Source organism: Rhodococcus sp. P-2, from assembly GCF_016598535.1.
Taxonomy (GTDB): Bacteria; Actinomycetota; Actinomycetes; order Mycobacteriales; family Mycobacteriaceae; genus Rhodococcus_F; species Rhodococcus_F baikonurensis.
Genome location: NZ_CP066779.1, coordinates 4,457,354 through 4,688,039 on the forward strand (window position 1 = coordinate 4,457,354; position 230,686 = coordinate 4,688,039).

General features: G+C 62.1%; 210 protein-coding genes, 2 pseudogenes and 1 riboswitch (2 of these 213 cut by a window edge). Of the genes and pseudogenes, 119 read left to right on the top strand and 93 right to left on the bottom strand.

Going from position 1 to position 230,686, the window contains the following annotated elements:
- The 4 genes in view from I7X09_RS20995 to I7X09_RS21010 are tightly spaced (each overlapping or abutting the next) and all read left to right on the top strand, a layout consistent with a single transcriptional unit that may run on beyond the window.
- Positions 1 to 756: the 3' portion of an ABC transporter substrate-binding protein gene (locus I7X09_RS20995; RefSeq protein WP_200313470.1), read on the top strand. The gene continues 258 nt to the left of window position 1, outside the view; 756 of the gene's 1,014 nt are visible here — the last part of the coding sequence; its start codon lies beyond the left edge, outside the window; it ends in the stop codon at positions 754 to 756.
- Positions 757 to 1,509: a class I SAM-dependent methyltransferase gene (locus tag I7X09_RS21000; RefSeq protein WP_200313471.1), complete on the top strand. Its 753-nt coding sequence runs from the start codon at positions 757 to 759 to the stop codon at positions 1,507 to 1,509.
- Positions 1,506 to 2,546 carry a FecCD family ABC transporter permease gene (locus I7X09_RS21005; protein WP_200313472.1) on the top strand — a complete coding sequence of 347 codons (1,041 nt, stop codon included), beginning with the start codon at positions 1,506 to 1,508 and terminating at the stop codon, positions 2,544 to 2,546. The genes I7X09_RS21000 and I7X09_RS21005 overlap by 4 nt, the downstream gene beginning before the upstream one ends.
- Positions 2,543 to 3,316, top strand: coding sequence for an ABC transporter ATP-binding protein (locus I7X09_RS21010; RefSeq protein ID WP_200313473.1), 774 nt, complete (start codon positions 2,543 to 2,545; stop codon positions 3,314 to 3,316). Before I7X09_RS21005 ends, I7X09_RS21010 begins: the two co-directional genes overlap by 4 nt.
- Positions 3,317 to 3,331: 15 nt before the next feature.
- Here I7X09_RS21010 and I7X09_RS21015 read toward each other — a convergent pair whose 3' ends face one another.
- Positions 3,332 to 5,692 (bottom strand): arylsulfatase, encoded by a 2,361-nt coding sequence (locus tag I7X09_RS21015; RefSeq protein ID WP_200313474.1) that lies wholly within the window; start codon positions 5,690 to 5,692, stop codon positions 3,332 to 3,334.
- A gap of 177 nt (positions 5,693 to 5,869) precedes the next feature.
- On the opposite strand from I7X09_RS21015, the gene I7X09_RS21020 reads away from it, so the two are divergent.
- From I7X09_RS21020 to I7X09_RS21030, 3 genes are all read left to right on the top strand, one after another.
- Positions 5,870 to 6,847, top strand: coding sequence for an HAD family hydrolase (locus I7X09_RS21020; RefSeq protein ID WP_200317966.1), 978 nt, complete (start codon positions 5,870 to 5,872; stop codon positions 6,845 to 6,847).
- A gap of 12 nt (positions 6,848 to 6,859) precedes the next feature.
- Positions 6,860 to 7,729 (top strand): hypothetical protein, encoded by an 870-nt coding sequence (locus tag I7X09_RS21025; protein WP_200313476.1) that lies wholly within the window; start codon positions 6,860 to 6,862, stop codon positions 7,727 to 7,729.
- Between the two features lie 137 nt (positions 7,730 to 7,866).
- Positions 7,867 to 9,066: a CaiB/BaiF CoA transferase family protein gene (locus I7X09_RS21030; protein ID WP_200313478.1), complete on the top strand. Its 1,200-nt coding sequence runs from the start codon at positions 7,867 to 7,869 to the stop codon at positions 9,064 to 9,066.
- Here the strand turns inward: I7X09_RS21030 and I7X09_RS21035 are convergent.
- A complete protein-coding gene (locus tag I7X09_RS21035) occupies positions 9,024 to 9,632 on the bottom strand; it encodes a TetR/AcrR family transcriptional regulator (protein ID WP_200313480.1) in 609 nt (202 codons plus the stop codon). The two genes, I7X09_RS21030 and I7X09_RS21035, sit on opposite strands and share 43 nt — an antisense overlap.
- Positions 9,633 to 9,746: 114 nt before the next feature.
- Here I7X09_RS21035 and I7X09_RS21040 point away from each other — a divergent pair, with 114 nt between their 5' ends.
- From I7X09_RS21040 to I7X09_RS21060, 5 genes are all read left to right on the top strand, one after another.
- Positions 9,747 to 11,303, top strand: a complete 1,557-nt coding sequence (locus I7X09_RS21040) for an acyl-CoA synthetase (protein WP_200313482.1) — start codon at positions 9,747 to 9,749, stop codon at positions 11,301 to 11,303.
- Positions 11,304 to 11,315: 12 nt separating this feature from the next.
- Entirely contained in the window at positions 11,316 to 12,506 is a 1,191-nt protein-coding gene (locus I7X09_RS21045; protein ID WP_200313484.1) for an acyl-CoA dehydrogenase family protein, read from the top strand.
- 67 nt (positions 12,507 to 12,573) lie between these two features.
- Entirely contained in the window at positions 12,574 to 13,008 is a 435-nt protein-coding gene (locus I7X09_RS21050; RefSeq protein WP_234036652.1) for a YidH family protein, read from the top strand.
- Positions 13,009 to 13,372: 364 nt separating this feature from the next.
- A complete protein-coding gene (locus I7X09_RS21055) occupies positions 13,373 to 14,701 on the top strand; it encodes an MFS transporter (protein ID WP_200313486.1) in 1,329 nt (442 codons plus the stop codon).
- A gap of 51 nt (positions 14,702 to 14,752) precedes the next feature.
- Positions 14,753 to 15,982, top strand: a complete 1,230-nt coding sequence (locus I7X09_RS21060; protein ID WP_200313488.1) for a serine hydrolase domain-containing protein — start codon at positions 14,753 to 14,755, stop codon at positions 15,980 to 15,982.
- 285 nt (positions 15,983 to 16,267) lie between these two features.
- Here the strand turns inward: I7X09_RS21060 and I7X09_RS21065 are convergent, their stop codons facing one another.
- Entirely contained in the window at positions 16,268 to 17,644 is a 1,377-nt protein-coding gene (locus I7X09_RS21065) for a WS/DGAT/MGAT family O-acyltransferase (protein WP_200313490.1), read from the bottom strand.
- Between the two features lie 280 nt (positions 17,645 to 17,924).
- Between I7X09_RS21065 and I7X09_RS21070 the strand changes: the two genes are divergently transcribed.
- Positions 17,925 to 18,797: a hypothetical protein gene (locus I7X09_RS21070; RefSeq protein WP_200313492.1), complete on the top strand. Its 873-nt coding sequence runs from the start codon at positions 17,925 to 17,927 to the stop codon at positions 18,795 to 18,797.
- A gap of 12 nt (positions 18,798 to 18,809) precedes the next feature.
- Here I7X09_RS21070 and I7X09_RS21075 read toward each other — a convergent pair whose 3' ends face one another.
- Entirely contained in the window at positions 18,810 to 19,268 is a 459-nt protein-coding gene (locus I7X09_RS21075; protein ID WP_200313494.1) for a MarR family winged helix-turn-helix transcriptional regulator, read from the bottom strand.
- 63 nt (positions 19,269 to 19,331) lie between these two features.
- Here I7X09_RS21075 and I7X09_RS21080 point away from each other — a divergent pair, with 63 nt between their 5' ends.
- Both I7X09_RS21080 and I7X09_RS21085 read left to right on the top strand, forming a co-directional pair.
- Positions 19,332 to 20,210 carry a haloalkane dehalogenase gene (locus tag I7X09_RS21080; RefSeq protein WP_200313496.1) on the top strand — a complete coding sequence of 293 codons (879 nt, stop codon included), beginning with the start codon at positions 19,332 to 19,334 and terminating at the stop codon, positions 20,208 to 20,210.
- Positions 20,211 to 20,354: 144 nt separating this feature from the next.
- The gene (locus tag I7X09_RS21085; RefSeq protein ID WP_200313499.1) at positions 20,355 to 20,993 is read left to right on the top strand and encodes a PAS and ANTAR domain-containing protein; all 639 of its coding nucleotides are present in this window, start codon (positions 20,355 to 20,357) and stop codon (positions 20,991 to 20,993) included.
- Positions 20,994 to 21,149: 156 nt separating this feature from the next.
- On the opposite strand, the gene I7X09_RS21090 is transcribed toward I7X09_RS21085, so the two are convergent.
- Positions 21,150 to 21,296, bottom strand: a complete 147-nt coding sequence (locus tag I7X09_RS21090) for a hypothetical protein (protein ID WP_166813326.1) — start codon at positions 21,294 to 21,296, stop codon at positions 21,150 to 21,152.
- 179 nt (positions 21,297 to 21,475) lie between these two features.
- Here I7X09_RS21090 and I7X09_RS21095 point away from each other — a divergent pair, with 179 nt between their 5' ends.
- From I7X09_RS21095 to I7X09_RS21110, 4 genes are all read left to right on the top strand, one after another.
- Positions 21,476 to 22,663, top strand: coding sequence for a zinc-dependent alcohol dehydrogenase (locus I7X09_RS21095; protein WP_124568688.1), 1,188 nt, complete (start codon positions 21,476 to 21,478; stop codon positions 22,661 to 22,663).
- A 112-nt stretch (positions 22,664 to 22,775) separates the two neighbouring features.
- Positions 22,776 to 23,303, top strand: coding sequence for an SRPBCC family protein (locus tag I7X09_RS21100; RefSeq protein ID WP_166813328.1), 528 nt, complete (start codon positions 22,776 to 22,778; stop codon positions 23,301 to 23,303).
- 51 nt (positions 23,304 to 23,354) lie between these two features.
- Entirely contained in the window at positions 23,355 to 23,942 is a 588-nt protein-coding gene (locus tag I7X09_RS21105; protein WP_166813330.1) for a TetR/AcrR family transcriptional regulator, read from the top strand.
- Positions 23,939 to 24,709, top strand: coding sequence for a glucose 1-dehydrogenase (locus I7X09_RS21110; protein ID WP_095971327.1), 771 nt, complete (start codon positions 23,939 to 23,941; stop codon positions 24,707 to 24,709). Before I7X09_RS21105 ends, I7X09_RS21110 begins: the two co-directional genes overlap by 4 nt.
- Before the next feature lie 46 nt (positions 24,710 to 24,755).
- Here the strand turns inward: I7X09_RS21110 and I7X09_RS21115 are convergent, their stop codons facing one another.
- Both I7X09_RS21115 and I7X09_RS21120 read right to left on the bottom strand, forming a co-directional pair.
- On the bottom strand, positions 24,756 to 25,241 hold the full coding sequence (locus tag I7X09_RS21115) for an RNA polymerase subunit sigma (protein WP_200313501.1): 486 nt from the start codon (positions 25,239 to 25,241) through the stop codon (positions 24,756 to 24,758).
- Positions 25,242 to 25,292: 51 nt separating this feature from the next.
- Positions 25,293 to 25,637, bottom strand: coding sequence for a hypothetical protein (locus I7X09_RS21120; RefSeq protein WP_200313503.1), 345 nt, complete (start codon positions 25,635 to 25,637; stop codon positions 25,293 to 25,295).
- A gap of 287 nt (positions 25,638 to 25,924) precedes the next feature.
- Here I7X09_RS21120 and I7X09_RS21125 point away from each other — a divergent pair, with 287 nt between their 5' ends.
- Positions 25,925 to 26,812, top strand: a complete 888-nt coding sequence (locus tag I7X09_RS21125) for an SAM-dependent methyltransferase (protein ID WP_200313505.1) — start codon at positions 25,925 to 25,927, stop codon at positions 26,810 to 26,812.
- A 184-nt stretch (positions 26,813 to 26,996) separates the two neighbouring features.
- Positions 26,997 to 28,403: a serine hydrolase gene (locus I7X09_RS21130; RefSeq protein ID WP_200313507.1), complete on the top strand. Its 1,407-nt coding sequence runs from the start codon at positions 26,997 to 26,999 to the stop codon at positions 28,401 to 28,403.
- A gap of 81 nt (positions 28,404 to 28,484) precedes the next feature.
- Here I7X09_RS21130 and I7X09_RS21135 read toward each other — a convergent pair whose 3' ends face one another.
- Entirely contained in the window at positions 28,485 to 29,438 is a 954-nt protein-coding gene (locus I7X09_RS21135; RefSeq protein ID WP_200313509.1) for an ornithine cyclodeaminase family protein, read from the bottom strand.
- Positions 29,439 to 29,588: 150 nt separating this feature from the next.
- Between I7X09_RS21135 and I7X09_RS21140 the strand changes: the two genes are divergently transcribed.
- From I7X09_RS21140 to I7X09_RS21185, 10 genes are read left to right on the top strand one after another with little or no spacing between them, the layout of a single operon-like run.
- Positions 29,589 to 31,175, top strand: coding sequence for an ABC transporter substrate-binding protein (locus I7X09_RS21140; protein ID WP_200313511.1), 1,587 nt, complete (start codon positions 29,589 to 29,591; stop codon positions 31,173 to 31,175).
- Entirely contained in the window at positions 31,172 to 32,203 is a 1,032-nt protein-coding gene (locus tag I7X09_RS21145) for an ABC transporter permease (protein ID WP_200313513.1), read from the top strand. Before I7X09_RS21140 ends, I7X09_RS21145 begins: the two co-directional genes overlap by 4 nt.
- The gene (locus I7X09_RS21150) at positions 32,196 to 33,089 is read left to right on the top strand and encodes an ABC transporter permease (protein WP_200313515.1); all 894 of its coding nucleotides are present in this window, start codon (positions 32,196 to 32,198) and stop codon (positions 33,087 to 33,089) included. The genes I7X09_RS21145 and I7X09_RS21150 overlap by 8 nt, the downstream gene beginning before the upstream one ends.
- Positions 33,086 to 34,084, top strand: coding sequence for an ABC transporter ATP-binding protein (locus I7X09_RS21155; protein WP_166813348.1), 999 nt, complete (start codon positions 33,086 to 33,088; stop codon positions 34,082 to 34,084). The genes I7X09_RS21150 and I7X09_RS21155 overlap by 4 nt, the downstream gene beginning before the upstream one ends.
- Positions 34,081 to 35,067, top strand: a complete 987-nt coding sequence (locus I7X09_RS21160) for an oligopeptide/dipeptide ABC transporter ATP-binding protein (RefSeq protein ID WP_234036653.1) — start codon at positions 34,081 to 34,083, stop codon at positions 35,065 to 35,067. The genes I7X09_RS21155 and I7X09_RS21160 overlap by 4 nt, the downstream gene beginning before the upstream one ends.
- Positions 35,068 to 35,127: 60 nt before the next feature.
- Complete coding sequence (locus tag I7X09_RS21165; protein ID WP_200313517.1) at positions 35,128 to 36,087, top strand: serine hydrolase; 960 nt, start codon at positions 35,128 to 35,130, stop codon at positions 36,085 to 36,087.
- Complete coding sequence (locus I7X09_RS21170; RefSeq protein ID WP_234036654.1) at positions 36,087 to 36,878, top strand: creatininase family protein; 792 nt, start codon at positions 36,087 to 36,089, stop codon at positions 36,876 to 36,878. Before I7X09_RS21165 ends, I7X09_RS21170 begins: the two co-directional genes overlap by 1 nt.
- Positions 36,875 to 37,969 (top strand): serine hydrolase domain-containing protein, encoded by a 1,095-nt coding sequence (locus I7X09_RS21175; RefSeq protein WP_200313520.1) that lies wholly within the window; start codon positions 36,875 to 36,877, stop codon positions 37,967 to 37,969. Before I7X09_RS21170 ends, I7X09_RS21175 begins: the two co-directional genes overlap by 4 nt.
- Positions 37,970 to 38,021: 52 nt before the next feature.
- Complete coding sequence (locus I7X09_RS21180; RefSeq protein WP_166813354.1) at positions 38,022 to 38,867, top strand: M55 family metallopeptidase; 846 nt, start codon at positions 38,022 to 38,024, stop codon at positions 38,865 to 38,867.
- Between the two features lie 13 nt (positions 38,868 to 38,880).
- The gene (locus I7X09_RS21185) at positions 38,881 to 40,149 is read left to right on the top strand and encodes an NAD(P)/FAD-dependent oxidoreductase (RefSeq protein ID WP_200313522.1); all 1,269 of its coding nucleotides are present in this window, start codon (positions 38,881 to 38,883) and stop codon (positions 40,147 to 40,149) included.
- Here I7X09_RS21185 and I7X09_RS21190 read toward each other — a convergent pair.
- Positions 40,109 to 40,834 carry a GntR family transcriptional regulator gene (locus tag I7X09_RS21190; protein WP_166813358.1) on the bottom strand — a complete coding sequence of 242 codons (726 nt, stop codon included), beginning with the start codon at positions 40,832 to 40,834 and terminating at the stop codon, positions 40,109 to 40,111. The genes I7X09_RS21185 and I7X09_RS21190 overlap by 41 nt on opposite strands.
- Before the next feature lie 1,254 nt (positions 40,835 to 42,088).
- Between I7X09_RS21190 and I7X09_RS29490 the strand changes: the two genes are divergently transcribed.
- Positions 42,089 to 42,304: a hypothetical protein gene (locus tag I7X09_RS29490; RefSeq protein ID WP_234036655.1), complete on the top strand. Its 216-nt coding sequence runs from the start codon at positions 42,089 to 42,091 to the stop codon at positions 42,302 to 42,304.
- Positions 42,305 to 42,337: 33 nt separating this feature from the next.
- Positions 42,338 to 43,267, top strand: coding sequence for a carboxylate-amine ligase (locus tag I7X09_RS21195; RefSeq protein ID WP_234036656.1), 930 nt, complete (start codon positions 42,338 to 42,340; stop codon positions 43,265 to 43,267).
- Here I7X09_RS21195 and I7X09_RS21200 read toward each other — a convergent pair.
- Entirely contained in the window at positions 43,261 to 43,416 is a 156-nt protein-coding gene (locus I7X09_RS21200) for a DUF6131 family protein (RefSeq protein WP_095971469.1), read from the bottom strand. The two genes, I7X09_RS21195 and I7X09_RS21200, sit on opposite strands and share 7 nt — an antisense overlap.
- A gap of 145 nt (positions 43,417 to 43,561) precedes the next feature.
- On the opposite strand from I7X09_RS21200, the gene I7X09_RS21205 reads away from it, so the two are divergent.
- The 3 genes from I7X09_RS21205 to I7X09_RS21215 all read left to right on the top strand — a co-directional run bounded on the left by I7X09_RS21205 (position 43,562) and on the right by I7X09_RS21215 (position 46,161).
- Positions 43,562 to 43,765 carry a hypothetical protein gene (locus I7X09_RS21205; protein ID WP_003945456.1) on the top strand — a complete coding sequence of 68 codons (204 nt, stop codon included), beginning with the start codon at positions 43,562 to 43,564 and terminating at the stop codon, positions 43,763 to 43,765.
- 77 nt (positions 43,766 to 43,842) lie between these two features.
- Positions 43,843 to 44,925, top strand: a complete 1,083-nt coding sequence (locus tag I7X09_RS21210; protein WP_200313524.1) for a M48 family metallopeptidase — start codon at positions 43,843 to 43,845, stop codon at positions 44,923 to 44,925.
- Positions 44,926 to 45,126: 201 nt separating this feature from the next.
- Entirely contained in the window at positions 45,127 to 46,161 is a 1,035-nt protein-coding gene (locus I7X09_RS21215) for a baeRF2 domain-containing protein (protein ID WP_200313526.1), read from the top strand.
- A 38-nt stretch (positions 46,162 to 46,199) separates the two neighbouring features.
- On the opposite strand, the gene I7X09_RS21220 is transcribed toward I7X09_RS21215, so the two are convergent.
- Together I7X09_RS21220 and I7X09_RS21225 are read right to left on the bottom strand one after the other, a co-directional pair.
- A complete protein-coding gene (locus I7X09_RS21220) occupies positions 46,200 to 47,366 on the bottom strand; it encodes a MinD/ParA family ATP-binding protein (RefSeq protein WP_200313528.1) in 1,167 nt (388 codons plus the stop codon).
- Between the two features lie 310 nt (positions 47,367 to 47,676).
- On the bottom strand, positions 47,677 to 48,384 hold the full coding sequence (locus tag I7X09_RS21225) for a hypothetical protein (RefSeq protein WP_200313530.1): 708 nt from the start codon (positions 48,382 to 48,384) through the stop codon (positions 47,677 to 47,679).
- A 218-nt stretch (positions 48,385 to 48,602) separates the two neighbouring features.
- On the opposite strand from I7X09_RS21225, the gene I7X09_RS21230 reads away from it, so the two are divergent.
- The 4 genes from I7X09_RS21230 to I7X09_RS21245 all read left to right on the top strand — a co-directional run bounded on the left by I7X09_RS21230 (position 48,603) and on the right by I7X09_RS21245 (position 52,407).
- On the top strand, positions 48,603 to 49,133 hold the full coding sequence (locus tag I7X09_RS21230) for a hypothetical protein (protein ID WP_029254615.1): 531 nt from the start codon (positions 48,603 to 48,605) through the stop codon (positions 49,131 to 49,133).
- A gap of 108 nt (positions 49,134 to 49,241) precedes the next feature.
- Positions 49,242 to 50,672, top strand: coding sequence for a PepSY-associated TM helix domain-containing protein (locus I7X09_RS21235; RefSeq protein WP_200313532.1), 1,431 nt, complete (start codon positions 49,242 to 49,244; stop codon positions 50,670 to 50,672).
- A 24-nt stretch (positions 50,673 to 50,696) separates the two neighbouring features.
- Positions 50,697 to 51,197, top strand: coding sequence for a copper chaperone PCu(A)C (locus tag I7X09_RS21240; protein WP_019747182.1), 501 nt, complete (start codon positions 50,697 to 50,699; stop codon positions 51,195 to 51,197).
- Complete coding sequence (locus tag I7X09_RS21245; RefSeq protein WP_200313534.1) at positions 51,190 to 52,407, top strand: Dyp-type peroxidase; 1,218 nt, start codon at positions 51,190 to 51,192, stop codon at positions 52,405 to 52,407. The genes I7X09_RS21240 and I7X09_RS21245 overlap by 8 nt, the downstream gene beginning before the upstream one ends.
- An 80-nt stretch (positions 52,408 to 52,487) precedes the next feature.
- Here I7X09_RS21245 and I7X09_RS21250 read toward each other — a convergent pair whose 3' ends face one another.
- Both I7X09_RS21250 and I7X09_RS21255 read right to left on the bottom strand, forming a co-directional pair.
- Entirely contained in the window at positions 52,488 to 53,624 is a 1,137-nt protein-coding gene (locus tag I7X09_RS21250) for a GIY-YIG nuclease family protein (protein WP_200313536.1), read from the bottom strand.
- Between the two features lie 45 nt (positions 53,625 to 53,669).
- The gene (locus I7X09_RS21255; protein ID WP_234036657.1) at positions 53,670 to 54,257 is read right to left on the bottom strand and encodes a TetR/AcrR family transcriptional regulator; all 588 of its coding nucleotides are present in this window, start codon (positions 54,255 to 54,257) and stop codon (positions 53,670 to 53,672) included.
- Between the two features lie 178 nt (positions 54,258 to 54,435).
- Here I7X09_RS21255 and I7X09_RS21260 point away from each other — a divergent pair, with 178 nt between their 5' ends.
- The 3 genes from I7X09_RS21260 to I7X09_RS21270 all read left to right on the top strand — a co-directional run bounded on the left by I7X09_RS21260 (position 54,436) and on the right by I7X09_RS21270 (position 57,641).
- The gene (locus I7X09_RS21260; protein ID WP_124568708.1) at positions 54,436 to 56,001 is read left to right on the top strand and encodes an LVIVD repeat-containing protein; all 1,566 of its coding nucleotides are present in this window, start codon (positions 54,436 to 54,438) and stop codon (positions 55,999 to 56,001) included.
- Positions 55,998 to 56,654: a DUF305 domain-containing protein gene (locus I7X09_RS21265; protein WP_200313538.1), complete on the top strand. Its 657-nt coding sequence runs from the start codon at positions 55,998 to 56,000 to the stop codon at positions 56,652 to 56,654. The genes I7X09_RS21260 and I7X09_RS21265 overlap by 4 nt, the downstream gene beginning before the upstream one ends.
- Positions 56,655 to 56,717: 63 nt before the next feature.
- The gene (locus I7X09_RS21270; RefSeq protein WP_200313540.1) at positions 56,718 to 57,641 is read left to right on the top strand and encodes a DUF2797 domain-containing protein; all 924 of its coding nucleotides are present in this window, start codon (positions 56,718 to 56,720) and stop codon (positions 57,639 to 57,641) included.
- A 7-nt stretch (positions 57,642 to 57,648) separates the two neighbouring features.
- Here I7X09_RS21270 and I7X09_RS21275 read toward each other — a convergent pair whose 3' ends face one another.
- Positions 57,649 to 58,119, bottom strand: coding sequence for a hypothetical protein (locus I7X09_RS21275; protein WP_095971344.1), 471 nt, complete (start codon positions 58,117 to 58,119; stop codon positions 57,649 to 57,651).
- 251 nt (positions 58,120 to 58,370) lie between these two features.
- Here I7X09_RS21275 and I7X09_RS29690 point away from each other — a divergent pair, with 251 nt between their 5' ends.
- The 6 genes from I7X09_RS29690 (at position 58,371) to I7X09_RS21305 (ending at position 64,270) form a co-directional block, all read left to right on the top strand.
- The gene (locus I7X09_RS29690; RefSeq protein ID WP_095971345.1) at positions 58,371 to 59,192 is read left to right on the top strand and encodes a hypothetical protein; all 822 of its coding nucleotides are present in this window, start codon (positions 58,371 to 58,373) and stop codon (positions 59,190 to 59,192) included.
- Positions 59,193 to 59,303: 111 nt separating this feature from the next.
- A complete protein-coding gene (locus tag I7X09_RS21285) occupies positions 59,304 to 59,669 on the top strand; it encodes a pyridoxamine 5'-phosphate oxidase family protein (protein ID WP_234036658.1) in 366 nt (121 codons plus the stop codon).
- Between the two features lie 78 nt (positions 59,670 to 59,747).
- A complete protein-coding gene (locus tag I7X09_RS21290; protein WP_234036659.1) occupies positions 59,748 to 60,086 on the top strand; it encodes a hypothetical protein in 339 nt (112 codons plus the stop codon).
- Positions 60,087 to 60,375: 289 nt separating this feature from the next.
- A complete protein-coding gene (locus I7X09_RS21295) occupies positions 60,376 to 61,083 on the top strand; it encodes an HNH endonuclease family protein (RefSeq protein ID WP_325100592.1) in 708 nt (235 codons plus the stop codon).
- A 489-nt stretch (positions 61,084 to 61,572) separates the two neighbouring features.
- Positions 61,573 to 63,171, top strand: a complete 1,599-nt coding sequence (locus I7X09_RS21300) for an ATP-dependent nuclease (protein WP_200313542.1) — start codon at positions 61,573 to 61,575, stop codon at positions 63,169 to 63,171.
- Positions 63,161 to 64,270 carry a UvrD-helicase domain-containing protein gene (locus I7X09_RS21305; RefSeq protein ID WP_200313544.1) on the top strand — a complete coding sequence of 370 codons (1,110 nt, stop codon included), beginning with the start codon at positions 63,161 to 63,163 and terminating at the stop codon, positions 64,268 to 64,270. Before I7X09_RS21300 ends, I7X09_RS21305 begins: the two co-directional genes overlap by 11 nt.
- Positions 64,271 to 64,503: 233 nt before the next feature.
- Here the strand turns inward: I7X09_RS21305 and I7X09_RS21310 are convergent, their stop codons facing one another.
- Genes I7X09_RS21310 through I7X09_RS21320 form a run of 3 tightly spaced genes read right to left on the bottom strand, consistent with a single transcriptional unit; the run spans position 64,504 to position 68,404 of the window.
- Positions 64,504 to 65,097, bottom strand: a complete 594-nt coding sequence (locus I7X09_RS21310; RefSeq protein ID WP_200313546.1) for a DUF6262 family protein — start codon at positions 65,095 to 65,097, stop codon at positions 64,504 to 64,506.
- Complete coding sequence (locus I7X09_RS21315; RefSeq protein WP_200313548.1) at positions 65,094 to 67,301, bottom strand: tyrosine-type recombinase/integrase; 2,208 nt, start codon at positions 67,299 to 67,301, stop codon at positions 65,094 to 65,096. Before I7X09_RS21315 ends, I7X09_RS21310 begins: the two co-directional genes overlap by 4 nt.
- Positions 67,298 to 68,404, bottom strand: coding sequence for a tyrosine-type recombinase/integrase (locus tag I7X09_RS21320; protein ID WP_200313550.1), 1,107 nt, complete (start codon positions 68,402 to 68,404; stop codon positions 67,298 to 67,300). The genes I7X09_RS21315 and I7X09_RS21320 overlap by 4 nt, the downstream gene beginning before the upstream one ends.
- Positions 68,405 to 68,520: 116 nt before the next feature.
- On the opposite strand from I7X09_RS21320, the pseudogene I7X09_RS21325 reads away from it, so the two are divergent.
- Positions 68,521 to 68,952: pseudogene (locus I7X09_RS21325) on the top strand (HNH endonuclease family protein); the annotation flags it as partial.
- A gap of 30 nt (positions 68,953 to 68,982) precedes the next feature.
- Here the strand turns inward: I7X09_RS21325 and I7X09_RS21330 are convergent.
- From I7X09_RS21330 to I7X09_RS21345, 4 genes are all read right to left on the bottom strand, one after another.
- Positions 68,983 to 69,153 carry a hypothetical protein gene (locus I7X09_RS21330; RefSeq protein ID WP_166811684.1) on the bottom strand — a complete coding sequence of 57 codons (171 nt, stop codon included), beginning with the start codon at positions 69,151 to 69,153 and terminating at the stop codon, positions 68,983 to 68,985.
- Between the two features lie 343 nt (positions 69,154 to 69,496).
- Positions 69,497 to 69,865, bottom strand: a complete 369-nt coding sequence (locus I7X09_RS21335) for a hypothetical protein (RefSeq protein WP_234036660.1) — start codon at positions 69,863 to 69,865, stop codon at positions 69,497 to 69,499.
- Positions 69,866 to 70,153: 288 nt separating this feature from the next.
- A complete protein-coding gene (locus I7X09_RS21340; RefSeq protein WP_200313552.1) occupies positions 70,154 to 71,272 on the bottom strand; it encodes an Ig-like domain-containing protein in 1,119 nt (372 codons plus the stop codon).
- A gap of 54 nt (positions 71,273 to 71,326) precedes the next feature.
- Positions 71,327 to 72,541 carry an Ig-like domain-containing protein gene (locus I7X09_RS21345; RefSeq protein WP_200313554.1) on the bottom strand — a complete coding sequence of 405 codons (1,215 nt, stop codon included), beginning with the start codon at positions 72,539 to 72,541 and terminating at the stop codon, positions 71,327 to 71,329.
- 297 nt (positions 72,542 to 72,838) lie between these two features.
- Between I7X09_RS21345 and I7X09_RS21350 the strand changes: the two genes are divergently transcribed.
- Genes I7X09_RS21350 through I7X09_RS21360 form a run of 3 tightly spaced genes read left to right on the top strand, consistent with a single transcriptional unit; the run spans position 72,839 to position 75,446 of the window.
- Complete coding sequence (locus I7X09_RS21350) at positions 72,839 to 74,338, top strand: SulP family inorganic anion transporter (RefSeq protein WP_200313556.1); 1,500 nt, start codon at positions 72,839 to 72,841, stop codon at positions 74,336 to 74,338.
- Between the two features lie 35 nt (positions 74,339 to 74,373).
- Entirely contained in the window at positions 74,374 to 74,799 is a 426-nt protein-coding gene (locus tag I7X09_RS21355) for a MerR family transcriptional regulator (RefSeq protein WP_200313558.1), read from the top strand.
- A 26-nt stretch (positions 74,800 to 74,825) separates the two neighbouring features.
- Positions 74,826 to 75,446, top strand: coding sequence for an L-threonylcarbamoyladenylate synthase (locus I7X09_RS21360; RefSeq protein ID WP_003945756.1), 621 nt, complete (start codon positions 74,826 to 74,828; stop codon positions 75,444 to 75,446).
- A gap of 8 nt (positions 75,447 to 75,454) precedes the next feature.
- On the opposite strand, the gene I7X09_RS21365 is transcribed toward I7X09_RS21360, so the two are convergent.
- Positions 75,455 to 76,414 (bottom strand): helix-turn-helix domain-containing protein, encoded by a 960-nt coding sequence (locus I7X09_RS21365; RefSeq protein ID WP_200313560.1) that lies wholly within the window; start codon positions 76,412 to 76,414, stop codon positions 75,455 to 75,457.
- Positions 76,415 to 76,577: 163 nt separating this feature from the next.
- On the opposite strand from I7X09_RS21365, the gene I7X09_RS21370 reads away from it, so the two are divergent.
- Entirely contained in the window at positions 76,578 to 77,690 is a 1,113-nt protein-coding gene (locus tag I7X09_RS21370) for an NDMA-dependent alcohol dehydrogenase (RefSeq protein ID WP_200317991.1), read from the top strand.
- 43 nt (positions 77,691 to 77,733) lie between these two features.
- Here the strand turns inward: I7X09_RS21370 and I7X09_RS21375 are convergent, their stop codons facing one another.
- The 3 genes from I7X09_RS21375 to I7X09_RS21385 all read right to left on the bottom strand — a co-directional run bounded on the left by I7X09_RS21375 (position 77,734) and on the right by I7X09_RS21385 (position 81,542).
- Positions 77,734 to 79,647, bottom strand: coding sequence for an alkyl/aryl-sulfatase (locus I7X09_RS21375; RefSeq protein ID WP_200313562.1), 1,914 nt, complete (start codon positions 79,645 to 79,647; stop codon positions 77,734 to 77,736).
- Between the two features lie 99 nt (positions 79,648 to 79,746).
- The gene (locus I7X09_RS21380) at positions 79,747 to 80,310 is read right to left on the bottom strand and encodes a TetR/AcrR family transcriptional regulator (RefSeq protein ID WP_200313564.1); all 564 of its coding nucleotides are present in this window, start codon (positions 80,308 to 80,310) and stop codon (positions 79,747 to 79,749) included.
- Positions 80,307 to 81,542 carry a cytochrome P450 gene (locus I7X09_RS21385; protein WP_200313566.1) on the bottom strand — a complete coding sequence of 412 codons (1,236 nt, stop codon included), beginning with the start codon at positions 81,540 to 81,542 and terminating at the stop codon, positions 80,307 to 80,309. Before I7X09_RS21385 ends, I7X09_RS21380 begins: the two co-directional genes overlap by 4 nt.
- A gap of 113 nt (positions 81,543 to 81,655) precedes the next feature.
- Here I7X09_RS21385 and I7X09_RS21390 point away from each other — a divergent pair, with 113 nt between their 5' ends.
- Complete coding sequence (locus I7X09_RS21390) at positions 81,656 to 82,495, top strand: glycosyltransferase family 92 protein (RefSeq protein WP_234036967.1); 840 nt, start codon at positions 81,656 to 81,658, stop codon at positions 82,493 to 82,495.
- Between the two features lie 113 nt (positions 82,496 to 82,608).
- Here I7X09_RS21390 and I7X09_RS21395 read toward each other — a convergent pair whose 3' ends face one another.
- The gene (locus I7X09_RS21395; RefSeq protein WP_156423205.1) at positions 82,609 to 82,767 is read right to left on the bottom strand and encodes a hypothetical protein; all 159 of its coding nucleotides are present in this window, start codon (positions 82,765 to 82,767) and stop codon (positions 82,609 to 82,611) included.
- A gap of 205 nt (positions 82,768 to 82,972) precedes the next feature.
- Between I7X09_RS21395 and I7X09_RS21400 the strand changes: the two genes are divergently transcribed.
- A complete protein-coding gene (locus I7X09_RS21400) occupies positions 82,973 to 83,734 on the top strand; it encodes an SDR family NAD(P)-dependent oxidoreductase (protein ID WP_200313570.1) in 762 nt (253 codons plus the stop codon).
- Here I7X09_RS21400 and I7X09_RS21405 read toward each other — a convergent pair.
- Positions 83,716 to 83,853: a hypothetical protein gene (locus I7X09_RS21405; protein ID WP_185564881.1), complete on the bottom strand. Its 138-nt coding sequence runs from the start codon at positions 83,851 to 83,853 to the stop codon at positions 83,716 to 83,718. The two genes, I7X09_RS21400 and I7X09_RS21405, sit on opposite strands and share 19 nt — an antisense overlap.
- 221 nt (positions 83,854 to 84,074) lie before the next feature.
- On the opposite strand from I7X09_RS21405, the gene I7X09_RS21410 reads away from it, so the two are divergent.
- Entirely contained in the window at positions 84,075 to 85,019 is a 945-nt protein-coding gene (locus I7X09_RS21410) for an alpha/beta fold hydrolase (RefSeq protein WP_200313572.1), read from the top strand.
- On the opposite strand, the gene I7X09_RS21415 is transcribed toward I7X09_RS21410, so the two are convergent.
- The gene (locus tag I7X09_RS21415; protein WP_200313574.1) at positions 85,009 to 86,013 is read right to left on the bottom strand and encodes an Lrp/AsnC family transcriptional regulator; all 1,005 of its coding nucleotides are present in this window, start codon (positions 86,011 to 86,013) and stop codon (positions 85,009 to 85,011) included. The two genes, I7X09_RS21410 and I7X09_RS21415, sit on opposite strands and share 11 nt — an antisense overlap.
- A 70-nt stretch (positions 86,014 to 86,083) precedes the next feature.
- Between I7X09_RS21415 and I7X09_RS21420 the strand changes: the two genes are divergently transcribed.
- The 3 genes from I7X09_RS21420 to I7X09_RS21430 all read left to right on the top strand — a co-directional run bounded on the left by I7X09_RS21420 (position 86,084) and on the right by I7X09_RS21430 (position 89,448).
- Positions 86,084 to 87,241: an amidohydrolase gene (locus I7X09_RS21420; protein WP_200313576.1), complete on the top strand. Its 1,158-nt coding sequence runs from the start codon at positions 86,084 to 86,086 to the stop codon at positions 87,239 to 87,241.
- Between the two features lie 143 nt (positions 87,242 to 87,384).
- On the top strand, positions 87,385 to 88,158 hold the full coding sequence (locus I7X09_RS21425) for a VOC family protein (protein ID WP_166811671.1): 774 nt from the start codon (positions 87,385 to 87,387) through the stop codon (positions 88,156 to 88,158).
- 135 nt (positions 88,159 to 88,293) lie between these two features.
- Positions 88,294 to 89,448, top strand: a complete 1,155-nt coding sequence (locus I7X09_RS21430) for an alkaline phosphatase family protein (protein WP_095971360.1) — start codon at positions 88,294 to 88,296, stop codon at positions 89,446 to 89,448.
- Here I7X09_RS21430 and murJ read toward each other — a convergent pair.
- The 4 genes from murJ to I7X09_RS21450 form a co-directional block, all read right to left on the bottom strand.
- Positions 89,434 to 91,050: a murein biosynthesis integral membrane protein MurJ gene (gene murJ, locus I7X09_RS21435; RefSeq protein WP_234036661.1), complete on the bottom strand. Its 1,617-nt coding sequence runs from the start codon at positions 91,048 to 91,050 to the stop codon at positions 89,434 to 89,436. The two genes, I7X09_RS21430 and murJ, sit on opposite strands and share 15 nt — an antisense overlap.
- Before the next feature lie 115 nt (positions 91,051 to 91,165).
- Positions 91,166 to 92,194, bottom strand: coding sequence for a beta-ketoacyl-ACP synthase III (locus tag I7X09_RS21440; protein ID WP_003945837.1), 1,029 nt, complete (start codon positions 92,192 to 92,194; stop codon positions 91,166 to 91,168).
- A gap of 161 nt (positions 92,195 to 92,355) precedes the next feature.
- Positions 92,356 to 92,997, bottom strand: coding sequence for a response regulator transcription factor (locus tag I7X09_RS21445; protein ID WP_050655523.1), 642 nt, complete (start codon positions 92,995 to 92,997; stop codon positions 92,356 to 92,358).
- Positions 92,985 to 94,223 carry a sensor histidine kinase gene (locus I7X09_RS21450; protein WP_234036662.1) on the bottom strand — a complete coding sequence of 413 codons (1,239 nt, stop codon included), beginning with the start codon at positions 94,221 to 94,223 and terminating at the stop codon, positions 92,985 to 92,987. The genes I7X09_RS21445 and I7X09_RS21450 overlap by 13 nt, the downstream gene beginning before the upstream one ends.
- A gap of 109 nt (positions 94,224 to 94,332) precedes the next feature.
- Here I7X09_RS21450 and I7X09_RS21455 point away from each other — a divergent pair, with 109 nt between their 5' ends.
- The 4 genes from I7X09_RS21455 to I7X09_RS21470 all read left to right on the top strand — a co-directional run bounded on the left by I7X09_RS21455 (position 94,333) and on the right by I7X09_RS21470 (position 100,177).
- Positions 94,333 to 95,115 (top strand): ABC transporter ATP-binding protein, encoded by a 783-nt coding sequence (locus tag I7X09_RS21455; RefSeq protein ID WP_050794083.1) that lies wholly within the window; start codon positions 94,333 to 94,335, stop codon positions 95,113 to 95,115.
- Positions 95,115 to 97,598, top strand: coding sequence for an FtsX-like permease family protein (locus tag I7X09_RS21460; protein WP_200313579.1), 2,484 nt, complete (start codon positions 95,115 to 95,117; stop codon positions 97,596 to 97,598). Before I7X09_RS21455 ends, I7X09_RS21460 begins: the two co-directional genes overlap by 1 nt.
- A gap of 21 nt (positions 97,599 to 97,619) precedes the next feature.
- Entirely contained in the window at positions 97,620 to 98,252 is a 633-nt protein-coding gene (locus I7X09_RS21465) for a class I SAM-dependent methyltransferase (protein WP_200313581.1), read from the top strand.
- Positions 98,253 to 98,341: 89 nt separating this feature from the next.
- Complete coding sequence (locus I7X09_RS21470; protein ID WP_007734578.1) at positions 98,342 to 100,177, top strand: acyl-CoA dehydrogenase; 1,836 nt, start codon at positions 98,342 to 98,344, stop codon at positions 100,175 to 100,177.
- Between the two features lie 86 nt (positions 100,178 to 100,263).
- Here I7X09_RS21470 and I7X09_RS21475 read toward each other — a convergent pair whose 3' ends face one another.
- Positions 100,264 to 100,896, bottom strand: a complete 633-nt coding sequence (locus tag I7X09_RS21475) for a hypothetical protein (protein WP_234036663.1) — start codon at positions 100,894 to 100,896, stop codon at positions 100,264 to 100,266.
- Positions 100,897 to 101,075: 179 nt separating this feature from the next.
- Between I7X09_RS21475 and I7X09_RS21480 the strand changes: the two genes are divergently transcribed.
- Together I7X09_RS21480 and I7X09_RS21485 are read left to right on the top strand one after the other, a co-directional pair.
- Entirely contained in the window at positions 101,076 to 101,798 is a 723-nt protein-coding gene (locus tag I7X09_RS21480) for an ATP-binding cassette domain-containing protein (RefSeq protein WP_054826521.1), read from the top strand.
- Positions 101,799 to 101,803: 5 nt separating this feature from the next.
- Positions 101,804 to 103,816, top strand: coding sequence for a YhgE/Pip domain-containing protein (locus I7X09_RS21485; protein WP_200313584.1), 2,013 nt, complete (start codon positions 101,804 to 101,806; stop codon positions 103,814 to 103,816).
- Positions 103,817 to 103,818: 2 nt separating this feature from the next.
- Here the strand turns inward: I7X09_RS21485 and I7X09_RS21490 are convergent, their stop codons facing one another.
- From I7X09_RS21490 to I7X09_RS21500, 3 genes are all read right to left on the bottom strand, one after another.
- Positions 103,819 to 103,938 carry a hypothetical protein gene (locus I7X09_RS21490; protein WP_234036664.1) on the bottom strand — a complete coding sequence of 40 codons (120 nt, stop codon included), beginning with the start codon at positions 103,936 to 103,938 and terminating at the stop codon, positions 103,819 to 103,821.
- Positions 103,939 to 105,257: 1,319 nt separating this feature from the next.
- Positions 105,258 to 105,794 (bottom strand): hypothetical protein, encoded by a 537-nt coding sequence (locus I7X09_RS21495; RefSeq protein ID WP_054781872.1) that lies wholly within the window; start codon positions 105,792 to 105,794, stop codon positions 105,258 to 105,260.
- Positions 105,795 to 106,671: 877 nt separating this feature from the next.
- The gene (locus I7X09_RS21500; RefSeq protein ID WP_063314946.1) at positions 106,672 to 107,250 is read right to left on the bottom strand and encodes a nucleotidyltransferase family protein; all 579 of its coding nucleotides are present in this window, start codon (positions 107,248 to 107,250) and stop codon (positions 106,672 to 106,674) included.
- 65 nt (positions 107,251 to 107,315) lie between these two features.
- Here I7X09_RS21500 and I7X09_RS21505 point away from each other — a divergent pair, with 65 nt between their 5' ends.
- The 3 genes from I7X09_RS21505 to I7X09_RS21515 all read left to right on the top strand — a co-directional run bounded on the left by I7X09_RS21505 (position 107,316) and on the right by I7X09_RS21515 (position 109,115).
- A complete protein-coding gene (locus tag I7X09_RS21505; protein WP_007734566.1) occupies positions 107,316 to 107,561 on the top strand; it encodes a helix-turn-helix transcriptional regulator in 246 nt (81 codons plus the stop codon).
- Positions 107,558 to 108,046 carry a hypothetical protein gene (locus I7X09_RS21510; RefSeq protein ID WP_166811654.1) on the top strand — a complete coding sequence of 163 codons (489 nt, stop codon included), beginning with the start codon at positions 107,558 to 107,560 and terminating at the stop codon, positions 108,044 to 108,046. The genes I7X09_RS21505 and I7X09_RS21510 overlap by 4 nt, the downstream gene beginning before the upstream one ends.
- An 85-nt stretch (positions 108,047 to 108,131) precedes the next feature.
- Positions 108,132 to 109,115: an LLM class F420-dependent oxidoreductase gene (locus tag I7X09_RS21515; RefSeq protein ID WP_200313586.1), complete on the top strand. Its 984-nt coding sequence runs from the start codon at positions 108,132 to 108,134 to the stop codon at positions 109,113 to 109,115.
- Positions 109,116 to 109,119: 4 nt separating this feature from the next.
- On the opposite strand, the gene I7X09_RS21520 is transcribed toward I7X09_RS21515, so the two are convergent.
- Both I7X09_RS21520 and I7X09_RS21525 read right to left on the bottom strand, forming a co-directional pair.
- Positions 109,120 to 111,366, bottom strand: a complete 2,247-nt coding sequence (locus I7X09_RS21520; protein WP_200313588.1) for a VanW family protein — start codon at positions 111,364 to 111,366, stop codon at positions 109,120 to 109,122.
- Between the two features lie 294 nt (positions 111,367 to 111,660).
- Positions 111,661 to 113,016 carry an acetyl-CoA C-acetyltransferase gene (locus I7X09_RS21525; protein ID WP_200313590.1) on the bottom strand — a complete coding sequence of 452 codons (1,356 nt, stop codon included), beginning with the start codon at positions 113,014 to 113,016 and terminating at the stop codon, positions 111,661 to 111,663.
- Positions 113,017 to 113,146: 130 nt separating this feature from the next.
- Between I7X09_RS21525 and I7X09_RS21530 the strand changes: the two genes are divergently transcribed.
- Positions 113,147 to 114,493 carry a 3-oxoacyl-ACP reductase gene (locus tag I7X09_RS21530; protein ID WP_003945596.1) on the top strand — a complete coding sequence of 449 codons (1,347 nt, stop codon included), beginning with the start codon at positions 113,147 to 113,149 and terminating at the stop codon, positions 114,491 to 114,493.
- Entirely contained in the window at positions 114,493 to 115,356 is an 864-nt protein-coding gene (locus I7X09_RS21535; protein WP_200317995.1) for a MaoC/PaaZ C-terminal domain-containing protein, read from the top strand. Before I7X09_RS21530 ends, I7X09_RS21535 begins: the two co-directional genes overlap by 1 nt.
- A gap of 101 nt (positions 115,357 to 115,457) precedes the next feature.
- Here I7X09_RS21535 and I7X09_RS21540 read toward each other — a convergent pair whose 3' ends face one another.
- Together I7X09_RS21540 and I7X09_RS21545 are read right to left on the bottom strand one after the other, a co-directional pair.
- On the bottom strand, positions 115,458 to 116,057 hold the full coding sequence (locus I7X09_RS21540) for a TetR/AcrR family transcriptional regulator (protein WP_003945885.1): 600 nt from the start codon (positions 116,055 to 116,057) through the stop codon (positions 115,458 to 115,460).
- A 72-nt stretch (positions 116,058 to 116,129) separates the two neighbouring features.
- A complete protein-coding gene (locus I7X09_RS21545) occupies positions 116,130 to 117,308 on the bottom strand; it encodes a glycoside hydrolase family 3 N-terminal domain-containing protein (RefSeq protein WP_019747138.1) in 1,179 nt (392 codons plus the stop codon).
- Positions 117,309 to 117,409: 101 nt separating this feature from the next.
- On the opposite strand from I7X09_RS21545, the gene I7X09_RS21550 reads away from it, so the two are divergent.
- The 4 genes from I7X09_RS21550 to I7X09_RS29695 all read left to right on the top strand — a co-directional run bounded on the left by I7X09_RS21550 (position 117,410) and on the right by I7X09_RS29695 (position 123,692).
- On the top strand, positions 117,410 to 117,877 hold the full coding sequence (locus tag I7X09_RS21550; protein WP_003945900.1) for a universal stress protein: 468 nt from the start codon (positions 117,410 to 117,412) through the stop codon (positions 117,875 to 117,877).
- A gap of 45 nt (positions 117,878 to 117,922) precedes the next feature.
- The gene (locus tag I7X09_RS21555) at positions 117,923 to 119,011 is read left to right on the top strand and encodes an isochorismate synthase (protein ID WP_200313592.1); all 1,089 of its coding nucleotides are present in this window, start codon (positions 117,923 to 117,925) and stop codon (positions 119,009 to 119,011) included.
- Positions 119,012 to 119,140: 129 nt separating this feature from the next.
- On the top strand, positions 119,141 to 119,314 hold the full coding sequence (locus I7X09_RS21560) for a DUF2613 domain-containing protein (protein WP_003945488.1): 174 nt from the start codon (positions 119,141 to 119,143) through the stop codon (positions 119,312 to 119,314).
- Between the two features lie 43 nt (positions 119,315 to 119,357).
- Positions 119,358 to 123,692, top strand: coding sequence for an alpha-(1->3)-arabinofuranosyltransferase (locus I7X09_RS29695; RefSeq protein ID WP_200313594.1), 4,335 nt, complete (start codon positions 119,358 to 119,360; stop codon positions 123,690 to 123,692).
- A 71-nt stretch (positions 123,693 to 123,763) separates the two neighbouring features.
- Here I7X09_RS29695 and I7X09_RS21570 read toward each other — a convergent pair.
- A pseudogene (locus I7X09_RS21570) lies at positions 123,764 to 124,765 on the bottom strand (acyltransferase family protein); the annotation flags it as partial.
- Between the two features lie 216 nt (positions 124,766 to 124,981).
- Here I7X09_RS21570 and I7X09_RS21575 point away from each other — a divergent pair.
- Positions 124,982 to 126,115 carry a DUF3068 domain-containing protein gene (locus I7X09_RS21575; protein WP_095971372.1) on the top strand — a complete coding sequence of 378 codons (1,134 nt, stop codon included), beginning with the start codon at positions 124,982 to 124,984 and terminating at the stop codon, positions 126,113 to 126,115.
- A gap of 170 nt (positions 126,116 to 126,285) precedes the next feature.
- Positions 126,286 to 127,242, top strand: coding sequence for an ABC transporter substrate-binding protein (locus I7X09_RS21580; RefSeq protein ID WP_054827952.1), 957 nt, complete (start codon positions 126,286 to 126,288; stop codon positions 127,240 to 127,242).
- Here I7X09_RS21580 and I7X09_RS21585 read toward each other — a convergent pair.
- A complete protein-coding gene (locus I7X09_RS21585) occupies positions 127,223 to 128,449 on the bottom strand; it encodes a lipopolysaccharide biosynthesis protein (protein WP_095971373.1) in 1,227 nt (408 codons plus the stop codon). The two genes, I7X09_RS21580 and I7X09_RS21585, sit on opposite strands and share 20 nt — an antisense overlap.
- A gap of 33 nt (positions 128,450 to 128,482) precedes the next feature.
- On the opposite strand from I7X09_RS21585, the gene I7X09_RS21590 reads away from it, so the two are divergent.
- Positions 128,483 to 130,222, top strand: a complete 1,740-nt coding sequence (locus tag I7X09_RS21590) for a hypothetical protein (RefSeq protein WP_200313596.1) — start codon at positions 128,483 to 128,485, stop codon at positions 130,220 to 130,222.
- Here I7X09_RS21590 and I7X09_RS21595 read toward each other — a convergent pair.
- Complete coding sequence (locus tag I7X09_RS21595; protein WP_200313598.1) at positions 130,169 to 131,383, bottom strand: glycosyltransferase family 4 protein; 1,215 nt, start codon at positions 131,381 to 131,383, stop codon at positions 130,169 to 130,171. The genes I7X09_RS21590 and I7X09_RS21595 overlap by 54 nt on opposite strands.
- A 173-nt stretch (positions 131,384 to 131,556) precedes the next feature.
- On the opposite strand from I7X09_RS21595, the gene I7X09_RS21600 reads away from it, so the two are divergent.
- The 5 genes from I7X09_RS21600 (at position 131,557) to I7X09_RS21620 (ending at position 137,167) form a co-directional block, all read left to right on the top strand.
- Positions 131,557 to 132,327: a class I SAM-dependent methyltransferase gene (locus I7X09_RS21600; RefSeq protein ID WP_003945692.1), complete on the top strand. Its 771-nt coding sequence runs from the start codon at positions 131,557 to 131,559 to the stop codon at positions 132,325 to 132,327.
- Positions 132,328 to 132,331: 4 nt separating this feature from the next.
- Entirely contained in the window at positions 132,332 to 133,219 is an 888-nt protein-coding gene (locus I7X09_RS21605) for an ROK family protein (RefSeq protein ID WP_200313600.1), read from the top strand.
- A 139-nt stretch (positions 133,220 to 133,358) separates the two neighbouring features.
- Entirely contained in the window at positions 133,359 to 134,546 is a 1,188-nt protein-coding gene (locus I7X09_RS21610; protein ID WP_234036666.1) for a phosphotransferase family protein, read from the top strand.
- 1 nt (position 134,547) lies between these two features.
- Positions 134,548 to 135,717: a hypothetical protein gene (locus tag I7X09_RS21615; protein ID WP_166811636.1), complete on the top strand. Its 1,170-nt coding sequence runs from the start codon at positions 134,548 to 134,550 to the stop codon at positions 135,715 to 135,717.
- Positions 135,718 to 135,721: 4 nt separating this feature from the next.
- Positions 135,722 to 137,167, top strand: coding sequence for an aldehyde dehydrogenase (locus tag I7X09_RS21620; protein ID WP_200313604.1), 1,446 nt, complete (start codon positions 135,722 to 135,724; stop codon positions 137,165 to 137,167).
- A gap of 331 nt (positions 137,168 to 137,498) precedes the next feature.
- On the opposite strand, the gene I7X09_RS21625 is transcribed toward I7X09_RS21620, so the two are convergent.
- From I7X09_RS21625 to I7X09_RS21645, 5 genes are all read right to left on the bottom strand, one after another.
- The gene (locus tag I7X09_RS21625; protein ID WP_200313607.1) at positions 137,499 to 138,200 is read right to left on the bottom strand and encodes a (2Fe-2S) ferredoxin domain-containing protein; all 702 of its coding nucleotides are present in this window, start codon (positions 138,198 to 138,200) and stop codon (positions 137,499 to 137,501) included.
- Positions 138,197 to 139,258, bottom strand: coding sequence for an ABC transporter substrate-binding protein (locus I7X09_RS21630; protein WP_200313609.1), 1,062 nt, complete (start codon positions 139,256 to 139,258; stop codon positions 138,197 to 138,199). Before I7X09_RS21630 ends, I7X09_RS21625 begins: the two co-directional genes overlap by 4 nt.
- A complete protein-coding gene (locus I7X09_RS21635) occupies positions 139,255 to 140,073 on the bottom strand; it encodes an ABC transporter ATP-binding protein (RefSeq protein WP_200313611.1) in 819 nt (272 codons plus the stop codon). Before I7X09_RS21635 ends, I7X09_RS21630 begins: the two co-directional genes overlap by 4 nt.
- Positions 140,070 to 141,077 carry a FecCD family ABC transporter permease gene (locus I7X09_RS21640; protein ID WP_166811698.1) on the bottom strand — a complete coding sequence of 336 codons (1,008 nt, stop codon included), beginning with the start codon at positions 141,075 to 141,077 and terminating at the stop codon, positions 140,070 to 140,072. The genes I7X09_RS21635 and I7X09_RS21640 overlap by 4 nt, the downstream gene beginning before the upstream one ends.
- 117 nt (positions 141,078 to 141,194) lie before the next feature.
- Positions 141,195 to 141,330: riboswitch (cobalamin riboswitch) on the bottom strand.
- 16 nt (positions 141,331 to 141,346) lie between these two features.
- Positions 141,347 to 141,955: a TetR/AcrR family transcriptional regulator gene (locus I7X09_RS21645; RefSeq protein ID WP_200313613.1), complete on the bottom strand. Its 609-nt coding sequence runs from the start codon at positions 141,953 to 141,955 to the stop codon at positions 141,347 to 141,349.
- 52 nt (positions 141,956 to 142,007) lie between these two features.
- Between I7X09_RS21645 and I7X09_RS21650 the strand changes: the two genes are divergently transcribed.
- The 3 genes from I7X09_RS21650 to I7X09_RS21660 are packed head-to-tail and all read left to right on the top strand — an operon-like array spanning position 142,008 to position 144,247.
- Entirely contained in the window at positions 142,008 to 142,946 is a 939-nt protein-coding gene (locus I7X09_RS21650; protein ID WP_200313615.1) for an alpha/beta hydrolase, read from the top strand.
- A gap of 10 nt (positions 142,947 to 142,956) precedes the next feature.
- A complete protein-coding gene (locus I7X09_RS21655) occupies positions 142,957 to 143,916 on the top strand; it encodes a cation diffusion facilitator family transporter (RefSeq protein ID WP_200313617.1) in 960 nt (319 codons plus the stop codon).
- Positions 143,917 to 143,944: 28 nt separating this feature from the next.
- Positions 143,945 to 144,247, top strand: coding sequence for a hypothetical protein (locus I7X09_RS21660; RefSeq protein WP_142006629.1), 303 nt, complete (start codon positions 143,945 to 143,947; stop codon positions 144,245 to 144,247).
- Between the two features lie 58 nt (positions 144,248 to 144,305).
- Here I7X09_RS21660 and epsC read toward each other — a convergent pair whose 3' ends face one another.
- The 6 genes from epsC to I7X09_RS21690 form a co-directional block, all read right to left on the bottom strand.
- Entirely contained in the window at positions 144,306 to 144,884 is a 579-nt protein-coding gene (gene epsC, locus I7X09_RS21665; RefSeq protein WP_003945907.1) for a serine O-acetyltransferase EpsC, read from the bottom strand.
- A 5-nt stretch (positions 144,885 to 144,889) separates the two neighbouring features.
- Entirely contained in the window at positions 144,890 to 145,825 is a 936-nt protein-coding gene (cysK, locus tag I7X09_RS21670) for a cysteine synthase A (RefSeq protein WP_003945916.1), read from the bottom strand.
- 181 nt (positions 145,826 to 146,006) lie between these two features.
- Positions 146,007 to 147,836, bottom strand: coding sequence for a phosphoenolpyruvate carboxykinase (GTP) (locus I7X09_RS21675; protein ID WP_003945806.1), 1,830 nt, complete (start codon positions 147,834 to 147,836; stop codon positions 146,007 to 146,009).
- A gap of 277 nt (positions 147,837 to 148,113) precedes the next feature.
- Complete coding sequence (locus I7X09_RS21680) at positions 148,114 to 148,458, bottom strand: DUF6802 family protein (RefSeq protein WP_200313619.1); 345 nt, start codon at positions 148,456 to 148,458, stop codon at positions 148,114 to 148,116.
- Positions 148,459 to 148,591: 133 nt separating this feature from the next.
- The gene (locus tag I7X09_RS21685; RefSeq protein ID WP_234036667.1) at positions 148,592 to 149,932 is read right to left on the bottom strand and encodes a hypothetical protein; all 1,341 of its coding nucleotides are present in this window, start codon (positions 149,930 to 149,932) and stop codon (positions 148,592 to 148,594) included.
- On the bottom strand, positions 149,925 to 150,857 hold the full coding sequence (locus tag I7X09_RS21690; RefSeq protein ID WP_234036668.1) for a GTPase domain-containing protein: 933 nt from the start codon (positions 150,855 to 150,857) through the stop codon (positions 149,925 to 149,927). The genes I7X09_RS21685 and I7X09_RS21690 overlap by 8 nt, the downstream gene beginning before the upstream one ends.
- A 163-nt stretch (positions 150,858 to 151,020) precedes the next feature.
- Between I7X09_RS21690 and trmB the strand changes: the two genes are divergently transcribed.
- Genes trmB through I7X09_RS21705 form a run of 3 tightly spaced genes read left to right on the top strand, consistent with a single transcriptional unit; the run spans position 151,021 to position 155,403 of the window.
- Positions 151,021 to 151,779 (top strand): tRNA (guanosine(46)-N7)-methyltransferase TrmB, encoded by a 759-nt coding sequence (trmB, locus tag I7X09_RS21695; RefSeq protein ID WP_037132323.1) that lies wholly within the window; start codon positions 151,021 to 151,023, stop codon positions 151,777 to 151,779.
- Positions 151,776 to 152,483 (top strand): NYN domain-containing protein, encoded by a 708-nt coding sequence (locus I7X09_RS21700; RefSeq protein WP_003945733.1) that lies wholly within the window; start codon positions 151,776 to 151,778, stop codon positions 152,481 to 152,483. Before trmB ends, I7X09_RS21700 begins: the two co-directional genes overlap by 4 nt.
- A gap of 10 nt (positions 152,484 to 152,493) precedes the next feature.
- Complete coding sequence (locus tag I7X09_RS21705) at positions 152,494 to 155,403, top strand: MMPL family transporter (RefSeq protein ID WP_200313621.1); 2,910 nt, start codon at positions 152,494 to 152,496, stop codon at positions 155,401 to 155,403.
- On the opposite strand, the gene I7X09_RS21710 is transcribed toward I7X09_RS21705, so the two are convergent.
- Positions 155,378 to 157,234: a DUF2339 domain-containing protein gene (locus I7X09_RS21710; protein WP_200313623.1), complete on the bottom strand. Its 1,857-nt coding sequence runs from the start codon at positions 157,232 to 157,234 to the stop codon at positions 155,378 to 155,380. The two genes, I7X09_RS21705 and I7X09_RS21710, sit on opposite strands and share 26 nt — an antisense overlap.
- 82 nt (positions 157,235 to 157,316) lie before the next feature.
- Complete coding sequence (locus I7X09_RS21715; RefSeq protein WP_050655486.1) at positions 157,317 to 157,889, bottom strand: TetR/AcrR family transcriptional regulator; 573 nt, start codon at positions 157,887 to 157,889, stop codon at positions 157,317 to 157,319.
- Between the two features lie 152 nt (positions 157,890 to 158,041).
- On the opposite strand from I7X09_RS21715, the gene I7X09_RS21720 reads away from it, so the two are divergent.
- Together I7X09_RS21720 and I7X09_RS21725 are read left to right on the top strand one after the other, a co-directional pair.
- Positions 158,042 to 158,569 (top strand): cupin domain-containing protein, encoded by a 528-nt coding sequence (locus I7X09_RS21720; protein WP_200313625.1) that lies wholly within the window; start codon positions 158,042 to 158,044, stop codon positions 158,567 to 158,569.
- A 34-nt stretch (positions 158,570 to 158,603) separates the two neighbouring features.
- Complete coding sequence (locus I7X09_RS21725; RefSeq protein WP_050655484.1) at positions 158,604 to 159,056, top strand: MaoC family dehydratase; 453 nt, start codon at positions 158,604 to 158,606, stop codon at positions 159,054 to 159,056.
- Between the two features lie 4 nt (positions 159,057 to 159,060).
- On the opposite strand, the gene I7X09_RS21730 is transcribed toward I7X09_RS21725, so the two are convergent.
- From I7X09_RS21730 to I7X09_RS21745, 4 genes are read right to left on the bottom strand one after another with little or no spacing between them, the layout of a single operon-like run.
- The gene (locus tag I7X09_RS21730; protein WP_200313627.1) at positions 159,061 to 159,780 is read right to left on the bottom strand and encodes a DUF1707 SHOCT-like domain-containing protein; all 720 of its coding nucleotides are present in this window, start codon (positions 159,778 to 159,780) and stop codon (positions 159,061 to 159,063) included.
- Positions 159,781 to 159,797: 17 nt separating this feature from the next.
- The gene (locus I7X09_RS21735; protein WP_152965808.1) at positions 159,798 to 160,430 is read right to left on the bottom strand and encodes a response regulator; all 633 of its coding nucleotides are present in this window, start codon (positions 160,428 to 160,430) and stop codon (positions 159,798 to 159,800) included.
- 28 nt (positions 160,431 to 160,458) lie between these two features.
- Positions 160,459 to 161,682, bottom strand: coding sequence for a MacS family sensor histidine kinase (gene macS / locus I7X09_RS21740; RefSeq protein WP_200313629.1), 1,224 nt, complete (start codon positions 161,680 to 161,682; stop codon positions 160,459 to 160,461).
- Entirely contained in the window at positions 161,675 to 162,853 is a 1,179-nt protein-coding gene (locus I7X09_RS21745) for an AI-2E family transporter (protein ID WP_200313631.1), read from the bottom strand. The genes macS and I7X09_RS21745 overlap by 8 nt, the downstream gene beginning before the upstream one ends.
- 192 nt (positions 162,854 to 163,045) lie before the next feature.
- On the opposite strand from I7X09_RS21745, the gene I7X09_RS21750 reads away from it, so the two are divergent.
- The gene (locus I7X09_RS21750) at positions 163,046 to 164,524 is read left to right on the top strand and encodes an adenylate/guanylate cyclase domain-containing protein (protein ID WP_200318001.1); all 1,479 of its coding nucleotides are present in this window, start codon (positions 163,046 to 163,048) and stop codon (positions 164,522 to 164,524) included.
- A 9-nt stretch (positions 164,525 to 164,533) separates the two neighbouring features.
- Entirely contained in the window at positions 164,534 to 165,640 is a 1,107-nt protein-coding gene (locus I7X09_RS21755) for a lysylphosphatidylglycerol synthase transmembrane domain-containing protein (protein WP_200313633.1), read from the top strand.
- Here I7X09_RS21755 and I7X09_RS21760 read toward each other — a convergent pair.
- Positions 165,637 to 166,317, bottom strand: a complete 681-nt coding sequence (locus I7X09_RS21760) for a FadR/GntR family transcriptional regulator (RefSeq protein WP_007734477.1) — start codon at positions 166,315 to 166,317, stop codon at positions 165,637 to 165,639. The two genes, I7X09_RS21755 and I7X09_RS21760, sit on opposite strands and share 4 nt — an antisense overlap.
- Before the next feature lie 163 nt (positions 166,318 to 166,480).
- Here I7X09_RS21760 and I7X09_RS21765 point away from each other — a divergent pair, with 163 nt between their 5' ends.
- The 4 genes from I7X09_RS21765 (at position 166,481) to I7X09_RS21780 (ending at position 170,816) form a co-directional block, all read left to right on the top strand.
- Positions 166,481 to 168,217 (top strand): 2-isopropylmalate synthase, encoded by a 1,737-nt coding sequence (locus I7X09_RS21765; RefSeq protein ID WP_200313635.1) that lies wholly within the window; start codon positions 166,481 to 166,483, stop codon positions 168,215 to 168,217.
- A 78-nt stretch (positions 168,218 to 168,295) separates the two neighbouring features.
- Positions 168,296 to 168,844 (top strand): YceI family protein, encoded by a 549-nt coding sequence (locus I7X09_RS21770; protein WP_050655476.1) that lies wholly within the window; start codon positions 168,296 to 168,298, stop codon positions 168,842 to 168,844.
- Between the two features lie 64 nt (positions 168,845 to 168,908).
- The gene (locus tag I7X09_RS21775; protein ID WP_095971478.1) at positions 168,909 to 169,286 is read left to right on the top strand and encodes a DUF3054 domain-containing protein; all 378 of its coding nucleotides are present in this window, start codon (positions 168,909 to 168,911) and stop codon (positions 169,284 to 169,286) included.
- A 57-nt stretch (positions 169,287 to 169,343) separates the two neighbouring features.
- A complete protein-coding gene (locus tag I7X09_RS21780; protein ID WP_047889122.1) occupies positions 169,344 to 170,816 on the top strand; it encodes a peptide MFS transporter in 1,473 nt (490 codons plus the stop codon).
- Positions 170,817 to 170,822: 6 nt separating this feature from the next.
- Here the strand turns inward: I7X09_RS21780 and I7X09_RS21785 are convergent, their stop codons facing one another.
- The 3 genes from I7X09_RS21785 to I7X09_RS21795 all read right to left on the bottom strand — a co-directional run bounded on the left by I7X09_RS21785 (position 170,823) and on the right by I7X09_RS21795 (position 175,135).
- Positions 170,823 to 171,560 carry a sulfite exporter TauE/SafE family protein gene (locus tag I7X09_RS21785; RefSeq protein WP_047889121.1) on the bottom strand — a complete coding sequence of 246 codons (738 nt, stop codon included), beginning with the start codon at positions 171,558 to 171,560 and terminating at the stop codon, positions 170,823 to 170,825.
- A 30-nt stretch (positions 171,561 to 171,590) separates the two neighbouring features.
- Positions 171,591 to 173,270, bottom strand: coding sequence for an NTF2-like N-terminal transpeptidase domain-containing protein (locus I7X09_RS21790; RefSeq protein ID WP_166811602.1), 1,680 nt, complete (start codon positions 173,268 to 173,270; stop codon positions 171,591 to 171,593).
- A 107-nt stretch (positions 173,271 to 173,377) separates the two neighbouring features.
- Entirely contained in the window at positions 173,378 to 175,135 is a 1,758-nt protein-coding gene (locus I7X09_RS21795; RefSeq protein WP_200318003.1) for a penicillin-binding transpeptidase domain-containing protein, read from the bottom strand.
- A 157-nt stretch (positions 175,136 to 175,292) separates the two neighbouring features.
- Between I7X09_RS21795 and I7X09_RS21800 the strand changes: the two genes are divergently transcribed.
- On the top strand, positions 175,293 to 175,847 hold the full coding sequence (locus I7X09_RS21800; protein ID WP_200313637.1) for a hypothetical protein: 555 nt from the start codon (positions 175,293 to 175,295) through the stop codon (positions 175,845 to 175,847).
- A 14-nt stretch (positions 175,848 to 175,861) separates the two neighbouring features.
- Here the strand turns inward: I7X09_RS21800 and I7X09_RS21805 are convergent, their stop codons facing one another.
- Both I7X09_RS21805 and hpaH read right to left on the bottom strand, forming a co-directional pair.
- A complete protein-coding gene (locus I7X09_RS21805) occupies positions 175,862 to 176,662 on the bottom strand; it encodes an HpcH/HpaI aldolase family protein (protein WP_185564798.1) in 801 nt (266 codons plus the stop codon).
- On the bottom strand, positions 176,659 to 177,480 hold the full coding sequence (gene hpaH, locus I7X09_RS21810) for a 2-oxo-hept-4-ene-1,7-dioate hydratase (protein ID WP_124568761.1): 822 nt from the start codon (positions 177,478 to 177,480) through the stop codon (positions 176,659 to 176,661). Before hpaH ends, I7X09_RS21805 begins: the two co-directional genes overlap by 4 nt.
- Positions 177,481 to 177,587: 107 nt before the next feature.
- On the opposite strand from hpaH, the gene I7X09_RS21815 reads away from it, so the two are divergent.
- Positions 177,588 to 178,184 carry a MarR family winged helix-turn-helix transcriptional regulator gene (locus tag I7X09_RS21815; protein WP_124568762.1) on the top strand — a complete coding sequence of 199 codons (597 nt, stop codon included), beginning with the start codon at positions 177,588 to 177,590 and terminating at the stop codon, positions 178,182 to 178,184.
- On the opposite strand, the gene I7X09_RS21820 is transcribed toward I7X09_RS21815, so the two are convergent.
- Entirely contained in the window at positions 178,151 to 178,786 is a 636-nt protein-coding gene (locus I7X09_RS21820; RefSeq protein WP_325100593.1) for a flavin reductase family protein, read from the bottom strand. The two genes, I7X09_RS21815 and I7X09_RS21820, sit on opposite strands and share 34 nt — an antisense overlap.
- On the bottom strand, positions 178,783 to 179,238 hold the full coding sequence (locus tag I7X09_RS21825) for a VOC family protein (protein WP_124568763.1): 456 nt from the start codon (positions 179,236 to 179,238) through the stop codon (positions 178,783 to 178,785). The genes I7X09_RS21820 and I7X09_RS21825 overlap by 4 nt, the downstream gene beginning before the upstream one ends.
- Positions 179,239 to 179,519: 281 nt before the next feature.
- Here I7X09_RS21825 and I7X09_RS21830 point away from each other — a divergent pair, with 281 nt between their 5' ends.
- The 3 genes from I7X09_RS21830 to I7X09_RS21840 all read left to right on the top strand — a co-directional run bounded on the left by I7X09_RS21830 (position 179,520) and on the right by I7X09_RS21840 (position 182,626).
- Positions 179,520 to 181,121: an ABC-F family ATP-binding cassette domain-containing protein gene (locus I7X09_RS21830; protein ID WP_200313638.1), complete on the top strand. Its 1,602-nt coding sequence runs from the start codon at positions 179,520 to 179,522 to the stop codon at positions 181,119 to 181,121.
- A 51-nt stretch (positions 181,122 to 181,172) separates the two neighbouring features.
- Positions 181,173 to 181,712: a hypothetical protein gene (locus I7X09_RS21835; protein ID WP_200313640.1), complete on the top strand. Its 540-nt coding sequence runs from the start codon at positions 181,173 to 181,175 to the stop codon at positions 181,710 to 181,712.
- A gap of 143 nt (positions 181,713 to 181,855) precedes the next feature.
- Complete coding sequence (locus I7X09_RS21840; RefSeq protein WP_095971403.1) at positions 181,856 to 182,626, top strand: alpha/beta fold hydrolase; 771 nt, start codon at positions 181,856 to 181,858, stop codon at positions 182,624 to 182,626.
- Positions 182,627 to 182,644: 18 nt separating this feature from the next.
- On the opposite strand, the gene I7X09_RS21845 is transcribed toward I7X09_RS21840, so the two are convergent.
- Both I7X09_RS21845 and I7X09_RS21850 read right to left on the bottom strand, forming a co-directional pair.
- A complete protein-coding gene (locus tag I7X09_RS21845; RefSeq protein ID WP_234036669.1) occupies positions 182,645 to 184,708 on the bottom strand; it encodes a heavy metal translocating P-type ATPase in 2,064 nt (687 codons plus the stop codon).
- A gap of 127 nt (positions 184,709 to 184,835) precedes the next feature.
- Positions 184,836 to 185,486 carry a DUF305 domain-containing protein gene (locus I7X09_RS21850; RefSeq protein ID WP_200313644.1) on the bottom strand — a complete coding sequence of 217 codons (651 nt, stop codon included), beginning with the start codon at positions 185,484 to 185,486 and terminating at the stop codon, positions 184,836 to 184,838.
- Between the two features lie 216 nt (positions 185,487 to 185,702).
- On the opposite strand from I7X09_RS21850, the gene I7X09_RS21855 reads away from it, so the two are divergent.
- Entirely contained in the window at positions 185,703 to 186,416 is a 714-nt protein-coding gene (locus I7X09_RS21855) for a response regulator transcription factor (RefSeq protein WP_166811594.1), read from the top strand.
- On the top strand, positions 186,413 to 187,519 hold the full coding sequence (locus I7X09_RS21860) for a sensor histidine kinase (protein ID WP_200313646.1): 1,107 nt from the start codon (positions 186,413 to 186,415) through the stop codon (positions 187,517 to 187,519). The genes I7X09_RS21855 and I7X09_RS21860 overlap by 4 nt, the downstream gene beginning before the upstream one ends.
- Here I7X09_RS21860 and I7X09_RS21865 read toward each other — a convergent pair.
- A complete protein-coding gene (locus I7X09_RS21865) occupies positions 187,503 to 187,793 on the bottom strand; it encodes a YiaA/YiaB family inner membrane protein (protein WP_003945505.1) in 291 nt (96 codons plus the stop codon). The genes I7X09_RS21860 and I7X09_RS21865 overlap by 17 nt on opposite strands.
- A 181-nt stretch (positions 187,794 to 187,974) precedes the next feature.
- Here I7X09_RS21865 and I7X09_RS21870 point away from each other — a divergent pair, with 181 nt between their 5' ends.
- Positions 187,975 to 189,183, top strand: coding sequence for a macrolide family glycosyltransferase (locus I7X09_RS21870; RefSeq protein ID WP_200313648.1), 1,209 nt, complete (start codon positions 187,975 to 187,977; stop codon positions 189,181 to 189,183).
- A 6-nt stretch (positions 189,184 to 189,189) separates the two neighbouring features.
- Here the strand turns inward: I7X09_RS21870 and I7X09_RS21875 are convergent, their stop codons facing one another.
- Both I7X09_RS21875 and I7X09_RS21880 read right to left on the bottom strand, forming a co-directional pair.
- Positions 189,190 to 189,636: a MarR family winged helix-turn-helix transcriptional regulator gene (locus I7X09_RS21875; RefSeq protein WP_200313650.1), complete on the bottom strand. Its 447-nt coding sequence runs from the start codon at positions 189,634 to 189,636 to the stop codon at positions 189,190 to 189,192.
- Positions 189,637 to 189,693: 57 nt separating this feature from the next.
- On the bottom strand, positions 189,694 to 191,100 hold the full coding sequence (locus tag I7X09_RS21880; RefSeq protein ID WP_200313652.1) for an aminotransferase-like domain-containing protein: 1,407 nt from the start codon (positions 191,098 to 191,100) through the stop codon (positions 189,694 to 189,696).
- Between the two features lie 140 nt (positions 191,101 to 191,240).
- Between I7X09_RS21880 and I7X09_RS21885 the strand changes: the two genes are divergently transcribed.
- Complete coding sequence (locus I7X09_RS21885) at positions 191,241 to 192,461, top strand: pyridoxal phosphate-dependent aminotransferase (protein ID WP_095971411.1); 1,221 nt, start codon at positions 191,241 to 191,243, stop codon at positions 192,459 to 192,461.
- Positions 192,462 to 192,540: 79 nt separating this feature from the next.
- On the opposite strand, the gene purQ is transcribed toward I7X09_RS21885, so the two are convergent.
- Together purQ and purS are read right to left on the bottom strand one after the other, a co-directional pair.
- The gene (purQ, locus tag I7X09_RS21890) at positions 192,541 to 193,218 is read right to left on the bottom strand and encodes a phosphoribosylformylglycinamidine synthase subunit PurQ (RefSeq protein WP_050655460.1); all 678 of its coding nucleotides are present in this window, start codon (positions 193,216 to 193,218) and stop codon (positions 192,541 to 192,543) included.
- Complete coding sequence (gene purS / locus I7X09_RS21895) at positions 193,215 to 193,454, bottom strand: phosphoribosylformylglycinamidine synthase subunit PurS (protein ID WP_003945817.1); 240 nt, start codon at positions 193,452 to 193,454, stop codon at positions 193,215 to 193,217. Before purS ends, purQ begins: the two co-directional genes overlap by 4 nt.
- A 165-nt stretch (positions 193,455 to 193,619) precedes the next feature.
- Between purS and I7X09_RS21900 the strand changes: the two genes are divergently transcribed.
- Entirely contained in the window at positions 193,620 to 194,267 is a 648-nt protein-coding gene (locus I7X09_RS21900) for an MBL fold metallo-hydrolase (RefSeq protein WP_095971412.1), read from the top strand.
- An 8-nt stretch (positions 194,268 to 194,275) separates the two neighbouring features.
- Here the strand turns inward: I7X09_RS21900 and I7X09_RS21905 are convergent, their stop codons facing one another.
- From I7X09_RS21905 to I7X09_RS21920, 4 genes are all read right to left on the bottom strand, one after another.
- Entirely contained in the window at positions 194,276 to 195,646 is a 1,371-nt protein-coding gene (locus I7X09_RS21905; RefSeq protein ID WP_200313655.1) for an Ig-like domain-containing protein, read from the bottom strand.
- A gap of 226 nt (positions 195,647 to 195,872) precedes the next feature.
- Positions 195,873 to 196,577: a DUF2334 domain-containing protein gene (locus I7X09_RS21910; protein WP_019747074.1), complete on the bottom strand. Its 705-nt coding sequence runs from the start codon at positions 196,575 to 196,577 to the stop codon at positions 195,873 to 195,875.
- A 123-nt stretch (positions 196,578 to 196,700) separates the two neighbouring features.
- Entirely contained in the window at positions 196,701 to 197,198 is a 498-nt protein-coding gene (locus I7X09_RS21915) for a glutathione peroxidase (protein ID WP_095971414.1), read from the bottom strand.
- 30 nt (positions 197,199 to 197,228) lie between these two features.
- Positions 197,229 to 198,167, bottom strand: coding sequence for an ABC transporter substrate-binding protein (locus tag I7X09_RS21920; protein WP_124568775.1), 939 nt, complete (start codon positions 198,165 to 198,167; stop codon positions 197,229 to 197,231).
- Positions 198,168 to 198,289: 122 nt separating this feature from the next.
- Between I7X09_RS21920 and I7X09_RS21925 the strand changes: the two genes are divergently transcribed.
- From I7X09_RS21925 to I7X09_RS21935, 3 genes are all read left to right on the top strand, one after another.
- Positions 198,290 to 199,270: a sucrase ferredoxin gene (locus I7X09_RS21925; RefSeq protein WP_234036670.1), complete on the top strand. Its 981-nt coding sequence runs from the start codon at positions 198,290 to 198,292 to the stop codon at positions 199,268 to 199,270.
- A 126-nt stretch (positions 199,271 to 199,396) separates the two neighbouring features.
- Positions 199,397 to 200,674 carry an acyl-CoA dehydrogenase family protein gene (locus I7X09_RS21930; RefSeq protein ID WP_200313657.1) on the top strand — a complete coding sequence of 426 codons (1,278 nt, stop codon included), beginning with the start codon at positions 199,397 to 199,399 and terminating at the stop codon, positions 200,672 to 200,674.
- Complete coding sequence (locus I7X09_RS21935; RefSeq protein WP_200313659.1) at positions 200,671 to 201,894, top strand: acyl-CoA dehydrogenase family protein; 1,224 nt, start codon at positions 200,671 to 200,673, stop codon at positions 201,892 to 201,894. The genes I7X09_RS21930 and I7X09_RS21935 overlap by 4 nt, the downstream gene beginning before the upstream one ends.
- A 131-nt stretch (positions 201,895 to 202,025) precedes the next feature.
- Here the strand turns inward: I7X09_RS21935 and I7X09_RS21940 are convergent, their stop codons facing one another.
- Positions 202,026 to 203,438: a C4-dicarboxylate transporter DctA gene (locus tag I7X09_RS21940; RefSeq protein WP_007734438.1), complete on the bottom strand. Its 1,413-nt coding sequence runs from the start codon at positions 203,436 to 203,438 to the stop codon at positions 202,026 to 202,028.
- Between the two features lie 119 nt (positions 203,439 to 203,557).
- On the opposite strand from I7X09_RS21940, the gene I7X09_RS21945 reads away from it, so the two are divergent.
- A complete protein-coding gene (locus tag I7X09_RS21945; RefSeq protein WP_095971419.1) occupies positions 203,558 to 205,144 on the top strand; it encodes a sensor histidine kinase in 1,587 nt (528 codons plus the stop codon).
- The gene (locus I7X09_RS21950) at positions 205,141 to 205,830 is read left to right on the top strand and encodes a response regulator (protein WP_003945570.1); all 690 of its coding nucleotides are present in this window, start codon (positions 205,141 to 205,143) and stop codon (positions 205,828 to 205,830) included. Before I7X09_RS21945 ends, I7X09_RS21950 begins: the two co-directional genes overlap by 4 nt.
- 45 nt (positions 205,831 to 205,875) lie before the next feature.
- Here I7X09_RS21950 and I7X09_RS21955 read toward each other — a convergent pair whose 3' ends face one another.
- From I7X09_RS21955 to I7X09_RS21965, 3 genes are all read right to left on the bottom strand, one after another.
- Positions 205,876 to 207,990 carry a S9 family peptidase gene (locus I7X09_RS21955; RefSeq protein WP_200313662.1) on the bottom strand — a complete coding sequence of 705 codons (2,115 nt, stop codon included), beginning with the start codon at positions 207,988 to 207,990 and terminating at the stop codon, positions 205,876 to 205,878.
- Complete coding sequence (locus tag I7X09_RS21960) at positions 207,987 to 208,880, bottom strand: phosphoribosylaminoimidazolesuccinocarboxamide synthase (protein WP_019747067.1); 894 nt, start codon at positions 208,878 to 208,880, stop codon at positions 207,987 to 207,989. Before I7X09_RS21960 ends, I7X09_RS21955 begins: the two co-directional genes overlap by 4 nt.
- 155 nt (positions 208,881 to 209,035) lie before the next feature.
- The gene (locus I7X09_RS21965) at positions 209,036 to 210,070 is read right to left on the bottom strand and encodes an ABC transporter substrate-binding protein (protein ID WP_124568777.1); all 1,035 of its coding nucleotides are present in this window, start codon (positions 210,068 to 210,070) and stop codon (positions 209,036 to 209,038) included.
- 250 nt (positions 210,071 to 210,320) lie between these two features.
- On the opposite strand from I7X09_RS21965, the gene I7X09_RS21970 reads away from it, so the two are divergent.
- On the top strand, positions 210,321 to 211,253 hold the full coding sequence (locus tag I7X09_RS21970) for a tyrosine-protein phosphatase (protein ID WP_200313664.1): 933 nt from the start codon (positions 210,321 to 210,323) through the stop codon (positions 211,251 to 211,253).
- Between the two features lie 96 nt (positions 211,254 to 211,349).
- On the opposite strand, the gene I7X09_RS21975 is transcribed toward I7X09_RS21970, so the two are convergent.
- The 3 genes from I7X09_RS21975 to fepB form a co-directional block, all read right to left on the bottom strand.
- On the bottom strand, positions 211,350 to 212,012 hold the full coding sequence (locus I7X09_RS21975) for a response regulator transcription factor (RefSeq protein ID WP_050655447.1): 663 nt from the start codon (positions 212,010 to 212,012) through the stop codon (positions 211,350 to 211,352).
- A complete protein-coding gene (locus I7X09_RS21980; RefSeq protein WP_234036671.1) occupies positions 212,009 to 213,322 on the bottom strand; it encodes a sensor histidine kinase in 1,314 nt (437 codons plus the stop codon). Before I7X09_RS21980 ends, I7X09_RS21975 begins: the two co-directional genes overlap by 4 nt.
- Positions 213,323 to 213,433: 111 nt before the next feature.
- Positions 213,434 to 214,429, bottom strand: a complete 996-nt coding sequence (gene fepB, locus I7X09_RS21985) for a Fe2+-enterobactin ABC transporter substrate-binding protein (protein ID WP_234036672.1) — start codon at positions 214,427 to 214,429, stop codon at positions 213,434 to 213,436.
- Positions 214,430 to 214,495: 66 nt separating this feature from the next.
- On the opposite strand from fepB, the gene fes reads away from it, so the two are divergent.
- Positions 214,496 to 215,731, top strand: coding sequence for an enterochelin esterase (gene fes, locus I7X09_RS21990; protein ID WP_200313668.1), 1,236 nt, complete (start codon positions 214,496 to 214,498; stop codon positions 215,729 to 215,731).
- Between the two features lie 13 nt (positions 215,732 to 215,744).
- Here fes and I7X09_RS21995 read toward each other — a convergent pair whose 3' ends face one another.
- From I7X09_RS21995 to I7X09_RS22015, 5 genes are all read right to left on the bottom strand, one after another.
- Positions 215,745 to 217,133, bottom strand: coding sequence for a DUF1254 domain-containing protein (locus tag I7X09_RS21995; protein ID WP_200313670.1), 1,389 nt, complete (start codon positions 217,131 to 217,133; stop codon positions 215,745 to 215,747).
- Between the two features lie 55 nt (positions 217,134 to 217,188).
- Positions 217,189 to 217,602 (bottom strand): HIT family protein, encoded by a 414-nt coding sequence (locus I7X09_RS22000; RefSeq protein WP_124568782.1) that lies wholly within the window; start codon positions 217,600 to 217,602, stop codon positions 217,189 to 217,191.
- Positions 217,603 to 217,667: 65 nt separating this feature from the next.
- Positions 217,668 to 219,089: an adenylosuccinate lyase gene (gene purB, locus I7X09_RS22005; RefSeq protein WP_200313672.1), complete on the bottom strand. Its 1,422-nt coding sequence runs from the start codon at positions 219,087 to 219,089 to the stop codon at positions 217,668 to 217,670.
- A 92-nt stretch (positions 219,090 to 219,181) separates the two neighbouring features.
- Positions 219,182 to 219,790: a TetR/AcrR family transcriptional regulator gene (locus I7X09_RS22010; protein WP_166811564.1), complete on the bottom strand. Its 609-nt coding sequence runs from the start codon at positions 219,788 to 219,790 to the stop codon at positions 219,182 to 219,184.
- 64 nt (positions 219,791 to 219,854) lie between these two features.
- Positions 219,855 to 221,015, bottom strand: a complete 1,161-nt coding sequence (locus I7X09_RS22015) for a pyridoxal phosphate-dependent aminotransferase (protein ID WP_234036673.1) — start codon at positions 221,013 to 221,015, stop codon at positions 219,855 to 219,857.
- A 162-nt stretch (positions 221,016 to 221,177) separates the two neighbouring features.
- Between I7X09_RS22015 and I7X09_RS22020 the strand changes: the two genes are divergently transcribed.
- From I7X09_RS22020 to I7X09_RS22035, 4 genes are all read left to right on the top strand, one after another.
- Complete coding sequence (locus I7X09_RS22020) at positions 221,178 to 222,788, top strand: ABC transporter substrate-binding protein (RefSeq protein WP_200313676.1); 1,611 nt, start codon at positions 221,178 to 221,180, stop codon at positions 222,786 to 222,788.
- A 54-nt stretch (positions 222,789 to 222,842) separates the two neighbouring features.
- Entirely contained in the window at positions 222,843 to 226,211 is a 3,369-nt protein-coding gene (locus tag I7X09_RS22025) for a serine hydrolase (protein ID WP_200313678.1), read from the top strand.
- Between the two features lie 20 nt (positions 226,212 to 226,231).
- Positions 226,232 to 227,629, top strand: a complete 1,398-nt coding sequence (locus I7X09_RS22030; protein ID WP_200313680.1) for a serine hydrolase domain-containing protein — start codon at positions 226,232 to 226,234, stop codon at positions 227,627 to 227,629.
- A gap of 121 nt (positions 227,630 to 227,750) precedes the next feature.
- Positions 227,751 to 229,139: a sensor histidine kinase gene (locus tag I7X09_RS22035; RefSeq protein WP_200313682.1), complete on the top strand. Its 1,389-nt coding sequence runs from the start codon at positions 227,751 to 227,753 to the stop codon at positions 229,137 to 229,139.
- A gap of 3 nt (positions 229,140 to 229,142) precedes the next feature.
- Here I7X09_RS22035 and I7X09_RS22040 read toward each other — a convergent pair whose 3' ends face one another.
- Entirely contained in the window at positions 229,143 to 229,817 is a 675-nt protein-coding gene (locus tag I7X09_RS22040; protein WP_200318009.1) for a response regulator transcription factor, read from the bottom strand.
- Between the two features lie 117 nt (positions 229,818 to 229,934).
- Between I7X09_RS22040 and I7X09_RS22045 the strand changes: the two genes are divergently transcribed.
- A protein-coding gene (locus tag I7X09_RS22045; RefSeq protein ID WP_234036674.1) for a phosphatase PAP2 family protein crosses the window boundary here: on the top strand, positions 229,935 to 230,686 show its 5' portion. It continues 82 nt past the right edge of the window; 752 of the gene's 834 nt are visible here — the first part of the coding sequence; the start codon lies at positions 229,935 to 229,937; the stop codon falls past the right edge of the window.

Here is a 230,686-nt window from a genome sequence, read left to right on the forward strand (position 1 = left end):
GATGACGATGTCCTCCCCGAACTGCGTGAGGCGCGCGGTCAGGTCCAGGCCTTCGACACCGAGTTCCCGTCATTCGAGAGTGTCCTCGAACGCGAACCGGACATGGTTTACACGACTTTCAATTACACGTTCACTTCGGAGGGCATCGCCGACCGGACCAAGTTCACCGACCTCGGTGTCGCGACATATCAGTCACCCAGTGAGTGCACCGGCCAGGACGCAGAGCAGAACAAGGCTCTCACACTCGACGACCTGTATGACGAAATCGGGGACGTGGCAACACTGTTCGATGTCAAGGACAAAGGCGCCGAGCTGACCGAGAGTTTGAAGGATCGCGCGGCCACCGCCACGGCGTCACTGGGAGCCGAGAATGTGACACTGGCGTGGTGGTACGCAGCCACGAAGACCCCGTACTTCGCCGGGTGCTGCGGCGCACCGGGAATCATGACCGACGCGGTGGGCGCAAAGAACGCCTTCGACGACAACAAGCAGTACTGGCCCGAAATCGGTTGGGAGAGTGTGCTCGACCGGGACCCCACCGTGCTGGTGCTCGCTGATCTCGACCGCGGCGGAGACGGCGACAGTGTGGCTGCCAAGATCGCGTTCCTCGAATCGGACCCGGTAGCCAGCAAGCTCACCGCAGTGAAGAACAAGCGATACATCATCCTCGAAGGCACGACGATGGATCCCTCGATCCGCAACGTCGGTGGCATCGAACAGCTCTCCGACGGTCTGCGCCGGTTGGGTGTGGTCTAGATGTCCACGGAAGTCAGCGAACTGGTGCGTCAATGGGACGACCAGCAGGCGGCATACATCGCCGATCGCGAGAAGCGCTTCGACGTGATTCTCGACGTTCTCGAATTGCAGTACGCGCACGCTCCGTTCACAGTCGTCGACCTGGCCTGCGGACCTGGTTCGTTGAGCGTCCGGATCCTCGAGAAGTTCGGGCACGCGAGCGTTGTGGGGATCGACTACGACCCGATGTTGCTGGAAGTCGCCCGCCAGTCGTCGACTCGTTTCGGCGACCGAATGCAGCTGGTCGACGCAGACCTGCTGAGTACCGATTGGCCGACTTCGGTGACTGCGCCGGTTCAGGCGATCGTGTCGACGACCGCGCTGCACTGGTTGCAACCGCAGCAGCTCGTCGAGGTGTACCGGCAGTGCTGCGAACTGCTGAGCCCCGACGGCGTTCTGCTCAACGGTGATCACTTTCGCTTCGACGGCCGCTCCCCTGTCATCGGATGGTGGGCGAAGGCACACGACGAGCAGACACAACGCTCCGCTTTTGCTGCCGGGGCTCCCGCGTGGGACAGCTGGTGGGACGAGTTGCGGGCCACTCCCGGGATCGGGGCACTGACCGACGAGCGTGAGCGCAGATTCGCCGGTCGCGACGCCACCGCGCCCACCGCCGTCGATTTCCAATTGGCGGCGCTCGCGCAAGCAGGTTTCCGGGAGTCGGGTACGGTCTGGCAACTGTTCGACGACTACGTGGTCTACGGCGTGAGATGACGACAAGAGTTCGGCTGCGTGACAACCCGACTGCCGTCAGCCTGCTGTGGGTGATCGGTGTTGTCACGCTGGCCGGGTCGGCCGCCGTGGCGATCACGTTGGGGCCGGCGGGCCTGTCGGTCGGTGAGGTGACCTCGATCGTCGTCGGGCACTTCGGAGGTACCGCGGCGGACGTCACACCTATCCGCGACGGCATCGTGTGGGATCTCCGTCTGCCGCGTACTCTGCTCGCCGCGCTCTGCGGTGCCGGTCTCGGGTTGTGTGGAGCGATCATGCAGTCGCTGCTTCGCAATCCACTGGCCGATCCGTTTGTCCTCGGCATCTCGTCCGGCGCCTCGACCGGTGCCGTACTGATCGTGATCCTCGGAGTGGGCTCGGGAGTGATCGGACTGTCGAGCGGCGCCTTCATCGGCGCGGTGATCTCCTTTGCCCTTGTGCTGCTGCTCGCCCACGCGGCCGGCGGCACGCCGGATCGGGTGATCCTGGCCGGCGTCGCCGCGACCCAACTGTTCTCCGCGCTCACCTCGTTCATCGTCATCACCTCGGCCGATCCCGAGCAGACCCGCGGTGTGATGTTCTGGCTCCTGGGCTCACTCGGTGGCGCCGACTGGCTCGACGTCGCGCTCTGCGCTGCGGTGGTCGCAGTCGGCCTCGTGGTCTGTCTGACTCACTCCCGCGCACTCGACGCCTTCGCCTTCGGTGAGGACGCGGCGGCGTCACTGGGAGTGAACGTGTGGCGGGTGCGCGTGACCCTGTTGTTGGCTACAGCTTTGATGACCGCGGTGATCGTGAGCGTCGCAGGCGCCATCGGCTTCGTGGGCCTCGTCCTCCCTCATGCGGCACGGGCCCTCGTCGGGTCGAACCACCGCCGACTCCTGCCCGCGTCTGCACTGATCGGCTCCATCTTCCTGGTCTGGGTCGACGCTGTGGCACGCACAGCCATTGCACCGCAGGAACTCCCGGCCGGCGTGGTGACCGCACTGGTCGGTGTGCCTGCGTTCGCCGTCATCCTCTGGAGACGGAAGGCCAGGCCATGACACTCGAAGCAACCGGTGTCAGCTGGCGGGTCGGCGAGGCGCTCATAGTCGACGACCTCGACGTGTCCCCCATCGTCGGAAGCACGGTAGGACTCCTCGGCCCCAATGGCTCGGGTAAGTCGACACTGCTGAAACTGCTTGCCGGGCAGAACCGTCCGACGTCCGGTGTGGTGACTCTGGACCGAACTCCGTTGCCTGACTGGAAACGCCGCGATGCCGCGCGCCGGATTGCCACCGTCGATCAGCACAGCAACACCGAGATCGACCTGACGGTAGCCGAGGTCGTCGAGCTCGGACGCACACCGCATCGCGGACTGTGGGGCGGGCAGTCGGATTCCGACCGCGACGCCGTCCGCGCTGCGATCGAACACACCGACCTCGCCGGCATGCTGGACCGTTCGTGGCACACGCTCTCGGGCGGGGAGCGCCAACGCGTCCAGATCGCGCGCGCCCTCGCTCAGGAACCTCACGAGCTGCTACTCGACGAGCCGACCAATCACCTGGACATCAACCACCAACTCGAATTGCTCGCGCTCGTGCGACGCCTGCCCACCACCACGATCATGGCTTTGCACGATCTGAATCTGGCCGCCATGTTCTGCGATTCGATAGTGATGCTGAACCGTGGATCCATCGTGGCCCACGGAAGCCCGACCGAGGTCCTCACCGCCGACCTGATAGCCGAGGTCTACCAGGTCGACGCCGAGGTCCGCTTGGACGGCCCCGGCGGCATACCCACCGTGAGATACCTTCCACCCAGCTCGGATTAGACGCGCTGGGATCTGTCATTCACGCGAGAGCATCGCCACTGCTTCGCGTTCGAGGTCGACGTACGGTTCACCACTGACGTCGATCGCCACCCGGTTGAGCGTTCCACCGGTAAACGCCCAAGGTGACGTACCCGGGTAGTCGTCGGTCACAGGCTCCCCGCTGTCACGGCCTGCGTTGAGCCCTTCGCCGCCGCCGATGCTGAACTTGCCTGGCTGAGTGCGGATTCTGCCCTCACCGACTTTCCGGTCGCCGTAGTAGAGACCGAGCACCCCGTGCGCAGTGCCCGGCGGGTCCTCACCTTCCTTCTCGAAAGTTGCTGCCAAGATCACGTTTTCGCCGATCGGAAGGTCTTCGGTGGCATCGATCTTCTGCTGTTCACTGCCGAGGAAGTTGTACACGTAATGCAGTCGGTTGTCCTTGACGTACAGCGAATGACCACCGAACCTGCCGCCATGCGAGAACAGCACGCCGGCCGCACCCGGTTCGGCCAAGTCGACAACTGCTCCGATCGAAAAGGAACGATTACGAAGGTTGACGGCGACGGCTTCCGGTACCTCGGCTCCCCCTGGACGGTAGACGTACCGGTTGCGCGGCGGAGCGAGCTGGGGGCGAGGCGTGGTGAGGAGTTCGACACCGGACCGATCGTCCAGTGGCAGAGCTTGATTGGCACCGGCCTCGTGGAACCACAACCCCACGAGCTCGGCCAGCCTGCCGGGTTCTTCATCCGCAAGGTTCCGGAGCTCGGCTCGGTCGACCTCCGTGTGGTAGAGCTCCCAGGTGTCTTCCGAGAAATGGCCCCACCCGCTCAGAGTCGGGTGCGTGGTGACGGCCTTCCAGCCGTCATGCCAAATCCCTCGTCCTCCGAGCATCGAATAGAACTGGGTGTGCTTGGCGGTGGGGATGTTGCCGGCGTCGAAGCTGTACCGCATGCTCACGCCTTGGATCGGGTGCTGGGTGTATCCCTTCACCGTGTCGGGCAAGTCGACGCCGACGCAGTCGAGCAGAGTCGGGACGACGTCGATAGCGTGGTGGTACTGATCTCGAATCTCACCACGGGCGTCGATGTCTTCCGGCCACGAGATGATGCAGGGGTCGCAGGTTCCACCGTTGAACGAGTACCGCTTCCACATCTTGAATGGAGTGTTGAACGCCATCGCCCACCCGTTGGGGTAGTGATTGTATGTCTCGGTGCTGCCCAACTCGTCCAGCTTTGACAGGTTCTCGGCGAGGTCGTCGGGTACGCCGTTCGCAATCTTGTTCTCGTTGACGGATCCGTCGGGTCCGCCTTCACCGCTGGCACCGTTGTCGGAGACCACCACGATGATCGTGTTGTCGAGCTGCTCGATTTCTTCGAGGTATTCGAGCAGGCGTCCGATCTGATCGTCGCAGTGCGAGAGGAAGCCCGCGTACACCTCCGCCATCCGTGAGAACAGTCGTTGCTCGTCAGCGGAGAGAGTGTCCCAGGGGCGGGTGAAATCCAGCGGCGGGAACGGTTCGCCGTCAGGTCCGGTGCGGGTGTCAGGAGTGCCTATCGGGTTGAGTGAGGGCAGAGTCGTGTCGTTCGGGACGAGTCCCATTTCCTTCTGCCTCGCCAGAATCTCATCACGCATGGCTTCGTACCCCGCGTCGAACCTTCCTGCATAGCGATCGGCCCATTCACGGGGTGCATGATGCGGAGCGTGTGCGCACCCGGGGGCGTAGTAGAGAAATACCGGCCGTTCCGGAGCTATCGACTTCACGTCACCGATGTACTCGAGCGCCCGGTCTGTGATGTCGACACTGAAGTGGTATCCCTCTTCCGGCGTCGACGGCTGTTCGACGGGATGGTTGTCGTGAACGAGGTCGGGATACCACTGATTGGTCTCGGCACCGAGGAAGCCGTAGAACCGCTCGAATCCGCGACCGACCGGCCAATTCCTTTTCGTGGAAGCAAGATTCATCTCGTCTTCGGCACAGAGGTGCCATTTGCCGACCATCGCGGTACTGAACCCCTGCTCGACCAGAACCTCGGCGAGCGTGGCACATTCAGGAGGGATGTGACCGTTCCCGCCGGGAAACCCGACCGCGCACTCACTGATGCAAGCCATTCCGTTGGTCGTGTGGTTACGGCCGGTGAGCAGACACGATCGCGTCGGTGAGCACAGCGCTGTGGTGTGCCACTGCCCGTACCGCAATCCGTTGCCCGCGATGCGGTCGATGTTCGGCGTCTCGATCGGTCCCCCGTAGCAACCCAAGGCGCCGAATCCGACGTCGTCGAGAACGATGTAGAGAATGTTCGGCGTGCCGGCGGCAGCCTTCGGCTGCTCGTATGGGCTCCAGTCGGGAATCGAATCGCGAATATCGAGGTTGACGACGCCTTTGAATGCGTTGGCCATGACCTGGCTCCTTGTAGGTGATCTGAATGCCAGCCTCTACGGCTGCATGGTCAATCGCATACCCCGATTGTGCTCACCGAAGCGCTGTCGCCCGAAATGGGCGATGCCATCTTCGGCAGGAAGTCCGAGTATGAGAGTGCCGGGTTTGTCATCACCTCACTGGAAGCCAGGGACCACATGAACAGTCACTTCGTCGAACCCTCCGACTCCGGTAGCCGTGACCCGCTTCCGAGCTGGCAGGACGGCACGGCGAAACACGCCATCCTGCAATTCGTCGAACGCGTGACAGGGGCGGGAAGTCCGGACGAAATCGCACCGGAAGACAGGATCGCGGTCTTCGACAACGACGGAACACTGTGGTGTGAGAAACCGATGCCGATCCAGCTCGACTTCATCTTGCGCCGCCTCGTCGAGATGACCGCCCAGGATCCGACACTCCGCGGTCGTCAACCGTGGCAAGCGGCGTTCGAACAGGACTACGCCTGGTTGAACGATGTGATCTCCAAGCACTATCGAGGCGACGACAGCGCACTGAAGGTGCTCACGGCCGGTGTCCTGGCTGCATTCGCCGAAGTCACGGTCGACGAATTCGAGAACCACGCCGATACCTTCCTGCGCACCGCCTCGCATCCCACACTCGGCCACCAGTATCTGCACTGCAACTATTCGCCCATGGTGCAGTTGCTCGATTACCTTGCAGCCAAGGGATTCTCCAACTACATAGTGTCCGGCGGCGGACGTGACTTCATGCGGCCGATCAGCCAGGAGGTCTACGGCATCCCCCGAGAACGCGTCATCGGCAGCGGCGTGGCACTGACGTGGAAGGACGACGGACACAGCGGCACGATCCTTCGTCAGCCTCAAACGGATGTCGTCGACGACGGGCCGGCCAAGCCCGTCCAGATCTGGAACCGAATCGGTCGACGACCTGTTCTCGCGGCCGGAAACAGCAACGGTGACGTACCTATGTTGAAGTTCGCCGACCACCCGAACATTCCGGCACTTCGCCTTCTCGTGCTCCATGACGATCCGGAACGCGAGTTCGACTACGTGGACGGGGCCGAGCACGCGCTCGACACCTCGCGCACAAACGGGTGGACCGTGGTGAGTATCAGAAACGACTGGAAGACAGTCTTCGAACCACCCGCCGAATGACAGTATGGATACGTGACCCTCGATGATGTCGCCGACGAACTGTACGGCCTCGACCCCGGCGAGTTCGTCGAGGCGCGTACGAAGCATGCGAAGGCTGCGCGGGAGGGCAACGACCGCGCACTGGCCACGGCTATCGGAAAACTTCGAAAGCCGACCACCGTGGGCTGGTTGGTCAATCTCATTTCGCGCGATCTGCCTGAAGAGCTGGAAGCACTTCTCGCGCTTGGTGAATCGTTACGCGACGCCCAGCGACATCTCTCGGGCGCGGACCTGCGCAAACTGACGACACAGAGGCAGCAGGTGGTGCGCAGCCTCGCCCACAAATCCGGTGAGATCGCGGCCTCACGGGGAAAGAGTGTCGGTGAGGATGCATTACGTGATGTCGCGCAGACTCTCAATGCCGCCCTTGCCGACGAGGAGACCGCCGAGTTGGTCCGACTCGGACGAGTTGTGACCGCTGCCAGTTACAGCGGCTTCGGACCGGCGGGACTTGCTGTGGTGAAAGGGAAATCGCAGCAGCACGCCCCGAAGGAACCAGCAGAAGTACCGCAGACTCCGAAGACGAAGACTCCGGATGTCGAGGCCGAACGTGCCAGGGTAAAAGCAGAATTGAAGGAAGCCAGGGCAGGCGTCGAGAAGGTCCGACGACGGGTCAAGGCCGAGACCGCCCAGCTCGAGGATGCCAGGTCGAAGCTGTCCGACCTCGACCGTCGCATCGAGGAACTCCGCGCCGATCTCGAACACGCAGAACAGGAACGACAGTTCGCCGAGAACACCGAGAAGGCTGCCGGCGTCGCGGTTCGGGAATCCGAGGAGGAACTTCGTGAGGCCGAGCGCCGGGTCGAAGAGGCAGAAGTTAGTCTCGACGCGACCAGTTCATAGACATACTGTCCATTAATCGATACGATGACTTTTATTGACCATTTGGTCATCCTGAAATCGAGTAGCTACCGACGACGCCGAACCGATGAGGGTTTGGCGTTACCCCAAACTGCTTCAACAGCTTTCGGAGTGTGAAAATGAACGGCGCCAACGACACCGAATGGAGTTTCTTACACGGCAAGCGGGTCCTTGATCTTTCACGGCTTCTCCCTGGCCCGTTCGCGACGACTCTGCTAGCGGATTTGGGCGCCGACGTGATCAAGGTCGAAGACCCCAGCCGACCCGATCCCACACGGGAAACCGGCGGACGGATGGCCTCGTTGAACAGAAACAAACGATCGATCGCGCTCGATCTTCGCATCGAAACCGATCGCGAGACGTTCCTTCGACTGGTCGAAACCGCAGATGCAGTGGTCGAAGGATTCCGACCTCAAGTACTGGCGAGCATGGGACTCGGCTATGACATTCTCCGAAAAATGAACCCCCGCATCGTATTATGCTCAATCAGCGGATACGGCCAGTCCGGGCCCTATGCCGATAAGCCAGGACACGAATTGAACTTTCTCGGCCTTTCCGGCTTCTTCGCAGTTCCCGGAGGCCTCGACGGAACCGTCACACGCCCAGGCATCCGGGCCGGCGACATGGTGGGCTCGATGTACGCCGCACTTTCGATCGCCGTGGCACTCGCGAGCGTGGACAAGCACGGACATGGCCAACACATCGACGTCTCCCTCGCCGAGGCCGCAACCGCCTGGTGCGCGCCTTTTGCGCTCATGATCCGCGACATCGGAAATCCCACTGATTCGCCAACCATCCAGGGCGACAACGATATTTTCGAAACTTCCGATGGGCGCTTACTATCTCTCGCGACTTTCGAAGACAAGTTTTGGATCGAATTCCGCACAGCACTCGGTGACAAATTTCCGACGTCGAGCGCGGAACGCTTCGATCAACGATGGCGGCGAACTCTACACAAGGCCGAGGTTCGGAAAATCTTGGTAGCAACCTTCGCCGCACAGACGTACGGGTGGTGGTCAGACTTGTTGACCACGATAAATGCCCCGTGGGCACCAGTGTTCACCGACGCGGACCAACTGATGAGCGATCCCCATGTCGTCGCTCGCGAACTATTCAGCGAGATTTCGGACGACGACGGTGAAACCTGGCCCCAGATGAGATTCCCGGCGCAGTTCAGCTTGGGACTGAACACTTTTCGGCTACCGATGCCGCAGGTCGGCGAGCACACCGAGGCGATACTCGGTGAACTCGCCACTGCGATGCACGGCGAGAACAGCTATTCGGATTTCACCTCGCCGTCGAAGCCCGAAGACCAATAGCGTCCTCGCAACGAGAGTTCGAGCAGCATCTCGGTCACTTCTTCAGGGGTAAGTGGTGGTGGGTCGGACTCGAGCCACCATTGCAGGATTGCGATCTGTTCGCCCACCCACGCCCTCGAGAGAACTTCGATGTCGATTCGCGGGGTTGCCCCGAGTGCTTCCGCCCGCGCGGAGAATATCCGCATTGCCGCAGCGCTACGGTTCTCTACGAACTTTCGCAGCGCTTTGCCGTCACCCTCACCGCGCAGAATTACGCGATAGACGTCGCGCTCCTCGGCCGCGTGTCGGAACATCTCGAGCACCGGCTTACCGGTGAAACCAACGGACGACGCAGGTACGAGTGGGCGGAGTCGCACTTCCAGATCCGCACTCAAATCGGAAACAACCTGCCCGAGCAGGTCGTCTTTGTCGGTGTAGTGGCTGTAGAAGGTCGCTCGACCCAGATCTGCGCGATCCGTGATGTCCTCGACCGTAATACCTGCATACCCCCGTTCCAGAACTAGCGAGACCAACGCATCCCGTAGCAGTCTTCGGGTTCGTCGCACCCGTCTGTCTTCTGGAGGCACTGGCTCCCCTTCCTTCGTCACTGTCATCCACAGCATAGATCAACATTGACAGGGCGATCGAATATAGACAAACTGTCCAATAACATTCACGATGTCGAAACCCTTGGAGTATTCATGAACCTAGGTACCTACCTCGCCCGGAGCGCCAGCTTCTACCCGGATGTCGAAGCACTTGTCTGTGATGAAGATCGCTGGACATACAGCGAACTCGATACAGCCACAAACCGTCTCGCGTCCGCCCTCGCACGGACCGGCGCAAAGCCCGGGCACATGATCGGAACCTTTTCCGCAAACTGTGGAGAACTGGTTGTGACCGAAATGGCCTTGTGCAAAGGAGGATTCGTCAGGGTACCGATCAACGCACGGCTAGGTGCCGACGAGCTCGCGCATATCCTCACTGATGCCGACGTCCGTGTCCTCTTCGTCGATGCCTCCCACGCGGACATGGCACTGAAGGTTGTCACCGAGGCCGGATTAGACTGCCAGGTGTTCGACTACGGCGCTGCTACGCTTGGCACCGACAGTTATCTGGATCTGCTGGCATCGGGCAGCACAGACAACGTCGAGGTAGACGTCGACATCGACGCCCCTGCTGTCCTGAACTACACATCGGGATCCACCGGCAAGCTCAAAGCAGCGGTCCAAAGTCAGGGCAATCGCTTGGCCAATATGCGCAAGCGCCTGATGAGCCCTGAAGGCGCCCCGACAGTAGGTGATCGCTACCTCGCACCTGGTCCCATCACGCATGCATCTGGCATGGTGATGCTGGGAATGTTCGCAAGGGGTGCAACCGTCGTGGTCCTTCCGTCGTGGAATGCGGAGACCTTCTTGCGAACCATTGAACGGGAGTCCATCACCACCACTCTGGTAGTGCCCACGATGCTGAACCTGTTGATGGATCATCCGTCGGTTACAGAAATCGATACGAGTTCGCTGCGCTGCATCGGGGTAGGTGCTGCGCCTGTCTCTCCACAACGCCTTCGAGATGCGGTAAAGCTGTTCGGCCCGGTCGTCATCCAGGGCTACGGACTTGGCGAGACAACCAGCGTCATAACAGTTTTGACTGCCGAGGACATTGTCCGCGGAATCGAATCCGATCCTGAACTGCTGCTCTCGTGCGGACGGCCAGCGTACGACACCGACGTTCGCGTGGTCGATGACAACGGTGAACAGGTCGAGGCGGGAGTGATCGGTGAGATCGTGGCCAAGGGACCTGACTGCGTCCGCGAGTATTTTCGGGAGCCCGAGTTGTCCGCTGAGACATTCCGAAACGGTTGGGTCCACACCGGCGACGTCGGCTATTTCCGCAAGGACGGTTACCTCTTCATCGTCGACCGCAAGAAGGACATGATCATCTCGGGTGGATTCAACATCTACTGCAGTGAGGTAGAAGCAGCCTTGTACGAACACACAGCTGTTGCCGAAGCGTGCATTGTGGGCGTTCCGGACCCGAAGTGGGGGGAAGCGGTCAAAGCCGTTGTCGTCCTCCGGAGCGGAAGTAAAACCACAGCAATGGAATTGATCGATCATTGCGGAAGCAGGCTTGCCAGCATGAAGAAACCCCGATCCGTCGATTTCGTCGATTCGTTACCGGTCAATCGAAACGGCAAAGTCGACCGCCGAGCCATCCGCGCAACGTATTGGACCACCGCTGACCGCCACGTCAACTGACAGGAATCAGACATGCCATTCGCTCTCACCCCGAGCTACGAAGACAATCCCCGACTTCAATCGCTGATCGACAACCTCCGCAACTACTTGAACGGTGAACTCGCCGAGTACGAGACAAAGCTGGGACTCACGCAGGAATCTCACTACACACGCGAGATGCTGGAGCCGGTATGGAGGCGTTGCCGCGAACTCGGCTTCTACGGCATCCACCTGCCAACCGAACTCGGTGGCCAGAACCTCACCTACACCGAACTCGCGGCGCTCAAGGAAGAGGTCGGCGCATCGCCGCGGGTCCTCTCGATGTCGGTGCTGGGTGACATGGGCGGCCCGCTGCGTGCAGGGTCGATCTTTCAATACGCCACTGAATACCAGTTGGAAAAGTACTTGTTGCCAGTGCTCCGCGGCGAGAAGGCATGCTGCTTCTCCCTCACCGAGAACGATGCAGGTTCAGATGTCCGCGGCATGCTCACAACGGCCACTCCCGACGGTGTCGGATGGCGACTGAACGGCCACAAGGTGTTCTCGTCCGCAGGTCCGTTTGCCGACTTCTCGGTCCTGATCGCAAAGATGGCATCCGACAGCGAGGACGACGGTCCAGATTCGTACTCGGCCTTCCTGATCGACCTCGATTCTCCCGGCTGCACCGTCGCCGACGGTGACGTCCCGATGTCCGGGCAGCACATTGAAGCGGACATCATTCTCGACGACTGCTATGTCGGTCCGGAACAGCTACTCGGAAGCCTCGGCGAAGGCCTGCGGATCGGACTGGGGCGAGTCACGGTCAACCGACTCCTGCACTGCCCGACTGCCCTCGGCGGAGCGCGTCGGGCATTGGAATTATCGTTGGAGTACAGCAAGACTCGACAAGTTCAGGGCGCGCCCCTCGCAATGTTGCAGTCAATTCAACACAAACTCGCCGACATGGCAACCGACTACTATGCTGCGCGCTCAATGACGTACGACGCACTGGCCGCACTCGATGCTGGACGGCGCCCGCGAATCGAAGCCTTCATGTGCAAACTTTTTGTCGCGGAAAAGGCCTTCGCCATCGCAGACCACGCAGTTCAGATTCATGGCAAGTCCGGTGTCGTACGTGGCTCGGAGATCGAATCACTGTTTCAACGGCTGCGCATGTTCCGAATCCTCACTGGATCATCCGAGATCCAAAAGAACGGCATCGCTCGTCAATTACTCACCTCCTGAACATCATCGAGAGGGATCAAGTCCTTTCCCTGCCCGCCAGGCCCTCACTCATTCGAGGTGAGGCCCGGTGGGCACTCGATGTTTCAGAGGTAACCACCGTGATCGATCACGAGCCGGAATACAGATTCAGTCTCGCGACGAGCGAACATTTCTCGCATGGATCCGAACTGAGTTGGGCTTGCAGGCCGACGGCATCGCAGTCGACCAGTTCTTCATATCCGAGAACGAGAACAACCTGCATATTCTGCTCGGAATGATCTGCGCTGTCATGGCGTCGGCCATAGTCCTCGGCGCCCACAGACACTGGGAGGCCACCCAAACCGCGATGCGGCGCGACCACCCCCTACCAAAGTCACCGATGATCCCGCTGGTGGTCGGCGGAGTCTGTCTCATTACGGGCCTCAGCATCGGAATGACCGTGCTGCGACGGACCATGAACGTCCGGGGTTGCAACCCGCGCGAACGGTGCTCGCCTGGCGACTCTCTGCCCTCTCCTAATTGACGGCGTCGATGATCGCAATCCGCGAGATCGTCCTGAGCCGATCCGCCCTATCGATCGCCGTGTTCACCTCCCTTCTCGTTACTACGGTCGCCATCACCGTGGGTGCAGTGATCCGAATTCATCGATTCATGTTGAATGCCAATGACTCTCGAGGAATGCCGCTAGCCGTGATGACAACGGTGGCGACTGGCGTGACGATCGCGGGACTCGGCACTTGCGCGGTCCTCAAACTTTGAAACAAAGATAGACATGATGTTTATTTATGTATATTCTCTCCATTAATGCTCGCTGTGACTTAGTACACAGCCGATCGTCACGCACAGTTCCTCCGCAGGTGATGGTCGGCGCTTTTCGAGAGGGAATCATGACCACAGAAGTTGCGTCACCTACCAAGTTTCAGCGCGGTCGGCGAGGAAAAAATCTCGCTCTCCTGACCGGCTCGACGGCAATGGACAACGCCGAGAGCAGCATGACGTCTGTGATGTTCCCACTGATGCGCGAAGCGATGGGATTGTCTTCGGCTGCACTCGGCACGATTGTCGCCGTTTCCAAAGCAGTCGGCGTCTTCACAGCCATACCCTGGGCGTTTCTTGCCCGTCGCTATTCCCGCAAGTCGGTACTCGCCGTTTGTTCGGGGTTCTGGGGCATCTGGGTCATTCTCGCAGGATTGTCCAGCAATTTCACTCAGTTCCTCGTGTTGTACGCGATCGGCGCCGCAGGCTTTGCCGGCGCCGGCGCCATCGCACTATCTATCCTCGGCGATCTCTACGAGGATTCTCGACGCGGTCGAGCAACCGGATTGGTGTACGGAGGAGTTGCCATAATCACGGGCGTAAGCGCTCCCGTATTCGGGTTGTTGTCCCGATTCGAAGACGGATGGCGCTACGGCTACATCACTACCGGGGGGATCTGCATCGTCATCGGTGTCCTGATCATGATATTCCTCGACGATCCCAAGCCTACCGACGAGAATCCCCAGCCTACCGTTGACCAACTCGGCACCAAAGCAAAGCTCTGGCGCGCGGGGATACGAGAACTCCTCGCGATCAAGACGTTCCGGTACATTCTGATCCAACGTATCTTCTCCGGCCAGAACGTCATCATGAGCTTCAGCATCGTGTTTCTCGTCGAGGAGCATGGATTTACGACCACTACGGCGTCGATCATCGCTCCGCCCTTCGCAATCGGTTATCTCGCGGGCACTTTCGTCGGGGGTCGAGTCAACGATGCAGTCCATGTAATGCGACCACGCAGCGGACGCATCCTCATGCTGCAGGCCAGCCAACTGGGATTTGCCCTTGCCGCATTAGTCGCTACGCAAATCTCCTGGAACAGCATCGGTGTTTACGCGGCTGTATTCGCAATCGTCGGCGTCCTTCAGGGTCAGGTGCCTGTGGTCAACCGTCCTATCATCATGGCGGTGGTTCCTCCGGAACTTCGAGCACTTGCCTTCGCGGTTTCCCTCTCAACCGTCGAAGCCCTTGCGTACGCCGGCTACGCATTTCTCGTCGGAATCCTAGGTGACAGAATCGGATTGCAAGGTGCGCTCTTCATCGTCACAGTCGTATTGACTGCCGTCAACGGGGTCGCGTCGGGCGCCTTGTATCGTCCGTACGCCCGCGACAGCGCGTCCTTGCTGACCGCGTCCGTCAATCCTCTGAGCGATCAGAATGCGCACTCCGAGATCAGGTGATTTCGCTCCCCACCGCACGAACTCGACAATCAACATGGAAGAAGACCTTTGATGACACGAAACATCGCGACGGACGACCTTCGCTGGGCACGCGGGTTCACCGACCCGGCCGACGTGCGGCAACAGGCCACGACGATACGAGAGTTGGTTCCGACCCGCCGGGTGTGGCGTGGCGACGGACCCAGATGGAACCCGCCGACCGACTACACCGACTTGTCCGGCATCACTCTGAACCTTCCGGATCAGCCGGAACAGTCTTTGTCCGAGTTCCTGGCGGCCGCGCATAGCGACGGCATCGCCGTATGGCATCGCGGCCGCATGGTGTACGAGAGCTTCCTGCACGGATGCAAGGCGCACGAACCGCACCTGAATGCATCGATGGCGAAATCCTACGTTGGATTGATGGCCGCACTCGTCGAAGCACAAGGATTATTCAGTCGCGACGATCCGGCGTCGAAGTTCATTCCCGAGTTGGCAGGAACTGCGTTCGGAGACAACCGGATTCAAGACCTCCTCCACATGGGACTTGATGTGACTTACGGAGGTCGGCCCTTCCATCGCACAATCGAAGCCAGCCGATTCTGGGCCGTTGTCGCTCCGAACCTGCGCCCCGCGAACTACCGTGGTCCGGAGACGATTCTCGAGCACCTGGCCACTGCGCAGCCCGCAGGCCCAACGGGCGTCGAATTCCGCTATGAGAACGGCAATGTCGAAGCAGTAGGCGAAGTATTGCGCCGCGTGACCGGGACGTCTCTCGCCGAACTGCTCAGCGAACTGGTCTGGTCTCGGATCGGAGCGGAGGAAGATGCGTTCTACATAGTCGACTCGGCCGGAACAGAAATGGCGGCCGGCGGATTCAGTGCAACCTTACGAGACGTGGCTAGAGTGGGTGAGATGATCCGTTGTGACGGTGCCGTCGGAGATCGCCAGGTGATCCCACCCGACATCGCGCAATCCATGACCGCGGGCGTGCCCGCAGGTTATCCCTCGGAGGTCAGAAGCCCACGCGCACCTATCGACGTCCCCGCGACGATGAGTTACCACGACTACTGGTGGATCCTCAACGACCCGTTCGGATCGTCCATGGCAAGCGGAATCCACGGTCAGAGACTCTTGATCTCGCGCAACCTGGAATTGGTCGTCGCGCATTTCGGAGCGCACATTCTTTCTCCTGCTTTAGACACCCCGGACTTCGTACCCGCGTTCCTTCAGATCGGCACTCATCTGGCGTCGACTTCTCGCGGCGAGATCACTGACAACCGAGGTCTCACACGCATATAGCGCGCGACAGACTTGCGGTCCCCAGCTCATGCCGACTCGGCTCACCACCGGGCGGAGACCGAGATCGGCGAGTAGGCCGAAGCGAGAAGGTACTCAATGGTGCAGAGCGCCGGGTCGACGAAGCAGAATAGGGCCTCGACGATGCGGACTGAGTTGTACGTTCGGAGCATCGACATCCGCCGGCGGGCGCGGGCGTTCAGAACTCGCCAGGGGATGCCGTTTTCCGCGATACTCCAACTAGTGAACATGCACGATCTCGACGTCTGAATGCCCGAATGGAATCGATCAGCCTGCGGCGGCTTCGAGTTCACTCAGTGATTCCTCGAGGTGGCCCAGGAGTCGCTGCAGGTGCGGCACATTGCGGCGGCAGCCGACGAGCCCGAACTGCATGGTGTCCGCGTAGCCGATGACGGTGATGTTCATTGCCTGCCCGTCCAGCGGAATCGATGCCGGATAGCAACTCTCGAGCTTCGCACCGTTCCAGTATCGCGTCGTCGTCGGACCGGGGACGTTGGAAATCACCAGGTTGAACACCGGACGCCCAGTGATCAATCGGGAGGAACCAGGGATCAGCGGTAGCCCGAGACCGGCAACGTTCAACGCGCTCAGCGCCGTGATCTGAAGGGGCGTCAGGCCTGACATCAGGGACTTGGCGCTACTCATCGAGTCGTGAATTCTCTGAAGTCGGGCCGCCGGATCCGCCAATTCGGTTGCCAGATCACACAACACCGCACCTACGGCATTGCCGGAAGCCTCACCCTCTTCGCCTTTACGAAGAGATACCGGCACCATCGCGATCAATGGCTTGTCCGGCAACGCATCCAGTTCGATCAGGTATCGCCGCAACGCGCCGGCGCACATTGCCAACACCGCATCGTTGAGAGTCACGTCTGCAACGCAGCTGACCTTGCGCAGGCGCTCGATCGGCCACGACTGCGCCGCGACACGCCTCGCTCCGGTGATCGGGACGTTGAAGATCGATTTCGGAGCAGCAAACGGCAACGGTGCGACGTGGTCCTTCACTGCCGAGGCAGCCGCGTTGACTATCGCTGGGCCCACCCCGACCACATCTTGCACGGTCTCGATCACGGAGCCCACCCGCCTTTGCAGGTCCAGCCCGCGATTGGCCCGGACCCGCCCCGAAGAAGGTCGCTGCGCCCACGGAGGCATCGAATGTCGATCGAGCGGATCCGACGAGAGGCTGCGGTACCACGCCTGAACAGCAGACACACCATCCATGAGCGCATGGTGCGTCTTCATGTACACGGCAACTCGGCCGTCGGCGAGACCTTCGATCACGTACGCCTCCCACAGCGGCCGATGCCGATCGAGCAGCGTGCCGTGGAGCATCGAGGTCAACTCCAACAATTCGCGGACTCGACCCGGTTTGGGCAGTGCGAGCAACCGCACGTGATATTCGAGATCGACGTCCTGGTCCTCCGTCCAACGCACCGGCGCGAAGTTCGACAAGAACTGCACCGGCTTGCGGCGGAACAGGGGGCGAATCGAGTCGACATCGGTGAGCGAACGGTAGAGCGACCTGGCGAATTCGCCGTCATCCCCCTCCGGCGGAACGAACAGAGACAGGCCACCGACGTGCATGGGGTGCTCCCGCGACTCCATCAGCAGGAACATCGAGTCGAGCGGCAGCATCAGCGTCATGTCGATCCGTTCTCTCGGGCAGCTGTCCGGAGTACCGATCAGCCGCTGTTCGACAAAGTTACTCGCCCTGACTTCGCACATTGGCGATTCGCGAGTTAGTGATGAGACACGGAGCACTGCAACAAATTTCAAAGCACATGACCACAGGTAGTAACGGAGCCGATCGCACTAATACTTTTGTCGGAATTTTTGCAAATTGTCTGTACATCCAAGTCACACGTGACTACCGTCACTTATCATCGCAAATCCGACTGGTCGGTTGCCTTCGAAGGAGAAATACATGTCCAGACGTCCAACGTCGCGTGCGCTTTCCGGCGCGCTCGCCACCGCAACTGTGCTCGCCACCGTCACAGCAGCGGGAACCTTGTCAGCAGGTATTGCCGGAGCCGCCCCGGCAGCGGACATTCCATTCGGCGGTTGGAGCTCCTGTCCGATCGACAATCCCGAGACCAGCACCTGCATGGACGTCACAGTCACCGGCGGCAACATGAAGATCGGCAAGCTCTCGGTCGGCATTCCCGCGGGGGCGATGCGCATCGCAGGCGGAGTTGCCTACCGAGAAAATCCGGAGGCCGAATTCGGATTCGACCAAGTATTCATCCCGCCGAACGACAACAGTCGAGGGATCTACGCCGAACCCATCGAGATCCCAGGCGGCGCACTCGGAATCGATCTACCCTTCGACAATCTCTTCGGACTGAACAAGGCCTCGGCCACCGTCGAGTCGACGTCTGCACTTCCCACCGTGGATGCATTTCAGCTTGGCGTGAAGCTACCCGTCAAACTGAAGATCGCGAACCCTCTCCTCGGCGGCAAATGCTACCTGGGCTCGGACAACAACCCTGTCCAGCTCAACTTGGATGTGACCGAATACGGCGCCCTCGAAGAGGTTCCAGGATTCCCGGATACTGCAGTGGTTCGAAACACCGGGCACACCGGACAGCCCTTCACGGTCCCGACAGCGTCCGGGTGCGGCCCGTTCGGCGTTCTGAATCCAATCGTCAACTGGCGCGCCGGGCTTCCATCGTCCACCACGTCAAACTCCCTCACCACGACGAGCGACGTCTACAACATCGGCGCCGACAGCCTCAGGCCCCAGTCGGCCGGCTCACCTGAACCCGCCGCCGTCATCGCCGAACGTAACGCCAGGTAAGTAGTTCGGACTTCATTCATCTCCGGCTTCGGTGGCGTCGAGCAATGCACCGAGGGCGCGGTGAAGTTCGGCAAGCTCACGTCCACCGGCTTCCGTCAGCACGCGAGTATTCTCCGCATCCAATTCGCGGACAATGCCTTTGGCGAGCACGATGACTCGCCCTCCCTCGTCACTGAGATCGAGGCGAACGGCGCGCCCATCGCGGTCGTCGCGTTCGCTGACGACAAATCCCCCCTTCTCCAAAGCTCGCACGAGCTTGGATATGTAGATTCGCTGCAACCCTGTGTGCGTGGCGAGTTCCCGCTGGCTGGGCCTCTCCCCCGCACTCACCAAACCGTGCAGGGACGCAAGCACCGAATACTGGGCGTGAGTCAACCCGAGATGCGCAATCGCTCTGTCAACCCCCGCCCGCCAGCGCAAGGCAAGATGCCACACCAGCGAGCCAGTCGTCCATGTTTGTCGATCTTGCATGCATATAGAGTACATGGCTACTATCTCAATATAGAGTATACGGAAACTATTTGAGGAGTCGCAATGGCCGCAATTTCCGTGCTCGACTCGACCATGGCTTACAACTCGTGCGGCGCAGGCACCCCCTTCGTGCTGATCCACGGGAACCCCACATCGTCACACTTGTGGCGAAAGATACTGCCAGACATAGGAAATCTCGGCCATGCACTCGCTCCGGACCTCATCGGCATGGGGGCTTCCGGCAAACCGGCCATCGACTACGGTTTCCTCGACTCCGCCCGCTACCTCGATGCATGGTTCGACGAGATGAAGATCGACGACGTCATACTCGTCGGGCACGACTGGGGTGGAGCACTCGCTCTCGACTGGGCCGCCCGCCACCCCGATCGCGTCCGAGGTGTGGCCTTCTTCGAAACGATCCTCCGTCCGATGACCTGGGACGAACACTTCCCGGGAGACGCACGAGCGCGGGTTGAAGCGCTGAGGGCCCCGGGCACCGGCGAAACGAAGGTGCTCGACGAGAATTTCTTTCTCGAAATTGCGCTTCACAGAACAGTTCTCGGAGCTCTACCCGAAACAGATGCTGACGCCTATCGCGCCCCTTACCCGTCACCCGAGAGTCGCCGACCCCTTCTCGCGTGGCCACGATCCTTCCCCCTCGAGGGAACTCCCGCCGAAGTGACGGCACGCGTGTCGGCGTACAGCCAATGGCTTGCCACAAGCAGCGAGGTACCCAAACTCCTTCTCACCTTCAGCGGCCCAGCCGAACTGCTCATGATCGGACCGGACGAAGTCGCGTGGTGCCGATCGAACATCACCAACCTCGAGGTGACTCAGTGCGGTCCCGCCGGGCATCTTGCCCCCGAGGATCAGCCAGGAGCAATCACCGCGGCGCTCACCGAATGGACACAGCGGCATCGTCTCAGCCCACGAGTGACGTAAGACCGACACCGACACCGACCCGCACAGCTAGCGTCCAGACCTCGCTCCGAAATGTGGGACCGACACCACGTCCGCCGGATTTGTCCGATATAACTATCTGGCGAGTACGCCGGTTGGGACGAGGTCGAGAACGAGGGGGCGTGTGTGGTGAACGAGGACGGGTTGGGGCGGACTTCCGAATCGGGGGCTCCACACCGAGTGGGTGGGTTTCTCTATCACCGCAACGGCGACCGTTGGGAGTGGTCAGCCGAAGTTGCGCGAATTCACGGTTACGAACCAGACCAGGTAGCTCCGACGACGGAATTGATGCTCTCGCACAAGCATCCGGACGATCGAAGACACGTTGCTCAGACACTGCATGCCATCCGCACTTCAGGCGGCCCGTTCAGCAGCCGACACCGCATCATCGACACTGCCGGAGACACTCACTCGGTAATCGTCGTCGGCGACAGCATCGTGGACGAGTCAGGGGATGTGATCGGTAGCTCCGGCTTCTACATCGACGTCACCGAAACCCTCGACAGCACCGTGAAGGCATCCGTCGACGAACTAGTCAACGAAATCGCCACGTCCCGCGGAGTCATCGAGCAAGCCAAAGGCATGCTCATGGTGATCTACGGCATTTCAGCCGATCGTGCCTTCGATATTCTCGTGTGGCGTTCCCAAGAGACCAACGTGAAACTCAGGGATGTTGCCGAGCAGTTGATCGTTCGCGCGCTGGACGACTTCCGGGTCCCGACGCTTCTGCGTACCCGGTTCGATCACTTGCTGCTGCAGGGTTGAATCACTAACGGGTTGAGGGATCTGCAGGGTCGAGGGATCTGCTTGAGGCGGTTCCCGTGGCTGGCTGCTCAACCTCGAGGAACCTCGCCCGCATTGATTCCGGGACGGTCCGATGCGGCCTATCCCCGTTGTTACCCAACACCGGGTAAAAGGAAACTACTCCTGGTCAGACTTTTTGTCGGAGGAGTCCTCGACCAGTTCAGGTGCTTGTTCTCGCGTTGCCATTCCGCCGTCGCCGCCCTTGTCCACGGGCCCTGGGTGCCCACCCTTGGGCGACTGGTCGTTGTCGTCTTTGTCGGTCATACGATTGTCCTCATCATCTCGTGGTCCAGGTCCTGGAGCCGGCGCAAAGACCGGGACCCAGCTCCATCTCAATCTAACGCGCTCAGGACTTCTCGCAACCCTCACCGATTTTGTTTGCATTTCAGTGCTTTCGGGCAGGTGAGTGCGAACAGCAGTTCCACGATGAGAGGTCGATTCCAGTGCGCGCAGTGACTTGGCAAGGCAAACGGAAAGTAAGCGTCGATACGGTTCCGGACCCCACGATCGTCGAACCCACCGACGCGATCATCAAGGTCACCACGACGAACATCTGCGGGTCCGATCTGCACCTGTACGAGACCTTGGGTGCGTTCATGAATGCGGGCGACATTCTCGGTCACGAACCGATGGGCATCGTCGAAGAAGTCGGGTCGGAGATCACGAACCTCGAGATAGGCGATCGCGTCGTGATCCCGTTCCAGATCTCGTGTGGCAACTGTTTCATGTGCGATTCGAGCCTCTACACACAGTGTGAGACGACTCAGGTCCGCGATCAGGGAACCGGCGCAGCGTTGTTCGGATTCTCCGAACTGTACGGATCGGTGCCAGGTGGTCAGGCTGAATACCTACGAGTGCCGCAAGCACACTTCACACACATCAAAGTTCCCGAAGGTCCCGCGGATTCGCGCTTCGTCTACCTCTCCGATGTGCTGCCCACAGCCTGGCAGTCGGTCGAATACGCCGACATCCCGCCGGGTGGGTCCGTGACAATCCTCGGTCTCGGACCGATCGGTGACATGGCGGCTCGCATCGCCCACCACAAGGGATTTCGGGTAATCGGCGTGGACCGTGTACCCGAACGCCTTGCACGCCTTGCCGAACGTGGGATCGAAACCCTCAATCTCGACGACTACGGCAGCAAGATCGGCGACGCCGTCAGGAATGCGACGAACGGCCGTGGAACCGACTCGGTCATCGATGCTGTCGGCATGGAAGCGCACGGGTCTCCGATCGGAAAGCTCGCGCAGCAGTTCGTCGGACTTCTCCCCGATGTTCTAGCCGCGCCTGCGATGCGTAACGCAGGAATCGATCGCCTCGGTGCTGTCTATTCAGCCATCGACATCGTTCGGCGCGGTGGAACCGTTTCTCTGATCGGTGTTTACGGCGGCATGGTTGACCCACTGCCGCTGATGACCATGTTCGACAAGCAGATTCAGCTCAGGATGGGCCAGGCGAATGTCAAGAAGTGGGTAGACGACATCATGCCCCTGCTCACTGACGACGACCCACTCGGCGTCGACAGCTTTTCCACTCATCAGCTGCCGCTCGATCAGGCGCCACACGCCTACGAGATCTTCCAGAAGAAACAGGAAGGAGCGGTCAAGATCCAACTGAAACCGCACCTGTAGTCCAACTCCGATCAGCTCGACGGGTTCATGCGCCGCTGCGCATCTTGTTCGCGAAACCACCGATCGTCATACTCACCTCACACACGCTCGACAGAAAGAAACTGAAACCGAAATGGCTCGCGTACTTACCGTCTCCGACAGCGTCGTCGTCAATGCCGACGCGCTCTCCCTCTACGAGCTCATCAGCGATCCCACTCGTATGGGTGCCTGGAGTCCCGAAAACTTGGGCGCGACCTTGCGAGGAGATCGCGAAAGCGCATTCCTGGGTATGGAGTTCGACGGACATAACAAACGTGGGCGCGCACAGTGGACCACGAGATGCACAGTCACCGCTGCCGACGCCGGAAAGCTCTTCGAGTTCCGCGTTCACAAGATAGGCCTCTCCACGCCGCGGATTCCTGCCGCCATCGCAACCTGGCAGTTCCGATTCTCGCCGGTGCCCGGCGGAACGCGAGTTACCGAAACGTGGACCGACGACAGGCGCGGCTGGCCGGACCTTGCGGCCGAGTTGTTCGACAAGGTTGCCACCGGTGGAAAGACGTTCGCCGACTTTCAGCGCGGCAACATCCGCAAGACGCTGCTGAACTTCAAGAGCGCCGTTGAGCAGGAAGTATCCGGCGTCGAAGGCAGCACCGGCTGACCAACTACAACCATATATGGCAGTTTCTGCCACTTTTGGTACAGTGCGGATATGGCAACAGCCCGCCGCACCGCACTACTTCTCCGCGTCTCGCAGAGTTGTGCTGCCGCTTTCGTCGAACGCGGCGACACTTCGACGACAATCGCCGAACTCGCCGAGCGTGCGGAAATCTCCGAGCGCACGTTCTACCGCTGCTTCGCCACCAAAGAGGAGAGCATCTGGCCGATGCTCGACGACGGCAACCGGAGCCTCGCCGCCGCACTCGGTGAGCAGCCACGCGATTCGGGACTTGCGCCGGCTGTCCGGAACGCCTTCGTCGCCTCGGTCGGCGAGTCTTTCGAGGCCATGACACGGTCACTGATGCCGATCATCTTCAGTGACGCTGCACTCCGGAGAGTCTGGGAGTCAGCGACTTTCGAGACGATGGAACTCATTCGCCCCGAAGTGGCCCGGCTGATCGATCGGCCGGAAACCTCGCTCGACACCACCGCAGCTGCGGGTCAGGCGACGCTCGCGGTGGTCGCAGCACTACGGGAAATGGCAGACCACCGAACCCCGGCGCCCGCGGCAATCAACCGCGCACTCGACGCGTTTTCGACATCGTATCTCTCACATCCAACTGGTAAGGAACAATCATGACTCAGGATCTCTCCGGAAAAACCGTACTCGTCACCGGCGGCGCACGCGGCCTGGGTGAGGCGTTTGCGCGCGGCATCGTCGCGGGTAACGGCCGCGTCGTCATCGGCGACCTACTCGACGACGACGGTCGAGCAGTAGCCGAATCTCTCGGCGACGCAGCGCGTTACGTTCATCTCGACGTCACCGACCCAGGGTCGTGGAAGTCTGCCGTCGAGTTCACCGTGTCCGAGTTCGGCGCCATCAACGGTCTGGTCAACAACGCCGGGATCTCCGCGTCCGGCCAGACGGTCGCCGATGAGCCCCTCGAAACGTTCCAGCGGATCATCCAGATCAACCTCGTGTCCGTACACACCGGCATCCACACGGTGGTCCCGTTCATGAAGGCAGCAGGCGGCGGATCCATCGTGAACATCTCCTCGGCTGCCGGCCTGATGGGCATGGCTCTGACCAGCGGGTACGGTGCGGCCAAGTGGGGCGTGCGTGGACTGAGCAAGATCGCTGCCGTCGAACTCGGTCGCGACAAGATCCGAGTCAACTCGGTTCACCCCGGCATGGTCTTGACACCCATGACTGCACCGACGGGCATCAGCCTCGAAGAAGGCGCATTCCCCAACAATCCGTATCGACGCGTCGGTCGCCCGGAGGAGTTGGTCGGTGCAGTCACCTACCTGCTTTCCGACGATGCTTCGTACACAACAGGTTCCGAGATCGCCGTCGACGGCGGTTGGACTGCGGGACCGTCGATCGAGTACATCGCCGGCCAGTAACGCAGAGTTCTGTTCGCTCCTCGTCTTCTGACACACGCCGGGCACCTCATATCGGCGTCAATATTTCCCTGATTGCATTCGCGGAGGGCAACTTTCGCAGTCGCTGCAGCGCTCGATGCAGGTCGAGTGACACCTCGTCCGTCGTACGGGCAAGCGATGTTGCGGTCGCCTCGGTGCCGAGGCCGACGATCAGACGCAGAACCAGGACATCGCGTTCGACAACCGGAAGGGCCGTTGGCGATGCAAGCGGCCCGCCACTGAACCCGTCGGATGCCGCCCGGGCAATCGCGACGCTCGTTCTCGCATACAGCAACCGCAGGAAAGGCTGATTCAACTCCGATCCGTCGCGCACTGCCTCGAGAACGGCGAGGCACGAGGCATCCGCGGCGGAGTCGGAGACAGTCCGATCAAGCTCGGCGCGGCACCGCAGCACAACCATCGGACGAAACGCCGCGTACAAATCGGCCATGGCTTCATTGCTACCGCTCCGTGCCGCGGCGGCCAACACCTCGAGCGCGCCTTCCTGCAACATGGGCTTACATTCTCTCTGTCTCGAAACGAAATTCGTCGTGCAGACGACCGATCAGCTGGAACCGAACAGTCCGGCAAAGGGGTTCACTGTCGGCGCGGGTGCCGGACCTTGCCCGCCTTGCCATTGATTCTGGTTGCCCTGATTCCAGTCGTTGCCCTGATTCCAGTTATCACCCTGGTTCCAGCCGCCGTTTCCACCATGGTCCCAATCGTGCGAGTGATCGCCACCCTGATCTCCGTACCAACTGTTATCAGTCTGCGTTACATCATGATTCACCGTATCCGCCGAGGCCGGCGCGGCGAGCACGGCTATCGGTACCGTCAAGACCGCACCCGTCACTGCGAGCTTGGCCCAGAAGTGCTTCTTACGTTGTTCCGGTGTGAATAGTCGAGCCATGATCGATCCCTTCTCCGAAGATTTCTCCAGACTCTCTCTGGCTGTCCCGAACGGGGCACACACCAGTGAAGTCCTGCATCCTGGCCGTCCACTGGCACTACCCTGGCAGATGCCTGGCAGGACTTACTTCAAACCGAACGCCTTGCACTACAGAATGTTCCGGCACTGACGCGCTGCTCGCACCGCGCCCCAGTTCCGACCGTTCCGTTCCAGGCGGCAAGCGGTCTCTCGGGCGTAAAGTCGAGAGAGTTCGGCTCAGTCACCCAGAGCGGAAGGACACCCAGGCAATGCGGAGCGATGGAGACACGTGGGACATCGTCAGTAGTGTCGGACTCACTGCGCTGGCAGTGGCGACGTTCCGCGCATTGGAAAGCACCCGCACGGACGCGATCATCGAGGACCAATTCGCATCGTGGTTCGTGGAAGCCGCAGCGGAGCCGCATTTCACAGCTCTTCTGAAAGATCCCGCGCTCCTCGACGACACCCCCTTCGGCGGTTTCATGGGGTTGCGAACCCGGTTCTTCGACGAATTCTTCTTGTCGTCAACCGAATCCGGAATCAAGCAGGCGGTAATCGTTGCGGCAGGGTTGGATTCGCGCGCCTATCGACTGGACTGGACCCCAGGATCGACAGTCTTCGAAGTAGATCAACCAAAGGTGCTGGAGTTCAAAGCCGAAGTGCTCACTGCGCGCGATGCCCAGCCGAAAATCGATCGACGCACAGTTCCTACCGATCTGCGCAACGATTGGCCGACTGCGCTCGAGAGCGGTGGTTTCGATCGGAACGACCCCACTGCCTGGTCGGCAGAAGGCCTGCTCGCGTACCTCCCCGGCGCTGCCCACGATGCATTGTTCGAGCGGATCGACGAACTCTCGGCGACCGGTAGTCGGTTGGCAGTGAACGACTTTCCGGCCGGTACGGACCCGAAGAAGCTGGCGGCCATCAGATCCAAGTACTTTGCCCAGAGTCCGTTCGGAGACCTGGACATTTCGCAACTGTTCTACAGCGACAAACGATCCGATCCGGGTCAGTGGTTGACTGAACACAATTGGACCGTCCGACGCTTCAACTCGGTCGAGTTGGCAGATCTGTATGATCGCCCGATTCCTGATCTCCCCGAAGAGATCGCCGCACTGTCGACGCAGCCCACTTTCCTGGCCGCAACCAAGAACTGAATCTCGCAGTCATCACGAAAGTTACTCGGGTGCAGCATTTCTCCCTATTGTCCAGCTTCAACATGCGTGTCACCACCACAAGGAGTTGACGGTACTCGAGGATGAACCGATTCAGTACTTCAGACTGAGTATGTCTACACCTCAGACGGACGCGCGCCGAAGAGAACGCTGATGAAATGAATCCATGAAACTCGAACACACACGCAGGAAGAGTCGCCCGCTCACGCTGGTGGCACTTGCCTCCGCAGCGGTATTCGCCCTCGCTGCATGTACCTCCGGGTCCGATTCTGCACAAACCTCTGAGAACAGCACAACGAGCTCCACCTCCGATACACCTGCGACAGTCACGATCCCCGACAGCTCCGTCGGCAAGCAGATCACCTGGCTTCTCAGTGCTTTCAACACGAGCACGCCATTGACCCAGGAAGAAATCGCCGAGCACTTCGGACCCACCGCACCCGTCGTCCTGACGCCTCCGGACTTCGACTCCATCCGAGCCGGACAGCCCTGGACACCAGTGAATTACACGGGAGGTGATACCGACGGCACCGTTTCCATCACCAGTGCCACCGGCGGCGCGTTCGACATCAACGTCGTCGTCGACGGCAACGGATTGGTCCTTGGAATGGCGATCACGCCGGCCAAAGACGATCATGTGCCTGCCGCATCGTGGCAAGAGCTCGAAACAGCTGTCAAAGCACTTCCCGCGCCGACGAACTTGACCGTCACCGAAGTCACCGGCGGAAAGAACGCCGAGGTCTTCGGCGTCGGCGACACCTCACCGCAGCCCACAGGGTCAACGATCAAGCTGTACGTTCTCGGCGCAGTTGCGACGGCTGTCGAGAACGGGACACTCTCCTGGGATCAGAAGCTCACCGTCACCGACGACCTCAAGTCGATGCCAGGCGGGACCATGCAGGACCTGCCGTCCGGAACCGAAGTCACGGTCCGGGAAACCGCCGGCAAGATGATCTCGATCAGCGACAACACCGCCACCGACATGCTGATCGCTGCTGTCGGGCGCGAGCAGGTCGAAGCCGAGTTCACCCCGATGGGCATGGCGGATCCTTCGCTCAATATTCCGCTGAAGCCGACCCGCGCACTGTTCCAACTCGGCTGGGGCAACGATGGCGCACAACGTGTCGCCTGGCGCGACGGAACCCCGGACGAGCGTCGAGCAATACTGGCGGCACTACCCGGCGGCCTGGTGGACATTCCTGTGTCAGCATTCACCACCCCCGCATGGCCTTTCGACATCGACTGGTTCGCCTCGCCCGCGGACCTGCGTGCCGCGCTGGTCTCGCTACAAGAGATGGCGAAGACCGAGACCGGCGCACCGGTTCGAGACATACTGGCCGAGGATCCGGCGCTCAGTGAGGAGTCCGCGAAATGGTTCACCTACGGCGGATTCAAGGGCGGCAGCTCCATCGGCGTCCTTGCAGGTGCCTACTATGTCGAACACGAGGATCGCGCCTGGGTTGTCACCATGCAAACTCATGGTGACGAGGCTGCACTGGTTGCCGACCCGGCTCTGTACTTCGATCCGGTCGACGACGCGATGCTCTTGATCCAGAAAGACGCGACCAACTAGAGCGCACGTCCCAGTTCGAGCCCACACCACCGAAAGGCCTGTCCCGACAAGCGAATCGTTGGGGCAGGCCTTGGTCATCACTCAGGAAAGCACGACACTCTCCAGTCTGTCCGCGATCGCTTTGCCGACGCCCCAGTCGAGTGCTGCGCACCCGACCGACTTGAAGACCGTGCGACCGTGACGCTCCACGCCGGATTCCATTACTGCGCCCAGTGATCGGAGGTCGGAGATGGGGAACTCCCGCGCGATTGCCGATCGGACTTCACCCGACCCCTCCAGACATCCGGCAATGTCGTCGAGGACGGTGACCGTCGAAGCATCGATGAGCCCGGCAGGAAGCTCCGTCATCGACGGACGGAAAGATCCGACTGCATTGACGTGCACGTTTTCCGGGAGTGCCGCCAGGTCGAACAAAGGTGACGTGGCGCCGGTCGCGCAACACACCACGTCAGCATTTTCGACGCATTCGTTTGCCGACCCTGCTACGGAAAACCGGAGTCCTGGATGCCGCACTTCTGCTTCGTCGACAAATCGTCGTGCATGGACGAGAGTCCGGCTGTACACCGAAACCTCCTCGAATTCTCTTACTGCGCAGCAGGAATCAAGTTGCGTCGCAGCCTGGGCGCCGGAGCCGAGGATCGCCAGACGCAGGACCTTTTCTGGCGCCAGTACGTCCGTTGCCACGCCGGAGACCGCACCGGTTCGCAGCGCGGTGAACCGGTGGGCTTCCACGCTGAACCGCGGAAGTCCGGTGGCTCCGTCGTACCAGAGCACAGTGCCTTCGATGCGCCTGCTTCCGTCGATGTCGTAGATCGTCAACGTCTTGACAACGGCGTCGCGGGTGGTCCGATGCAGCGCAGACATCACGAGCAACTGGCCGTCCGCAACAACCGTACGCGGCGGCTGTTCGAGCCTGCCCTCGTGAAGTTCGGTGATGGCACCGGCCACCGCTGCGACGGCAACCCCGACCGGAATCAGCGAGTCGAGTCTGGCGAGGTCGATGTGTGGAGCCACTGCATGATCTTCGATTTCCATCGTTTTTCGATTCCGTTTCTCGGGGTGTACTTCAGGGCTAGTTCACTGAAATTCCTTGACAACCAATCGGTAAGGTATTACACCTAATGCATCCTCGCAAGGCTCCGTACGAACCCGCCGTTCCAAACGAACGGCCCGAAGGTGGATCTGATGGACAAAACAATGACGCGGTTCTCGAGGCGTACCGCTCTGGTCGGAACTGCAACTGCACTCGCACTGATCCTCGGTGGTTGTTCAGGCGCAGCAAAGGACGCAGGTACCTCGTTCGAGCCCACCGGCGAGCCGCAGCGGGGCGGTGAACTGCGAGTTTCGATCGGCGCAGAACCGATTGCACCTGCGTTCGACATGGGAACAATGGCCGTCACGTCGGTGGGCACGGCATCGATCGCCACCCTCGCCTACAACGGATTGGTGGACTTCCAGGACGGTCAGCCGGTACCCGAACTCGCTACGGCGTGGAAGCAGACATCCCCCACTCAATACGTCTTCACCCTCCGCGATGGTGTGAAGTTCACCGACGGAACGCCGTTCGATGCCGCAGCCGTCAAATTCAATCTCGATCGATTGCTCGACCCGAACGGAACGGGTGCGAATCTGCCTCCGTCGTTGGAATCGGTTGAGGTCAGCGCACCCAATGAAGTAACGATGAATCTCTCGGCTCCGGCCGGCGGATTCGTCGCCTCGTTACGCCGTGGACGGGTGATGATGATGTCCCCCACCGCCGTGGCGCAGTACGCCAAGACCGATCCGTTCAAAGCTTCGGTGGGCACCGGTCCGTACAAGTTCGAGGAGTACAAGACCGGTCAGTACATCAGGCTCGTCCGCAACGACGAGTACTGGGCTGACGACAACTACCTGGACTCGATCAAGATCTCGATCCTTCCGGACCCGACCACCTCGATGCAGGCATTCGTCAACGGGGAACTCGATGTTCTCGGTGTGACACCGGCCCAACTCGCGCAAGTCGAAAGCCGAGGCAACTCGGTCATCAAGACGTCGATCAGCAATACCTTCAACTACGTCAGTTTCAACCAATCGGTCAAGCCATTCGACAACGTCGACGTCCGCCGTGGATTCTCTGCGGCGATCAACCGTGACGGTATTGCACAGGGCATTTACCAGAGTTATGCCGATCCGGCGAGTGGACCCCTCAGCCCGAAGATCGGCGATGCGTACTCGGACCTCTCCGGCCTTGCCTCACAGACTTTTTCAACAGACAAGGCAAAAGAATTCCTGAAGAACGGAAACTTCGACTTCGGCACGACGGTTCCGTTCAGCACCTTCACCCAGGCCCCGTTCTCGACAGAAGCGGATGCGGTTGCCGAACAGCTCCAGAACATCGGCGTCAAAGTCGACCTGAGCAAAGAGGAGTTCGGATCCTGGGCTCAGAAGATCTACACAGCAAAGAATTTCACGGTCATGAACAGCGGCCAGACCACGGCGACCGTCGATCCCGACGAGATTCTCTACCCTTTGTTCCACAGTAAGGGCGATCTGAACGCCTCTTCGATCAACGACCCTGAACTCGACAAGCTGCTCGACGCCGCTCGCGGCGAACAGGATCCGCAACTACGCGCACAGATGTACCAGCAGGCATCCAAGCTGATCGCGGACAAGGCCTACGCGGCGTTCACCGTGTACCCGCAGAAGATCGCCGCTACCAGTCCGTCGGTCGGTGGATACGAATTCACGGAGGGTGGCACCAATCCGCTCTCGAGGGTTTGGCTCGCCAAGTGAGCGTGATCGAAGCGGTACCTGATTACGACAGGCCGCCGAAGGTGAGAGAGCCCGCCCCCTCGTCCGGCCGGCTGCGGCGAATCGCGCGAACCTTGCTGATCAACGCCGCGCAACTGGGAATCGTCGGACTCGCCGCGACTTTCCTGATGTTCGTACTTCTTCGGACGATCCCCGGGGACCCCGCTCGCACGGTGAGCGGGCCCGGCGGGTCCGTCAGTCCTGAGCAGATCGCACGAATACGTTCCGAACTCGGCCTCGACAAGCCGGTGGTAGTCCAGTATTTCGACTGGCTGTCCGCAGCGGCTCATGGCGACCTCGGAAAGTCCTTGGTGCTCAACGACTCCGTGACGACCTTGCTGTCCGACCGCATCGTCGTAACACTCCAACTGGGTATGTACGCACTTGCCTTCGCATTGTTGGTGGCGGTACCACTGAGCGTCCTCGCTTCGAGGTTCACCAGCGATCGCGCGAACCGGAGTGTGCGACTGGTCGGAACGCTGGGTATCGCAGTTCCCAGCTTCTGGTTGGCACTCCTGTTGATCATCGCGTTCCAGAACGTCTTGCCGACGTTTGGATACTCGTCGATCAGTGACGGTGTCGGTGCGCATTTCCAACACATGATTCTTCCGACCATCGCGCTGGGTGTCGGTATGTCTACTCTGCTCTTCGAGACCACACGTGCATCCTTGATCGGCACACTCAATTCCGATTACGTGCGCACGGCGAGGTCATTCGGGATCCCCGAGCGTCGTGTTTACTCTCGATACGCACTAAGGAACGCACTACTTCCCACTGTGACCATCGCCGGACTGGAGATGGGCGCACTGATGGGCGGAGCGCTACTCGTCGAGAACGCTTTTGCCGTCCCCGGTATGGGCCGACTCCTCGTTCAATCCGTCTTGGCCCGCGACTACACAGTGGTGCAGGGTTGCATCCTCGTACTGGTCATCGTCGTCGTATCTGTCAATCTTCTGATGGATGTCGTCTATTCCTTCATCGATCCCAGAGTCAGGACCGACAATGACTGAGTCATTCGGGGCTGCGCTTTCCCCGTCTTCCCCAATCGCGCCGAACACACGTCAGCGGCGTCGGTTCATGGCCCGCATTCTCTCCTTACCTGGCCAGAAGGTGGCATGGAGCATTCTGTTCGTACTGGTGTCTGCGGCCGTGCTCGCGCCTCTTCTCGCGCCGCACTCCCCCAACGTCCAAGATCTCACGTCGACCCTGGCCCCACCCAGTGGTGAGCATCTCCTCGGCACCGACGATTTGGGCCGAGATCAGTTGAGCCGTCTACTGTTCGGACTCCGCACGTCACTAGCCATCAGTGCTGCCGTGACGTTCGGTGTCATGGTCATCGGGCTGCCGCTGGGAATGCTGGCAGGTTTCACCCGGGGAATTGCGAACACCGTCATTGCTCGGCTCATCGATGTCGGGTTGGCTTTGCCGTCATTGCTGCTCGCGCTCGCCCTCATCGCTGCGATGGGAGCCGGGGTCACCAGTACGGTCATCGCTCTCGTTGCGGGCTACACGCCGTATCTCGCACGGGTCACCCGCAGTGTCGTGCTCAAGATTCGTGAAGAGGAATACATCGACAGCGCAGCCGTGAGCGGAGTTCCGACCTGGCGCATCATCGTTCGGCACGTGACGCCGAACATGATCGAATCGGTGTCGGTTCAGCTGACACTGATCTTCGCCTTCACCGTCATCGCCGAGGCCGGGCTCAGCTTCGTCGGCCTCGGAATCCAACCACCGACCTCGTCCCTCGGCAACATGCTCGCCCTCGGGTCGACACACAGCATCGACCTGCCTTTGATGTCGATAGTCCCCGGATGCACCATCGCTCTGGTCGTCATCACTTTGCTGGTCTGTGGAGACGGCCTTCGACACGCGCTCGACCCGAGGAGCAACCGATGACGAAGCCGCTATTGTCGATCACGGATCTCCGTGTAGCACTGGCCGACAACCCCGCACTGCGACCGGTGGACGGAGTCAGCTTCCACATAGATTCGGGTGAGAGCGTCGCCCTGGTCGGTGAAAGCGGCTGCGGCAAATCCGTGACGTCGTACTCCGTACTCGGTCTCCTCGAAGGGTCCCTGGCGGCCCATGGAGAGATGGTCTTCAACGGCAGACGCTTCGACATGTCCGACCGTGGTGCGCTGGCGCCGCTTCGAGGCACAGACATCGCAATGATCCCCCAAGACCCCGGAACCTCGCTGAACCCAGTAGTGAGCATCGAACGACAACTCGGCGATCTCGTCCGCATCCACCACAGGCTCTCCAAACGCGTTGCGGCCAAGCGAGTACGCGAATTGTTGGCCCGCGTCGGCATTCCGGCCCCGGATCGGGTCGCCGGTGCGTTTCCTTTCGAACTGTCCGGTGGCATGCGACAACGTGTACTCATCGCGATGGCTCTGGCCTGCGAACCGACGATGCTGATCGCCGATGAGCCGACCACTGCCCTGGACACCACCGTGCAGGCGCAAATCATGGATCTGTTGCAGAGTCTCATCGCAGACGAGGGAATGTCCATGATGTTCATCTCGCACGATCTCGGACTGGTTGCACAACACTGTAACCGGGCGTACGTGATGTACGCGGGAAAGATCGTCGAATCCGGATCGGTGGGCGATGTACTGCGAGAACCGGAGCACCCGTACACGCATGCGCTTGTCGACTGTCTGGAAAGCATGAACTCGGGTGCACGACGCTTGAAGACGGTACGAGGGATCGTTCCGCCGCTGTCTGACCGAACGCGCGGTTGCCACTTCGCCCCACGCTGCGACCGCGCGGAAGACGAGTGCCTTTCCAGCTCACCCGAACTCGAAAGGAGTGGACACAGTCTCGCAGCCTGCCTGCACCCGATGACAGGTTCGCATCAGCGCGTTTCGGCCAGTGAGGTGCCTCGATGACTACACACCAATCCGTTTCCACACGGGAAGTAGCCCGTTTGGAGGGGATCACCCATTCCTTCCGTACACGTCTGGGCGGACGTGCCGTGCAGGCGCTTCGGGGCGTCGACTTGGCGATCCCGGCAGGTCGGTCTCTCGGACTGGTCGGCGAAAGCGGCAGCGGCAAGTCCACTCTCGGTCGGGTCGTGACCGGTCTGCTCGAGCCGTCCGGTGGCAACCTGGAAATACTGGGGCAGCGCGTCACCGGTAAGTCATCTCACAAGCGAGCCCCGGGATCTGTGCAGATGATCTTCCAGAATCCGCGGGCATCGATCGATCCGAAGCTGCCGATCTGGCGTGCCGTCGCCGAACCTCTACGCATAGGCGGGCATTCGGCGCGACGCAAGGACGTCGACGACTTGCTCGACCGCGCCGGGCTGAGTGCGTCGTACGGAGACATGTACGCGCATCAGCTTTCGGGTGGGCAGTGCCAGCGGGTGGCCATCGCACGCGCCGTCGCCGCGAAACCGCAACTCATCGTCGCCGACGAACCTGTCTCTGCCTTGGATGTCTCGGTGCAGGCACAGATTCTCAACCTACTCAAGGACATTCAAGAGGACTCCGGAACATCCTTTCTGTTCATCAGTCATGATCTTGGAGTCGTTCGATTCTTCTGCGACGAGGTTGCCGTCCTGTATCTGGGTCAGGTTCAGGAGTACGGTTCGACCGAGAGCATTCTGACCGACCCCGCGCACCCGTACACCCGGGCATTGGCCTCGGCATCGCCGACACTGTTCTCCGAAGCCGTGCGCGAGCGGATCATCCTCGTGGGCGAGCCTCCGAAGCCTGACAACCCACCCAGCGGTTGCGTCTTTCACGAGAGATGTCACCTGCGCATAGGCACGATCTGCGACACGGTCTCGCCTCCGACCTATTCCACACCTTCAGGCGAGGCGCGTTGTCATCTTTACGCCCCGACTCACTCCTCGAGTACACCGCTTTGATCAGTTCACTGCCCTGATCGAAACATCCTCCGCCACTACAGCTACCCCGAACGGAAAACCATGAGCACCAATCCCCTCAGAATCCTCGCCTCCATCGCCGACGTGTGTGACGACGCAAACGCCACCGTTGCGTTTCACGTCCGCAGTCTCGACGGAAAACTCGAAATCGGTTCAGGCGCTGATGCGCGTTCGGTAACCGCCTCGACCTACAAGGTTCCTGTCATGCTCGAGGTCGCCGCCCAGGCATCCGAGGGACGCCTGCAACTGGCCGACCGAATCAAGGTCCCGGCAGACAGGCGCACCATCGGGCCTTCCGGGATTTCAGCAATGACGGACGACGTCGAAGTATCCGTACGGGACCTGGCCCTACTCATGATGCAGGTCAGCGACAACACCGCCACCGACATCCTGCAAGAGATGGTCGGTACCGAGAACATCATGAGCCGACTCCGCTCGCTCGGATTGAACTCGACCGACATCACAACCGACTGCGAAGGCATCATTTCGCTTGCTCTCCAGGAACTCTCGACCGAACAATACGCAACTTTGCAGGACACCTCCACTGGCAATCCGTTCGGCTTGCCCGAGGACGAGTTCGCCGCGGCAATTGCAGCGGGCGAGTCGTTGAACGCGCGCGGTGGCAACACCAGTACCCCGCGCGAGATGACCGAACTGCTCAGCCTCATCTGGACGGACAAGGCTGCCGACGCCGAAGCCTGTGCCGAAGTGCGGCGGGTGATGGGCCTGCAGTTCGCGCCTCACCGACTCTCGTCAGCCTACGTCGACGGTCCGGCTATCTCTGGCAAGACCGGCACCTTCCTGGCCGGTGTGCGCAACGAGGTGGGCGTCGTCGACTTCGGCGACGGGGACGTCTACGTGGTCGCAATCTTTCTGCGAGACAAGAACAACCATATGCGAAACGGCAAGGTGGACGCGGCAATCGGAAAGATCGCCGCACTGGCGATCGACAGTCTTCGGATCGCCAGTCGCGACGCCGCTGCGACGGCGGTAACAGCCTGATGTCCCCTACGCTCGTCACACCCCTGTCCATGGCCGAGATGACGTGGACGCAAGTGCAGGAGGCGATGCACGACGGGATCCGCAACGTCATCTTCGCGGTGGGAGCGACTGAACAACACGGCCCACACCTGCCTCTCTCCACCGACACCCTGATCGGCACTGCGACTTCGCATGCCGTCGCGGCACAGGTCGGGGCGACGATGGTGGCGCCCACCATCGCGTTCGGGGTTTCCCCGCACCACATGGCCTTCGCCGGAACGGTCTCCTTACGCGAGGCAACATTTCTCGACGTGGTCGAAGACTACGTTCGCAGCCTCGCCGCTCATGGGTTCGACAACATCCTCGTCATCTCGAGCCACGGCGGTAACTTCGAACCCCTCGCGCATCTGATCGAGAGAGTCGGACCCCGGATCGGCGAGACACGGGTACATGCGCACACTGATCTTCTCCAGGTGCTCGCAGCCTTCGAGGCAGTGGCCGAGGAGGATTCGATCTCTCCCGAAGCATGCGGCTCTCATGCCGGCGATTTCGAAACGTCGATCGTCCTTGGACTCCGACCCGACCTCGTCGACATGAGCGCCGCCGAGCCCGGATTCCTCGGACTCTTCGACAAGAACACTGCCACAGCGTTGTTCGAGGGCGGGACGAAGGCACTGTCGGTGAACGGTATCCTCGGAGACCCCCTTGCCGCACTGGCGTCACGCGGCGAACGGTACCTCGAATCGCTGACGACAGTAGTCTCGGAGTACTTTCGTGCCGAGATCGCCGAGCACCAAGGAAGCGAAAAATGACTGGCGACGTACAGCGGGTGGTTCAAGCCGAGCTCGACGCAATGGTTGCCGCAGACACTCAGCTCGGTATTCAGGTGGCGGTGTACCAGCACGGTCAGTTGATCGTGGACGCATGGTCCGGGCACACTGAACCCACCCGGAGTGCGCCCGTGCGAAGTGACACGCTGTTCCCGATCTTCTCGTGCAGCAAGGGTCTGATGTACACGACAGTGCATCTGCTGGCCGAACGCGGCGAACTCGACTACAACGCACGGGTCAGCGACTACTGGCCGGAGTTCGGGCAGAACGGCAAAGAAGAGGCGACCGTCCGACAGGCCCTCGTACACACGTCCGGTATCCAAGACATCACACACGACTTCCACCTCGACGACTGGGACGGCACCTGCGCTCGCCTGGCCGAGTCTGAAGCCATGTGGATTCCGGGTAGCGAGACCGCGTACCGCGGACTGTCTTCCGGATTCGTTATCGGCGAGGTCGTAAGTCGCGTGTACGGGAAGCCCTTCGGCCAGATCGTCACCGAACTGATCTGCAAGCCTTTGGGTATCACGGATCTGTTCTTCGGCGTCCCTCTTTCGGTGAGGGACCGTATCGCAGTTCTCGCGAACGACGAATCAGTTCTGACCGGTCCCGCGTCGAGCCCCGATACTCGGATCATGGCGGAGCTCTTCAACACTCCGTCGATTCAGGCATCAGCTGTACCTGCCGGAGGCGCTATCACCTCCGCCCGATCCTTGGCCAGACACTATGCGTCGTTGGTCGGAGATGGTGTGGACGGAGTGCGTCTACTCCCGCCAGCGCGGACCACTCTGGCAACGACGCTGGAAACCGATGCGTACGATCAAACCCACATGGCACCGGTCCGCAAGGGTCTGGGTTATCTGTTGGGTGACAACGGAATTGCGATGGGCGCACGATCGAATTCATTTGGCCACAGCGGGTTCGGCGGTTCGTACGGGTTCGCCGATCCGGACTACGGTTTGAGTTTCGCGCTCACGAAGAATCGACTGGTTGCCACGACGCCTCCCGAGGTTCCTGCCTCGGTCGTCTTGGCGAATACGGTGCGAGAAGCCTTGTCCATCCCGAACGGTTGACCAGTGCGTATCGAGTCGTCACGATGGCAACCGACAAACGGAGAGTCTCACTATGCACGTTTACATTTCGGTGGACATGGAAGGCATCGCAGGAATTGCGACGCTCGACCAGATAGTTCGAGGAGGTCACGGATACCAACGTGCGCAAGCACTGATGACGGCCGAGGCCAATGCGGCAATTGCCGGAGCATTCGATGCCGGCGCGCAATCGGTGCTCGTCAACGACAGTCACGGAACGATGGACAACCTGCTGCACGCCGAACTGGATCCGCGGGCGCGGGTTCTGTTCGGATCGCCGAAGCTGCAGTGCATGGCAGAGGGTCTCACGGCAGAACACGACGTGGCCCTCTTCGTTGGCTACCACGCTCCCGCGGGTGGTCCGGGTGTGCTGGCACATACGTTCTCGGCTCTGTTCACGGATGTGCGTCTCGACGGCAAGACCGTGTCGGAAAGCGATGTGAACTCGCTCTACGCGGCTACCCACGGCGTGCCGGTCGGCTTGGTCACTGGAGACGACGTGATCTGCGGGTTGGTCAGCGCTACGGCTCCTTCGACCGAAACCGTCGTGGTGAAGCAGGCGCACGGGTGGTCGGCTACCAATTCGCTTCCACCGAGTCTGGCGTGCGCAGCCATTCGCGACGCATCCAGACGAGTCGTGCAACAGTGCGACTCGTTGAAGCCCACCGAGTTGCGCGACGAGTGGGTACTCGAAATCGTTCACCCGACAACAACTGCTGCGGAGATGGCGGAGGGTGTCCCCGGTTCTCGGCGAACGTCAGATCGAACCATCGAACATCGATTGAACACCGTCGACGACATCATCGGATTGATTACCGTCAACTATCAATTGGCATCTGCCGGCCTCCGCGGACAGATGACTATCGCCAACCGTCAGTAGAGGGCAAATTTCCATGAGAGTGACCATCATCGGTGCAGGTTCGATCGGGTTGTGCTCGGCGCTGGCTTTGGCTGCCGAGGGAGCCGAGGTCTGTGTCGTCGACGCGCGTGCTGCGGGAACCGGCGCATCGCGTCACAATGCCGGGTGGGTCGTCCCTAGCATGTCAGCGCCCGTCCCCGCACCCGGAGTACTGACCCAATCACTGAAATGGATGCTGCGTCCTGACAGCCCGCTGTATATCCGCCCCGGCCGCGACCCTCGCCTTGCATCCTTCCTGATTGCGATGCTTCGCAACTGCACTACAACGAGATTCGAATCCGGTCTGCGAAATCTGATGGCGCTCAGCCATCGAACTTTCGAGCTCTTCGACGAACTCGAGCGGACCGGGCTGCAGTTCGAGAATCACCGATCAGGATTGGTGCAACTGTTTCGCACACAGAAGTCGCTCGATTCTCACGCCGAAGAAATGACGCTGGTGCGAGCACTCGGCGGTGACGAATTCGACGTACTCACCAGTGCCCGGACGGCTCAGTTGATCCCGGGACTCTCGAGCTCTGTTCTCGGTGGGATCGTCTGTCCCAACGAAAGATTCCTCGATCCCGCAGCCTTCGTCGAAAGCTTGGTCACGCAATGCGAGAGCCTCGGGGTCGAGATCGTGGAGGGCACCGAACTCACGCTGTCGGCAGACTCATCCGGCAACGTGACGGCGTCTGGAGCAGACAGGCAGATGACGTCTGATCATTTTGTGGTCGCGGCAGGCGCCTGGAGCGCAGACGTGGTGCGAGCGCTCGGGTACACACTCCCCGTCCAATCCGGGAAAGGCTACGGTTTCGACGTTCCGCCGTTTTTCCCCGTCGGAACTCGGGCGTCGTATCTGTCGGAAGCCAAGGTTGCCGTCACGCCGTTGTCCGGTGCCACCCGACTGGCCGGCACAATGGGATTCGGAGGCCGAAGTGAACACATCGACAAGCGAAGGGCCGGAGGCATACTGACCTCGGCAGCCGACTATTTCGACAACTGGCGGCGCCCACCCAATGCGGTCCCCTGGACGGGGCTACGCCCGATGACACCCGACGGGATGCCCATCATCGGCCGCTTACCTCACCATCCGAATGTCACTGTCGCGACCGGCCACGCGATGCTGGGCATAACTCTAGGCCCCGTCACCGGAGAGTTGGTCGCTCGCAGCACGTTCGGCCGAAGCCTCCCGGCCTATGCCGACGTGTTCGGGCCAGGCCGCTTCAGTCGGACTTTTCGGAGCGTCCGGCCCACAACCCGCTGACGTGGTGGAGGTGTGCAGTCATGACAGCTTCGGCCGCAACCGGATCTCGTGATTGCAATGCCTTCAGGAGTTGATCGTGTTCCCGAGCCGACCCGACCAGGTCCTTGCTGCCTGCAATACCTTTGAGCCCGGACAGGCGAGTCTGATCGCGCAACTGCTCCACCACCTTGACCAGCCGTGCGTTACCCAGTGCAGCCAACAGTTCCAGGTGGAAGTCCTTGTCGAGGGTAAGGAAGGAGACCAGATCCCCCTCGGCCGCAGCGTTTTCGACGCGCTTGCTCAGCGTCCAGAGATCAGTGAGATCCAACGGAGGGTCGAGCACGGCAACCTTCGCCATTGCAGGTGGTTCGAGCATCAGCCGGACTTCGACGATCTCCTCGAGTTCGTCATCTGTCAGTTCAACGATACGAAAGCCGCGGTTCCTCACCATCTCGATGAGGCCTTGGCTCTTCAGATCGAGTAGAGCCTCGCGTACCGGGGTGGGCGAGACCTCGAGTTGCGCGGCGATGTCTCCAATCGCGTAGAGCCGGCCCGACTCCAGTTCACCGCTCGAGATCCGGGCCCGAAGGAGTCTCGTGGCATCGCTGCGCAAACTGGTCCGTGCCAGTGGTTGGAACACGGCACTCTGCTTCGGGTCGCGGGTACTACGATCTGCGCTTGAACCGGCCGGCTGCTTCGTCCCCATACCTGCACCCTAATACCGATCGATGTCCAATATGTAATACCTAACATTTTATGTGACAAAGATCGTTTCAGCTCGCGCAGTTGCGCAAGCTGAAGCCGCGCCCGGCCGACATGTCGAGCTCAGTCTCCGGCTGAGCTGACAGATGAGGGCCGGATACAGAGAAGCCGCTGTGCATCGAGTGTCACTCGGATGCACAGCGGCTTCGGTAAGTCTTAGCCCGTCGGCTCAGTCTCGTCCGACGAGAATCCGTCGAAGAATGCGATGACCTTCTGGAGAAGTGTCGCGATGTCGAAATCTTCCAAGCTACCCATTGCGTTCGTCCTTTCGTTTAACACTGAGGATGAAACGTGCATCTTGCAATTCCCAATGTAAAGCATCAATGCGATTATTTCTCGACCATGCAGCACTTCTGCCACAAAAACTCCACACAGCAAGATACGAGCAAATTGCCACGAATAACAGCTCCCACCCGCAGCATTTCCAATATTCTGAAGCTGAGAAACTTCCCCAATTCGCCAATGGGTAAATCTTGAGAAAAATTTCCGGGCGCGTCGATTCTGATAGATATCCCTGGCGAAACTCTCCACCGAAGACGGCGAGGTTGGCGAAGTTTCCACACTGTTGACACGCAGTTTTGCCAGCCTCAAAGAGGCGTCACCCACATACATAGTGGACATTCGACTGCGATAACGAACCGGTAGCAACACGATCCCAGGCACTTTCTCCCAAATTCTGACGTTCACCCATAACCACTGCATATTTCCGCTGATGAAACGCAATACCAGTCCAAAAGTCCGATAACTTTACCGGATACTGTGCACGAGATTAACTGGTCACATATCCACTGCCGCTCCGAGTGCCCACTCTCACCGAAACCTCACATCTGAATGTTGGACGTTAGTTTAGATGGGTTCACATTTCTCCGCGATCGGCGTGATAAATGCGGACTCCACGGATAAAACCGAGACAGCCCCACCGCACTCCGACAGGCACGATCCGCGACTCGACGACGTGCGGGCGGGCAGGCTCACACGAGGGTGAAATAGGGGGTGAAACATGCCAGGAGGTCTCGTTTTTCCGAGTCCGACACAGTACGTTTTCCCAGGCACGCCAGTCCCCAGATTCACACGGTGTGCAAGGGCTCGTTGACGCTTACGAGATGTTGGCAAGACCGACCACAGGCCCCGTTCTCCCGACGAGAACGGGGCTTCCTCGTGTCGGTTTCCTCCGTCGACCGACCGGGTAGACGCGAGCATGAGCGCCACCAGCTCGACCGGATCCACCGCTGGCCGCTACGAATCGACGACCCCGACCGTCGGCGTCGAAGAAGAATTCATCCTCGTCGACCCGACATCGTGGTTGCCCTCCACCGACAATGCCGCGGTCGCGGAAACCGCGTCGGCACTCGGTATGGATCTTCAGCTCGAATTGTCCCGGTGCCAGGTCGAGACCAACTCTCCGGTGTGCTAGAGCATCGGCGAACTCCGAACCCATTTGATCGACATGCGTCGGCGCGCAGCGAAAGCGGCCGAGTTGAACGGCTGCAGGCTTTTGGCCGTCGGCGCACCGCTTTCCGGGCCTTCGCGTTTCGAGATTAGCGATGCGCCTCGTTACCGACAGATGGGTGAGCGCTTCGGCGCCCTCGCTGCCGAACAGAGCATCTGTGGTTGCCACATCCATGTTGGCGTCGCTGATCGAGCCGAAGCCGTGCAGGTCTGCAATCACGTGCGCATCTGGCTGCCCGCCTTGCTTGCTCTGAGCGCCAATTCCCGTGTCCACCAAGGATCCGACACAGAGTTCGCGAGTTGGCGGGCGATCCAATGGTCCAGGTGGCCCGTCGCCGGGCCGCCGCCGTACTTCGAGAGCGCTGCAGACTTCGACACCGTGGTAGCGCGGATGGTGGATTGCGGTGTGATGCTCGACGAGCGGATGGCCTACTGGGACGTCCGTCCGTCGTGCCATCTACCGACCGTCGAGATCCGGGTTTGCGACGTTCAACCGACAGCAGACGATGCAGCGCTACTGGCAACACTTGGACGGGCTCTGGTGGCAACTGCGTTAGGCGCGATAGACCGGGGCATCGAGGCTCCGAACATTTCCCTCGAGAACCTTCGTCTCGCAACCTGGGTGTCCGCGAAGGAAGGGGTCCTGGGAACGTCGATCGATCCTGTTACCACACAAAGAATTTCGGCCACCGAACTGTTGCACCGACTCCTGATCCATGTCCGCGACTCACTCGACGAGACAGGCGAGTACGCGAGTGTGGAGTCGGCGCTGCGGAACAAATCGGTCACCGGCGGCGGCAGCGACTGGCAACAGCGAACGCTTCGCCAGGTCTGCCTTCGGGAACTGATCGCACGTGCCGTTCAACGCACCACCCCGATCGAGCCGGCACGCATGGATACACATGCGGAGCCGGCAACCGATCAGTAGTAATGCCGCCGACCGCCGACAGCGTGCCCGGCCGCGCCCAACGCGTACAGGATGATTCCGATCACCAGCAAGACGACACCAATCGTCCACAGGATCGGAATGTTCACCACGAAACCGATTATCAGCAGGATTACGCCGAGGATGATCATGACAAGCTCCTTCAGTGCGTTCACTCGGGCGGATACGCCCGCCTCGAGCCGCATACACCCCGGATACCCGTCGGCCGTGCGTTTCATACCCTCGCTGACCGGGTATTTCGCTGGGCACCATAATATTTGAAGAATCGAGCACGCCATGATGAGAATTGTGACTCTGATCGTTCTGATCTGGCTGATCGTCGGAGCCGTTGCGGCCGGCCAGCGCGGTTACTACAGCAGTTCGCCGACCAACTGTGCCGGCGTCGGGACCATCGCGCTCACCGTCATCGCGGGCCCGCTGAACTACTTCGGCGTCAATCCCAAAGTTACGGACTGCACGCTTCCTCAACCGACCGAGTGAACTGCCGATATGCAGCGCTAAACCGACTAGTCGTTACCCTGGAGGTGAGTCGACACACATCGAAGTGAGGGGCCACCATGACCACTGCGCCAGATCGCACCCGAATCGAGTTCCCGGACATCAGCTCGCGTGCGTGGGAACACCCTGCCGATCGGGCTGCATTGGTGACCCTCCGGACACTTCGGGGGTTCGACACCGTGCTGCGGACGCTGTCCGGCTTACTCCAGGAACGCCAGCATCGCCTCATGTATCTCGCTACATCCGTGCGGGTCAACGAACGCCAGTTCAGCGACCTGAACGATCTGCGACGCGATTGCGTCGACATTCTGCAGGCCGACGAGACACCGGAGTTGTTCGTCCTCCAAACCCCGATGGTCAACGCCTTCACCATCGGTATGGACAAGCCGTTCATGGTGGTCACGACCGGCCTGCTGGACGTGATGAACTACGAGGAGCAGCGGTTCATCATCGGCCACGAACTCGGCCATGCACTGTCCGGCCATGCGGTCTACCGCACCATCCTGATGCATTTGATGCGACTGGCCGGAACCATCGGTTGGTTACCCGTCGGCGGGTGGGCACTGCGCGCGATCATCGCCGCCCTCATGGAATGGCAGCGCAAATCCGAACTGTCCGGCGATCGCGCCGGATTGCTGTGCGGGCAGGACGTCCACACCGCGATTCGCGTCCAGATGAAATTGGCGGGCGGATCGCGAGTCAGTGAAATCGACATCGACGCATTCCTCGCCCAGGCTGCCGAGTACGACGCCAGCGGCGACCTCCGGGACGGCGTACTCAAGCTCCTCAACATCGAACTGCTCTCGCATCCGTTCTCGGTACTTCGCGCCGCAGAACTCAAGAAATGGGTGGACAGCGGAGACTATGCCGCGATCCTGCGCGGAAACTACCCGCGGCAAGGAGAAGACGACGGAGCGAAGATCAGCGACGAGTTCAAGAATGCAGCCAAGACCTACAAGCAGAACTTCGACGAGTCAGAGGACCCACTGATCCGAATGGTGCGCGAGATCGGCAGCGGACTGGGCGGCGCGGTCGGCGCCGTCGGAAACGGCGTCGGCGACGTCGCGTCGGATATCAAGGAACGATTTACTCACTGGCGCAAGAGTTCCGACAGAACGAAGGGCACCGACGACGCCGAGTGAGCAGAATCGGGACCTGCCACCGAAGGCAGTCGGCGGCAGGTCCCGGGCTCTTGGCGTGAGAGTGATGCAGGCTTCCCTCTGCACCACCCTCACGTTCACAGACAGTACCAGCAGTCGAACAAACGTGCGAACTGAAAGCGGTCGTGTCGAATACCCGGTTGTCGGGTACGCGGCATAGGACCACTACAGAAGGGAGCCGACATGCATGCTGGGCGACTGAAGAAGGTCGGTTCGAGTGACGGCCCGTTTGCCTCCGTGTACTTCGAAGACGTCCGCAACCGGGAGGATGCGCGCGAGCGCTTCGAACTCGAATGGCGCTCGATGCGCAATCAACTCTCGAAACAGGGCGCGTCCGAAACGCTCATCGCACGACTGGACGAGGTGAAGGACAACCATCACGGAATCTCGGGACGCGCTGGGCGAGCGATCGTCGCCACATCCGAAGCAGTGCTGATCGACGATATTCTGCTCGAACCCGCCGGATCGACCATCGCAACCTTGGGCGAGCTGCCCTACTTGATTCCACTGATCGCACACGGATACGACACCGAGCCCTTCCTCATCGCCAAGGTCGACCACACCGGCGCGGACCTGTGCGTGCGCGATGCCCGCGGGCGTGACGTGTACGGCGAATCGGTCGACGGCGACGGCTTCCCGGTACACAAGGCGCACGTGGGCGGCCAGGAGCGGTACACCGACAGTCAAAGCCTCGTGGAGGAGAACATCCGGAAGAACCTGGCACAGGCTGCGGAGCGCGCGGCATCGCTCGCCCGCGAACACAAGGTCGCGCTGGTGGTCGTGATCGGAGAAGTACAGTCACGCAAAGCTTTTGCACAGCTCCTACCGTCGACGCTACGAGTGGTGGATGTCGAAAAGGGTTCACGTTCAGTGGGTTCGTCACCTGCTGAGGTGTCCAAGTCGATTCGTGAACTGATCGATACGCAGCGGCTGCGCAGGATGGACTCGGAAACCGAACGCTACGTCGCAGAGCAGGGACGGGACTCCGGTCTCTCCATCGACGGGACCGCGCGCGTCCTCGACGCTCTCGAACAGGGCAAGGTCGAGACACTGTTGCTCACCGATCCCGACGACAAGGAAGTCACCAGCGGAAAGTTGATCGGGCCCGCCGATCGCGTACTCCCCTACATCGCAATCGGGACCGGAACCGAACTGGTACAGATCGACGAACGCCTGGTTCTCGCCGACGGATACGGCGCGATTCTCCGGCATCCCTGAACACCGGCAGCCTGATCGGATTCGGTGGGTGAGCACCTTCAGCGAGAGGCGTGCTTGCCCACCGAGTCCGGAAATCCGTCGGCAATTGCTGCGACAAGTTCCAGATATGCCCGCGCAGTGCGCTTGTTCAGCAATTTCAAGTCGATCGGACCGCCCTCACCGAGGTGATCGTCGTAGGGCAAGGTCTTGACCGCGCGCACTCCCCGCTGAGCGAAAACGTCTTCGAGTTGATCGAGGTCGAGCGAAGACGAACCCGGCCTCGTCGAATTGATCGCCACGACCGACCTGCTCACCAGGTCTGCGTAGCCATGCTTGGTCAGCCAACTGAGCGTTGCAGCAGCGCTACGGGCACCGTCCTGTGCCGTCGGGCTGACGACAACCAACGCATCTGCTTCGTCGAGGATTCCGTACATGGCCGAGTGCATGATCCCTGTGCCGCAGTCGGTGATGACGATGTTGTAATGCACCTCGAGAATTCGCAGAGTATCGAGGTAGTCCTGTTCGTTGAACGACTCCGAGGTTTCCGGATCTGCTTCACTCGCAAGGATTTCGAGCCGGCTGTCGCCTTGAGACGTGTAGTAGCGAACATCGCTGTACGTGCGAATGTCGCCGTCGGCCAACAGATCACGAACGGTCAGATGATGTTCACGTCGTTCGCGATCCGCCAGGGTCCCCAGATCGGGGTTGGCGTCGATGGCCACGATGCGATCCCCACGGATCGACGCGAACGTCGAACCGACGGTCTTGGCCGCCGTGGTTTTTCCCACACCGCCCTTGAGCGAGATGAAGGCAATTTTGTACACACCGCGCACCGTGCGGTTGGCACGGCGCACGAGAGCTTGGTGCTCGAGTTCGGCAGCAGACTGCCCCGTATTGATCCGCCCACCGGTGAGTTTGAACAACACACTGCCCAAACCGCGTTCAGGCGGACGCTTCGCTCGCTTGATGATGTCCAGGTCGTCGACGGACGTCATAGCCCTGGGCGTCGAGGTCCGAAAATCGGTCGGCTCTTCACGACGTTGCTGACGCATCCGCTGACTGGGCAACGGTTTTGCTGCGGGTTCGTCGAATTGCGGTGTGAAGGTGACGGTTCGAATCGACGTTGCGTAACCTTCGTCGGACGCGTCGAAAAGGCCGTCGCCCTGAGTTGTTCCGGAGTTGTTCCCCAAGACTCCGCCATTCGAACCGTTGTTATCGCTGCGCACCGTTTTCCTAGGTCGAGTTCGGAATCATTTCGGACATAGCCTCTCGGACGCTATCACTCTGGCGGGCTTGCCGTTCTCTGCTCAATACCGTCACGGCACAACAGACCGTTACACCCGCACTTCGATGACTTTGGTCCTCACACTGGCGCCATTCTCAGCAAATACGATCGTCGTAACGATATGCGGCACATATATCTTCATCGGCCGACAAAAGCAGCCTTCCGCAATGTCAGGGCAAATCCCTTGGTAACAAACGAAAAAAGGGAGGGTGATCGCGCAAGCGATCTCCCCCCCCTTCATGGACATCTGTTCAGCTGCTGCAGAATTCCGAGCTCCCGAGGCTCCCAAAAATCGTCGACAGATCCACACTTCCGAACGAACTGCCTGTATCGCAGCCGTCGGCAGTAAGCGCGAAGTCGACACCGGTGACGTCAGCCGTACTCAGATTCACCGGAATTGCGGTTGGATCGGCGCCGCAACCGCTGCCGGGAATCACTTCGACGGAATAGCCATCCTTGGCCGGCTTGTACTGAAAGAAGTAGTCACCGGATCCATCCGTGGTTGTCGTCGCGATTTGTGTGCCCGCATCGAGCAGATTCAACGTCACGTCGGAAGCACCGACTCCATCGACGCCCGGACACCCGGTGACAGTTCCGAAGATGCTGAACACTTTCACCATCTCGAAGTCGATCCCGGTTGCGTCGGATGTCGTCAGATCCACCGGCGTGCCGTTGGGTACGGATCCACATCCGGCGGGCGCGTAGGGACTGACGGTGTAATTGCCCGGAGGAACGTTCGCGATCGTGTACGCGCCACCCGCCCCGACAGTGGCCGACGAGATCTGCGTCGAACCATCCCATACGACCATCCATATCCCGACCGGATCGCCAGTGTCGCTGCACGAGTTGACGAGGGTTCCCGACACCGAGCGTGTGACCGGGTCCGCCGAGGCCACCGAAGACAGGAAGAGACCGAACGCACCCACCAGGGCGAATATCGCAAAGAATCGACGCCTCATGAAACCCTCCTATGTGTTTGCCCTGCCGGCGACCCGTTGCCGGCGACCAGAGCCAAGTCAACACGGGAAAATGACCGTCATGTTTGTTTTGTCCACTCCTCGGCAAAGTTTGGCGAATCGGACAAATCGCCCTCTGACACGGTCGTCGGTCGGCGACCACAACGATCCCGACCGATCACCTACTAAGCCCGGTAGTAGGCGCCTGTATCCTTTCGCGTATGACGCCGGGTCCGAAAGATGTCGCGCAGCTGCGCGGCGCTTTTGTGGGCGGCACCTCCGGCGCGGTGTCGGTCGCAGCCCACGCACTCGGTGGCGGCGGCATGGCCCCGTCCGAAAGCGCCGTGGTGTTGTTGATCCTCGCGTGCGCGAGCGTCGGCGCGGTGGTCACGTCCATCGACACCCGCAGATCCCCCGCGCTCTTGCTTGCCCTCATGCTCGCAGCGGGTCAGGCCATCGGCCACGCGACATTGACAATCGCTTCAGATCATCAACACGGCCTGCTCCTGTCGCTTCCGATGCTCGCAGCGCACATCGCTGCGGTCGGAGTGTGCGCAGTACTGATCCGCGGCGCAGAACGCGGGTACGTCGTGGCGGCGTCGACGGTAGCGGCCATCGTCGCGGTGCTCCTACGGCCGTGGGCGCCTGAACCATCGCCGTTCACTGCGCGCACTCGATACCGCGCCAAAGTTGTTCTGCGTCAACTTCTCACTTCCGGTCTGGGCACTCGCGGCCCGCCGGCATTCGTGTAACTCACCTTCCCTTTCCTTTCACGCACGTGATTTCGTGCGCCACTTTGCTGTGCGCCTTTATTAACCGCCCGCGGTTAATAAAGGCGCACGGCGGGATCGAGTACACGCATGTCCGCACCCGAATTGGAGCACGCACAGACGCGCGCGTCCAACGACAGTTCTCCCCCGAAGACGCAGGTTGGCGGCGCCAGACCACTGATACTGCGTCTGCATTTCTACGCCGGCATTCTCATCGGGCCGTTCATCCTCATCGCCGCGTTGAGCGGCGGCCTCTACGCGATGGCGCCCACCATCGAGAAGTTCGTTTACAGCGACTACCTCCAGACCGACACCACCGGACAGATCGCGTCTCTGAACGACCAGATCCGTTCCGCTCAGCAGTATCGACCGGACCTGACGGTCTCGGCAGTACGTCCGTCCCCTGCTGCCGGAACCACCACACGGGTCCTGTTCACCGATCCGTCACTGGGCGAATCGGAGAGGCTCGCGGTCTTCGTCGATCCGGTGCTCGCACAGCCGGTCGGCGAGTTGGCCGTGTACGGAAGCAGTGGTTCGCTGCCATTGCGCACCTGGATCTCCCAATTGCATCGCCACCTTCATCTGGGCGAACCCGGCCGCCTCTACAGCGAATTGGCCGCGTCGTGGATGTGGGTGGTCGCACTCGGTGGCGTCTACCTGTGGTTCCGTCGATACCGCACCGCCAGGAACGCTCGTCTGCTCACGATCGACCGAGCGTCCACCGGACGAAGCCGGACCCTGAACTGGCACGGTGTCGTCGGCATCTGGATAGCAGTTGCATTGGTCTTCCTCTCGGCGACCGGCCTCACGTGGTCGACCTACGCCGGAGAGAACGTCAGCAATCTGAGAACCGCATTAAGTTGGACGACGCCCTCCGTCGTGAAAACTCTCGGCGACGCTCCCCCACCGGCGACAGGCGGGCACGAGGGCCACGACATGGCCCCCGCTGCCACCGGCACTCTGACCGATACCAACGTCGGACGCGTCGACACCGTCCTCGGAATCGCCAGATACAACGGGATCACCGGTCCAGTCGAAGTATCGATACCTGCCAATGCCGAGACAGCGTTCACCGTCGCTCAGACTCGTGAGCCCTGGGTGTTCAGCAACAACACCATCGCCATCGACGGAGCGACACAAAAGGTCACCGACGAGTTGTGGTTCTCGGATTGGCCACTCGCAGCCAAACTTTCGGCCTGGGGAATCCAACTCCACATGGGCCTGCTGTTCGGCCTTGCCAACCAGATCGCACTCGCCGCACTGGCGCTCGCGCTGGTCAGCGTGGTCATTCGGGGTTACATCATGTGGTGGCGCCGACGCCCCACCCGTGGCTCCGACTGGGCAGTCGGCCGGGTTCCTGCCCGCGGCGGAATCCGCAACCTCTCCCCGATCAGCCTCGTTGCGCTCGTCGCGATCACGGCGCTGGTCGGCTGGTTCGTTCCGCTACTCGGCATCAGCCTGCTCGCATTCCTGCTGATCGACGTGTGCATTGCGGCGTTCAAACGCCGCGCCACTACCTGACAATCACGAATTACGGAGACACACATGACTGTTCGCACCAAGATATTCGCAGCTGTTGCATTGACCGCAGCTCTCGCGCTGACCGGCTGTTCTTCCAACTCCGACAAGGAAACCGAAGCTGCACAATCCATCACAGTTCAGGATCAATGGGTCAAGGCCGCGCCGGAAGGCATGAGTGCGGCGTTCGCCGAACTCGTCAACTCCAGTGACAAGGACGTACGCGTGGTCTCGGCCACCAGCCCCGCGTCGTCTCGACTCGAATTGCACGAAGTCGTGACCGGCGACGGCGGAACGATGACGATGCGCCCCAAGGACGGCGGTTTCCTGGTCCCTGCCAACGGTTCCGCCTCCCTTACCCCGGGCGGTGACCACCTGATGTTCATGGACCTGTCGGCGCCGCTGCTCCCGGGCGCCGAAACCGATCTCACCCTGATCTACGACGACGGCTCCAGCACCACGTTCACAGCTCAGATTCGCGACTTCTCCGGTAATCAGGAGAACTACGACCCGAATCACGGTGGCTGAGCACACGAACCCGCCCAGCCGAGCTCTCAGCCGGCGGCGCCTTCTCGGAGGAGGCGCCGCCGCGCTCGGCGTCGCGGGAATAACCTGGGGCGCAACCACAGTGGTCGAGCGCAGCGAACACGACCAGCAAGCAGGCAAGCTCGTGGAACCGTTCTACGGAGTCCACCAAGCTGGGATCGCCACCACTCCACAAGCGCACGGCACGTTCATCGGGTTCGACCTCTTGCCTGGAACCGATCGAGCAGTCGTCGTCGGGATCATGAAGATGTGGTCCGAGGATGCGTCACGGCTGACCGCCGGCAGTCCGGCGTTGGCGGACACCGAACGGGAACTTGCCGTGGATCCGGCGCGCCTGACGGTGACCGTCGGTTACGGCCCTGGCCTGTTCACCAAGCTGGGATTGCAGGCACGTCAACCGGACTGGTTCGAGCCGTTGCCGAGCTACGCGATCGATCGACTCGACGAACGATGGGGCGGCTCGGATCTGCTGCTGCAGATCTGCGGCGACGATCCGGTGACCATTGCTCACGCCGTTCGAGTGCTGACCAAGAACGTCCGATCACTGACGACAATCCGATGGACGCAGAAAGGATTCCGGAACGCACGTGGCACCACACCCGAAGGAACCACGATGCGCAATCTCATGGGCCAAGTGGACGGGACGGTCAATCCTGCTCCGGGAACAGTGGATTTCGATTCACTGATCTGGCACGACGGGACCGGGCAGTCGTGGCTCGCGGGCGGAACCTCGTTGGTACTACGACGCATTCGCATGGAAATGGATACCTGGGACGAACTCGATCGCTCGGGACGCGAACTCACCATGGGGCGCACGTTGTCCAATGGCGCTCCGCTCAACGGAACCGACGAATTCGACGAAGCGGACTTCACTCTCACGGACAAGTTCGGTATTCCGGTGATCCCGCCAGGATCACACATCGCCAGAGCACACCGAACACATGAAAAGGAGCAGTTCTTCCGCCGGGCTTACAACTACGACGACGCACCCGAGAGCGGGCAGACCTCGAACTCGGGGTTGATCTTCGCCGCGTTCCAACGGGACATCGCCGAGCAATATCTGCCGGTCCAACAGCGGTTGAGTGACTTCGACGCACTCAACGAGTGGACGACGCCGATCGGTTCTGCGGTGTATCTCATTCCGCCGGGGTGCACCGAGAACGATTACCTCGGAAGCGGTTTGCTCGGCTGACAACACCGGGTAACGATATTGTGGGGGCGGGATCCGAACGGATCCCGCCCCCACAATGCCTTCTACCTGAAGCTGTTGCGTTACTTGGACTTACGAGGTCCCGGCATAGCCGCACCCGGACGAGCGGTAGTCAACCTCGTGACCCACCCACTGGCGGGCCACTTCTTCAGGCCGACGTTGTGCGGGGTGACCTCGGTTCCGACGTACTTGGCAGCAAGCTCGTCGTCGACGGTTCCGTTGAAACGCCACAGTTGACTTCCGTCGGCATTGCGAGTGGAGACCTCCCATGACTGTGCGCGGAAGGCACCACGAATGATGCTGTCGGCAAAGACCAGAACGGGAATGCCGATCTCGGCACGGACAGCCGCACCGGCAGACCACTCGGCGCGTGCGAGTTCGTAAATCTCTTCCGGCGTTGCTCCCGGACGGGCGGAGGCCGGTACGTGGAGGACGATGCTCGGCGTCGGGAGTTCCGGCGCGGGATCGGCCGAGTATCGCAACGCGAGTTCCTCGACGCGGGTCGCACGGGCGTCCTTGTCCGAGGTATCGCCCGCGAGGTTGGTCAGGCCGTCTCCCGCGTCGGTAATCCGCAAGGCTTCCACGATGCCGCGGACGACCTCTCCGGTAGTGGCAGCCGAATCGGTGGCGGCGGAAACAGATCGGAGGAGTACGAAGTGCTCCACTGCCGAACCTGCGTCGTAGATTTCACGGATCCGAGCGATCTTGGCTGCCGTCACAGCAGCATTCGACTCGGCCGGGCCGTCCGCTCCCTCGAGATTCGCGAGTTCACCGAGCGCTTCGAACACCGGCGCGAACACCTGGTTTCCCGTGCCGTGCCCGACATGGAATACCTGGTCGTTACGTGGGTCACGCAGCGCAAAGACATACTGCCCCAACCGCTTCCCGACCTTTTCGGTGAACGGCTGCGGAGCCGGCTTCCTGACGACGACCTCGGTGGACAGAGTGCGCATCACGGCCAGACGCAGTGCGTCGGGCACGCTGGCAGAACCGGCAGCACCGGAAAAGATTGCCGCCGAGGCAGCGCTGATCGAGGTGAACGTGCGGCCGACTTGCTTCTCGAGAGATGCAGAGACCGTACCGACCGCAGTCAGTTTTGCATCGAGGGTGCCGTCACCCTCGACAAGGAACTCCTTGATCAACGGAGCAACGAGCAGGGTGGAGCCGATAGCGCGAGGAACTGTCCAGACAATAGCCATGACACGAGCCTAGGCGATCACTTCGAGACGCGAGGCGAACGCGACTCAGCCCGCCGCTGTCGGCCCGGCCAGTCCCTGCACAAGTAGGTTCCAGGCCGCGTGCGCGACTTCTTTTCGTGAGCTCTCGGCGGTCCGTTCCATGATCGCGGCGAACATGGCGATCGCCAGGATCACGTCCTCGGCAGTGACGGACTCGCGTATCTTCCCAGCTCGACGCGCCTCGTCGAGGCGACCTTCGAGAAGATCGGTCAGGCGGGTGCCGGCCGAATTCAGTCGTGAATCGCCGAAGGAGACGGGCTTGATGACCTCCACGAACACGATCGAGGTGGTGATCTGGTCGACCAACAAACGAAAAAGATCGTCGAGAGTCGAATCCGGATCGGCAGCCAGATCTTGCAACTCGACGATGTTCTCGTCGAACACTGCGAGTGCCAGGCTTTCGCGAGTGGGAAAGTGCCGGTAGAGGCTGCCCTGGCCGACGCCGGCCGTACGGGCGATCAGGCTGAGCGGAGCAGCGAAACCCTGGGTGGCGAACACCTCGCGAGCTGCTGAGATGAGTGCCGCACGATTGCGCGCCGCGTCTCTCGGCCCTCTGTTGAGAGATCCGCTATTGACGCGGCCAGACGATGTCACGCACACTACGATACCAACCGGACAGCATTGTCCGGTTGGTTGCGGCCCGACACCGGTTCACACCCCGACCCGACCGTCGTGAGCGCTCGAACCCGCGCCTGCCCTCCGTGCTGCCTGTCCGTGAGATACGTCTGCCCGTGAGATACGAAAGGCAATCCCGCACCGGGAGTTGGACTCGATGAAATCGTTCACGACCATCAGAACCAGATCTGCCATCGCGCTCGTCGCATTGATCACCATCCTTCCCGTGTGTGTCGCCGCGGCCGAACCAGCCACCGCCCCCGGCTCGATCCTCGAGACCTCCGGTGTCGGTTCGAACGCGGCGAGTCGTGCGGAGTGCGGGCCTGGTTCGATGCCCGAGACCGGGTTGCAGGGTGATGTTCCGGCCGAGGACCGAAACAGCGGACGCAGCCGGGATGGTTACAGCTGCAACATGTCTCAGATCGGTGGTTACTCGGGTCGCGGTGGCGGGATCACATCCACCAACTTCGAACACTGCTCGTACGTCGGCAGCTTCTTCCCCGGGAACCTCCTCGGCCCCGCGCAAGGCGTCCAAGTTCTCGACGTGTCAGATCCTGCCAACCCCGCACTCACCGCCACTCTGACCGAACCGGCGATGCTGGCCGGAACGTGGGAGAGCCTCAAGGTCAACGCCACGCGAAAGCTGCTGGTGGGCACGGGCGTTCCGCTCTTGACCGGCGTCGGCCTGATGTCGGTCTACGACATATCCGACTGCGCGCACCCGAAACTGCTCAACCCCGGGCCGGGAACCGATCTGGGAATGCTGCTGCCCATCACCAATCACGAGGGTGGGTTCTCACCGGACGGGAACACCTACTGGTCTTCCGGCACCGCCCCCGGCGTGGTGAGCGCCGTCGATCTCACCGATCCCACCAACCCGCGTGTCATCTGGCAGGACCTCATCGGGTTGTCGACCCACGGATTCGGAATCAGTCCCGACGGAACCCGCATGTACCTGTCGAACAATCTCGGCGGAATACATGTTCTCGACATCAGTGAGGTTCAGCGCCGCGTCCCCAACCCTCGGGTGCGCCAACTGTCCCAGCTCTCGTGGACCGACGGGTGGGCCACCCAGCACAGCATTCCGGTGACGTACGACGGTTCGCCGTACCTGTTCACCGTCGACGAAGGCGGTTCAGGCGGAGTCAAATTGATCGACGTCTCCCATGACGACGAACCGTCGGTCGTCAATTCGGTGAAGCTCGAGATCAATCTGCCGGAGAATCAAGACGCTGCGCTGGCGTCCGCTGCCGGCGGATCGCTGTTCGCGTACGAATCTCACTACTGTTCGGCCGATCGCCCGGTCGACCCGACGGCGCTGGCATGCGGATGGATCTCGAGCGGAATTCGGGTCTTCGACATTCGAGATCCCTTCGATGTCCACGAAATTGCGTACTTCAACCCACCTGCTCGGACCGGCGACAATCTCCAACTCGCCAACTCGCCGCACGCTCTCGCGTCGCTCATCGGGGTACCCATCCTCAGCACCCCGGCAATCGCGCAGTCGATCGCGCAGGGCCAGTTCGACCCCGGCCAAGCGCTGAGTTCGCGGTCGGGCATGCTCGCTCTCGGCGACATCTCGACCGATTGGTGCTTCTCCCCACCCGAATGGCGAGGTACCACATTGTGGGCGACGTGCGCCGACAACGGCTTTGTTGCCATGCAACTCGAAAACGGTGTCTACACACCACCCGCCGACCAGAAGACGACCGTGGGATCATGACGGTGCCACGATCGGTCAAAGCCGTCGCGCTCGTAGCTGCGGCACTGATGCTGCTCGTACTCGGCGCAGCACTACGTCCCCTGTTTGCACCCGAGAACCACACGCAGACAGCTGTTCTGAGCGAAACCGAAACCGGATTCGTACACGACATGGCGGCCCACCATCAACAGGCACTCTTCATTCTCGCGCGTCTGAGTCCTGATGTGGACCCGGCGGTAACGAGACTGGCCCAACAGATCGACGACGTTCAACGAACGGAAATCGGTGTCATGCTCGGTTGGCTGCGGTTGGCCGGTGTCCCGCCGAACAGTAGAACGCCGATGGCGTGGATGGAGGCGTCACCGAGCAGTGCGGGCGACTCTCATCATCACCCGGCAACGCCGGAAACAGAGGCCGACGCCATGCCGGGCATCGCTACGACGGAAGAACTCGAGAAACTGAGCGCCGCTCGCGGGTTCGACGCCGAGGTGCTGTTCCTTCAACTGATGGAACGCCACCACCGTGGCGGGATCGCCATGGCACAGGTGGCCGATACCCTGCTCGAGAGCGGGCCAGTTAAACAGTCCGCCCGCGACATGATCAACACGCAGAGTCAGGAGTCCGGGCTGATGACACTGATGCTCGGACAACGTGGGGCACAACCACTGCACTGACCCGCATGTGCACTGACTACCATGGGTGTCGACCTGTGAACTACAGAAAGAATCGACACTTCAATGACCCTGCTCGTTCGCGGAATCGAATGGTCGAACCCGACAGCACCGCGGATCCAATGCGTCGACGACACCACTTCCGCTACGACCTTCTTCACTCACGACTCGGTTCTGCGGTTTTCCGTCGACGAGAAGAAGGGCCGCCGCTGCCTCGGCTGGCGAGATCTCACCGCAGAAGGTCGAGGGCACTCGCCGTGTGACCGCGAGGCCACGGTCGTTGCCGGGCGCCAATGCGACCGGTGCCGAAATCGCGAGGGGTTCACCACAGTTCATCAGGCACACGTCAGCGGGGCGCACATTCATCCGAACGTGCGCACCTACCTCGCACAACCACAATGGCTCTACGTGGACGTATTCGCCGGCGGTCAGATGAAGGTGGGGACGGCGTCCGAGTTTCGCAAACATCCGCGAGTCGCCGAGCAGGGCGCGGTCTGCGCGTTGTTCGTCGCGCGGTCGACGGACGGTTACAGCATCCGTTCGCTCGAAGCCAGAGCGTCGGAAGAGTTCCACTTGAGCCAGGCCATACGTACGTCTCGGAAGATCGAGGCGTTGACGGGAACTCTTGATCGCGAAAAACTCCGAAAGTCGTTGCACCACTTCGTATCGTCGATCAGCGACGAGCTGAAGGACATCGGATCGGACATCGACGGCATCGAGATCCTGGAGGCTCCCGAAGAATGGCGGGCGCCGGCATGCGCCGACGTGGTCTTCGATGCCGCACCGTTAATCGCGTATCCGCACACTTTCGAGTCCGGGGAGCATTCCCTGTATCTGGAGGGCCTTGCCGGTTCGATCGCATCGATGCGGATCGACCCCGATCCTGAATCACCACGCTTTGTCGCGGACGTGTCCGGACTGGTCGGTCGAACCATCACCGTCGGCGAGTTCGAGTCCCCAGGCGTGGCGATTCAGGAATCGTTGTTCTGAAGGTTGGTCAGCAGCTTCCCGCAGTCGCTGCGGCGAATCCGCGAGTGACCTCGGCCTGCTCGTCGGCAGACAAGCTCGACCATTCGGGATAGGCCTGGATGGAGGTCAGCATGTCGTTTGCCAATGATTCACGCGTCATGCCCATTTCCTCGCCCGACTCGTCAATCGCCGGCTGGTATGCGTCGAGGTACCGGAGAACGTCGGAGCACGCCTGCGCGTAGGTCCGTGGCAGCGCCGAACTCACATTCGGGTCCGACGGGACCTCGGCCGGGACGCTCGAGTCGACGGGCGGTGCCTCGGTAGTCGATTCCGGCGACGTCGCCGGAGCCGCGGATGACGTCGTCGGCGTCGCAGTGGCGGTCGCCGAAGCGGAGGAAGTGAGTGTTCCGACCTCGGTCGGCTTGTCTCCGTCAGAACCGCAGGCAACCAGCGCCACCAGCGAGCAGGCACCGATGAACCCGGTGATCGTTTTCTTCATCCTTCAAGGATGCCAGAGGGCAGCCGGCGTTCGAACCGACCGGCGCCGCCGACCGGCCGGGATCGCCTGGGCGGCCCGTCGAATCCGAGCGCCTCGTCGGCCCGACTGCAGGATTGGACCGTATGCCCCGTCCGCCAACCCATGCTACCGTGATTTAACTGCAAAGTAACTATGGGTGGGATTGTCCGGTCTGCCGCGTTCATCCGGAACGCTCTGATCGGAAATAGTTCGTTTTTAAGGGGCTGGAACGAGTGGGACTTTTTCGTCGACGAGGTTCCCGGGAGGAAGACGACGATCGCGGGCAGAACCTCGATCGCAGCGACCCCGGGTACGCTGCCTGGTTCGCGAACGTCGCCGACGCGGGCAGTCAGCCGGTTCCGTACAAGCGGCCGCTGACCGCACCGGTCTATCCGCAACTCCACTCGCCGACACCGGACTACGAGACAGACACCGGATGGCCGCTCGACGCGCCCTCCGGAGACGGCTGGCTACCCGCAGACCGAATCGACGAATTCGAGTCGTCGTATGGCCGCTCATCTGCATCGAACGGAACGAACCCGCACATCTCACCAGCTGAACAGTTGCCGCCCGGCCCACCCCCGACGCCGCAACCGACGATTCCGCCTCGAAATGTACCGATGACTTCACCACCGAAGCATCACCTGGAGTCGCCCAGCGCGACTCGGCCCTACCAAGGAGAAGCAATGAGCAACATCGACAAAATCCTCGGCGAATTGATGCGCATCGACGGTGCCAGCGGTGCAGCCGTCGTCGACGCCGACAGCGGGATGGTTCTCGGTATGAGCGGCAACCCGTCGTTCAGCCTCGAATATGCCGGCGCCGGTAACTCCGAGGTTGTGCGAGCAAAGCTCCGCACGATGAGTAACTTGGGGATTACCGACACCCTGGAAGACATCCTGATCACTCTGAGCAACCAGTACCACCTCATTCGCGTCCTCGAGACGCCCGGACTGTCGACACTGTTCGTGTACCTCGTTTTGGACCGCGCACGTGCGAACTTGGCGCTGGCCCGCCACAAGCTGGGCGAGCAGACCCCCAAGATCGAGATCTGACGCGTCCACTCCACCCGAGAAGGCCCGGTCCTCACCCAACGGCGAGGACCGGGCCTTGTCCGTTCAGAACCGTCGATTGGTGAACGTCGCACCGGCACCGATACTGGGACCGTGACTATCGCGGATACACCTTGCGTGTGGTTGACCACCCTCCGAAATGACGGCTCGCCGCACACGACTCCGGTGTGGTTCTTACTGCGTCGGAACACATTCTGGATACCGAGCGCAGAGCAGAATCGGAAGGTTCGGAACCTGCGGGACGATCCTCGGGTCTCGTTGGCCGTCGACGGATCCGCCGGCGATCCGTGGGTCGCACAGGGAATCGGGACAATTCATCACGACGTCGGCGAGTTCGGCGATCTCCTGAGACTTTTCGGCGAGAAGTACGCCGGCTGGGATGCCGCGGACAAGACTCCCGACGGCCCGCGGGTTCTCGTCTCGGTCCCGGTGACGCGGTGGCTCCTTCGACCGGACTGACAGACAGTGCCGGTTCGGCCCGAAATGTCGTGAATGACATACTTGTAGTTCATCTCTCGCAGAAATGGACTCTCACACATGGCACGCACGGCACATCACAGGCGCGGCATCACCGGCGTCACCATCGGCATTGCTGCCGTGATCGTGCTGGGAGGTTGCGCGAACTCCAACGCCGACGCGCCCGAAACATCTTCTCTCGGATCAGGAATCGGATCCGGTGTCACGACGACGGCGGTGGCCGAAGCCTCGACGCCGTCTTCCGCTGCAGCTGAACTACTGGCGCAGATCCCGATCAAGGGACGCGCACCCAAGACCGGATACGACCGCGCGCTGTTCGGCACCGCTTGGACGGACGACGTCACCGTCGAGTTCGGTCACAACGGCTGCGACACCCGCATTATCTGCACGCAGTTTTGACATATCTCAAAACCACGCTGGTAGGGGCTCCATCGTTCGATGTCCGCGGTGTGAGTTATGTGAGCGACGATGGTCAGTTCGTGTGACGGTCGACCGATGCGACCGCACAGATAGGGACGATGACATGTTCAAACACGCATGTGACCGGTTAATTGGCTTCGGTGGATGTGTAGCACGACTGGTCTGATGTCGGGATTTCCCGACAATCATCCTCATGAGTTTTGTCAATAAGAGTGTAGATCTTCTGCACTGCATATGATTTAGGAGTTTCACGTTGCATAATCGCTCGGTGCGTTCCCGTTCCCTCCTGGTTGCCGTCACTGCCTTTGTTGGATTGTCGATGTCCGGTTGCAGTACGACGTTGGCGGATGTGATCCCAGCAGGATCATTGTCTGTGGAGAGCCCTGTCGGTCAGCACGATGTTGATGTGGCTTCCTCCGTTGCGCTGTTGGAGACCCTTCCGGTGAAGGGGCGTGCTCCGAAAACTGGTTACAGCAGAGATCAATTCGGTCAAGCCTGGTCTGATGATGTCGATGTGGAGTTCGGGCATGACGGGTGCGATACGCGCAATAATCTGTTGGCTTCGCGACTGACCGACGTGGTCTTCAAAGAAGGAAAGAAGCAATGTGTTGTTCTCTCTGGCACGTTGGCTGATCCTTACACCGGAAAGACAATCAATTTTGTTCGGGGACAAGATACTTCGACTGCGGTTCAGATCGATCATGTGGTCGCTTTAAGCGATTCCTGGCAGAAGGGTGCGCAACAGTTGGGCCCGCAGGAGCGGACGAATCTCGCGAACGATCCTCGGAATCTACTTCCCGTGGATGGACCAACGAACGCGAAAAAGTCAGATTCCGATGCCGCATCGTGGCTCCCGCCGAACAAGGCGTTTCGGTGTACGTATGTGTCCATGCAAATCTCAGTGAAGTCCATCTATAAACTGTGGGTCACGCAAGCAGAGAAGGATGCGATGGCGGGCATCCTGTCCGAGTGCTGATACGGCGTGGACAACTAGACAGTAAGGGCTTTTGGTGCCAGCGCTTGCGCCACCCACAAGAACGCCAAGATCCGCGAGGGTCTAGCGGCGGCACCCAATTCACGCCCACTCCGTCATCCTGGATGTAAGATCGCGGCAGTGTGGTTTACGGTTATCCCTCTCCATGTCATCCCTGTCAGCACCTCCGAAGGGTCCTTCGCGAAGAGAAAGACTCCTCACAGGTCGGAGGTCCTATGCCGACTTCAATGGGGCAACCCCAACCCCTAGCAGATCCGCAGGAAAGCTGCCCGCAAATCAACTTCTAGATTGGGAGGCACTAACTTCACTCCATGTGCCGCCAGGACCATTCAAGTGGTCGTGCTTTCAGCCGGGGGATACTCGTGACCGAGGGAACATCTAAGAAGGACACCAACCGCAGTATTCGTATCTGCACCAGGTCCGCAGAGCCTCAGTCGCGGATCTAATCTGGCTATCTGCCATAATCAGCAGATGATCACCCGAGTGAGGTCAAGCAACTATCGAAGCCTTCGAGCACTTGATTTTTTGCCGCACGAAAACGTCAATATTGTTGTTGGCGACAACGAGGCTGGCAAGTCAACGATCCTTGAAGTAATTGCCCTCGTCCTCGGTGGACGAGTTCACGGCCGATGGGCCGCGGACGACCTCAATCCGCACTGGTTCACTCAAGATGTCGTTAAGGACTATTTCGAGAGCCTTCGCAATGGGGTCAACCATGATCTTCCGACGATTGACCTTGAAGTTTTCTTCAAGGTTGGTACCGCGGGGGCGGAACGGTTGAGAGGACTGCACAACTCCGCTGACCAAGATTGTCCCGGCCTGCGAATGCGGGTGATTCCAGACCCCGACAGAAGTGTCGAACTTGAGGAGTACCTCCGACTGCCGGACCTCCCTGAGCTAATTCCTACGGATCTCTTCATAGTCGACTGGAGAGACTTCTCTGGCGAAAAGGTCACCCGCCAACCTCGGGGCCTTGGATTTGCAACCGTCAACATGGCCACGGTTTCCAGCTCGTCGGGTGTCGACTACAAGCTTCGGCAGCTATTGCGGGATTTTGTGACCCCTCAAGAGAGCGCTAAAATCGCGCTGGAACATCGCAAGGCAAAAGATTCGATCACCTCGGGAGTCCTGCGGTCCGTGAACGATCGCATTAACGGGGAGGGCGGATCGTTCGGCGTTGGTCTTCAAATGGATCAAAGCGCTAATACAAACTGGGACATGTCGGTAACACCGCATATCGAGGAAATCCCTTTCTCATCACTTGGGCACGGCAGACAAGTATCCACTAAAATCGCCCTAGCGATGAGTCGAAACTCCGACCGCACCCGATTTGTTCTGGTTGAGGAACCGGAGAATCATCTTTCACATACTGGACTCATGAAGATACTTGCCAGAATTAATGATCTATCTAACGGGCGCCAACTCTTCATCACAACGCACAGTTCATTCGTACTTAACCGACTCGGCTTCGACTCAATACACCTAATGCACCGTTCCGAATTGGTTCCACTCTCCGGGGATTCAATATCGGACGAAACAATTCGATATTTCCAAAAGCAATCCGGCTACGACACTCTACGTCTAGCAATTGCAGAAAAGATCGTCGTCGTAGAGGGCCCATCCGATGAGATGATTTTCAACCGCGCATTTCAATCTATCAAAGGTCGCGAACCACGCGAGTGCGGGATCGATGTCATAGCACTCGGAACTCGCGGCAAGCGAGCGTTAGAACTTGCGCGTGCACTAAACAAGAAGATTGCTGTTCTGCGGGACAATGACGGAAAGGATCCAAGTCACTGGACTTCCGCTGCGGCCGACCTAATTCAGCCCGGTAAACGTGAGATGTTTATTGGCGATGTAATTGACGGACATACGCTTGAGCCTCAGCTCGTAAGTGCAAATGATGTAGCCGTTCTGCGCAGAATTCTGAGCCTCGAAGTTGATGCTGATGTGACGGAATATATGCTCGCAAATAAAACTGAATCTGCGTGGATCATTACTGAATCAGGAATGGACCTTACTTGGCCCGACTATATAGTAAGGGCGGTAGATTTCATCGATGGCCACTGAGGTTCGACTAGCCGTTGCCGGTAGCGGGAAAACACAAGAAATCGCAAGTCGTATAGAAATTCAAGATTCAGGAGTGAGATCGCTTGCGCTAACATTTACCGTCAACGGCCAGAACGAAATTCACTCCAGAATCTCCTCCAACAATAGCTTTTCCCACGAGACGATGGGTTGGTTCACATTCCTTTTGAAGCACGTTGTGCGCCCTTATCTTCCCGCAGTATTTCCAAACATTATTACCCGCGGACTATGTTTCGTAGATAGCGACTCACAAATTCCGAAGGGCCGGTCCGGTTGGCGCTACTACATTAACGACGAGCATCAGCCCTACAGCACCCGGTTGGGAATACTTGCGAAGAAAGTTCTCCGAGCAGCCAAAGAAGCACCAATTCGACGGCTTGAGGAAATTTATGATCAAATTTACATTGATGAATTTCAAGATTTAGTAGGAAATGATCTGGTCATTCTTGAAGCCCTGATGGAGTCATCAATTTCAGTCTTTATCACGGGCGATGTCCGCCAGTCAGTACTGCAGACGTCTCGATCTGATCGACTAAATCATGAGTATCGTGGCGTAAATTTGGTCGACTGGGTTCGAAAAAAAGAGAAGCAACAAAAATGCGCAGTCACGTACTCAAACGAGACCAGCAGATTCAATCAAATCATTGCCGATTTCTCCGATCAGATTCACGATCCAAAGCTGACTCTACCAAACACAATATCAACCCAAACACGGGAAACCTTGCATGACGGGGTGTTCTTGCTTGATAGCAACTCAATACAAGCATATGTAGACCGGTGGAATCCCACCATCCTCTGGTCAAGGTCGAGCCAACGCACTTTACCTGAAGCTGAGCTGATGACCTTCGGGGCATCGAAAGGACTAACCAGAGACCGAATACTCATCATAGGAACGGGTTCAATTAAGAAATGGCTCAAGAGCAAAGATCTACTCCTCCCCAAATCCGCGTCAGGTTTCTATGTTGCCACCACGCGCGCGAGATTCAGTGTCGCTATCGCAATAGACAAAGCAACTGCAACATACGATAAACTTCATCCGGATTTTTCCAATAGTGTGACTTTCTGGAGAAATGAACATTGATCGACCGGAAACATTGACAATGCAATTCAATTGAAATTCGTTCGAAATATTTAAGACTGGGCAAAACCTCCCTACTTGGTGTAACAAACTTACGATAAGTGAAATTTCGACCTAAAGGAATCGGTTTACCGTGGATTGCACGTACCGCACCTGACGCCGTGGTATCGAACGTCCCAAGCATCGGCACCATTAATGTTTTCTAGTTTTTCTAGTTCATGTCCGATTCGGTGTACCTATGTATTGGCGGTTCGACGGGCTGGAGAGGCGCTCTGAACCATCCGTTTGAGTGCAACACGTGCTGCGGTGAGCTCGTCCTGAAGTTCGTCCAATTGGACTGACATGGCATCGGCGCGACGACGTTCGGATTCCCCCTCCGAACGTAGGTCGGCTGCGATCCGTTCGAGGTCGTGAATACGAGAGAGCAACTTTTCCTGGGGGACGTGTTCAAGTTGGCCCCCGAGCAGTAGTTGAACCTTTCTCACGAGCTTGCCGCGATCTTCACGTAGTGCCCGGACTTCCTCACGTGCCATCAACAGTTCGGTGTGAAGACTGTCTGCCGTGGCGGACGTGCGTCCGGCACTGCTTCTGGTTTCGGTGTGGGAGTGCTCTTCGGTGGCGCGTTCGACCGCGGTTCGAATTGCTACGGTGTTGTAGATGAACCACGGGGAAACTCCTGCGCGGCGAGAGATTTCGCTGATGTTGATACGTTCGCCAGTGGATGAGAGATCGGCGATGACTGTCAGCGTTCTGCGTAGTTTGTCAGCGCTGTCACGTCGGCGAGAGGCGATGAGTCGTTGGGTTCGTATGTCACGGTCATCGGCAGTCATGGCTGTTCGCCCTTGTTCGTGTGTGTGGTTACGGACTCGAGCGGGATGAAGGCTGCTGCGGTCCTCGCTTTCCTCAGTTCGCGGGAGGCGTCGTCGATGGCCGCGCGCTGGTCTGCGGGCAGGTCGGCGAGCATTGCGTCCATTGACGAGATGACGTCCGTGAACGCGTGAATTTGGGCGTCGAAGTTGGTGATCACCCACGACGCGGAGTCGGTGGCGATTGCAGTTTCTTTGTCGGTGCGTAGCTCTGCGAGATGCTGCTCGATTGCGGGCCGGTAGGACGGGTCCGGTCGGTAGAAGGAGCATCCTGCGCACTGGAATCGGATCGGGCAGTGTTGGCCGCCGGCTTTGATGTTCGAGGGTTCGGTGCAGTTTCCGAAGGGGACGGCCACCGACTGTCGCTCGTACTCCGTTACCGACGTGAATCCCGCCGGTCGTCCGTGCCGGTCGATTGCGAACTTCGAAATCTCCTCGGTGGCTTGGCGTTTACGTTTGAGTGTGACGGAGAAATATCCCATGGTCGTGTCGACGCTGCGATGGTCCATCAATTCGCGTAGGACGTCCACCGGTGTCCCGTTGTCAGCGTGCCGCTGAGCGTAGGAATGCCGCAATCCATAAGGAGTGATCATCGATCTGTCGTAAAGAACCGGGTTTCCGTCCTCGTCGAGTCGTTCGTCGACAAGCTCCGGGATTACATCGATCCAAATCGCGAAGGCCCGGGACCCGAACTGCGCAGCGCTCAAGTGCCCGCGGCGAATGTTGTTGCGGGTTCCCGGCGTGGGAAAGAGCCAGTCACACAGTGTGTCCGGAACGGACAGCGATTGGAGGTGGTCGAGCCATTGTTCGATCACGGTTGCCGTTGCAGTGCTGATCGGCAATCTACGTCCCATTCTGCGACGTTTACGGTTGTCGTAGACGAGTGTGGGCTTGTCGTCGACCCAGTCCAGGCATGAGCGTTTGAGCCCGACGATCTCACTCGGGCGTCGACCGGTGTCGCGGATGATCTGATAGGCCGTCTGATACATCATGGCGTAGTCGTCAGGGTTCCAACCCGGTGCGGAGTACGTGGAGTGAGTGCCGAGCAGCTCGAGGTGTCGATCGAGTTGTGCGATGACATGTTCGGGAATCGTGCGGCCGAAGTCGTCCTCGCTGGTCTCGACCTGGGCGATGGTGTGCGAACGCAGATCGAGTGCGAAGGAGCCGGGAATGTCGTCCATTGCGCCTGTGCGGCGTGAGAAGTCGAGAAGTCGGCGCCACCACCCGAGCAATGATCTTCGGTGGGTGAAGGAATGGGGCTTGCCCTCTCGATCGGCGCTGGTGCGGAAACCCTCGACGACAGCACTCATGTCACCGTGGTCGAGTAGTTCGGGGTGATCACCATTCGCGCGCAGCGAGAGTTGCCGCGAGGCGATTTCGGCGGCATGAACGGTGTGCCGCAGTGTCGTCACAGGTGGGCGTACTTCGCGCCCGAATTGTTTGGTGATCTCCCGAAGCCATCGCTGCCTGATCTCTCGGAAGTCCACGACGCCACCGACCGCACTGTATCGCCGGTCCGGAGCAGCTTGCAGGCCCACGACGGCAGGTTTCCACACGTCGGCCATGGTGGGATCAGTGCCGGAGTACACGACGAGCGCCCGCTGCAGATGTGTGACCAACGACCGGAACACCCCACCTGCTGCGGCCCCGAGTGCCTTCTCGAACTGGTCATTTCCGGCGACCTCGAGCAGTGAGCGGCAATTCGGTGGGAGATGGGAAACTATGCTGCGGATTCGCATCGGAACCAGGATGATCTGATCACGGTCACGTTGCTGCGCTCCGTAAATGATCTCCGCCGCAACTGTTCCGTTCATCTCACTGAGATCGAAATCGGCCTTCGGAAAGGCCTTTTGATCTCTTCGCGGAACCGAATCGGGGTCGAAAGTGCGGTCGAAAAATGCAGGCGTTGCCGCGTTGAGCCTGCGGTGACGCTCGCACCGCCTGCAACGGCGGTCGAAGATTTCCACGACCGTCATGCATCGGTCGACGCGGCACAGATAGACCGCTGTCATTTCATTGTCGACGTCTCCGGTGAATACCTGTCGGCGTGAATCCCATTCCGCGACTCGCCATTGCGGGTCGATCCGTTCGATCAACCACGCTTCCCAGGTCTGATCGTTCCCGGGCGAGAGGACTCTCGACTCGACGGGTAGAGCGGTGATGCTCATATGCCCACTCTTTCCACTGCCGCCCTCAAGTCCTCCGCGTCGGGGTGTTGATAGATCGCGGTCGATGCTCGGCTCACATGACCGAGCAACGACTGAACCACGTCGATGCCGGTGCCGTTGCGTGTCCAGGTCGTGGCTGCCGTATGCCTGAACATGTGGGGCCGCAACCGGAAACCGGCACGGTTGCCGATCCTTTCCACAATCTGCTTTGCGTTCGAATACGACATCGGCGAACCGGCATGATGCCCGAGAAGATTGACGAACACGAAGTCCGAGTTCATTGCGGTGGGCATGCTGTCTCGTTCGAGAAGGTACTCGCGATACTGCGTGACCACCTCGGCGCTGACCGGTACGACTCGGGAACGTCCTTTAGCGCGGGCACCGTTCGGATTGCCTTCACGCCGAACAACATGAACATGAGGGCCACGTTCCTGGCATCCCAGATGCGCCGAGGTCGGAAGGAAATGCAGGTCGCTACGACGCGAACCCAACGCCTCCCCGATTCGGAGTCCAGAACGAACCAGCAACAGGACCAGAAAACGGTCGCGTTCGGTGTTCGCGGAGTTCAGAGCATGCGAAAACTGTTCTTCAGTAATGATTTCCGGAGGCTTTACGACTTCCGCTGCTTTGAGTGTTCTGGCACGAATCAGCCGATGCTGACCGGATTCACCTTCGTGGAAACCGCGGGGCGTGTGGGCGAGATACTTGGGCTGGGACAGGCCAGAAACAACATCTGCGGAGACCAATCCACGCATTCCGCAGAACCGGAGGAATTCGACGACAGCGGTCATCACTGCGTTGACCGAGCGGCCGGAACGCAGCCGGTGGTGGACGGTCGGGGTGTGTTCGACGGCGAATTTGAAACGAGTGAGTTCACCTACACGAATCTCGTGCCAATCCAGTCCACGACCAGCGATCCAGTTCAAGAACCAACAGACCCGAGGAACGTATGCGCGGACTGTCTGCGGTGACCTTCCGGCGCCTTGCATGAACAGCACCCACTCGGAAGCCTCTGCGACCGGGCGCATGGATACTACGTCCACGATCACCCAACCCGACTGCCCTGTCGTCGGTGAAATGACCTTCTCTACAGCACACGACATCGCCACTCCTATGGCTGTCCCACCTGTGGCATAGACGCTATTGGATAACCATGAGGGACAGGGCGACCGACACGCCGTGCCTACCGTGCCTTTCTCTTGATACGGCGCTAGAGATAACACGCAATGACATTCTTCGCCGCGACCTCACCGACCTGACATTCAAGGACGGCTCCAAAAGCTGCTCGGTCCAAACCGGTACGCTCCGTGACCCGTACACGAACAAGACCATCGCCTTCACCCGCGGCCAGGACACGTCTTCGGCAGTGCAGATCGACCATGTAGTCGCACTCTCGGATGCCTGGCAGAAGGGCGCGCAGCAGCTGGACACCCAGACGCGAACAAATCTCGCGAACGACCCGCGAAACCTACGCGCTGTCGACGGACCCACCAACCAGAAGAAGTCGGATTCCGACGCAGCGTCGTGGCTGCCACCCAACAAGGCCTACCGCTGCCAGTACGTGACTGCTCAAGTGGAAGTGAAAGCCGCATACGGTTTGTGGGTCACCCAAGCCGAACACGACACCATCGCAGACATTCTCGCGACCTGCTGAACTCTTGCTTTGATCAGCGGACTCTGATCAGCGACCTTTGATCAGATACCGCACAATCGCCATTCCGAGCGCGAGGCCCACCACGGTGGCCAGCGCTGCAACCAGACCGTGACCGGTCAGTGCGACGAACGCGCCGGTGGTGACTGCGACGACCGCAATGATCCCCGCGTCCACTCTGCTTTGACCACGTTCAGGCATGGCACTCTCTCGTGCCGTCAGGTCCGTCCGCTCCCCTCGTAGCGGACGGACCCAGCGGCAAACTGTCGAAATACGCGAACTCCGGTGGCCTCACCGGGCTGACTTTGCGGGCGGTCCTGCGAGGCCGGCACGTCCCCCGGAGCCAACTCACATCGGTTCACGAAGTCCGTACCTTCGCAGAATATACCGATTGGTAGGTAATTACCGAGGGCTAAAGTCCCTGGTCATGGACTCATGCGACGAGTGGTCGGAAACTCGAGACGAACGAGCGTATCCGCGAGCCGAGCGTTTATCGAGATAGCGAGAACAGCCATAAGGCCGCCCGGACATGGAGCGGAGACGTCTAGGACCCGAAAAGTGATCCGAGATCCAATGATCCGATTGACGACACTCTCTTCCAATCAGCGCAATATGCGGTGGTGAAGCGAGAATCCGTCAAGAGAATCGTGACCGTCGCCGGTCCGAGGGTGCTTTCGAACTCGAGGACATTCACTTCACCGTCGCCGTCAACTTTTGCTCGGCCATAAATGCATGGCATGTCAGCCGATTCGGGTCCGGAGGTCGTGTAGGTCCCGGGCAACACCTCCCACGGCACGTCGAACAGCCCGTGACCGGGAATGTTTCCCGGCGCTGCTGAGGCCGTAGATGTCCCGATCATTGCCACACTGACAGCTACTACCGCAGCGGACGCGAGCAAACCAACCTTGCGCATTTTCCCTACCTTGTTCATACCTGAACCGCAGCGGCGAGTTCGAAGGCTTGTTGATGTAAGAACCCGCGGTTCGCGCAGTTCTTCAACTAACGGTAGTAAAAGGACACAAGTTTTGGTGAGCTACCTTTTGTGGTTCTGGCCCGGTTTCCGTGACGGAGACTCCCCTCGAGAAAAACAGGGAACGCCGGCGTTGCGGCTCTCGGCATGATTCGAACCTGTCATTCCAGTATTCGATCACACACCCGTATTCGAGCCGAAACGTCGACGCTCCCCTGCTGTTTGAGTGACTCAGCCCCCGAGTGAGCCTGTCGGAAGCTTCGAGAAGATGTCCCCGAGGCTTCCGGTTCCGCCCGGTGTTTCCGGATCCGTCGGATCCACCGGCTCCACGACGACGACACCAGGCACGGTGACGGTCACGGTCTTGTCCACGGACTCCGAGGCGCTGAACTTCTTGGTACCCAGAAACTTTGCGGTGATGCGATGTTCACCCTGGTCGCGGAACGGCCAGACCAGTTCTGCGTGACCATTCGAATCGACTGCGGCGCTGCCGATCTTCGTTTCACCGTCGAAGAACTCGACTGTTCCCTCACCCGGATTCGGGTCGATACTCGCCGCGATCTTGACGTTTTCGCCGGTCAGTGCCTCGAGTGCAACGTCGACCGTCGTTTCGGTCTGGTTGGTCGAGAAGACCTCGGTAGTGGAAAGGGCGCCACGTCCGTCACCGGAAGCAACACAATACCCAGCTGCATTGGTCCACCGAGACTCACCGAAACTCATGCTCGTGTCTTTGATCTTGATAACCGGGCTCGCCGCCCCGGCGCGCAGGTGCGTCGTCGCGTTGCCCTCATCCAACCGAGCCGTGAGTGTCAATTCGACTGCCGGCAGGCGGAAGTCGGTGTTGGCCTTGACCTGCAGCCCTTCTTTGGGCTTGTTGTCGCTCGCGCTCGGCCCGTCGTTGACGGTCTTGTTGCCGGTGCCGGTAATTCGCAAATACTCACCGGCGGGGTTCACATTTCCATCTGCGCCGACACGGAGCAGCACCGCCGTTTCGCCGGTCAAGTTGGACGACGAATCACTGACGAGTGAGTACGAAATCAGTTCTGCGCCTTGAGGAAGCGCGATGTCGTACTTGATACGACCGGTGTCCGAATCCGAACTACGCATGACGCCCGGATGGAGTTTCACGGTGAACTTTTCGCCGGGACGCACGGACCGGGGCGCCGTGACCTCCAGGTTGTCGGAGAACGACCAGTCCCAATCGGTGAAGCCGTCGACCCGGCACTTGTGTTCGACGGAAACTGTTCGCGTCACGGCATCTGAGGCCGCTGCCACCGGCGCGGACACAGCGAGGAGTCCGGCGGCGAGAGCTGGTACGACTGCGCAGGCAGCCAGGGTACGGGGGTTCATGTGTTGCCTTTCAGAAGACTCGGGCATCGAAGGTGCGGTGAAGTAGGACCGTGATCACTTGCCGCCGAGCGAACCTGTCGGCAACTGAGGCAGAACGGACTCGAGGCTGCCGAAACCACCCGGGGTGCCCGGATCGGTCGGGTTGGGATCGACCGGACCTGTTGTATCGCCGGTCACCGTGAGAATGTGCGCCGCCGAGGTGTACGTCGCCTCGGCGCCGGTAGCGGTGAACACCGCAGTGACGGACTTGGTTCCAGCCTTACCGAAGGTCATATCCAGGCGGGCAATTCCGCGAACCACCGGTCGCGGCTCACCGACGGGCTTGCCGTCGACGATGAACTGCACTGTTCCCGTTGCGTTTTCCGGCGCGACGTGAGCGGCAAAGGACACCTTGGTGCCGGTAGCGGCGGTAGCCGGTCCTTCGAGCGTGGTCACGATGTCGGCTCCGGGCCCTGGATCAACAGGTCCCAGATCCCCGTCGATTCTCGTCGACGCCAATGCACCGGCGCCGGTGTTGAGGGGGCCGGTCTCACTGTCACGAGGTGAGCAGGACGTGGGCGCCCAGATGGTTCCCGCGAGCCAGTGACTGACCTGCGGGAGGAAGGTCAAGAACGACTCCGGTCCACCGAACGTACCTGCAGCACCAGAAGTCCGGACGTTGGTTTCGACAACGCCGGAAGGCCCGGCCTTCACGGTGATTCTGATCTTCGGGAAAGCGATGTTGGTCTCGGCCCCGGACTGGGCGTTGATCGCGAGCCCGCCATGCGCGCCCGACGACGATGACGGACTGTTTCCGACTGTCTCGTTCGCGCCGGACAACCGGAGTATCGGACCGTCGAGGGCGGGAGTGCCGTCTTCGTTCACGCGAATGACCGAAGCGAGTTTCCCGGCAACGACATTGCCCGGATCGGTGACTGTCGCGGAGACGAACTCCGCGTTGGTCGGAATCGGCAGATCGATCTTCAGACGCGAGATCTTCTTGACACTTGCGCCGCTCACATCGTTCGGGATCTGGACGCTACCCGGGTCCACGTCGATGTCGAAGACTTGACCCGGTGCCACGACCGAAGGAGCTGAAACCCGTACCGTGGCAGGCTTTCCGTCTGAAGAAGGACCGGAGAACGCACTCGGAACTGCGCGGCACGTTACCTGAAAGGTTGTCGACGTGGTTTCTGCAACGGGCGCCGCGGCCGCCGGAATCACGGCCACCGCAGTTCCACCGGCAAGGAGACCGGCGAGCAGCGCAGCGTTCAGTAAGCGTTTTGACATGATGTCCTCTCGGAACAACCTGGTTGACGTTTGCCGCCGAACTGTAACGGAGTCACCGGCCGAATTAGTCAGTTTTCGATCAACAAAACCCACACAGTAGGTAAACAATTGGTAAGAGTTACTGGCCGTCACAGCTGACCGCCAACATGAGCGTTTCCCATTCCGGGCATATATACGGCACGAAAGGCCTTGCAGCGTAGTCAAATTCAATGACGTGTCGCACCGCGGCCGCACCTTCGTCCACACTCTACCCTTACGGGAGGGTAGGGTATGAGCACCTCGTCAGGACGGAATCTCATGACAGTAACCATCACTTCATCCACCAACGACAATTCGGTACGTGCCGCTCTCCGGTCACCTCGCCGTCTCAAAACCGAAGTCTTGGCCGGACTTGTCGTTGCACTGGCGCTGATTCCCGAGGCGATATCATTCTCGATCATCGCCGGTGTCGACCCCCGTGTGGGCTTGTTCGCGTCATTCACGATGGCAGTGACCATCGCCGTCGTCGGCGGACGACCCGCCATGATCTCGGCGGCCACGGGCGCAGTCGCACTGGTCGTCGCTCCACTCACTCGCGAATACGGAATCGACTATCTGATTGCGACCGTCCTCCTGGCCGGCCTTCTACAGATCGTGTTGAGCCTCCTCGGAGTCGCGAAGTTGATGCGCTTCATTCCGCGCAGCGTCATGGTGGGATTCGTCAACGCACTGGCAATCTTGATCTTCATCGCTCAACTCCCCCACCTGATCGATGTTCCGTGGCTCGTCTACCCACTTCTGGCCGTCGCCCTCCTGATCCTCGTATTCCTGCCGAAACTCACGAACGCCGTCCCGGCTCCACTGGTGGCGATCGTGCTACTGACCACCGCCACAGTCGTTTTCGCTTTCGACGTTCCCGACGTCGGCGACGAGGGCGAACTTCCGTCGAGCCTGCCGACGCTACTGTTTCCCGACGTCCCTCTGAATACACACACACTGTCGATCATTGCTCCGTACGCATTGGCCATGGCGCTCGTCGGCCTTCTCGAATCGTTGATGACGGCCAAACTCGTCGACGACGTCACCGATACCCACTCGAACAAGACCCGCGAAGGGTGGGGTCAAGGCGTCGCCAACATCGTCACCGGTTTCTTCGGAGGCATGGGAGGGTGCGCGATGATCGGCCAGACCATGATCAACGTCAAGGTCTCCGGTGCTCGCACTCGGATCTCGACCTTCCTGGCGGGTGTGTTCCTGCTGATACTCGTGGTCGGCCTGGGTGACGTCGTGGCATTGATTCCCATGGCCGCATTGGTAGCCGTCATGATCATGGTCTCGGTCGGCACTTTCGATTGGCACAGCATCAATCCGAAGACCCTGCGCCGCATGCCGATCGGTGAGACGGTGGTCATGCTGGTCACCGTGGCCGTCACCGTCGCGACCCACAATCTCGCCTACGGCGTGATCGTCGGAGTGATCACCGCGATGGTGATCTTCGCGCGCCGCGTCGCGCACCTCACCGAAGTAATCGACGTCGCGCACCCGGACGCGGACACCCGCGTCTATGCGGTTCGAGGCGAGCTTTTCTTCGCGTCGAGCAACGATCTGATCTACCAGTTCGACTATGCCGGCGACCCGAAGAACGTTGTCATCGATTTGTCCGAGTCTCATATCTGGGACGCGTCGACCGTGGCAACTCTGGACGCCATCACCACCAAGTACGCGACCAGAGGCAAGAATGTCGAGATCGTGGGCCTCGACGGCGCCTCGGCCGAGCGCCATCTGCGCCTGTCGGGCCGCTTGGGTGACGGTCACTGAGAGGATGGAAGCCCAGCGCGACGAAAGTGGGAGTGATGTCTGAGGTGGAACCCGCGGGCCAGGAGCAGAACATGCAGATCGGCCAGGTTGCCGAACGCACCGAACTGTCGATCAAGACGATCCGTCATTACGACGACGTCGGGCTGGTCACTCCGTCGGAGCGGAGCGCCGGAGGATTCCGCCTCTACACCGAGGCCGATGTCCAACGGCTACTGGTAATCCGACGAATGAAGCCGCTCGGATTCAGTCTCGAAGAAATGAGACAACTTCTCGATTCTCTGGCCGTGCTCGGCGATGCAGCTTCGGACTCGTCAACACGAACCGCCGCAACCGAATTCGTCACCGCTTGCCATACCCGGGCGGAAGAAAGCTGCATACATTTACGCAAGCAACTCGCCTACGCCGAAGAGCTGACGGGATTGCTCGCCGACCACAGCCTGAACGGTGAACGGCGTTCGTGAACTGCGGTCTGAACTAAGCTGGGTTGATGGCCCGATACTTCGACGTTCACCCCGAAAACCCGCAGCCGCGCGCGATCAGCCAGATCGTCGAAATGCTGCGCAACGACGCGGTCATCGCCTATCCCACTGATTCCTGCTACGCCCTCGGTGCCCGAATGGACAATCACTCGGGCACCGATCGGATCCGCGAGATCCGTCACCTGCGGTCGGATCACCACTTCACGCTGGTCTGTGCCGACTTCGCGCAGCTGGGGCACTTCGTCCACGTCACCAACTCGGCGTTTCGCGCGGTGAAAGCGGCTACCCCGGGGCAATACACGTTCATCCTTCCCGCCACGAAGGAAGTTCCGCGACGGCTGGCACATGCCAAGAAGAAGACCGTCGGGGTGCGCATTCCCAGCCACCCGGTGGTGCGTGCACTTCTGCAGGAGTTGGGTGAACCGATACTCTCCAGCACTCTTCTGCTACCCGGAGCCGAGGAACCGATGACGGACGGCTGGCAGATCAAGGAAGAACTCGACCACCAACTCGACGCCGTCATCGACTCGGGTGACTGCGGTACCGAACCGACCACGGTTGTCGACTATTCGTCCGGTGTTCCCGAGATCGTGCGCGTCGGCGCGGGAGATCCTTCCCGTTTCGAGTAGCCGCGACGTCAGCTCTGCATTTTCCGAGAGCGGAAGGCTGCCGGAGAAGTCCCGAACCGTTCTTTGAACAGTCGCGAGAAGTGGCTCGCGTCGGAGAAACACCATCGGGTTGCGATCGAGGTGATCGAGCCGTTCGTTCGGCGCAATTCCTCACGCGCCCTGGCCAAGCGCCGCGCCCGTATCGTCCCGTTGAACGTCTCGCCAGTTTGGCCGAAGACTCGCTGGACCGTCCGGGCCGAGACCGCGTGGGCGGCAGCAACAGCGGTCAACGACAACGACGGATCACTCAGGTGCCCGTCGATCCAGGCATCGATCGACAAGCGCAGCGCGACGGAACCGACAGCGTCGCCGGTTCCGATGGTTTGGCTCACCGCCCCGTCGAACAGTTCGAGGGTGGCATTTCTTGCCGCTGATATCGCAGATTCAGGAAGTTCGGCCAACGAATCGTCCAGCATCGACAGATAGGAAACCAACAACCGTACCGACGGTGAGTCCCGATTCAGTGCGCCGCCGAAAGCCGGCCACGCTCGACCAGAGACCTCTGCCAGAGCTGAGCGAGGAATCAGCAAATTGATCGAACGAATCGCCTCCAGCACCTCGAACTCGGCCTCATTGCGCGTATCCCACAGAACCACGTCACCAGCGCCCACGAGAATCGTTTCGCCTGCCCGTGTCAGCGCTTCGCGTCCTGAACGGATTGCGATCAGCACCACCCAGTCTTCCGTGGCGTCGGATACCTGAGTTGATGTTCGCTTTCCTGAGCACGGATCACAACTGAGGTCGACGAGACCGAAGTCGTCCAGCGAGCGTCGCCCCACCGATGCGGTAAATCCCCCACATAGATCCGACCGGGATACCTGCACATCGAGCGGAATGAATTCCTCCCGTAGACGGGACTCCCACCAGTGGCCACCCCTACCGAAAGGAATGCCCTCGGCAGCCTGCTGTTCCGACCCGACGGTGACCATACCTCAGGTTATCGCATATTCACTTCAAGTGTCGGTGACACGGCGCGAAAACACCAGACCGTGGCGCGCAGATGCATGACCGAGGCCCTCGACGGGAGACAGCATGTGTCCAGGAGCAGACGAGAAGACCCTGCGCCGCGAAGCACGCTCGAAGGGAATGTCGATGAAGGCGAAGGCCGCAGTGCTGTGGGATCACAACACACCGTGGAGTGTCGAGGAGATCGAGCTCGCAGATCCGAAAGAACGAGAAGTCCTGATCAAAGTGGTTGCCAGCGGCATGTGCCACTCCGACGATCATGCTGTGACCGGTGATCTGGCAGTGCCACTCCCCGTGATCGGTGGCCACGAAGGCGCGGGCATAGTCGAGAAAATCGGCCCCGGCGTGCGAGACGTCGAGGTAGGCGATCACGTCGTCCTCTCGTTCATTCCCTCGTGTGGACGCTGCCGTTGGTGTGCAGTCGGGCAGAGCAACCTCTGCGACCTCGGCGCCATTCTGATGGCCGGCGCGCAGGTCGACGGAACGTATCGCGCGGCAGCACGCGGGCACGACGTCGGAACCTTCTCGCTTCTGGGCACTTTCGGCAACTACACGGTTGTACCGGAAGCGTCGGTGGTGAAGATCAACAAATGGATTCCCCTGGAGAAGGCCTGCCTCGTCGGCTGCGGAGTCACCACCGGTTGGGGATCTGCCGTCAACACCGGAGAGGTCTCGCCCGGCGACTCCGTGGTCGTCGTCGGAATCGGCGGGATCGGCGGAAGTGCCATCCAGGGGGCGAAGATCGCGGGCGCGAGGCACATCGTGGCAGTCGACATCTCGCCGGACAAGAAGGCCATGGCCGAAACTCTCGGAGCGACACACTTTGCTTCGTCGATCGACGAAGCCATGACGCTGGTCAACGAATTGACCTGGGGCGTCATGGCTGACGTCGCGATCCTGACCGTCGGGGTGGCGAGCGGCGACATGATCCAGCCGATGGTCGGGCTGATCCGCAAGGGTGGCCGCGTAGTCCTGACAGCGGTCTCACCGATGGGTGCCACTGACACACAGTTGCACCTCGCCGAAATGACCCTGTTCCAAAAACAGCTCCGCGGAAGCCTGTTCGGCGAATGTAATCCTCGCGCCGACATCCCCCGCCTACTCAACCTCTACGAAGCCGGCCTCTTGAAGCTCGACGAAATGGTCACCACCGAGTACCGCCTCGAAGACATCAACCAGGGCTACGACGACATGAAGTCGGGAAAGATCATGCGCGGAGTCATCATTCACGAACACTGATCATCGATCGGCGCACCTGTCACGGCGTGACTCTCCACACCTGTCACGGCGTGACGATATCGAACCACAGGTCGAAGTCCTCCAGCAGCGAGATGAACGTCTCCAGTTCAGACTGATCTCCCACAGCTTTTGCCGTTCCGGCCTTGATGGATTCGGTGAGCGAGGTCGTTCCGAGATACACCTCGTTGAACACGGCACGGGTCAAGGTCAGAGTCAGGGCGGCCGAAGCATCTGCCTTGTCCGTGTCGTAGTTCAGCACGCCGTTGCGCACTGTGACCAGGACGTTGTCCGCAGTGTCCGACAACACGAATCGCAACGACAGGTCGACGTCGGCAGCTTTGGGACCGTCGAGGCGAACTGCCCAGAAGTCCAGCATCTGCTCGAGTGGCATCACCGCGACAACGGCCGGGCCGGTGGGGTTGTTGGACGGCATCGGCGCCAGCGGATGCCGCAGTTCCATCGCTCCGACCAGGTAGAAGTTGCGCCACGTACCGTTCTCGGCTTGGTAGCCGAGTTGTTCGTACGTGTCCGCCAACAACTCTCGCGCTTTCTGGTTACTCGGATCGGCGAACACCAGATGGTTCACCAGCTCCGCTGCCCAGCGGTAGTCGCCGTCGTCGAACGCCTGCTTACCCTTGGTCAGAAGCGCGTCCGGCCCGCCGACGGCTTCGACGTAGCGTTTGCCGTTCTCCACCGGCGGATGAGGATTCAGGTGAGCGGGAACGCCGTCGAACCAACCGAGATAGAAGGTGTAGATCGCTTTGACGTTGTGACTGAGCGAGCCGTAGTACCCGCGGTTGTACCACTGCTTTCCGATAGCGTCGGGAACCTCGATCTGGTCGGCAATCTCTACCGGTGTCAGCCCCTTGTTGGCAAGGCGCAACGTCTGGTCGTGGAGATACTTGTACAGGTCTGCCTGATCCGACATGAGCTTCAATATCTTGCCGTTGCCCCACGTAGGCCAATGATGCTGCGCGAAAATGATTTCGACGTCGGGGAACAGCTCCATCGCCAGGCGGACGTAGTGCGACCAGGCCTTGGCATCGCGAGTCTTGGCGCCGCGCAACGTGTACAGATTGTGCATCGTGTGCGTGACGTCCTCAGCCGAACCGAGCGCTTTGAAATCAGGCAGGTAGAACAGCATTTCGGACGGAGCTTCGGTTCCCGGCGCAAGCATGAAGGTCACTCGCACGCCGTCGATCACTTCTTCGTGTACCGGTTCGGTAATGATGTCGGTCGGCACGGCGAACGTCGACGTGCCGTGCGAGGTGGACAATCCGAGACCACCGGATACCTGCCCCTGTGGACCCGGGCGCAGGAACGATCCGTACATGTACATTCCGCGACGGGTCATCGCCGTGCCGGCAAGTACGTTCTCGGAAATCGCTTCCTCCGTGAAACTGTCCGGTGCATAGACTTTGACGGCACCGGACTCGATCTCTTCGTCGGTGACAAATCCTTTGACTCCGCCGAAGTGATCGCCGTGGGAGTGAGTGAAGATGATTGCCTTGACCGGAACTTTGGGGCGGTGCTGGTAGTACAGCTCCAGCGCAAGAGCGGCTGTTTCCGCGGACATCAGGGTGTCACCGATGATCAACCCGGTATCACCCTCGATGATCGTGGTGTTCGACAAGTCCTGTCCGATCACCTGGTACAGACGATCGGCGAGCTTGAAGAGACCGCCGCCCTTTCCCATCAAGGTGGCTTGGCGCCACAGACTCGGGTTGACGGTGTCCGGAGCGTCGCCGTCGGCGAATCCGTAAGCGTCGTACGAGAAGATGAACTGCCCTTTGTCGCCCTTGACCAACCCACCGTCGATGAGCGGCGCCACCAGACCTCGTGAAATCAACTCGAAGTCGAAAGTGTCGTCGAAAGGGAGGTCACGGAGAACCTGGGCATTTGCCAGCCGAGTCGCTTCGGTTGCGGGCTTGGGGTCGAGTTCGGACGGTGTAGTCATCTTCTCTTACGCTCCTCGGGAACTCGCGGTGACCTGTGTCGGGATACCGGTTCATCCTCGATCCCCACGCAGGCCTCGCGCATCACCCGGAAGGGATGATCAGGTGGTCCGCCCAGCGATCAACAACGCAGCGACGAACTCACGGACCAACGTCCGCTCGTCGTTCTCGTCCGCCCCCGGCACCATGAGCAGCGAGAGGATCACTCGCACGATCCAGCGTGCCCGCGACGCTGTGTCTGCGCCGATTTCACCGAGCATCGCGACGCCCAGTCCGTTGATGACGTCGGATGAATTGGCAAGTTCACCGGCAAGACTCGCATCGCCCGGGGTGAACCATGCAGCCAGCGTCGGAGTCTTGCGCACCGCGGATACTGCAGTGAGCATCGCCGTTTCGAGACGTTCGCTCGGATCATCGATGGTCGCCACCGATTCCGCGATCGCAGTTCCCAACCTGCGCGCTTCGCGGTGAACGAACGCGATGTGAAGAGCCTGGCGATTCTCGAAATACCGATACAGGGTGGCCCGGGAACATCCTGCAGCAGAGGCTATCTCCGCCATACCGACAGCGTTGACGCCTTTCTCGACGAACAATTGTGCCGCGCTGTCGAGGATCTTCTCGGCTGCCGCCAAGGCGCGACCCTCACCGAGCCAGTCGTTGCTCACGGCCGAGTCACCGACATCGGAGCCGTGAGGGGACGGCGCACGTAGTTGCCCGGCGCGTACTGCATCGCGTCGATGTCGACATGGAAGTCGGGGATCCGGGAAAGCAACTCTTCCAACGCAACTCGTGCCTGCATTCGAGCTGCCGATGCTCCCAGACAATGGTGGGCGCCATGACTGAAAGTGAGAATTTTCTGCGGTCGACGCACTACGTTCAACTCCGCCGCGTCAGGTCCGTACTTGTCAGGATCACGATTGGCCGCACCGTACATGAGCAGAACTTTACGTCCCACCGGAATCACTTTGCCACCCAAGGCCACATCTCGCGTCGTCGTTCGCGCCAAACCTTGGACAGGCGAGGTGAGTCGAAGCAGTTCTTCGACCGCGTCGGAAATCAATGCAGGATCATCCAGCAGGATCTGACGCTGGTCGAGCCGCTCGGTCAACATAGCCACCGATCCGCCCAACATTCCTGTTGTCGTGTCGTTTCCCCCGGCCACCATGGTGAAGGCGAAGCCGAGAATCGACAACAGGCCGGACATGTCGCCGTCTTCACCGAGCCCAGCGGCGAGTAGATGGGAAATCGTGTCGTCGCCCGGTTCAACCTTGCGGCGTTCGATCAGCGAAGCGAAGTACATCATCAACTCGCCGGTGGCGGCCTGCGCCGTCGTCGCTGCTGCGGCCACACCACCGGCCGAATTGGCAGCAACAATGGCCTCGGTCCAGCCGTCGAACTGATCCCGGTCCGCTTCCGGCACTCCCAGATAGTGCGCGACAACCATCGACGGCAACGGCTTGAAGAGCTCGACGACGATATCGCCGCTACCTCGCGCTTTCAACGCCTCGATACGTTCGACGACAAAGTCGCGGACCATCGGCTCGACCGCCGATACCTGACGCGGCGTGAAGCCCTTCGACACCATGCGCCGGAACTCCGACTGCACGGGCGGATCCTGCATCACGAACGGCGGATTGTCCTGCATCCCGATCTGCTCGAGCTCACCGTAGACAGTGGTCAATCCCTTTGCCGACGAGTACGTCTCGTAATCACGAGCGGCGTTGTAGACGTCTTCGTGACGGGTGAGCACCCAGTAGTCGTCCTGCGGCGAGGCTTCCGGCACCACGTTGTGCACCGGGTCGTTCTCGCGCAATGCGTCGTACATGGCCCACGGCGAACGCCAGGACTCCCCGGTGGAAGGAACAAACCGTGGCGAATGTGACACAGAGGTTGTCATGACTCGACTATGAGACATATTGATAGATGTGTCAACGTTCGACGTTGAATATTTCTGCGATCAATATCGAGTAACCCACCTCCACGCAGAGCACTATCGTGTGTCGAGTGATCATGGATCCGAAGAACCACCCGAACAGTTCTGACACCGGACGCCGCGCCGTGGTTGCGGTCCTACTCCCCCGCGAGCACCTCCCTTTCATCAGGGACTGGTGCCTGCACCACATCGAGCAGGGCTGGGAGGTCGTTCTCTACGACAACACCGGTTCCGTCGGGTCCACCCGCAAGACAAGCGCATTCAGTCTCAATCGCTGGCACGGCCGCAGCGAGGACAAAAGAGGCAACTCCTACGGCGCCTTCACACGATCGATGTCGGACACCGAAGTTCAGGTCGCATTCCGCAATGAACTGCACGACCTTCCGGTGACGATCGTCGACTGGCAACCGCGCGACGCGGACGGTCGGATCGTGCACGGGCAGGTAGAGGCCTACGTCGACTACGTGGGTCGATACCGCGACACTGTCGAGTGGGCAGCATTCATCGACGCCGACGAATACCTCGAGCACGCACCAGGATTGAACTGGGAGGTTCTACTTGGCGGCGTTACTCAGGCGGGTTCGCACCGCGTCGTTCTCGATGCCCTGGTCTACGAATCCAGGTGGACGCGCGACGGGCAACTGCGAGACGTCGAGACATTGAAATGCCTTGGCCTGCAAAGCCACGGCTGCAAGAACATCGTGAGATTGTCGGAGATTCTGCGAGCGGACGTCCACTGGGCCTGGAAGACAACCGAACCCGACACCTTCGTGCGGCCGGACAGATCGCTCTACTACTTCCGCCACTATCGCGGCTCGGAAGCGACACTCGACTTCACGCCGGTGCCGAACTTCGGACCTCAGGTCCACGAAGAAGGCGTGTATGTTCCGGCAACAATCGACGTATCACAAAAATGAATGTGCCTGCAAGGCACAGGTATTCATGTTCGAATAAACCTCCGGCCCGCGTCCACGAAGGCAATGCCTTCAGAATGCGGGCCGGGGGCCGTTAATCCGGTTCAGCGAAGCAATCAAGCCTTCGGCTGCGAGCTTCCTGCGCCACCGATTGCGCCGAGAAGACCAGCAACTGCGCCGATGCCGACGAGAACGCCGCCCAGGCCTGCAATGATCTTCTGGAAGTCGCCGAGAGTTGCGAGGTCCGTCTTGCTGCTGCCAGTGGTGAATGCCATGTCTAGCTCCTCATCATGGAATGTGTACGCGGTCCGCGCGCCCGGTATGTAACGGCGCTCACAATATACGTAAGACAGCCGAAATTTGAAGCGGTGCCGCCGAGTGGGACGTAACTCACATCTCATCCAGCGGGAACCCACGAGTAACAATGCGCGATTCGGACAACGCTTCGGGAACCGTTGAATGACGAGCAGGAGAACAGCAGTGGGCAAGTTGGATGGAAAAGTGGCCCTGATCACTGGCGCAGGGCAAGGCGTCGGTCAGGGAGTCGCGTTGGCACTCGCCAAGGAAGGCGCTCACATCGCGGTCGCGGGTCGCACCGAGTCGAAACTCGTCGTCACATGTAACGAGATCACCGAACGTGGCGGTCGTGCCGAGCCGGTGCTCATGGATATCGCCGACGCGGATTCCATCACCTCCGCCGTGGCGCGGACGGTGGAACTGTTCGGCGGCGTCGACATCCTGATCAACAACGCCAGCCTCAACCCACTCGGCAACATCCTCGACATCACTCCGGAGCGCCTTGCCGACGGATTGACTTCCGGTCCCGTCGCGACGCTGCGAACAATGCAAGCCTGCTACCCGTTCATGAAGGAGCGCGGCGGCGGGGCGATCATCAACATGGTCAGTTCCGTGGCCGTCCGCTGGGATGCTGCCGGCTACGGCGGATACGCGGCGGTGAAGGAGTCCGTCCGAGCCCTCAGTCGCGCGGCAGCGTGCGAATGGGGCGTCGACGGGATCCGCGTCAACGCGGTCGCTCCACACGCGTCGTCACCGGGGTTACAGCGTTGGGCAGATGCGCGTCCGGAAGAGGCTGCCGCTTTTGTTGCCGGGATTCCGCTCCGCAGGATCGGGGACTGCGAGACGGACATCGGCACCGCGGTGGCTTTCCTGGTCGGCCCGGATGCCGCTTATCTGACGGGAGCAACAATTCCGCTCGACGGCGGTCAGTCGCGCTGGGGCTGAGATGTGTCGTCGTCGAAGGCAAGCACCGCCGACTTGTCTTCGGCGATCGGGCGGCCGAAAACGAAACCGACCAGAACGGATGCCAAAACCAACGCGGTCAGCACTATGAGCCCGACCATCCACCACATGGTTTTCAGTATGCCCGAACGGTCGTCGGCCGGGCATGCCACGGGCCCCTTGAAAAATCGCGAACCTTCCGCGAAAAGTGTTTGACATCAGTCGAATTCCGTTTCGACCGTTTTGCGAACTTCGCGAAATTCCGTGATCGAGCGCACAGTTTCGGATCTCGAACTGCGACGAGAGCGTGACTGGAACCGCGCCTCGGTGCATCCTGACAGGTATGGAATCCGCTGTTTCGACCCAACTCGCCTCCGGTAGCACCCTCACGCACCCGTGGGGCGGGACGAGCAACATCACCGATCTCGGTGGAGATGTTCACTGGATCGACTTCGGTGGCCCCAGCGGAGCGCCGCCCATCGTGCTCGTCCACGGGCTTGGCGGCTCGCACCTGAACTGGGTGCGGGTGGCACCGGCGCTGGCGGCGCGCACGCGCGTGTACGCACTGGACCTCGCCGGATTCGGACTCACTTCTGCCCGGGGGCGGCACACCGGCGTCGACGCCAACGCAGCACTCCTGAATCGTTTTCTCGACACAGTGGTCGGTGAACCCGCCGTCCTGTTCGGCAATTCCATGGGCGGAATGGTCTCGGCAATGTCGACCCATGCCAGTCCCGAATCGGTCGCCGGCCTGGTCCTGGTGGATCCGGCGCTCCCCCTGCCCGTCCAACTTCCCGACCTGACCGTCGCCGCACAATTTGCGCTCTACTCGATGCCGTACGTCGGAGAGCAGGTCCTCGGCTTCGGACGTCGGAAGATGTCAGACCGGCAGTTGACCGCTCAGATGACCAGATTGTGTTTTGCCGATCCGACGCGAGCCGATCCCGCAGTCCTCGACGCGGGCGCCGCCTTGACGGCGATTCGCCGCAACGAACCCACCCAGGATGCAGAATTCCTCCAGGCAGCACGGTCATTGTTGATAACTCTCGCCCGTCCGGCTTCGTATCGAAAGACCCTGCGAGAGATCACGACTCCGACGCTCCTGATGCACGGCGATCGCGATCGGTTGGTCCCGGTCGAGGCTGCACGGGCAGCTGCTACCGCACATCCACACTGGACCACCATCATTCTCGGCGACACCGGCCACACCCCACAATTGGAGATTCCGGACGAGTTCACCCGTCATGCGCTCGCGTGGCTCGATCGCACGGGGCTGATCACGAGCTGACCCGTACCGGCACCACGACCGTTGAACGGCCTTGCCGATCGAGCAAGTGCCCCATCAACTTCGGCGTATCGAGGACGATTCGGCGATCGACTATCTCCAATGACGGCGTACGTGCTGCGATGTCTGCTTCCACCGCGGCGGCACTCGACAGCGTCGGGAACCATCCGGCGAAGATGACGTTGGCCGGCCCGGCCACCGTCGCCACCAATCTGATGTCCGAGAGAGTTCGAAGTATGCGGGCGGAGTTCTCCGCGACGGAACTACGCGCGAAGTAGAGGGCATGAACCGGCCGACCACTCGCGAATCGTGCGACCTCGCAACGCAGAAGAGTGTGCTGCGACAGCGCGGTATTCAGGCGTCGACGAGCGGATGTCGCGCTGATTCCCAAGGCAGCGGCCAACTCGGTGATGGAAATACGAGGCTGCGCGCTCAAGACGTCGACGACTTCGGCGGTGCTCGCTTCGAGTGTGTACCGGCGTCCCAATTGCGGTGGCGTGATCCCGGATTCACACAAACGTCGTACTCCGTCGGGTTCGAGAGCGCCGAGACGCCACCGACTCCCCTCGGTGAAAACGCGTGTCACAGGTAGGACGATGACGTCTGTGACGCCGGCCAGAGAGTAGAGGTCGTCGAGCACGTAGTGGGCCAGCGAATCGTGACCGGCGAAGAGGGCTTCCAGCATCACGTTGCATCTGCCCGAATGCACGTTGACGCTCAGGACGTGTGCGTGGGTGATCACCTCCGAGACGATCGCGGAGAGCCGGCCTGGTTCACATCGAAGTTCGACGAACGCAAGTACCGAGCTGGGATCGGCCGCCGGATAAGCCGCTATCCACGCTGTGCCCGATTCGGTCAGTGCAGTCCATCGCCTCGCTGCCGTCACAGGGTCTATGCCGACCACCGACCCGATCAATGCCCACGGTGCCCGAGGTTGAACCTGCATGGCATGAATGATTCGCAGATCAATTTCGTCCAAGAGCGTCGAATCGTGCATGAGATAGCACGATAGTTGACTGATCCTGCAAACAGGACTGCAAATTCCAGTGCCGCCGCAGTCTCGAAAAATGACGACGAGCACACCTTTCAAAGAGCGCGCAGCCAAGCACCTCGACACCATCACAGACGCGGCGCTGGGCCTCAGCCACGTGATTCACGACGATCCCGAGCTTGCCTTCGCCGAGTACAACGCGTCGGCGGCCGTGGCAACGATCCTCGAGGATGCCGGCTTCACCGTCGAACGCGGTCCGGCCGGACTGCCGACGGCAGTGTCCGCCACCTACGGAAGCGGCGAGCTGGTGATCGGACTCTTCGCCGAGTACGACGCCTTGCCGGGAATCGGGCATGCCTGTGGGCACAACATCATCGCATCGTCCGCGGTGACCGCGGGATTGTTGCTCGCGCCTCTGGCTGATGAACTGGGCATCACCGTGGCAGTATTCGGAACCCCGGCCGAAGAGGGCGGCGGCGGAAAAGTAGTGATGCTCGAGCATGGAACTTTCGATTTCCTGCACTGCGCGATGATGGTTCACCCCGGTGCCGCAGATCTGCGAGCACCGAACATGCTTGCCATCTCCCACCTGGACGTCACCTACACCGGTGTCTCCGCCCACGCGTCGTTCGCAGTGGGCGCCGTCAACGCCGCCGACGCGTTCACGGTCGCCCAGGTCGGGATCGGCTTACTGCGGCAACACCTTCCGAAGGACGTGCAGGTACACGGATATGTCAGCGACGCGGGCGTAGCACCCAACGTCATCCCGGGCAGTTCACACGGGGCCTACGCGGTTCGAGCCGACACACTCGACGGCGTAGTAGCCGTCAAGCCCAAGGTGGAACGCTGCTTCACCGCCGGAGCGACCGCAACCGGCTGCGAAGTGACCATCACGGAACCTTCACCGGCGTACGGCGAATCCCGGTGGGACGCGGACATGAGCGCGCTCTACCAGAGGAACAGCGAAGCACTCGGACGCGTTTTCTTCGAGTACGACGGTCCCGCAGCGGGATCCACCGACATGGGCAACGTCTCGCATCGTATTCCGACGATCCACCCGATCATCAGGATCGAATGCAACGGCGCAAGCAACCATCAGGCAGAGTTCACCCCCTACTGCCGCGCGGAAACCGGCGACAAGGCAGTGCTGGACGGCGCCCTCGCGCTCGCGTGGACTGCAATCGACTGCGCGAGCGATCCCGCGCTCCGCGCACGGTTGCTGAACCACAGGTGAACGCGAAACGGTCAAATACTCCAAAGCTCTCGAGCCCTGGGAATGTGTCGAGGTACACGCGTAGCGTGAGATTCGTGCCTTCCTCGGCCAAGCATTTCCGCGTCCCTTGCTTGTGTATCCGTTTCGGTTAAGGAGAGTTTCAGATGCCCGCACGCACAGCGCTCGACGGAACACCCTGTTGGATCGACCTCACCAGTTCCGACACCGAGATTGCCAAATCCTTCTACACCAACGTGTTCGGTTGGCAGGCCGACTCCAACGACGACCCGCAGTACGGCGGTTACGCGATCTTCAGCAAAGACGGGCAGCCCATCGCCGGGCTCGGGCCCCAGCAGGAGGGAAACCCGTACGGCAACGTCTGGACCACCTACATCTCCTCTACTGATGCGGCGGCGTCGGCGTCCAAAGCCGAAGCTGCCGGCGGAATGATCATGATGCCGTCGATGCAGGTCGGCCCCCAGGGCAGCATGGCGATCGTGGGCGATCCGGCCGGTGCCGTCGTCGGTATCTGGCAGGCAGATCAGCACAATGGCTTCGGTCTGGTGGGCGAGGCCGGAGCGCCGGTCTGGCACGAGACTTTGTCCAAGAACTACGCCGCGGTCCTGCCGTTCTACACCGACGTGTTCGGCTGGACTTACGAGTCCATCGGCGACAGCGACGAGTTCCGGTATTCACAAGCCAAACAGGGCGACACCGTCGTCGCCGGTCTGATGGATGCCAGCTCATTCCTCCCGGCAGAAGTCCCGTCGTTCTGGCAGGTGTACTTCGGGGCGGACGACACCGATGCTGCCGTCGCCAAGGTTGTCGAATTCGGCGGCAGCGTATTGCGTGATCCCGAGGACACGCCCTTCGGCCGTCTCGCGTCGGTTGCCGATCCACTCGGTGCCAAGTTCCAGATCTCCACGATCATGGAATGAATCTCCGCGCAGAGGCCGCCCCGGTCCGCGGTCTCTGCGCGCCGATCATCTGGAATGTCCGGATCTGACCGCACAGATTTGAACACTCGCCCAGAAGGTATGCAGTTTTCTCTGTCCAACGCCTAATCTCATGGGATGCCCGCCCCCGCACCTCTCCTCGATGTGTACTCCCAGCCGACTCTGTCGACGCTTGCGCCGTCGGTACTCGCTTCTCTCGGAGTAGGCGGCGAAGCAAACCGTCTCGATCTGAATCCCAGCAAGAAGACCGTAATTCTGCTGGTAGACGGGATGGGCGCGAACTTGCTCGCCCGCAACGCCGAACACGCACCATTCCTGAACTCACTCGTCGGAACGCCGATACGGGCAGGTTTCCCCACGACGACGGCCACCAGCATCGTCTCGCTGGGGACCGGGCTGCCCTCGGGAGCGCACGGAATCACCGGCTACCAGTCCTACGTCGAAGAAGCCGATTCGGTGTTCAACTGGCTGGGTTGGCACAGCGCCGGCAAGAAGGAATCTCAGACCGACTCCATCGTTCCGGAGACCCTGCAGCCGCAGGCCACGACCTTCGATCGCGCCGCGGCCGCCGGAATCACCGTCACTACCGTCGTTCCGTCCAAGTTCGACGGCAGCGGCCTCACTCGGGCGGGGATGCGCGGTGCCCAGTTTGCCGGAATCCAGGCATACGGAGACCTCCTCGCTCGCACCGTGGCGGCGTCGAAATCTGCCGAACGGACGTTCACGTACTGCTACATCAGCGAGATCGACGCACTCGGCCACGTCTACGGACCCGAGTCCGAGCCGTGGATCTTCCAACTGATGCTTGTCGATCGACTGGTCGAACAACTCGCCGCCGCTCTCGGTCCGGACGTGAGATTGCTGGTGACGGCAGACCACGGAATGGTCGACGTGCTGGACGAGAACAAGATCGACTTCGACAACACCCCGATGCTGTCCAAAGACGTACTCGCCCTTGCCGGCGAGCCCCGGTGCCGGCACATCCACACCAGAGAAGGCGCTGCACAAGATGTTGCGGACCGCTGGCGCGCCGAACTGGGTGACCGCATGTGGATCGGGACCAGATCCGAGGGCATCGTCGCGGGATTGTTCGGGCCCGCAGTACATTCCGAGTATCACGGCCGGATCGGCGATGTCATCGCCATTGCTTCCGGAGACGTAGCGGTCGTTCGTCGATCGGTCGAATCGGGACTGTCCGGTCTCCGTGGACAGCACGGCGCCCTGACCCCGGACGAACTGCTGGTACCGCTCCTGTCCTCAGGACAGCAGTAGGGCTCGCGCCCGGCGAATCTCGGGAACGCCGACGACCTTGCATGCGCCCAACAGGACGACGGCACCTACGGCCGCTCCCGCCGACAATGAAATAGCAGCAGCAAGCCTGGGCTCGGGGATTCGGTTCTGAACCGCCACCACCAAAGCGAGCGCACAACCTCCTGCCAGAACTGCCGCTGTCGAAATTCTCCCGACGGTCGCCTGCACCCGACGGAATCCCAACAGCCCGTACCGCTTTCGAAGCAGGATGTGGCCGAGCACCGCTCCGCACACGTAGGAGAACGAGCCGGCCGCACAGACGGCCAGGATCAGCGTTTCGTCACTCGCCGACAATGACGCAAGAAGAACGAGCGCCGTCTTTGCAACTACCATCACCACGGCTATCACCGCGGGAGTGCGGGTATTGTTGTCGGCGTAGAACACTCGTAGCTGAAGCATGACCATCGCAAAGGGCACCAACCCGAATGCACTGACTGCCACGGCCGTCCCGATCAACCGGGCGCTACTGCCGTCGACCCGGCCGAAGAAGATCAGGGTGGTCAACGAGGGGCCGAACACCATGAGAGCCACGGTGACCGGAATCAACGCCACCACCGAATACCTGGCTCCCCGGCCGAGATCGGATACGACACCGACGTCGTCACCCGCAGCGACCGACCTGGCGATTCGCGGCATCAGCACCGTCAACAGCGACACTCCGAGGATGCCGTACGCCACTTGAAACAGCAGATCCGCATGCGTGTACATCGAGTACACGTGACGGGAGAGAGTGACCTTCATCGTCACCCACACACCGACCTGACCGGCTACGACGTACACCAGTACCCAACCGAGCAACGGCGCCCCGACGCGCACCGGGCGCCACGTGTGCGGCACGACCCGCACGCGAAGGCGCCACCGAAAACCGTTGCGGTGCAGCGCTCGAGCAACGACAGCGGTTTGCGCCACTATCCCGAGCAAAGTGCCGATACCGATCACCAGAACCTGCGCGGTGGTCATCGACTCGGGAGTCAGAGCCACCGGCCCCGGAATGCACAGGAAGACCGCGACCGTCACCAGAAGGACGACGTTGTTGATCACCGGCGCCCAGGCCGGCGCGCCGAACACCGATCGAACGCTGAGCACAGCCGTCATCATCGCCGTGACGCCGTAGAAGAAGATCTCCGGCAGAAGCAAGTACGCGAAGAGCGTCGTGAGCTCGCGTTGAGCCGGATCATCGATCACGGCCGAGACCAGAGGCGGCGCGCACACCACCGCCACAACGGTCACGAGCGCAAGAGCAAGCGCTCCCACAGTGAGAACGCGCTGCGTCTGCTCTCGTTCGAGCGTCCGCCCACGGCTTCGCTGCCGTGTCAGATACGGAAGCAGGACACTGGCGAGAATCCCGCCGAGGAGAAGCTGATAGACCATGTTCGGAAAGCTGTTGGCCGCGTTGTACGCATCACTGACCAGGGCGATCCCGAGGACTGCGGCAAGCGCAAGGGTGCGGACGAAACCGGTGATCCGGCTGACCGTGCTGGCGAGCGCCACGTGCCCGCCCATCTTCGCCAAGCTGCCGCCCGTCTCACCCGTACGTTCGGACTCTCCCACACTCTCGACCATCTCGCCAGAGTGCCACATCGCAGAGGTTCGACGAGCCGGACCGGAAACGACTGCCCTCCTGGAAACGACCGAGCGCCCCGAACCGTGGGTTCGAGGCGCTCGGCGCAAGAGAAGATCAGGCTGATTCCGCTCCAGCCAACGGCGGCATGACGACAACCTGACCGGCGAAGGACAGACCTGCACCGAAGGCGAGAAGCAGTGCCTTGTCGCCCGGCTTGCACTGGCCGTCGCGCAGCATCTGCTCCATGGCGAGCGGGATCGAGGCCGCGGACGTGTTGCCCGTCTCGGCGATGTCGTTGGAGACGGGGAAGCCCTCGGGCAGCTTCATGCTGCGAGCGATGACCTCGTTGATGCGCTGGTTTGCCTGGTGCGGCACAAAAGCGTCGATGTCCTCGATACCGAGCCCCGACTTCTCCAGGGTGCGAGTGGCGACCTTGCCCATCTCGAAGGCAGCCCAGCGGAACACCGCGGTACCGGCCATCTTGATCCACGGCCGAGGTCCGGTCGGGTTCTTGGTGTAGTCGAGCCAGCTGGGCTCCTGAACGATGGCGTCGGACTGGCTGCCGTCCGAACCCCACTCGACCGGGCCGATTCCGACGGTATCGCTCGGGCCGACGACAACTGCCCCTGCGCCGTCACCGAAGATGAAGCGAACGCTGCGATCGGTGGGCTCGGTGGCCTCGCTCATCAACTCGACGCCGACGACGAGTACGTGATCAACCGTTCCGCCGCGAACGAGGTCGCTGGCCACCGCAAGGGCGGTACAGAAACCGGCGCAGCCTGCCGCGACGTCGAACGCCGCCGGGCCCTTGATACCGAGTTCGTGGGCGACGATGGATGCGGCCTGGGGAGTCTGCAGGTCCCACGTCGACGTCGCGATGATCACGGCGCCGATCTGCTCGGGTGCAATGCCGCTGACGTCCAGTGCTTTACGGGCCGCGCTGATCGACATCGCGAGGATGCCTTCACCCTCGCCGGAGAACCGGCGCGACTTGATACCCGATCGCGTCTGGATCCACTCGTCGGTGGAATCGATCAGCTCGCAGATCTCGTCGTTGGTCACGACTCGCTCCGGGCGGTGAACGCCGAGCCCGAGAAGGACGGACTGCCGACCTCCGGCCACACTGGCAATCGGCTTACCCATTGATCGATCTCCTCGTTGGTTTCTGGTGATGACGCGCATTCGACATCACACGTTACGTACAGGACATAAGCCCCTGCCTCTCAGGTCACCGTTCGATCACGGCAACAACATGAGGCTGGCTCACATTACGCTTCGGTCAGGTATGTAGTCCAGATCCACGATCAGGCGCGCAAATGAGCTAGAACTGCCAAAACACGACGATGCCCGCTTTCGGAAGCCGACAGGCCGAGTTTGGCGAAGATATTTCCTATGTGCTTGCTCACAGCAGTGTCGCTGACGACCAGTTTCCTGGCGATTTCCTGATTTCCCAGCCCCTCCGCCATCAATCCGAGAACCTCGGACTCGCGTGGGGTCAGCGATCTGATCGGGTCGTCGGCGCGTCGACGGCTCATCAGTTGGGATACGACCTCGGGATCCATCACGGTTCCGCCGTCGACGACCCGGTTCAATGCGTCGACGAACTCGGCCACCTTGCCGACCCGTTCCTTGAGCAGGTAACCGACCCCGCCGGCGCCGCCTGCCAACAATTCACCGGCGTAGCGATCCTCGACATACGCGGAAAGGACCAGGACGGGAAAGCCCGGGCGAAGCTTGCGCACCTCGATCGCCGCTCGAAGTCCCTCGTTGGTGAAAGTAGGAGGCATCCGGACGTCGAGCACCGCGGCGTCAGGAGCGGTCTCCTCGAACACCGTGAGGAACTGTTCGGCGTCGGAGACGGCAGACACCTCGAAGCCCTCTCCGCGGAGCAGCAGTGCCAGCCCCTCTCGCAGGAGAGCGTCATCCTCGGCAATCAGAATCCGCACGGTAGTTCCACCCTCATCGTTGTCGGTCCACCCTCCGGGCTCTCCAATACTGCGGTTCCTTCGAAAGCCTCGACCCGGCGTCGGATACCCGCCACGCCGCCGCCCGGCCGTTCGTTCGCGCCGCCGTGACCGTCGTCGATCACGTCGATGAGCATCGTCTCACCCAACGAGTCGGTGGACGCCTCCGTCCTTGCCGTGACGGTGACGCTGCGCGCTCCGCTGTGCTTTGCGACGTTGGTCAAAGCCTCGGCGACGACGAAGTACGCAGCAGCCTCGACGGCGGCCGGGGCACGGCGGAGCTCCTCGATCTCGAGTACGCAGGGCACGGTGGAGCGCCCAGCAAGCGCCGAGATCGCACCCTCGAGGCCGAGTTCGTCGAGGATCGGCGGATAGATGTCGTGCACCAACGTCCGGAGTTCGCTCAACGCCTCGGTGGCCGCATCTTGGGCCCGATGCAGTTGTGGCAAAGCCTGGTCCGGGTTGATCTGCAACGATCGCTCGGCCATACCCAGCATCATCACCACGGCGACCAGTCGGTTCTGCGCGCCGTCGTGCAGATCGCGCTCGATCCGCTTGAGTTCGGCCGAATGCGCGTCGAGGGCCGCAGCGCGGCTGGCAGTCAGGGCGGTGACGCGCTTCGAGAGATCCGAACGTGTGTCCGGTGCAAGCAAAGTCGTGGTCGACCAGCTTATCCACTTCGCCATCGCGGGGATCAACCACCACGCGATCAGGAAGTACAGGATGCCGATCAACGGCATTCCGGCAGCGCCCAACCACGACGTCACAGGGTACGGATTGTTGACGGGTTCGCCCGCGGGCATCTGCTGCCAGTACAGCGGGACGGCAATCGCATTGAGTGCACCGAGTGGCAGAGCAATGGTCAGCATCGCCGCGACGAAAGCCCCCAGACCGTGAATCGACAACCAGGCCGCGTCGCGCCTCGTCGACTGATCGGTGAGGAATCGGCGCCAGTCCCCGAATGTCGGATTGCTTGGCATCGGTGGGTATCGCTGCAGAACAGGGCGTCCGGTGTACGCAGCCGTTCTCTTTCGGGCCAGACCCGCCCACCACCGGAGCACCCGCACGTACGACGGCAACATCAACCAGCCGACGATCAGAATCGAGAGCGACAGCAGAATGAGACCGACCATCAGCAAGAACAGGGAGACCACGGCTGCCGCACCCTCGACGAGCACGTACACCGCAGCCCTGGTTCTCTTCTTCACTGCCCCAGCATGCCGCACCTGATGCCGCGATCCACTACAGCTGGCTACACCATTGATTCGGGACCCTGCTGGATGTCGACGAATACCGAATCTCCATAGCGTTCTTCCCATGAAGAATCGACACTCGGTCCTCGCCCCGCCGGCCCCTGGTGCCCCGGCCGCCCGAACATCCGCCGTGCGGCTCGAAGGCGTCAGCAAGGTCTACGGAAACGGCCGCGGCGCCGTGACCGCCCTCGACAACATCAGCCTCACCTTGCCGCGCAGCACCTTCACCGCCGTGATGGGCCCCTCCGGATCGGGCAAGAGCACTTTCCTGCACTGCGCGGCGGGCCTGGACCGTCCTAGCAGCGGATCGGTGTGGCTGGGCGACACCGAGATCTCACAGCTGAAGCCGAAGGCCCGCAGCATCTTCCGTCGCGATCACATAGGTTTCGTCTTCCAGGCATACAACCTGCTCGGTGCTCTCGACGTCGAGCAGAACGTCACGCTCCCGCTACTGCTCGCCGGACGACGAGCCGACAAGCAGTACCTGACCTTCGTCCTCGAATCCGTCGGACTCGGATCGCACCGCAAGCGCAAACCCTCCGAATTGTCCGGTGGTCAGCAGCAACGCGTCGCCATCGCGCGCGCCCTCGTCACCCACCCCGACGCACTCTTTGCCGACGAGCCGACGGGCGCCCTCGACTCCCGCAGCGCCAAGCAGGTTCTGGAGTTGTTGCGCCGGACAGCCGCCGAGTTCGATCAGACCATCGTCATGGTCACGCACGACCCGGTGGCCGCGTCGTACGCCGATCGTGTGCTGTTCCTCGCCGACGGGAAACTGGTCGGGCACATCGACCGCCCGACGCCGCAGCAGATTGCCGAGCGCATGACACACCTCGGGGACTGGTGATGATGAAGGCGCACACTTTTGCGCATCTCAAAGCGCATCGCTCCGGATTCATCGCCGTGTTCGTCTCCGTATTCTGCGCGGCTCTCCTCACGTGCGGTTTGGGTGTCCTGCTGGAATCAGGAGTGCGAGGCGGAGTCTCACCACATCTCTACGCCGGTGCCGACGCCGTGGTCAGCGCGCCACAGGCACTCGAGGTCAAGGAGGACGCCGATCAGCCTTTTGCCGAGCGGGTTCTCCTCGACGGCGATACGGTCCGCAAACTCGATGCCCTCGATGTCACGGTGGTTCCCGACATCTCCGTCCCCGTCAGCACCGCCGAGGGCGTCGTACTCGACGCACATCCTTGGAACACAGCACAATTGGCGCCGTATTCGCTGACCGATGGTCGCGCTCCGCAGAGCCGAGACGAGGTGGTCGCGACTACGGGCGCCGCGCTCGGCGAGCGAATCACGCTGGCTCACGGCGCGATAGCGGACGAGTACACCGTCGTCGGCACAGCTGATTCGGCTTCGGTGCCGTCACCCGACCGTCCGGCACTCGTCTTCCTCGACGACGCAGAGGCCGAACGGCTGTGGCCGCACCAGAACTCTGTCACCGCAGTCGGATTGATCGCTCCCGAAGGCGTGGATGCTGCCGCTCTCGCCCGCGACGCACTCGCCGGAACCGGTGCGGAGGTCTCGACCGGCACCGCACGCGGAGGCATCGAGTTCCTCGACGCCGGAGCTGCGCGGACTCAGTTGATCGTGCTCTGTGCCACGTTTGCGGGTCTTGCATTGATGGTCAGCATGTTCGTCGTTTCCAGCACGCTGTCGCTCTCGATCAACGCCAGACGCCGAGAGTTCGCTCTGTTGCGGGCAATCGGGGCCACCACGCGACAAGTCCACGTCATGATCGGGCGTGAAGTGCTGCTAGTGGCGGCGGCTGCGGCTGCGCTCGGCGCGGTGCCCGGATTCCTACTCGCCCGATTCCTGGGTGCACAGTTTGCCGATGCAGGGGTCATGCCCACCGATTTCGCGCTGGCGTACAGCCCGCTTCCGGCGATCGCGGCTTTCCTGATCTGCGTACTCACTGCCCGCGCGGCAGCGGCGATCGCGGCACGACGACCGGCAAAGCTCGACCCTGTCGAAGCGCTTCGCGAATCCGAAAGCGGCCCGGCGAAACTGAGCCGCGGACGCATCGTCACCGGGCTGATCTTCGGTGCCGCCGGTCTCGGCGCGTGCATCCTCCCCGCTTTCCTGCCCGGCAGCGCGGCAGCCGCTGGAGCCGGTTCGAGCGCACTGTTGTTGATCTTCTCGGTCGCGCTGCTCGGCCCGTTGTTGGTGCGCGGCATCATCAAGGTGATCGGCGGTCCACTGCGCCGTAGTGGGTCGGCGTCCAAAGTTCTCGCTGCCGCCAACGCCGAATCCAATTCGAGGCGGCTCTCGTCGGCGGTTGTTCCGTTGGCTCTCGCCATCGCCCTGGGCTCGGTGCAGTTCTTCAGCCAGAGCACCGTCGCCGCCGAGGCGACCAACCAGTCGATCAAGGGCGTCACCGCCGACCTGATCGTCGGCGCGCCGGCCGGTATCGCTCCCTCGCTCCTCGACTCGATCGCATCGGTGCCCGGAGTGAGTGCGGCAAACCCGGTAGTCCGCAGTCAAGTCCTGCCGGTACCCAGCGGTGAGAAAGGCGGCTCAGCCGACAGCGCGATCGCGGCCCAGGGCATCGACGCCGCCGGCGCCGACGCAACCCTCGATCTCGCGGTGACCGAGGGCGACCTCAGCGCTCTGACCGGCGATACCGTTGCCGTCAGCGAAGACGGGGCCTTCACACTCGGAGCCAAGGTCGGCCAGCGCGTCGACCTCTATCTGGGAGACGGAACACTGGTACATCCGATGGTCGTCGCGAAATATGGTCGCGGCCTCGGATTCGGGGACGTGACCATGCCGATCGAGACTTTGCGTCAGCACTCCACCGACGCTCTGATCGACACCGTTCTGGTTGCTGCCGAACCCGGACGGTCGGCCGAAGTCCAGCAGTCGTTGCTTTCGTTCCCCTCGATCGCCGCGCTGAACCAGGACCAGTTCGGGGCCGCAGGCGAAGATCAGCGTCGCATGCAGTCGTGGGTCAGCATCCTCGCCGTCCTGGTCCTGCTCGGTTATCTGGCGGTCGCCGTCGTGAATACCTTGGTCGCCGCCACTGCGGAGCGTTCCCGCGAGTTCGCGCTCCTTCAACTGGTGGGCTCGCGGACGAGGCAGGTCCGAGCGATGATGCGTATCGAGTCGTTGATGGTGGTGGGAATCGCCGTCGTGGTCGGATCACTGATCGCCCTGCCGCCTCTGATGGGTATCGCCGTAGCGGTGTCCGGGCAGCCGATCCCGGCGATTTCACCAGCGATCTACGGTGCCATCGTCGCCGTGACAGCTGTTCTGGGATTCGTCTCCATCGCGATCCCGACGCGCGCCGCCCTGCGCAAGAACCCGATGGACGGCGTCCGTAACAACTGAGTGGCACTACCGTCGTCATCTATGGATGCGGCCGCCTGGGACAAGAAGTACGAAGAAACCGAGCTCGTCTGGGGCGCTCCACCCAACGAACTGCTGGTGGAATACGCGACGGCCCTCCCCCACGGCCAGGCACTGGACCTGGCGTGCGGGGAGGGCCGTAACGCCTTGTGGCTCGCGACCCGCGGTTGGGAGGTCACCGGGATCGACTACTCGGCCGTCGCGATCGAGAAAGCCCGCACGATCGCGGCCCGCTCGCCCCGATCGGTTCTCGACCGGCTCGACTACCGGTGCGGCGACGTCACCGTCGCGGAGTACGCCTCCAGGAACGGGCAGGGATACGACTTGGCCCTGCTTCTTTACCTTCATCTGCCCGCACCACAACGCACCCTGGTTGTGAACCGTGCCATAAATTCTCTGAAACCTGACGGAATCCCCATGATTTTGGGTCACGACCGAAGCAACATCGACTACGGCGTCGGCGGACCGAAAGATCCCGAAATCCTTTACACACCAGAGGAATTGATGCAGGAGTTCCAAGGAAGGCTCGAGTTCGAGATCGCCGGAAATCCGCACAGACACACCGAAACGGGAATCGCGGTCGACGCGCTTGTCATCGGACGCAAATCCGGTGTTGGCAATGCAAAGAACGGCTAGTAACATGTATTAAGTTACCGACGAGTAATAAACTTCGGGCGGTACTAGGAGTGCTGGACCGCACCACCTCACTGGGAGAAGCAGAAGACATGGGCCATTACAAGAGCAACGTTCGGGACCTGGAGTTCAACCTCTTCGAGGTTCTCGGACTGGAGAAGCCACTGAGCGAAGGCGCTTGGGGCGACCTGGATGCCGACACTGTCCGCAACATGCTGGCAGAGGTCGCACGCCTGGCCGAGGGACCGCTTGGCGAATCTTTCGCCGATGCGGACCGCAACCCCCCTGTCTTCGATCCCGAGACGCACACCGTTGCACTTCCGGAATCCTTCAAGAAGTCGTTCAAGGCTCTGTGGGATGCCGAGTGGTACCGCATGGGACTGAGCGAAGAGGTCGGCGGCGTGCCGGTCCCCCGCTCCGTCGTGTGGGCCATCGGTGAGCTGATCCTGGGCGCACAGCCTGCAGCACACATGTACCAGGCCGGACCCGCCTTCGCGGACGTGCTGTTCAACAACGGCACCGAAGAGCAGAAGAAGTGGGCAGCCACCATCGTCGAACGCGGATGGGGCGCCACCATGGTCCTCACCGAGCCCGACGCCGGCTCCGACGTCGGTGCCGGACGCACCAAGGCAATCAAGCAGGACGACGGCTCCTGGCACATCGAGGGCGTCAAGCGCTTCATCACCTCGGCAGACTCGGACGACCTGTTCGAGAACATCTTCCACCTCGTTCTCGCTCGCCCCGAAGGCGCCGGACCCGGCACCAAGGGCCTGAGCCTGTTCTTCGTCCCGAAGACGCACTTCAACTTCGAGACCGAAGAGTTCGGCGAGCGTAACGGCGTCTTCGTCACCAACGTCGAACACAAGATGGGCCTGAAGGTCTCCGCCACATGTGAGGTCACCTTCGGCGGCCACGGCATCCCCGCACAGGGCTGGCTGGTCGGCGAGGTCCACAACGGCATCGCCCAGATGTTCGACGTCATCGAGCACGCTCGAATGATGGTCGGCACCAAAGCAATCGCCACCCTCTCGACCGGTTACCTCAACGCTCTCGACTACGCCAAGCAGCGTGTTCAGGGCGCAGACCTGACCCAGATGACCAACAAGGCAGCACCGCGCGTGACCATCACGCACCACCCCGACGTGCGTCGCAGCCTGGCAATGCAGAAGGCATACGCCGAAGGCCTGCGCGCGGTGTACCTCTACACTGCAGCACACCAGGACGAGGTTGTCGCCCAGCTCGTCTCGGGCGCAGACAAGGACACCGCGTTCCGCGTCAACGACCTGCTGCTCCCGATCGTCAAGGGCGTCGGCTCCGAGCGTGCGTACCAGTACCTGACGGACAGCCTGCAGACCCTCGGTGGCTCCGGCTTCCTGCAGGACTACCCGATCGAGCAGTACATCCGCGACTCCAAGATCGACTCGCTGTACGAAGGCACGACGGCCATCCAGGCTCAGGACTTCTTCTTCCGCAAGATCGCTCGTGACCGCGGCGTCGCGCTCGCTCACGTTGCGGGACAGATCAAGACCTTCATCGACAGCGAAGCCGGCAACGGTCGTCTGAAGGCGGAGCGCGCACTGCTCGCCACCGCACTCGAAGATGTCCAGGCCATGGCTGCCACGCTCACCGGCTTCCTCATGGGAGCTCAGGAGCAGCCCACCGAGCTGTACAAGGTCGGCCTCGGCTCCGTCCGCTTCCTGATGTCCGTCGGCGACCTGCTCATCGGCTGGCAGCTGCTCCGCCAGTCCGAGATTGCTCTCGCAGCACTCGACAACGGCGCTTCCGACAAGGACAAGGGCTTCTACGAGGGCAAGGTCGCCATCGCGTCCTTCTTCGCCAAGAACGTCCTGCCCGAGCTCACCGCTTCACGCGAGATCATCGCGAACACCGAGAACGACATCATGGAGATCGACGAAGCAGCATTCTGATTCGTTCCTGATTCATGAAAAGTGCCGGTCCCGAGAATGTTTCGGGGCCGGCATTTTCGGTTGTCGGCACTCGGTGGTGACTGGTGTCATCTGCGCTCGATGGTCGGGCAACTGATCTGCGCGGACAGTACCGACGTCGTCGGTTGCTCGCCCGGTCGTGCCGCCGTACCCGCCAGGGAAAGCGCCACGCGCCTGCGGTCCGGAGAACTGACTATTTCGACGGACTTGGCGTCACCGCCGCCGAAGGACACGAACTGTCCGCTCTGATCCGAGAACTTCATGATCGCGGACCCGTGCTGACCTGGTTCGGGTTTCTCGTTCACGTAGACCTGCAACTGGAAATCACGTCCCGGATATTCGCCGCCGCCGTCGTACTCGTAGAAGGAACTCGTGTGCACCTCGTAGGCCCACTGACGGTGACCGGCGGGCAGCGAATCCGCCCAGTTGTGCTCGAAACACGTGACGGATCCAGGCAGCGAGACATTGGCTGCGCCGCTCCACCCACCGGACAGGGTGATGGCTCCGTATGGCGCTGCTTCGGACTCGTGCCGATCGGAGGGCAAGGGCGGCACCGTCAAGGGTCCGACATTGCGACCGGTGAACTCGAAAAGCCTTTCGCTCGACACGAACGGGGGCGACTCGCGCTCACCGGCACAGGAGACAACCGACAGGGTGGCCATGACCAGCACCGCGCACATCCCGCGTCTACGAACCGGCACCTCGACTCCCCCGTTCCGTTTCCAACAGAATACATACCGTTCGGTCTCCAAGTTGCCGGACGTGTCCGACACATCCCATTCATGGGACGGCTCGCCCGCTACCGATGTGATTGGGTGAGCACGAACGTCCACTGAACCAGCACTCGGTTCCTTCGAAGGCCGAGTAGATCAACAGACAGGTGATCATCGTGGTCGCACCAGAGCACGCACAACCCGATTACGCCCCTGACCTGGCATTGACCGCCACGGACTTGGCGCTCGACGGCCCATGGGGGCCGGTGTTCGGACCCGTCAATCTCGAGATTCGTGCGGGCGGTGTGACCATCCTCGAAGGCTCGGCCGGTTCAGGACGTACGTCCTTACTTCTGACACTCAGCGGGCGAATGAAAGCCAGTTCCGGATCACTGTCCGTCTTCGGTCGAACGCGTCCCCGAGAGATCTTCGAGATCGCCGGGATCGCCGGGTTCGAGGACATCGACGAGCTTGCCGAGTCCGTCACCGTCCGCGATCTGATCACCGAACAAATTCGCTGGGATGCTCCCTGGTACAAACTCGTCGGACGCGCCGGAGACCGCGAACTCGAAGCGGTGTGCGCTCCCGTCTTCGGCGATCATCCGTTGCCTGCGCTCGGCCGATACGTCAGCGATCTCGGGGAACTCGAGGCGACCCTGCTGCGTATCGCCGTCGCGAACACGAAGAAGCCGGCCTTGCTGGTCGTCGACGATCTCGAACAGGTGCGGCGTGACTCCGAGCGCGCATATCTCGTCGAGCGACTGGTCGAGATGGGGAGCTACCAGACCATCATCGCGTCGACCGTCAACCCGCTGCCCGACGGATCACCCATCGATGCCGTCACCCTGCTCCAAGAAGTCACCAATCCCGACCAAGAAGGGGCGAGGTAACCGCGATGCTCGCTGGAATGTCTCTCGGAACCGAACTCAAGCGGTTCTCCCGCGGCGCGATGCCCAGGATCGCACTCGTCACCATCATCTTGATGCCACTGCTGTACGGCGCGATGTACCTGTGGGCCTTCTGGAATCCGTTCGGTGAGGTCAACAAGGTCCCCGTCGCGCTGGTCAACACAGACCGCGGTGCGATGGTGCAGGGTCAGGAACTCAACGCGGGCGACGAGGTAAGCCAAGCGCTGCTCGATTCCGGTGAGCTCGATCTCCACCTGGTCTCACAGCAGGAAGCCGCGCAGGGAGTCTCGGACGGCACGTACTACTTCTCTCTCACCTTGCCTGAGAATTTCAGCGAGGCCGTGGCCTCCCCGACGACCAAGGACCCCCACAAAGCTCAGTTGCAGTTCACCTTCAACGACGTCAACAACTACCTCGGCACCATCATCGGCCAAAACGCCGCCCAGCAGGTCCTCAGTCAAGTCAGCGACAAGATCGGCGCGCAGTCCGTCGAGACGGTCCTGGTCGGATTGACCGACGCGGGTGCAGGTTTGAAGCAGGCCGCCGACGGAGCACTCCAGCTCTCGGCCGGAGTGAACACTGCCAACGCCGGAGCCGGCGAATTGGCGTCGGGCTCGAAAACGCTGGCCGACAACATGGTTACCGCACGTGACGGCGCAGCCACTCTTGCCGGCGGTACAGCGCAACTCTCGACCGGTATCAATACCGCCACGGACGGTGCCCTCGCACTGACCGACGGTTTGGGGCAGCTCGATCTCGGGGCCGTCCAACTGGGCGACGGCGCAAGCCAACTCAGTGGTGGCGTCACCCAGGTCGTCGACCAGCTGAGCGTCCTCGGGAACACACAAGCAGACGTCGCACAGCTGGTCGGTCAGGCAGTGGCCAGCCTTCGACTGAACCCGGATCCCGTCAGCCAACAGATCGCCAATGCCCTCGCGCCTGCCCAGGACATGCTGCGCACTCAGGGGTTCGGCGAAGCGACCATGGGCCAACTGGGCGAACTCAAGAGCGGCGCACAACAACTCGCTTACCAACTCGACGATCCCTCGAGCACCTTCCGCGCCGGGCTCAGCGCCGCGGCCAACGGCGGCGGTGAACTCCGCAACGGCCTGGTACAGCTGCGTGACGGCGGTCAGCAAGTCAACGACGGCGCTCAAACCCTCAGCAGTGGACTGGTTCAACTCACCGACGGCAGCGTCCAACTCTCCGATGGTGCCGCCAAACTCGCCGACGGAACCGAGCAACTCCGTGCCGGGTCTGCCGAACTCGCAACCAAACTCACCGAGGGCGCCGGCCAGGTTCCCAGTTGGACCGATCAGCAGCGAACAGCAACCGCTCAAACCCTCTCCAGTCCGGTCGAGCTGCAGGAGACATACGAGAACCGGGCAAGCACCTTCGGTACCGGTTTTGCTCCGTTCTTCCTGCCCCTCGCACTGTTCGTGGGCGGCATCATCACCTGGATGCTGCTCAAGCCGCTCCAGAACCGGCCTATCGCAAACGGACTCGGCGCGCTGCGAGTGGTCCTCGCCTCGTACTGGCCGGCCTTGCTCATCGGCATCTGCCAGGTGATCGTGATGTACCTGGTCGTGCACTTCGCCGTTGGCCTGCACCCCACGCACGCCCTCGGCACCGTCGGATTCCTGATGCTCATTACTGCCACGTATATGGCGTTGATCCAGGCGTTCAACGCCATCTTCGGAGTCTCCGTCGGACGCGTGATCACCCTGGCGTTCCTGATGCTGCAACTGGTTTCGGCCGGCGGCATCTATCCCGTGGAAACCACCGCGAAACCGTTCCAGATCATCCACCCGTTCGACCCCATGACCTACGCGGTGAACGGGCTTCGACAACTCACCGTCGGCGGCATCGACTCGAGGCTGTGGGTCTCGATCGCCGTCCTCGGCGGCCTTCTCGTCGCCTCACTCGGGGCCAGTTCACTTGCTGCACGCCGAAATCGGCAGTGGACCATGGACAGGTTGCATCCGCCGATCGAGGTCTAGGTCTAGGTCGAGCTCTCCGGCCAAGGCTCCACGGTCAGCGCAGGCCATTCCCTGCGCCACCGTGCCGCCTTGGCCTCGTACACCTCTCTCGGCGCCAGCACCGGGTTGGGGCGGACGATCATGTTTTGAAGCTGCCTCGCACGTGATGCAGACCCTGCCAGGAACCTTTACGACAGGGTCTGCATTCGGCTATCTCAGATATCGTCGGAGCTGCCGATCAGCTCACGTCGAATATTCTATTTCGCGCTCATCGATCGAGGCTTGCCCACCCGCCGCCTTCCATTGATGCGGTCCACAACCCGACCAACGTCAGCCCGTAAAACGCTAGCGTGTTCTTGACACTTCCGGTCCAGAAATCAGACGACATGAGTTCACCCTTCTTTACGAGAGTCCGACAAGGAATTGTTGAAGCGGAAACCTAAGGGCGTAGAACGTCATGGTTGCAAGTTCAGCCAGGTCCGTGCTCATTGCGTTGAGCGACATCTAGTTTCTCCTCAGATTGAACAGGGTCACCGGGGGTAACCGAATGACAGTTGGAGCGGGATATCCATCAGATATGTAAATAACATCGGAAGCATCTGTTCTACGGTCTGCCCCAGCGACGCGGTACCTTGCTGCACGGATCCCATCAGCCCTCTCCTCCACTCGCGGACATGTCGAGCGAGATGGCGTTCAATCCATCAAGCCCGTCGCCTAACGATGTTGCAAAGGACGGGATAAATGCCCGCAGGAGGGCCATGAACTGACCTAACATTTGTTACTCCGTTTCCAGTAGGTAATTGCTCTGACTGTGGCGCGGGGCCAGGTCGGTTTATCCGGCACAACAGTGGTTACCAAGCGAGGTTTTTGGGAAGCCCGCAACTCCTCGTGGTGCCGACAACTGTACCCAAAATTTGCAAATTAGGAACTCGTTCTAGGAATTTTTCTTGCCATAGATGGAATTCATTTAGTTAGCACTAAAGTCCTAGTACTATAGTTCGGTTCATTAAATCTTTAGGACTAGAAATTTTGCACCGAAAGCGAGATGGAACCGCTTGCAGGATCAGAAAGCCACCCGAATCACGGATTCAGGTCGCGCAGCCAACTTCCCGATCACGGCTTCACGAACACTATTCGGTGGCACAAGAATTGATTGCGAGCCAACCTTACGGCGATTGCCCATAAGCCATGACTTCGAGACGATACCGATGCCGTCCAATCCGTGCCGGACGACCGAATTACATCGAGCAGGCTGCGAGACAAAGCCGCAGAGACAGGCCTGCATTCGTCACAGCCGAAGCAGCATTCGCCATCTCCCTGGCGACACCCGCGCCCATTGTCACAATTGCCGAAACACACACCCGAACTCGCAACACGGCGTCATACGGCGAACGGGTTGGAGCACGGAGACCCGCACTCCAACCCGTCCAGGTTCTTACGATCAACCTTGCAGCCGATCGACTTACTGGTAGTAGAAGTTCACCTTCGAGGCCCTATCCGAAAAGATGAACGCATTGCCATGGAGGAGGAACTCCCCTGCATCGATGACGGCGTCCGCCCCGCCGCCCGACCACTGCCCTGTGCGAGTTGTTGTGCCGTCCAACACGGTCGGAGTGTCGGTGGACATCCTGACCTCACCACCGCTCGTCACGGTGCTAGCCATCGCCGAGTCACCCTGCATGCACCATCCACCCGCGGCATTCGTTGTGGCGGTGAAGGTCGTGATCGGAGTCGTGCTGGAGGATGAGCTGTATAGCTTGCCAGTGACCTGGGCGCCCACTACCGCTTTGGCACCAGAAGGCACGCCCGCCACGTGGGCGTCCGGGCCGACGTAGAAATTGCCACATACCTGATACGCAGAGGATGCGGAAAGAGTTACGGCGGAGCCAGCAGCGCCGACGGTGGCAGCGGATGCAATACCGGTTCCGGCGAGCACCATCGCACCGGCTGCGGTACCGAGCAGGACACCTCTGACGGAATTCTTGGCAGTCAACTTCACGAGTTCTTCCTTCGGTTGAATTGATAGACCCCAGGCGTTCAATTCATAGGCGAGAGCGCGGAGTCCTTAACGCTCCAACCCGATCTGTTCTGACCATCTCTTATCACCAACCGACCTGCTATCTTCGGGGCTATCGCCAACTTCGCATTTATGGCCCTGCTCGCAGGGCTACAGCTTTCCCTAAAAGGGAATGCCCTGGTGAGAGCTCGCATTGAACAGGACCCGAAGCTCTGGTGACGTGAGTCACTGTACTCACATTTTGTCCATCCGGGAACAGGTTCTAGAAATTTTTCTTCCAACCTCGATATTTTTCTCAATGAAACTTCGAGCATCGAATGCAAAGCGTTTAAACCGACAATCCAAATAGTCGAGAAGTTTGAAAAGCCACGACAGTCGTCGAGCAGAAAATATTCCGATATATCGCACGTTGCACGAAAAGTCACATAGACAAACCACACTTTCACCGTAGAATGTTCATTTGTTAGTGATGATTGCTATTCACATTGGAGAAACCTTATTAGCACTAAAGAATTAGACGTAAAGTATTAGAAACAATCCACCAAATATCGGAAGAGATTTTCACCATGAGGGGACCCAGACAATCATGGATGAACGTCGCAGCACACTGAAAGTTCGTGAAATTAGCGCAGACGATTCCGAAAGGCGCAAGGTCTTGCGGGGGTTCAACTACCAGAACTACAGCTGGATGCGTTGAATCCGGCCGGTTGTCTCCATGCACGGACGGACGAGACAGCAGGGTCGACACGGATCGGCCACAGTTCGTGGCCGTGGCGGACGCACTGCGACCAGGGAAGACACGCCTCTCACGCCGAAATCGGCAATGGACCATGGACAGGCTGCATCCGCCGATCGAAGTCTAGGTCAGGTTCTCCGGCCAAGGCTCCACGGTCAACGCGGGCCATTCCCTGCGCCACCGTGCCGCCTTGGCCTCGTAAACCTCTCTCGGCGCCAGTACCGGATTGGGGCGGACGATCATGTCGAAAAGGTCGTCGTATCCATGCGGGGCATACACGTCGACGGTGCCGTCTGATCCCTTGGTGATCCCGAAACAGCAAGTTGTGGAAGCGAAGTGGTCGATAGCGTCGCGGCAACTGGTGAACGGAACGCCGGGAATCCCGAAATGCTGCTCGTACCACAGGTGCACGCGGGCTTCGTTGCGTACTTCGACATCGGCATCCACATCGGCGAACAGTTCTGCCGCCGAACGAATCACACGGTCCTCCGCGTCGTAGCTCAGATCGCCGGCGTCGAAATAGAAGAGGTCGTAGTCCTTGATCCCGGCGCCGAGGTCACGGCCGTCGATGTGATTCCAGACGGTTTGGAAGAGCCCACCCGCCGTCAGGTACCACTCCGGCAATCCCAGCTTCGGCGCACGATCCACGATCGTTGCGACCACCGGATTGGCCAGGGCGATCTCGAGAAATCGTTCACGCATGCTCTTCAGCCTCTCATATGACAAGCAAACTTGACATCTAGTGACAAGTATTCTTTACTTTTTGCATGACTGGAAAGGCTGGCGACAACAACGTGCGGGAGCACCGACGCCTCGCCGGCCTCACCCAGGCGCAACTGGCCACGGCAGGTCAGGTGAGCAGACAGAGCATCGTCTCCGTCGAACGCGGCGACTATGCACCGAGTGTCTACCTGGCACTTCGCCTGGCCCTGGCGCTGGGGACCACCGTCGAAGCGCTCTTCCCCTTACCCGAATCGGAACTCACCACAGAAATTCCAGAGGAGACGGCATGAGCACCATGATGAAGGCAATGCGGTTCGTCGGAGATCTGGACGACGACTTCTACAAGGACGAGCGTCAGCGCGACGTCTGGAACGAAGCCTCGGCGGTGGGACTCCAGAGTGTCTTCTGGGCAATATTCGTCAGCTCGGCGATTCTGCCCTGGGTCGCCGGCCGAACAGGGGCGTGGATCTCGCTCGCGCTGCTGATCGTTGCGTTGTTCGGCTCGTTGATCACGATCATCTATGCGAAGCGCCGCGACGTCGATGTCTACGTATTGTCCACCTACGGCCGCCCTCGCGTGGTGATCAGCATCGCGCTCTACCTCGTGGCCGCTGTCGGAATCATGGCCCGTCTCGAATTCGATTCGTACGAAGAATCGTCAACCTGGGTCGGCGCGGTGGTAGGCGCCATCATCGGCGGTGGCGTCGCAATCGCAATCGTCAAACTTCACCAGCAGCGCGCCAAGCGACGCGAAGCGGCCGAAGAACTTCTCTGAATTCCGGAAGTCTGCCCAGCACAACGGAATCCATAGAGTTGGTAAAATCGTGCCAGGTCAACCGATCGCGAGTAACGTCGAAACGGTGAGCACTCGCCTCGGATACCAGATGCCCAACTTCAGCTACGGCGGTCCGGTCAAGGACCTCTTCCCCACCGTCATAGCGCAGGCCCGCGAAGCCGAAGCCGCAGGCTTCGACACTGCATTCGTGATGGATCACTTCTACCAACTCCCCGGAATCGGAGCGCCGGACGCCCCGATGCTCGAGGCCTACTCGGCGCTCTCCGCGCTGGCGACGGCCACCGAGACCATCCAGTTGTCTGCACTGGTCACGGGAAACACCTACCGCAATCCGCCCATGCTCGCCAAGACCGTCACCACCCTCGACGTGGTGAGCGGCGGTCGGGCCATCCTGGGCATCGGCGCCGGTTGGTTCGAACTCGAACACAATTCGTTCGGATACGAGTTCGGAACGTTCACCGAGCGCTTCCAGAAACTCGACGAAGCACTGCAGATCATCGCGCCGATGCTCCGCGGTGATCGCCCCACCTTCGACGGCAAGTGGTACCACGTCAAGGACGCCATCAACGAGCCTCGCGTCCGCGACGACCTGCCGATCCTGCTCGGCGGTGGCGGTGAGAAAAAGACGTTCGGCCTCGCCGCTCGCTTCGCGGATCACCTCAACATCATCTGCGACCCGTCGGAACTGCCGCGCAAGATGGAAGCACTTGCGGCACGCTGCGACGAAGCCGGTCGCGATCCCGCAACCCTCGAGACCAGCTTCCTCACGTTCATGATGATCGACGAGGACGGCGACAAGGCTCGCGCCCATCAGCGAACGTTTCTCGCGGAGCGTGGCCTCGACATCACCACGGCGCCGGAAGACGTGGTCGCCAAGGCCACCGAACGCCATTTCGTCGGCAGCCCGGACGACGTCGCCGAGCAGGTTCAGACGCGCATCCTCGACCACGGCATCGACGGCGTCGTGATCAACCTGATCACGAACGGCGAAGAGCCAGGCATCGTCGACCTCGCGGGCCGCACCCTCGCCCCACTCGTCGGCAAGTAGTTCCCTACTCGCACTTCACGATCGGCACCGGGTCGTACTTGACGGTCCGGGTGTTCGAGGAAATCTCGGCGCCACTCGCGTGGTCGGTGATCACGCGAGTGTCGCTGACCGTGAACCCGGGCGCACCGCTCGAAGCCACACAGCCAGGCCCCTCCGGCAAGGTCACGGTGTTCGGCGACGTCGGCGACGTCCGCGGGCCGGTCGTCGACGTGACATCGACAGTTTTGGTTCCCCAGATCCGAACGGTGATGTTCGACGACGTCGCAATCGTCTCGATCATCACGCCGGTCTTCGCCGGATTACGGAACTGCAGGTCGATCGCACCATCGAAGATGGTCGCCTCACGAGCCTCGGGGTACCGCGAGATGTAGTAACTGTGCTCGGTGTGCGCGACGTCCTCCATACCTGCGAAATACGTCGCGTTGTAGAGCGTCGTCGCGAGCTGGCTGATACCGCCGCCGACAGCCTTGTCCGGGCGACCGTTGTTGATGATCCCCGACTCGATGTATCCCTGCGCCGCACCGCGCGGGCCCGTGTACTCGTTGAGCGAGAACGTGTCACCGGGCTTGATCACGGCCCCGTCGATCTCCGACGCGGCCAGGCCGATGTTCACACCAGACGCGTATTCGAAACCACCGGTAGTGAATTCGCCGATCACCTCATTGATGCCGAGGGCCTCCGCGGCTTCGGTGGTCAACGCCGGCGGGACCGGTCCGTAAACGGCGGGCGTTGCCCGAGAAGCCGTGCTGCCCAACAGAACCGGAAGTTCCTTGACCGTGTCCGGCCAGTTGATCAGATCACCGACGACACCGGGCACAACCGACGGTTTGCCACCGGCGAAGGTGAACGACGCGTCCTTGGGTTGTACTTCCGTCGACGCCAACTGCGGAGTCAGAATCTTGATCGCAGCATCCGTGTTGTACTGCGGAGTCAGCCCACCCGAGCCGTCGGGTGTGAAGGTCAGAACCTCGCCGATCTGATCGACGCCGAGTGTCGCGACCTTGCCGTCACGGCCGTTGACCACGACGTCACCCGAGACAGCTGGAATAGCGATCTCCTGCAGCGCACGATCGACACCGGCCTGAGTGACCGTCACCGGAACCTCGTCGACCGGAAGATCGACGACGCCACCATCGGACCATTCAGCGGCGAAGGTCGAACCCGCCTTCTGCGTTTCGAGGGCCTGGCCGGCGGCAGGTGAAACACCCGTCGCCTTCCCGTTCTCGAATACAACTGCGCCTTCGACGGGCGCACGATCACTGTTCGCCGCAAGCTGCGCCATGGAGGTGTCCAACGCTTGCTGGTCGACGGTCGACACCACGGGCACCTCGCGGGAGCCGAAGAACGACGTGATGCGGGTGATCGGGTTGATGGGCTGAGCGTTCACTCCGGAAAGCGTCGCCGACCAGTCGACGTCCACACCCGCAGATGCGGGAAAGATCTCGGAGTCGACGCCGCCGGCATGTACCGCTACCGGTTCGACGAGCCTCGGGCCGAGTTGGGCGCGCAGCGTGGCCTCCGCGTCGGCGGGCGTGAGATCACCGATGTCCACCCCGGCGACCTGGGTGCCGCGCGGTGTCTTCCCGGACGAGGTGAAGATGTCCACTCCGTAGGCAATCGCTGCGACGGCAAAGATGGCGCCGACTGCTATCGCCGGTTTGACCCACTTGCGGGAAGACGTCGAAGCAGGCGCTTCCGGTTGTTGTTGTTGTGGCACTGGTGGTGCAACTACCGCTGGTTCGCGGACAACAGGCTCGTACTGCTGCTGGATGGGTTCGAACTTCTGGGTGTCGTACTGCTGCACGAACTCGGGGCGCGGCGGCTTCGGGGGAACCACCACCGCCGGAGGCTCGAACTGCTCTGTCTGCTCGTCGATGGCTTCTGCCGCCGGAGCCTCGTCGACTACTTCCGTCGGCGGGGCGTCGTCCGCTGGGACGACGGGGATGACGGTGGTGACTTCGTTTGCCGATTCGTCGTCTGTCAGCTCGTCTACCGCTTCGTCTTCGTCTTCGTCCGCTACTGCTGCGTCTGCCGCCTCTGCGGAATCGACTACGTCTGCGTCGACAGGCTGGGGAGATTCGACCGATTCGGCCTCGACAACCGCGTCGGTGTCCTCAGGGGTCTGGGGTTCCTCGACCGACTCGGTCTCTTCGACCGCCTGAGGTTCCTCGACCGACTCGAGTTCCTGTTCCGGGAGGGACGAGTCCTCGCTGTTCGTCTTCTCGACGGACGGACCCTCTTCGTCACTCACCTGTTGGCTCCTCGCTGCATCAACCGTCGCTGCGGCGCTCACCGACAACTCAATACAGGATATCCGGACATACGAGAGCCCCGCGCTGCTGCCAGGTCGGGGGTCAGGCAGCAACACGGGGCTGTCATGAATATCGGTAGCTATTCTGCAGCGTTACACGCCTGCGCGAAAAAGTTTGCAAAGAGTTCGGGGATCCGGCCACCCCTCGTGGCCGGATCCCCGATTACGCATCCCCTCGCGACGATCACTGCAGGTGAGCGCAGTTTTCACTCGCGTGGGGAGATTGTGGAGCGGTTACCGCTCGATGATCGCCGTGACACCCTGGCCACCGGCCGCACAGATCGAGATCAGGCCGCGGCCCGAACCCTTTTCGGCGAGCATCTTGGCGAGGGAAGCGACGATACGTCCGCCGGTTGCTGCGAACGGATGACCTGCAGCCAAGGACGATCCGTTGACATTGAGCTTGCTTCGGTCGATCGATCCCAATGCGCCGTCGAGGCCGAGGCGTTCCTTGCAGTACTCGTCGGACTCGAAGGCCTGCAGGGTGGCCAGAACCACCGAAGCGAAGGCTTCGTGGATTTCGTAGTAATCGAAGTCCTGCAAGGTCAGACCGTTGCGGGCCAGCAAACGCGGGATCGCGTACGTGGGAGCCATGAGCAGCCCGTCCTTGCCGTGGACGTAGTCGACGGCAGCGGTTTCGGAATCGACGAGGTGCGCCAGAACCGGAAGATTGCGCTCGGCTGCCCACTCGTCGGTGGAGAGGAGCACTGCAGAAGCACCGTCGGTGAGCGGCGTCGAGTTGCCTGCCGTCATCGTCGCGTCGCCGAGCTTGGTACCGAAGACCGGCTTGAGCGTCGACAGCTTCTCGACGGTCGAACCGGGACGGAGGTTGTCGTCGCGGGTCAGGCCGAGGAACGGGGTGACGAGGTCGTCGAAGAAACCGCGGTCGTAGGCAGCCGCCATGTTCTTGTGGCTGGCAGCGGCAAGTTCGTCCTGGTCCTCGCGCTTGACGCCGAATTCCTTGGCGGTGATCGCAGCGTGGTCACCCATCGACTTGCCGGTGCGAGGCTCGCCGTTGCGCGGAATCTCGAGGCCGAGCATGCCCGCACGCACATTGCCGAGCAGCTTGATGCGGTCGCCCGTGGACTTCGCGCGGTTGAGGGAAAGCAGGAACTCGCGTGCCTGATCGTTGACGCCGATCGGAGCGTCGGACGTGGTGTCCGTACCGCCGCCGATGCCGGAATCGATGCGGCCGGCCGAAATGGCATCGCCGACGGCGATGATCGACTGCAGTCCCGTGCCACACGCCTGCTGAAGGTCGTACGCCGACGTGTAAGGGCTCAGCGCGCTGCCGAGAACGGACTCGCGAATGAGATTGAAATCACGGCTGTGCTTGAGCACCGCACCGCCGACGACCATGCCGAGCTTCTCGCCTTGCAGATTGAATCGGCTCACCAGACCGTCGAGCGTCGCAGTGAACATGTCCTGGTTGGACGCCTGTGCGTACGCCTTGTCCGAGCGTGCGAACGGAATGCGATTTCCGCCGACGATCGCAACCGGACGGCGCTGACCTGCAGAATTTGCAGCGGCTGTGGCCGGTGCAGTGCGAGGTGCGGCGGGCTTTGCATTTGAACGGGCTTTGCTTGTCACTTGCGTCTCCAAGGATGGTGCGATTACCTGTTGAAGACTATTCTTACTCAGTAGTAAGTTACTTGTCTATCGCCGCATTCTTCCGATTGCCCGGTGAGAGACAACCCGAAACACAACAGAAGGTAGGACCGTGGCAGCCAGCAAGGGAGCTCCCGACCTCTATTCACAGTTCCTCTCGTCCGCCCCCGGCGCATTCATCGCGTCGAAGGCCGGCCTGCCCAGGCCCGAGAACCTGCGTCGCTACAAAGCAGGGGAACCCGCACTCGCCGGACCTGTCCTCATCGGCGGCAAGGGTCGGCTCGCAGAACCGCTTCGCGTACTGCTCTCCGACTACCCGGCGGCTCAGGCACACGACAGCAGCTTCGGCGGGCTCGTGTTCGACGCAACCGGAATCACTCAGGTCAGTGAGCTCGAGCAGCTGTTCGAGTTCTTCCAGCCCGTGATCCGCAACCTCGCACCGTCGGCTCGCGTCGTGGTTCTCGGCACGACGCCGGAAGAAACCTCGAGCGTCGACGAGCATGTCGCGCAGCGCGCTCTCGAAGGCTTCACTCGCAGCGTCGGCAAGGAGATCAAGCGCGGTTCCACCGCTCAGTTGGTCTACGTCTCCCCCAAGGCGTCCACCGGACTCTCCGGCGTGGAATCGACTCTGCGCTTCCTTCTTTCGGCCAAGTCCGCCTTCGTCGACGGCCAGGTCATCGTCGTCGGTGCTGAAGATTCCGTCGCGCCCGCGAGCTGGGACAAGCCGCTCGAAGGCAAGGTTGCCGTCGTCACCGGTGCGGCCCGCGGAATCGGCGCCACCATCGCCGAGGTGCTTGCCCGCGACGGCGCACACGTGGTCTGCGCTGACATCCCGGCCGCCGGCGAAGCACTGTCCGAGACCGCGAACAAGGTCGGCGGCACGTCCCTCGCCCTCGACGTCACGGCAGCCGACGCAGCCGAGGTCCTCGCAGCTCACCTCCTCGAGCGTCACGGCGGAGCCGACATCATCGTCCACAACGCCGGCATCACCCGCGACAAGACCCTCGCCAACATGGACGAGGGCCGCTGGAACATGGTCATGAACGTCAATCTTCTTGCACCGCAGAAGATCACCGAGCACCTCGTCGAGAAGGGTGCCCTCAAGGAAGGCGGCCGCGTCGTCGACGTCTCCTCCATCGCCGGCATCGCGGGCAACCGCGGCCAGACCAACTACGGCACCTCCAAGGCCGGCGTCATCGGCCTCGTACACGCCGAAGCTCCCGTCCTGGCGAAGAAGAACATCACCATCAACGCCGTCGCACCGGGCTTCATCGAGACCGCCATGACCGCCGCCATCCCCTTCGCCACCCGCGAAGCCGGCCGCCGCATGAGCTCGCTCCTGCAGGGCGGCGAGACCGTCGACGTAGCCGAGACCGTCGCATACTTCGCGAGCCCGGCCTCCAATGCCGTTACGGGACAGGTCGTTCGCGTCTGCGGCCAGAGCCTCCTGGGCGCATGATGGCGACAAAGACCGTCGCGCTCACCGAGCAGCCGAAGACCCTCGACATCTACTCCCGCGCGGTACTGGGATTGCTGCCGTGGAACAAGTCCAACTCTCGCTCGGTGCCACAGCAGACCTTCACCCTTACCGGACTGAAGGTCGACACCGACAATCTGGCGGCGTACTGCCGCGTGACCGGACTGCGGTTCGGCGACACTCTGCCGATCACGTATCCCTTCACCTTGGCCTTCCCGACGGTGATGAAGCTGATGGTGTCGAAGGACTTCCCCTTCGCCGCCGTCGGTTCCGTTCACGCCGAGAACGTCATCGAATCACTACGGCCCATCTCCGTCAGCGAACCGCTGGACCTCTCGGTGCATGCCGAGAACCTGCGTGAGCACCGCAAGGGTCTGCTGATCGACGTGATCACCGAAATTCGGGTGGGACGGGAACTGGTCTGGCGACAGACCTCGAGCTTCCTGAACCAGCAGAAGACCTCCCTGTCCGGCCAGCCCGGACCGGAGCCCAAGGCCGACGAGGTCCCGCCGATGCCGATGAGCACCATCCGCGTCGACCAGACCACGATCAGCAAGTACGCCGCCGTCTCCGGCGACCGCAATCCGATTCACGTCTCGTCTCTGGGCGCGAAGGCTTTCGGTTTCCCGAAGACCATTGCTCACGGAATGTGGAGTGCCGCGGCACTTCTGCGGACCGTCGAGGGGTCCGTCGCGGACAAGGTCACCTACAGCGTGCGTTTCGGCAAGCCGATTCTGCTGCCGGCGACGCTGAATGCCTACGCTGACCGCACCGACGACGGCTGGGATCTGTCGCTGCGTCACCCGAAGAAGGGTTACCCGCACGTCACGGCGACGCTGCGCTGACCTAAGTTTTGTCGGGTTTCCCACCCGCCCCAATTGAGCGAACGTACCTTTCGGCGCCTTGGATGCGCTGAAAGGTACGTTCGCTCAGATTGGTTTGGGGGCTATTCGGACTTCTTCTTGCCCGAGAGACCGCGCCACGCGAGGGATTCGAGTAGGTCCGCGGCGGCGTCCACTTCGATTTCCCCACCCGCGACCCGGTCGGCTACCGCCTCACCGGCGCCGACGAGTGCGATGGCGATGATCCCGTAATCGTGCGCGGCATCAGGATCCTTGGTGCTGGACTCGAGCAGATGCGCGGTCAACTCGATCAACCGATCGCGACTGGACTGCACTGTTCCCGCAAAAGCCTGCTGCCCGACGGCCTGACGGTAGAGCACCATCCACGACTTGCGGTTTGCGCCCACGAACCCGAGGAAGCCCTCGAGAGCGGCGCGCAATTGTTCACGCGGAGTCAGGTTCGGCGCGCCCGCGGGGGCGAGAGCTTCGAGGAAGCGGAGCCCTTCACGATGAATGCACGCGGCGAACAGTTCTTCCTTCGAGCCGTAGTACAGGTACAGCATCGGCTTCGAGATCTCGGCTTTGGCCGCGATGGTATCCATCGAAGTTTCGTGAAACCCCCTGTCGGAGAACACGTCCACAGCCGCGTCGAGCATCTGCTGCTCACGCACTGCGCGTGGCAGTCGCTTGGTACCGCCGGCCATGCTTCCTCCAACCACAGGGTAAATGTCGATCTTACTCTACGGTAAGATTGTGCGTCGCATCCTGACTTCGACTCAGCAGGTCACGGCACCTTTGGCGGTGGCAACTGTGACGACGGCCTGATCGACCCGTGCCTGCGGAAGCTCACCCGACGCGACGGCCTGCTCGAGATGGTCGAGCACCCGCGGAACGTCATCAGTGGTCAGCCATAGTGCCTGATCGACACCTGCCACCAGCGCAGCCTGAACCGCGTCGGCAATATCGTATCGGTCGGTGATCGCCTGCATACCGCTGAGGTCGTCGGTGAATACCGGGCCGGTGAACGGCGCTGCGCCGTAACCCACTCCGTCGCGAAGCAACGCAACGGCGGCGGGGCTGATGCTGGCAGGGGTACCGGGCTCGGTCAGACCGGGAACCTCGAGGTGCCCCATCATGACGCCGACTCCGGTTCCCGACAGCTCGCGAAAGGGAATCAAGTCCGACGCGATCAGATCCTGCAAGGGCGGCGTTGTCACTTCACCCCGGTGCGAGTCACCCGACGCGCTGCCATGCCCGGGAAAGTGCTTGATCACCGGGAAGATTCCGGCGTCGCGCATACCCTGCGCGTACGCACCGGCGTACGCAACCACGGTCTGGGGGTCGTCGGAGTACGAGCGGTCACCGATCACGGAGTCGTCGGGTTGGCTGCTGACGTCGACGTCGGGGGCGTAGTTGACGGTGATTCCGAGATCCTTCAACCCGCGTCCACGCTCGAGAGCCATCTGGTACGTCTGTTCCACTGTCATGGTCTGCGCTGTTTCCCTGGCCGACGGATCGGGCCCGAGGATGTCCGCGACGCGGGAAACTCGTCCACCTTCTTCGTCGATCGTCACCATCAACGGCAACTTCGACGCCGAAGCAACCTGCGGCACTTCGCGATTGGTGAGCATCGACTGATCGGTCCAACTTCCGACGAAGATACCGCCGATCTCCTCGTTCTGCACTATCGACAACGCGTCGTCGGTCCCGGTGACGCCGACGTTGAGCAGCTGGGCAAGTTTCTGACGCAGGGACAGTGAAGCCAGAAGGTCACTACCGCACGACGCGGCGACGGGTGCGGAGCTGGACGCCGCAGGCGTCGACGTGATCTCGGAGGTGGTGCTGGTCGGGGCGCTCGAAACCGGATCGGCGGTCCCGTTTTCGCCCGAGCATCCCGCAACCAACCCTCCGCACAATGCAATGGTCGTCGCAGCCTTCAGAAACTTGATCCGCATACCTCGACCGTAACGGACCCGGTACCCATACACTCCCTCACGGGCACATCGGGACGGTAGCCTGGAAGAGAACCGATTCCCCCGCTGACGAGGAGGTCGTGATGCCACAAGGTCTGATGCTCATCGCGTACGACGGTTCCGACAACGCCAAGCGTGCAGTCGACTATGCGGGGCGTTTCCTCTCCGCCAATCGCGCTGTTCTCGTCACTGCCTGGGAGCCGATGGTTCGCCAGGCCGCTCGCATGTCCGGCCTGTCCGGGGTGATGCAACCGGAGTGGGTTCCCGACGACGACGTCGAGGACATCGCGTACACCGACGCCAAAGTCACCCTCGCCGAGGGTGTCGCACTGGCCGAGGCCGCGGGCCTGACCGTCGAAGGTAGAAGCGCCGAGTGCCGCTCCGCGATCTGGTCTGCAATCTGCGAAACCGCAGACGAATTGGACGTCGACATCATCGTGACCGGCACCCGCGGTACTACGGGTTTGCGGTCGCTCCTGCAGAGCAGCGTCGCGGATCATGTTCTGCGTCACAGTCATCGGCCGGTGTTGATCGTCCCTCCGGGGAAGTGACCTTCGCGCATTCCTGATCCGGGGCCGACTAGTGTCGAAAGCACCATGGACGGTTTTGTTCTCTCGCGCCCCGATCACAGCGTGGTCACCCGCGGCGTACGACGCAGCTTCGGCAGCTCCGACGCGGCCACCCACGCCCTGTCGGCAGGTACGACAAAGCTGATCGTCGGAGCGCTGCCCTTCGACCCGGCTGCCGCAACGGCGTTGTACGAACCTGCCGAGGCGACGATCGCATCGCGGCCGTGGCAACCGCGCGATCCCCAGGCCCTGCCCACGACCCGGGTTGACCGGGAGATCCCGTCGTCGTCGGAGCATCTTCGCCGGGTGGAAAAGTTGATCGGACGCCTCCGCAGTGGAGAGATCGACAAGGTTGTCGCGGCTCGCACTGTGGAACTTCGGACGCAGACCCCGATCGCCCCGACCGCGCTCGCCGCACGCATGGCGGCGCTCAATCCCGTCGCCAACACTTTTGCCGTCGACCTATCTGCTGCGGGAGCCGAATTCGCGGGCCACAGCCTGGTCGGCGCGACGCCCGAGGTATTGGTCAGTCGACGCGGGCGCGTCGTGACGTGTCGCCCGTTGGCTGGGACAACCAAGCGATCCGCCGACTCCGAACAAGACCGCGAGGCCGGCGAGAGCCTTCTGCGTTCGACGAAGAATCTGGCCGAGCACGCCTTCGTGACGGCGTGGATCCGCGAGGTCCTGCAACCGATGTGCAGTGACCTGTCGGTACCGGCAACGCCCGAACTGACCAACACTCAAGAGGTCTGGCACTTGGCCAGCCCGATCCGCGGCACGCTGCGAAACGACACCACTGCGCTCGACCTCGCCATCGCTCTGCATCCGACGCCCGCGCTGTGCGGAACACCCACCGATGCAGCACTGAAGGTCATCCGCGAGACCGAGGAACCGCGGCGTTTCTACGGCGGCGCCGTGGGATGGTGCGACGACGCCGGCGACGGTGATTGGGTGGTTGCCATCCGCTGCGCCGAGATCAGTGCAGACGGCCTCAGTGCCTGGGCCAGCGCGGGTGGCGGAATTGTCGCCGAATCGGATCCGCAGGACGAACTCGACGAGACGTCTACGAAACTGCGCACTCTGTTGACCGCGCTCGGTGCCGAAACCCTCGACTGACCAGCACGTCACGAGGGTAATCGTCCGGATTCTCGAGTGCGGGTGATACCTTGACCCGAGCAGTTCGTACGGGCCGGTAAGTCCGTCCGACCGCGAACGACCGACTAACGACCAATTGGGAGATCCGCGATGACGAAGTTCCTTGTCCCCGGTGTGGCCAGCGCTGTCATCGGTGCCGTTCTGGGTGCCGGCGTCATCTTCGGTGTCACGGCCGCCGCGTCGGACAACACTCGTCCCGAGATCGACCGCAGCGGAAACGCAGATTCTTCCGTGCTGAACCAGGTTGAGTACGGCAGCCGCTGAGAGCGCAGGCCTCGCGAGTTCCCGTTCTTCCGCCGACGCAGCGGTGTCTTCGGTAGACACCGCCCCGTCGGCAGAGCCCCTGTCGAAGCGGTGGCTGTTCGGCGCCTCCGTCGTAGCGTTTCTTCTCACCTTTCTGCAATCGCCGGGTCTGATCACCGCTGACACCAAGTACGACCTGACGCAGAATCCGTTCGGTTTTCTCGAACGCGCGTCGCATCAGTGGAGTAGTCAGGCCCCGCTCGGCCAGGTTCAGAACCAGGCCTACGGATATTTCTTTCCGCACGGGCCGTTCTTCGCGCTCGGCGAGTTGGCGAACGTTCCGCCGTGGATCACTCAGCGCGTCTGGTGGGCGCTGCTTCTGATCGCAGGTTTCTGGGGCATCATCCGAGTTGCCGAGGCTCTCGGTATCGGCAACCGTAGTTCGCGCGTCATCGCAGCGGTTGCCTTTGTTCTTTCTCCCCGCGTGCTGACCACTCTCGGTTCGATTTCCTCGGAAACCCTGCCGATGATGTTGGCGCCGTGGGTGTTGTTGCCGGTGGTTCTGGCCTTCGGCCCTGTGCGTGGAAAAGGAGTCCCTGGACTCCCTAACCGCTCACGGGGGTTGAGGCGGTTGGCCGCACAATCCGCGCTTGCCGTCGCCCTCATGGGTTCGATCAATGCCGTCGCCACCGCCGCAGCCTGCCTGGTCGCGATCATCTGGTGGCTCTCGCACAAACCCAACCGAACGTGGCTGACGTTCACCGCGTGGTGGGCGCTGTTCGTCGCACTCGGCACTCTCTGGTGGATCGTGCCGCTACTGCTGCTCGGCAAGATCAGCCCACCGTTCCTGGACTACATCGAGTCCGCCGGTGTCACCACTCAATGGGCGTCGCTCGCCGAGATACTGCGCGGCACGGACAGTTGGACCCCGTTCGTCTCCCCCGAACGCATTGCCGGCGCCGTTCTGGTCACCCAGCCCGCAGCAGTTGTCGCTACCGGTCTGGTTGCCGCTGCCGGCCTCGCCGGACTCTGCATGCGGTCCATGCCCGCTCGCGGCCGGCTGACGCTCATCCTGTTCGTCGGTATCACCGGTCTGGCCGCGGGGTACGTAGGTGAACTCAGCTCGCCGGTATCGGAGTCAGTGCGTCTGTTCCTCGACTCGGCGGGCGCGCCACTGCGCAACGTCCACAAGCTCGAGCCGTTGGTCCGTCTACCGCTGGTGCTCGGACTCGCACACCTGCTGGCCAAAGTGCCGCTGCCGGGATCGGTTCCACTCGCCCGATGGCGGCGTGCGTTCGCCCATCCCGAGCGCGAACCGATGGTCGCACTGACCAGCCTGATCCTCGTTGCCCTCACCCTCTCGACGGCCTTGGCCTGGACGGGAAAGCTCGCTCCCCGCGGTGCGTATCCGGACGTCCCCTCGTACTGGAACGAAGCAGCACAGTGGCTCGAGGACAACACCTCCCCCGGATCGGAAGCCGAACGTGCCCTGGTCGTCCCGGGAGCGCCCTTCGGCAGCCAGGTCTGGGGTCTGACTCGTGACGAACCGCTCCAGGCGTTGGCGAGTACGCCGTGGGCGGTGCGTGACTCGGTCCCGCTGACCCCTCCCGGCGCCATCCGAGCGCTCGATTCGGTGCAACGTCTGATCGCCGACGGACGTCCGTCGGACGGCCTCGCGCAGACCTTGCTGGGGCAGGGCATCCACTATCTGGTGATGCGCAACGACCTCGACGGCGAAACGTCGCGCTCGGCCAGGCCGATACTCGTGCACCAGGCGGTCGAAGGCTCGCCGGGGATCGAGCGCGTCGCGCATTTCGGTGAAGACGACAGCCCCGAACCGATCGAAGGGCTGGTCGCGGACAGCGACCTGCGTCCCGGTTACCCGGCCATCGAGATCTTCGAGGTCACCGCGCCTGACGGCACCCCGGCGGTCAGTGGACCGTACTCCGTCGACCTGAACCAGGTTCCGCGCGTTCAAGGCGGTCCGGAATCTGCTGTGCGCCTTCACGAAAGCGGGCTGATCCCGGGGACCGGCCCGATGATTCTCGCCGCCGACGCCGAAGCTGCCGGACTGCCGGTCGATTCGGTCACCGTCACCGACACCCCACGCGATCGGGAAACCGATTTCGGTCAGGTCGACAACCACAGTTCCGCCCTCCGGACGCCCGACGACGCACGTCGTACCTACAATCTGGTGTCCGACTACCCGGTTGCGAACACGCCTCTCGTGGAAGGCCGTTGGAGCGGCGCTTCGATCACCGTTTCCAGCGCAGCCTCCGACGCCACCCAGCTGGGCGGCACTTCACCGTCGAGCAGTCCGGCATCGACGGTCGACGGCGATCCGGCCACCGGCTGGTTCAGCAACGGAATCGAGCGTGCACTGGGCCAGTGGTTGCAGATCGACTTCGACACACCGATTTCCAGTGGCCTGCTCCATCTGACCACCAGCGCCGCGGCGATCGGCGCTCCGGTCAAATGGCTCGAGGTCTCGACACCGAACGGCAGCACGGCGGTGAAGGTGGAGCGTCCCGGTGAGCCCATCACCGTCTCGATCCCGGGCGGCAACACTCCGTGGGTACGCGTCACGGCGACTCACACCGAAAACGGATCGCCTGGAACACAGTTCGGCATCAGCGAACTCTCCGTCGAAGACTTCTCCGATCGCAGCGCGCCGAAGTCCGTCCCGATCCGTTTCGACACGGTCCTGCCGAGTACGCCGACGGGCGCATCCGTGAACGCCTGGGATTTGAGCCAGGAGTTCCCCGGCCGCAACGCGTGCGCCGACTCGACGGACCGCGTGCGGTGCAGCAATGCATTCATGGCGATACCCGAAGAGCCGAGCCGTTTCCAGCGCACGCTCACGGTGCCCGAAAACACAGTCGTTGCACCGACACTGACTGTCCGAGCGCGTCAGGGCAACGCCCTCGAAGACCTGCTTTCCGCCCCAGGCCGAATCACGGCTTCGGGTTCCAGCGACATCGGCGACACACGCGGATCTGCCTTCGCTGCCACCGACGGCGACGCACGCACCACGTGGTCGGCGCCGCAGAGCACCACCGAACCGGGCGGCCCGAAACCGACTCTGACTCTCAACCTTCCCGAACCCACCCTGGTCACCGGCCTGGACATCACACGAGGACTTGGCACCCTGCCCTCGCTGCCGACCAGCGTCGCGGTGAACCTCGGCAACGGACCGCAGGTTCGAGAGCTGCCCGACCTCGAAGACGAAACGCCTCGAACCAGTCGAGTTACCCTCTCCCCCTACGTCACCGACAAGATCGTCCTCAGCGTCACCGATTGGGAACCGGTCCTCGATCAGACGGCACTCGGCTTCGCCCAGTCGCAGCCCACCGGCCTCGCCGAGGTCGGCGTCGTCGGCGCAGACGGGACACCGATCGCCGGTTCCGGCGTGCAGGGCACAGACTCATTCGACAACCGCACCGTCACCGTCCCCTGTGGTGACGGCCCGACCATTTCGGTTGCCGGACAGCAGTTCCCTACCTCGATCACAGCGACGGCGGCCCAACTTCGCACCGGCGCACCGGTCGAGGCACGTGTGTGCGACCTGGACGCGTCGGCAACTTTGCCGGCGGGACAGCCTGAAGTAGTCGTCGAACCGGGCCCCGCATTCTCGGTCGACAATCTGAACTTGACGGCTGTCGGTCCTTCAGCCGCGCAACGGAATACACCGCTCGAATCGACCGCGTGGACGGCGAATCACCGGGAACTCACCGTCACGAACTCGTCCACCGATCAGTTGATCGTCAATCCCGAGAGCACCAGCATCGGCTGGATCGCCACGGCGCCGGACGGTTCCGAGCTGACGCCGGTGGTCGTGAACGGTTGGCAGCAGGGCTGGATCGTGCCGGCAGGCACCGCGGGAACCGTCACCATCGACTTCCCCAGCGACCGTTGGTACCGCCTCGGCATCTTCGGCGGGCTCGTGTTGCTGATCCCGCTGCTGTTCGCAGCTCTTGTCCCCACCCGCCGAGAACCCAAGCCGCTCATACCGCCCCGCCCGTGGCGCAGCGTCGCGGCAGGATGGGTGGGCGTGCTCGCGGCGGCCACCGTCATCGGCGGCGGAGTGGGAGCGGCGATCGCGGTCGTGTGCTCGATCCTCGGACTTGCCGCGCTGCGAATCTTCGGCCCGGCTCGGACCGCACGCATTCTGGTCGGCACTGCCGGCGTGGCCGCGATGATCGGCATCACGCTGCTCTCGACCGGACCGTGGCGGGCACCGGGCGGATACGTGGGCGACTCGTTCGCGATTCAGTTCTCGATGTTGGTGGCCTTGGTCGTGACCGGGTTGGCCACGTTGCCCTTTGCCGGTTCACCGATGTGGCGACGCTTCTCCCACCGCGTCACCGCGACGCGCGCCGGTTCCTCCACCAAGGCGTAACTGGCCGAGGCCACAGCGACGCTCAGGACGACCGTGAGGGCCAGAACGTAGAAGAAGCTGCCCGAGAACGGAACTATGCCGAATACGGGGAACACAGCGTTCAATACGGCCAGGTGCCAGATGAACAGGCCGTAGGACCAGCGTCCGATTGCCAGCGCCAAAGGACTGGCCAGGAACCGATGCTGCGATTGATCGCGCAGAACCAGTGGCGCGATCAACGAGAAGCTGATGATCGCACCGAGTGCAATCTTGATCGCGTACTGCCACGGCTCCGGCCGCACCAGACCTTCGGGCCCGGCCAGATCGGTGCACGAGAGAACGAAGGCGATAAAGGCAATGAGGGTCAGGAGTACCCGACGGTGCGCGAGGCGATGCACCCATGTCGACGGGCCCACTGCCAGCTCGGCCAGCACCATGCCGGCGCCGAACCACGGCAGGTAGCCCGGCAACCAGTTGTCGTGGTGGATGGCGTCCGGCGTCGGAATCGGAATGAATGCCCACGCCAGGGCCAGCACCGACACTCCGAGCAGAAGTGGTAGCCGGTACCGGGCAGTGCCGCCGCGCAACCGCACCATCAGATACGCGAACAGTGGCAACAGAACGTAGAACGCCACCTCGACCGACAGGCTCCACATCTGCGTGAGCCCCTCGGTGAGCGTCAACGGCACGAAGACCTGTGCCAACCCGAGATTCGCGAGCCACACCTGGTAGCCCCCACCGGCGCCGGGCAGGAACAGCAGGATCAGGACCACCGCCACCCAGTACGCCGGCAGGATGCGCGTCGCGCGGGAGATCCAGTACCGGACCGTCGGCTGCGGCTGCCCGATTCCGCGGGCCTTTGCCGCGTGCGGACGCCACAGCAGAAATCCGGACAAAGCAAAGAACACCGCTACGGCGAGGTCGAGACGGCCGAACGCTCGCCCGATCGCGCCGGACTGCGCTTCTCCGGTCTGGAACGCGACATGGGTGACGAGGACGCCGAGCGCCGCCAATCCACGCATACCGTCCAAAGCCGGAACGAAGCCCCGAGCCTGTGGCGGGACCGTCTGAGAGGAATTCGTGGAACTGATCATCACGGATAAGTGTGCACCCCAGGCCGATTGAGGGAAACCACCAGGGACTCACAACAAAATGCCTGGCCAATTCATGCCCTCATGCGACAAACCGGGCCGGTGGACTGTTAGTGTTCTGCCACACATGGTGTCCATCGGGGGCCCCATGCGATCTGCGCAGCTCATATTGTGCCGGTTGGGGAACCTCGAAAGACTTAACGGGTTAGGAGTCACAGCATGGCGGAACGCTCAGGGCCGAGCCGGATACTTCCTTGCATTCTGGTGGGCCTCGGTGCCTTCCTTTTGGCCATCGCCATCCTCATTCCTACCTACACGGTAGGCAAGCTGGAGAAGACGCCACTCGACCTCGAGGTGACCACCGTCGCCACAGGCACCGGTAGCGTCCTCAACTCGGCGGCCCTCCTCGCCGGTAAGGCACAGGTCGACAACAACGTGCCGATCGTCGCTCAGCGCTACGTCACCACGCAGGACCCGTCCGACGCCGACATCATCACTGTCGAAGCCGGCCAGACGGTCCGTCGTACCGACAAGCAGGGCGATACCGGGCTGCTGACCGCAACCCTGGACCGCGTCACACTCGATCGCGTCAGCTCGATGCCGACCAACGATCCGGTCGGAACCGTCCAGACCTCCAGCGACCAGCCCGCCGAAGAAGTTTCCCGCGACGGTCTGCAGTACAAGTTCCCGTTCAACACGGAACAGAAGAGCTACCCCTACTTCGACCTGAACGCTCGCGCCACGAAGGACATCGACTTCGTCGAAGAGACCGAGATCAACGGTCTGAAGGTGTACCACTTCCAGCAGACGATCGATCCCGTCGACCTGTCGAAGGTCGTCAACTCCCCCACCAACAAGCTGAGCCTGCCCGCCGACACCTGGGGCGTTCCCGGTGGCGCTACTCCGATCACGATGACGCGTTGGTACACCAACGTCCGTGACCTGTGGGTCGAGCCCAAGACCGGCGTTGTCGTCAAGGGCCAGGAACAGTTGCACCAGTACTACGGACGCAACAAGGATGCCGTCGACGTCGAGGTTCTCAAGGTCACGCTGCCCTTCGACGAAGCCACCATCGAGTACCAGGTCCAGCAGGCCCGTGACGGCATGGACAAGCTCTCGCTGTTCGGCCGCACCGTCCCGATCGTGGCAGGTGTCCTCGGTGTCATCGCACTGATCGCCGGTATCTTCCTCGGGATTCGCAGCGGCAAGGGCGGAACCCCGGCCCGCGCTGCACACGGCGGAACGAACCAGAATCCCAGCGGCCAGGGCTCGCCCGAGCCGGCTCCGGGTGAGCACGACTGGACCTCGGACGACACCCAGGTGATCCCGCGTCCGGATCTGCGCAAGGACTGATTCAGGCAGTAAGCAGAGCGCCCCTTCCACACGGAAGGGGCGCTCTGCTGCGTTTCGGGACTTTGTTGCCGGATCGGCGTACGGATTGGCGCAACGGGTCGTTCCCTCCGCGTGGTCGCGGGCCTACCGTTTTCTGGAAGTCCAGACCACCCCCGAACACGAGGAGCCACATGCCCGCATCAACAGTTCTGGGTTCGCACATCTGTGTCAGCGATCTGACGCGACGGAGATTTGTTGTCGGCAGTGCTGCATTCTCCGGGCTGTTCGCCGCCGGTTGCGCACGATCTGCCGGTACCGAGGGCGATGCAGCCGGGATGCGCACGGTCACGACCTCGCTCGGAACCTACGACATTCCGGTGACCCCGAAGCGCGTCGTCGCCATCGACTCCCGACTCGACCTCGAACCGGCCGTCGCGATGGGCCTGCCGGTCATCGCGTACAGCTTCGACGCCGCCGAACCGTGGGTTCCGGCCGATCCCACGGCGCAGGTGTTCGAGGCACCGGTCAACGTCGAGGCAATTCTCGCGCTGGAACCGGACCTGATCATCTGCACCGACATCGGTGAGGCCTCCGACATGTGGCCGCTGCAGCAGTTGAGCCAGACAGCTCCTGTGCTTCCGATGGACTTCACCCGTCCGTGGCGCGAGAACATCGATCAGTTGGCGAGTTGGCTGAATCGCACCGAGAACCCTGAGGTCCGTCAGGTCATCGGAGCGTACGAGGACAAGGCAGCCGGACTGAAGGAACGCCACGCCCAGAGCTTGGCAAGCAAGCAGATCGTGCTGCTGAACTACGTGAATCAGAAGGTCAACGGCGTCAACCGCAAGGGCATCTCCACCCAGGTGGCCGAGGACCTCGGCGTGCGACTCCAGTGGCCGGTCGAGGGACAGAAGGAGATCTCCACCGAAAACCTCGTGACTGCCCTCGACTCTGCCGACGGAATGATCGTCACCACCGCGCCCGGTGTGGATCCCGTCAGTGACGACCGTGCGATGTGGAACCGTATCCGCGCAGTACAAGGCGACAATGTCGTCTACACGGGTGGAAACATCAACTACGGATCCGTCTACACCGCGATGCGTACGCTCGACTACTTCGACGATTTGTTCACGCGTCTGGAGAACTGACGCCGCTGTGAGGTGCCGGCCCGGCGCGGTCGGCACTTCGCACCGCGGCGACGGACACCGCCAACGCCGTCGTCGACGCAACCACGACGGCGACGCCGATCAACTCTCCCGGCGTCTTCGCCCACACGAGCATGACCGTCGCCTCCACGGCCAGTCCTGCCCACGCCAGAAGGGCCACTCGCGTGCGTTCTGACGCGATTGCGGACAGCAAGGCACCCTGGAGTACCGCCAGCGCTGCACCGTGCAGGGCGAAGGCCCACAGCATCGGAGCCACGGCGGCGTATGCCTCGCCCACGAGCATCGGCACCAGCGGGCCGGCAACCGCCGCTCCCAGAACCAACACGGCGCCGATACCGACGAGCACTGCCAACGCCGAGCGAACCGCCTGCGCCGAGTGCGCCGGATTCGCCATCTTCGGGTACAGCACGACGCCCACCGCCTGTGGTAGCCAGAACGCCACCTTGGTCGCGACGGCGCCGAGTGCGTAGACACCGGCGTCGTATTCGCTGAGGACGACGCGGACGATCAGCAGGTCCAGCGAAGACAACGCGATCAGCGCGAGCTGAACCTGCGACGCCGCGAGCACGGAGACAACCCCGATTCGCACCGGACGGTCCTCGCTCACCGAGACGGTTCGGTCGACCACTCGAACTATCGCCACCAGCAACGCAGTTCCGGCCGCGCCCGCGACCAAGGCGGCGCCTGCTCCGCCGCCGAATGCCAGAACGATCACTGCCGGAAGGACTTTCATCACCCCGGCCCCGGCCAGTACGGCGCTGAGAGTGCCGAATCGGCCGTGCCCCTGCAACAAACCCTGCTCCGTGGCCAGCAGAACCAACATGGGCGCGGTCACCAAGGCCGAGAACGCCGCCACGATTCCGGTGTCGAGTAGCCATGCCATCGCCGGAGCGAGCGCCACCGCGAGAACGGCGACGATCGCGGTGCATCGATACCCCAACGACCGCAACGCATCTGTGCTCTTGCCACGCACCGCCTCGCGGGCGACCACCGTCTGCAACGCCAAAGCCGGAACCGCAAGTACCAACTGGGCGGCAAGCAGACTCGCGAACTCTCCGTAGCCGACCGGACCCAACCATCGGCTGGCCAACCATGCCAACAGGTACGACGCGACATTGGCCGTCATCGATCCCACCAAAACCATGCCGACCCCGGCCGCGGCGGCGCGATCGAGTGGTTGGCGAGGCATGGCAGTAATGATGCACCACGTATCGTGCGCGTCATGACAGTGCAAGCCGGATACCGCCGTTACCTGCCTGCGGCGTACAGCCTGGCGCTGGCACTGTTGATCCTCGGACCGCTGCTCGGCCCCGGCTACCTACTGCTGCGCGACGCCGTCAGCACGCCGCGCTCGTACCTGACCGACTCCGCCCTCGGACTCACCGACGCCGCAGCCCGCGCTGTTCCCCAGGACGCGCTGATCGCAGCGTTGAGCACCGTGATCGACGGCGGACTGGTGGTCAAGTTCATCCTGCTCGTGGCGCTTTGGCTCGCCGGTTGGGGTGCGGCGCGCATGGTCGCTGTCCTGCTGCCGACGGCCGGTCTCGGTCCACAACTGGTCGCGTCGACGGTGATGCTCTGGAACCCCTACGTGGCCGAGCGCCTGTTGCAAGGACATTGGAGCCTGCTGACCGGATATGCCGCACTGCCGTGGATCGTGTGTGCCGGAATCGGAGTTTGCCGAGCCACGCCCGGGTCCTGGTGGGCGTTGGCCGCGTCACTTGCATTCGCGGGCCTGACACCTACCGGCGCTCTGCTCGCTCTGACGGCCGCGCTGGTGGTGGTAGCCACCCCCGGAGGCCGAACCTCGGCCATGCGGCGTGTCGGCGGCGCTATCGGGCTGTTCCTCGTCGCCGCCTCGCCGTGGTTGGTCGCCACCTTCGTATCCGGAGCAGCCGGCGACGGTTCCGATCCGGCGGGAGTCGCCGCCTTTGCCGCCCGAGCGGAACCAGGCCTCGCGACACTCGGCAGCCTCGCCGGTCTCGGCGGTATCTGGAATTCGGCAGCGATACCGTCCACGCGCACAACACTCTTCGCGTTGGTCGGAACAGTTCTTCTACTTGTCGTGGTGTTTACCGGTGTGCCCGCTCTATGGCGCCGACGCCGGAACCCCGTTGTCAGTGGACTCGGCGCGCTGGCCCTGTGTGCGGTGCTCGCTCCGACCCTGGGCGCCACTCCGTGGGGGCTCGACGCCGGCCGATGGTCGGTCGAGGTGTTCACCGGCGCCGGTCTACTGCGTGACGCCCAGAAGTGGGTCGCGCTGGCCGTACCGTTCTACGCACTCGCTGCCGCCGCCGCGGTGATGTGGGCGGGCAATCGGTTCTCCCTTCCCCGCCCGGCATTCTCGATCGCCTCCGTCGTGGTGACGATCGTGGCGCTACCGGATCTGGCGTGGGGCGTCGGCGGCGCGTTGAAGCCCGTGCACTATCCCGGGTCCTGGACCGTGGTGGCCGAGCAACTACGAGACGAAACCGGTGACGTTGCAGTGCTTCCCGCTGGGATGTTCCGCGCCTTCCCCTACAGCGGTGATGCGCCGGTACTCGATCCAGCACCACGCTTCCTACCGCTCGACGTTCTGCAGACCGGCCAACTGGTGGTTGCCGGTGGTGCTGTCGGCGGTGAAGGAACCCGGGCCACCCAGGTCGAGGATCTGCTGCTTGCCGGCGGGAGTCCTACGCAGTTGGCCGATCTCGGAGTCGGATGGGTACTGATCGAACGTGAGACACCAGGCCAGCTCGGCAAGGCCACAGCGACACTCGACGGCTTGGAACAGGTCTTCGCCGACAACGATCTCGAGCTCTACCGGGTACCGGGAGATGTTGCCGCGCAGGAAGCCTCGACCGGTGCCCGAACGGCCGTCATAGTTGCGCATCTCGCCTGGATACTGATGGGTGTGATCGCGCTGATCTCAGTCGGACTGAACCAGAACCGAATTCGACTCGCGCGGCGCGGCCAGTCCTGAGACCCACCGACCGTCCTTGTGTGCGGTCAGCACCTCGAGCACTCCGGTGCCGGTCTGCTCCCAGGAGAACTCGCCCGACCACACCCGAGCTTTCTCACCGAGCACCGTACGGAGTTCGTGGTCGCGGAGCAGGGTGCCTGCAGCCTGCGTCAGATCGGCGATGTCGCCGTCGCCGGCGTGCTCGCCCCCGACCAGAAGGCCCGTCACTCCGTCGACGATCGAGTCGGTCAGACCTTTGGAACTGCGGTAACCGATCGTCGGAACACCGTGCTGCGCAGCCTCGATGACCGCCAGGCCCCACCCTTCCTTCCGTGAAGGCATGAGGTGAATCCACGACTGCGCAAGGAGTTCATGTTTACGAGCCTCGTCGACGTGACCGTAGAACGAGACGGCGTCACCGATCCCCAACTCGGCGGCCCGATCTCGCAGGTTCTGCTCCCACCAACCGCCACCGATGACGTCGAGATGGATGTCCGGAAGCGTCGGACGCAGAGCTGCGACTGCCTCGAGTGCGTCCTCGATCTGCTTGTGCGGCACCAGTCGTGAGAGAACCGAGATGGTGGGACGCTCGGCCCTGGTGATCGATCCGCCCGCGTCGACGCCGACGGGGAGCCGGTCGGCACCGTTGCGCACCACGGCAATTCGTTCGCGCTCGACACCGAGGTCCACCAATTCTTCGGCCGAAGGAAGCGACACCGTCAGATACTGGCTACGTCGATGGGTGCGCGGTGACAATCGCGATTCGACCCACCAGCCGATCCGACCGACGAGCTTGCCTGCCACCGGCCATTGTTCACGATGGCAGTGATGGACCAGAAGCGTGACCGGCGCACCGGCCACGGTCTTCGAGAAGAAAGGGATGCCGTTCTGGGTGTCGATCACCGCGTCGGGGTGAATGCCCTTGAGCGATCCGAAACCCAGACGCCCGGCGGCAATGGCAGCCAGAGCGCGGGGGTACACGCTGAAACGACCACCGGCCCGGCTGATGGTGATGCCGTCGCGAACCTCCGACGCCGGCGCCCCGGGATACGACGCCGTCCGCAGCGTCACCTTGATACCGCGCTCGGCCAACTGGGATCCGACCTGCTCGAGGTAACGCTCGCTTCCACCGCCCTGGGGATGCCCGGTATCGCGCCAGCAGAGCAACAGAACCTCGCGCACGTGCGTAACTCCCTGAGTTGGTCGGTGGCCACCCCGGTTCGGGCGATCCTGCGGGATGCCCCGCCTGACCGGCCGGTAACCCTGCCGAACACCCTAACTGTTCGAGCGTCCGTATTGCCGCGCTCCTGACGGTGTTCGTGGACCGGACGGCCCAGTGGCTAAAGTTGCTACCCGTGACCAAGCCCGCAGTGACCCGCATTTTCGGCCGACGGGCAACCCTGAAACGCTCGTTCGGCCTGCTCAGCGACTTCCGCCACGAGCAGTCCGCGCCCGATATCTTCTACGGCGCGCTCGCGCGCGACTCCGTCGAATTGATCTCGGACCTGCACGAAGGTCACACCGGACGATCCCTCGACGGTCTCACCGTCCTCGACGTGGGCGGCGGTCCGGGCTATTTCGCGGAGGTCTTTCAAGCCGCAGGTGCCCGCTACATTCCCGTCGAACCCGATCCTTCGGAGATGCACGCCGCGGGTCTGACGGTGGGCGGCGCGGTGCGTGGATCCGGTTTGGCACTGCCGTTCCTGGACTCGTCCGTGGACATCTGCTTCTCCTCCAACGTGGCCGAACACGTCAGTGAACCCTGGCTGATGGCCGAGGAAATGCTGCGAGTGACCAAGCCCGGCGGCTTGATGGTTCTCTCGTACACCCTGTGGTGGGGTCCGTTCGGTGGCCACGAAACCGGACCGTGGCACGCACTGGGCGGCGAGTACGCGGCCAAGCGGTACCTCCGCAAGACCGGACGCGAACCGAAGAACAGATTCGGGGTGTCGTTGTTCAAAGTCGGCGCCACCGACGGCTTACGCTGGGCCCGTGGAACCAGCCAGGGCACATTGCTCGCCGCGATCCCCCGCTACCACCCGTCGTGGGCGTGGTGGATGGTCCGAGTCCCCGGCCTGCGGGAGTTCCTGGTGAGCAACCTCGTCGTGGTTCTCGAAAAGCGATAGCGACATGCGCCTCGCACTCGACATCGGTGGCACCAAGATGGCTGCCGGCGTCGTGTCCGAGGACGGCCGTGTTCCCGTAGTCGACAGCGTTCCGACGCCGCAGACCGACCCGTGGGGAGCGTGTGCGGCGCTGCTCGAGCGAGTCGCCGACGGCCGAGACGTCGACGGTGTGGGCATCGCGTGCGCCGGGCCGGTGGACACCGTCGCCGGCGTCGTCGCTCCCATCAACATCTCCGAGTGGGCACAGGGATTCGAGCTGGTCGCGGGCGTCCGCAGCGTCTTTCCCGACGCCGGAACCGCCCTCGCCATGGACGGAGCCGCAGCGGCTTTGGCGGAGTTCCACCACGGCGCCGGACGCGGGACCCCGAACCTCCTGAGCCTGGTCGTCTCGACGGGAATCGGCGGCGGAATCGTTCTCGGCGGCGAGATTGCTCGGGGTCGCACGGGGAACGCCGGTCACATCGGCCACCTCGTCGTTCCAGGCTCTGCCGAACCGTGCAGCTGCGGGGGCGTCGGTTGCCTCGAGACGGTGGCCAGTGGGCCCGCCGCGGTGCGATGGGCTCGTAGCCAGGGATGGACGGGCACCACCGGCCGTCAGCTCGCCGAGAGCGCACACAGCGGGGACACGATCGCCGTGGACGCACTTCGCCGCGCCGGCACGGCACTCGGTGGTGCCATCGCCTCGGCGGCCGCCCTCCTGGATGTGGACCTCGCGGTGATCGGCGGCGGTTTCGCCCAGTCGGGTACACCGCTGTGGGAACCGATGCTCGACGCGGCTGCCCGACATGCCCGTTTGTCGTTCATCGAAGGGCTCCGGATCGTTCCCGCCGAGCTGGGTGGCACCGGAACTCTGACCGGCGCGGGCTTGCTCTCGCTCACCGCCGTTATCTGACACGCGTTCTTCCCCGATAAATCCGCAGGGAGTCCCACTAAACGGGTGCCACCTGTTCCCAATTTCTGTAACGTGTTTTAGTGTTCTGACTCACACCGTTACGGGCATTGCACGTGACGCCTAAGGGAAGGAGGTGACCGTGAGCCCAGACGCTTCCTCATCTGACGTTGCCTCGACCGCTTCTTCGACAGATGAAGCCGAGCATCACGCCCAGGTCGCCCGACCGAGCGATTCCCTCCGCGACACCGAAGACCTCCGTGAGCGACTGGAACGGTGGATGGCCGGGAAGGTGCCGAGCGGATCTTCCGTGACCGTCGCCGACGTCACCTTGCCCGCAGCCAACGGCATGTCCAGTGAAACCATTCTTTTCGACGCCACCTGGGACGGCGATCATCATCCCTTGGTCGCCCGGGTGGCGCCGACGGAATCGACCATGCCGGTGTTTCCGACGTACGACCTCGAATCCCAGTTCCGCACCATGGCTCAGGTGCGAGAGCATTCGGCGGTGCCCGTGCCTGCGGTGTACTGGTCAGAGTCCGATCCGGACGCGTTGGGTGCCCCGTTCTTCGTGATGGAACGAATCTCCGGCGACGTGCCGCCCGACGTCATGCCGTACAACTTCGGATCTTGGGTCACCGAAGCGTCCCCCGAGCAGCGAAATATCCTCCAGCAGAACTCGGTCGGCGTCCTGGCTCAATTGCACGCCATCGACAAGCCTTGTGAGCGTTTCGACTTCCTCCGACTCCCGAATTCGGGAACGACTGCACGAGAAGCATTCACGGCGCACATCGCCGAGCAGCGCGCGTACTACGAGTGGGTGGTCTCCGACGGCGTCAGATCACCGCTCATCGAACGTGCCCTCGACTGGATCGAGGAGAACAATCCCGCGGACGATTCTCCGGCGGTGCTCTGTTGGGGCGACTCGCGCATCGGCAACGTCATGTACCAGGACTTCGCGCCGGTAGCCGTACTCGACTGGGAAATGGCAACTCTCGGCCCACGAGAGATGGATCTGGGCTGGATGGCATTCCTGCACAGGTTCTTCGAGGACATCGCCGGACTGGCGAACCTACCCGGTCTTCCCGACTTCCTTCGACTGCCGGATCTCGCGCAGACCTACGCCGAGATCACCGGCCACACCCCACACGATCTGGAGTTCTACGTTACCTACGCCGCACTGCGCCAGGCGGTGATCATGTGGCGAATCCAGGCCCGCGCCATAGCTTTCGGGCAGTCGCAGCGCCCCGAAGACCCTGACGACATGATCATGCACCGCGCTTCGCTCGCCGCGATGCTCGACGGTACCTACTGGGAGAGGTTGGCCTGAGATGCTGTCACCGATGGACGACTATCCCGTTCACCAGATCGCCGAACCGATCCGTCACGTAGCCACCTCGGATCGAAACTTCTACGACCGCTACTACTTCAACTGCTACCCCACCGAATCCCCCGACGTGTTCCTCATCGTCGGACTCGGCCAGTACCCCAACCTCGGCGTCATGGACGCATTCGCAGTCCTTCGCCGCGGCGACGACCACATCGTCGCTCGCATGTCGAAGGCTCTGGGCGCCGACCGTACCGACACCACCGTCGGACCTTTGCGCATCGAAGTGCTCGAAGGACTGCAGAAGCTCCGCGTCGTCCTCGAGCCGGGCAGCGACTACGATCTCTCCTTCGACATCACCTTCGATGCCACCATCCCGGCAGCGCTCGAGCCCAAGCACTTTCGCCGCCAACTCGAACGAGTCACGTTCGACACCTCACGCTTCCTGCAGACCGGAACCTGGACCGGATCGCTCACCGTCGACGGGGAGGAACTCGCGATCGACCCCACGACATGGCGGGGAAACCGCGACCGCTCGTGGGGCGTGCGCCCGGTCGGAGAAGCCGAACCGCAAGGCAGACGCGCCGTCGACGGAATCCAGAACTTCTTCTGGATCTACGCGGTCATGCAGTTCGACGAGTTCACGATTTCGGTGATCATGCAGGAAGACGAGCAGGGCAGGCGCATCGTCGAAGAAGCCATGCGGGTGTGGCCGGACGAAGCCAGGGACAACGAATGGCTCGGCCGGCCCGAACACGAGTTGACGTTCTGCCCCGACACCCGCGACGTCACCGGAGCGATCGTCACCTTCCACCGGCCGGGCGGTGAAGTCCTCACCGTCACCTGCGAACTGTTGCTGGCCAACTACATCGGAATCGGCACCGGCTACGGACTCGAACAGGACTGGCGTCACGGAATGTGGCAGGGCGAACTCGTCGTACAGGGACTGCGCCACAAGGTCCACGAGATCGAACCGTTCCAACGCATGTTCTCCCCCGTCGACAATCTCGCGTCCTTCACGCTCACCGAAGGCGCGAACACCCATACCGGCACCGGTCTCTTCGAGGTAGCCGCCATCGGACCGCACGAGAAATACGGATTCACCAGTTTCACCGACACCGCACAGGCAGACGACGCGTATGCCCTCGCGGCGACCGACAACACCGAGGAATGAATTGATGACTGACTACGACAAGCTCTACATCGGTGGAGCATGGGTGGCCCCGGCCACCGACCAGGTACTCGAAGTGTTCTCTCCCGCAACGGAGGAGCGCGTCGGCAGCTGTCCCATCGCAGCACCGGCAGACATCGACGCGGCCGTGTCCGCAGCCCGCGCGGCGTTCGAGGGACCGTGGTCACGCACCACCCCCGCCGAGCGCGGCGCAATCCTCGCCAAGGCCGCCAAGCTGATCGAAGAGCGCAGCGCGGAGATCAACCAGCTCATCTCCAACGAGATGGGTCAGCCGCCCGCCATGGTCGGCATGATGCAGCAGACCCCGTCGATGGCGACGCTGGGCTACTACGCCGAACTGGCCGACAAGTTCGCGTGGGAAGAGAAGCGCACCGGCGCATTCGGGCAGACCAAGGTGACCCGTGAGCCCGTCGGCGTCGTCGCCGCCGTGCTGGCCTGGAACGTCCCGCTGTTCCTGGCGATCAACAAGCTGGCACCCGCACTGCTCGCCGGCTGCAACGTACTGCTCAAGCCCGCACCCGAATCCCCTCTCTCCGTCCACGTGATCGCCGAGATCTTCACCGAGGCAGGTGTTCCCGAAGGCGTCATCTCGGTACTCCCCGGCGGAGCCGAGACCGGCGAATACCTGGTCTCTCATGCGGGCATCGACAAGATCACCTTCACCGGATCCAGTGCCGTCGGCCGCAAGATCGGTGCCATCGCCGCGCAGAACCTCAAGCGCTGCTCCCTCGAACTGGGTGGCAAGTCCGCCGCGATCATCCTCGAGGACGCCGACATCGCCGCCGGAATGCCGATGCTCGTCATGTCCGGCCTGATGAACACCGGTCAGGCCTGTGTCGCTCAGACCCGAATCCTCGCTCCCCGTTCGCGTTACGACGAGGTCATCGAGGGAATGAAGACCGCGGCAGGCTTCATGACCGTCGGCGATCCGTCCGATCCCGCAGCACAACTCGGCCCGCTGATCTCCGAGAAGCAGCGCGATCGCGTCGAGGGATACATCGCCAAGGGCAAGGAAGAAGGCGCACGCGTCGTACTCGGTGGTGGACGTCCCGCCGGCCTGGACAAGGGCTGGTACGTCGAGCCGACGATCTTCGCCGACGTGGACAACTCGATGACCATCGCACGTGAGGAGATCTTCGGACCCGTTCTCTCGGTGATTCCGTACGACTCCGAGGACGAGGCCATCAAGATCGCCAACGATTCCGATTACGGCCTCGCCGGATCGGTGTGGACCACCGACATCGATCACGGACTCGAAGTTGCCGCGCAGATCCGCACGGGTACCTACGCGATCAACTGGTACGCCTTCGATCCTGGATCACCGTTCGGTGGTTACAAGAATTCCGGTATCGGTCGCGAGAACGGACCCGAGGGCCTCGAAGCCTTCTGCGAGACCAAGTCCGTACTCATGCCGCCCGGCTACGTGGGCTGACCCACCCGAGGCCAGCACCCTTTGCTGACAGTTGGCACCCGTTCCGACCTGCCGGAACGGGTGCCAACCCCATGAAATGGGTGCCAACTCCCAGCGAATCCACAGATCCACCCGGTACCGTCGAAAACGAATCAGTCATCTCACAAAGGACATTCATATGCTCACCAACGCCATCAACGCTTTCCTCGCACTCTGGGGCAGCGCCTCCGTCGGCAGCAGTGGATACCAGATCCCGCCGGGAACCCTTCCGTTCGGTTCCTGAGACAGGACAACAGAACCCGCTGAGCGCACGTCGCGCTCAGCGGGTTCTTTGCTCTCACCGACTCTGCATCTATCGGTCCAGAACGTGATCCACCAAGTGATCCTCGTGACCGGACACCAACGCGTCGGCGTCTCCGGCGTTCACATGACCGAACCACGTACCACCAGGGTTCGCGATCACCAACGGCCCAAGGTTGCACGGGCTCAGACAACCCGTTCCCGTCACCTTTGCCGACGTTCCTTTGGCCGCGGCGCTCATGGCCCGGTGCAACGGTCCCGCTCCGTACGCCATACAGCGCGGGCCCTTGCACACCAACAGATGAGTCTCGTGCGGTTCGATCACGGACCAGGCCGGACTGCGATACGACGCCGGACTGGCAGTGATCGGCTTTCCCGCCGAGTCGAGTTCGTCGATCACCTGCGCGGCCACTGCACCTTCCAAAGATTCCGATTCGTGTAGCGACACTTCCAGTTCGGCGTCGATCCGGGTTTCACGCCAGTTCGCGACCGCCTTGCTGGTCCACGTGAGCAGGTACCGATCCCTCGGAACCGCAACGGGAATCAACACGACCTTGTCCACGTCATCGGTACGCGCTCGATCGAGTTCCTCGTGAAGGCTCGGCGACGCGATGTCGAGGTACGCAACGCAAACGTCGACGTCTGTGCCCGCCTGAACAGCGTCGAGCATCCGCCGTGCAGCCGACTCGTCCAGGCCACTGACAGTCGGCCGTAATACGACGATCACCCGACGCGAGGACCGATTGTCGCTCATGCCGACGGCGCGGTTGTCCAGTCGATGCTGCTCGACGGAGCCAGCCCGAACTCTTCGATCTTCGCGCGCAACTGTTCCGCGCCGTAGATGTTGGGGAATCCGCTGGTGAACATGGCGAGCGGAAGTACGACGAAGCGGTTCTGCCTGACGGCGTCGAGGTCGCGTAGGCCTTCTCGGCTCTTGATCGCGTCGATCTTCCCCTGTACTTCGTCAGCGCTCTTCTTGTAGTCCATGATCACGATGACGTCGGGTTCGGACTTCGCTACGGTCTCCCAGCTCGCTTTGAACCAGGTGTTGTCGACATCGGCGAACACGTTGGTTCCTCCGGCCGCGTCGATGATTCCGTTGGGGGCTCCGTTGCCTCCACTGGTGTACAGATCTTCTTCACCGCTGTCGTAGATCAGTACCTTCGGCTTGTCGGCGGCATCCGGCGCCGACTCCAGACGCGCCAAACGCGAATCCAATTCGGTCTGAGCCTGGGCGGCGGTGTCCTCGGTTCCGAACAGCTTTCCGTAATTGGTCACGTCCGCACGGAGAGCATCCCACGGCCCCATCGTTCCGAGCGCGGAATCCGCGGCGGCGCTCTGCCGACAACTGTCGGAGATGACATATGCATCGATATTGTTGCTCTGCAGTGATTCCGGCGTCACGCCGGAGGCGCCCTTGAACAAGCCGCTGTAGGACCCGACCACCAGGTCCGCCTGCTTACCCAGAATCGTCTCCATCGTGATCGTTCCGTCCAGGTGTGGAACGTCGGCGATTCCGGGACCGAACATCGAGTCCATGACCGCGTCGTTGTTCGTGTTCAACACGACGGCAGCGAGGCGATCCAGACCGCCGACTCGGAGAATGGTGCCGATATTGGCCGCATTGCTTGTCGCAACAACTTTTTCGATCGGACGTTGGAAAGTGCTTTCCGTTCCGCAGTTCTCCAGAGTGACCGAAGTCTTGTCCGCGGAGTCGTCGACGGGCGCGGTTGCCGAGCATCCGGACACGGCCAACAACGCTGTTGCGGCTGCGACCGCACCGAACGACGCTCGGGTCTTGACGTGTATCAAAGTGCACTCTCCGAAAATGTGTGTTGTGGTTGAGGATTTCGTGATTCGAATACGAGGTGTGAACGGCCGGTAACCGGGTTCACGAGCGCGAATGTCTCGACGCCGAAAACAGTTGCCACGACCGAGGTCGTGAGTACGTCGGAGGGATGGCCGAACGCGTGGCCCACGCCATCCGCGAGAACGAGCACCCGATCACACACTGCTGCAGCCAAATCGAGGTCGTGCAGTGCCATGATCACCGTCCGGTCCAGCGACCGGACCAGATCGAGCAGTTCGAGTTGGTGCCGGATGTCGAGATGATTGGTCGGCTCGTCGAGGATGAGCACGCCGGCGTCCTGCGCGAGTCCCCGGGCGAGAAACACCCGCCGACGCTCCCCACCGGACAGCGTGTCCATGGAAGAGAACCGGTGCTCGATCATTCCGACCTCGCCCAGAGCACGATCAACGACGGCCTTCTCGTCCTTGCCGCCGACGCTCCAGGGCTTTGCATGTGGTGTGCGGCCCAGACTCACGTACTCGTGAACCAACAAATCGGCGGGACTCTGCTCTTCCTGCGCCACAAAGGAAATGGCTTTGGCCCGCGACCGCGCGGGCATCGCGTGCACGGAGTCGCCGCCGACACGAATGTCACCGCCGGCGATCGGCCCGAGACCGGCGAGAGCACGCAAGAACGTCGACTTGCCCGAGCCGTTCGGACCAACCACGCCGACCACTGCGCCGGCGTCAGCCGCGATGTCGACGCCTTTGACGATAGTTCGACGGTCGATGCGGACAACGACTCCGGACGCTGTCAGCGGCAGCGCTCGGGCGCTCACGAACTACCCCCGAATCGGTAGCGCCGACGGCCGAGAAGCAGGAGAAACAGCGGGGCGCCGATCACCCCGGTCACCACGCTCAGCGGGATCTCCGTCGGTCGCAGCGAGGTCCGCGCCACGACGTCGACCCATACCAGGAACGACGCGCCGATCAGTGCTGCCGCCGGCAATACCACTCGATGTCTGGCTCCGACGATCATGCGTGTGACGTGCGGAATAACCAAGCCTACGAAGGCAATCGCGCCGGACACTGCAACCATCGTGCCGACCAACGCTGCCAGCACTCCGAACAACACGTTTCGCAGGGTTCGGATGGGAATACCGAGCGAAGCGGCGACGTCCGGCCCGGCCGCCAGTGCGTCGAGCCAACCGTGCAGGGCGAACACCGCTGCCGTCAGCAGGACCACAACGATGACCGGCGCCCACAACTTGTCCCAGGAGGCCCCGGCCAAACTTCCCAGGAGCCAGAACAATACGGACTGTGCGGCCTGTGAGTCGTTGGTGCGCAGCACCAGAAAACTGGCGATCGCCGACAGGGCGGATGCGGTGACTGTCCCGGTCAGAACCAATCGCAGCGGGGTGATGCCGCCTTGCAGTGTCGCGATGGTGAAGACGAGAATCGCAGCACCCAATGCCCCGATCATCGCACCGAAGCTGAGCGCCCATACTCCGGCGCCGGCGAACAGTCCGGTGGTGATGACGGCGGTGGCACCGACACTCGCGCCGGACGACACTCCCAGCAGGTGGGGATCGGCGAGAGCGTTACGGACGAGGGTTTGCACCACCGCACCGGCGACGGCAAGACCAGCGCCGACAGCCAGACCGAGCAGTACCCGCGGTGCTCTGATTCCCCACACGATCGCAAGTTCGGAACGCGTGACGGGTGGGCCTCCGAAGCGCGAGTGCACCACGTCCACCACAGTGGACACGGGGAGCATCTCGGATCCGAATGCCAACGCGCACACAGCAGAGAGCACGGTGACGACCAGCAGAGCGGGCAGCACGATACCCGGACTGAGCCGTCCTCGAGGCGCACCGGCCTTCGGCGAAGGCAGGTGGGTAGGTGGAGACAGAGCTCCGCCAACAGCATTCATGGTGTGACCGATCCATCCTCGTGGCATGACACAACGTCAACGAGGGTGGTATCTGGCTACGGTCGACGCGTGGACGACCTCACAGTGGCGGGACCGCGCCGGAATTGCACCGACTTCCCATTACCTCGATGATGACGTCAGAACCATAACGGACCGCAGTCACCATTCGATACACCGGATCAGGATTCCGACGCGATCATCGATCTCGCCTGCCGCACGACGGCTTCCGTTCGCACGCGAAGTTCTTCGGGTGAATCCGATTCCAGCACAACCCGATGCACCTGGCCGTCCACGGCAGTCACAGTCAACCGCGACGTCAACAACGCATCGTCCGCGCTGAAACCGCGACTCTGCAAGTATTCCGAAAACCCATACACCAATTGATGATTCATGTGATCGACCTGCTCGATGAGCTCAGGGGTCCGAGGAACCTGATCGTAGAGCAGGTGGAAGAACTGTCGCGGATTACTGTTCACTTCGATCGCGCACTCCACCAACGACCTGACAGCCTCGTCCGGAGTGAGTTCACGCTCGACGATGTCGGCAAGGCAGACCGCAAAACTCTCCCGCGCGGCACTCACGTGACGGTTCGCCAACTCAGAGAGGATCTCGTACTTGTCGCCGAAATACTGGTAGAGCGAGCCCACCGACACCCCTGCCTCGTCAGCGATCCGGTTGGTGGTCGCCGCCATGGCTTCCGCAGCGAAAACGCGAGTAGCTGCCTCCAGGATCGCGTCGTAGGTAGCCCTCGAGCGCTGCTGGGAGGGCCTTTTCCGTCGAGTCGACACGGTCCTCCGATGCGAGTTGTCAGCCGCGACGCCGGTACCGAGAATTGTGTAGGTGACCAGCGCCGATTACTCGAAGTTTATGCCCGACCGGTACACCGCCCACATGCCGGAGCCGACCACGACGTGGTGGGAGTGGAACGGCAACACCGTCCACGTCGCACGGGCAGTGGTTCCAGACGCGCCGGTTCGTGTTCTCGGTATCCACGGCGCCGGCGGGTACTCGGGCGCGTTGTGGCCGTTCGCGGGGATCGGCGTGAAACTCGGAGCCGAAGTCCTCTTCCCCAATCTTCCGCTGTACGGCGACACCGTCGTAGGCGATCCCGCCGGCGTCCGGTACGAGCAGTGGGTCGAACTCCTCTGTGACCTCGTCCGGGCCGAGAAAGCAGCCGACGATCGGCCGCTGGTGCTTCTGGGAGCCAGCATCGGCGGTCTGCTGGCCTACGAGGTAGCCGCGCGGACCGGTCTGGCCGACGCCGTCGTCGCTACCTGTCTGCTCGATCCCTCGAATCCGTCGGCCAGAGCTGCCGCGGCGCGGCTCGGCCCGATGGGTGTCTATGGCGCTCCCCTGATGCGCCGCACCGAACGACTGGTGGGCCGTATCCGCGTGCCCATCCGTTGGGTCGCCGACGTCGCGAACATGAGCAGCAACCGTGAACTCGCGACGCTGTGCGCAACCGATCCGCGCGGTGGCGGTGTTCGGGTGCCACTCGGATTCCTCAGCAGCTACTTCTCGTTCGAGCACACCGCACCCGAAGCATTTCGGACGACGCCCGTTCTGCTCACCCACCCGGCCGACGACCGATGGACGCCACCCGAACTGAGCCTGCAGTTCCTCCGCCGCATCAACGCACCCACCGAATTCGTGATGCTGGACGGGTGCGGGCACTTTCCCGTCGAAGAGCCGGGCCTGACGCAGTTCCACGACGCCGTCGACACACTGCTGCGCTCCGTCGCCGAGCGTCACCGCACGAAACCGTCGCCACCCGCCTAGCCTGAAGTTCGTGAGCATCGAACCCAAGGCCGAGCCGACGGGAAACGGCGACGAGAGCACCACGACAGTCGTACTGGCGTTTGCGGCTAACGCGCTGATCGCCGGGGCCAAGACGGCGGCCGCCATCGTCACCGGATCTGCGTCGATGGTCGCCGAGGCCACCCACTCCTGGGCCGATACCGGCAACGAAGTGCTGTTGCTGATCGCGAACCGCCGCTCGAAAAGGGTTCCCGACCGAGACCAGCCACTCGGGTACGGCCGGGAGGCCTACATCTGGTCGATGTTCGCCGCCCTCGGACTCTTCGCGCTCGGCGCAGGTGTGTCGATCACCCACGGCATCCAGGAACTGTTCCATTCCGAACCGGCCACCGACTTCGGTGTCGCCTACGCAGTCCTCGGCGTCTCGTTCATCCTCGAAGGCATCTCGTTCCGGCAGGCGTACAAGCAGCTCCGCACCGAAGCATCTGCCGTGAACCGTGACGTGATGGCCCAGGCGCTCAACACCTCCGACCCGACGACCCGGGCGGTGTTCGCCGAAGACGCTGCGGCACTTATCGGTTTGGTCATCGCGTTCGTCGGTGTTCTGCTGCACCAGATCACCGGCTCACCGATCCCCGACGCCCTCGGTTCCATCTTCGTCGGCATTCTCCTCGGGGTCATCGCGATCATCTTGATCGACCGCAACCGCCGCTTCCTGGTCGGCGAAGAGGCATCGCCGACGCTGCGGGCAGCAGCCGTCGAGGCTCTCACCCGACTGCCCGAGATCAACCGAATCACGTTCCTGCGCATGGAATACCTCGGGCCGCGGCAGGTGTACCTGGTGGCCAGCGTCGATCTGGTCGGTGACTACGCGGAATCCCGTGTGGCCCACACGTTGCGCGAACTCGAACGCTCACTCGAGCAGAGTCCACGCGTCGTGCGAGCGATCCTGACCCTCTCGACGCCCGAAGAACCGTCGATCGCAGTCTGAACTTCCGGCCGGGCGATAGGCTCGTTCGATGCGCGCACTGATCGTGATTCTGGCGGTTCTGGGATTTGTCGTCGGGGGAATTCCCCTGGTGGGCAGTCTGATCGACGTGATGACCAGTCCCGACGAGACAATCGTCTATCAGGGTTCCTACGTACCATTTCGGGACATGCAGATGGCTCGGGACAACGAATCGACGATAGCCACCGCCTACGAACCCTTAGACGGACCGCGCTGGCTCGTCCTTGCCTGCTATCCCCTGATCGGAGCAGCGCTGGGCGCAGCGACGGCCGTCGTACTGGGACGTCGCGGGTGGCACCTGACGCGAGCCTGAACAGACGCCGATAGCCACCCGTCGTCTACACGAGGGTGGCCATCGAAGAAGGACAGCTTCAGATGTACATCGCAGGATCGATGTAACTGTTCGGGTCCACCAGTTTCTCCTTGGTAGTCCGTGGCCGCGCCACCGCCGGGATACCCGTCGCGATGGATTCGGCCGGAACATCTCTGGTGACAACGGCATTGGCGCCGATAGCGCTACCTTCACCGATGACGACAGGTCCGAGTATCTTGGCACCAGCGCCGACGGTGACCCGGTCACCCAGCGTCGGGTGACGCTTGACCTGCTCGAGCGAGCGACCACCGAGAGTGACGCCGTGATAGAGCATCACGTCGTTACCGACCTCGGCCGTCTCCCCGATCACGACGCCCATGCCGTGGTCGATGAAGAACCGTCGACCGATGGTGGCACCCGGATGGATCTCGATGCCGGTGACGAAGCGCGTCAGCTGCGAGAGCACTCGCGCCGGGCCACGTAAGGCGGGGACGGCCCACATGCGATGCGCAACCCGATGCGCCCAAATGGCATGCAGCCCTGAATAAACGAGCGCGTTCTCCACATTGCTGCGCGCGGCAGGATCCTGACCGCGCGCAGCCTGCAGGTCCTCGCGAATTGTCCCGAGGATACTCACAAGTCTCAGTCCCGGATGTGTTCGAACAGCGGGGTGGAGATGTAACGCTCGCCGAAGTCGCACACGACAGCCACGATCAGCTTGCCGGCATTTTCCGGACGCTTCGCCAACTCGAGTGCGGCCCAGACGATGGCACCGGACGAGATGCCGCCCAGGATGCCTTCCTTGGTGCCGAGTGCGCGAGCGACCTCGATGGAATCGGGGAACGAAACGTCGATGATCTCGTCGTAGATCTCACGATCGAGGACGTCGGGCACGAAGTTCGCGCCGATTCCCTGGATCTTGTGAGGGCCGGGCTGGCCACCGTTGAGGATCGGCGAGTCGATGGGCTCGACACCGACGATCTTGACCTCGGGCTTGTACTTGCGAAGGGTGCGTCCGACGCCGGTGATGGTGCCGCCGGTGCCGATGCCGGACACGAAGATGTCGACGGCGCCGTCGGTGTCGGCCCAGACCTCTTCGCCCGTCGTGGCCTCGTGGATGGCCGGGTTGGCCGGGTTCGCGAACTGGCTGGCCGAGACTGCGTTCTCGGTCTGCTCGACGATTTCCTTGGCCTTGGCGACTGCACCGGCCATGCCCTCGGAGCCCGGGGTCAGGACGATCTCGGCGCCGTAGGCACGCAGCATCACGCGACGCTCGGTGGACATGGTCTCGGGCATGGTCAGGATGACCTTGTAGCCGCGAGCAGCGCCGACCATGGCGAGTGCGATACCGGTGTTACCACTGGTGCCCTCGACGATCGTGCCACCGGGCTTGAGTGCACCGGACTTCTCGGCGGCGTCGATGATCGCCACGCCGATCCGGTCCTTGACGCTGTTGGCCGGGTTGTAGAACTCGAGCTTGACGGCGACCTGTGCGTCCAGGCCCTCGGTCAGACGGTTGAGCCGCACGATCGGGGTGCGCCCGACCAATTCGGTCACGTTGTTGTAGATCCCGCTCATATCTGGTCCTCCTGAGGATCGAGTGTGTCGACCCGCTCGCTGATCACTGCTTTACGGCTGAACTGCATAACGGCTGAACTGCTTAACGGCTACAGGCAAGGGCATACAGACGACCGATGCCGCATCGGTTCATCAAATTGAACCAATGCGGCATCAGGCCACTACATACGGGGGCGGTTTATCAGGCCAACCGCTGCTTCAGAGCTTCGAACTCGTCACGAATGCCGGTCGGCAGCTTCTCGCCGACGAAGTCGAACCACTCTTCGATGAGCGGGATCTCGGCCTTCCACTCGTCAATGTTGACCGCGAGGGCCTCGGTGATGTCGGCGTCCGACACGTCGAGGCCTTCGATGTCGAGTGCCGATCCGGTGGGAACGACGCCGATCGGGGTGTCGATGCCGGCAGCCTTGTGCTCGATGCGCTCGACGATCCACTTCAGGACGCGAGAGTTCTCGCCGAAGCCTGGCCACAGGAAGCGTCCGTCGTCGCCGCGGCGGAACCAGTTGACGTAGAAGACCTTGGGGAGCTTGGACGCGTCCGCGGACTTGCCGAGGTCGATCCAGTGCTGGAAGTAGTCACCGACGTTGTAGCCGAGGAACGGCAGCATCGCCATCGGATCGCGGCGAACCGTACCGACCTGGCCTTCGGCTGCTGCGGTCTGCTCGGAGCCGACCGTTGCACCCATGAAGACGCCGTGCTGCCAGTCGCGAGCCTCGGTGACCAGCGGAACCGTCGTCTTGCGGCGTCCACCGAACAGGATTGCCGAGATCGGCACGCCCTTCGGGTCGTCCCACTCGGGAGCCATGATCGGGCACTGCGACATCGGGGTGCAGTAACGCGAGTTGGGATGAGCCGCATGGGTGCCCGACTCGGGCGTCCACTCGTTGCCCTTCCAGTCGATCAGGTGCTGCGGGTCGCCTTCGAGGCCTTCCCACCAGACGTCACCGTCGTCGGTCAGAGCGACGTTGGTGAAGACCGTGTTTCCCTGGTCGATGGTGCGCATGGCGTTGGGGTTCGACGACCAGTTGGTGCCGGGAGCCACGCCGAAGAAACCGAATTCCGGGTTGACGGCGTAGAGCTGTCCGTCCTCACCGAAACGCATCCAGGCGATGTCGTCACCGAGGGTCTCGGCGCGCCATCCGGGGATGGTCGGCTGGATCATCGCGAGGTTGGTCTTGCCACAAGCGGAGGGGAATGCCGCCGCGATGTAGTAGGCCTTGTCCTCGGGCGAGATGAGCTTGAGGATGAGCATGTGCTCGGCCAGCCAGCCCTCGTCGTGCGCCATTGCCGAAGCGATACGCAGCGAGTAGCACTTCTTGCCCAGGAGAGCGTTTCCGCCGTAGCCGGAACCGAAGCTCCAGATCTCACGATCCTCGGGGAAGTGGGTGATGTACTTGGTATCGTTGCACGGCCACGCGACGTCTTCCTGGCCTTCGGCCAGCGGAGCGCCCAGCGAGTGCAGCGCCTTGACGAAGAATCCGTCGGTGCCGAGCTTGTCGAGAACCTTGCTGCCCATGCGGGTCATGACGCGCATGGAGACGACGACGTACTCGGAATCGGTCAGTTCGACGCCCAGCTTCGGGTCCTCGGCGTCGAGGGGGCCCATGCAGAACGGCACGACGTACATGGTGCGTCCACGCATGCAACCGCGGTACAGGTCACCCATGAGGGTGCGCATCTCCGCGGGGTCCATCCAGTTGTTGGTGGGGCCTGCGTCGATTTCTTCCTTCGAGCAGATGTACGTACGCGATTCGACTCGCGCGACATCGGACGGATCGGAGTTGCCGAGGAAAGAGTTCGGCTTCTTCTCGTCGTTGAGGCGGGTGAAGGTTCCTGCCTCGACCAACTTCGTTGTCAGTCGGTCCCATTCTTCGTCCGAGCCGTCTGCGAAGACGACGCGATCAGGCTGGGTGAGTTCGGCAACCTCTTGCACCCATGCAAGCAGCTCCTTGTGCTGCGTGGGGGGCGTGCCGTCAGTTCCATTGAGACCGGGAATGGTCGCTGAGGTCATCAAACTCTCCTGGGGTGAGCCGGAACCGGGTTCTCGTGACACCGGATGCGAACTGCAGCGCCCCGATACCAGTCGATCCCGGTGTCCCCCTCTCGACGGGGTCCAGCCGCGTCATCCACTCACGTGGATTTCACGGACGCCGGGTGTCCTATGTATTGAGGTTAACGCTGGCTGTTCACCTGCAGGTAATCGGGTGCGGTCAGAAATGTCACAGAAACGATTCAGTTGGTGTGTTCAGGTGCCTACCCGGCGCTCAGAGCACATAAACGGAAGCTTTTCAGAGCGCTCCGGCATCGATTTTCTGCCACACGAGGGCGCCTTCGTCGTCTCGACTGCATTCCCAGGCCGAGTAATCCCCGTCCGACTCGATCATCGTGAGGCGATCGGCGCTACCGTCACGATCGAAATCGGACACGATCACGACGGCATCGTCGGTGTGGACGACACGGCTGTCGACCGTTCCGTCACCGTCCAAGTCGAAGGCGTCGAAGTTCAGGTCGCCGGCGTCGACCGGTCCCGACGAGGGCCCGAAAGTCTCGGGCTCGATACGCCCCGGATCGAGTGGTTCGGCGTCGATGCCGTGCCCGTCGATGTGTCCGGGCGTGATCAGAAATGCGTCCATTACTCCCCCTACTGGATGGTGACCTACTGCTTCGGCAACCCCTACCGAAACCGTCCGCTCAGTATTACCAGACCCCGTCGATCAGTCGTGGCCGAAATTGCGGCGCTGTGGAGAACTCTGCACTCGCGAAACGTCAGTAGGCGGCGTTCAAAACGGCGAGGTCGCGCTCGCACGACGCCAGTTGACCCGATCTGGCCGCAGCAAGCTCACGAAGTTCACCGTCGATCTCCGCGATTCGGGCCTGCGCCGACGCCAACTGCTCGCGGCTCTCCGCCATGATCGCCGCTCCCAGATCTGCCTCGGCCTCGAGCAGCACGCTCTGCACTCGCTGCTCCCACTGTGCGCGGACGGTCGACATCGATTCGACGATCCACGACCTGGAGTGGGCACGATCCGCCATCAGCCCGCGAGTTCGCGCCAACCACCAGGCCGCGGCCCCACCCAGAACCAACGTCACGGGGATGCTCGCGAACTCCAGGGCCGGAATCATCTCCAGCGGAGTCACCGCGATCCGGCCGAGGCCGAGGCCCGCGGACGCGCCGACAAGAATTGTCACGCGTTCCTCGTTTCCGCGCTGACGCCCCGGCGGGTTCTCCGGAATCCGTGGGGAAGGTATGTACCCGGTCGTGCCCGCCACTTCCACCGCTGCCGCCATCGCGGCATCGAAGACCCGGGTGTGATGGTCGACCTCGTGCTGCAACCGCACCGGCATGCTGCCCAATTCGGCTCGCGAGGCCGCGTCGACCCAGGCACGTGCCCCCGCGACCGTCGCCCGAGTTGCGTCGGCGATCTGTTGCAACAGATCCCCGCGCGCTCGCTGCAGTCTGCTTCGGACTTGCACCAGGCGTTCGCCTCGCCGGCCGTCACGGTCTGCGAGCAGCTGTGATCGCTCGGCCCGCAGTTCGGCCCCAGGAACCCTGTCACGCAGATTCCGGATCTCCATCTCGATCATCCGGCGCGTCTGTGCGATGACACCGGAATCCGAACCGCCTGCTTCCCTCTCCCGTGCCACCCGTCTCACGACCTCGACGAGCGACTGCTCTTGACCAGGCGCAATCGGGACCACCGGGGCCTGAGCAAAAGCGGTGCAGTGCGAATTGAGAATCTCGGCATCACGCCGGCGCACAGCCTGCCAGTCTCGGTAGACGTCGACGCGGGTCAGCGCCACCACCACCGGGGTTCCGCTCTCGGCGGCATCGTCGAGGAGATGAAGATCCTCGCGCCCGATCACACTGGCGGCGTCGACGACCAGAAGTACGACGTCGGCGTCCACCTCGCGTGTCACTGTCGAACAATTATCCGAAGCACTGAACATCTGCGCGACGTCTTCCCGTCCACACCTCGACGGGCCGACGACGTAAATGCGAGTGCCACTGGATGTTTCGGCGGCGACCTGGCGACCCGGATCGGATGCCGGATTCCATCGCTGCACCACGCGCAGCACCGAATCCGGAAGTACCGAAACGCTATTCATCGGTCGCTACCGGAGCGGAGCGATCGCCCCCGAGCTGCGCCCACCGACGCACATACCCGCGGCGAATCAGTGAGACCCTTTGTTGCGGAGCCTGTTCCGACTCGTCCACGAGCCGGCCCCACCATCGACAGCACGTGCCCGCGTCGTCAGCGGTACGAGGATCGGGAGGCTCGCCTTGACGAAGGGCTCGAATTTCGGGGCTCGTCATCGCCGCCGCGGCACCGAACAACACCGCGGAGTCCGACCTCAGATACATCTCGATCTCGTCTCTACCGGCGGTGTTGCGCGAGGCAGATTGCGTCAGCTCCGGGCCGATCCGCTCGACCCGGCGCCACCACTGCGTCTCCAGGACCGGGCCGAGGGCCGCGAACAACTCTTCGACGCCGCGCCCGGTCAATGTCTCCACCGGAACCGTGTGCACGCCGACGGTCTCCGAGATTTCCGCCGCCCGTCCCAGTGCCTCGTCCCAGCGCGGCCCGAACAGGTCGGCCTTGTTCGCAGCGACGACCACACGATCGGAAACTCGGGCAATGGCTCGGCGGTCGACGTCGCGGACCGCGTCTACCACTACGTAGACAACGCAACGACGACCCAGATCGGGGTTCGACGTTCCGGGGACGTCGAATGCCCGCGACTCGGTCACCACAACCGGTGCGCCGACGACTCTGCGCGAGAACCGGTCGTCGCGCCCCAGGATCCGCGCCAACGACGACCGCCCCACCCCTGCCCGTCCGGCGACCACCAGCTCGAGCGGCGCAGTCAGCGATCCGAGCACGGAGTGAACCGTCTCCGCGGCTCCCGAATCGATCGACGTCAGCCGATATGCCAGAGCGCGCAACTGGTCGATCGGCTCCGCGCAGGCGTCGTCGATCGATTCTGCGGGCAACATTCGTGACCAATCACGGCATGCAAATCCTGTGTTCATCCCCACCCCACGTCCCCATCGTGTCGGTGAGATTCTGTCAGGTTCTCGGCAAGGACGGCAGGTGACACCACCCTTTCGTCGACTGTCCGAAGTCGGCGGATTCAGGACTTTCCGCGGAAAGTCTCAACTCAAACTTCAGACCCGTCTGCGCTAAACGGGGGTCATGCGTGACAATGGGTTCGTGAACGAAGCCGATCAGCATGCACCGCAGACCCCTGACACGGGGCAGACGGACCACACCAAGGGGTCCCGTCTCCATCCGAGAGTGACCAGCTTTCGCTCTCGCCGGGGTGCTCTGACCGACGCACAGCAGCAGGCTTGGGACCGTCAGTGGCCGCTCATCGGCGCCGACGTCTCGGACACACCGCTCGACGCGAACGCCTGGTTCGGACGCGAAGCACCCCTGATCATCGAGATCGGTTCGGGTACCGGCACCGCGACGGCCGCAATGGCCAAGGCGGAGCCGCACGTGAACCTGATCGCGATCGAGGTGTACCGCCCGGGGCTCGCGCAGCTTCTGCAGCAGGTCGAACGTGAAGAGATTCCCAACGTCCGCGTACTGCGCGGTGACGCGATGGACGTACTGGAGAACATGGTCGCCCCCGAGTCGCTGACGGGTGTCCGGGTGTTCTTCCCGGATCCGTGGCCCAAGGCCCGCCATCACAAGCGTCGCCTGCTGCAGGGGCCGACGTTCGCGCTGATCGCGAACCGCCTCAAGCCTGGCGGAGTGCTGCACGTGGCAACCGATCACGCCGAGTACGCCGAATGGATCGAAGAAGCCGGCAATGCCGAGCCGCTACTGACCGCGCTCGACTGGGAGTCTCCGATGACCCACGAGCGTCCGGTCACCAAGTTCGAGGACAAAGCCCATAAGGTCGGAAGTGCAATCACCGAGCTTATATGGGGGAAGATCAGAGCATGAGCGTCAGCGAACAGCTATCCGACGACGTGACGTCGTCGGAATCTCCTCTCGACTTCGGTCGTGACTCCCGCCACCCCAAGCGGGTGCTTCTGGTCTGGGACGCCCCTAACCTCGACATGGGCCTCGGCGCCATCCTCGGTGGCCGGCCTACCGCCGCCTACCGGCCACGATTCGACGCGTTGGGTCGCTGGCTGCTCTCTCGCACCGCCGAACTGTCCGCACAGAACAGCGGCACGCTCGAGCCCGAAGCGACCGTCTTCACCAACATCGCCTCCGGCAGCGCCGACGTCGTTCGTCCTTGGGTCGAAGCCTTGCGTAACGTGGGTTTCGCGGTGTTCGCCAAGCCGAAGGTCGATGAAGACAGTGATGTCGATTCGGACATGCTCGAGCACATCGCGCTCAGGTACGGCGAGGGCCTCGCCGGAATCATGGTCGCGTCCGCCGACGGCCAAGCGTTCCGCGAACCTCTCGAGGACATCGCAGCAACCGGTATCCCGGTCCAGGTTCTCGGGTTCCGTGAACACGCCAGCTGGGCTGTGTCGTCCGATATCTTGGACTTCGTCGATCTCGAGGACATCCCAGGTGTCTTCCGTGAGCCTCTGCCACGGGTAAGCCTGGACACCCTGCCCGACGAGGGCGCCTGGTTGCAGCCGTTCCGACCGCTTTCTGCCCTGCTCATCGGGCGAAAAAGTGTTGCCGAGTAGGAGTTGATCAGTGTTCGCCAGCTGGGGAAGCATCGTCTATCGAGCCCGCTTCACCGTCATCGCTGTCATGGTGGCGGGGCTCCTCGGGCTCGCTGCGTACGGCCTGAGCCTGCAGGATCATCTCAGCCAGAGCGGCTGGGACGATCCGGGGTCGGAATCGGTAGAGGCTGCAAAACTCGCTGACGGCACGTTCGGACGCAGCACGACGGGTGACGTTCTGGCGCTGTACACGGCGCCGGAGGGCAAAACCGTCGACGATCCCGAGTTCCAAGCGAAGGTCATCGACAATCTGCAGCGGCTCGTCGCCGACAACCCCGACCAGATCATGAAGATCAACGGCTCGTACTTCAAGGTCGACAACGGTCTCTCGGTGGCGGCCCTGGCGGACAAGACCAAGCAACACGCGGTCACCAGCATCGCGATCGCCGGCGACAACGACACCGCGGTGTCCAACAACTTCCGCGACGTCGAGTCGCAGTTCTACATCGACGGCGTCGACGTGCAACTCGCCGGCCTGCAACCTGTCGCGAATTCACTCAACGACACGATGGCCAACGACATCAAGCGCATGGAAATGCTCGCGATTCCCGCTGTCGGTGTCCTGCTGTTCTTCGTCTTCGGTGGCGTCGTCGCCGCTGCCCTCCCGCTGATCGTCGGCGGTCTCACTGTCATCGGCGCCAACGGCATCATTCGACTGATCACCAACTTCACCGAGGTCAACGCGTTTGTTGCGCCAGTGGTTTCTCTGGTCGGCCTGGGTCTGGCGATCGACTACGGACTGTTCATCGTCAGCCGTTTCCGAGAAGAGATAGCCGAGGGGTACGACACCCCGACCGCAGTACGCCGAACGGTCATGACGGCGGGCAGAACGGTCATGTTCTCGGCGACCATGGTTGCCGTCAGCCTCGGCGGTCTGCTGTTGTTCCCGCAGGGCTTCCTCAAATCGGTGGCTTACGGCGCCATTGCTGCCGTCATGCTTGCCGCGATCTCGTCCACCACGATTCTTCCCGCGATTCTCGGCATTCTCGGTAAGCGGATCGACGCGCTGACCTTCAAGAAGCTGCGCCAGACCAAGACCAACGAGGAAATCGAGAACGGTTTCTGGGGCAAGCTCACCCGCTGGGTCATGCAGCATCCGCTCAAGGTCGCGGTCCCGATCGTCGCGGCTCTCCTGCTGATGATCATTCCGCTGACGGGCATCAAGTTCGGCGGGATCAACGAGACGTACCTGCCCCCGGACAGCCCCACGCGTGTCGCGCAGGCGCAGTTCGACGAACTCTTCCCGGGCAATCGCACCGAGCCCGTTCGACTCGTCATCGAGGGAGCCGACAACACCACTCTCGGGCAGATTTCCAAGACCGCAAACGCTGCGCCGGGTCTGGTCGAGAAGTTCACCCCGGAGGTTGCGACCAAGGACGGTGTCAACGTCCTCAAAGCCGGTCTGACGGAGCGCAACGAGGCGCGTCCCACCATCGACTATCTGCGATCCGCGGATTGGCCCGAGGGCACAACTGTTCTCGTCGGCGGTACTCCGGCCATCGAGCAGGACAGCGTCGACGCGTTGCTCGACCGTCTGCCGCTGATGGTCGTGTCGGTCATCCTGCTGACGACGCTGCTGATGTTCTTGACGTTCGGTTCGCTCGTCCTACCCATCAAGGCCGCGTTGATGAGCGCGCTCGGACTGGGTTCGACACTCGGAATCTTGACCTGGATCTTCATCGACGGGCACGGTTCGGGTCTGCTGAACTTCACGCCGGGACCGATCATGTCTCCCGTCCTGGTGTTGATCATCGCTATCGTCTACGGCCTGTCGACCGACTACGAAGTGTTCCTGCTCTCTCGCATGGTCGAAGCGCGAGCGCAGGGCGCAAGTACTACCGAATCCATCCGAATCGGCACGGCACATACCGGCCGGATCATCACCGCTGCCGCACTGATCCTGATCGTGGTCACCGGTGCATTCGGCCTGTCCGATCTGGTGATGATGAAGTACATCTCCTACGGCATGATCTCCGCGCTGATCATCGATGCCACGCTGATCCGAATGTTCCTGGTCCCGGCGACCATGAAACTGCTCGGGGACGACTGCTGGTGGGCTCCGGCCTGGATGAAGCGGATCCAGCAGAAGATCGGGCTCGGTGAGCCGATTCTCGACAACGAGCTGGTACTCGCGAACGTCCCACAGATCGCGCCCGTCGGTGCGATCGCCGGACCGGGTCAGCCGCGCAAGATCGAAGCGGCCTCGCGCGTCATGCCGCCGCCTGCCCCGGCCGCACAGCCGGAAAGTGGACCTCGCGTTCCGGATCCCCTCACCGAGCCCATTCCGCTCAGCGAAATGGCGGTGAAGGCACCCACCACGGAGGCTCCCGCCGCAGAGAAGCCCGCACCGCGGCGCCGTCTCGATATCGGGAGTGCAGCCAGCGCCCCCCAGAACCTGATCGAGGCACCGGTGCCCAATCCCTCGTACCGGCCGCAACCGAACGCCAGCGACAAGCGCAGAAACCCCACGCCTGCGGCGCCGGCCGAGCGTCCCATCGAGAGCTGGTTGTCGGACCTGCGGGCTCGGGAACAGACTCCCCCGGCCTCACGGCCGCTACCGGTGGTTCGGACGCCTTCGCGTACAAACGGTTCGGCGGCAAATGGAGCTGTGACCAACGGTTCAAGTACCAACGGTTCGAGCGCTAACGGTGCGGGCCGGAACGGTGCTACCAACGGCTCGGCTACCAACGGCTCTACCCCGACCTCGGTGGAGGCGACCCCCCAGTCGCCGCCTCCACCGATCGCTCCGGAGCGTCGTCCCACCGAGCCCCGAGTCTCGGATGCCTCTGACGGCGACGACAACGCCACCGGCAGGCACCGACCTGACGACGCAGGCGCCATCAGTGTCAGCGAGCTCATCGCTCGCCAGAAGCGGAGCTGACCTGCTCCTGCTTGGCGAAGGCTCGTGCATAACGAGTCCCGACCAGCAGGAGCAGCAAGCCGACCACCAGGAAGGCAGCGCTGCGCACCAGCCCACTGAGCGTGGCCAGGTCGAAGAGGAACAGCTTGGCCACTGCCGCGCTGGTGAGAGCAAGACCAGCTCCGAGCAAAACGCGAGCGTGCTGACGGTTGTTCAGGCCGAGCACCAGCGCTGACGTGGCGGCAAGCATCCAGACGATGGTGGCAACGCTGTGTCCGACAACGAATCCGGTTGCGCTGTCGAAAATTTCGACGCCTGATGAGACGAGCGCACACGTCACCGCGTAGAGGACACCGAACCCTGCGGCCGCCCATAGAACCGCCGCATTGGTATCGGCGACCAACTTCAGTCGGTGAATCGCCCACACCAGCATCACCAGTGCGCCTATCGCCGTCAGGCTCGAGAGTGCCGTGATCGCACCGAGTTGCATGGATGCGGCACGGGCGGTCGTCAAAGCTTCCGGCGGAACCGTCGTGAGGTATCCGATCGATCCGATGGCCGCAAAGGCGGTTCCGAGAGCGAAGACGAAACGCGAACCCGCGTGGAGCGAGACGCCGAGGAAGATCATGCCGACGGTGAGGACCAACGGTACGACCAGAGATTCCGACGCCCCGGACAAGCAGCACAGCAACAATGCAAGAGCGCCGGTTGCGCCCAGTCCGAATCGCAGTTGCGTCGGCAAAGGCTTGGCCGCCGCTGCAGCGGAAAGAAGTAGTGCCGCAGCAATTCCGTACAGCACTGCGGATTCGGTGTTTCCGAGCACGGCCCCGACGCTCATCAGCGGAAGGGTCGAGACAACAAAGGTCGCGGTGGACCACGCCCCTGCAACACCGTCACGCGAAGGCGAACCCGTCCACTGCAGGGCCATCGCGCAGCCGACTCCCACACCCGCAACCACGACGGCACTGATCACCAATTGCATTGAGCTGTTAACGGATTCGTTGAATATGGACTCCGACGCTGTCGCTACGAGCAGTGCGAGAACCACCGGTACGGTGCGCGCCATTCCCAGGTACTTCCAGTCACGACCGAGCTGGGCGGAGAACGTCGCCGACTGGATCGCGAACAGGAAACCGATGAGGGTCAACGATATTCCCGACGTCAGTACTGGAGCCAGCACCGCTGCGCCCAGAACGATCATGAGCGCCAGTGACTCGGAATCCCATTTCACCGCCAGAGCAACGCCGGCCGCAGCAATTCCGAAGGCGATCACCACCGCGAGCGGCGTCGCCACCCAACCGTAGAGAACAGACGCCGCGACGACGTCGAGGTACATTCCCGCAAAACCGGTGGCAGCCAGAGCAATCGCCCCCACTTTGCCGCCGGGGCGTCCGTGGACCCGCACACCGGCAAACACCAAGGCGCCGGAAAGGAGTGCGCCACCGAGTACCCGCAGCGGCGGTCCGAAGAATCCGGCCTGCGCGGCAAGTACCAGCAGCATCACGACGCCGATCAGGGTGACGGCAACACCGGCCGCGGCCAGGAGCCGACTGATGACGCCGTCGCGTTGCCACCAGGGCTGCCGAGGTGCAGCAACCGGATACGCCGGTGGCTGCCAGGTGGGCACGCTCTGCTGAGGACGGACCGGCTGCATCGGGTGCACCGGAACGACGGGAGCTGGAGCTACCGGTGCCGGAGCTACCGGCGCGGGCACGGCGGTCGAGGCCAGCTGAGCCTGCAGTATCGACAGGTTCTGACCCATGTGACGCAACTGTCGGCCGATGCTGTCGCACTCGGCAGACAGAGCTGTCACCAGTCGCGGATCGACAGCGGAAGAGCTCGGTGTGGTCATGGATACGAGCTTGCTGCCTGGCCGAACCGATCAGATGAGTAGTACTACTCGATCAGCGTGGGGGCTTCTCGTATCCGACGCGCTATCGCCGAGGCGCTGCGTTCCGCAATCGTTCGGAGAGCAGCCGACCCGAGGTGTGAAGCGGAGCGGGATCCTGACGCGCGCGAGCGAGCACAAGCGCGCCCTCGAGTGCGGACAGAGCGAGAATTGCCTCCGACTCTGCGTCTTCGGGGGACCAGCCGTCTGCTTCGAGCCGCTGGGCCAGCAGTGCGAGCCACGAGTTGTATCCGTCCGCGCAAGCCCCACGGATGACCTCGGATTCGGTTGCGGCGTCGAGTGTTGCCGTGGCCAGTGCGCATCCGCGCTCGTAGTCCGAATCCGACAACCGAGCAGCCAGTGCTGCGGCGAAGGCTGAGATCGCGGTGGCCGCATCGGGTGAGCTCTCCAGCAGATGTCGGATGAAAGCGGCCATTGCCTCGCCGCGTCGCCTCAGAGCCTCGCCTGCGAGTTCTTCCTTGCCGCCGGGAAAGTGAAAGTACAAGGAACCCTTGGTAGTCGCGCTCGCCGAGAGTACTTCCGACACACCCGTTCCCGCGTAGCCCTTCCGCTGCAACAAGTCAGCGGCGGCATCGACCAACAAATCCCTTGTAGACATAAGCCAAATATACCGATCAGTACACGTATGGACAACACTTGAAGTGCAGAAATCACCAAAACCTTGCATCGCTAGACCGATTGGTACATGATTCGGGAATCGACAAACCGGAGCGCGGCCAACGACGCTCACGACGACAAAGGACCGAATCGATGTCCCTGAATTCCACAAACCACACCACGACGACCGTCCTCGGACCGGACGAAGACCTCGCCGGGACCCTCGCGGCCACCGGCGTCCGGATGATGGTCCGAAGCAAACAAACCGAGGGAGGATTCTCGCTTGTGCAGCACCGCATCGCCGCGCATTCGATGACGTCACCGGTCCATCGCCACAGCCGGGAAGACGAGTACACGGTGGTTCAAAGTGGCCGCGTGGCAGCGATGGTCGGAGACGAGATCGTCTACGCGGAGGCCGGCGCCATGATCTTCAAACCGCGTGGCCAGTGGCATGCCGTGTGGAATCCCGACGACGTTCCAGCCCGGATTCTCGAAATCATCACGCCTGGAGGGATGGAAGGCCTGTTCGAACTGATGCCGAAGTTACTGGCCGAAGCAGGTTCCGCCGCGGAAACGGTTGCAGCGCGGGTAGAAGCCGACTTCGGGATCGAATTCGATCTCGTTGCCACCGCCGAGATCGCACAGACACACGGTGTGGGATTCGGCATCGAAAGTCACTGACCTCTGTCAGCACCTACCGATCAAAGGAAGATTCATGCTTGTACTCACCGGAGCAGAAGACCTCAGTGCCAACCTGAACCAAGAGTTGGGCGTCAGCGACTGGCACGAGGTCACACAGGAGTCCATCGACGAGTTCGCCCGCGTCACGGGCGACGATCAGTGGATTCACGTCGACGTGGATCGCGCGAAGGAGTCACCGTTCGGCGGAACGATCGCGCACGGCAACTACACACTGTCGCTGGGACCCAAGTTCTCCTATGCGATGTTCTCGCTCGAAGGTTTTGCGTTTGCTCTCAACTGCGGATTCGACAAAGTCAGGTTGCCTGCCCCGCTACCGGTGGGCTCTCGTGTCCGCATGCGTGCGACGTTGAGCAAAGTCGAACCGATCAATGGCGGTGTCCAGATCACGGTGACGCAGACATTCGAACGAGAACACGGCGACAAACCTGTGTGCGTCGCCGAGATGTTGACCCGCGCCTATCACTGAAAGGTCAGGAGCCGAACATCCTTCGGATCGTGGTACCGAAGGGATGCTTTGCTGTGACACTGCCGAATCGCACCTTGCCGTGTACCACCAGGTGCAGCGGGCCCATCTGCGGGCCGGAACGAACCTTGTTCGACGCGCTTCCTCCGACTGCCTCGACACCGTTCATGTCCACTGTCGCCTCTTCGGGAACGATCAGCGAAATCGAACTGGCGTAGTCGTCGATCGAGATGTTCACGACCTGCGTCTGCATCACCGCGCGCGTGAAATCGATAGTCACACTGGACATTCTGGTGTCGACCACGACGGCTGGCGGAACGATCCATGCTCCGTTCCGTGTCACCGTCGCCATTCGTCCACGGATCACGGCAGCGTTGGCGGCTCCGTAAGTACCGACAACCGGAGCTCCGACGGGAGCGCGGTAAGGCGGGCTCGGGTGAACCGGCGGCGGCTGGGGTTGGTACGTCGGCGCCGGATACGGCTGGCCTTGGTACATCGGCTGACCCGCATTCGGATACGCGGGTGGGTCGTAGTCGGAGATCAGCGTGATGCCCGGTAGATCGGCGAGAACCGAGTTGAGCTCACCTCGCGTCTTTGCGGCCAAGGCAGTGTCCATGCGCTCGGTGAACTCACCGAGCGAGAGCATTCCTTGACCGACGGCTTTCTGCAGCAGCTCGCCGACGTGCTCTCGTTCGGCATCGGATACGCGTAGATTCCTGGCCTCCATGATTTCCAGGATAAACGTTATTCGAGACCTTGTTCTATTGCGTATCGCGTGAGCTCGACGCGATTGGCCAACTGAAGCTTCCGAAGCGTTGCCTGCACGTGGTTCTCGACGGTCCGGTGGCTGAGCGAGAGCCTCGTGGCGATCTGTTTCGCGCTCAGCCCCTTGGCGACAAGGCGGAGCACTTCGGTCTCACGGTCGGTGAGCCGAGGCAGCTCTGGTGCGCGATCGTCGGCCGGTGCCGTCGACATCCGGCGGTACTCGCCGAGCACCAATCCGGCGAGGCCGGGTGTGAAGACGGCTTGTCCGTCGAAAGTCGCACGCACGGCCTCGAGCAGTTCCGCCACCGAAGCACTCTTGACCAGGTAACCCGACGCTCCGGCTTTGACCGCGTCGAGGACGTCGTCACGCTCGGCGGACGCCGAAAGCACCAGGACCTTGCTTTTCGGCGAAACCTCGAGCACTGCGATGGTGGCGTCGGCACCGTTTCCGTCCGGCAGGTTCATGTCCATCAGAACCACGGCCGGTTGCACGGCGGCGGCTCGGCGGCGTGCGCTCTCGACACCCTCCGCCGTGGCGCTCACGGTGAAGCCTGCGGCCTCGAGGTCCCGGGAGACGCCGTCGCGCCACATCGGGTGATCGTCGACGACCATCACCGTCACCGGATTCTCGCTCTGTTCGTCAGTCACGCTCACTCTTCCCCTTCGGAACGTTGATCTCCCATTCGGTGCCCTCCCCCGGCCCGGTTTGCAGGACCGCCGTTCCGCCGAGCGCCTGCACTCGACCGAGAATGGACTTCGATACTCCCATGCGGCCTTCGGCCTCGGCCTGTGCCAAGCGGCCTTCGGGAATTCCGACGCCGTCGTCGCGGACGCTGACGATCACCTCGTCCGGCAGATCTTCGAGCAACACGTATGCCTTCGCCGCGGGCCCCGCGTGGAGCCCGACGTTGGACAGAGCGTTGTCGACGATGGCAGCAAGTTCGATGGCGCGATCGCGCTCGATCACGACCGGGTGCGCGGGCGTCGACACCGACACCGACGTGCTGGCCTGTGTGGTCAACAACGGACACACATCCACTGTCTGCCCGCCGACGTCTGCCGCGGCACCCGAAACCTGCTCGGAGATCAGCATTCTCAATGCGACCTCCTGCTCTCCCGCCAGAGCTGCCAGTTCCGCTGCCTCGCCGCCGAGTGCCGCTCCGCGTCGGCGCACCATCGCCAGGACCTGCAGGACGCCGTCGTGTACTTCGCGTGCCAAGCGTTCACGCTCTTCCGTTGCCGCTGCCAGACGTACGGCTTGTTCGAGTTGCCGGTGCGAGCGCCGAGCGGTGGTGGTGGCCAAGCCCAACGCCAGACCAACCGATACGAGAACGGGAGCCGTCGCATCGCGCCAGAGATCCAGGTTGACCTGATCGCGGATGATCGCGCTGGCCGCCGAAATGACAACTCCGGACGCCATGCCGAGCCACGGCCCGCCGAGAATTGCCGCGGAGATGACGGCGTTGGTAGCCCACAGCGTGGTGGGGAGCGTCTGGTGATTCTGATACCACTCGTGGTCGGAGACCAGCCTCGTCGACGCCATCAGCAAGATGACGACCACCTGATCGGCGATCACCACCTGGTACCGCGGCAGCGTCTTCCCGAACACGGCACCGGAGGTCCCGAGCAGCAGTGCCGACACCCCGGACCACACGGCCATCAGAGCGATGAAGAACCAGCTGAGCCGAGAGTTGGTGTAGTCGGAGGCCGAAGCGAACTGGTAACTGATCGCGTACACCAGCGTGACGAGGCGAAACGCCTGCGCCGCCCGCCACAGCGGGGCATCCGGGTCGGTGTCGACGCCCGACGCCTCGCGAACGGTCGGCTGGTAGTGCAGCCGGCGACGGCGCGTGGGCTCAGTCATCGGGAGGCGTGGGGTTCACGACGCGAGGCTCGGCGCGCGGCTCGTCGGGTTCGGCGGGGAACAGCGGAGTCTCCGGGTCCTCGACGTGTAGCTCCGCGTACGCGACGTCCGGGTCGTCGGCGAGGAGGGAACGAATCGCCGTGTTGAGGACGGCGACGATCGGAACAGCCAAGAGCCCACCGACGATTCCGGCGAGGACGATGCCCGTGGTAATGGCGAGAACGACTGCCAGCGGATGCAGGCGAACTGCGCGACCCAACAACAGCGGTTGCATCACGTGCGCTTCGAGCTGCATGACGCCGATGATGATCCCGAGAACGATCAAGGCGGTCAGAAAACCCTTCGTGACCAGAGCGACAAGCACTGCGAGAAAACCGGTCAGAAATGCACCGACGATCGGGATGAACGCGCCGATGAACACCAACGACGCCAGCGGCAGGGCGAGCGGCACCCCGAGGATCGCCAGGCCGGCACCGATTCCGATCGCGTCGGCGGCGGCAACCGCGACCGTGGCGCGCACGTAGCCGATCAGCGACCCGAAACCTGCAGAACCGGCGATCCGCACGCGACGTCGAGCCTCGGTGGGAACGATCCGGGTGACGAACTGCCAGATCTGGTCGCCGCCGTAGAGAAAGAAGATAAGGGTGAACAGCGTCAGCAACGCCCCGGTGAAGATCTCGCCGATGACCGTCGCCGTGGTCAAGGCGCCGCTGGTCAGGGACTCACGATTGGATTGGACCGACTTGACGACCGAATCACCCGCCTGGCGGATCTGATCCTCGCTGAAGTGAAGCGGACCGCTGGTGAGCCAGTTCTGAATCTGTGTGACGCTGGCCGTGAACTGGTCGGTGAGCTGCGGCAACCCGTCGATGAACTGCTCGACGACAAACGTCATGATTCCCGCGACCAGTCCGATCGAGGCAAGCAGAACAACGATCACCGCTGCCGAGCGAGGAACACCCCACACCTGTAGCCGATCGACCACCGGAATCAGCAGAGCCGATGCCAACAGAGCCAGCCCCACCGGGATGAGCACGGTTTCGAGACGTAGAACCACGTATCCGAGAACCAACAGTCCGGCGAAGATCATAATGAGGCGCCACGACCATTCCGCCGCGATGCGCACGCCGGGATGCACCGCCCGAGCGTCGGCGGAGATGGGTTTGTTCATCCTCGAAGCTCGCTCCGCACGCCCCCTGTTTGCGTTCACCTCGCGAGCCTAACCGGACCGGCCGACACAGGTGAGCGGACGAATAATCGGACGCGCGTACCAACACTTCGACCTCTGCCAGCTAAATTGAACCCTGTGCGGGCCTCATACAGAGCAATAGCGGTGACCATCCGCAGCCGGTGGCCCCTCTATATGCTCTCCATGCTCGCAGCCAACCTGATCGGCGCGGTACTGGTTTTTGCCTTCGTCCGGTACGGCGTGCCGATCCAGGAGTCCGACGCGATAGTCGCCGACCGGGTCCGTAACTTCGCGATCTTCGGCGTGTACCTGGCCTTCGCCGGTGCCGTCAGCCTCACCGCGGCTGCCATGATGTTGAAGTCGGTCATTCGCTGGCGGCTGCGCGGAGGTCCACCGACGAGGTCCGAACAGATGGCGGCACTTCACGCGCCGCTTCGCCAGGCCATCGTTCACCTGGTGCTGTGGATTCTGGGCGGCATCATCTTCGTGTTCCTGACCATCACCGAGATGCCCGGACTCGCGATCGCCGTGATCGTGACGGTCTGCATGGCCGCGACCACGACCTTCGGGTTCACCTACATGCTCGGGGAGCGCATCTTGCGTCCGGTCGCCGCCCAGGCGTTGAGCGAGGGCGAATTCGATCGGACCATGGCGCCGGGCGTCGGAACCCGGCTGGCGATGACCTGGGGGCTCGGCACGCTGATGCCCGTCGCAGGCATCATCTTGCTGTGCTCGACGCAGCTCACGACCGATCTCGAGTTCTCCCCCGACTCGCTCGCGTGGGCGATCCTGCTCATCTCGATCATGGCGATCGTGCAGGCGTTCGCGCTGTCGATGCTGACGGCTACCCAGATCTCCGATCCGATCCGCCAACTGCGACGCGCCATCGAGCGAGTGCAGCGCGGCGCCACCGACGTACGCGTCGAGGTGTTCGACGGCAGTGAGATCGGCCGGCTCCAGGTCGGCTTCAACCGCATGATGAAAGAGTCCGACGAGCGTCGTCTGCTGCGTGAGCTGTTCGGTCAGCACGTCGGCGAGGACGTGGCCCGGCGCGCGCTGAAGTTCGGTACCGAACTGGGCGGCGAAACTCGATTCGTGGCAGTTCTCTTCGTCGACATGGTCGGATCCACGGGCGCCGCTGCCGAGCGCCCGCCGGGTGAAGTGGTCGAGCTGCTCAACGAGTTCTTCCGTGTGGTCGTCGACGTCATCGATCGCCACCACGGTTTTGTCAACAAGTTCATGGGAGATGCGGCGCTCGCCATCTTCGGTGCACCACTCGATCGACCCGACGCTCCGACGGCAGCCCTCGCTGCGGCTCGCGAGCTGCGGTTCAAGCTCAACGACATCACCGGCCTGGACGTCGGTATCGGCGTGAGCGCGGGGCTCGCGGTCGCCGGCAACATCGGTGCTGCCGAACGTTTCGAGTACACCGTGATCGGTGATCCGGTCAATGAGGCGTCGCGGCTCACCGAGCTCGCGAAGCTTCGGCCCAGCCGAGTGCTGGCGTCGACGAGCGCGCTGTATTTCGCCGACGAAGAGGAACAGGCCGAGTGGGAACTCGGCGAGCAAGTTCAACTGCGTGGACGCCGACGACTGACGCATCTGGCGTGGCCCGAAAAGTTTCCAGAGGTCGATCCGGATCAAATTGGTTAGGGTGAGTCGATGGCTCAGCCTGGAAACACCCCACGGCGACTGAGACGACCACGCTCGCCCGTGGCCGAGACCAGTCGGGCCAGAGGGCGCTTCTGGTGGTTGAAGTGGCTGCTCGGGGTGGCTCTGATCGCCCTCCTGATAGCAGAGGGCACCTACCTGTGGCCTCGCCTCAATGAATACTGGCAAGCGCTCACCGAAATTCACTGGGGATGGGTTGCCGCGTGCGTCGCGGCCCAACTCATTTCACTCAGCGGTTACGCCTCGGTGCAGCAACGTCTGCTCAACGCCGCCGGCGTAGTCGCCGGTCACCTCAAGAACCTCTCGGTCATCTACGCCAGCACGGCGATGGCGCTGACGTTGCCTGCCGGGCAAGTTTTCTCCACTGCGTTCACGTACAAACAGACTCGAAAGTGGGGCGCGACGCCGGTAGTCGCGTCCTGGCAGTTGGCAATGTGCGGTGTCATCGCCGCCGCGACTCTGGCACTACTCGGCGCTACCGGCGCAGCGGCGTTCGGCACCAAGGTCAGCCCGGTGACGCTGACGATTTCGCTCGTCGGCATGGCAGCACTGTTTCTGGCATTGCGATACATAGCCCAGAATCCCGGCAGCATCGAGCGCATCGGACACCGAGTTCTGGCCCGGTACAACCGAATTCGCAAAAATCCTATCGGCCACGGTATGCGCCGCTGGTCCGAGATCCTGAAGCAGTTGGACTCGGTCGAACTCAGCCGCACCGACTCGGTCATCGCATTCGGGTGGTCGGCCATCCATCGTGTCGCCGATGTCGCTTGTTTGGGTTTCGCATGCTGGGCGGTGGGCGCGGAACCCTCCTTCGCCGGGCTCCTGATTGCCTTTACCGCCGCCAAAGCAGTCGGCAGTATTCCGTTTTTTCCCGGTGGGCTGGGCTACGTGGATACGGCCCTGATCGCAGCGCTGACGTTCGCCGGGGTCAGCGGAGCTCAGGTATTCGCGTCGGTATTGGTGTATCGGATGGTCAGCCTCGTTATGGTCGCTGTCGTCGGTTGGATCGTCTTCTTGATCACTTTCCGCGCAACTCACCACGAAGACCTCGCGATGGACCTCGAGTTCGAACGTCGAGAACAACCCGGCGTCTAGCGTCGCAACGCTGCTGCCATGTCGTCGAGGTGGGCTCGGCTGATCCGTACCGCAGCCTCCGCGTCACCGGCTTCGATGGCGTCCACCAACATTCGATGCTCGTCCGCATCCGGCTGACTGTGGGGATGCAGGTCCAGAACCGCGATCAACTCGATCAACGCGGCCCGCAGACGCGGCACAAAAGTCTCGAAGAGTTCCGACAGCACGGGATTGTGTGCCGCATCCACCACTGCCCGGTGGACCGCAATGTCGGCGTCGACGAAGGCCGCGTCACCAGAGTGCGCAGCGGCAGTTCTACCGTCCAACGCTTGCCTCAGAGCCGCGACGTCCACGGCGTCGCGGCGCTGCGCAGCGAGCCGAGCTGCTTCGATCTCGACCGCGTTTCGCACCTCGACGACATGAAGGATCGCCTCTGCTTCGAGTACCCGCGGCCACTGATCCGGAGGCGTCGTACTCCGCAGGAAGACACCGGCGCCCTGTCTCGATTCGAGCATGCCGAGGCCCGCGAGAGTCCGCACCGCTTCCCTGATGGTGGACCGCCCGATTCCCAGCTGCGCCGCCAGCGTGGTTTCACCTGGAAGTTTGGCGCCGACTTCCCATTCACCGCTCACGATCCGCGCTCGCAGCAACTCCGCGGCCTGGTCGGTGAGCAGCCGACGCTCGACGATCGGTGACACGTTAACTCCTCAGGTTGTCTGATAAGTGATTTCGTTCTAGTGTAGCCCGCATGGCTACAGGAGCACTCCTTCTCGACTGCCGCGGCGGGGCCTGAAAGACCGGCACCCCTCCGCGGGGTTTCGCCATGCCGGTCTCTCTACTCGACCGCAGGAGAAACCGAAGATGAGCACTACCCGCGCCAACCACTGGAACAACCAGAAGCCGTCACCCATGCCGTCCGAGCGCTATCGCGCCGCGTGGGATCGCGTCGACATTCCGGCATTCGAACGGACCTGGCCGTCCAATCGCACCACCGCGGCACCGCTGTGGGTACCCGTCGATCTGCGTGACGGCAACCAAGCCCTCGCGGAACCGATGGACCCCGAACGCAAGCGTCGGATGTTCGAACTGATGGTGGCGATCGGCTACAAGGAAATCGAGGTCGGCTACCCCTCCGCGAGCCAGACCGACTTCGATTTCGTGCGAGATCTGGTGCGATTCGATCTCGTTCCCGAAGACGTCACCATCGTCGTATTCACCGCCGCGCGTACGGATTTGATCGAGCGGACATACCAGTCGATCGAAGGACTGCCGAACGCGGTCGTCCACATGTACACGGCGACGGCGCCGACGTGGCGAAACGTCGTTCTCGGCAAGGAGCGAGAAGAGCTGCACGACATGATTTTCCGCGCCGCGCAAGACGTGGCCCGAGGAGGCGAAGGCCACGACGGATGGCGATTCGAGTTCTCGCCCGAGGTCTTCAACCTCACTGAACCCGATTACATCCTGCAGGTGTGCAACAGTCTCACCGAACTCTGGGACGCCAGTCCCGATCGCCCGGTCATCCACAACCTGCCTGCCACAGTCGAAATCGCGACCCCCAACATCTATGCCGACCAGATCGAATACATGCACCAGAACCTGGCCCGACGCGATTCGGTGATTCTCTCGGTCCACCCGCACAACGACCGCGGCACCGGGGTTGCATGTGCCGAACTGGCAGTACTGGCCGGCGCGCAGCGCGTCGAGGGATGCCTGTTCGGTAACGGCGAGCGCACCGGCAACGTCGACCTGGTCACTCTGGGCCTGAATCTGCATGCACAGGGCGTCGATCCGGAGATCGACTTCTCCGACATCGACAAGATCCGTCGAACAGTGGAGTACTGCAACAGAATTCCCGTCCACGAGCGCCACCCCTACGGCGGCGATCTCGTGTACACGGCATTTTCCGGAACCCACCAGGATGCGATCAAGAAAGGCTTCGCGCATCACTACGAGAGTGCGGCGGCCGCCGGCGTCGATCCGGGGTCGACGCCGTGGGCAGTCCCCTATCTGCCGATCGACCCCGCCGACGTCGGCCGCGACTACCAGGCGGTCATTCGCGTGAACAGCCAGTCGGGCAAGGGCGGAATCGCATATCTGCTGCAGACCGAATACGGGGTCGAACTCCCCCGCCGCCTGCAGATCGACTTCGCCTCACGGGTGCAGCTCGAGACCGACGACTCGGGCACCGAAATGACAGCCGATCAGCTGTGGAACCTGCTGCTGCGCGAGTACGGGTACAACGGAGGAGTGCGACGGTACTCGCTGGAGCACACCGCCGACGGTGATCAGTTGTTCGTCGCCATCGAACGCGACGGGCGCGAGGTCACCGCTGCAGCCAGCGCGTCCGGACCTGTCGAGGCATTGGGCAAAATCCTGACCGAGCAGGGCTCGGCGGTCGAGGTCGTCTCGCTCACCCAGCATTCACTGCCCCGCAACCCGGAATCTTCCGGCAGTGCAAATTCGGCAGTCACCATCGCAGAGTGTGTGGTGAACGGCGAAGGACGCTGGGGCATTGCGGTGCATCAGTCGGTGACAGCGTCGGCGCTTCACGCGGTCTATGCCGCAAGCACACCAGCTGTGATGCAGCTCACATGATCTTGCGGAAGGATTCCTCGGGGTCCATAGTTGAAGCTACAAGAACTTGAACATTCAACTACTTATTCAGGAGCTTCCATGACCACCGCAACCTTGCCCGCATTGACCGCCGGAACCTGGGTCATCGACACCGTCCACTCCACCGTCGGATTCTCGGTTCGCCACCTCATGGTCTCCAAGGTCCGTGGAACGTTCGACGAGTTCTCCGGAACGATCACCGTTGCCGAGGACGGCACCCCGGCCGTCGAGGCCGAGATCTCCGTGGACTCCATCAACACCAAGAACGAGCAGCGCGACGGCCACATCAAGTCCGCTGACTTCTTCGACGTGGAGAAGTTCCCGAAGGCCACCTTCAAGTCCACCGCAGTGCGCGCCAAGGGCAGCGACTTCGTCCTCGCCGGCGACTTCACGCTCCACGGCGTCACCCGCGAGGTCGAGCTGAACCTCGAGTTCAACGGCGTCAACCCGGGCATGGGCCAGGGCCCCGTCGCCGGATTCGAAGCCACCACCGTCATCAACCGCAAGGACTTCGACATCTCCATCGAGATGCCCCTCGAAGGCGGCGGAGCAGTTGTCGGCGACAAGATCACGATCACCCTCGAGATCGAAGCCGGCCTCCAGGCTTAACAGCACTGTGCGCCTTTATTAACCGCCCGCGGTTAATAAAGGCGCACAGTCGTATGGTGTGAGCGTGAAGAAGTACGCACCATTCCTGCTGATCGACGCCATTCTTGTCATAATCTTCTGCGCGATAGGGCGCCGTACCCACGAAGAAGCCAACGCGCTCGCCGGTCTGGCGAAGACATCCTGGCCCTTCCTGACCGGCCTGGTGATCGGATGGGCTGCCACGTTCGCGCTGTACCGCGACAAGTTCAACGCCGTTCTCCTTCTTCCCACCGGCATTGTCGTTTGGCTCTCCACCGTCGTCATCGGCATGATCCTGCGAGTGTTGAGTGGCCAGGGCACCCAGTTCAGCTTCATCGTGGTCGCGACGCTGGTCCTCGGCGCGTTCCTTCTCGGTTGGCGCGCACTCGCTCCGCTGGTATCGAAAATCCGCACCAAGTCGTAACCAAACTCCACGGCTCGGAACTACCCGAAATGCTCGAGCACGTAGGACACTTTTCGGATGAGCAACACTACGGAGCCCGTCGAACGTAGCGAGAAAGAAGACCGGGGGTTCTTCGGCCAACCCTTTGCGCTGGCGAACCTGTTCGGCGTCGAGATGTGGGAGAGATTCTCCTTCTACGGGATGCAAGGCATCCTCATCTACTACCTGTACTACAGCGTCAGCGACGGCGGCCTCGGCATCAGTCAGGCGGCAGCGACCAGCATCGTCGGCGCGTACGGCGGCACCGTCTATCTGTCGACGATTCTCGGCGCGTGGGTGGCCGACCGACTTCTCGGCTCCGAGCGCACGCTCTTCTACAGTGCTTCGCTGGTGATGGCCGGCCACATCGCCTTGTCGGTTCTTCCCGGCATGTGGGGTGTCGGCGTCGGCCTGGTCATGGTCGCCTTCGGCAGCGGCGGCCTGAAGGCCAATGCGACCTCTCTGGTCGGAGATCTCTATTCCGAACAGGATGTTCGCCGCGACGCCGGATTCTCCATCTTCTACATGGGAATCAACATCGGCGGTCTTGTCGGCCCACTGCTCACCGGAGCCGTCCAGGACGCGTGGGGATTCCACGCCGGTTTTGCTCTCGCCGCGGTCGGCATGGCTCTCGGTCTGATCCAGTACACGCTGGGCCGCAAGCATCTTCACGGAATCGGTGCCGAGCCCGGCAACCCGTTGCCCGCAGACAAGCGCGCGCTCTACATCGGGATCGGCATTGCCGCGATCGTCGTCGTCGCGGTCGCCTCGATCACCGGTTTGATCACGGCCGACAACATGTCCGACGTCGTTGTCGGACTCACGATCGTCGCGTCCGTCGGTTACTTCCTCCTCATGCTCACCAGCAAGAAGGTGACCAAGGTCGAACGCAGTCGAGTCTTTGCGTTCATCCCGATGTTCATCGCGAGCGCGGCCTTCTGGTCGCTGTTTCAGCAGCAGTTCACCACTGTGCCGGTGATCTCCGACAAACTCCTGGACCGCAATCTCTTCGGTTGGGACTTCCCGCCGACGTGGGTGCAGTCGATCAACCCGGTGTTCATCATCATCTTTGCCGGTGTGTTTGCAGCGATGTGGACAAAACTCGGTGACCGTCAGCCGTCGTCGCCGATCAAGTTCGCGCTCGGTACCGGCACGATGGGTCTGGCGTTCCTGGCGTTCATCCCGATCACCGGTGGCGGACCGAACAGTGCACCGCTCCTCGGCCTGGCCGGCGTGCTTCTGCTCTTCACCTTCGCGGAACTCTTCCTGTCCCCCGTCGGCCTTTCCCTTGCAACCAAACTCGCGCCCGAGCATTTCCACACTCAGATGGTGGCGTTGTTCTTCTTGTCCGTTGCGTTGGGTTCTTCGATGGCGGGAACCTTGGCCGGTTACTTCGACATCGACGACAGTCGCCCGTTCTTCCTGATCATCGGTTTCTCGTCGATCGGAATCGGAGTGATTCTTGCTCTTGCCTCGCCGTGGATCAAGAAGCTGATGCAGGGCGTGAAGTAGACGGTCTCACTTCACCCACAACCACAGAGCCAACACGAATCCCGCTGTCGCTACTGCCACACGCAGTACCGATGGCGGGATTTTCTTGACGACGGGCGGGCCACACCACCCTCCGGCCAAAGCGCCGAGCGCCATCGCCAACGCGGCCACCCAATGCACCTGTCCGGAGAAGGCGAAGATGAGTGCAGCCACAAGATTGGCAATGCCGAGAAAGAAGCTCTTCAGGATCGTTGCACGCCACACCGTTTCGGAAGTGAGGATGAGCGTCGCGGCCAGGAAAATGACGCCGGCACCGGCACCGAAATAGCCGCCGTAGACCGCGACGGCAAACAGTGCTGCCGAGTAGATTCCGGGACGGTCACCGCCGCCCGACAGCTCACGAATCTTCGGTTGCAGTAGCAGCGCGAGCGAGGCGAACACGACCATCGCCGGCACAACGGATTCGAACGAACCTTCCGGTGCCAACCACAGAATCAGGGCACCGACGATGCCACCGGCAGCCGAATAGAGAGACCAGCGAACAAGTTTCGGACCGGTATCGGCAACTTCACGGGACGAGTTCGCCAATGCGCCGACGCCGACGGCCACCAACGCGACGGTATTGGTCATGTTCGCGCTGACCGGCGAGAGCCCGACGCTCAGCAGCGCCGGGTACGAGACGATCGACGCAAGACCGGTGACAAAACCGACTAGACCGCTGAAGAATCCCGCTACGACGAGGAAAAGGAAATCGAGCAGGTTCACGAACCAGGAATCTACTCGCGGTGCTTGGTACTACTTGTCGGCAGGCTTGCCGAGTTCCTGGAAGAGCTTGTCCGTCATCTGCATTGCTCGATCACCACCGTCGGCGTCTGCGACGAACACTGCAAACGCGAAGTCTCCGCGCGCTCCGTAGAACCAGCGATCGTCACCGCTCGCTGCGCCGGCCGCCATCATGTCCGGGTACCCAGCCAGTCCGCCGGCGCCTCGCATGGCGTCACGCAGACGATTGTTGACGTCGCCGGGCAATGCCGTCGGCGCGACGTCGGCGGTTGCCGGTTGTCCGAAGACCATCATCGGCAGCGGGGCACTGCCGCGGGCGATCGATGCCGCGAGCATCGCCATTCCGAACGGAGTCACTGTCGGCGCGCTCGCGTCGTTGGACGTCTTGTTGGCCATGACGTTGTTCATCGCCTGGTCCACGCCGGGACGGTTCGCGGCAAGCACTGCTGTCTGCTGTTCGAGTCCCTGAATGTGGAAGCCGTTGCCGAGTCCGAGCTGCTGCCCGGTGTCGGCCAACTGCTCGGCTGACACGCTGCCGGGGTCGACGCCGTTCTGCATCGACGATGCGAGACGGACCAGATCGAGTGCGCCGCCGGCCGGGCGTAACCCGGTGAAGGCGATCGGGCCCTGTTCGATGGCCTGATTGTTCTGTGCTGCAGCCAGAATGGCACCGTCCGACGGGCGGATCGCCACGATGGCCGCGGGAGTACCTGCACTGACGACAGCTTCGATCGCGGCGAGTTGAGCGTGCGAGTCGAGAGTCGCGGCAACGTCGGGGCCGGGAGGTCCCTGGAAGCCGGCTTGCTTGATCGGGAATCCGTTGGGCTCGACCAGGTTGACCGCCCAGCCGGCGGTGGCGTCGCGATTGGCCTGCCACACGGTCCGCAGCGGGTCCAGCAACGGCGAGTTGATGCGACGATCGGAGGCGATCAGCTTGGGTGTCTTGACCACGACGACGCCGGGGATCGCAAAATCGCTTTCCAGGTAGGCGTAGTCGGGATCGCGGAGCAGTACGGCGGTGACGGGCTTGCCTGGGTTGGCGGCGAGGTCGGCCAACATCGACTCCGAAGTGACCAACGGTGCGACAGGTTCGAGCACCGTGGCGAGGCGACGAGTGGTGTCCACGGGGTCCGGCATGGTGGCCGGGTCGAGAGTGATCGCGTTGATGGTCTGCTCGTTCATGAGCAGGGTGCCGGTGCTGTCGACGACCTTCGGCGGCGCTGCGTCCGTGCGGGTGTACGAGACGGTGCGACCGTTGCCGAGGTCGGGAACGAGGACCGACGGGTCCCAGGACACACGCCAGCCGACCGACAGATCGCGAACCTCACCCTGCGACTGGTAGCTCCAGTCCTTGCCTTCACCGAAGTTCCAGGACGCGTCGAGAGTGAAGAGTCCGGAGTCGCTACCCAGGTCCATGACCTGAGCGACGTCGAAGTCGGTGGACTTGGCGGCAAGTCCGTCGAACATCTGCTGGATCGACGGCCGCGCGGCGTTGGGGTACGACGTGAGCGCTGCGGCAGCTTCGGCGTCGTGGTTGTTGAGGGCGGTGACGAAGTCCTCCACCACCGAGGCGGCGTCGGATTTCTTCTCCCCACCGATGACACACGACGCGAGCGCCACTGTCAGAACGACAGCAGTTATCGACGCAACGACATATTTTCCACGACGGTTGTGCTGTCCTCCGGGCCCCATGCATGTAACTCTTTACTTCTGTCACACGAGTAACAAGCACGGGATGCCTACGAACGTGTCACGGTTGAGCTACGACGGTGTGATCCAACTGCAACGGAAAACAGGTTTCAGCGCAGAAAAGTACCCGCTACCTGCACTGCAGGCGAAGAGCTGTCCGCACCCGCGATGAATACCGCAAATGCGAGATCTCCCTTGATTCCGACAAACCACCCGTGTGCTGGACCACCTTCGGTTTCGGCCGTACCGGTCTTGCCCAGAAGCCCCGGAATGTCCTGCAACGACGTTGCCGTACCGCCTGTGACGGTCTCGCGCATCATCACCCGCAACTGTTCGGTCACCTCCGCGGGAGCAGGGGCCACCGTCTGATCCGCGACACCGGCCTGTCCCTTGACCAACATCGGCGCGGGTGTCGTTCCGTTCGCGATCGAGGCCGCCACCAGAGCCATCCCGAAAGGCGTGGCGGTCACCGTGCCCTGTCCGATCGCACTCTCGACACGTTCGGCGGGCGTGTTCGCGTCAGGGACGTTGCCCGTCACCGTCGTGAGGCCGGGGGTGACGTAGTCGACGCCGAGCCCGAACTGCAGCGCCACTTTGTGCAGAGCATCGGCAGGCAGACCGACGGCCATCCTGGCCATGGTGGTGTTGCACGACTTCGCGAACGCGGTGTGCAGCGGAACCGATCCGAGGTCGAACTCGTCGTCATTGGGGATCTGACGGCCCTCGATGTTCTCGGTACCCGGGCACGCCAGAACGGTGTCCGGTGTAGCGACGCCGGCTTGCAGGGCCGCGGACGTCGTCACGGTCTTGAACGTCGAACCCGGTGGGTACAGGCCGGTCAACGCGATCGGGCCCTGTGCGTCGGCGGGTGCGTTCTGGGCCACCGCCAACACCGCTCCGGTCGACGGCTGCAGCGCAACGATCGCCGCCTGTTGCGTAACCCCGGCGAGCGCGTTCTCGGCCGCGAGTTGCAGCGGTCGGTCGATGGTTGTCGCGATGTTCGGAGCAACCGGCCCGTCTTGGCCGGCGACGGTGGTGACGGTTCCGTTCTGCTTCACCTGCTGCACCGCCCAGCCTGCGGACTTGTCCTGCCCCTCCTGCCACAGATCGGACAACCCACTGAATGTCGGCGACGCCAAAGTCTTGTCCACCGAGAGCAACCGAGCCTGCGGCGCCAAGCTCACTCCAGGAATTGCCGCTAACCGCTCCTCGATCGGTGCAAGATCCTCGGCACGCAAAGTGATTGCGGTGACCGGCTTCCCGCTTGCCGACGCAAGATCGCCGCTCAGTGATGCCGCCGTGATCGTCGGAGCGACAGGCGAGAGCAGGGCCGCCACCGCTGCCGTGTCCACCGGTGGAACCGCAGCGGAATCGAGATTGACCAGCGTCACCACCTGCTGCTCCATGATCGGCTGGCCCGCCGCGTCCAGCACCGACGGCGGAGCACCTGTCGTGGGCGTGTAGCGCAGCGTCGTCGAGGAGGTCAGGTCCGGGGCGAGCAGCGCCGGATCCCACTGGATCAGCCAGTTGTCGCCGCTTTTCGACGCGTTTCCCTGCGTCGAGTAGTTCCAGTCCTGCCCCTCACCGAACTTCCACGCCGCGTCGAGCGTGAACGTCCCCGCAGAATCGCCGGACTCGGCGGCGTCGGAAACGGTGAATGTTCCCTCGTCCTTGCCCAGCCCCTCGATCAGAGCCGAAATCGCAGTCGACGCCGCCGCCGGATCGGTGGTCAGGGCTGCCGCCGCTTGCACGTCATCCGACGTGAGCGCGGAGGCGAACTCCTCTGCCACTGATTTCGGCTGGTCAGGGCCAGAACTGCAGGAAACCACCGATCCTGCGGCCAATGCCCCCAGTGCCACGGCAGCCATGGGACGACGGAAAGTTCGGAAGCTCTGACGAGCGTGTGGAAGGCGCACGACTCCGATCATGCCCGAATTTGTGGCGCCGGTTCGACTATCGGTGTAATCATGTAATCAGTGCAATAAACGCACATCAGGGCTCCACCAGCTTTCCGAGGAGAACGCCATGAAGAACTCACAAGGCTCCGGCGACCGCAGGTTCGGCCGACCCGGAGGTTGGCAACAGGCATCGGTTCCCGACGCGAGTGATGCGTCCGACTGGTTTGCCGGTCGACTTCCAGATGACTGGTTCACCGGCAGCGCCGACGTCCAGGTCGACCGCGAAGAAATCGTCGTGATCGGTGAACTCCCCGCAGTCGACGGTGGCGAGGCCACCGCGGACGGAAGGATCTCACGCTTTCGCGAAACCACGCGCGCCGATCGGATGCGCATAGCTGACGAGGCCGAGGCTCGCTACGGACGCAAGGTCGCCTGGGGTGTACGCCTGGACGAAAAGACCGTCCTGTTCACACATCTCGCAGTTCCGGTGATGACACGACTACGTCAGCCCGAACGCAAGGTTCTCGACACCTTGGTGGACGCGGGAGTTGCTCGCTCGCGAGCGGATGCACTCATGTGGACAGTCCGGTTGGCGGGCAAGCACAGCGAACAGTGGCTCACCGAGCTACGAGAAGCGATGTCGAAGGTCGACGATCTTCGGTCCGAAGGCCCGAAAATCTGAGGACCGTGCGATTTTCAGTAGACCGAGACTTCAACTCCACGAGTAGCTTTCGGAGCACGAAACCTTTCCAACAAGGTCTCACAGCCTCGAACCAGCACCGCGACGTCGGTCCCGATTGCCACGAATCGACAACCGAGACCGATCGCGAGGTCGGCCACGGCGTCCGAACCCGCCAAAGTTCCCACCGGAACTCCGATTCGTGTGCACTCGTCCACCACGAATCGAAATGCCTCCTGCACCTGCGGATGCAGCGGCTGTCCAAGATGACCCGACGTCGCAGCGAGGTCCGACAAGCCCACAAAGACAGCGTCGATACCGGCTGTGCCCGCAATATCGCCGATGTTCGCCACAGCGTCGGGGGTTTCGATCTGCGCGATGAGAGTTATTCCGTCCGCGGATTTTTCGAGGTAGTCGACATCTCTGTTCCATCGCGAGGCGCGAGCGAGGGCGCTACCGACTCCGCGGTTCCCGAACGGCGGATATCGTGTTGCGGCAACGGCATCCCTCGCTGCTGAACCGGATTCGACCATCGGCAGCAGTAGCGTTCTCACACCGATGTCCAGAAGTCTCTTGATATCAACCTCGTCGGTGCTCGGCGGGCGCACGATCGGTTCGACCGCATCAGCTGCAACAGCTCGCAATTGATCCGCCACCGACCGGAGGTCGTTCGGACCGTGCTCGGAGTCGATCAACACCCAGTCGAACCCGGCCCCTGCGCATATCTCGGCAGTGACCGCTTCACCGAGCCCGAGCCACAAACCGAGGGCGGGAGCAGTATCGGACCGAAGCGCGACCTTGAACGGCTTGGTTGTCATTGTTCTTGTCCGGTCTCGGCAAACCGACACGAGACAGTGCCGAGCGAGCCGTAGTCGATGTGAAAGGTGTCCCCCGGCTGCGCCTGGATCGGACGGGTGAACGAGCCGGCAAGAATCACGTGGCCGGCTTTCAGTCCGACACCGAGACGTCCGAGTTTGTTCGCGAGCCACGCAACACCGATTGCCGGATGATTCAGGACCGCGGCAGCTACTCCGCTTTCCTCGACAACTGCGTTTCGATAGCAGAGCGCTGACACCCAGCGCAGATCGGTCTCGTTCGGTACCACCGGACGCCCACCGAGAATGATTCCGGCGTTCGCTGCATTGTCCGAGATGGTGTCGAACACTGTACGTGTTCGACCTGATCCCGGGTCGACCTGCACGATCCGTGCGTCGATGATCTCCACCGCCGGAACGACATACCGCGTCGCGTCGAGTACGTCGTACAGTGTGACGCCGGGGCCACTGAGGTCCCGATCGAGGACAAACGCCAACTCCACCTCCACCCGCGGAACAATGAAGTGCCCATTGGGTATCTCGGAACCGTCGGCAAAGAGCATGTCGTCGAGCAGCACCCCGTGGTCCGGTTCGGTGATCTTCGACGCCCGCTGCATCACCTTCGAAGTCAACCCGATCTTGTGGCCGATGATCGTCCTGCCCCTGGCAAGCTTTCTCGCGACCCATGCGGTCTGAATTGCATAGGCGTCGTCGAGGTCCATCTTCGGATATCCGAGAGAGAGCTGTCCGACCTGCACACCGGACAGCTCTGCTTGGTCGAGTTCTTCGGCGGCGGTCCGTATTTGACGTTCAGTCAGCATGACGCTCCTGCTGTCGAGATTTCTAGAGAGGGTGAGTGCAGCGATCCGCGCGCGAGACGCTTCCGCCGCATTGCCGCGGTCGGCCTGCAGACTTGTAAGCTCGATTCGTGGAAGCGACGGGAACAAATGCCGATCGGCGCGGCTCGGCAGGAACAAATGCCGAGCGCAGCAAACGGACCGCTGATGAAGCAATGGAACCCGTCCTGGCAATGTTCGACCAGTACGGATCTGCCGACGACCCTCCCGCTGCTCGACTGGGGCTGCTCGCGCTGTGGCTGGCCGACGACATCATCGGTTCGGTGAACCGGAGCCTCGAACCGTTCGAGATTTCCGAACGAAAGCTCGACGTTCTGCTCATCTTCGCCGCCCAGGCGATCAGCGACACAGACGAGCCGTACATGCGGCAGACACCGAGCGGCATCTCGGATTACTTCGGGATCTCCCGTGCCAGTGCAACCGGCGTCCTCGACTGGCTCGAGAAGCGCGAATTCGTCGAGCGCACTCGGACCGGGACCGACCGCCGGTCCACTCCCATCCAGATCACGGAAATCGGGAAAGGCACTGTCGCGGAGACGGTTCCTGCCTTCGAAGAGGCTTGCCGTGGCCTCCTCGCCCCTCTGTCCGATCGAGACCGAAAAGACCTCGGCCGAATCCTCGGCAAGTGGTGGACTCATTTCAAAGATCCGGACACGACTGAAGGCTGATCGACCCGAGCGAGCCTGAACGGGTCGGAAGTGGTTGTGTACCAACCGCCACCGTGCATTCGCCCCACGAGATCGAGCGAAGCACCGTCGATGTGGCCTCGGCTCGGATCCAACACGTGCTCGTCGTCGACATGTGCGGTCGTGATCTCGCCGACCACGATCGATCGCCCGTAGCCGATCGACAACGTCTGTTGTTCCACGCATTCCAACGAAACTGGTGCTCTTGCCAACCGAGGGGGCGCAATGCTCTGTGAAGCAACCAGTTCCAGACCCGCGACGGCCGTTTCGTCAACTGCGGCTGGATAGTCTCCGGCGGTGATATTCATACTCTCGACAGACTCGAGGTCGACAAGATTGATCACGAACTCACCTGTGTCGCCGATATTTCGAGCAGTATCCTTCGGAATTCCCTCACGAGCACCGATCCCGATGCACACGAGCGGTGGTGTCCCCGACATCAGATTGAAGAATGAGAACGGGGCGGCGTTCACCAAACCCCTGACGTTTACCGTCGTGATCCAGGCTATCGGTCTCGGGACGATGAGAGAGGCGAGGAGGTTGTAGCGAGACTTCGGTGCCATCTCCCCCACGTCGAAAATCATTCGCTCGAGCCGGCCGCAGGCTGGGCGCGCAGGCTCTTACGGCATCTACACAATCCCACCTGGTGGAGCTCGACGAGGTTGCCAGCCGGGTCGCGCACGAACAACTGCTTGAGGTCGGGCGAAGCGACGTTGTCCAGAGCAAAGTATTCAACACCGAGCTTGTCCAGTTCACGTTCGGCGGCCCCGATGTCAGCGACCGCGAGCGCTATGTGATTTTCCACCGGATCCTTGCCCGGCCCCTTGCTGTAGGGGGAAGGCCCGTCACTACCGAGAAGATGAATCTGCACATCACTCGGAATATCGAGGAAGTAACCATGAATACCGGGAATGTGCCAGCGTCCCGCATCCTGGGTCAGATTGAGAACGTCCCGGTAGTAGTCGCGGGTTCGGTCGGCGATGTCATTCCCCATTCCCAACCCGATGTGATGCAACTCAAGTACCTCTACGGCCATGATTTCCTCCCTGATACCTGCTCGAATATTTAGTATGGCAGCCATATCATCTGGCAGGCGTAACAATGCCGATACGTTTGCCTATTGTCAAGATCACAATGAGCCGGGCTCGAATAACCCATTGCACCGCCAGGTCGACCGCGTTAGCCTGGAACACGAATCATTCCCGACAGAACAGGAAACGGGCCGTTGCTCCTCTAGAGGTTCATTACGCGAAGGCACTCGCACCCATCAGCAGTTGCTGAGCCGGGCGCACAGTCCAAGCACCCTCTGGAGTACTCATGACCCAATCCCATTCTTCTCTGTCGCTCTCGGATCTCACCTTCACCTGGCCGGACGGCGAATCAGTCTTTTCCCGCAACAACTTTGTATTCCCCAGTGGCCGTGTCGGTCTCGTGGGACTCAATGGATCGGGAAAATCGACTCTGCTGCGATTGATCGCAGGAGAGCTCTCACCGGAATCCGGATCCGTGACCGCTTCCGGCGAGGTCGGCTACCTCCGTCAGGACATCACACTCGATCCGAGTGTTCGGGTGGACGATATCCTCGGTATCCACGAACTACGAAACGCATTGCACCGCATCGAAACCGGTGGCGGATCCGAGTCCGATTTTGCACTCGTGGACAACAACTGGGATATCGAGGAGAGCGCTCTCTCCACCTTGCATCGACTCGGCCTCGCGAAGGTAGTTCCGGATACGGCGGCACTGAGCCGAACCGTTGGCACCCTCTCCGGCGGAGAGACCGTCCTACTCGGCCTGACCGCAACGCTGCTGAAGAATCCGCAGGTGCTGCTCCTCGACGAGCCGACCAACAACCTGGACCGCGACGCTCGATCACGAGTTCATGCTGCAGTCCAACAGTTTCCGGGAACCGTACTGATCGTCAGTCACGACCGGGAACTGCTCGACACCGCGGAGTACACGGTCGAACTACGTCGGGGGGATCTACGCGTGTTCGGCGGCAACTACTCGCACTACCAGGAGGTCGTGACCGCTGAGCAGGAAAACGCACTCGCCACCGTTCGCGACGCCAAGGCCGATCTGGCGAAGCAGAGCCGCGAGCTGATCGACGCTCGAACAAAACTGGACCGACGTAAGCGCTATGGGCAGAAGATGTTCGAGAACAAGCGGGTGCCACTGATTATCGCGCAGGAACGAAAACGCCAAGCCCAAGTTTCGGCCGGAAAGCTGGCCCTCAACCATATCGGGAAGGTGGACGAGGCCAAGTCTGCCCTGTCGGAGGCAGAGGAACTCCTTCGAGACGATCGCGAGATCCGCCTGGACCTTCCTGCTACAGAGGTTCATCCGGGGCAGCAGGTTGCGCGGCTCGACGAGGTGACGTTGCGGAGCGGCCAAGTGGTATCGCTCCAGATCACCGGGCCGGAGCGGATTGCGATAATGGGACGCAACGGAATCGGCAAGACGACGTTGCTCGATGCACTCGCTGCGTCGACTCCGTTCGTAGCCTCTCGTGCGCTCCCCCAACGTCTCGACGTGTTCGACGAGGATCTCTCGGTGGCGGACAACGTCGCATTGGCTGCGCCACACGCAACGGCCGAGGAAATTCGTGGGCAGTTGGCACGGTTCCTTTTCCGGGGAACGGATTCCGACGTCTTGGCATCGGCGCTCTCCGGCGGTGAACGATTGCGCGCCGCGTTGGCGACGATCCTTCTGGCCGAACCCGCGCCTCAGCTGCTTCTTCTCGACGAGCCGACCAACAATCTGGACCTACCGAGTCTCGCCCATCTCACGCAGGCACTTTCGGATTTCCGCGGTGCCATGGTGGTGGTGAGTCACGATCTGCCGTTCCTGCGCGACATCGGCATAACGCGGTGGATCAGCATGGACGAGAATGGTATTCAGGACGTCGATCCCGAGTAGGCCGACGGTTGACGCTAGCGGCGCGAGACGGTCCGGCCTTACTGTGGGGCGATGTGCCTTCACCTCGACGCAACCGCCGCCCTGTCGATTGCAGGTTGGGTTCGCGAAGAACCTACTCGATCGGCCTCTGCCCCAGTTCCGCAACCTCTGGTCGGCGTTTGTGATCAACTCGTCGTGTGGGCGAGCTCGTTCTCCGTACTTGCCAGTTCAGACGACCAGGTGTGGTTTCTCTCGGCGGAGAACTATGCCGGTGGAGTTGGTATCAGCGATGAGGCGTTTCCCTGGAATGCGTTCCGGCACGAGAGCCTGGCGGTCGCTTCCGGGCCGGCTGAGCGCGCGGCGATCAACGCCTTCTGGTCCGCTCACCTCCCGGTTCTGCTGTCTGTACGCAATGGGTACGAGTACTTGGCGCTCGCTCCGGACGGTCAGGTCGTCCGTGGGGGAGAGCCGGAGTTCGAGGAGGTCACCGTCGTTGCCGCTGATTTCGAGGCTCTGCTTCGGGGCATAGCCGCAGGCGTCAGCACGGCAGACCCCGTCACCGATGCACTGCTTGGCACAGTGGGTACTGCCCGGCCGGGCGGTGACCGGTAGCTCTGAGGGAAGCCGAGTTGATTGCTCGACTGTTCGTGAAAGTTCACGGAATCCGTCGAAATGGCTCCGGACGGCTACTCGAGTTCACGTGCGTAGTAACTGGCACCCATACTGGACGGGTGTTGCACGACGTGAGAAATCCGGTGGACGGTGCGCGGATCACCTATCAGATCGTGGGCGACGGCCCACCCCTGTTGATGGTGCACGGCACTGCGTTGTCTCGCTCCATCTGGCGTGGCTTCGGGTACGTCAAGGCGCTCCAGGAACAGTATCGTCTGATTCTCGTCGACATGCGGGGTCACGGACGCAGCGACAAACCACACGACTCCGATTCGTATGCAATGGATCTGGTGGTCGGCGATCTCCTGGAGATCCTCGACACGGAGTCTCCGTTCGAACCGGCTCACGTCCTCGGATACTCGTTCGGCGGGCGCTCGGTGATGTCGCTGACTGTCGAGCACTCCGAACGGGTGCGATCGCTGACCGTCGGCGGCGGCAGTAGCCGACCGATGACGGGCGCGTTCGACGCATTGTTCTTCCCAGGCTGCATCGACGCACTCGAAAGCGGCGGTATCGAAGGATTTCTGACCGGTTGGGGCGCGAGACGCGGCAAACCGGTGGATCCTCAGACCGCGACTGCCTTTCGAATCAACGATCCCCTCGCACTCGCGGCCTACATGCGGCGTGCGGAGAAGGAGCAGGGCATCGACGACGCCGTGCTTCGCCGGATCGCCACGCCGACTTTGTTGTTCGTCGGATCGAGAGATCGCGAGCGCCTGCCGGATACCGAGCATCTGGAGTCCATGATTCCGGACAGTGCTTTGGCCGTGATCGAGGGGGCTGATCACGCGAGCGCGGTCGCGGACTCCGAAGCTGTGCTGCGTGCGCTCATTCCGTTCCTGAGCCGACAGTAGTCCGCCTTCATCCGCTCACTACTGCGGTGTGAGCACTCTCGACTCGAGCGCGGTCACCGGTGGTTGCCGCAAGTCCAAGCGTCGCAGCAACTGAGCATTCGCGGCAACGACCACAGTGGATACCGACATCAGGATTGCTCCGACCTCCATCGGCAGCACGAACCCGACGGGCGCCAGTACTCCCGCAGCGAGGGGAACCGAGATCGCGTTGTATCCCGCTGCCCACCAGAGGTTCTGAACCATCTTCCGGTAGGTGGCGCGGGACAGCTCGATGACCGAGCTCACCGAACGCGGATCATCGCTGGCCAGAACAACTCCCGCCGACGCGATCGCCACGTCGGTTCCGGCACCGATCGCGATACCCACATCCGCCTGGGCAAGTGCCGGCGCATCGTTGACCCCGTCACCGACCATCGCCACGCGGTGGCCCGCAGCCTGAAGCCGAGATACCTGTGCTCCCTTGTCCTGCGGAAGCACCTCGGCGAAAACTTCGTCGATCCCGAGCCTGCGAGCCACCGAATGGGCCACGGCCTCCGCGTCTCCGGTGACCATGGCCACGCGCACACCGCGAGCGTGGAGGGCGTCCACGGCCAATGCAGATTCCGGGCGAATCTCGTCGGCCAATGCCAATGCACCGATCACCTTCTCGTCACGCACTACATGCAGGACGGTCGACCCGTCACTCAGCCACTCTTCGGTCCCCGGGATCGCTGTGGCCCCGACCGATCTCAACATCCCCGGTCCGCCGACACCGACGCGTGCACCGGCGACGTCCGCAGCAACCCCGATCCCGTTGTGCGCCTGAAAGTCGGAACCCGAAGTGAAGTCGAGCGACAACTCCCGCGCCGCTGCGACGACGGCGCGCCCGAGTGGATGTTCGCTGTCGAACTCGACGGCAGCTGCCGCGCTGAGCACGTCATCATCGGAATACCCGTCGACACCGCGTACACCGACCACTGCGGGCTCCCCCTTGGTGAGAGTGCCGGTCTTGTCGAAGAGAACGGTGTCAACGTTGCGCATCGCCTCGAGGGCCATGCGGTCGGTGATCAAGATCCCAGCCCGAGCCGCCCGTTCCGTCGCGATCGAGACGACGAGCGGAATCGCCAACCCGAGCGCGTGCGGGCAGGCGATCACCAGAACGGTGATCGTCCGGGTGACTGCGCTCTCCGGGGTGCCCCAGATACTCCAGGCGATCGCGGTCAGCACTGCCGCGCCGAGTGCGTACCAGAACAGCAGAGCAGCGGCCTTGTCTGCCAACACCTGAGCACGACTCGACGAGTTCTGTGCCTGCTCGACCAGGCGCCGGATACCGGCGAGTGCGGTGTCTTCTCCCACCGCGGTGACTCGAATCCGAAGTGCCGAGTCGGTGGCTACGGTGCCGGCCACCACCTGATCTCCGACAGTCCGGCGGACGGTCTTCGACTCGCCCGTGATCATGGATTCGTCCATGTCGGCGCTTCCCTCGACCACGGTTCCGTCCGAGGGAACTCGGGCGCCGGGGCGAACTATCACCAGGTCGCCGGTAGCCAGAGCTGCGGTGGGCACGGTTTCCACCGACTCCCCCACTACCCGTTCGGCCTCGTCGGGCAGCAAAGCGGCAAGAGAGTCCAAGGCGCTCGAAGTCTGACTGAGCGAACGCATCTCGATCCAGTGACCCAACAACATGATCACGATCAGGAGCGCGAGCTCCCACCAGAAATCAAGAGTGTGATCCACCCAGTGCAGACTTGCAGCCCAAGACGCGAAGAAGGCAACGGTGATGGCAAGTGCGATCAGAAGCATCATTCCGGGTTGCCGAGAACGTATTTCGGCGACAGCGCCGGTGAGGAACGGCTTGCCGCCCCAGAAGTACATCCCCGTGCCGAGTACCGGTGAGATCCATTCCACCAGAGAGTTTTCCGGAAGGGTGTACCCGACCAGATCAGCGAACATCGCATCTGCCGCAACAACCGGAACTGCGATTACCAGCATGACTGCGAACAACGTCCGGAACTGTGCGACGTGATCCCCGTGACCACCGTGTGCCCCATGCTCCATCTGACTGTGGTTCATCTGGCTGTGGTCCATCTCGTTATGGTCCATCTGACTGTGATCCATGTGGCGGTCATCCCCTCGCGTGTGATTCCGGCACTGCAGCGGTCAAGCCATCAGCCTCGAACGTATGCCCGGCTCAGCCACCGAGCAAGGTCACGCGGCCAACGTCAATCGCTCAACTCCCCTTCAACATCGTTTCCATCTGAGTGATTTCTGCCTGCTGACCGGCGATGATAGCTTCTGCCATCTTCTCCGCCGATGGATCGAGCCCGTTGTCGAGCTCGGTCTGGGACATGGTGATGGCACCCTTGTGGTGCTCGATCATCATCGTCAACCACAACTTGTCGAACTCCGCGCCACTGGCGTCGGTGAGGGCGGTCATGTCGTCGGCCGACATCATGCCCGGCATCTCGGCCATACCGACGCCGTGTCCCGCATGCGCCGAATCATCCATGCCCTCCATCGAACTCGACGAAGGATCGGGGCGTCCCCACTTCGTCAGGAATTCGGTCATCTGAGCCATTTCCGGGCCTTGCGCCGCCTCTATCTGCGCTGCAAGCGAGAGAAGTTCCGCATTGTCGGTTCGACCGTCGACCATTCTGGCCATGTCCAATGCCTGCGCGTGATGCGGGTACATCCCTTCGAGAAACTCGATGTCGGCGGCATTGACCCCCGCGGGAATCTCCGACTGTGCTGCGACGCTGGTTGTTTCGGAAGAATGGTTGACACTCTCCCCGGAGTTGTCCGAGCATCCGGCAATCAACAGTGCTGCCGCTGCCACAACCGGAACGAACCGCGTGGCGCTCTTCCTGACCGTCAAAGACATGTTTTCACTCCCGAGAGTTGATTCTGTTCGATATGCACTGCACCACAATTGATTTGACGACAGTGCTGCAAATGCGCAGTTGCCACGTTACCGGCGGAAATCCGCCTCGAAGCCCGATAACCGGCCCAAACAGGCTTCCTTCATCGAATCTTCACAGTCGAACGGAAATCACCACGCGACAGAAATGCACACACGCAGTCGACTAACCTCGGTTCGATGAGCGCCGAACTACGACCTGGCGAGGAACCGGGGCGTGTTCTTGTCGTCGACGACGAGACTGCCCTTGCGAAGGTTGTCGCCAATTATCTGACACGCGAGGGATTCACCGTGCGCCTCGCCCACGACGGGCCGAGCGCAGTACGTTCGGTGCGCGACTTCGAGCCCGCACTGATCGTGCTCGACCTGATGCTTCCGGGCTTCGACGGTCTGGAAGTCTGCCGGCGGATCCGCACGTTTTCCGACGCGTATGTCCTGATGCTCTCCGCCCGCGGTGACGAGTCGGACAAGGTAACCGGACTGGCAGCCGGCGCAGACGACTACGTGGTCAAACCCTTCGGCCCCCGCGAGTTGGTTGCGCGAGTGAAAGCACTGCTCAGACGGCCACGCGCGTCGAGCTTGCTGCCGAAAGTACTGCCAACGCCTCCCGGACTCGACATCGACGTCCTGTCCCGCACGGTTCGTGTGGACGACACCCTGGTCGATCTCACTCCCACCGAGTTCACTCTGTTGTCCGCACTCGCATCCCGACCCGACGCTGCCTGGAGTCGGGCCGAGATCATCACCTCGGTGTGGGGGTCGTCCTGGTTCGGGGACCAGCACATCGTCGACGTCCATGTCCGTGCGTTACGCCGCAAACTCGGCGACGACGCGACCGATCCTCGGTTCATCAGGACCGTCAGGGGCGTCGGATACTCCCTGAGGTCGTCATGAACGCGGTCGTCATGAACAAACTCGGGCTACGCGGAAAACTGCTGCTCGCGCAGCTTGTCGTTCTGTTCGTCTCCTGCCTCGCCATCGCCGCAGTCGCCATTGCCGTCGCTGCCCCGCTCTTTCACAACCACCTCATGATGGCCGGCATCGAAGACTCGAACGTCCGTACCCACACCGAAGAAGCTTTCGCTCAGACGATGACCATCGCTCTGTTGTGCGGGATTGCAGTCGCACTGGTGGGCGCCGGCATCGCCGCGGTCTACATCGTCCGACGCATCACCGCCCCGATCTCAACGCTGGCGGAGGCGGCTCAAAGCGTCGCCGACGGGAACTTCGACGTGACTATCGGCCGGTCCGGCGTAGATGCCGATTTCACGCGTCTCGAAACTACCTTTGCCGACATGGCGGCACGCCTTGATCATTCGGATCGGGTCCGCAAACGCCTGCTTGCCGATCTTGCCCACGAATTACGCACTCCGGTATCGACTTTGGCTGCGTACGTGGACGGCATCGAGGATGGCGTCCTACCCACGGACTCCTCTTCGTGGTCGGTCATGCGCGATCAACTCGAAAGACTGCGTCGGCTCTCTTGTGATCTGGCGGACGTCTCCGCTGCCGACGAACACGCTCTCGAACTCGATCGCCGGGATGAGAATATCGACGACATCGTTTGCAGCGCAACGGCAGCAGCGGCGCCGCGTTTCGCCGATCGTGGAGTCGAATTGACTACCTCGCTACCTCCGCAACCGATCACGACCGAGGTCGATCGCCAACGAATCGACCAGATCCTCGCCAACCTGCTCGAAAACGCGTTGCGGCACACTCCGAGCGGAGGTTCGGTGACGGTGACACTCGCGCGGGAAGGTGACCACCTCTCGGTGTCCGTCACCGACACCGGTGACGGAATTCCCACAGACGAACTCGAATCAGTCTTCGACCGTTTCCATCGCGGTGATCGATCCGACGGTTCCGGTTTGGGGCTCACGATTGCGCGTAGCCTCGCGCTTGCACACGGCGGCGATCTGGTGGCGCTCCGAAACGAACAACCTCCCGGCAGCACGCTGATCCTCACCTTGCCGACAGGTTTCAGGCTGCCGCTTTGAACGGATCGTGCTCGGCGATCAACTTCTCGAGTCGAGCTTCGTCCACTCGAACCCTGACTGTCGACGCTTCCTGCTGATCACGAATCACCTTGGCCAACGTGAACGTACTGGTGACCAGGAACAGCAAGGACATTCCGAGAAATCCGCGTTGCCACGCATCGATCGGAAGATACGCAATTCCGAGGAGGGTGCCGACAAAACTGACGGCAAAGGCTATTCCGGCCTGAAGATAGAAGGCTGCAGTGGTCTTCGAAGGTGTTGTCGGTGTGCTCATGCTTCGAAGTCTGCTCGCCCATCCCGGCACTCGGATGCGTAGTCCTACTCGAGAGTGCACGGTACTTCCCCGACAAAAAATCAGATGCCGTTACCTATCCTGGTGGATAGTCTCGGTCCGGTATCCGGAGTTGTTCCAGAACAGTTGTCGTTCGACAACAGTCAGACGGCAGGAGTGATCGATGACCCGCAGACATATCGCCATGGTGAGCATTCCGGCACCTGGCCACGTCAATCCGAGCCTGGCGATCATCGCGCGTCTCGTCGCCGCCGGTCACCGCGTCACCTACGCCAACGACGAGTCGATGCGTGAGGTCATCGAGGCGACCGGGGCCGAATTCGCACCGTACGTCTCCACATTGCCCAGCCTCGTTCCTTCCCCTGACGGCGCCGAACCGGAGAAGAGTTGGGACGGGGATCTGATCGATCAGTTGACGATTTTCCAGGACGACTACGAGTCGATGCTGCCGCAGCTTCGCCGAATCTACGACGACGACCGTCCCGACCTCTTCCTCTACGACATCGCGGGAGTTCCAGCGCGAATACTGGCTCAGCAGTGGAACGTTCCCATCATCCAGCTGTCGCCGACGTACGTTGCCTGGGACGGTTACGAAGCCGACGCCGCACCGATGTACGACGAGATTCGCTCCGACCCGAGAGGCGTCGACCTGCTCGATCGGGAGGCCCGGTTCTTCCGCAGCGAAGGCGTCGAGGTCGACCCGCGCGAGTTCACCGGACGCCCACCGCGTGCGATCGTTCTGATCGCAGAATCGATGCAGCCCAACGCCGATCGCGTGAACCGTGACGTGTACACGTTTGTCGGCCCAGCACTCGAACCGAGCAGTCAACCCTGGGTGAACCCGGATCCGGACCGCAAACTTCTGTTGATTTCGTTGGGTTCAGCCTTCACCGATCATCCGGATTTCTACCGCACCTGCGTCGAGGCTTTCGGCGAGCTGGACGGCTGGCACGTCGTCCTCCAGATCGGAAAGCAGGTGCAGATCTCAGATCTCGGACCAGTGCCCGACAACGTCGAAATACACCGATGGGTACCGCAGTTCGCGATTCTGCAGGAGGCCGACGCGTTCGTGACCCACGCGGGCATGGGCGGATCCAGCGAGGGGCTCGTGACCGGCACACCCATGATCGCGGTGCCGCAAGCCGTCGATCAGTTCGGCAACGCCGACTCGCTGGTCGACGCCGGTGTCGCAGTACGCGTCGACAGCGCTACCGTCACGGCAGCAGAGCTTCGTGAGGCGTTGGCTCGGGTGAGTTCGGACGAGTTCCGACGACGCAGTACAGAGTTGGCAAAAGAGCTCGCAGCGGCGGGCGGTGTGTCCCGTGCCGTCGAGTTGATCGAAGCCGTCCTACCCGGCAGCGGGCGGCGGTAGTGGCGGTTACCAGTGCCAGGCGTCGCCACCTACGTTCTTGATGGTTCGCTGCAGAACCGTGATGGTGGTGACGAACTCTTCTTCGCTGATTCCCTGCATCCGCTCTTCCTGCAGCATCTGCTGTACCCGCGCGGCGCGTTCGAACTGCTGGGAGCCCGCATCAGTGGGGAGAAGGACAGCCCCGTCTTCACGCGCCCACCCCAGATCGAGGGCAGAGTCGACGGCCGCGTCGACCACGTCAGTTGATTCGTTCGGACCGATCGTGCGGAGGAGGGCAGCTCGCTCCATCCCTTCAGGGTGCAGCGAAAGTTGGTGCAGGACCCACCATTGCGGCTGGGTGACGCCGACCGCTTCGAGCGCTCCCCTCGTGCGCGCACGAATCGCCTCACCGGCACGCGCGGTCCAGAATCCGATCGGCTGATTGGCCGGTGGCTGCATCGCTTGTTCGTTCATGGATACGACGATAAAACCTCAACGGAAGTTCAGGTCAACCACCAGCGAGGTGAAGTTCTACATATGTTGTGTGATTGCTCGGCCGATGATGCGGGCAGCGTCGGGGAACTCACCCGGGTTCGGTCCGGCGTAGTTGAGCCGCAAGAACTTTCCGGTCGGTTCCGCCGGGAACCAATCGTCACCGGCCCCGACGATGACGCCGGCCGACCGGCAGTCCTGCACCACGCGTTCGAGATTCGTGGTGTCCGGGAGCCGCAGCCAGAGGTTGAGTCCGCCTTGCGGTACGGCGTCGAGGTGAGCGTCCGGCGCATGTTCGCGCAAACTCGACACGAGGAGATCGCGTCTGGCCTCGAGTTGGTGACGAAGCCTGCGCAAGTGCGTGCGCCAGGCCGGCTGGGTCACGACGTCGAGCGCTACCGCTTGCAGCATCCCACTGACATACATCGAATCTGCCTGTGTATCAGCAAGAATTCGCTCGTAGGCCGGGCCTCGGGCGATCAATCCCGCAACTCGCACCGACGGCGAGACGCTCTTGGTCAGTGCACGAAGGTAGACGACGTGTCCACTGTCGTCGCGAGCAGCGATGGGGCTGGGATCTGCGGTGATTCCGAAGTCGAGCGCCGAACTGTCCTCGATGAGGAACGCGCCGTGCCGACGGACGGTGTCGAGAACCTTGTCAGCCAACGACGGCGACCACAGCGCTCCCGTCGGACTCGCGAAGCTCGGTTGTGCATAGAACGCACGGGCACCGGTCTGTTCGAATGCACGCGAAAGCTCTTCAGGATCAGGACCGTTGGCGCCGCTGGAGATCGGAATGACCGTGACTCCAGCCTGCGCGGCAGCCAGGATCGCACCCCAGTAGGTCGGCGATTCCATGAGCAACGGCCGCCCCTCCCCCACCAACGCACGGAAGGACGTCGCAAGCCCACCCTGACTGCCGGGAAGTACAACCACGTCGTTCGGCCCCGGCGGAGTGATCCCGACAGGAGTAGCGGAACCCAATTCGGAGGCAAACCAGGACTGCAGTTCCGGAAGCCCGGCAGCGAGGGGTCGATTGAACACGGCGTCGGTTCGCGTCGCCCTGGTGAAGGCTGCACGAACCAGACCTTCCGGCAACAGCTCTCGGGCCGGATAGCCGGAATGCAGCGCGATCACGTCGTTGGAGGTGGACTGCAGCGCAATAGGCAGTTGCAGCCGATAATTCGGCGATCCGAGCGCCGCTGTCTGCCACCCGTAATCGTTGGGTCGCACGACGCGCGCCGCGCGTACGAAGGTTCCCACTCCGGGACGAGCCTCTACGACTCCCTGAGATACCAGCGTTCGCAGCGCCTTCTGCACGGTGACCGGACTGGCACCGTGCAGGCTCACGAGCGACCGAGTGGACGGAAGCTTCGCGCCGGGAGGAGCCGTCGCGATCCATTCACGCAGGGCTGCGACAATCCTCGAACTGCTATCATTGGACATGTCGAAACATAGTAGCGCTACTCTCCCACCGACGCTAGCGCTATCGCGAATCAATGTCCGTTTCCAGAGCTGAACCCTGAGGCGCCCTTCTCATCTGAAACACAACTCGCCCAACCGAACCGGAAGAGGTACGTAACCGCGTGAACACACCCATCGATCAGGCCCGCAAGCTCGAGAATGTCAGGTACGACATCAGAGGGCGAATTCTCGACAAGACCGAAGAACTCGAGGATCAGGGACACACGATCCTGCGACTCAACGTCGGCAATCCGGCCCCCTTCGGATTCGAAGCTCCGGACGAAATCATGATGGCCATGATCCGCAATCTCCCTACCGCGCAGGGATATTGCGATTCTCGCGGACTGTATTCGGCGCGCACCGCGGTGGTGCAGTACTACCAGACGCGGGGTATCACCGATGTCACCGTCGACGAGATCTATCTCGGAAACGGCGTCTCCGAACTGATCACGCTGACGATGCAGGCGCTCTGCAATCCCGAGGACGAGATCCTGATTCCCGCTCCCGACTACCCCTTGTGGACGGCTTCGGTTTCACTTGCCGGCGGCACGCCGGTCCACTACCTCACCGATGAAAGCCAGGGCTGGGCACCGGACTTCGACGATCTGGAAGCTCGGATCTCTCCCCGTACCCGAGGGATTGTCGTCATCAATCCCAACAATCCGACGGGCGCCGTCTACTCGACGGAGGTGCTGCAACGCTTCGTGGACATCGCGCGCAAACACGATCTGATGCTCTTCGCCGACGAAATCTACGAAAAGATCGTCTACGACGGCCGATCCATGACAAACCTTGCGTCGATGACCGGGCGAGACGTCCTGTGTCTGACGTACTCGGGGCTGTCCAAGGCCTACCGCGTCTGCGGGTTCCGAGCAGGATGGCTGGCAATCACCGGACCACTAGAGCGGGCGTCGAGTTTCATCGAAGGCATCAAACTGCTGGCCAACATGCGAATGTGTGCCAACGTTCCGGCGCAGCACGCGATCCAGACCGCACTCGGCGGGCGCCAGTCCATCGAGGACCTGTTGCTTCCACAAGGCCGGCTGACAGCGCAGCGCGATCTCGCGCACAGCACGCTCAACAGCATCGACGGAATCAGTTGCCAACAGGCCGACGGGGCGCTGTACCTGTTCCCCAAGCTCGACGTCGACAAGTTCGGCATCGTCGACGACGAGAGGTTCGTTCTCGATCTACTGGAGTCGGAGAAGATCCTGGTCAGCCACGGTCGCGCATTCAATTGGATCGAACCCGATCACTTCCGGTTGGTGACTCTCCCCAACACCGACGATCTCTCGACCGCTCTCGAGCGACTCGGCAACTTCCTCAGTTCCTACAGCCAGTAACCCTGGTTACCGGGCCCACGTACGACTGAACGCCGACCGGATTTCCGGTCGGCGTTCAGTGGTGAAAATCAGCAGGCGATCAGGCAGTGACGATCGCGTCGAGTGCCGAGTAGAACAAGCCCAATCCGTCGTCACTGGGACCGGTGAGAGCCTCGGTGGCGTGCTCGGGGTGCGGCATCAAACCGACGACGCGGCCGTTGGCCGAAGAGATGCCGGCGATGCGACGCTGCGAACCGTTGGGGTTCTCCTCCGAGTAACGGAAGACGACGCGGCCTTCGCCCTCGAGTTCGTCGAGAACCTTCTCGGACGCCTGGAAGCGACCTTCACCCGACTTGAGGGGGATGAGGATCTGGGCGCCGGCCTCGTAGCGTGAGGACCAAGCCGTGTTGTTGGCTTCGACCGTCAACCACTCGTCGCGGCAGATGAAGTGCAGACCCTGGTTACGGGTCAGGGCACCGGGGAGCAAACCTGCCTCGCAGAGGATCTGGAAACCGTTGCAGATGCCCAGGACCGGCATGCCGCCCTTGGCTGCTTCGACAACCTTGCCCATCGCGGGAGCAAAACGTGCGATTGCGCCGCAGCGAAGGTAGTCGCCGTAGGAGAATCCACCGGGAACGACAACCGCGTCGACACCCTTGAGGTCTGCGTCGCCGTGCCAGAGTTCGACAGCTTCACCGCCGGCCAGGTTCACAGCCCGGGCTGCGTCGATGTCGTCGAGCGTGCCCGGGAACGTGATTACCCCGATACGTGCGCTCATGCCTCGACTCGCCTGACGGTCCAATCCTCGATCACCGTGTTGGCCAGCAGGCCTTCGGCGATCTTCTCGAGTTCGGCGTCTTCGACACTGCCGTCGATCTCCAACTCGAACCGCTTGCCCTGACGGACATCGGATACTCCTGCAAAGCCCAGGCGAGACAGTGCCCCGACAATTGCCTGTCCCTGGGGGTCGAGAATCTCGGCCTTGGGCATGACTTCGACGACGACACGGGCCACGTGCTGCTCCTCGGTACTAGTGCGCGAACCCGGAGTGAAACGCTCGGGTGATGGCCAGTTTACCGGGCGTACCCGAGATGGTTCGCATCGAGTGATCGGGGCGTGACGGCCAACACCCGCGAGAGCCGCCTGCGAGTCCCTTCAGGGCGGCGCATACTCGAAATCATGCGACTGACACATTTTGGCCATTCCTGTGTTCTCGTGGAGTTGAACGGATCGAAGATCCTCTTCGATCCCGGCAACTTCTCGCACGGGTTCGAAGGCATCACCGGCCTCGACGCCATCCTCGTGACACATCAACACCCCGATCATGCCGACCCCGCGCGCCTGCCCGAACTGGCCGAAGCCAACCCCGACGCCGTGCTCTACAGCGATCCGCAGACGGCGGAAAAGCTCGGTGGACGCTGGACCGGAGTCCGCCCGGGCGACCGGTTCAGCATCGGTGACGTCGAGGTGACCGGAGCGGGCGGAGAGCACGCGATCATCCATCCGGACCTACCGATGATCGACAACACCGCGTTCCTCCTCGGCGACGCGAGCAACCCGGCGCAGTTCATGCACCCCGGCGATTCCCTCTTCGTCCCCGAACAGACGGTCGACGTTCTTGCCCTCCCCGCCGCCGCACCGTGGCTCAAGATCTCGGAGGCCATCGACTACCTCCGTGCGGTTGCGCCGCGCGTCGCGGTTCCCATCCATCAAGCGATCATCCGCGACGAAGCCACAGGTATTTTCTACGGTCGCTATTCGGAAATGGCTGCCGACGGCACCGAGTTCCGAGTTCTCGGCGAGGAGTCGAGCGTCGAAGTCGCCTGACTCAGTTCTCACGCACTCACGTCGACGATGATCCAGCCGGTGCTCGTCCCGCCGGCTGCGTCGGTGAGTGTGTAGAGAATCCTGTCGGTGCCTGTCTTCGTTCCGGCCTCGAACACAACTTCACCGTTTTCGAGCTTTACCGTGCCACCGAGAAGTGATGTCGCCTCGACGCCGGTCACCTTGATCGAATCTCCGTTGCTGTCATGATCATTCGCGACGGCGTCGACGGTGACCGCGCCACCTGAGCGGACCCGCGCGGTGTCGAGTGCGGCGTACGGCGGGATCGGACTTGCCGTGTACCGACCGACATCGTCGAGTCGAGCCGAGGCAACATCCGCAGCATCGACGATGGCAGCAAATTCGGTGCCGTCGAAGCGCGAGAGGTCGTTGCCGTTCATGATGGCCGATCCCTCGGCGCCACCGCCGTGATAGTCGTCGGCATAGAAGTTGTGGCCCAACTCGTGGCGGAGGACGCGACTGAAGGTGCCATCGGGCTCGGCACCGACGTGCGCGTAGCTGTGATCGAGTTCGAACTTCGAGTAATAGGCATTTCCGCCACCGGATTTGCACACGACAGTCGCCTGATCGACGCTGGTCCCGACTTGATCGGACCACAGTTCTTCCAACTGCTCGAGGTTTTCACAACTGCTCGAATACGGATCGTCGGCGGCATCTGCCCGAAGGACGACCCGACCGAGGATCGGCCGGATTCCGACGTCTCTGATCCAGATCGCAGCGGTTCTGGCCATGGATTCCTCGGCCCGGTCCAGGGCGACGGCAGGACTGCCTTCACCGTGCGCGGAGTAGCATTCGCCGCTCAGGTCCAACCCCACCACGAACTGCTTCACCGTCTTGCCGACGTTTGCTGCCGAGGCCGTCGCGATGGAGGCGGTCGGCCACTGCGGCTTCGCATCGATCGGCGCGGTGCTGCGACCGACCACGTCCGATCCGACGAACTCGATCGAAGCGCCCCGATCGAAAATCACCTGTCCGCGCAGTGTTCCAGCGGAGTCGACGATGGCCGAGACGATTGCGTCCGGATGCCCTTCCACGCTGCCGATGTACGAACGGGGCGCCGGGATCACCACGTGGGAAAGCTCGCCGCCGCTTTCTTGCACAGTCATCGAGAAGTCGGGTCCCCGCAGATTCATCTTGTGGAGTCGCAACGTGAGTTGCTCGCCTTCGTCGTCGACGGTCGCGGTGCGGACGCCGTCACTCGATCCACTCGATCCGCCGTCGATACTTCCCGTCGGCAGAGTGTGGACCACGCCGGTCGGAGCGGCAGACGCGAGCGTCGGGACGACCGCACCGCAGACGACCACGCCCACAGTCACAGCGACAAGACCTTTGGCCGACTTGGTGAGCACTCGTGCGCGCATGGTGAAACCCCAACCCATCTACTAGCGGCAGATTAACTGCACGCACTCTAGCAGCGAAGAAGTTGGATGACTCCACACTTGAATTCAGCGTCCGTTTTGTGCAAATTTGACCCGCTCTGCACTACTGCCAGCAAGAAACGGAAGAAGGGCGAAGAGTCAGCCCGCTCGGACAACCCGGACAGACGACACCATTTCGTAGCTATCGAATAGTTGCCAACTACCGAATTCAGGCAGCGCCGAGCTCCTGAGACGGGGAGTTCCACCGATACACCTGCGAGGTGGCTTCGTGAAAGAGTGCAAGGTCGACGGCGTCGAGAACTGCCTGCCTCGGGCCCTCGTTTCCCAACTGCTTGGCCGTGATCGACAATCTGACCAGTCCCCCACGCTTGGCGGCGCGCCCGGCTCCGAGAACCAATGCGCGACACCACCACGGCTCGGCCTTGAAGCCCTCGCCGATACCGAAAACCCGTCCCCGCTGCAAGGTGCCTCGGGTCAGATCGTGCACTGCCCCGAGGCCTGCCATCGTGCGAAAACCCGTCTCCGGCAACACCGACATGGCACCGGGCGACGCCACCCAGCGCGGCGGCGCGAACACCCGGGTCCGAAGGCCGGCATGCTCGAGAACTCGATCCGCAGCGAGTAGTCGCAGCTTTGCTTCGTGCTTCGACAGAGTGGCGAACTCGGCCCGACGGCGCTTGGTCGCTGCCTGGTCGTAGCCGTGCAGAACGATGGCGTCGCCGTGCTCACGACGCTCACGCAGCCAAGCCGTCGTCACCGCGTCGTCGGCCAGTCGATATTTGTCCTTCAGTCGCGGCGCCACCAGGAGCGACAGGCGGACACCTCGAGCGTCCATCTCGTCAGCGAATCCGGCAGCGAGATAACATGTCTCGTCTCTGATTCCGGATACCGACACGATCAGTTCTGCGGACATACTCCGATAGTGGCAGCTGTGGGTGAACAGCACACTGCCGCCGGATGATCATCCGGCGGCAGTTTTCAGCGCAGCTACCAGTTCTCGGGAAGCGCAGCTACCAATTCTTCGGAAGCGCAGCTACTAGTTCTTGGGAAGCGCAGCTTCGATCGCGGCGACGACCTCGGGTGCGTCAGGCTCGGTCCGCGGACGGAAGCGGTTGACGACGGTGCCGTCCGGTCCGATCAGGAACTTCTCGAAGTTCCACTGAACGTCTCCCGCAGTGCCTTCGGCGTCGGCCGCCTTGGTGAGCTCGGCATACAGCGGATGCTGGTTTTCTCCGTTCACCTCGATCTTCTCGAGAAGCGGGAACGTGACGCCGTAGGTGGTGGAGCAGAACGTCTCGATCTCTTCGGCGGTACCCGGTTCCTGCCCCATGAACTGGTTGCACGGGATGCCGATCACGGTCAGACCGCGATCCGCGTACTCGCCGGCCAGCTTCTCGAGCGCCGAGTACTGCGGGGTCAGCCCACACTTGGATGCCACGTTGACGACGAGGACGGCGCGGCCGTCGTATTCACCCAACGAGGTGGGCACGCCACCGAGGGTGTTGATCGCGATGTTCTGTACTGGAGTTGTCATAGGCTCCAACTTAGCGACTCTTGTCCGCTGCTACGTCGACGCTCCGAGAATGCGATCGAGGTCGTCGAGGACGGTGAGGCCGCCGAGCGGTCCGACTCCGGTGATCCAGTAGGACATGTCGACCAGATGCGGGTTCGGGAAGAGTCCGGCGTTGTCCGCCACGGCCTTCGGCATCGTGCTTGCATCGGCCGGTTTCGCGGAGGTCACCAGGATGAGGTCGGCGTTGGCTCCGGAGACGAATTCCGGGGAGAGGTCGACGGAGATCGAGTTCTCCCAGTCGCGTGCCGGAATCGTGAGTCCCGCGCATTCGAGAGTGCTTCCGGCAAACGAGGTGGGCCCGTACAGCGTCAGAACGTCGTCGCGTGGGCGGATGAGCTGAGCGGTCTTGCCCTCGGTGCTGTGCTTGCCGGCCACTTCCTCGCAGCGTGCCGTGTAGTCGCCGAGCAGTTCGCCTGCCTGATCGGTCTTGTTCAACGCCTCTGCGACGAACTGGACGTTGTCCTGCCACGGATCGGTCTGGGTTGCCATGTAGACGGTCGGCGCGATGGCAGCGAGCTGCTCGTACAGATCACCGTGCCGTGTTTCCGTTCCGATGATCAGGTCCGGGCTCAGGGCGACGATCTTCTCGAGGTTCGGTGCCGCGACGGTGCCGACCATCTCGATCTCCGCGGCCTCCTCACCGAGGTACGCGGGAACACCGGTCGTCTCGCTCAGTACCGCGGTGCCCACGGGGATCACGCCCAGCGCTACCGACGTGTCGAGCTGAACCGGCTCGAGCACGACAACTCGCTGCGGATCCATCGGGACGTCGGTGGTTCCGCGGGCGTGGGTGACCGCGTGCACGGTGTCGGCAGACTGACTGCCGGTATCCGTCGTGTCGTCACTTCCACACGCCGTTGTCGTTGCCACGACGGCGGCGAGAACAAAACCACCCAGCACGTACTTCGTCCGCGAGTTACTGCGTTTCATTCCCAACACTCCTGTTACCGACTGCTTCCGACCGTCACAGCCACGCGCATTCACCACGGCTGAGCAAAGGATTCACCATCCAATAGTCTGGTGAGCCTAACCTACGAGACTGGAGCCTCATCATGTCTTCCCTTCCCTGCCACGGCGACGGTGTCCTGGGGAAGGCATCAATGCAGTGCCTTTCGGAATTTGTCGCCAATCCACAAACCAGTCGACGCCCTCACGCCTGTACACGGCAGTCGTCAACTGCCGGTGAACCGATGGTCGGTCGCGCCGGAACGACACATCTGTGGGTGTTGATCGAGCACCCCGGCCCCTGGCCGGCGTCCGCCCCCGACGACGTTCTCCCCGTCGCGCTCACCGAAAAGATCTACGCAGCGCAGGGCCGTATCCGCCTCGTGGTGATCCGGCGGACCCGCAACCGCCGGGTTCTCACGCCGACGTGTGTACTCGCGTGGACGGACGGCATCCGCCAGTGGATGCGCGAAGGGTCGGTGGACCGATACGAGGATCTGTCGGTACTGCCGTTCGAATCGATGGCCGCGGGAGTGGAACCCGACTTCGGCCGCTCCCGCACTGAACCACTCTTCGCAGTGTGCACACATGGAAAAAAGGATGCGTGCTGCGCGGAACTCGGCCGTCCGGTGGTGTCGGCACTGGGCGTTGCCGGGATCGCGGACGTGTGGGAATGCAGTCACATCGGCGGAGACCGTTTCGCGGCCAACATGATTGCGTGGCCCGCCGCAGTCTATTTCAGTCGGCTGGACGGCGACTCCGCCACGGACGCAGTCGAGAAGTACCTGAACGGAGAACTGGCGGTGACTCACCTGCGCGGCCGGGCGGCACTGTCGCAGGCCGCTCAGGCCGCCGAGCACGCCGTCCGACGCGCTACCGACATCGTCGCAACGGATGCACTCGAGAGCATCACCGAGAGCGTCGACGGAGTATGCGCGACCGTCGATCTTCGGTTGGAGGAGAGAGACTTTCGCGTGGTCGTCCGGCCCGGTCCTCCCGGGCAGCCGTTCGGACATGATTGTGGTTCCGGAGGAACGGTCGAATGGAGTGGATGGATCGTCGAGCACCTTCTCGAGCAACCGCACTGACCACTCGATTTCCGCTGCGACTGCCCGGCAGGCCATCGAACCGAGATTTGCGCGGACTGACAACACTTCGAATCAGGTCGCGATGAAGGATCGACGCCCCTGGTGATTACAGCTTGCATTCTTCCCATGACCACCGCACTGACGCCGAATGCCGTTTCCCGGTCTGCAGATCCGATCAAGAGTGAGGTCGACTACGAAACGCTGGCAGAGAAATTCCGTCCGATCTTCGCGGACATCGCACAAAGCGTCGTGGAACGCGAACGCGATCATGTCCTTCCCTTTCAACAGATCGATGCACTCAAGAAAGCAGGCTTCGGCGCCGTTCGGGTGCCGACGACACACGGTGGGTCCGGCGCGAGCATCCCTCAGCTGATCCGCTTGTTGGTCGAACTGTCGAGTGCCGATTCCAACATCACGCAGGCACTACGCGGACACTTCGCGTTTGTCGAAGACCGACTGGTCGCCGATCCCGGACCGGAACGTGACACCTGGCTCCGACGCTTTGCAGAGGGACAGTTGGTCGGAAACGCGTGGACCGAGATCGGCGACGTTGCACTGGGAGAAGCCAACACCAAGGTCTCGCCGGCGCCCGACGCCGATCACTTCCTGGCGAACGGGGCAAAGTTCTACAGCACGGGTTCCATTTTCGCCGATTGGATCGACCTGTACTCACAGCGCACCGACACCGGCGCATTCGTGATCGCCGCAGTGGAAGCGAGACAACCCGGAGTCACGCACAGCGACGACTGGAACGGGTTCGGCCAGCAGACGACTGGCTCCGGTTCGTCGGTCTACGAGGACGCGATTGTCCAGCCGGAGAACATCTTCGACTTCTCGACGCGTTTCAAATATCAGACCGCGTTCTACCAACTGTTCCATCTCGCCACCCTCGCCGGCATTGCCAAGGCCGCGACGACCGAGATCTCTCGCCGAGTTGCCGCTCGCACTCGAACCTTCAGTCACGGCAACGCACCGAGATACGCGCAGGATTCACAGATTCAGCAAGTGGTCGGCGAGGTCTCCTCAGCTGCCTTTGCCGCCGAGGCCGTTGCAGTGCACGCAGCGCAGTCGTCCCAATGGGCTTACGAAGCCGCATTCTCGGGGTCGCGCGAGGAAGAGAAGGCGGCCAACATTGCGGCCGAAATCGATTCGGGGCGAGGCCAAGTCGCCTCGATCGGACTCGTCGTGCCGGCCACGGCCAAGATCTTCGACGCGCTCGGCGCTTCCGGAGTGAGCCGCGACCTCGATCTCGATCGATTCTGGCGCAATGCCCGCACCGTCGCCAGCCACAACCCGGTCGTCTTCAAATCCAAAGTTGTCGGCGACTACGAAATCAACGGAACCGAACCGATTTACGTGTGGGCCATCGGGACTGCACCGACCGAAAAGGATGAACAGGCATGACCGTGACCAGTGAAACCGAAGTCTTCGTCGGCGTTCCCGACACATCCGAGGGTTGGATCGACCGCGCACGCGAGGTGAGCAACATCCTTGCCGCCGACGCGCTCGCCCGCGACCGAGCCGGCGAACCACCGTTCCGAGAAGTCCAGCTGCTCAAGGACAGTGGTCTGGTGACGCTCCTGGGCCCGGTCGAGTTCGGCGGCGGTGGGCAGCGATGGGAGACCGCCTACAAGGTGGTTCGGGAGATCGCGCGCGCCGACGGCTCCATCGGACAACTGCTCGGGTATCACTACCTGTGGGCATGGGCAGCCAGATTGGTCGGTACCGATCCGCAGATCTCCGCTGTCGAGGAGCTGTACACGAGCAACCGATTCTTCTTCGGTGGCGCGGTGAATCCTCGAGACACCGACCTCACCGTCGTGGACCGCGGAGACAACCTGGTGTTCAACGGTGTGAAGTCGTTTTCCACCGGAGGACGAGTCACCGACCTCACGGTGCTCGAGGGAATCATCGACGGAACGGCGACGCATGTGTTCGCGATCGTGCCGACTGCTCAGGACGGCATAGTCTTCCGCGGAGACTGGGACAACCTCGGGCAGCGCCTCACCGATTCCGGCAGTGTCGAGATCAACGACGTCGAGGTCGACTGGGCAAGCGCGGCAGGCTTTGTCGACAAGGAATTCCAACCGCTGGTCTACAACACCCTGAACTTCCCGGCCATCGAGATCGTGTTCGCGAACTTCTACCTCGGGATCGCCCGTGGCGCACTGGACACTGCGGCCGAGTACACCCGAACCCGTACGCGTCCATGGCCGTACGGCGGTGACAACCGCGAAATCGCAACGGACGAGTGGTACCTCCGTGAGGGCTACGGTGACTTGCAATCCAAGCTGTGGGCAGCGGAGGCCTTCGTGGATCAGGTCAGCCGTGAGGCCGACACCGTGCTCCACGACGCTCGCGAAAACCTCACCGAGCAGGCTCGCGGCGATCTTGCCGTACGGATCGCGGCCGCAAAACTTCGCGCCGCCGACGTGTCCTTGGAGATCAGCAACAAGATCTTCGAACTGACGGGTGCCAGAGCCACGTCCAACGACGTGGGCTTGGACATCTACTGGCGCAACATCCGGACGCATACCCTTCACGATCCGCTCGCGTACAAGCGCCGTGAAGTCGGTAGCCGCTATCTGACCGGCGAGATTCCCGAACCGACCTGGTACACATAGCACCCACGAACAGAAAGAGACCGTCGCACGGTTGGTGCGGCGGTCTCTTTCATCGTTACGACCAGGATCACTGATCGTAGATCGGGTTCCGCGCCTGCTGTGCGGTCAAACGTTCAGCAGAGCGGACGGATCTAGTGATGGCTCACAAACGACTGCTTGGTGCCGGTCGGAGCCGTTTCGAGTTTGTGCTGCTCTTCTTCGTCCTCGTCGTCGAGCATCGTGGCCTCGTTGAACGGGATCTTGCCGTCGAGCACCTCGACGACGCGTTCCTTGTCGATCGTCTTGGTCCACGCGCCGACCAGGAGAGTCGCGACAGCGTTGCCCGAGAAGTTGGTGATTGCTCGCGCTTCCGACATGAAGCGGTCGATTCCGACGATGAGCCCGACGCCGTCGAGAAGCTCGGGGCGGTGGCTCTGCAGACCACCGGCCAGCGTGGCCAGGCCGGCGCCGCTGACTCCGGCAGCGCCCTTGGAGGCGATGATCATGAACACCAGCAGCGAGAGCTGCTCACCGAAACCGAGCGGCTGTCCCATGGCGTCGGCAATGAAGATCGACGCCATCGTCAGGTAGATCGCGGTGCCGTCGAGGTTGAACGAGTAGCCGGTGGGAACGACGATGCCTACCGTGGTGCGCTCGACGCCCACGTGCTCCATCTTGGCGATCAGACGCGGCAGTGCCGATTCGGAGGACGAGGTGGCGAAGATGAGCAGGTACTCACGGGCCAGGTACTTGACCAGCTTGAAGATGTTGAACCCGGTGACGGCGCGCAGCAGGGTTCCGAGAACACCGAAGACGAAGATCAGGCAGGTCAGGTAGAAGCCGATCATCAGGGTTCCGAGCTGAACGACGGCGTTCAAACCGGTCTGGCCGACGACGCTGGCGATGGCACCGAAAGCACCGATCGGGGCAAGCCAGAGGATCATTGTCAGGATCTTGAACACGAGCTTCTGGATGTATCCGACGGCCTTGAGAATCGGTTCACCCGACTTGCCGAGCGACTGGATCGCGAAGCCGACCAGAAGGGCGACGAACAGAGTCTGCAGCACGCTGCCGGCTGTGAGGGAGGACAGCATCGACGTCGGAATGATGGACGCGATGAAGTCCCAGGTACCGCCCGCACTGTGGGCCTGATCTGCAAGCTTGGCCACAGAGGCCGCGTTAGGCGTGATGTTCAGGCCACTGCCCGGGTTGAGCAGGTTGCCGACGCCCAGGCCGATCGCGAGTGCGATGGTGGACATCCCGATGAAGTAGGCGAGTGCGAGGCCGCCGACCTTGCCGACCTTGGCCGCAGCTCGAACCGAGCCGATGCCGAGCACGATGGTGCAGAAGATGACCGGGCTGATCATCATCTTGATCAAGCTGACGAACAACGTGCCGAGTACACCGACGGACTTACCGAACTCGGGTGCGAGCCAACCGACGAGGATGCCGCCGATGACCGCGACGATGACGCTCATGTAGAGCCAATGCGTCTTGTCGCGCTTTGCCTTGGTGCCCTCGGGCTGTGGGGAACCGTCTACTGTCCCTGTTGCCGTGCTGCTCATGGGGTGTCCTTTGGATCGGATATCTGTGAAGTGATCGGGATCACTTCGAGTCGTGGAGAATTCTTGTTGCAAACAGGTGGGCCCGGAAGTTTGTGTTCATTACGTTCAGGAGGCGCTCGATGGTCGAACGAAAGACCGGCCGACGTATGAGCGTCGCCAGGCAGATCCTGATACTGCAATTGGCGTTGTTGGCGCTGGTCATCGGCGTGGGGGCTGCGCTCGCGGTTGTCGACGAACGCCGCGACAGCGATGACGCGATCCGCAGGCAGGTGAGCTCGATAGCGCAGACTCTCGCCCTGTCGGATTCGACGGCGGCGGCCCTGACGAGTCCGGACCCGACTGCGATTCTGCAACCACAGACCGAGAAAATCCGACAGGCAACCGGCGTCGATTTCATCGTGGTGATGGCGCCGGATCGCACTCGGTTCACACACACGAGCCCGGAACTGATCGGCCAACTGTTCACCGGGAACATCGACCGCGCACTCGCCGGCGCGACCTTCACGGAGACGTACGCCGGGTCGCTGGGGCCGTCGATCCGCGCAGTCACTCCGGTTTACGATTCCGGTGGAACCCTGGTCGGTCTGGTTTCCGCCGGTGTCACGCGCGAGCAGATCAGCAAGCAGTTCGCCCAAAGTGTTCCGGTCATCCTGTTCGTTGCCGGCGGCGGTCTACTTGCCGCCCTCCTGAGTTCACTTCTGGTGAGTCGGCGTATCAGGCGACAGACCCTGGGGATGGCGCCGGACGAACTCCGCACCATGTACGAACACCACGACGCCGTCCTGCACAGCATCGGTGAGGGCTTGGTGGTGATCGGGCGAGGCCGAAGCAACGATGCGCGAGTGGATATCGTCAACGACGAAGCACGTCGCCTCCTCGATCTACCGGAAGGGCCCGTGCCACTTTCATCCATCCCCGAGACCATGCGGGTCGACGATGCCTCTCCCGCAAAAGATCAAGTGCACCTCACCGACAAGCGTGTGCTGGTGGTCAACCAACACCCGGTTGAGTGGGAGGGCAACAGAATTGGCACGGTGCTGACAATTCGCGATCACACCGAACTGCAGAACGTACTCGGGGAATTGGATTCGGTACGTAGTTTTGCCGAGTCGCTTCGATCGCAAGCCCACGAGAGTGCAAATCGTCTGCACACGATCATCACGATGGTCGAGTTGGGGCGAAACGACGACGCAGTGGCCTTCGCCACCAATGAATTGCGGGTGTCTCAACAGCTGATAGATCGTCTGATGAATGCGGTCCACGAGCCGGCACTGGCCGCACTACTGCTCGGCAAGATGAGCGAAGCGACCGAACGCGGTGTCGACCTGACCATCACGGAAGACACTGCGCTCGGCCCGGTTCCTTCGCTCAATGCACGCGAGTTGGTCACGCTGGTCGGCAATCTCGTGGACAATGCTATTGACGCATCGCGCGCGAGCGAGTCTCCGTGGGTGGAAGTGACGGTAATGGAAGAGGACTCGATGATGGTTGTTGCCGTCGCCGACAGCGGCCCGGGAATGACACCCGAAGCACTCGAAAAGGCCAAGGGCCGTGGCTACTCCACAAAATCCGGCTCTCGCGGACTCGGTCTCGCGCTCGTCTCGCAAGTGGTGAAACGGCACGGCGGCACGCTCACCAGTGAACCTGCGATGGGCTCGATGCTGGTAGTCCGCATACCTCTGCGCGAGGCGGAAACACCGCGATGATTCGTGTACTGATAGTCGACGACGAACCGTTGATCGCGCAGGCGCACCGTTCGTACGTCGAGCGCGTGCCGGAGTTCGTGGTCCACGGTGTGGTTCATTCCGGGAACGCCGCCGTGCGTGCAGTTACGGCGGCCAACGCCACCGACCAGCCCATCGACCTGGTCCTGCTCGACATCGGTTTGCCCGACGCCAGCGGTCTCGACGTGGCTTCCGCCCTGGGCGGGTTACGCCCGAGTCCGGACATCATCGCGGTCACCTCGGCGCGCGATCTCGAGGTGGTTCGAAGCGCCGTGGCTCGCGGGATCGTCCTCTATCTCCTCAAGCCGTTCACCTTCGCAGCGTTCCGCGACAAGCTCGAGCGCTACCTCGAATATCGTGCTGCCCTGCCCGCTGGAGAGTCTGCGGTCAGCCAACACGACATCGACCGAGCGATGTCCGCACTACGAACGTCCGACGATCGAGCAGCGGCGCCGAAAGGCTTTGCATCTCAAACGCTCGGACTTGTCGCGGCATCTGTTCGGGATTCGGAAGGTCCCGTGACTGCGGCCGAGGTGGCAGCGTCGGTCGGAGTGTCCCGGGTGACAGCCTGGCGCTACCTGGAAAAGCTGGCAGACGACGGCATGCTCACCCGGGAGACCGAGTACGGGCGGGCTGGACGCCCTCAGGTTCGTTACCGCAGAACCTGACTTGTCACCGAACCTGAGGGTCACCGAACCTGATTGGTGCAGAAGCTAGTTCGCGCCCACGGTATCCAGAACCCAGGCGAACTCGAACGCGACCTCTTTCCACTTCTCGTAGCGACCGCTGACACCGCCGTGTCCGGCGCTCATCTCGGTCTTGAGAAGCAGCGGAGCGTCACCGGTCTTCGTGGCGCGCAGTTTTGCGACCCACTTGGCCGGCTCCACGTACAGAACGCGGGTGTCGTTGATGCTCGTGATCGCAAGAATGGCGGGATAGTCCTTGGCTTCCACGTTCTCGTACGGGCTGTACGAGTGCATGTAGTCGTAGACATCCTTGTTGTGCAGCGGATCTCCCCATTCGTCCCACTCGATGACCGTCAACGGCAGCGACGGGTCGAGAATCGACGTCAGCGGGTCGACAAACGGAACGTTGGCGAGGATGCCGGCGAACAGTTCCGGAGCGAGGTTGGCGACGGCGCCCATCAGCAGTCCACCCGCACTACCACCGTCGGCGACCATTCGATCGGCCGACGTGACACCGGTGTCGATCAAATGCTGTGCGCAGGAAACGAAATCGGTGAAGGTGTTCTTCTTGGTGAGCGTCTTGCCGTTTTCGTACCAGTGACGGCCCATCTCGCCGCCGCCGCGCACGTGTGCGACGACGAAGACGACACCGCGATCGAGCAAGGACAAGCGGGCAACCGAGAACGACGGGTCGATGCTCGCCTCGTAGGAACCGTAGCCGTACAACAACAGCGGCGCTGGACCTTCGGGCGCACCGACGCGCCTGACGATCGAGAGCGGAATGCGGGTGCCGTCGTCGGCCACTGCCCAGTCGCGACGCTGCTCGTAGTTGCTCGCGTCGAAGTCACCGAGAACGGGCTGCGACTTACGCAGTGCCAGTTCACCACTGGCGACGTAGTAGTCGTACACCTGCCCGGGAGTGATGAACGACGTGAATCCGAGCCGGATGGTGGGCTGCGCCCATTCCGGGTTGGACCCCATACCGATGCTGAAGAGTTCTTCGTCGAAGTCGATCTCGTGACGCTCACCGTAGCCGTCGGCGGTCAACGGCCACACGGCAACCCGAGTGAGCGCCTCGCGACGGTAGCTCAGCACGAGGTGTCCGGCAAAGGCTTCGGCTTCTTCCAGACGAACGTCCGCGCTGTGCTCGATCAGCGTCGTCATGTTCGTCGGATCCGACACGGGAGCTTCCACCAAGACGAAGTTCTCGGCCTTGACGCCGTCGACGACGTCGTTGTGGAGAATGAGAAAGCGATCCTCTCCCCCGATCACCGCGTGTTCGGCCCCGTACTCGACGCCCTCGCGGCGCGGGATGATGACGCGGAAGTCGCCTTCCGGGTTCGCCGATTCCAGCATCCAGCCTTCGCTGGTCACCTTGGAACCGACCCAGATCATCAGGTACTTTTCGCTGCGGGTCGACCCCACCGAAACCCAGTACCGTTCGTCGGGCTCGTGGAACACCGAAACATCTTGGCTCTGCGGCGTTCCCAGCATGTGACGCCACACGGTGTCCGGGCGCCAGGAGTCGTCGACGGTCATGTAGAAGACATGACTGTGATCGATCGCCCAGGTGGCACCAGGTGCGGTGTCGGGAATCTCGTCGGCGAGCATCTCGCCGGTCTCGAGGTTCTTGAACCGCAAGGTGTACCGCTCGTCTCCGACGATGTCCACCGAGTACGCGAGCAACGTGCCGTCCTCGCTGATGGAGAACGCCCCGAGCGAAAAGAACTCGTGCCCTTCGGCTTCGACGTTGCCGTCCATGAGGATCTGCTCACCGGCCAACTCGACGCCAGGTGTCAGGTTGGGCGGAGTCCAGTCGTCTTCACCGGCAATGGGACACCGGCACTGGACGGTGTACGACTTACCTTCCACACTGCGCGAGTAGTACCACCACTTACCCATGCGAGTGGGCACCGACATGTCGGTTTCCTGCGTCCGCGACTTGATCTCCTGGAAGATCTTCTCGCGCAACGGCTCGAGAGCGGCCGTCTGCTCGTCGGTGTACGCGTTCTCGGCTTCGAGGTACGCGACTACCTCGGCGTTGTCCTTGTCCCGCAGCCACTCGTAGTCATCGACGAACGTGTGTCCGTGATGGGTACGTTCGACGGGGACCTTCTTTGCGACCGGCGGGATCAGACTCATGCGCTGGGACCGACCCAATCGTCGAAGGACAACCCGGAAATGCGTTCGTACGCCTCGATGTAGCGGGCACGAGTCGCGTCGACGATCTCCTGCGGCAACGGCGGAGGTGTCGTGTCCGAGCTTCGATCCCAACCCGATTCGGGGCTCGTGAGCCAGTCGCGAACGAACTGCTTGTCGAAACTGGGCTGCACCTTGCCCGCTTCGTAGCCTTCGAGAGGCCAGTAGCGCGAGGAGTCCGGGGTGAGAACCTCGTCGGCGAGTACCAGGTTTCCACCGGAGTCGAGGCCGAATTCGAGCTTGGTGTCCGCCAGGATGATTCCGCGATCGGCCGCGAAGTTGGAGGCGCGGGCGTAGACGTCGAGGGTGTCCTCACGAAGCTGGACTGCCAGCTTCTGACCCACCTTCTCCACTACCTGATCGAAGCTGATGTTCTCGTCGTGATCACCGAGGGCAGCCTTGGACGCCGGGGTGAAGATGGGATCGGGCAGCCGCGACGCCTCGACGAGGCCCTCGGGCAACGCGACGCCGCACACTGCTCCGGTGTTGTTGTAGTCGACCAGGCCGGAGCCGGTGAGGAAGCCACGGACGACGCATTCGACGGGAACCATGTCGAGGGAGCGCACGACGAGGGCGCGGCCGAGAACCTCTTCCGGGATGCGATCGTCGTCGGGCTCGCCGGCCAGGTGGTTGGTGCCACCGAGGACGTTGAAGAAGAACACGCTCATCGCTGTGAGAACGCGGCCTTTGTCCGGGATCGGTGTGCTGAGCACGTGGTCGTAGGCCGAGATCCGATCACTCGCGACAAGCAGCAGATGCTCGTCGTCGATCGTGTAAAGGTCACGGACCTTGCCACCGGCCAGATGAGTGTAGGAATCAAGTGTAGGACGCACCCGGTCACCCTATCGGGCGTTCGCAGTTCGTACAGAACCCCGGTAGCCGGGACGGGTAAGCGTCCTCGCCGTTCGGAGAGCTGTCCGCCCTGCTCATCCGGATATGCAGGTGGCCCCTCGCCGGCAGGCGAGAGGCCACCGTCACAGTCGATGAACTACTGGTTTGCGGGCAACTTCGACAGGCCCTCGTCGATCGAATCCAGCGTCAGAAGGGCCGTCTGATAGGTCGCGGCCAACGAATGCCGGACCTGGACGACGTTGCCGGCCTTCACTGCGGGCAATTCCTTCCACAGCTCGGAATTGACCAGCTCCTGCAACTGGGGCGACATCGAGCCGTCGGCGTTGAGGCCGTAGACGATCACGTCGACATTTCCGAGATTCTCGCCGATCTTCTCGATGGATACCTGTTCGACGTGGATGTCGGCCGGGTCTGCGGGGGTGCCGGGGAACTGCAGCCCCAGTCCGTCGAAGAGATTCGTCGTGTACGAAGACGCGTACTCGCGTGAGAAGGTGCCTGCCTCCGGCTTGCAGACGTTGCACACGCCGCCGAAGCTCAGCGCGCCGAGCTTGTCCTTGTACTTCGCGGCCAGCTCGGCAGTTTTGGCGTCGTAGTCGTCCTTGAACTCTCCGTAGGTGTCGGAGACGTTCGCGGCGTCGGCGAACTGCTCGCCCAGCACTCGCCAGTCCGCTGGAACCGTCGGTCCCAGGAAGACGACGGGAGCGGCAGCCTTGAGCTGAGCCATGTCCAGCTGACTTTCGACACGAGCGGGAACGCCCATGATGATCAGATCGGGCTCGGCAGCGACGATCCCCTCGTAATTGAGCTGGGAGACGTTGCCGTCGGGCGCGACCTTCGGCAAAGCTTCGTAAGCGGCCTTGGTCTTGTCGTCCATGTTGCCGAGTTCACGGGTCCACTCACATACCGCAGCCAGGTTCGCTCCCGCCTGAATCAGCGGCAGGACCGCATATCCGCAGGCCACGATCCGCTGCGGGTCGCTCGGGATCTCGATGGATCCGTTCTGCGCCTCGAAGACACGGGTCTGCGAGCTCGCGGCTGTCGTCGACGATTCGGACGATGCCTCCTCGGAGTTGCTGCAGCCGGCGACGCCGACCGCCAGCGCAGCTGCTGCACCGATCACCACTGCGCGGCGAAACCGCGACAGACCTTGAACCCGCATGTTGAACTCCATCTGAACGCACCGGACTGCTCCGGAATTGATTTGGTGAGGCTAACCAATATCAGGGCGGCGGGAGTTTGCACAAACACAGGTCTCGAGGAATGAACTGCGCCTCCCGAGCCGCTCACGCTCACAGCAGCACGCCTCCCACTGAGAGGGAGCAAAGCAAGATTCCTCTCGAATCGGACACGCGAACTCGCTACCTTGCCTTCGCGATACCTCATCGACTCGCCACTCTCTCCGCTCGACGAAGGGCTCACACATGTCCCGATCCACGCGTACCTGCTCACTACGGTCTGCCGCGGCCATTGCGTTGACCAGTAGCTTTCTCATCACCGGCTTCGGCGCCTCGATCGCACAGGCCGACCCTGCCCCCTCGGCTCCACAGTTCGGCTCGCTGGATCTCGGATCCAGCGACTTCGGCAGTGCCGAGCAGACCCCAGATGCCCCGCGGCTGACCGGGATCGACAATTTCCGCGATGTCGCAGGCACCGGCGCCGGATACTCGGGAACTTTCGGTCTGCCCGTCAACAAGGGGGTCTTCTACCGCGCGAACGCGATCACGCCCAAGGGCGATGACATGAGCATTCTCGAAAAGCTTGGGCTGACAAAGGTTTACGATCTGCGCACCGAACCCGAGATCGCCAGTAAGCCGGATGTCCTGCCCGACGGGGTTGCGTACGAGAACATTCCGATCCTGTCCGGGAACATTGCCGAGATGGTCGCGAAGATCAAGTCCCCCGAGGACTCTCGATCGATGATGCAGGACATGAACCGCGCCTTCGTCACCGGAGCGACGGAACGAGCCGGATTCGCGCAGTTGCTCACAGGCCTCGCGGAAACCGAAGGCGCACAGGTCTTCCACTGCACCGCAGGCAAAGACCGCACCGGCTGGACATCGTTTCTCCTACTGAGCATCGCCGGCGTCGACCGCTCGGTGATCATGAACGACTACCTCCTGACCAACGAGTACACGGCCGAAGGCATGAAGGCCACGCGCGCGGGCATTGCGGCGAGCTTGGGCGAGCAGATGGCCGTCAACATGGAGCCCCTATTGGGTGTCGAGGCAAGCTATCTCGATGCCGGCCTCGCACAGTTGGACCAGACCTACGGGTCGGTCGATCGCTACCTGACCGAGGGCTTGGGCCTGAGTGCGGCAACTGTCATGGCACTCAAAGCCAAACTGCTGGGCTGAGCCGAACAGATGCCCCGGGTTCGACGTGGGGTCGAGCCCGGGGCACGTGCACTTCTCTGCCCGTGCCGTGCCGGATGCGCCGCAGCGCCCCGTGCGTCAGCGCGATACGGCGATCACGTTGTTTCGGTACGCCCAGATGACGATCTGCACACGGGTACGCACCTGCAGCTTCTTGCAGATGTTGCTGATGTGCGACTTCACCGTGCTCTGCTCGAGGCTGAGGGAATCGGCGATGTCGTTGTTTCCCAAGCCTTGTGACAGCAACTGCACCACATCCATTTCACGTGCACTGAGACCGTGATCCGATCCGGAGCGCGCTGTGGACATGGGTGCAGGCTTGCGCCTCGCGAACTCCACGATCAGTCTCGAGGTCAATCTCGGCGAGAGCACCGAGCCACCCTCGGCCACGGTCAACACTGCCGACGAGAGTTCCTCGGGATCGGCGTCTTTGAGCAAGAACCCGGCGGCGCCGCTGTCGAGTGCCTCGAATACGTACTCGTCGAGATCGAACGTGGTGATCACGATGACGCGGGTTGCCGGAAACTCGGCAAGAACTTCCCGGGTCGCAGTCAATCCGTCGCCGTGCGGCATGCGGATGTCCATCAGCACGACATCCGGACGCAGTGCACGCACCTGCTCGTACGCCTCGACTCCCGTCTTGGCATGCCCGACGACGCGAATTTCGGGGTGACCGGAGAGAAACAGTTCGAAACCCTGCCGTACCACCTGCTGGTCGTCCGCAATAAGGACATCGATCATGCGTTGATCCTCCCGTTCACCGGCACCAGTGCCTGCACAGCCCACTCACCTTCCGAATTCGGTCCGGCGTCCAGTTGACCACCCATGAGCGTCGCGCGTTCGCGCATTCCCACAATTCCGAGGTTTTGCCCGTCGGAGGCCGGGCGAGAATTACCGAGAGTGTTGATCACCCGTACCCTCACCGCGCCCGCTTCTCGGCTCAGGCACACCTTGGACTCACTGCCCGGCGCATGACGAAGGACGTTCGACAACGCTTCCTGCACGATGCGGTAGCAGGTCAACTGAACTCCGCTGTCCAGGTCGTCGAAGCGGCCGACCTTCTCCAGCGAGATCGACGAGATGGTGCGCCTGCAGTCGTCCACCAACTCGTCGATGTCGGAGACCATGGGCGTCGGGAAATCGGGGTCTTCCTCACCCAGGCGAAGTATCCCCACGATCTGCCGCAAGCTGTTGAGGGCTCGCTGCCCCTGCTCGATGACGCCGCCCAGGAGGGCTTGCGCTTGTTCGGGATTGCTCGAGAAGAACTTGTCGGCGGCACGGGCCTGGATGATCATGCCGGTCATGTGGTGAGCCGCGACGTCGTGCAACTCACGTGCCATGTCCTGACGTTCGGCGACAACGGCATTCGCGATCTTGCGTTCGCGGTCCCGGTGCAGATCCGCAACTGCCTGACTGTTCTCCACAGCTTGCTTTCGCAGGCGCGCGACGATCTTTCCCATGGCGGCGACAACCAGAAAACTGGTGACGGTGTTTGCCGCCGGTTCGAGGAACAGGTGGGGCAACTCCCCCACCTGAACCTCGGCGACCGTCAGCCCGTCCCGTTCGGTGAGATACATCGCCAAGATCACGTCCATCGCCATTCCGAGGACCAACAGTCCGGCCAAGCGCATGCCTGTCACCCGGATGGACACTGCCATGATCGCGAACCAGAAAAGCGGCGTTGCCCCGAGCGATCGACTGCCGAGGAAGAGCATCAACCCGCCGGATCCTGCCAGCGTCAGTAGGTAGTACGCGATCGGGTATCGACGGCGCGCACACGCCACCACGGTCAGCGCCGTCAGGAAACCCATGATGCCGACGACGGTCGCCGGATCGCTCAGCACTCGATTGCTCGTCTCGGGTTCAGTCTTGAGACTGGCGAGGCCGAATACCCAGGGCACGCTCAGCAGTCCGACGATCACGGCCGCCGTAGCCGGGTTGCTCAGGTTGAAACGTCCCCACCCTCGCGATGTCAGGGCTTGCCCCGGGGCATTCTGACCAGCCGAGTCGAACATCCACTCCCCATTCCGCATCCAGTGATTGACGTTCATGGTGGCATGCGCGCACCACTTGGTCCCACATTCGACGAACGTGAAGGGAATGTTCGATTCTCGGTTACGACCAAAGGACTAGTTCGGGGTGAAAGTACTAGTACTTATGGATCAGCTGAACTGTTCGACCAACCGGTTCACCATATTGGTGGCGCTGTAGTAGTCGAGACGGAAGGTGTCCAGCCCCACGGCGTAGACGTGGTGATCACGAATTGCCGGATGCTGGGCCAGCAGGGGAAGTGCCTCGACCGCCTTCACTGCACCGTCGTCGGCGCTGACCAAGATCAGGGTGTTGCCCGCGATACCGTCGTAGAGGTTCTCGGCCGAGACCTGAATGATGTCCTTACGCTTGCCCATGGACTCACTGCTCTTCGCGGACTCGGGAATGTCGGCGACAGTGAAACCCATCGCCGTGAGCAACTTCGCCTGCCCGGACTCGTGCGTCCAGATATTGGCACCGCTGCCGTCCTCGTAGTAGACCAGCGCAGTGGTCGGCTGCGGTGGAAGCGTGATCTCGGCTTTGGCAGCCTCTACTGCGTTGTCGAATTTCGCGACGGTAGCCGCGGCGTTGTCTTCGAGACCTGCCGCCTTACCCAGAACAGAGGCAACTTCCTGCCAACTGCTTCCGCCGTAGTCCACCACGATCGTCGGAGCGATGGCCGTGAACTGCTCGTACAGGTCGACGACGGAGTCACCGCCTGTCGCCGAGACGACGATCAGATCCGGGTTCTGAGCCAGAACGGATTCTGCGTTCGCGCCGCCCATCGTCAACACGGCAAGTCCGCGTTCTCGCGCGATGTCGCCCCACTGTGTGAACAATCCCTGCGCATCGGACACATCGGTGTTCGGTCCTGTCGATGCGGTAGCCACCACCGGAGCGTCGATCGACAACAGTGTGCCCGTCAGCGTCACACTGGTCGAGACGATTCTCTCCGGCTTCGACGTGATCTCCACCGGCCCTTTCGGCGTTTCCACGGTGCGCGGCCAATTACCCTGCGATACAGCTGAGTCAGCATCGGAATCGGCATCCGCAGAACTACATCCGACGAGGGCGAACCCTGCGACCAAGACTGCGGAGAGCACCTTCAGGGTGCGTGATTTTTTCATTGTGACGCCCACTGGCGGACCACTCCTCGAATTCAAAAGCCCATCAAATTAGGTTAGGCTGTGCTCATGCTAACCCAGCCGGCGACTGATCTGTCCGCTTCCCTCGCGGCCTCGCCCGACATCGACACGTTCTGGAACCGGATAGTGCAACAGGGCACGCCGATCATCGAAAGCGTTGATCCACAGACAGTTCGGGTCACATTCCTCTGGCGGCAGCCCGAAGAGATGGAGGTCGAGCGCGTCTACCTGGATGCAAACTCGCTGACCGACCACCACGCGGAACAGCTCAGCGTGATGCACAGGATCGGCGATAGTCCGGTGTGGTTCTACGCCACCGAAGTCTCGAACACCTGGCGTAGCAGTTACAGCTTCATCCCGGTACCGAAGTCCGTAGTCGACGAACTCGACTATCCCGGAGCAGGCAAGGAAGACACGACTCGCCGCACCCGATGGCTGGGGTTGCTCGAACACCGAATCGCCGACCCGCTCAATCCGCTCTCCGCGGGCGTGGACACAAGACGCTCCGTCGCCGAGATGCCCTCGGCGCCGGTCCAGTTCGGCTGGGATGCTCCGATTTTCAGAAAGTCGGTGCAGCTCGCCTGGGACAGTTCGGCTCTAGGCGTCGAACGACCGGTGTGGATCTACGAGACCGTGGACGACGGGCTGACACCGCTCGAAGAACGCCCACTCGTGATTCTTCTCGACGGGCGCCACTGGGCCGAGGTCATGCCCGCGGGTGCCGCTTTCGATCGTGCAGTCCAGACCGGCAAACTGAAATCCTGCGTTCTGCTGGCGATCGACTCCGTTGACAATCAACGTCGTTCGACGGAATTGCCGTGCAACTGCGAATACTGGAGTGCAGTCGTCAACGAACTGCTTCCGCAGGTACGCGCCGTCGCACCCTTTTCATCTGATCGAACGCGAACCGTCGTCTCGGGGCAGAGCTTCGGCGGTCTGTCCTCGATGTTCGCAGCACTCGAATTTCCCGAACACTTCGCTCTGGTCGCCAGTGGGTCCGGATCATTCTGGTGGCCAACGGGTTTGAAGCGCGGCAAGGACGGCCCGGCGGGCGGAGACATAGCCGCACGCATCGAGCGCGACGGCGTGCCGGACGGTTTACGCGTTGTCCTCGAAGTAGGTAAGCACGAGTCCGACATGGTCGGGCACAGCGCAGCGGTCGCCCAGGCGTTGGAGGCCGCCGGAGCCCAAGTGTCGTATCGGATCTTCGACGGCGGCCACGACTGGTTGTGCTGGCGCAGTGCCCTTCTGGACTCCGTTGTCGAACTGATCGGCAGTCCGTGAGACGGACAACGCTCTAGGCCGGCTCGATGTCACCAAGCTTCCATGTCCGGTCGAAATAGGGCTCGAGAGGTCCGTAGAAGCGGAAGTACGAGAACCAGTGCCGGCCCGGAATGGTCTGAACCCAATTGGATCCCTTCCCTTCCGGGGCAGTAGGACCGTAGTAGAGATCCACTGAACCATCTTCGTTGACAACAAGATCGGGATCTCGCGAACCACGGTCGCCTCTGCCCTGCTCGTTGTCGATCAGGCACCGGGTGTCGATCGAGTAGACCGTCGCGGACCAGAAGAGCTTTGCCGGGACATCGGCGGGCACGTGGAGTGTGTAACTCTTTCCTCCGTCCAACCAGTGGCCGTCGGTATCGGAGTAACTACCCAGATACGCCTGGCCGAGCCCCGGCGTCGTACTCTTCATCGCCTCCGAGAAACTGACTGCCTCGTAGAACCACGACGCGCGTTCGTAGAACTCGTCGTAGTTGTCCGCCCGCTGAGCAGAGTTGTCCAGAACAATCGCCAAGTCCCACTGACGATCGGGCCAGTAGCGCGAACCGGGGAACCGCTTGACGAATGCATTCGCTTGCGCGAACACCTCCCCCACCTCGACGGCCCGCTGCAAGATCTTCCGCAAGCGATCTTCCGGGGCAAACGGTTTGCCCTTCTCTATCCCCAACTGCCGAAGCCACGCCATCGGGAAGCGGTCGCGCTCTTCGACGGGTTCGTCCTGCACGATGTCGTGTAGGAGCTCCCAGTAGCGAAGACCTCGCGGCTGAATTCCGCTCCAGGGCTTGCCGTCCGGTGAGACGAGCCGAGTGGGAGTCGGATTCGCGCGATCGGCGTAGGGGTAGACGCGCACTGCCTCGACCAACGCACTCGAACGCGCCGGGTCGGGATCGAGCGTGCGGAAGCCGAACATGATGTGCATCATCGGGGAGTGGACGACGGTGTATTCACCTGTGTCTTCAGCACTCTGGCCTGGGCCGACCACCACTGTCTTGCCACCCTTGCCGGCGTCGGGGCCCATCTCACCGAGCACTGCGACTTCCCGTTGCCAGAAATCCGCGATACCCCCGGCTGTCGGACCCGGCGGCAGTTCGATCACCAACGGCCCCGATACACCGAGATCGAAGAAGTTCAAGATGTACGGCGTCGTCGCGTTGGCGGTGATCAGCCCCAGTCGATCGCGATACGATCGATAGACGACGATATCCGACGCGGTTGCTCCGAAGATGTTGGTATGCACGTCCATCCACTGCGCCCAGGAGACGATGGGGATGGCCCACAGGTACGCCTGGACCGCAGTCTGGAAGTCGAGCTCGTCGAACACCGTTGCGATGTTCTCGCGAGCGGGAAGCTCTGCGTCCCTGGGGACCACTCCGGAGGAATACGTCAGTTCGATGTCGGCCATACCCAGATGGTGCTGAAAGAAACCTCGGCGCGAATCACCCGCACCGGGTGAACCTCTAGTTCAGCGCGCCGCGAATGACAGCAGCCGTGCTGTCGAGTATTGCCCGATTGGGTGTGCGAGGAAGCGCGCGCAGACCGAACCCGTCGCCGCGATTGCGCGGAATGACGTGCAGATGAACATGGAAGACTTCCTGCCCCGCAACAGCTCCGTCGGAGAGATGCAGGTTGACCCCGTCGATGGGGAGGGGGCCGGTACGCATCGCTGCGGCAATCTTCTGCGCGACGGCAAAGATCCTGGCGCCGTCGTCGGGGTCGAGCGTGGACAATCCACTGGCGTGGCGCTTCGGCACGACCAGGAGATGGCCGGAGGTGAACGGCCGAATATCCATGAAGGCAAGAACATTCGCGTCGTCGTAGACAACACTGGCCTCGGCCTCACCAGCGATGATGGAACAGAAGATGCAGTTCATGCTCTTCGACCCGGTGCGCCTTTTCGGTAGTGACGGCCACCGAAAAGGCGCACGGGGCGTAGCCCTTACAGAATCGGCGACGGCGCGTACGCCGCAGCTTCGGGATTGGCGTCGACAAGTTTCTGCACCTCGGCGACAACGGCATCGACCTGAGCCGAAGCGGCGCCGACAAAAGCGGCCTTGTCGGCAAGAGCCTCGTCGAGTGCAGCGCGGTCGAGCGGCAAACGGTCGTCGGCGGCGAGGCGATCGAGCAGATCGGGCTCCTTGCCCTCTTCACGCATCGCCAGTGCAACTGCGACGGCGTTCTCCTTGATCGCCTCGTGTGCGGTCTCTCGTCCGACGCCCGCGCGGACGGCAGCCATGAGGACTCGCGTCGTCGCGAGGAACGGCAGGTACCGCGTCAGTTCCTTCTCGATCACGGCCGGGTACGCACCCATCTCGATCAGCACGGTCAGGAAGGTCTCGAACATGCCGTCGATCGCGAAGAACGCGTCCGGCAGCGCGACACGGCGCACGACGGAGCAGAAGACGTCGCCCTCGTTCCACTGTGCACCCGCAAGCTCGGCTGCCATGGAGCCGTAGCCGCGCAGGATCACCTGAAGACCGTTGACGCGCTCGCACGAGCGGGTGTTCATCTTGTGCGGCATCGCCGAGCTGCCGACCTGACCGGGCTGGAAGCCTTCGGTGACCAGCTCGTGGCCGGCCATCAAGCGGATCGTGTGTGCGAACGACGACGGGCCGGCGCCGACCTGGACGAGCGCCGAGATGACGTCGTGATCGAGGGAACGCGGGTACACCTGGCCGACGCTGGTCAGTACGTGAGCGAATCCGAGGTGCTCCGCGACCTTCGCTTCGAGCTGCTCGAGCTTGGCCGCATCGCCGTCGAGAAGGTCGAGCATGTCCTGAGCGGTACCCATCGGACCCTTGATCCCGCGCAGCGGGTAGCGGTCGATGAGCTGGCGCAGACGCGTCAGTGCAACGAGAAGCTCGTCGGCCGCGGAAGCGAAACGCTTACCCAAGGTGGTGGCCTGAGCTGCGACGTTGTGCGAGCGGCCGGCCATCACGATGGACGAGTACTCGGCAGCGCGCTCACCCAGGCGGGCGGCGACGGCGATGCCGTGGTTGTAGACGTGCTCGAGCGAACGCACGATCTGCAACTGCTCGACGTTCTCGGTGAGGTCGCGGCTGGTCATGCCCTTGTGGACCTGTTCGTGTCCGGCGAGTGCGTTGAATTCCTCGATGCGTGCCTTCACGTCATGACGGGTGATCCGCTCGCGGTCCGCGATGGACTTCAAGTCGACGTTGTCGATGACGCGCTCGTAGTCGGCGATCGCGTCGGCCGGAATGTCGATGCCCAGCTCTGCCTGCGCACGCAACACCGCCACCCACAATTGGCGCTCGAGCACGATCTTGTACTCGGGAGACCACAGAGCAACAAGCTCCGGGCTGGCGTAACGGTTGGCAAGGACATTCGGGATGCGGCTCACGAGGCCTCAGTCTAACGGTGGCCGAGCAGTGCTGTTACCCCCGAGCTGGAGCAGCTGTCTACCCCCGAGCTGGAGCAGCTGTCACCCCCCAGCTAGACGACCGGCGGCGCCATCACGTCGATCGATTCCAACAGCATTCCACGCGCCAACCCCCGCGGGTCCGGGTCGTACTCCCCCAGCGCCGTGATCATCGCGCCGTCGACCATCGCGACAAGACGACGCAGTTGCCCCTCGGGAGCCGACCGGCCCGAACGCCGGAGCGCATCGGTCAACAGTTCGTCGAGCTGGGCGCGAAGGCGCAGCTGCACGTCACGAAGTGCGGGATGACGGGCACACGCCACAAATCGTTCGTAGCGCGAGATCAATCGTTCGCGACTCTCCGGCCGCTTCTCTTCGTCGCCGAGCAGCAACTCGACCAATAGTTCGACCGTCGATTCCGCGCCCCGCCGACGTTGGGTCACCGCAGCCACTCTGGCGCGCATCGCTTCCATGTCGGCGTTGCCGTTGAGCTCGACAGCACACGCGATCAGATCGTCGAGTGAATCGAAGTAATAGGTCGTCGACGCCAGCGGAAGATCGGCTCTGGTGGCTACGGCGCGGTGACGAACGGCGTCGAACCCACCCTCCAGCAAAAGTTCAGCAGCGGACGCCACCAGAGCCTGGCGACGTCGTTCACCCTTGGGCGTAGCTGCGGAAGACACCACGACATCGTGCCAGCATGGGGCACCTCCGCATGGCGAAACAGCTCGAAGACCCTGCTGTTTGTTACCCGAGCCACTTCTCGAGGCGGATCAGTGCCTCCTGGATGTCGGCAGTTGCGCCTGCAAACGAGAGTCTGACCATCCGGTTTCCGTGGACGGTGTCGAAATCGATTCCCGGCGCCAGCGCGACCCCGGTATCTGTCAGCAACCGGGCACACCACGCGGTGGCGCCCTCGTCGCCGCACAGATGGCCGATGTCCGCGTAGACGTAGAACGCACCGTCGGCCGGGGCCAACTCGGTGATGCCCAGTTTCGGCAGGCCGGTCAACAGCAGTTCACGATTGACGGCGTACCGCTGAACGTGCCCGTCCAACTCGATCTTCGCCTCGTCCGAGAACGCCTCGATCGCGGCGTACTGCGAGATCGCGGGCGGGCACACCGTCATGTTCGACGCGAGTCTCTGCAGCGGGCGTCGCAGATACGTCGGCACCAACATCCACCCGAGCCGCCAACCGGTCATCGAGAAGTACTTGGACACCGAGCCGATCACAACAGATTCGCGTGAGGTCTCCCAGGCGCTCGACGTGTGCTGATCGCCGTATCCGATGCCGTGGTAGATCTCGTCCGAGATCAGAAGAGTTCCGTGCTCGTCGCACCACGCCGCCAAGGCGGCCAACTCGTCGGGCGAGATCACCGTGCCCGTCGGATTTGCGGGGCTGGCGACGATCAGACCGGCAGGCGGCGACGGCAAAGCCTCCAGCATGTCCACGGTCGGCTGGTATCGGGTTGCCGGCCCGCAGTCGAGTTCGACGACGTTGCAGCCGAGAGCGGCAAGGGTATTGCGGTACGCGGGATAGCCGAGGCGAGCAACCACAACGGTGTCCCCCTCGTCGAACGCGGCGAGGAAGAGCAAGGTGAACGCCCCGGACGAACCGGTCGTCACCACCACGTCTTCGGCGTCGACCGCAATCCCCGATCGCTCGCTGTGGTAGCGCGCAATAGCTTCGCGTAGCGGCAGGATCCCGAAAGTTTCGGTGTATCCGAGTAGTTCGGTGCCCAGAATCTCTCGCGTCGCACGTAGCACCGGTGCCGGCGCGGGAGTCGACGGTTGACCGGCAGCCAACGTCAGAACGTCGCCGTGTGTCCGCTGACGTTCGGTCGCGGCCTTCCATACATCCATGACATGGAAGGTCTGAATATCTGATCGACGAGATTCTGAGCGCACACCCCGACGGTAGCCGAACTGTGGTTCCGCATAAAACGACGACTGCCGATAGTGACGATCCGACAGATTCAGGCGCTCAGTGTGAGTCGATCGAACGAGACCTGGGCCACGTCTCTCGCGCAACATTGATCAACGACTTCCTTCGATCAAAAGGTGCATCAGATGAAAGTTCGCTCAGTGCCCACCGCGGCTCTGGTCACGATCGGCGTGCTCACCGTTGCCTCGTGCGGAAGTTCGTCTGATCCTGGAGGGGAGTCCTCCGGCGATTACGCCAAGGACGGCAGTTTCACGACGATCGTGAACACCGACCCCGGCAACCTTCATCCTCTGATCACCAACTTGACTGCCACGCAGGCAATCAACAGCTATACCAACGACTCGCTGTTGGCCATCGACCCCAAAACCCGTACAGCGGGCTCGTATCTGGCCGAAAAATGGAGCGAGAACGGAACTTCGCTGAACTTCACCCTCAAAAAGGGGATCACGTGTGAAGACGGCACGACGTTCACTGCCCAGACAGCGGCGAACAACATCAACTGGGTCGTCGACAAGACGAACGGCTCGCCGTGGCTGGGAGCGTCGGTACCCGAAACTGCGGTAGCAACCGCTGACGGCGACGAGCTCACGATCAAGACAGCGGAACCTGCGCCCTTCCTGCTCGAGCGCATCGGTGCTCTCAAACTGGCATGCCAGGCAGCACTCGACGACCCCGCCAGTGTTCGCAGCAGCAGCAACGGAACCGGCCTGTTCAAGGTCACCGAAGTAGTGGCCAACGATCACGTCACGCTCGAGCGCCGCGACGGATACAACTGGGGACCGAACGGCGAAACCACGTCGGACACCCTCGGAGTGCCCAAGACCGTCACGATCAAGATCGTGACCGACGCGGCGACGACGGCGAACCTGGTCCTCACCGGAACGGTGAACGCAGCACCGGTGGCCGGTGCGGATATCGAACGTGTGGAAGCGTCCGGCCTGGAATCGATGACGTCGAACACCTTGAGCGGGCAGTTCATCTTCAACCACAATGCTGCTCTTCCCACCAAGGACGAAGCGGTGCGCAGCGCGCTCGTGCAGGCAATCGATCTCGACGACTACACGGACATCAACACCGGTGGCAAGGGTTCGCGCGCTACGGCATTGGCCGTTGTCGATCCGCGAGCATGTGATTACGACAGTGTGACCGGCGTAGTTCCGAAGTTCGACATGACCGCGGCGAAGAAGACCCTCGCCGACGCCGGCTGGAAGCCCGGATCGGACGGCGTTCTGACCAAGGACGGTCAACCGCTGCAGTTGACCGTCATCTTTGCCAACTACCGCGATACCACCTCTGCAGCAGCAGAATACGCGATGAAGCAGTGGCAGGAACTCGGCGCGAAGGTAGAACTTCGTGGTGGTGACAACAACTTCATCATCTCCAACACGTTCGCGGCAAAGGACCTCACGTCCTGGTCGATCTCGATCGGTCTCACCGTTCAGAGTGACACTCCCAGCATCTTCGTTCCGTACTTCTCCGGCCCTGTCCCGCCTGCGGGAGTCAACTTCGCATCGATCGACAATCCCGAATACACCGAACTGGCTGCGAAGGCCTCGGTTCTGCCCGGCCAGGAATCCTGCTCGGTATGGAAGGAAGCGGAACAGGCGCTGTTCACCTCTTCTGACGTCGTTCCGGTGTCCACGTCGCCGAACTTCATGTTCTTCAACGGTGCGACGTCCCTGTACGCGCCGATTGGTGGCACCCTGGCGGGCCCAGGCATCCGAGTTCTGAAATAAGCCGGAAGACAAAGCTTTACGTCTGCATCTATTTCTCCGATTCGAAGGATCTACATGACTGACCGTCCATTTGTTCTCGACGACCTCCACCGTGTGGTCACGCCCACCGAAACCGCACTCTCTCCCGACGGCACCGTGGTCGTCTTCGTTCGCTCGGAAATTGTTGCCGGAAAGGCAACTACATCGCTCTGGGCAGTGTCCCGCGATTCCCAGGCTCGCCGTCTCACTACGGGGCCCGCCGATTCTGCCCCTCGGTTCTCTCCGGACGGAACCTCGATCGCTTTCCTCCGTAAGGTCGGCGACTCCGCGCAGCTGCACCTGATCCCATTCGCCGGCGGCGAGGCCGAAACCCTCACCACAGCAGCATCACTCCCCCTCGGCGCCGGCGCAGCGGCCTGGAGCCCGGACGGCAAAGCCATTGCATTCGCCGCAGTGGTCTCACGTTCGGACTCCACCGATCCGAATGCACCCATCGTCACCGACCGGCTCGGATACAAGGTGGACGGCGCCGGTTGGCTCGGCACCTTCCGGCGCCACCTGCACACCGTCGATCTGGAGACGAAGGCGGTTCGGCGGCTCACCGACGGTGATTGGAATGCAGACGTGCCGTCCTGGTCACCCGACGGCACGGCGCTTGCCTTCACCGCCAATCTCGAATCGGACAGCGATCTGAACCTCACCTTCAGCGCTTACCGCGTCCTCGTCGACGATCTGTCGGTTCCGCCGCAGCGACTCGGTCACGCCACCGGAGTGCAGGGTTCAACACTGTGGCACCCGAACGGAGATTCGGTTGTCGCCATCGGCACCCCCGAGGTCCGTGTCGGAACTGCAGACCTGATCCGTCTGTCCGTCCCCGGCCCTACCGAAACACCGGTCGACGTCACTCTCACCGCTCATCTCGATCGAAACGTGATGCCCGGTGCGCCTGGTTACCCCGGTGGCACACCGGCACTGTCGAATACTCGCGACGAGATCGTGTTCTGCCTCCGCGATCGCGGATGGACGCATCTGTATGCAGCGGACATCGAAACCGGTACCTCCCGCTCCCTCGTCGCCAATCCCAACGAGGTCGTCTCGGCGCTCTCCGTTGCCCGTGACGCCCGCGTCGCCTCCGTCATCATCACCACACAGCAGTCCTTCGGCGAGGTCGCGCTCGTCGATCTCGACAGCGGCGATGTCACCACGCTGACAGAATTCACCGCAGAAGCGCTCCCCGAGGTGACCCTGTTTGCCGCCGAGGAACGCGAATTCACCATCTCCGACGGCCGTACCGTGCATGGTTGGTTGCTGTCCGCTCCCGAAACCAGTGGCGCCGCACCCCTTCTGCTCGACATTCACGGCGGACCGCACAACGCGTGGACCGGCGTTGCCGATACCTATCACCCCGCCCACCAGGTTCTCGCCGCGCAGGGTTGGCGCATCCTGACCCTCAATCCACGTGGATCGGACGGGTACGGTGCAGACTTCATGTACGCCGTCAACGGCGCCTGGGGTACCTCGGACCAAGCCGACTTCCTCGAGCCGATCGACGCGCTCGTCGCCGAGGGACTTGTCGACGGGGACCGACTGGCGATCACCGGGTACAGCTACGGCGGATACAGCACGTGTCACCTGACGTCGGCAACAGATCGTTTTGCCGCCGCGGTAGCCGGCGGCCTGATCTGCGATTTCAACGCCATGGCCGGGGTCTGCGATTTCGGTCCCCACCTCGCGTCGCTCGCGACCGGCACCACTGTTCCCGAGAACTCCGCGGGGCTCCTGGCTGCCTCACCGCTCGCCGCCGTGAAGAACGTGGTGACTCCGACGCTGATCCTGCACGGAAAGTCGGACGAGCGGTGCCCGCTGGGCCAGGCCGAGGCCTGGTTCGCCGCACTGCGCCAGCAGCATGTACCCACCCGACTGGTGGCGTATCCCGGTGCAAGCCACGGGTTCCTCGTCAACGGCTCGATCTCGCACCGAATCGACTACAGCACACGGCTCATCGAGTGGGTCAAGCGATACACCTCCGCGAAGCTGCCCAAGACCGGCTTGGCCAACGCCTCTGCCGGAGCCGATGCCTGGAAGCGTTCACTGGACGTACTGTGTGAGCGTTACGGCGTCACCGGTGCTCAATTCGGTATTCTCACACTCGATTCCAGCGGCAAGGAAATCACCCGTACGACGGTGGCTTCCGGCGTGATCAATGCAGACACCGGGGTCGAGGTCTCCACCGACTCCCTGTTCCAGATCGGATCCATCACCAAGGTGTGGACCGCAATGCTGGTCATGCAACTGGTCGACGAAGGTTTGCTCGACCTCGACGCAACCGTCCGGTCGATCCTGCCCGACTTCGCACTGCAGGACGAGGAAACAGCTGCCCGCATCACGGTTCGGGCACTTCTGAACCATCGCAACGGAATCGACGGTGACCTGTTCATCGACAAGGGGCGCGGAGACGACGTCGTCGAACGCTACGTCGAGGGCCTGCGCGACTTCCGCCAGGTTCATCCACTCGAGGACGGCTTCGCGTACTCGAACTCCGCGTACGTCCTGGCAGCTCGTATCGTCGAGGTTCTTCGCGGCGGCATCTGGGACGACATCCTCAAGGAGCGGATCATCGACCCGCTCGGTCTCGCGCACACACTCACGTTGACCGGAGATGCTCCGAGATACTCTGTGGCCGCAGGTCATACGGGGAACTCCGTCGTGATGCCCGTCTGGCCGATCACGCGCTCGATGGGGCCGGCCGGCTGCATCACCGCCAGCATCGGAGACCTGCTCACGTTCGCCGAACTCGGTCTTCTCGAAGGTCGGAGCGTCGACGGCGTACGAATCGTGTCGGAGAAATCAGCCGCCGCGATGCGTACACCCGAGATCGACATCAGCGATCTGTTCCCGGACAAGTCGGGTTGGGGCTTGGGCTGGTTCCATGAAACCTGGTCGGGCGAAGAGATTTTCGGCCACGACGGCAGCACCATAGGGCAGCATGCGTATCTGCGCATCTTCCCCCGCCACAATGTCGCGATCGCGTTGCTGACCAGCGGCGGGAAGGCCGACGGCCTCTATCGTGATCTCTTCACCGAAGCCGCAGCCGCATTGGTCGGACTCGAACCTCCGCAAGCCCTCGCCCCGAACCCCGCGAGTGTGGAGTCGATTCCGGATTCGGTTCTGGGCAAGTACAGCTCGGGCGGAATAGCAATCGAGTTCCGCCGTGGAGAGTCCGCTGACGAAGCCGTGATCACCGTCATCGGTGACGTCATCCCGAATCCCGAGGAAGACGAAACAGCTCCGAAGAAGCCTGCAACGGTAGCCACTCTCGTGCCGTCCCAGATTCCGGGGACCTGGACCACCCGTCAACCCGGGGCCGCCGGTTGGACGACGGTACGGCCGCACCGCGACGGCGTGTACGTCGGATTCCGCTTCCTACCACGGGTCAACGCGTGACGACGACCGATACACATACGATGACGGAAACACAGAACGCCGAAACACCGAACGCCAGCGAACTCGAGGAATCAAAGATGCAAGAACAGCTTCAGGAACTCGTCGATCAGTGGAGGGTCGAGGCGAACATCCCCGGCGTCTCGGTCGGAATTGTGTATGGCGACAAGGACATCGTCGTCACCAGCGGCATCGAGAGCATCCAAACCCAGCTCCCGGTCACCGACAAGACGATGTTCATGATCGGTTCCACCACAAAGGTTTTTGCTGCAACTGCCGCGATGGCACTGGTCGAGGACGGCCTTCTCGATCTCGACACCCCGCTGATCGAGTACGTCCCCGAACTGACCCTCGCCGACGACGAAGCCACCCGCACCGTCACGATGCGTCACCTCCTGACGCACACCGGCGGATTCACCGGCGACGCCAGCCTCTCGGCCGGTTGGGGCGAAGACGCCCTGGGCCGGTCGATTTCACGGCTGAAAGAACTGCGACAGGAATTTCCCGTCGGAGAAGTCTTCTCCTACAGCAACTCCGGGTTCGTTCTCGCCGGATACGTCGTGGCCAAGATCAGCGGACTGACCTTCGAAGAGTTGGTCAAGCAGCGCGTTCTGGACCCACTCGACATGAAGAACTCGGCGTTCCTGCCCTGGGACGTGATGACTCACCGGTTTGCACTCGGCCACTACATCCGCGACGGTGAGCCGTTCGTGTCCAACGAGACGGGGCTTGACCGCGGCATGACGCCCTGCGGCGGAATGTGGTCCTCGGTGCGCGATCAGCTCGTCTGGGCACGCTACGCACTCTCGGGCGAACACCCCGGTGAGGGACAGCCGCTCGACGAGTCCACCCGGTTGCTGATGCAGAAGCCGCAACGTCCCGCAGCGATGATGTTCGAGGAGGTCGGCATCGGCTGGCTGCTGACTCGATACGGAACCACCCAGGTAGTGCGGCACGGCGGAAACGTCAGCAACCTCCAGGTCTCCGAGTTCCTGACGGTGCCCGAGAAGAACTTCGCCGTCACCGTGCTCACCAACGCACTCGGCGGCGGAATCGGCAAGAAGATCGTCGACTGGTGCATGGCCAACCTCGCGGAACTGCCCGCTCCGGCATCTCTCGACGTGGTCGAACCCGCTCCGTCGGCCGTCGACGCCGTCCTGGGCAAGTACCAGGCCGGCAACCTGACGATGACCGTCGCCCCCGGCGACGAGGGAATCGGCGTCCGCATGGGCAGTGCGCAGGACCTCGGCGAATACGAGGACATCGTCTGGCCGCCGGCGATCCCTATAGCCTTCCTCAACGACCTCGACTTCGCTTCACGCGCCGACACCACGCGGACGTTGGGACGCTTCGTCACCGACGACACGGGACGCGCCGTGATGCTCGAATTCGGCGGCCGAACCGCCAAGCGAGTGGCTTGATCCTCTAGACGGGTGACGCGGTCCGATCACGAGGCCGCGTCACCCGTCCTTGTATATGCACAGCCTTTACATGTACACAGCCTTTGCATGTACACAGCCGCGAAGGTACAGACTGGACGCCATGAACGTCATCGGCGAGTCGATTCTGCACCCGTCCCGGTGGAGCGTGCGTGCCCGGACAACCGTGGCATCGACGCTCGTGATCGCCTTCTGCCTGGTGATCGCCGGGCTTGCACTGGTTTTCGTACTGGCGAACTCCCTCCATCTATCCGCACTGAACAGTTCCGAAGCTCGCGCCACGCAATTGGTCCAGCAACTCAGCGGAAAGAGCCCAGCCGATCTCGACCCGTCACTCCTGTCCACCGACAGTCAGGTCGGAATCGTTCAGATCGTCGACGCCGATCATCGAATAGCGGCCCAGTCTCCCGGAACCGAGAGCGGCCTACTGTCGGAACAGCTTCTCGGCCCCGACGAGTCGGACGCCTACGGGAGGGTCAAGAAGTCCGACGACGAAGACTACTGGCTGATCGGACGCGGCGCGCAGACGCCGACCGGACCGGTCACCGTGTTCGTCGGCGCCGACCGCGAACCCGTTGAAACCGTGGTGACCACTGTTGCCGTTCTGCTGGCCATAGCCGGGCCCCTGGTTCTGGGACTTGCCGCGTTCGCCACGTACCGCCTGGTGGGTTCGGCTCTCGCTCCCGTGGAACGCATCCGCGCTCGCGTTGCCTCGATTTCGAGTGGGCGCCAGGGTGAACGAGTTCCGGTTCCGTCCGGGAACGACGAGATAGCCCGGCTGGCAACAACAATGAACGACATGCTCGCGCGCCTCGACGAGGGTGCACTTGCTCAACAACGATTTGTCAGCGACGCCTCACACGAGTTGCGCAGTCCGCTGTCCACGATCACGACGGCTCTGGAACTGGCACACCGACGCCCGGATCTCCTCGACGACGCGTTGATCGAAGACGCACTACTCCCCGAGGCGCGCCGGATGCGGCAATTGATCGAGGATCTTTTGATTCTCGCGCGCTCGGACGAAAGCGAACTCGAATCCGTCGGTACCGTCGTGGACGTCGACCTCGACGACATTCTGTTCGCCGAGCAGAAGCGGATCGACGGTATCTCGGAGATCGCGGTCACCGCCCGTGTTGCTCCGGTTCGCGTCTCCGGGGACCCGAGAGCGTTGGCGCGTATGGTGCGCAACCTGGTCGACAATGCAGTGCGGCACGCCGAGACCATGGTGCATCTCGAATGCTCCGAAGACGGCCACGACGCCCAGATCGTGATCGAGGACGACGGGCCCGGAATCCCTGCAGCAGAACGCGAACGAATCTTCGGACGCTTCGTCCGCCTCGACCAGCCGCGGTCGAGGCAGGGAGGTGGCTCCGGACTCGGGCTCTCCATCGCGTCGGAAATTGTTGCGGCGCACCACGGAACCATCACCGTTGGCGAGAGTGCCGGCGGCGGGAGTCGATTCGAGGTGACGATTCCGCTACCGACCGACTGAAGATCAGGCACTGCCGACAAAGCGGTACCCGACGCCTCGAATGGTTTCGATGCTGCGGGTTCCGAACGGGAGGTCGACCTTCTTCCGTAGGTATCCGATGTAGACCTCGACGATGTTCTCGTCACCTTCGTAGTTGGTGTCCCAGACGGAGCGAACGATCTCGCTCTTGGTGACCACCACTCCGTTGTTGCGCATGAGGAACTCGAGAACGCTGTACTCGCGTGGCGTCAGCGTCAACTCGATTCCCGCTCTGATCACCTGATGTTTCGCGGGGTCGAGGGACAGGTCTCCCACAGTGAGTATCGATGGACGCTGGGGAGCGCCGCGCCGGACCAGTGCGCGGAGCCTCGCTAGGAGTACGACAAACGAGAAGGGTTTGACCAGGTAATCGTCGGCACCGAGGTCGAAAGCATCAGCGAGGTCGTATTCGCCGTCCTTCGCCGAGAGCATGAGGATCGGCGTCCAGACCTCCCGGGCGCGTAGGTCCCGCACGATGTCGTATCCGTGTTTGCCCGGCAACATGATGTCGAGAACGATCACGTCGAATTCGTCGTTGCAGGCAGTCGCGAAGCCGTCGTCCCCGTTGAGTTCCACTGCGGTCACGAATCCCTCGGCTACCAATCCCCGCCGGATCGTCTCGGCCAGGCGCACTTCGTCTTCGACTACCAGTACTCGCACCACCGGCCCCGTTTCGTCGACACGCAGTTGTTCGGATGCACCCAGTAGAGCAGACGGTAGGCCCATGACCGAGTTCCGTTCAGCATTTCTTCAGCTTCGGATCGTCACACTGCATTCATGCCAGCAACTGTGTCGACCGTGCGAAACGTGGTCACCGAAGTCTTGACCGAGAGCACCACTGCAGAAATTGCGGTTGCCGCAATCGTGGTTGCCGCCGCGCTGTTCGCCTTCGGTTCGATCTACCGGGCGTCCAGCGTTCGGTCAACAGCGCTCCGCGCCTGCGGACTCGTGCTCGCACTCGTGACGCTCTCGATCCAGGTGTATCGAAACGGATGGTTGACGAGCTTCGACGAACCGCTGACCAACTGGATGGTCGATCATCGGAGCGGCACCCTGGACCAGATCGCAGTCGCAGTCACAGATCTCGGCAGCCCGGTAGCCACCGCGCTGCTCGGGATCACGTGCGGAGTGCTCATCTCGTGGCGAGCGCGTTCGGTAGTTCCAGGCTTGATCGTGATCGGAACCGTCGGCGGTGCAGCAGTCGCCTGCACAGTCGTCAAAGCACTGGTCGGCCGCGAACGTCCGCCGACCAGTATCCAAGTACTTCTCGAGACCGGCCACTCGTTCCCGTCCGGTCACGTGACCGGCACAGCAGCGCTTTTCGGCATTGCGGTTCTCGTTGTGAGCGTCGACCGAACGCCGGCCGTCAAACGCCTTCTGATGCTTCTCGCCGTGACGGTCACCGTTGTCGTCGCGCTCACTCGCCTCTACTTGGGAGCTCACTGGCTCACCGACGTCGTTGCCGGAGCCGTTCTCGCTACGCTTGCGGTCACTGTGGGAGGAGCAGTCTTCCGGTTCGTCGGCACGCA

What these genes read in the sequence shown, in the direction of transcription:
- I7X09_RS21000 (WP_200313471.1), top strand. Translation starts at nt 757, where the DNA reads ATGTCCACGGAAGTCAGCGAACTGGTGCGTCAATGGGACGACCAGCAG.
- I7X09_RS21005 (WP_200313472.1), top strand. Translation starts at nt 1,506, where the DNA reads ATGACGACAAGAGTTCGGCTGCGTGACAACCCGACTGCCGTCAGCCTG.
- I7X09_RS21010 (WP_200313473.1), top strand. Translation starts at nt 2,543, where the DNA reads ATGACACTCGAAGCAACCGGTGTCAGCTGGCGGGTCGGCGAGGCGCTC.
- I7X09_RS21015 (WP_200313474.1), bottom strand. Translation starts at nt 5,692, where the DNA reads ATGGCCAACGCATTCAAAGGCGTCGTCAACCTCGATATTCGCGATTCG.
- I7X09_RS21020 (WP_200317966.1), top strand. Translation starts at nt 5,870, where the DNA reads ATGAACAGTCACTTCGTCGAACCCTCCGACTCCGGTAGCCGTGACCCG.
- I7X09_RS21030 (WP_200313478.1), top strand. Translation starts at nt 7,867, where the DNA reads ATGAACGGCGCCAACGACACCGAATGGAGTTTCTTACACGGCAAGCGG.
- I7X09_RS21040 (WP_200313482.1), top strand. Translation starts at nt 9,747, where the DNA reads ATGAACCTAGGTACCTACCTCGCCCGGAGCGCCAGCTTCTACCCGGAT.
- I7X09_RS21045 (WP_200313484.1), top strand. Translation starts at nt 11,316, where the DNA reads ATGCCATTCGCTCTCACCCCGAGCTACGAAGACAATCCCCGACTTCAA.
- I7X09_RS21055 (WP_200313486.1), top strand. Translation starts at nt 13,373, where the DNA reads ATGACCACAGAAGTTGCGTCACCTACCAAGTTTCAGCGCGGTCGGCGA.
- I7X09_RS21060 (WP_200313488.1), top strand. Translation starts at nt 14,753, where the DNA reads ATGACACGAAACATCGCGACGGACGACCTTCGCTGGGCACGCGGGTTC.
- I7X09_RS21065 (WP_200313490.1), bottom strand. Translation starts at nt 17,644, where the DNA reads ATGACGCTGATGCTGCCGCTCGACTCGATGTTCCTGCTGATGGAGTCG.
- I7X09_RS21070 (WP_200313492.1), top strand. Translation starts at nt 17,925, where the DNA reads ATGTCCAGACGTCCAACGTCGCGTGCGCTTTCCGGCGCGCTCGCCACC.
- I7X09_RS21075 (WP_200313494.1), bottom strand. Translation starts at nt 19,268, where the DNA reads ATGCAAGATCGACAAACATGGACGACTGGCTCGCTGGTGTGGCATCTT.
- I7X09_RS21080 (WP_200313496.1), top strand. Translation starts at nt 19,332, where the DNA reads ATGGCCGCAATTTCCGTGCTCGACTCGACCATGGCTTACAACTCGTGC.
- I7X09_RS21090 (WP_166813326.1), bottom strand. Translation starts at nt 21,296, where the DNA reads ATGACCGACAAAGACGACAACGACCAGTCGCCCAAGGGTGGGCACCCA.
- I7X09_RS21100 (WP_166813328.1), top strand. Translation starts at nt 22,776, where the DNA reads ATGGCTCGCGTACTTACCGTCTCCGACAGCGTCGTCGTCAATGCCGAC.
- I7X09_RS21105 (WP_166813330.1), top strand. Translation starts at nt 23,355, where the DNA reads ATGGCAACAGCCCGCCGCACCGCACTACTTCTCCGCGTCTCGCAGAGT.
- I7X09_RS21110 (WP_095971327.1), top strand. Translation starts at nt 23,939, where the DNA reads ATGACTCAGGATCTCTCCGGAAAAACCGTACTCGTCACCGGCGGCGCA.
- I7X09_RS21115 (WP_200313501.1), bottom strand. Translation starts at nt 25,241, where the DNA reads ATGTTGCAGGAAGGCGCGCTCGAGGTGTTGGCCGCCGCGGCACGGAGC.
- I7X09_RS21120 (WP_200313503.1), bottom strand. Translation starts at nt 25,637, where the DNA reads ATGGCTCGACTATTCACACCGGAACAACGTAAGAAGCACTTCTGGGCC.
- I7X09_RS21125 (WP_200313505.1), top strand. Translation starts at nt 25,925, where the DNA reads ATGCGGAGCGATGGAGACACGTGGGACATCGTCAGTAGTGTCGGACTC.
- I7X09_RS21130 (WP_200313507.1), top strand. Translation starts at nt 26,997, where the DNA reads ATGAAACTCGAACACACACGCAGGAAGAGTCGCCCGCTCACGCTGGTG.
- I7X09_RS21135 (WP_200313509.1), bottom strand. Translation starts at nt 29,438, where the DNA reads ATGGAAATCGAAGATCATGCAGTGGCTCCACACATCGACCTCGCCAGA.
- I7X09_RS21140 (WP_200313511.1), top strand. Translation starts at nt 29,589, where the DNA reads ATGGACAAAACAATGACGCGGTTCTCGAGGCGTACCGCTCTGGTCGGA.
- I7X09_RS21150 (WP_200313515.1), top strand. Translation starts at nt 32,196, where the DNA reads ATGACTGAGTCATTCGGGGCTGCGCTTTCCCCGTCTTCCCCAATCGCG.
- I7X09_RS21155 (WP_166813348.1), top strand. Translation starts at nt 33,086, where the DNA reads ATGACGAAGCCGCTATTGTCGATCACGGATCTCCGTGTAGCACTGGCC.
- I7X09_RS21160 (WP_234036653.1), top strand. Translation starts at nt 34,081, where the DNA reads ATGACTACACACCAATCCGTTTCCACACGGGAAGTAGCCCGTTTGGAG.
- I7X09_RS21165 (WP_200313517.1), top strand. Translation starts at nt 35,128, where the DNA reads ATGAGCACCAATCCCCTCAGAATCCTCGCCTCCATCGCCGACGTGTGT.
- I7X09_RS21170 (WP_234036654.1), top strand. Translation starts at nt 36,087, where the DNA reads ATGTCCCCTACGCTCGTCACACCCCTGTCCATGGCCGAGATGACGTGG.
- I7X09_RS21175 (WP_200313520.1), top strand. Translation starts at nt 36,875, where the DNA reads ATGACTGGCGACGTACAGCGGGTGGTTCAAGCCGAGCTCGACGCAATG.
- I7X09_RS21180 (WP_166813354.1), top strand. Translation starts at nt 38,022, where the DNA reads ATGCACGTTTACATTTCGGTGGACATGGAAGGCATCGCAGGAATTGCG.
- I7X09_RS21185 (WP_200313522.1), top strand. Translation starts at nt 38,881, where the DNA reads ATGAGAGTGACCATCATCGGTGCAGGTTCGATCGGGTTGTGCTCGGCG.
- I7X09_RS21190 (WP_166813358.1), bottom strand. Translation starts at nt 40,834, where the DNA reads ATGGGGACGAAGCAGCCGGCCGGTTCAAGCGCAGATCGTAGTACCCGC.
- I7X09_RS29490 (WP_234036655.1), top strand. Translation starts at nt 42,089, where the DNA reads ATGAGCGCCACCAGCTCGACCGGATCCACCGCTGGCCGCTACGAATCG.
- I7X09_RS21195 (WP_234036656.1), top strand. Translation starts at nt 42,338, where the DNA reads ATGCGTCGGCGCGCAGCGAAAGCGGCCGAGTTGAACGGCTGCAGGCTT.
- I7X09_RS21200 (WP_095971469.1), bottom strand. Translation starts at nt 43,416, where the DNA reads ATGATCATCCTCGGCGTAATCCTGCTGATAATCGGTTTCGTGGTGAAC.
- I7X09_RS21205 (WP_003945456.1), top strand. Translation starts at nt 43,562, where the DNA reads ATGATGAGAATTGTGACTCTGATCGTTCTGATCTGGCTGATCGTCGGA.
- I7X09_RS21210 (WP_200313524.1), top strand. Translation starts at nt 43,843, where the DNA reads ATGACCACTGCGCCAGATCGCACCCGAATCGAGTTCCCGGACATCAGC.
- I7X09_RS21215 (WP_200313526.1), top strand. Translation starts at nt 45,127, where the DNA reads ATGCATGCTGGGCGACTGAAGAAGGTCGGTTCGAGTGACGGCCCGTTT.
- I7X09_RS21225 (WP_200313530.1), bottom strand. Translation starts at nt 48,384, where the DNA reads ATGAGGCGTCGATTCTTTGCGATATTCGCCCTGGTGGGTGCGTTCGGT.
- I7X09_RS21230 (WP_029254615.1), top strand. Translation starts at nt 48,603, where the DNA reads ATGACGCCGGGTCCGAAAGATGTCGCGCAGCTGCGCGGCGCTTTTGTG.
- I7X09_RS21235 (WP_200313532.1), top strand. Translation starts at nt 49,242, where the DNA reads ATGTCCGCACCCGAATTGGAGCACGCACAGACGCGCGCGTCCAACGAC.
- I7X09_RS21240 (WP_019747182.1), top strand. Translation starts at nt 50,697, where the DNA reads ATGACTGTTCGCACCAAGATATTCGCAGCTGTTGCATTGACCGCAGCT.
- I7X09_RS21250 (WP_200313536.1), bottom strand. Translation starts at nt 53,624, where the DNA reads ATGGCTATTGTCTGGACAGTTCCTCGCGCTATCGGCTCCACCCTGCTC.
- I7X09_RS21260 (WP_124568708.1), top strand. Translation starts at nt 54,436, where the DNA reads ATGAAATCGTTCACGACCATCAGAACCAGATCTGCCATCGCGCTCGTC.
- I7X09_RS21265 (WP_200313538.1), top strand. Translation starts at nt 55,998, where the DNA reads ATGACGGTGCCACGATCGGTCAAAGCCGTCGCGCTCGTAGCTGCGGCA.
- I7X09_RS21270 (WP_200313540.1), top strand. Translation starts at nt 56,718, where the DNA reads ATGACCCTGCTCGTTCGCGGAATCGAATGGTCGAACCCGACAGCACCG.
- I7X09_RS21275 (WP_095971344.1), bottom strand. Translation starts at nt 58,119, where the DNA reads ATGAAGAAAACGATCACCGGGTTCATCGGTGCCTGCTCGCTGGTGGCG.
- I7X09_RS21290 (WP_234036659.1), top strand. Translation starts at nt 59,748, where the DNA reads ATGGCACGCACGGCACATCACAGGCGCGGCATCACCGGCGTCACCATC.
- I7X09_RS21300 (WP_200313542.1), top strand. Translation starts at nt 61,573, where the DNA reads ATGATCACCCGAGTGAGGTCAAGCAACTATCGAAGCCTTCGAGCACTT.
- I7X09_RS21305 (WP_200313544.1), top strand. Translation starts at nt 63,161, where the DNA reads ATGGCCACTGAGGTTCGACTAGCCGTTGCCGGTAGCGGGAAAACACAA.
- I7X09_RS21310 (WP_200313546.1), bottom strand. Translation starts at nt 65,097, where the DNA reads ATGACTGCCGATGACCGTGACATACGAACCCAACGACTCATCGCCTCT.
- I7X09_RS21315 (WP_200313548.1), bottom strand. Translation starts at nt 67,301, where the DNA reads ATGAGCATCACCGCTCTACCCGTCGAGTCGAGAGTCCTCTCGCCCGGG.
- I7X09_RS21320 (WP_200313550.1), bottom strand. Translation starts at nt 68,404, where the DNA reads ATGTCGTGTGCTGTAGAGAAGGTCATTTCACCGACGACAGGGCAGTCG.
- I7X09_RS21330 (WP_166811684.1), bottom strand. Translation starts at nt 69,153, where the DNA reads ATGCCTGAACGTGGTCAAAGCAGAGTGGACGCGGGGATCATTGCGGTC.
- I7X09_RS21335 (WP_234036660.1), bottom strand. Translation starts at nt 69,865, where the DNA reads ATGCGCAAGGTTGGTTTGCTCGCGTCCGCTGCGGTAGTAGCTGTCAGT.
- I7X09_RS21340 (WP_200313552.1), bottom strand. Translation starts at nt 71,272, where the DNA reads ATGAACCCCCGTACCCTGGCTGCCTGCGCAGTCGTACCAGCTCTCGCC.
- I7X09_RS21345 (WP_200313554.1), bottom strand. Translation starts at nt 72,541, where the DNA reads ATGTCAAAACGCTTACTGAACGCTGCGCTGCTCGCCGGTCTCCTTGCC.
- I7X09_RS21350 (WP_200313556.1), top strand. Translation starts at nt 72,839, where the DNA reads ATGACAGTAACCATCACTTCATCCACCAACGACAATTCGGTACGTGCC.
- I7X09_RS21355 (WP_200313558.1), top strand. Translation starts at nt 74,374, where the DNA reads ATGTCTGAGGTGGAACCCGCGGGCCAGGAGCAGAACATGCAGATCGGC.
- I7X09_RS21360 (WP_003945756.1), top strand. Translation starts at nt 74,826, where the DNA reads ATGGCCCGATACTTCGACGTTCACCCCGAAAACCCGCAGCCGCGCGCG.
- I7X09_RS21365 (WP_200313560.1), bottom strand. Translation starts at nt 76,414, where the DNA reads ATGGTCACCGTCGGGTCGGAACAGCAGGCTGCCGAGGGCATTCCTTTC.
- I7X09_RS21370 (WP_200317991.1), top strand. Translation starts at nt 76,578, where the DNA reads ATGAAGGCGAAGGCCGCAGTGCTGTGGGATCACAACACACCGTGGAGT.
- I7X09_RS21375 (WP_200313562.1), bottom strand. Translation starts at nt 79,647, where the DNA reads ATGACTACACCGTCCGAACTCGACCCCAAGCCCGCAACCGAAGCGACT.
- I7X09_RS21385 (WP_200313566.1), bottom strand. Translation starts at nt 81,542, where the DNA reads ATGACAACCTCTGTGTCACATTCGCCACGGTTTGTTCCTTCCACCGGG.
- I7X09_RS21390 (WP_234036967.1), top strand. Translation starts at nt 81,656, where the DNA reads ATGGATCCGAAGAACCACCCGAACAGTTCTGACACCGGACGCCGCGCC.
- I7X09_RS21395 (WP_156423205.1), bottom strand. Translation starts at nt 82,767, where the DNA reads ATGGCATTCACCACTGGCAGCAGCAAGACGGACCTCGCAACTCTCGGC.
- I7X09_RS21405 (WP_185564881.1), bottom strand. Translation starts at nt 83,853, where the DNA reads ATGGTCGGGCTCATAGTGCTGACCGCGTTGGTTTTGGCATCCGTTCTG.
- I7X09_RS21410 (WP_200313572.1), top strand. Translation starts at nt 84,075, where the DNA reads ATGGAATCCGCTGTTTCGACCCAACTCGCCTCCGGTAGCACCCTCACG.
- I7X09_RS21415 (WP_200313574.1), bottom strand. Translation starts at nt 86,013, where the DNA reads ATGCACGATTCGACGCTCTTGGACGAAATTGATCTGCGAATCATTCAT.
- I7X09_RS21420 (WP_200313576.1), top strand. Translation starts at nt 86,084, where the DNA reads ATGACGACGAGCACACCTTTCAAAGAGCGCGCAGCCAAGCACCTCGAC.
- I7X09_RS21425 (WP_166811671.1), top strand. Translation starts at nt 87,385, where the DNA reads ATGCCCGCACGCACAGCGCTCGACGGAACACCCTGTTGGATCGACCTC.
- I7X09_RS21430 (WP_095971360.1), top strand. Translation starts at nt 88,294, where the DNA reads ATGCCCGCCCCCGCACCTCTCCTCGATGTGTACTCCCAGCCGACTCTG.
- murJ (WP_234036661.1), bottom strand. Translation starts at nt 91,050, where the DNA reads ATGGTCGAGAGTGTGGGAGAGTCCGAACGTACGGGTGAGACGGGCGGC.
- I7X09_RS21440 (WP_003945837.1), bottom strand. Translation starts at nt 92,194, where the DNA reads ATGGGTAAGCCGATTGCCAGTGTGGCCGGAGGTCGGCAGTCCGTCCTT.
- I7X09_RS21455 (WP_050794083.1), top strand. Translation starts at nt 94,333, where the DNA reads ATGAAGAATCGACACTCGGTCCTCGCCCCGCCGGCCCCTGGTGCCCCG.
- I7X09_RS21460 (WP_200313579.1), top strand. Translation starts at nt 95,115, where the DNA reads ATGATGAAGGCGCACACTTTTGCGCATCTCAAAGCGCATCGCTCCGGA.
- I7X09_RS21465 (WP_200313581.1), top strand. Translation starts at nt 97,620, where the DNA reads ATGGATGCGGCCGCCTGGGACAAGAAGTACGAAGAAACCGAGCTCGTC.
- I7X09_RS21470 (WP_007734578.1), top strand. Translation starts at nt 98,342, where the DNA reads ATGGGCCATTACAAGAGCAACGTTCGGGACCTGGAGTTCAACCTCTTC.
- I7X09_RS21485 (WP_200313584.1), top strand. Translation starts at nt 101,804, where the DNA reads ATGCTCGCTGGAATGTCTCTCGGAACCGAACTCAAGCGGTTCTCCCGC.
- I7X09_RS21490 (WP_234036664.1), bottom strand. Translation starts at nt 103,938, where the DNA reads ATGATCGTCCGCCCCAACCCGGTGCTGGCGCCGAGAGAGGTGTACGAG.
- I7X09_RS21500 (WP_063314946.1), bottom strand. Translation starts at nt 107,250, where the DNA reads ATGCGTGAACGATTTCTCGAGATCGCCCTGGCCAATCCGGTGGTCGCA.
- I7X09_RS21505 (WP_007734566.1), top strand. Translation starts at nt 107,316, where the DNA reads ATGACTGGAAAGGCTGGCGACAACAACGTGCGGGAGCACCGACGCCTC.
- I7X09_RS21510 (WP_166811654.1), top strand. Translation starts at nt 107,558, where the DNA reads ATGAGCACCATGATGAAGGCAATGCGGTTCGTCGGAGATCTGGACGAC.
- I7X09_RS21535 (WP_200317995.1), top strand. Translation starts at nt 114,493, where the DNA reads ATGGCGACAAAGACCGTCGCGCTCACCGAGCAGCCGAAGACCCTCGAC.
- I7X09_RS21540 (WP_003945885.1), bottom strand. Translation starts at nt 116,057, where the DNA reads ATGGCCGGCGGTACCAAGCGACTGCCACGCGCAGTGCGTGAGCAGCAG.
- I7X09_RS21545 (WP_019747138.1), bottom strand. Translation starts at nt 117,308, where the DNA reads ATGCGGATCAAGTTTCTGAAGGCTGCGACGACCATTGCATTGTGCGGA.
- I7X09_RS21550 (WP_003945900.1), top strand. Translation starts at nt 117,410, where the DNA reads ATGCCACAAGGTCTGATGCTCATCGCGTACGACGGTTCCGACAACGCC.
- I7X09_RS21555 (WP_200313592.1), top strand. Translation starts at nt 117,923, where the DNA reads ATGGACGGTTTTGTTCTCTCGCGCCCCGATCACAGCGTGGTCACCCGC.
- I7X09_RS21560 (WP_003945488.1), top strand. Translation starts at nt 119,141, where the DNA reads ATGACGAAGTTCCTTGTCCCCGGTGTGGCCAGCGCTGTCATCGGTGCC.
- I7X09_RS21575 (WP_095971372.1), top strand. Translation starts at nt 124,982, where the DNA reads ATGGCGGAACGCTCAGGGCCGAGCCGGATACTTCCTTGCATTCTGGTG.
- I7X09_RS21580 (WP_054827952.1), top strand. Translation starts at nt 126,286, where the DNA reads ATGCCCGCATCAACAGTTCTGGGTTCGCACATCTGTGTCAGCGATCTG.
- I7X09_RS21585 (WP_095971373.1), bottom strand. Translation starts at nt 128,449, where the DNA reads ATGCCTCGCCAACCACTCGATCGCGCCGCCGCGGCCGGGGTCGGCATG.
- I7X09_RS21590 (WP_200313596.1), top strand. Translation starts at nt 128,483, where the DNA reads ATGACAGTGCAAGCCGGATACCGCCGTTACCTGCCTGCGGCGTACAGC.
- I7X09_RS21605 (WP_200313600.1), top strand. Translation starts at nt 132,332, where the DNA reads ATGCGCCTCGCACTCGACATCGGTGGCACCAAGATGGCTGCCGGCGTC.
- I7X09_RS21615 (WP_166811636.1), top strand. Translation starts at nt 134,548, where the DNA reads ATGCTGTCACCGATGGACGACTATCCCGTTCACCAGATCGCCGAACCG.
- I7X09_RS21620 (WP_200313604.1), top strand. Translation starts at nt 135,722, where the DNA reads ATGACTGACTACGACAAGCTCTACATCGGTGGAGCATGGGTGGCCCCG.
- I7X09_RS21625 (WP_200313607.1), bottom strand. Translation starts at nt 138,200, where the DNA reads ATGAGCGACAATCGGTCCTCGCGTCGGGTGATCGTCGTATTACGGCCG.
- I7X09_RS21660 (WP_142006629.1), top strand. Translation starts at nt 143,945, where the DNA reads ATGCGCGCACTGATCGTGATTCTGGCGGTTCTGGGATTTGTCGTCGGG.
- cysK (WP_003945916.1), bottom strand. Translation starts at nt 145,825, where the DNA reads ATGAGCGGGATCTACAACAACGTGACCGAATTGGTCGGGCGCACCCCG.
- I7X09_RS21675 (WP_003945806.1), bottom strand. Translation starts at nt 147,836, where the DNA reads ATGACCTCAGCGACCATTCCCGGTCTCAATGGAACTGACGGCACGCCC.
- I7X09_RS21680 (WP_200313619.1), bottom strand. Translation starts at nt 148,458, where the DNA reads ATGGACGCATTTCTGATCACGCCCGGACACATCGACGGGCACGGCATC.
- I7X09_RS21685 (WP_234036667.1), bottom strand. Translation starts at nt 149,932, where the DNA reads ATGAATAGCGTTTCGGTACTTCCGGATTCGGTGCTGCGCGTGGTGCAG.
- I7X09_RS21690 (WP_234036668.1), bottom strand. Translation starts at nt 150,857, where the DNA reads ATGAACACAGGATTTGCATGCCGTGATTGGTCACGAATGTTGCCCGCA.
- trmB (WP_037132323.1), top strand. Translation starts at nt 151,021, where the DNA reads ATGCGTGACAATGGGTTCGTGAACGAAGCCGATCAGCATGCACCGCAG.
- I7X09_RS21700 (WP_003945733.1), top strand. Translation starts at nt 151,776, where the DNA reads ATGAGCGTCAGCGAACAGCTATCCGACGACGTGACGTCGTCGGAATCT.
- I7X09_RS21710 (WP_200313623.1), bottom strand. Translation starts at nt 157,234, where the DNA reads ATGACCACACCGAGCTCTTCCGCTGTCGATCCGCGACTGGTGACAGCT.
- I7X09_RS21715 (WP_050655486.1), bottom strand. Translation starts at nt 157,889, where the DNA reads ATGTCTACAAGGGATTTGTTGGTCGATGCCGCCGCTGACTTGTTGCAG.
- I7X09_RS21720 (WP_200313625.1), top strand. Translation starts at nt 158,042, where the DNA reads ATGTCCCTGAATTCCACAAACCACACCACGACGACCGTCCTCGGACCG.
- I7X09_RS21725 (WP_050655484.1), top strand. Translation starts at nt 158,604, where the DNA reads ATGCTTGTACTCACCGGAGCAGAAGACCTCAGTGCCAACCTGAACCAA.
- I7X09_RS21730 (WP_200313627.1), bottom strand. Translation starts at nt 159,780, where the DNA reads ATGGAGGCCAGGAATCTACGCGTATCCGATGCCGAACGAGAGCACGTC.
- I7X09_RS21735 (WP_152965808.1), bottom strand. Translation starts at nt 160,430, where the DNA reads ATGGTCGTCGACGATCACCCGATGTGGCGCGACGGCGTCTCCCGGGAC.
- macS (WP_200313629.1), bottom strand. Translation starts at nt 161,682, where the DNA reads ATGACTGAGCCCACGCGCCGTCGCCGGCTGCACTACCAGCCGACCGTT.
- I7X09_RS21745 (WP_200313631.1), bottom strand. Translation starts at nt 162,853, where the DNA reads ATGAACAAACCCATCTCCGCCGACGCTCGGGCGGTGCATCCCGGCGTG.
- I7X09_RS21750 (WP_200318001.1), top strand. Translation starts at nt 163,046, where the DNA reads ATGCTCTCCATGCTCGCAGCCAACCTGATCGGCGCGGTACTGGTTTTT.
- I7X09_RS21755 (WP_200313633.1), top strand. Translation starts at nt 164,534, where the DNA reads ATGGCTCAGCCTGGAAACACCCCACGGCGACTGAGACGACCACGCTCG.
- I7X09_RS21765 (WP_200313635.1), top strand. Translation starts at nt 166,481, where the DNA reads ATGAGCACTACCCGCGCCAACCACTGGAACAACCAGAAGCCGTCACCC.
- I7X09_RS21770 (WP_050655476.1), top strand. Translation starts at nt 168,296, where the DNA reads ATGACCACCGCAACCTTGCCCGCATTGACCGCCGGAACCTGGGTCATC.
- I7X09_RS21780 (WP_047889122.1), top strand. Translation starts at nt 169,344, where the DNA reads ATGAGCAACACTACGGAGCCCGTCGAACGTAGCGAGAAAGAAGACCGG.
- I7X09_RS21790 (WP_166811602.1), bottom strand. Translation starts at nt 173,270, where the DNA reads ATGGGGCCCGGAGGACAGCACAACCGTCGTGGAAAATATGTCGTTGCG.
- I7X09_RS21795 (WP_200318003.1), bottom strand. Translation starts at nt 175,135, where the DNA reads ATGGCTGCCGTGGCACTGGGGGCATTGGCCGCAGGATCGGTGGTTTCC.
- I7X09_RS21800 (WP_200313637.1), top strand. Translation starts at nt 175,293, where the DNA reads ATGAAGAACTCACAAGGCTCCGGCGACCGCAGGTTCGGCCGACCCGGA.
- I7X09_RS21805 (WP_185564798.1), bottom strand. Translation starts at nt 176,662, where the DNA reads ATGACAACCAAGCCGTTCAAGGTCGCGCTTCGGTCCGATACTGCTCCC.
- hpaH (WP_124568761.1), bottom strand. Translation starts at nt 177,480, where the DNA reads ATGCTGACTGAACGTCAAATACGGACCGCCGCCGAAGAACTCGACCAA.
- I7X09_RS21820 (WP_325100593.1), bottom strand. Translation starts at nt 178,786, where the DNA reads ATGATTTTCGACGTGGGGGAGATGGCACCGAAGTCTCGCTACAACCTC.
- I7X09_RS21825 (WP_124568763.1), bottom strand. Translation starts at nt 179,238, where the DNA reads ATGGCCGTAGAGGTACTTGAGTTGCATCACATCGGGTTGGGAATGGGG.
- I7X09_RS21830 (WP_200313638.1), top strand. Translation starts at nt 179,520, where the DNA reads ATGACCCAATCCCATTCTTCTCTGTCGCTCTCGGATCTCACCTTCACC.
- I7X09_RS21835 (WP_200313640.1), top strand. Translation starts at nt 181,173, where the DNA reads ATGTGCCTTCACCTCGACGCAACCGCCGCCCTGTCGATTGCAGGTTGG.
- I7X09_RS21845 (WP_234036669.1), bottom strand. Translation starts at nt 184,708, where the DNA reads ATGGACCATAACGAGATGGACCACAGCCAGATGAACCACAGTCAGATG.
- I7X09_RS21850 (WP_200313644.1), bottom strand. Translation starts at nt 185,486, where the DNA reads ATGTCTTTGACGGTCAGGAAGAGCGCCACGCGGTTCGTTCCGGTTGTG.
- I7X09_RS21855 (WP_166811594.1), top strand. Translation starts at nt 185,703, where the DNA reads ATGAGCGCCGAACTACGACCTGGCGAGGAACCGGGGCGTGTTCTTGTC.
- I7X09_RS21860 (WP_200313646.1), top strand. Translation starts at nt 186,413, where the DNA reads ATGAACGCGGTCGTCATGAACAAACTCGGGCTACGCGGAAAACTGCTG.
- I7X09_RS21865 (WP_003945505.1), bottom strand. Translation starts at nt 187,793, where the DNA reads ATGAGCACACCGACAACACCTTCGAAGACCACTGCAGCCTTCTATCTT.
- I7X09_RS21870 (WP_200313648.1), top strand. Translation starts at nt 187,975, where the DNA reads ATGACCCGCAGACATATCGCCATGGTGAGCATTCCGGCACCTGGCCAC.
- I7X09_RS21875 (WP_200313650.1), bottom strand. Translation starts at nt 189,636, where the DNA reads ATGAACGAACAAGCGATGCAGCCACCGGCCAATCAGCCGATCGGATTC.
- I7X09_RS21880 (WP_200313652.1), bottom strand. Translation starts at nt 191,100, where the DNA reads ATGTCCAATGATAGCAGTTCGAGGATTGTCGCAGCCCTGCGTGAATGG.
- purQ (WP_050655460.1), bottom strand. Translation starts at nt 193,218, where the DNA reads ATGAGCGCACGTATCGGGGTAATCACGTTCCCGGGCACGCTCGACGAC.
- I7X09_RS21900 (WP_095971412.1), top strand. Translation starts at nt 193,620, where the DNA reads ATGCGACTGACACATTTTGGCCATTCCTGTGTTCTCGTGGAGTTGAAC.
- I7X09_RS21905 (WP_200313655.1), bottom strand. Translation starts at nt 195,646, where the DNA reads ATGCGCGCACGAGTGCTCACCAAGTCGGCCAAAGGTCTTGTCGCTGTG.
- I7X09_RS21910 (WP_019747074.1), bottom strand. Translation starts at nt 196,577, where the DNA reads ATGTCCGCAGAACTGATCGTGTCGGTATCCGGAATCAGAGACGAGACA.
- I7X09_RS21915 (WP_095971414.1), bottom strand. Translation starts at nt 197,198, where the DNA reads ATGACAACTCCAGTACAGAACATCGCGATCAACACCCTCGGTGGCGTG.
- I7X09_RS21920 (WP_124568775.1), bottom strand. Translation starts at nt 198,167, where the DNA reads ATGAAACGCAGTAACTCGCGGACGAAGTACGTGCTGGGTGGTTTTGTT.
- I7X09_RS21925 (WP_234036670.1), top strand. Translation starts at nt 198,290, where the DNA reads ATGTCTTCCCTTCCCTGCCACGGCGACGGTGTCCTGGGGAAGGCATCA.
- I7X09_RS21930 (WP_200313657.1), top strand. Translation starts at nt 199,397, where the DNA reads ATGACCACCGCACTGACGCCGAATGCCGTTTCCCGGTCTGCAGATCCG.
- I7X09_RS21935 (WP_200313659.1), top strand. Translation starts at nt 200,671, where the DNA reads ATGACCGTGACCAGTGAAACCGAAGTCTTCGTCGGCGTTCCCGACACA.
- I7X09_RS21940 (WP_007734438.1), bottom strand. Translation starts at nt 203,438, where the DNA reads ATGAGCAGCACGGCAACAGGGACAGTAGACGGTTCCCCACAGCCCGAG.
- I7X09_RS21945 (WP_095971419.1), top strand. Translation starts at nt 203,558, where the DNA reads ATGGTCGAACGAAAGACCGGCCGACGTATGAGCGTCGCCAGGCAGATC.
- I7X09_RS21950 (WP_003945570.1), top strand. Translation starts at nt 205,141, where the DNA reads ATGATTCGTGTACTGATAGTCGACGACGAACCGTTGATCGCGCAGGCG.
- I7X09_RS21955 (WP_200313662.1), bottom strand. Translation starts at nt 207,990, where the DNA reads ATGAGTCTGATCCCGCCGGTCGCAAAGAAGGTCCCCGTCGAACGTACC.
- I7X09_RS21965 (WP_124568777.1), bottom strand. Translation starts at nt 210,070, where the DNA reads ATGGAGTTCAACATGCGGGTTCAAGGTCTGTCGCGGTTTCGCCGCGCA.
- I7X09_RS21970 (WP_200313664.1), top strand. Translation starts at nt 210,321, where the DNA reads ATGTCCCGATCCACGCGTACCTGCTCACTACGGTCTGCCGCGGCCATT.
- I7X09_RS21975 (WP_050655447.1), bottom strand. Translation starts at nt 212,012, where the DNA reads ATGATCGATGTCCTTATTGCGGACGACCAGCAGGTGGTACGGCAGGGT.
- I7X09_RS21980 (WP_234036671.1), bottom strand. Translation starts at nt 213,322, where the DNA reads ATGAACGTCAATCACTGGATGCGGAATGGGGAGTGGATGTTCGACTCG.
- fepB (WP_234036672.1), bottom strand. Translation starts at nt 214,429, where the DNA reads ATGAAAAAATCACGCACCCTGAAGGTGCTCTCCGCAGTCTTGGTCGCA.
- fes (WP_200313668.1), top strand. Translation starts at nt 214,496, where the DNA reads ATGCTAACCCAGCCGGCGACTGATCTGTCCGCTTCCCTCGCGGCCTCG.
- I7X09_RS21995 (WP_200313670.1), bottom strand. Translation starts at nt 217,133, where the DNA reads ATGGCCGACATCGAACTGACGTATTCCTCCGGAGTGGTCCCCAGGGAC.
- I7X09_RS22000 (WP_124568782.1), bottom strand. Translation starts at nt 217,602, where the DNA reads ATGAACTGCATCTTCTGTTCCATCATCGCTGGTGAGGCCGAGGCCAGT.
- I7X09_RS22020 (WP_200313676.1), top strand. Translation starts at nt 221,178, where the DNA reads ATGAAAGTTCGCTCAGTGCCCACCGCGGCTCTGGTCACGATCGGCGTG.
- I7X09_RS22025 (WP_200313678.1), top strand. Translation starts at nt 222,843, where the DNA reads ATGACTGACCGTCCATTTGTTCTCGACGACCTCCACCGTGTGGTCACG.
- I7X09_RS22030 (WP_200313680.1), top strand. Translation starts at nt 226,232, where the DNA reads ATGACGGAAACACAGAACGCCGAAACACCGAACGCCAGCGAACTCGAG.
- I7X09_RS22035 (WP_200313682.1), top strand. Translation starts at nt 227,751, where the DNA reads ATGAACGTCATCGGCGAGTCGATTCTGCACCCGTCCCGGTGGAGCGTG.